148 protein-coding genes, 1 tRNA gene and 2 riboswitches are annotated in these 166,438 nt (G+C 33.0%); of the genes, 91 read left to right on the top strand and 58 right to left on the bottom strand.

The genetic code is table 11. The features are described 5' to 3' along the window. Positions 1-158: 158 nt before the first annotated feature. From ABD816_RS14985 to ABD816_RS14970, 4 genes are read right to left on the bottom strand one after another with little or no spacing between them, the layout of a single operon-like run. Complete coding sequence (locus ABD816_RS14985) at positions 159-599, bottom strand: hypothetical protein (protein ID WP_344928757.1); 441 nt, start codon at positions 597-599, stop codon at positions 159-161. Between the two features lie 48 nt (positions 600-647). Beyond that, complete coding sequence (locus ABD816_RS14980) at positions 648-1,412, bottom strand: TIGR03915 family putative DNA repair protein (RefSeq protein ID WP_344928755.1); 765 nt, start codon at positions 1,410-1,412, stop codon at positions 648-650. A gap of 4 nt (positions 1,413-1,416) precedes the next feature. Continuing rightward, positions 1,417-2,679, bottom strand: a complete 1,263-nt coding sequence (locus tag ABD816_RS14975; protein WP_344928753.1) for a putative DNA modification/repair radical SAM protein — start codon at positions 2,677-2,679, stop codon at positions 1,417-1,419. After that, positions 2,669-3,043 (bottom strand): endonuclease domain-containing protein, encoded by a 375-nt coding sequence (locus ABD816_RS14970; RefSeq protein WP_344928752.1) that lies wholly within the window; start codon positions 3,041-3,043, stop codon positions 2,669-2,671. The genes ABD816_RS14975 and ABD816_RS14970 overlap by 11 nt, the downstream gene beginning before the upstream one ends. A gap of 225 nt (positions 3,044-3,268) precedes the next feature. Here ABD816_RS14970 and ABD816_RS14965 point away from each other — a divergent pair, with 225 nt between their 5' ends. After that, the gene (locus ABD816_RS14965; RefSeq protein WP_344928750.1) at positions 3,269-4,039 is read left to right on the top strand and encodes an XRE family transcriptional regulator; all 771 of its coding nucleotides are present in this window, start codon (positions 3,269-3,271) and stop codon (positions 4,037-4,039) included. Here the strand turns inward: ABD816_RS14965 and ABD816_RS14960 are convergent. The 5 genes from ABD816_RS14960 to ABD816_RS14940 form a co-directional block, all read right to left on the bottom strand. Next, a complete protein-coding gene (locus ABD816_RS14960) occupies positions 4,032-5,027 on the bottom strand; it encodes an App1 family protein phosphatidate phosphatase (protein WP_344928748.1) in 996 nt (331 codons plus the stop codon). The genes ABD816_RS14965 and ABD816_RS14960 overlap by 8 nt on opposite strands. A 73-nt stretch (positions 5,028-5,100) precedes the next feature. Beyond that, positions 5,101-7,392, bottom strand: coding sequence for a sodium-translocating pyrophosphatase (locus ABD816_RS14955; protein ID WP_344928747.1), 2,292 nt, complete (start codon positions 7,390-7,392; stop codon positions 5,101-5,103). Between the two features lie 118 nt (positions 7,393-7,510). Continuing rightward, positions 7,511-8,041 carry an inorganic diphosphatase gene (locus tag ABD816_RS14950; RefSeq protein WP_344928746.1) on the bottom strand — a complete coding sequence of 177 codons (531 nt, stop codon included), beginning with the start codon at positions 8,039-8,041 and terminating at the stop codon, positions 7,511-7,513. A 384-nt stretch (positions 8,042-8,425) separates the two neighbouring features. Continuing rightward, positions 8,426-10,924, bottom strand: coding sequence for a DUF5686 and carboxypeptidase-like regulatory domain-containing protein (locus ABD816_RS14945; RefSeq protein ID WP_344928745.1), 2,499 nt, complete (start codon positions 10,922-10,924; stop codon positions 8,426-8,428). 125 nt (positions 10,925-11,049) lie between these two features. Next, a complete protein-coding gene (locus tag ABD816_RS14940; RefSeq protein ID WP_344928743.1) occupies positions 11,050-12,027 on the bottom strand; it encodes a pyruvate dehydrogenase complex E1 component subunit beta in 978 nt (325 codons plus the stop codon). A 163-nt stretch (positions 12,028-12,190) separates the two neighbouring features. Here ABD816_RS14940 and ABD816_RS14935 point away from each other — a divergent pair, with 163 nt between their 5' ends. From ABD816_RS14935 to ABD816_RS14895, 9 genes are all read left to right on the top strand, one after another. Further along, positions 12,191-12,937, top strand: coding sequence for an electron transfer flavoprotein subunit beta/FixA family protein (locus ABD816_RS14935; RefSeq protein ID WP_344928741.1), 747 nt, complete (start codon positions 12,191-12,193; stop codon positions 12,935-12,937). A 49-nt stretch (positions 12,938-12,986) separates the two neighbouring features. Next, the gene (locus ABD816_RS14930; protein ID WP_344928739.1) at positions 12,987-13,955 is read left to right on the top strand and encodes an electron transfer flavoprotein subunit alpha/FixB family protein; all 969 of its coding nucleotides are present in this window, start codon (positions 12,987-12,989) and stop codon (positions 13,953-13,955) included. Positions 13,956-14,045: 90 nt separating this feature from the next. Beyond that, positions 14,046-14,663, top strand: coding sequence for a bifunctional nuclease family protein (locus tag ABD816_RS14925; protein WP_344928737.1), 618 nt, complete (start codon positions 14,046-14,048; stop codon positions 14,661-14,663). A gap of 119 nt (positions 14,664-14,782) precedes the next feature. Beyond that, positions 14,783-16,483, top strand: coding sequence for a NupC/NupG family nucleoside CNT transporter (locus tag ABD816_RS14920; RefSeq protein ID WP_344928735.1), 1,701 nt, complete (start codon positions 14,783-14,785; stop codon positions 16,481-16,483). Positions 16,484-16,632: 149 nt separating this feature from the next. After that, positions 16,633-17,457, top strand: a complete 825-nt coding sequence (locus ABD816_RS14915) for a thymidylate synthase (RefSeq protein WP_344928733.1) — start codon at positions 16,633-16,635, stop codon at positions 17,455-17,457. A gap of 34 nt (positions 17,458-17,491) precedes the next feature. Continuing rightward, entirely contained in the window at positions 17,492-17,929 is a 438-nt protein-coding gene (locus tag ABD816_RS14910) for an energy transducer TonB (protein WP_344928730.1), read from the top strand. A gap of 99 nt (positions 17,930-18,028) precedes the next feature. After that, positions 18,029-19,195, top strand: coding sequence for an ergothioneine biosynthesis protein EgtB (egtB, locus tag ABD816_RS14905; RefSeq protein WP_344928728.1), 1,167 nt, complete (start codon positions 18,029-18,031; stop codon positions 19,193-19,195). A gap of 9 nt (positions 19,196-19,204) precedes the next feature. Beyond that, a complete protein-coding gene (egtD, locus tag ABD816_RS14900) occupies positions 19,205-20,176 on the top strand; it encodes an L-histidine N(alpha)-methyltransferase (RefSeq protein WP_344928727.1) in 972 nt (323 codons plus the stop codon). A 1-nt stretch (position 20,177) separates the two neighbouring features. Continuing rightward, positions 20,178-20,459 carry a DUF427 domain-containing protein gene (locus tag ABD816_RS14895; protein ID WP_344928724.1) on the top strand — a complete coding sequence of 94 codons (282 nt, stop codon included), beginning with the start codon at positions 20,178-20,180 and terminating at the stop codon, positions 20,457-20,459. Positions 20,460-20,482: 23 nt separating this feature from the next. On the opposite strand, the gene ABD816_RS14890 is transcribed toward ABD816_RS14895, so the two are convergent. Both ABD816_RS14890 and ABD816_RS14885 read right to left on the bottom strand, forming a co-directional pair. After that, positions 20,483-20,779, bottom strand: a complete 297-nt coding sequence (locus tag ABD816_RS14890; RefSeq protein ID WP_344928722.1) for an isoamylase early set domain-containing protein — start codon at positions 20,777-20,779, stop codon at positions 20,483-20,485. Positions 20,780-20,901: 122 nt separating this feature from the next. Next, a complete protein-coding gene (locus ABD816_RS14885; protein ID WP_344928720.1) occupies positions 20,902-21,984 on the bottom strand; it encodes an aminotransferase class V-fold PLP-dependent enzyme in 1,083 nt (360 codons plus the stop codon). A gap of 66 nt (positions 21,985-22,050) precedes the next feature. Between ABD816_RS14885 and ABD816_RS14880 the strand changes: the two genes are divergently transcribed. Next, positions 22,051-22,491, top strand: coding sequence for a 2TM domain-containing protein (locus tag ABD816_RS14880; RefSeq protein ID WP_344928718.1), 441 nt, complete (start codon positions 22,051-22,053; stop codon positions 22,489-22,491). A 14-nt stretch (positions 22,492-22,505) separates the two neighbouring features. Further along, positions 22,506-22,988: a dihydrofolate reductase gene (locus ABD816_RS14875; protein ID WP_344928716.1), complete on the top strand. Its 483-nt coding sequence runs from the start codon at positions 22,506-22,508 to the stop codon at positions 22,986-22,988. 73 nt (positions 22,989-23,061) lie between these two features. Here ABD816_RS14875 and ABD816_RS14870 read toward each other — a convergent pair whose 3' ends face one another. Further along, positions 23,062-24,156, bottom strand: a complete 1,095-nt coding sequence (locus tag ABD816_RS14870; protein WP_344928715.1) for a T9SS type A sorting domain-containing protein — start codon at positions 24,154-24,156, stop codon at positions 23,062-23,064. A gap of 268 nt (positions 24,157-24,424) precedes the next feature. Here ABD816_RS14870 and fabD point away from each other — a divergent pair, with 268 nt between their 5' ends. The 5 genes from fabD (at position 24,425) to ABD816_RS14845 (ending at position 33,680) form a co-directional block, all read left to right on the top strand. Next, positions 24,425-25,306, top strand: a complete 882-nt coding sequence (gene fabD, locus ABD816_RS14865) for an ACP S-malonyltransferase (protein WP_344928712.1) — start codon at positions 24,425-24,427, stop codon at positions 25,304-25,306. Between the two features lie 259 nt (positions 25,307-25,565). Next, positions 25,566-27,503, top strand: coding sequence for a NosD domain-containing protein (locus ABD816_RS14860; RefSeq protein WP_344928711.1), 1,938 nt, complete (start codon positions 25,566-25,568; stop codon positions 27,501-27,503). Positions 27,504-27,529: 26 nt separating this feature from the next. Then, a complete protein-coding gene (locus ABD816_RS14855; protein WP_344928709.1) occupies positions 27,530-29,509 on the top strand; it encodes a right-handed parallel beta-helix repeat-containing protein in 1,980 nt (659 codons plus the stop codon). Positions 29,510-29,551: 42 nt separating this feature from the next. Further along, on the top strand, positions 29,552-31,498 hold the full coding sequence (locus ABD816_RS14850) for a NosD domain-containing protein (protein ID WP_344928707.1): 1,947 nt from the start codon (positions 29,552-29,554) through the stop codon (positions 31,496-31,498). A 25-nt stretch (positions 31,499-31,523) separates the two neighbouring features. Next, on the top strand, positions 31,524-33,680 hold the full coding sequence (locus ABD816_RS14845) for a NosD domain-containing protein (protein WP_344928705.1): 2,157 nt from the start codon (positions 31,524-31,526) through the stop codon (positions 33,678-33,680). A 224-nt stretch (positions 33,681-33,904) separates the two neighbouring features. Here the strand turns inward: ABD816_RS14845 and ABD816_RS14840 are convergent, their stop codons facing one another. The 15 genes from ABD816_RS14840 to ABD816_RS14770 form a co-directional block, all read right to left on the bottom strand. Further along, on the bottom strand, positions 33,905-35,104 hold the full coding sequence (locus ABD816_RS14840) for a hypothetical protein (RefSeq protein ID WP_344928703.1): 1,200 nt from the start codon (positions 35,102-35,104) through the stop codon (positions 33,905-33,907). Beyond that, positions 35,105-35,713 carry a hypothetical protein gene (locus ABD816_RS14835; RefSeq protein WP_344928701.1) on the bottom strand — a complete coding sequence of 203 codons (609 nt, stop codon included), beginning with the start codon at positions 35,711-35,713 and terminating at the stop codon, positions 35,105-35,107. A gap of 69 nt (positions 35,714-35,782) precedes the next feature. Beyond that, entirely contained in the window at positions 35,783-36,706 is a 924-nt protein-coding gene (locus tag ABD816_RS14830; protein WP_344928699.1) for an AraC family transcriptional regulator, read from the bottom strand. 21 nt (positions 36,707-36,727) lie between these two features. Further along, a complete protein-coding gene (locus ABD816_RS14825; RefSeq protein ID WP_344928698.1) occupies positions 36,728-38,017 on the bottom strand; it encodes a metal-dependent hydrolase family protein in 1,290 nt (429 codons plus the stop codon). A 249-nt stretch (positions 38,018-38,266) separates the two neighbouring features. Next, a complete protein-coding gene (locus tag ABD816_RS14820; protein ID WP_344928696.1) occupies positions 38,267-39,910 on the bottom strand; it encodes a DEAD/DEAH box helicase in 1,644 nt (547 codons plus the stop codon). 71 nt (positions 39,911-39,981) lie between these two features. Then, the gene (locus tag ABD816_RS14815) at positions 39,982-41,166 is read right to left on the bottom strand and encodes a hypothetical protein (protein WP_344928694.1); all 1,185 of its coding nucleotides are present in this window, start codon (positions 41,164-41,166) and stop codon (positions 39,982-39,984) included. 63 nt (positions 41,167-41,229) lie between these two features. Then, positions 41,230-42,399, bottom strand: a complete 1,170-nt coding sequence (locus tag ABD816_RS14810) for a DegT/DnrJ/EryC1/StrS family aminotransferase (RefSeq protein WP_344928692.1) — start codon at positions 42,397-42,399, stop codon at positions 41,230-41,232. 154 nt (positions 42,400-42,553) lie between these two features. After that, a complete protein-coding gene (locus tag ABD816_RS14805) occupies positions 42,554-44,362 on the bottom strand; it encodes a T9SS type A sorting domain-containing protein (protein WP_344928690.1) in 1,809 nt (602 codons plus the stop codon). 257 nt (positions 44,363-44,619) lie between these two features. Then, positions 44,620-45,459, bottom strand: coding sequence for a class D beta-lactamase (blaOXA, locus tag ABD816_RS14800; protein WP_344928689.1), 840 nt, complete (start codon positions 45,457-45,459; stop codon positions 44,620-44,622). A gap of 72 nt (positions 45,460-45,531) precedes the next feature. Continuing rightward, on the bottom strand, positions 45,532-45,885 hold the full coding sequence (locus ABD816_RS14795) for a DUF1801 domain-containing protein (RefSeq protein ID WP_344928686.1): 354 nt from the start codon (positions 45,883-45,885) through the stop codon (positions 45,532-45,534). Then, positions 45,886-46,344, bottom strand: coding sequence for a GyrI-like domain-containing protein (locus ABD816_RS14790; protein WP_344928684.1), 459 nt, complete (start codon positions 46,342-46,344; stop codon positions 45,886-45,888). It abuts the gene before it with no gap. Between the two features lie 46 nt (positions 46,345-46,390). Beyond that, the gene (locus tag ABD816_RS14785) at positions 46,391-47,119 is read right to left on the bottom strand and encodes a helix-turn-helix transcriptional regulator (RefSeq protein WP_344928683.1); all 729 of its coding nucleotides are present in this window, start codon (positions 47,117-47,119) and stop codon (positions 46,391-46,393) included. 51 nt (positions 47,120-47,170) lie between these two features. Beyond that, positions 47,171-47,713: an HD domain-containing protein gene (locus ABD816_RS14780; protein ID WP_344928681.1), complete on the bottom strand. Its 543-nt coding sequence runs from the start codon at positions 47,711-47,713 to the stop codon at positions 47,171-47,173. A gap of 157 nt (positions 47,714-47,870) precedes the next feature. Continuing rightward, positions 47,871-48,344 carry a hypothetical protein gene (locus ABD816_RS14775; protein ID WP_344928679.1) on the bottom strand — a complete coding sequence of 158 codons (474 nt, stop codon included), beginning with the start codon at positions 48,342-48,344 and terminating at the stop codon, positions 47,871-47,873. Between the two features lie 106 nt (positions 48,345-48,450). Next, positions 48,451-48,597 carry a class IIb bacteriocin, lactobin A/cerein 7B family gene (locus tag ABD816_RS14770; protein ID WP_344928678.1) on the bottom strand — a complete coding sequence of 49 codons (147 nt, stop codon included), beginning with the start codon at positions 48,595-48,597 and terminating at the stop codon, positions 48,451-48,453. A gap of 288 nt (positions 48,598-48,885) precedes the next feature. Between ABD816_RS14770 and ABD816_RS14765 the strand changes: the two genes are divergently transcribed. Beyond that, entirely contained in the window at positions 48,886-50,139 is a 1,254-nt protein-coding gene (locus tag ABD816_RS14765; RefSeq protein ID WP_344928676.1) for a 3-deoxy-D-manno-octulosonic acid transferase, read from the top strand. A gap of 111 nt (positions 50,140-50,250) precedes the next feature. On the opposite strand, the gene ABD816_RS14760 is transcribed toward ABD816_RS14765, so the two are convergent. Together ABD816_RS14760 and ABD816_RS14755 are read right to left on the bottom strand one after the other, a co-directional pair. Further along, positions 50,251-51,702 (bottom strand): right-handed parallel beta-helix repeat-containing protein, encoded by a 1,452-nt coding sequence (locus ABD816_RS14760; protein WP_344928674.1) that lies wholly within the window; start codon positions 51,700-51,702, stop codon positions 50,251-50,253. A gap of 24 nt (positions 51,703-51,726) precedes the next feature. Beyond that, positions 51,727-52,383, bottom strand: coding sequence for a DUF2461 domain-containing protein (locus ABD816_RS14755; protein WP_344928673.1), 657 nt, complete (start codon positions 52,381-52,383; stop codon positions 51,727-51,729). A 108-nt stretch (positions 52,384-52,491) separates the two neighbouring features. Here ABD816_RS14755 and ABD816_RS14750 point away from each other — a divergent pair, with 108 nt between their 5' ends. Then, a complete protein-coding gene (locus tag ABD816_RS14750; protein WP_344928672.1) occupies positions 52,492-52,785 on the top strand; it encodes a hypothetical protein in 294 nt (97 codons plus the stop codon). 90 nt (positions 52,786-52,875) lie between these two features. Here ABD816_RS14750 and ABD816_RS14745 read toward each other — a convergent pair whose 3' ends face one another. The 8 genes from ABD816_RS14745 to metK all read right to left on the bottom strand — a co-directional run bounded on the left by ABD816_RS14745 (position 52,876) and on the right by metK (position 61,401). After that, positions 52,876-53,490: a deoxynucleoside kinase gene (locus ABD816_RS14745; protein ID WP_344928670.1), complete on the bottom strand. Its 615-nt coding sequence runs from the start codon at positions 53,488-53,490 to the stop codon at positions 52,876-52,878. Between the two features lie 8 nt (positions 53,491-53,498). After that, on the bottom strand, positions 53,499-54,284 hold the full coding sequence (locus ABD816_RS14740; protein ID WP_344928668.1) for a hypothetical protein: 786 nt from the start codon (positions 54,282-54,284) through the stop codon (positions 53,499-53,501). 108 nt (positions 54,285-54,392) lie between these two features. Next, positions 54,393-57,281, bottom strand: coding sequence for a patatin-like phospholipase family protein (locus tag ABD816_RS14735; protein ID WP_344928666.1), 2,889 nt, complete (start codon positions 57,279-57,281; stop codon positions 54,393-54,395). 58 nt (positions 57,282-57,339) lie between these two features. Then, the gene (locus tag ABD816_RS14730; RefSeq protein ID WP_344928663.1) at positions 57,340-58,365 is read right to left on the bottom strand and encodes a hypothetical protein; all 1,026 of its coding nucleotides are present in this window, start codon (positions 58,363-58,365) and stop codon (positions 57,340-57,342) included. Next, positions 58,347-58,790, bottom strand: coding sequence for a hypothetical protein (locus ABD816_RS14725; protein ID WP_344928661.1), 444 nt, complete (start codon positions 58,788-58,790; stop codon positions 58,347-58,349). The genes ABD816_RS14730 and ABD816_RS14725 overlap by 19 nt, the downstream gene beginning before the upstream one ends. A 136-nt stretch (positions 58,791-58,926) precedes the next feature. Beyond that, a complete protein-coding gene (locus ABD816_RS14720; protein WP_344928660.1) occupies positions 58,927-59,238 on the bottom strand; it encodes a hypothetical protein in 312 nt (103 codons plus the stop codon). A gap of 370 nt (positions 59,239-59,608) precedes the next feature. Further along, positions 59,609-59,977, bottom strand: a complete 369-nt coding sequence (locus tag ABD816_RS14715; protein WP_344928657.1) for a hypothetical protein — start codon at positions 59,975-59,977, stop codon at positions 59,609-59,611. Positions 59,978-60,144: 167 nt separating this feature from the next. Continuing rightward, positions 60,145-61,401 (bottom strand): methionine adenosyltransferase, encoded by a 1,257-nt coding sequence (gene metK, locus ABD816_RS14710; protein ID WP_344928655.1) that lies wholly within the window; start codon positions 61,399-61,401, stop codon positions 60,145-60,147. A gap of 478 nt (positions 61,402-61,879) precedes the next feature. Between metK and ABD816_RS14705 the strand changes: the two genes are divergently transcribed. The 7 genes from ABD816_RS14705 to ABD816_RS14675 all read left to right on the top strand — a co-directional run bounded on the left by ABD816_RS14705 (position 61,880) and on the right by ABD816_RS14675 (position 72,744). After that, positions 61,880-63,763: a hypothetical protein gene (locus ABD816_RS14705; protein ID WP_344928653.1), complete on the top strand. Its 1,884-nt coding sequence runs from the start codon at positions 61,880-61,882 to the stop codon at positions 63,761-63,763. A 100-nt stretch (positions 63,764-63,863) separates the two neighbouring features. Then, positions 63,864-65,765, top strand: coding sequence for a DUF6242 domain-containing protein (locus tag ABD816_RS14700; protein ID WP_344928651.1), 1,902 nt, complete (start codon positions 63,864-63,866; stop codon positions 65,763-65,765). Positions 65,766-65,899: 134 nt separating this feature from the next. Beyond that, positions 65,900-66,027: riboswitch (SAM riboswitch) on the top strand. 128 nt (positions 66,028-66,155) lie between these two features. Next, positions 66,156-67,433: an O-acetylhomoserine aminocarboxypropyltransferase/cysteine synthase family protein gene (locus tag ABD816_RS14695; protein WP_344928649.1), complete on the top strand. Its 1,278-nt coding sequence runs from the start codon at positions 66,156-66,158 to the stop codon at positions 67,431-67,433. Between the two features lie 52 nt (positions 67,434-67,485). Next, positions 67,486-68,448, top strand: a complete 963-nt coding sequence (locus ABD816_RS14690; protein ID WP_344928647.1) for an alpha/beta fold hydrolase — start codon at positions 67,486-67,488, stop codon at positions 68,446-68,448. Between the two features lie 120 nt (positions 68,449-68,568). After that, the gene (gene thrA / locus ABD816_RS14685) at positions 68,569-70,983 is read left to right on the top strand and encodes a bifunctional aspartate kinase/homoserine dehydrogenase I (RefSeq protein WP_344928645.1); all 2,415 of its coding nucleotides are present in this window, start codon (positions 68,569-68,571) and stop codon (positions 70,981-70,983) included. A 160-nt stretch (positions 70,984-71,143) separates the two neighbouring features. Next, positions 71,144-71,569 carry an OsmC family protein gene (locus ABD816_RS14680; protein ID WP_344928643.1) on the top strand — a complete coding sequence of 142 codons (426 nt, stop codon included), beginning with the start codon at positions 71,144-71,146 and terminating at the stop codon, positions 71,567-71,569. 2 nt (positions 71,570-71,571) lie between these two features. Continuing rightward, entirely contained in the window at positions 71,572-72,744 is a 1,173-nt protein-coding gene (locus tag ABD816_RS14675) for a trans-sulfuration enzyme family protein (protein WP_344928641.1), read from the top strand. 55 nt (positions 72,745-72,799) lie between these two features. On the opposite strand, the gene ABD816_RS14670 is transcribed toward ABD816_RS14675, so the two are convergent. After that, complete coding sequence (locus ABD816_RS14670; RefSeq protein WP_344928639.1) at positions 72,800-73,330, bottom strand: hypothetical protein; 531 nt, start codon at positions 73,328-73,330, stop codon at positions 72,800-72,802. A gap of 307 nt (positions 73,331-73,637) precedes the next feature. On the opposite strand from ABD816_RS14670, the gene ABD816_RS14665 reads away from it, so the two are divergent. The 9 genes from ABD816_RS14665 (at position 73,638) to ABD816_RS14625 (ending at position 82,205) form a co-directional block, all read left to right on the top strand. Then, on the top strand, positions 73,638-73,904 hold the full coding sequence (locus tag ABD816_RS14665; protein ID WP_344928637.1) for a DUF2061 domain-containing protein: 267 nt from the start codon (positions 73,638-73,640) through the stop codon (positions 73,902-73,904). An 84-nt stretch (positions 73,905-73,988) separates the two neighbouring features. Continuing rightward, entirely contained in the window at positions 73,989-74,615 is a 627-nt protein-coding gene (locus tag ABD816_RS14660) for a phosphoadenosine phosphosulfate reductase domain-containing protein (RefSeq protein WP_344928634.1), read from the top strand. Between the two features lie 74 nt (positions 74,616-74,689). Next, a complete protein-coding gene (gene cysD, locus ABD816_RS14655) occupies positions 74,690-75,628 on the top strand; it encodes a sulfate adenylyltransferase subunit CysD (protein WP_344928633.1) in 939 nt (312 codons plus the stop codon). A 163-nt stretch (positions 75,629-75,791) separates the two neighbouring features. Further along, entirely contained in the window at positions 75,792-77,039 is a 1,248-nt protein-coding gene (locus tag ABD816_RS14650) for a sulfate adenylyltransferase subunit 1 (RefSeq protein ID WP_344928631.1), read from the top strand. Positions 77,040-77,190: 151 nt separating this feature from the next. Continuing rightward, positions 77,191-79,281 (top strand): HEPN domain-containing protein, encoded by a 2,091-nt coding sequence (locus ABD816_RS14645; protein WP_344928629.1) that lies wholly within the window; start codon positions 77,191-77,193, stop codon positions 79,279-79,281. 82 nt (positions 79,282-79,363) lie between these two features. Then, positions 79,364-80,131: a uroporphyrinogen-III C-methyltransferase gene (cobA, locus tag ABD816_RS14640; RefSeq protein WP_344928627.1), complete on the top strand. Its 768-nt coding sequence runs from the start codon at positions 79,364-79,366 to the stop codon at positions 80,129-80,131. A gap of 24 nt (positions 80,132-80,155) precedes the next feature. After that, on the top strand, positions 80,156-80,758 hold the full coding sequence (locus ABD816_RS14635) for a precorrin-2 dehydrogenase/sirohydrochlorin ferrochelatase family protein (RefSeq protein WP_344928626.1): 603 nt from the start codon (positions 80,156-80,158) through the stop codon (positions 80,756-80,758). Beyond that, positions 80,745-81,800 (top strand): NAD(P)/FAD-dependent oxidoreductase, encoded by a 1,056-nt coding sequence (locus ABD816_RS14630; RefSeq protein ID WP_344928625.1) that lies wholly within the window; start codon positions 80,745-80,747, stop codon positions 81,798-81,800. The genes ABD816_RS14635 and ABD816_RS14630 overlap by 14 nt, the downstream gene beginning before the upstream one ends. An 84-nt stretch (positions 81,801-81,884) precedes the next feature. Beyond that, entirely contained in the window at positions 81,885-82,205 is a 321-nt protein-coding gene (locus ABD816_RS14625; protein WP_344928624.1) for a 2Fe-2S iron-sulfur cluster-binding protein, read from the top strand. Between the two features lie 57 nt (positions 82,206-82,262). On the opposite strand, the gene ABD816_RS14620 is transcribed toward ABD816_RS14625, so the two are convergent. Beyond that, on the bottom strand, positions 82,263-83,132 hold the full coding sequence (locus tag ABD816_RS14620; protein WP_344928622.1) for a M57 family metalloprotease: 870 nt from the start codon (positions 83,130-83,132) through the stop codon (positions 82,263-82,265). Between the two features lie 302 nt (positions 83,133-83,434). Further along, entirely contained in the window at positions 83,435-83,860 is a 426-nt protein-coding gene (locus ABD816_RS14615) for a cytochrome c oxidase assembly factor Coa1 family protein (RefSeq protein ID WP_344928620.1), read from the bottom strand. A 266-nt stretch (positions 83,861-84,126) separates the two neighbouring features. Between ABD816_RS14615 and ABD816_RS14610 the strand changes: the two genes are divergently transcribed. The 11 genes from ABD816_RS14610 to ABD816_RS14560 all read left to right on the top strand — a co-directional run bounded on the left by ABD816_RS14610 (position 84,127) and on the right by ABD816_RS14560 (position 98,015). Beyond that, a complete protein-coding gene (locus tag ABD816_RS14610) occupies positions 84,127-84,708 on the top strand; it encodes a MiaE family protein (protein ID WP_344928619.1) in 582 nt (193 codons plus the stop codon). Positions 84,709-84,976: 268 nt separating this feature from the next. Further along, positions 84,977-85,108: riboswitch (SAM riboswitch) on the top strand. 133 nt (positions 85,109-85,241) lie between these two features. Further along, positions 85,242-86,246: a homocysteine S-methyltransferase family protein gene (locus ABD816_RS14605; RefSeq protein ID WP_344928617.1), complete on the top strand. Its 1,005-nt coding sequence runs from the start codon at positions 85,242-85,244 to the stop codon at positions 86,244-86,246. Between the two features lie 3 nt (positions 86,247-86,249). Continuing rightward, positions 86,250-86,603 (top strand): four helix bundle protein, encoded by a 354-nt coding sequence (locus ABD816_RS14600; RefSeq protein ID WP_344928616.1) that lies wholly within the window; start codon positions 86,250-86,252, stop codon positions 86,601-86,603. A 3-nt stretch (positions 86,604-86,606) separates the two neighbouring features. After that, entirely contained in the window at positions 86,607-89,342 is a 2,736-nt protein-coding gene (gene metH, locus ABD816_RS14595) for a methionine synthase (protein WP_344928614.1), read from the top strand. Between the two features lie 195 nt (positions 89,343-89,537). Then, positions 89,538-90,011 carry a DinB family protein gene (locus ABD816_RS14590; protein ID WP_344928612.1) on the top strand — a complete coding sequence of 158 codons (474 nt, stop codon included), beginning with the start codon at positions 89,538-89,540 and terminating at the stop codon, positions 90,009-90,011. Between the two features lie 108 nt (positions 90,012-90,119). Then, positions 90,120-91,073 (top strand): methylenetetrahydrofolate reductase [NAD(P)H], encoded by a 954-nt coding sequence (metF, locus tag ABD816_RS14585; RefSeq protein WP_344928610.1) that lies wholly within the window; start codon positions 90,120-90,122, stop codon positions 91,071-91,073. Positions 91,074-91,322: 249 nt separating this feature from the next. After that, positions 91,323-92,417 (top strand): acyloxyacyl hydrolase, encoded by a 1,095-nt coding sequence (locus ABD816_RS14580; RefSeq protein ID WP_344928608.1) that lies wholly within the window; start codon positions 91,323-91,325, stop codon positions 92,415-92,417. Beyond that, the gene (locus ABD816_RS14575; protein ID WP_344928606.1) at positions 92,414-93,163 is read left to right on the top strand and encodes a head GIN domain-containing protein; all 750 of its coding nucleotides are present in this window, start codon (positions 92,414-92,416) and stop codon (positions 93,161-93,163) included. The genes ABD816_RS14580 and ABD816_RS14575 overlap by 4 nt, the downstream gene beginning before the upstream one ends. A gap of 446 nt (positions 93,164-93,609) precedes the next feature. Next, positions 93,610-97,131, top strand: a complete 3,522-nt coding sequence (locus tag ABD816_RS14570; protein ID WP_344928604.1) for a PAS domain-containing protein — start codon at positions 93,610-93,612, stop codon at positions 97,129-97,131. After that, positions 97,118-97,522 (top strand): response regulator, encoded by a 405-nt coding sequence (locus ABD816_RS14565; protein WP_344928602.1) that lies wholly within the window; start codon positions 97,118-97,120, stop codon positions 97,520-97,522. Before ABD816_RS14570 ends, ABD816_RS14565 begins: the two co-directional genes overlap by 14 nt. An 88-nt stretch (positions 97,523-97,610) precedes the next feature. Next, complete coding sequence (locus tag ABD816_RS14560) at positions 97,611-98,015, top strand: response regulator (protein ID WP_344928601.1); 405 nt, start codon at positions 97,611-97,613, stop codon at positions 98,013-98,015. Here the strand turns inward: ABD816_RS14560 and gldA are convergent. Then, positions 98,008-98,925 (bottom strand): gliding motility-associated ABC transporter ATP-binding subunit GldA, encoded by a 918-nt coding sequence (gene gldA, locus ABD816_RS14555; protein WP_344928599.1) that lies wholly within the window; start codon positions 98,923-98,925, stop codon positions 98,008-98,010. The two genes, ABD816_RS14560 and gldA, sit on opposite strands and share 8 nt — an antisense overlap. 263 nt (positions 98,926-99,188) lie before the next feature. Between gldA and ABD816_RS14550 the strand changes: the two genes are divergently transcribed. Together ABD816_RS14550 and ABD816_RS14545 are read left to right on the top strand one after the other, a co-directional pair. Beyond that, positions 99,189-99,917, top strand: coding sequence for a carboxypeptidase-like regulatory domain-containing protein (locus ABD816_RS14550; RefSeq protein WP_344928597.1), 729 nt, complete (start codon positions 99,189-99,191; stop codon positions 99,915-99,917). Beyond that, positions 99,914-100,939 (top strand): transglutaminase domain-containing protein, encoded by a 1,026-nt coding sequence (locus ABD816_RS14545; protein WP_344928595.1) that lies wholly within the window; start codon positions 99,914-99,916, stop codon positions 100,937-100,939. The genes ABD816_RS14550 and ABD816_RS14545 overlap by 4 nt, the downstream gene beginning before the upstream one ends. 4 nt (positions 100,940-100,943) lie before the next feature. Here ABD816_RS14545 and ABD816_RS14540 read toward each other — a convergent pair whose 3' ends face one another. Both ABD816_RS14540 and ABD816_RS14535 read right to left on the bottom strand, forming a co-directional pair. After that, positions 100,944-101,480 (bottom strand): NADPH-dependent FMN reductase, encoded by a 537-nt coding sequence (locus ABD816_RS14540; RefSeq protein ID WP_344928593.1) that lies wholly within the window; start codon positions 101,478-101,480, stop codon positions 100,944-100,946. A gap of 22 nt (positions 101,481-101,502) precedes the next feature. Then, on the bottom strand, positions 101,503-101,964 hold the full coding sequence (locus tag ABD816_RS14535; protein ID WP_344928591.1) for an Lrp/AsnC family transcriptional regulator: 462 nt from the start codon (positions 101,962-101,964) through the stop codon (positions 101,503-101,505). Between the two features lie 185 nt (positions 101,965-102,149). Between ABD816_RS14535 and ABD816_RS14530 the strand changes: the two genes are divergently transcribed. The 20 genes from ABD816_RS14530 to ABD816_RS14435 all read left to right on the top strand — a co-directional run bounded on the left by ABD816_RS14530 (position 102,150) and on the right by ABD816_RS14435 (position 124,119). After that, positions 102,150-103,136, top strand: coding sequence for an NAD-dependent epimerase/dehydratase family protein (locus ABD816_RS14530; protein WP_344928589.1), 987 nt, complete (start codon positions 102,150-102,152; stop codon positions 103,134-103,136). Between the two features lie 51 nt (positions 103,137-103,187). Then, complete coding sequence (gene kbl / locus ABD816_RS14525; RefSeq protein ID WP_344928588.1) at positions 103,188-104,375, top strand: glycine C-acetyltransferase; 1,188 nt, start codon at positions 103,188-103,190, stop codon at positions 104,373-104,375. 404 nt (positions 104,376-104,779) lie between these two features. Continuing rightward, positions 104,780-105,670, top strand: coding sequence for a prephenate dehydratase (locus ABD816_RS14520; RefSeq protein ID WP_344928587.1), 891 nt, complete (start codon positions 104,780-104,782; stop codon positions 105,668-105,670). Continuing rightward, on the top strand, positions 105,667-106,860 hold the full coding sequence (locus ABD816_RS14515; RefSeq protein ID WP_344928585.1) for a pyridoxal phosphate-dependent aminotransferase: 1,194 nt from the start codon (positions 105,667-105,669) through the stop codon (positions 106,858-106,860). The genes ABD816_RS14520 and ABD816_RS14515 overlap by 4 nt, the downstream gene beginning before the upstream one ends. Positions 106,861-106,872: 12 nt before the next feature. Then, positions 106,873-107,721 carry a prephenate dehydrogenase gene (locus tag ABD816_RS14510; RefSeq protein ID WP_344928583.1) on the top strand — a complete coding sequence of 283 codons (849 nt, stop codon included), beginning with the start codon at positions 106,873-106,875 and terminating at the stop codon, positions 107,719-107,721. Positions 107,722-107,879: 158 nt separating this feature from the next. Further along, positions 107,880-108,962, top strand: coding sequence for a chorismate mutase (locus ABD816_RS14505; RefSeq protein WP_344928581.1), 1,083 nt, complete (start codon positions 107,880-107,882; stop codon positions 108,960-108,962). A 201-nt stretch (positions 108,963-109,163) separates the two neighbouring features. After that, positions 109,164-110,117 (top strand): ribosome small subunit-dependent GTPase A, encoded by a 954-nt coding sequence (gene rsgA / locus ABD816_RS14500; protein WP_344928580.1) that lies wholly within the window; start codon positions 109,164-109,166, stop codon positions 110,115-110,117. A gap of 253 nt (positions 110,118-110,370) precedes the next feature. Then, entirely contained in the window at positions 110,371-110,823 is a 453-nt protein-coding gene (gene dtd, locus ABD816_RS14495) for a D-aminoacyl-tRNA deacylase (RefSeq protein WP_344928577.1), read from the top strand. 44 nt (positions 110,824-110,867) lie between these two features. Beyond that, positions 110,868-112,784, top strand: a complete 1,917-nt coding sequence (locus tag ABD816_RS14490) for a DUF3857 domain-containing protein (protein ID WP_344928575.1) — start codon at positions 110,868-110,870, stop codon at positions 112,782-112,784. 11 nt (positions 112,785-112,795) lie between these two features. Continuing rightward, positions 112,796-114,817 (top strand): transglutaminase, encoded by a 2,022-nt coding sequence (locus tag ABD816_RS14485; protein ID WP_344928574.1) that lies wholly within the window; start codon positions 112,796-112,798, stop codon positions 114,815-114,817. 3 nt (positions 114,818-114,820) lie between these two features. Next, positions 114,821-115,147, top strand: coding sequence for a nucleotide pyrophosphohydrolase (locus ABD816_RS14480; protein WP_344928572.1), 327 nt, complete (start codon positions 114,821-114,823; stop codon positions 115,145-115,147). After that, positions 115,147-115,401 (top strand): hypothetical protein, encoded by a 255-nt coding sequence (locus tag ABD816_RS14475; protein ID WP_344928570.1) that lies wholly within the window; start codon positions 115,147-115,149, stop codon positions 115,399-115,401. The genes ABD816_RS14480 and ABD816_RS14475 overlap by 1 nt, the downstream gene beginning before the upstream one ends. Position 115,402: 1 nt before the next feature. Further along, positions 115,403-116,629 carry a 3-phosphoshikimate 1-carboxyvinyltransferase gene (locus tag ABD816_RS14470; protein ID WP_344928568.1) on the top strand — a complete coding sequence of 409 codons (1,227 nt, stop codon included), beginning with the start codon at positions 115,403-115,405 and terminating at the stop codon, positions 116,627-116,629. A 76-nt stretch (positions 116,630-116,705) separates the two neighbouring features. After that, positions 116,706-117,755, top strand: coding sequence for a tRNA preQ1(34) S-adenosylmethionine ribosyltransferase-isomerase QueA (queA, locus tag ABD816_RS14465; RefSeq protein ID WP_344928566.1), 1,050 nt, complete (start codon positions 116,706-116,708; stop codon positions 117,753-117,755). Between the two features lie 282 nt (positions 117,756-118,037). Beyond that, entirely contained in the window at positions 118,038-119,000 is a 963-nt protein-coding gene (locus ABD816_RS14460; protein WP_344928564.1) for a chalcone isomerase family protein, read from the top strand. Between the two features lie 154 nt (positions 119,001-119,154). Next, positions 119,155-120,195 (top strand): dual-specificity RNA methyltransferase RlmN, encoded by a 1,041-nt coding sequence (gene rlmN, locus ABD816_RS14455; protein ID WP_344928562.1) that lies wholly within the window; start codon positions 119,155-119,157, stop codon positions 120,193-120,195. A 111-nt stretch (positions 120,196-120,306) separates the two neighbouring features. Next, positions 120,307-121,284 (top strand): polyprenyl synthetase family protein, encoded by a 978-nt coding sequence (locus ABD816_RS14450; protein WP_344928759.1) that lies wholly within the window; start codon positions 120,307-120,309, stop codon positions 121,282-121,284. A gap of 317 nt (positions 121,285-121,601) precedes the next feature. Then, the gene (locus ABD816_RS14445; RefSeq protein WP_344928561.1) at positions 121,602-122,171 is read left to right on the top strand and encodes an RNA polymerase sigma factor; all 570 of its coding nucleotides are present in this window, start codon (positions 121,602-121,604) and stop codon (positions 122,169-122,171) included. Further along, positions 122,152-122,982, top strand: a complete 831-nt coding sequence (locus ABD816_RS14440) for a hypothetical protein (RefSeq protein WP_344928560.1) — start codon at positions 122,152-122,154, stop codon at positions 122,980-122,982. The genes ABD816_RS14445 and ABD816_RS14440 overlap by 20 nt, the downstream gene beginning before the upstream one ends. Before the next feature lie 69 nt (positions 122,983-123,051). Beyond that, a complete protein-coding gene (locus ABD816_RS14435) occupies positions 123,052-124,119 on the top strand; it encodes a hypothetical protein (protein WP_344928559.1) in 1,068 nt (355 codons plus the stop codon). Between the two features lie 135 nt (positions 124,120-124,254). On the opposite strand, the gene ABD816_RS14430 is transcribed toward ABD816_RS14435, so the two are convergent. After that, positions 124,255-126,591, bottom strand: coding sequence for a malectin domain-containing carbohydrate-binding protein (locus tag ABD816_RS14430; protein WP_344928558.1), 2,337 nt, complete (start codon positions 126,589-126,591; stop codon positions 124,255-124,257). A gap of 449 nt (positions 126,592-127,040) precedes the next feature. Between ABD816_RS14430 and ABD816_RS14425 the strand changes: the two genes are divergently transcribed. The 3 genes from ABD816_RS14425 (at position 127,041) to dnaG (ending at position 130,322) form a co-directional block, all read left to right on the top strand. Further along, complete coding sequence (locus ABD816_RS14425) at positions 127,041-127,169, top strand: hypothetical protein (RefSeq protein ID WP_344928557.1); 129 nt, start codon at positions 127,041-127,043, stop codon at positions 127,167-127,169. Between the two features lie 113 nt (positions 127,170-127,282). After that, the gene (locus ABD816_RS14420) at positions 127,283-127,681 is read left to right on the top strand and encodes an ACT domain-containing protein (protein WP_344928555.1); all 399 of its coding nucleotides are present in this window, start codon (positions 127,283-127,285) and stop codon (positions 127,679-127,681) included. A gap of 661 nt (positions 127,682-128,342) precedes the next feature. Further along, on the top strand, positions 128,343-130,322 hold the full coding sequence (gene dnaG / locus ABD816_RS14415) for a DNA primase (protein ID WP_344928554.1): 1,980 nt from the start codon (positions 128,343-128,345) through the stop codon (positions 130,320-130,322). On the opposite strand, the gene ABD816_RS14410 is transcribed toward dnaG, so the two are convergent. Both ABD816_RS14410 and nadE read right to left on the bottom strand, forming a co-directional pair. Further along, complete coding sequence (locus tag ABD816_RS14410) at positions 130,319-130,951, bottom strand: response regulator (RefSeq protein WP_344928553.1); 633 nt, start codon at positions 130,949-130,951, stop codon at positions 130,319-130,321. The genes dnaG and ABD816_RS14410 overlap by 4 nt on opposite strands. Before the next feature lie 133 nt (positions 130,952-131,084). Further along, positions 131,085-131,873 carry an NAD(+) synthase gene (gene nadE / locus ABD816_RS14405; RefSeq protein WP_344928551.1) on the bottom strand — a complete coding sequence of 263 codons (789 nt, stop codon included), beginning with the start codon at positions 131,871-131,873 and terminating at the stop codon, positions 131,085-131,087. Between the two features lie 157 nt (positions 131,874-132,030). Between nadE and gldB the strand changes: the two genes are divergently transcribed. Together gldB and gldC are read left to right on the top strand one after the other, a co-directional pair. Then, positions 132,031-132,999, top strand: a complete 969-nt coding sequence (gldB, locus tag ABD816_RS14400; protein WP_344928549.1) for a gliding motility lipoprotein GldB — start codon at positions 132,031-132,033, stop codon at positions 132,997-132,999. Continuing rightward, the gene (gene gldC, locus ABD816_RS14395) at positions 132,999-133,337 is read left to right on the top strand and encodes a gliding motility protein GldC (protein ID WP_344928547.1); all 339 of its coding nucleotides are present in this window, start codon (positions 132,999-133,001) and stop codon (positions 133,335-133,337) included. Before gldB ends, gldC begins: the two co-directional genes overlap by 1 nt. A 159-nt stretch (positions 133,338-133,496) precedes the next feature. Here gldC and ABD816_RS14390 read toward each other — a convergent pair whose 3' ends face one another. The 3 genes from ABD816_RS14390 to ABD816_RS14380 form a co-directional block, all read right to left on the bottom strand. Continuing rightward, positions 133,497-133,946 carry a hypothetical protein gene (locus ABD816_RS14390; RefSeq protein ID WP_344928546.1) on the bottom strand — a complete coding sequence of 150 codons (450 nt, stop codon included), beginning with the start codon at positions 133,944-133,946 and terminating at the stop codon, positions 133,497-133,499. 185 nt (positions 133,947-134,131) lie between these two features. Beyond that, positions 134,132-134,740 carry a ribosome biogenesis GTP-binding protein YihA/YsxC gene (gene yihA / locus ABD816_RS14385; protein ID WP_344928542.1) on the bottom strand — a complete coding sequence of 203 codons (609 nt, stop codon included), beginning with the start codon at positions 134,738-134,740 and terminating at the stop codon, positions 134,132-134,134. Between the two features lie 13 nt (positions 134,741-134,753). Beyond that, the gene (locus tag ABD816_RS14380) at positions 134,754-135,518 is read right to left on the bottom strand and encodes an alpha/beta fold hydrolase (RefSeq protein ID WP_344928540.1); all 765 of its coding nucleotides are present in this window, start codon (positions 135,516-135,518) and stop codon (positions 134,754-134,756) included. Between the two features lie 309 nt (positions 135,519-135,827). Between ABD816_RS14380 and mraZ the strand changes: the two genes are divergently transcribed. The 15 genes from mraZ (at position 135,828) to ABD816_RS14305 (ending at position 152,634) form a co-directional block, all read left to right on the top strand. Next, positions 135,828-136,295: a division/cell wall cluster transcriptional repressor MraZ gene (mraZ, locus tag ABD816_RS14375; RefSeq protein ID WP_344928537.1), complete on the top strand. Its 468-nt coding sequence runs from the start codon at positions 135,828-135,830 to the stop codon at positions 136,293-136,295. 61 nt (positions 136,296-136,356) lie between these two features. Then, positions 136,357-137,253, top strand: a complete 897-nt coding sequence (rsmH, locus tag ABD816_RS14370; RefSeq protein WP_344928535.1) for a 16S rRNA (cytosine(1402)-N(4))-methyltransferase RsmH — start codon at positions 136,357-136,359, stop codon at positions 137,251-137,253. Between the two features lie 74 nt (positions 137,254-137,327). Beyond that, positions 137,328-137,639, top strand: coding sequence for an FtsL-like putative cell division protein (locus ABD816_RS14365; protein WP_344928533.1), 312 nt, complete (start codon positions 137,328-137,330; stop codon positions 137,637-137,639). A 6-nt stretch (positions 137,640-137,645) separates the two neighbouring features. After that, positions 137,646-139,640: a penicillin-binding protein gene (locus tag ABD816_RS14360; RefSeq protein WP_344928532.1), complete on the top strand. Its 1,995-nt coding sequence runs from the start codon at positions 137,646-137,648 to the stop codon at positions 139,638-139,640. Then, a complete protein-coding gene (locus ABD816_RS14355) occupies positions 139,637-141,100 on the top strand; it encodes a UDP-N-acetylmuramoyl-L-alanyl-D-glutamate--2,6-diaminopimelate ligase (protein WP_344928530.1) in 1,464 nt (487 codons plus the stop codon). The genes ABD816_RS14360 and ABD816_RS14355 overlap by 4 nt, the downstream gene beginning before the upstream one ends. A 50-nt stretch (positions 141,101-141,150) precedes the next feature. After that, the gene (gene mraY, locus ABD816_RS14350; protein WP_344928528.1) at positions 141,151-142,380 is read left to right on the top strand and encodes a phospho-N-acetylmuramoyl-pentapeptide-transferase; all 1,230 of its coding nucleotides are present in this window, start codon (positions 141,151-141,153) and stop codon (positions 142,378-142,380) included. A 1-nt stretch (position 142,381) separates the two neighbouring features. After that, complete coding sequence (gene murD, locus ABD816_RS14345) at positions 142,382-143,716, top strand: UDP-N-acetylmuramoyl-L-alanine--D-glutamate ligase (protein ID WP_344928526.1); 1,335 nt, start codon at positions 142,382-142,384, stop codon at positions 143,714-143,716. Positions 143,717-143,888: 172 nt separating this feature from the next. Beyond that, entirely contained in the window at positions 143,889-145,148 is a 1,260-nt protein-coding gene (locus ABD816_RS14340; RefSeq protein WP_425549120.1) for an FtsW/RodA/SpoVE family cell cycle protein, read from the top strand. Continuing rightward, positions 145,145-146,254, top strand: coding sequence for an undecaprenyldiphospho-muramoylpentapeptide beta-N-acetylglucosaminyltransferase (gene murG, locus ABD816_RS14335; protein ID WP_344928524.1), 1,110 nt, complete (start codon positions 145,145-145,147; stop codon positions 146,252-146,254). The genes ABD816_RS14340 and murG overlap by 4 nt, the downstream gene beginning before the upstream one ends. Positions 146,255-146,258: 4 nt before the next feature. After that, positions 146,259-147,608: a UDP-N-acetylmuramate--L-alanine ligase gene (murC, locus tag ABD816_RS14330; protein ID WP_344928522.1), complete on the top strand. Its 1,350-nt coding sequence runs from the start codon at positions 146,259-146,261 to the stop codon at positions 147,606-147,608. After that, positions 147,605-148,321 carry a cell division protein FtsQ/DivIB gene (locus tag ABD816_RS14325; RefSeq protein WP_344928520.1) on the top strand — a complete coding sequence of 239 codons (717 nt, stop codon included), beginning with the start codon at positions 147,605-147,607 and terminating at the stop codon, positions 148,319-148,321. The genes murC and ABD816_RS14325 overlap by 4 nt, the downstream gene beginning before the upstream one ends. Before the next feature lie 7 nt (positions 148,322-148,328). Continuing rightward, on the top strand, positions 148,329-149,690 hold the full coding sequence (gene ftsA / locus ABD816_RS14320; protein ID WP_344928518.1) for a cell division protein FtsA: 1,362 nt from the start codon (positions 148,329-148,331) through the stop codon (positions 149,688-149,690). Between the two features lie 150 nt (positions 149,691-149,840). After that, positions 149,841-151,856 (top strand): cell division protein FtsZ, encoded by a 2,016-nt coding sequence (gene ftsZ / locus ABD816_RS14315; RefSeq protein WP_344928516.1) that lies wholly within the window; start codon positions 149,841-149,843, stop codon positions 151,854-151,856. 201 nt (positions 151,857-152,057) lie between these two features. Beyond that, entirely contained in the window at positions 152,058-152,507 is a 450-nt protein-coding gene (locus ABD816_RS14310; protein WP_344928514.1) for a GatB/YqeY domain-containing protein, read from the top strand. A 53-nt stretch (positions 152,508-152,560) separates the two neighbouring features. After that, positions 152,561-152,634: transfer RNA gene (locus ABD816_RS14305), tRNA-Arg, on the top strand. Positions 152,635-152,776: 142 nt separating this feature from the next. On the opposite strand, the gene ABD816_RS14300 is transcribed toward ABD816_RS14305, so the two are convergent. From ABD816_RS14300 to ABD816_RS14280, 5 genes are all read right to left on the bottom strand, one after another. Further along, complete coding sequence (locus ABD816_RS14300; protein WP_344928513.1) at positions 152,777-154,180, bottom strand: recombinase family protein; 1,404 nt, start codon at positions 154,178-154,180, stop codon at positions 152,777-152,779. Continuing rightward, a complete protein-coding gene (locus ABD816_RS14295) occupies positions 154,173-154,337 on the bottom strand; it encodes a hypothetical protein (protein WP_344928512.1) in 165 nt (54 codons plus the stop codon). Before ABD816_RS14295 ends, ABD816_RS14300 begins: the two co-directional genes overlap by 8 nt. Positions 154,338-154,419: 82 nt before the next feature. Then, a complete protein-coding gene (locus ABD816_RS14290) occupies positions 154,420-154,974 on the bottom strand; it encodes a hypothetical protein (protein WP_344928510.1) in 555 nt (184 codons plus the stop codon). Between the two features lie 107 nt (positions 154,975-155,081). Further along, positions 155,082-155,471: a hypothetical protein gene (locus ABD816_RS14285; protein ID WP_344928509.1), complete on the bottom strand. Its 390-nt coding sequence runs from the start codon at positions 155,469-155,471 to the stop codon at positions 155,082-155,084. Positions 155,472-155,508: 37 nt separating this feature from the next. Continuing rightward, entirely contained in the window at positions 155,509-155,892 is a 384-nt protein-coding gene (locus tag ABD816_RS14280) for a hypothetical protein (RefSeq protein WP_344928507.1), read from the bottom strand. 1,507 nt (positions 155,893-157,399) lie between these two features. Here ABD816_RS14280 and ABD816_RS14275 point away from each other — a divergent pair. From ABD816_RS14275 to ABD816_RS14265, 3 genes are all read left to right on the top strand, one after another. Further along, entirely contained in the window at positions 157,400-158,020 is a 621-nt protein-coding gene (locus ABD816_RS14275) for a JAB domain-containing protein (protein ID WP_344928505.1), read from the top strand. Positions 158,021-158,726: 706 nt separating this feature from the next. After that, entirely contained in the window at positions 158,727-160,082 is a 1,356-nt protein-coding gene (locus tag ABD816_RS14270; RefSeq protein ID WP_344928504.1) for a serine hydrolase domain-containing protein, read from the top strand. A 676-nt stretch (positions 160,083-160,758) separates the two neighbouring features. Continuing rightward, positions 160,759-161,502: a 4'-phosphopantetheinyl transferase family protein gene (locus tag ABD816_RS14265; RefSeq protein WP_344928502.1), complete on the top strand. Its 744-nt coding sequence runs from the start codon at positions 160,759-160,761 to the stop codon at positions 161,500-161,502. A gap of 80 nt (positions 161,503-161,582) precedes the next feature. Here the strand turns inward: ABD816_RS14265 and ABD816_RS14260 are convergent, their stop codons facing one another. The 4 genes from ABD816_RS14260 to ABD816_RS14245 form a co-directional block, all read right to left on the bottom strand. Continuing rightward, positions 161,583-163,178 (bottom strand): MBL fold metallo-hydrolase, encoded by a 1,596-nt coding sequence (locus ABD816_RS14260; RefSeq protein WP_344928500.1) that lies wholly within the window; start codon positions 163,176-163,178, stop codon positions 161,583-161,585. Between the two features lie 29 nt (positions 163,179-163,207). Further along, positions 163,208-163,975, bottom strand: coding sequence for a thioesterase II family protein (locus tag ABD816_RS14255; RefSeq protein WP_344928498.1), 768 nt, complete (start codon positions 163,973-163,975; stop codon positions 163,208-163,210). A 32-nt stretch (positions 163,976-164,007) separates the two neighbouring features. Next, a complete protein-coding gene (locus ABD816_RS14250; protein WP_344928496.1) occupies positions 164,008-165,276 on the bottom strand; it encodes an MFS transporter in 1,269 nt (422 codons plus the stop codon). A 35-nt stretch (positions 165,277-165,311) separates the two neighbouring features. Then, positions 165,312-166,438: thioesterase domain-containing protein (locus ABD816_RS14245; RefSeq protein WP_344928493.1), on the bottom strand; the 1,127-nt coding region annotated here is incomplete at its 5' end.

The raw sequence follows: 166,438 nt of genomic DNA, 5'->3' as shown, positions 1-166,438 counted from the left end.
TATAAAAGCTAACTTGCTTTTATAAAATCCCATAAATCTTCGCTAAAATTTACAATCAACAATTAAAATCTGAAAATATACAAAATAAAAAGACTGCCTAAATTACTTTTTAGACAGCCTCTTTTTTCTAATAAATATTTAATATTTTACGCTAAAATCTAGTTAGTAAATAACTTAGAAAGTTCTTGCATTTCCTGAGACTTAGCTGTCATATATTCAGTTAATTTCTGAGCACTTTCTGGAGTAAGTTTTCCAGAAATTTCTTGTGCTTTAGTTCCAAGTTCTGAACCTTTTGTGCTAAGAGCTGCAAAAGCAGTCATGTCTTTGCTTTCAGCTGCTTTTTTGTATTCTGCAAAATACGCTTCGTAAGAATCTACATAAGCTTGTACCGCAGGATCTTCAAAAGTAGGTGCGCTAGTTACAGCGTCTGTTGCTTCTTCTGCAACTTCTTCCATTTTTTCTGCTACAGCTTCTGATGCTTCTTCAGCTGATTCTACAGCATCCGTTGCAGCATTTTCTGCATCTTTTGCAGTTTCTTTACAAGAATAAACTGATACTGCTAACGTTAGAGCAAGAGCTCCTAAAAATAATTTTTTCATAATTGATATAGTTATATGGGTTATTAACGCCAAATTTAGCATTTTATTTTAGATATCAATTTTTTCTGTCAAATATTTCCAATACCGCTTTGGTAGATGTTGTAGGTGCAGCTTGGTGTTTTTTCTGGATTCTATATTCACATGTTGGTAATATACATTCCATAGTTTTTGAAAATCAATTTCCTTTTCATTGTAGTGATCTGCATCTATCGTAGTAAAAGAATCAAAAGTAATAATTTCTACTATTCGTAGATTGTAATAAATTCCATAGTTTCTTTTTGTGTCAAAAATTAACCATTTTTGATCCGCATAACGATCCTTAAAATGTGACGTAATTAAGGGGAGGACATTAAAGTCAGGAGATACAGTAGCAACATAGATATTATCCTTTGTCAATTGAAATCTTACAAAAGCTTCCATTCTATGTTTTTCTCTTCCAACCATTTTAGCAACTTGATTAATTGTAAGAATATCTTTGTTACTATAATTAATGGCAGTAGTTTTGTGCTGTTGAAAAATATATTGAATGTATTTTAAAAGGGTATTTTCTACTCCTTTAATTTCACTAAGAAATGCTTTAAAAAGGTTAGTATGTTGTCGCTTCGAAATTTTAGTTTTAAAACTTTTCCATACTCTTTGTGCTTTTAAGTGTTCGGTAACAATGATTTCTGTAGTAGTGAATAATTCCTGATCAATTTCACTTTCTTTTCTAATAATTGGATGTAATAATTTTTGTTCAAAAACAGCAAATACACAGCATAAAAATCCATCAAAACTTCCGTCATATTTTAATATTGTGTGTTGTTGATTCATACTGTTAAGAAAAAAGGCTTAATTGATTGTTGAAAAGAGCCCTATGTTTACTCTTTGATGATTTCAAAATTTTTTGTTTTAGCATTGTTGGGGTAAGATCCTTACTGTAGAATTCTCTAGAATTACAAATAATAAAGTAAGAGGCGCGGTTCATGGCGATACCTATTGCTTTAAGGTGTGTCCAGTCTAGTTTTCTGAATTTTCTTGCTTGTATGATTTTTGAAACGGATTGCATACCGATACCTGGTATACGAGCAAGCATTTTTTTATCTGCATTATTGATATCAACAGGAAAAAAATGAAGATTACGTAGTGCCCAGCTTAATTTTGGATCAATTTCTAAGTCAAGATTCTGGTATGTTTCATTTAGTAGCTCAGCCACAGAGAAGCCATAAAATCTCAGGAGCCAGTCTGTTTGATACAATCTGTTTTCTCTGAGAATAGGGACCTGAGTTTCAGGACCAGGAAGTCGACTATCTTCTGTGATTGGGATATAACCAGAATAATAAACTCTTCGCATATTGTACTCTTTATAATAATGTGTTGCAGAATACATAATATCTCGGTCACTCTCTCCGGTAGCTCCTATAATCATCTGAGTACTCTGCCCGGAAGGAGCATAGGTAGGTGTACTTTTTAAAATTTTACGTTCAGCCTTGTATTTAATGATTTCATTTTTTACTTTTTTCATCGGTTTTAAGAAATCTTCATGCTTTTTATCCGGAGCCAATAATTTTAGACCCGAAATAGTTGGAATTTCTATATTAACGCTTAGTCTATCAGCATATAGTCCAGCCTCATACATAAGTTCATCACTGGCACCAGGAATGGATTTGAGATGAATATAACCATTAAAATTTTCTTCTTGACGTAGTTTTTTTGCTACAGAAACTAAACGTTCCATAGTGTAATCAGGACTTTTAAAAATACCTGAACTTAGAAATAGACCTTCTATATAATTTCTACGATAAAAATGAATAGTCAAATCTACAACTTCCTGAATCTTAAAAGCTGCTCTTTTAATATCATTACTTTTTCTGGTTATGCAATATGCACAGTCAAAAATGCAGTGGTTAGTCAAAAGAATTTTAAGTAAAGAAACACAACGACCGTCCTCTGTATAGCTGTGGCAAATTCCACTTTGCGTAGTATTTCCCAGCCCCTTTCTATCATTTGCTCTTTTGCTACCGCTGCTGGAGCAGGAAACATCGTACTTGGCAGCATCTGCCAGAATTGATAATTTCTCTTTTATTCTATCAAACGACATACGCGTTTCTTGATAAAAGTTGTACCTGAAATTTTAATGCTCTTATAATTTCTTCTATATCAACTAGAATTTGATAATCTGTAAACCTTAATACTATTATAGCCAAAGAATGGATGTGTAGTTTTTTTGGAGCATCCTGATTATGGATATCCGAATATTCGTGAGCATATCCATCGATTTCTAAAGCAATTTTTAATTCTGGACAATAAAAATCAAAGGAATAATTATCTATTTTATAATTTCTTAAGAAAGAAAAACCTTTTTTAATCAATTCTTTATGTAATTTTTCTGTAGATGACAGAGAATTATTTAATGAATGTTTTATAATAGTTTCCGTTTCTGGTTGATGAAGATTAATATTCATTATCATGAAAGTTTAGTTGACTAGTAATTTTTCCAAATCTATGGAATAATTCCAATATAATAATAATTTAATTGTGTTAAAATTGGAATTATTCCAAAATAAAGTATATTTGTATGGAAGATCATAATGAACTCAACTTGATTATGAATTGAATTTTATATTCTAAACAGACTCATGAGTTGATTACCGTTTATTAATAAACACCAGTAAATAAATTTGAGTTGTATGGATGAATCAACTAACCAAACCATTCATCGCTTTAAACAAATCCGTGAAGAAAATCATTTTACGCAATCTGATTTTGCAAAGGTTTTGGGAATTAAAAGTTCCACGGCGGATATTGAAAGAGGCAAAACCAAAATATCTGGAAAAGTTGTTGCTAAGCTTTTAGAAGAGTTTGGGATCAATCCGCTTTGGTTGTTTGGAGATAGTACACAAAAAAGAATACAGATGCATACGGGAGATGTGGCACCAAAAGTGGTCACTGTCAATGTCGATAATAATGAAAATATTGTATTGGTAAATGTAAAAGCTGCTGCAGGATATCCTAATAATGTTCAGGATGTGGATTGGTATCAGCAATTACCAGCATTTGATATTCCGTTGCCAGAATTCAGAAATGCTACATATCGTGGATTTCAGGTAGAAGGTGATAGTATGCTTCCGATATTAGAACCCAAAGAATGGGTGATAGGAAAAGCTATAAATAATCTGTCAGAACTAAGAAGTAATGCAATTTATGTGATTGTATTAGAAGATAGTGTTGTAGTAAAAAAGGTGCGTAAAAATATGGAAGATGCTACACTTACTTTAGTTTCTATAAATGTTGAATACCTGCCCTATACCATACAAAGTCATCAGATTAAAGAACTCTGGGAAGTGAATAGTAAATTAAGTTTTAATATAGATGCAAATGATACTACAGGCAGTATTAAACAATTACAAGATGCTATGCAATTATTGACTTCAGAAGTAAGAAATTTAAAATCTAATTGATTAAATCACATTTTCTAGCATGTTCTTCTGCTTCTTTAGAAGTTTTGAATAGAAGAATCGGAGTTGTTTTAAAATAATTAATTATTTTAAAAATGCGTTTTTCTTTTCGTTTATGTATGTTTCTGAGATAAATTGCGAGTATTCTATCAGGATATTCCAGAGCTATTTTAGTATAGATATCGGCATCTTTTTCACCACTATCTCCTATTAGAACAAATCGTAGATGAGGATAAAGATTCAGAAGGTTTAAAATTTCTGTTTGTTTATGCTGCTTTTTTGGTTTAGGAATTTTATCAAAGGGTCTTCTAAAATCCCTTAATAGAACCGGGCCTTTTGGAAAATTATTCTTTTTAAGAAATGCGGATAAATAGTCATATAGATTCCAAGGGCTATTACTGACATAAAAAATAGGGTTAATAGCTAATGAGTTTTTGCCGGATTGTAGCTTTTTATAAAAGTTCACAGTGCCTTCTAAGGGAAGCCGTTTATCAAAATTTTTAAAAAAAGTATTAGTAATTACACGCCATTTAAATAGTGAAGCTACTCCTGTGTGTAATATGGTGTCATCAATATCACTAATAATACCGTATTCGGCATCTTTTGAAGGAATCAACATTTCACCCTTAAAAACATTATCATTTATAATTTCTTTTTTTTGTTTTCCATGATATGAAACTGTATAAGAAATCCAATTAGAAGGGCTTGTTTCAATTGTATCTTTGGTAAACTCTTTATCAAAATAATAATATCCCTGACTGTTCGTAGAAGTCATGGTGTTATTTCCGTTAGAAAGATGAAGTTCTATCCCCGCATGGGTAACCTTATCACTTTCGAATTGTTTAAAAATGTTCCATAATGTTCTAAATATGGAAGTGTTTCCGTTGAAATCAATATTTTCTACCTCTAACGCCCGACCCATGGCACGAAGTCTTTTATGGGTTCCATAGCCCAGATAGGTATTGATTCTAATTGGTTTTTTTCTAAACATATGTAATTATGATGTCTGGCAAAGATAAAAAACCCCGCATATTAGCGAGGTTTTTTATCAGTTTTTGTAGTTTTTACTTATTTTTAAGAATGACAACCGGTTCTTTTTGTGAAGTTTGTTTCTCCAATGAATATTTCGTTGATAATGTGTTATGTTCAATGATTTCCGTAGCGCCACTACGTTGAGCAGTCACTTCATTTTTAGCTTCATGATTACCAAGAATTGGAGCAATAACCAGACCTATCAGGCAAGTTAATTTAATTAGAATATTCATTGATGGACCCGATGTATCCTTAAAAGGATCTCCAACAGTATCACCAGTAACAGCAGCTTTATGAGCGTCAGAACCTTTATATGTCATAACACCATCGATTTCTACACCAGCTTCAAATGATTTCTTAGCGTTATCCCAGGCACCACCAGCATTGTTCTGAAAAATAGCCCACATCACACCAGAAACACATACACCAGCCATATAACCTCCTAAAGGTTCTGCACCAAATAATAAGCCAACAATGATCGGAGTGATTATTGTGATGAGTCCGGGTAGTATCATTTCTTTTAAAGCTGCTTTTGTCGAGATATCAACACATTTAGCATATTCTGGTGTTCCTGTACCTTCCATAATACCGGGGATCTCTTTGAATTGTCTGCGTACTTCATGTACCATTTCCATTGCTGCCTTTCCAACCGATTGCATAGCTAATGCAGAAAATATAACAGGAATCATTCCACCCACAAATAACATAGCTAATACGTCTGCTTTAAAAATATTAATCCCGTCAATTCCAGTAAAAGTTACATAGGCAGCAAATAATGCTAAAGCAGTTAAAGCAGCAGAAGCAATAGCAAAGCCTTTACCTACAGCGGCGGTCGTATTACCTACAGAATCCAATATATCTGTTCGTTCACGGACATGATCTTCAAGTTCACTCATCTCTGCAACACCTCCTGCATTATCTGCTATAGGTCCAAAAGCATCTACTGCTAATTGCATAGCAGTAGTAGCCATCATTGCGGATGCTGCTAATGCTACACCATAGAATCCAGCTAATTCATAGGAGCCATAGATGGCTGCTGCAAATAATATAACAGATAAAAATGTAGATTTCATCCCAACAGCTAGTCCGGCAATAATATTAGTAGCTGCACCGGTAGCACTGTTTTTAACAATATCCATAACAGGCTTTTTTCCTAAACTTGTATAATAAGCCGTCACAACAGAGATTAATGCACCTACAGCAAGGCCTATAAGAGCTGCATAAAAGACATTCATAGATGATATGATTCTTGCATTTTCTTCTCCAAAGAAATTCATCTGCATAGTCTCTGGAAGCATAAGATCAATTAAAAAGTAGCTGGCGATTACAGTTAAAATAATAGACCCCCAGTTTCCTATATCCAATGCTTTTTGTACCTGTGCTTCCTTTGCCTCATTATTTTTAATACTTACTAAAAATGTACCTATAATTGAAGCTAGAATTCCAACACCTGCAATAACAATCGGTAATAAGATTGGTCCCATATTTCCAAAATTATCAGTAAAAGGAGTGTTTGTTTCTATAGAAATATCTCGTATTAGATAATTTCCTAATACCATAGCTGCTAATACGGTTGCAACGTAAGAGCCAAATAAATCAGCGCCCATACCCGCGACATCACCTACATTATCTCCAACATTGTCGGCAATTGTGGCAGGGTTACGAGGGTCGTCTTCTGGGATACCAGCTTCTACTTTACCCACAAGATCAGCTCCTACATCTGCAGCTTTGGTATAAATACCTCCTCCTACACGTGCAAATAATGCAATGGATTCTGCACCAAGCGAAAAACCAGCTAGCGCTTCCAGAACAATAGTCATATCGGTATAAAAAGTACTTGGGTTCCCCATAAATTGAGTGGTGAAAAACATAAATAGTAAACTGAGTCCTAAAACAGCCAGTCCTGCCACGCCAAGTCCCATCACCGTGCCACCACCAAAAGAAACTTTTAGGGCTTGCGGAAGACTTGTTTTTGCAGCTTCTGCTGTCCTGGCATTAGCTTCTGTAGCAATCCGCATACCAATATTTCCGGCTAATGCTGAAAAAATGGCACCGATAATAAATGCTGGGATAATCATCCAACTTGTAGTATCTACCAGCATAGAGATTACATATAATGCAATAGAGGCAATTACTACAAAGATCAACAATAACCTATATTCTGCAGCTAGGAATGCTAAAGCACCTTCTTTAATACTCTTAGAAATTTGTTGCATCTTTTCATTACCAGGAGCTTGCTTCTTAACCCAGATCATTTTTAGAAACATAAAAAGTAAGCCCAACATTGCCAAAACTATCGGCAAAAAAATCATATTTGATTGCATAAAAGTGTTTTTAATTAGTTGTATGTGTGAAAGTCTAAATGTAATAAAATCATATAAATATAAAAAGCGCAATATTTAAGGATAAATATTGCGCTTTTTATATTTTTTAAGTCTTTATTTAGTAAATGCTAAATAATCCTTCAGGTTTATCAGGTATATCTTCAAAACGTTGAATACTTGTTTTGATAATTTCTTTAGCTTCTGCTAGATCTCCCCAACCGCCTACATCTACTTTTTTCTTCTCCAAATCTTTGTATACTCTAAAAAAGTGCTCTATTTCTTTTATTAGGTGTGGATTTAATTCTTTAAGATCTTCAATCTGACTTGCTACAGGGTCTGAAACAGGAACACATATAATTTTTTCATCAGGTCCTTTCTCATCGGTCATGTGAAAAACGCCAATAGGTTTTACTTCCATCACACAACCAGGAAATGTAGGTTCTGTTACTAAAACCAATACATCTAGCGGATCTCCATCTAAAGCTAAAGTTTCTGGCATAAATCCATAATCTGCCGGATACATCATAGATGAAAAAATCATACGATCGTATCGGATTTTTTTTATTTCAAAATCATATTCGTATTTATTCCTACTTCCTTTAGGAATTTCTATTAATACATCAAAAGTTTCTCGAGTTGTGGTGCTCATAGGTATGCTCATTTTTATAGTCGCCAAATATAGGGATAACACAGGTCGGTTAAAATTTATAATTAAGAATAATTGTTTTTTTTAGCAAAATTTTAAGGTTATGAAAGACCAGAACGTTTTTCTATGGGCTGTTTTAGTAATTTCGCAATATGAAAAGGAAAACTAAAAAGCAATGTTTTTATAAATTTGATAAGAAAATGAGAATATTGTTTACCTAATGGTTTTCTTATTTAACATAATGAAAAATGTTTTATTGATTAGTTTAAAAAAGACTGCAAATGATACAGACAATTTTTTAATTGCCTACAATAATTAATAGGAGTTGTTTAGTATGTTAGTATGAAATAAGGCAACACAAAACCAGAAGTTAAATAGTTATAAAAACTAAAAATAAAAGCCAAAAGATCCGGTAATACCAAAGTTTCTGGCATCTGGATTATCGAAATAGTTTCCTCTAAAATGAAAATCTATTCTGAATATTTTGAAAATATTTCCTACACCAGCACTATATTCCCAATAAGCTTCGTTATTAGGAGCTCCTACTGTTTGTAAAAATCCAGAGGCATCCAGTGCAATATTTTCATCAGAGAGTTCACCCCACACGCCTCTTACACCAACCAATTCTCTCAAATTCAGTTCTCTAAGAAGTGGAATTCTTGAGAATATCCTACCTCCAAAATTATGTTCTAAATGTAAAGATGCATAGGTGTCTGTAACAAATTCGTAAAAGTTGAGTAGCGGAAAAGTGTTTTGAATAGATAAATAAGTTTGATTTCCTGGGACTACGCTGAGTAATCCTAGCGGAACTTCTCCAAATGTTTTTCCTAATTCTAATGAACTCGTTAATCTGCCAAAACCACCAATATTCCATGGTTGTTGATATAGAAATTGTATTTTTTGATATTCAAAATCACTTTCCAGGATTCCTTTTATTCCAGTGCTATAGTTTAAAAAGAGTTGTGCATAGTCACCATCATTAATAATGATTCTATCTACACCATAGCCGGTAGTTTTTCTACCTGGAGAATAAGTGAGGTTTGTGGCAATTTCCGTTTGTTTAATTTTTGTGCGAAGTTCATTAGTTTCAGGATCTAAGAAGTCTAGGCTAAATAAAGAGCGATCTGCAGGTTCTAATGTTCTAAAAGATCCTGAAACACCTACTGTAAAATTTTTCCTGGGTTCAATTTGTAAAGAAAATGCAGAAAGATTAATAGCCGTAAGTCTGCTATTATCACCTGTTGCTACGATAGAAGAGGAAGCAAGGCTTCTCCCTTCTACATCGTTAGTATTGGTGAGACTAGCACCCAGTTGTTCGACATCATTTCGATTTCCGGCAGAAACAATCAGTCTCGATTTTCTATCCACCAGATATTTTCCTGAAATACCATATTTGAATTTCTGATCTTTAAATCCATACGCTCCATAACCTTCTATACGCCATCGATCATTTGCTGTGAAATAGGTTCTCCCGCCTAATCTAACTCTAAATCCTTCTATGGTATTATATCCGATAGTATTAAACAAAGGGCCAAAATCAAAACCATTAAAGTCAACATAACCCGAGGCTAATATGGTTCCCACATTATAAAGGCGTTTAAAAGCTTTTACTGTTTTTAGTGTGTCAAGTAATTCATATACTTTTTGCTCGTCTTTATTAAGAGATTCCATTCTGGCATTTTGCCAGAAAGTATCTTCCCGATTATAAATGTCTTTATCATAAGGATCTACTTGGCTTTGATAGAATTTTTTATCTTTTTTCTGATCAAATTTATAATTATCATATAATGTAGTTCGCTTACCATAAACACCTCTGGATTTTTCTTTTTTACTAAATGCAAAGTCAGATTGAAAATAATCTTTGGTAATTAAAAATATAGAATCATTCAAAACATCAAATTCTTGCTCAATGTATAAATCTTTAACCCAATTAATATTGGCACTTTTAGTAACCTCCAGATTGATTTCCTTAATTGCCCAAGTACTATCATTTACCCAAAAGTCTCCCTTAAAGGTTAACTCGTTTTCCCTTCTGGGGTAATAAATAATATTATAACACCATTTATTGTCAATATAAGCGCTATCAGATAACACATAATTATACACACTAATCCCAGTTTTTGATAAAGGACTAGTAAAACTTTTATCAAAGAATTTTAGATAATTTTCGTAAATATCATAATCAGAATAAAGATCTTTTACAAAGGCAATAAGTGTTTGATTGTCACTGAAACCTGCATTTTTATTCCCTGTCAGAACTTCTTTAAATTCATTAAGTTCATTGTCACCATAAGCTTTTGATAATGCTTCATTTAGAAAGATAGGCAAATATGTCTTTCCGGATATTCGCGAAGTATCGATATCTTCAAAAATAAACTCCATACCATTAAATACTCTGCTATTTATCAAAGCACTATCTATAGTATTAAGATCAAATTCTAATTTTTCGTATTTGTCGTAGGCGTATTGCTTGAATTTTTTTACTCCATTTTCCCTTCGATTCTCCCATATTTTACGAAGGATATCAAGAGCAGGGTTGTTTTTTTTGGATGTTTTTCCCTTATAAATAACTACTGCATCCAGCGCTGCTGCTTCTTCTTCTAATGTGATCTCCATCTCATACGTAGTACGCTTAGTAAGTTCTATTATTTTGGTTTCAAAACCAATAAAAGAAACTTTGAGGCTACTGTGATTTTGGTCTGATTCCATGTAGAATTTCCCATTTTCATCAGTAATTGTACCAATGGTAGAGTTTACAAAAACGATATTGGCAAACGGGACAGATTGTTTATTACTATCATAGACATATCCGCTCACTTTTGTTTGTGCAGATAAAAAAGAAATGCCTATTACAAAAAATAAAACCCCTAAAACCCAATATCTCATCTACTAAATTTAAACGTATATATGTAACGATGTAAAAAGCTAATTTTGACGTCGCAATTATCAAGCCGTTTTTTTTAATTTAACAACTTTATAAAATTACAGAACGCAAAGAAAGGGGGTTCATTTTATTTATACATTACTTTTTTGACAGCTTTAACAACATCTTCACTATTAGGAATCCACTGTTCTAATAAAACAGGAGAATAAGGAGTTGGTGTATCAGCCGTATTTATTTTTAAGATAGGTGCATCTAGATAGTCAAATATATTGGATTGAACCTGATATGTAATTTCTGAAGCGATGTTGGCAAGTGGCCAGGCTTCTTCAAGAATTACGAGTCTGTTTGTTTTCTTTACTGATGTAAAAATTGCATCTAGATCAAGAGGGCGAACTGTTCTAAGATCTATCACTTCACAAGAAATATTTTCTTTTGCTAATTTATCAGCAGCTGTATATGCTTCTTTAATAATTTTTCCAAAAGAAACAATCGTTACATCCGTACCTTCTCTTTTAGTTTCTGCAACCCCAATTGGGATTGTATATTCTCCTTCAGGTACCTCTCCTTTGTCACCATACATCTGCTCACTCTCCATAAAAATGACAGGATCATTATCACGAATGGCAGATTTTAGTAATCCTTTGGCATCTTTTGGATTAGAAGGAATAACAACTTTAAGCCCCGGGGTGTTAGCAAACCAGTTTTCAAAAGCTTGCGAGTGTGTTGCGCCTAGCTGTCCTGCAGAAGCTGTGGGGCCTCTAAACACAATAGGAATGTTAAATTGACCACCGCTCATCTGACGCATTTTTGCTGCATTATTGATGATCTGATCAATACCGACCAAAGCAAAATTAAACGTCATATATTCTACAATTGGACGATTACCTAGCATAGCGCTTCCAATAGCAATTCCAGAAAACCCTAGTTCAGAAATAGGAGTATCAATTACCCTTTCTTCACCAAATTCATCAAGCATTCCTTTACTAGCTTTATAAGCTCCATTATATTCTGCAACTTCTTCTCCCATTAAATAAATGGAATCATCTTTACGCATTTCTTCGCTCATTGCTTCGCAAATTGCCTCTCTGAATTGTATTGTCTTCATTTATAAATAATTATTTTTGTGCTATACGAAAGGCAAAAATAGGAATTAAAATGCTGTACTAATCATGTAATAAAGAAAAATTTACTATGCATGCATAGTAAATTCGACATTTTATTTGTACCTTCGCTTTTATTATTAAATTCTCAAAAAACACCTATATAAAATGAAGATATTAGTTTGTATTAGTCATGTGCCAGACACAACTTCTAAAATTAATTTTACAGACGGAGATACTAAGTTTGATACTAATGGAGTACAGTTTGTAATAAATCCTAATGATGAGTTCGGATTAACCAGGGCAATGTGGTTTAAAGAAAAACAAGGTGCATCTGTTGATGTTGTTAATGTCGGAGGTCCAGAAACAGAGCCAACATTGCGTAAAGCGCTTGCTATAGGGGCGGATAGTGCGATTAGAATAAATACAGAGGCTACAGATGGTTTTTATGTAGCAAAACAATTAGCTAAAGTAGTTCAGGACGGAGGATACGATCTTATAATAGCAGGTCGTGAATCCATTGATTATAATGGAGGAATGGTACCAGGTATGATTGCAGGTCTTATCAATGCTAATTTTGTGAATACTTGTATTGGTTTAGAAATAGAAGGAGATACGGCTACAGCAATTCGTGAGATTGATGGAGGTAAAGAAACTTCAACTGCTTCATTACCTCTGGTGATTGGTGGTCAAAAAGGATTGGTGGAAGAAAGTGATCTTCGAATTCCTAATATGAGGGGTATAATGATGGCTCGTAAAAAACCATTGACTGTCTTAGAACCTGTTGAATCAGGTAAAGAAACAACAACGGTAAAATTTGAAAAACCGCTACCAAAAGGAGAAGTTACTCTGGTATCTGCTGATGAGGTAGGTAAATTGGTAGAATTGTTGCATAATGAGGCAAAAGCGATATAATAGAATAAAATAATACCTTAATTGTAGGTTCAACATAAAAAAATAATATATGTCAGTTTTAGTATATACAGAAAGTGAAGGTGGTGCATTTAAAAAGTCAGCTTTTGAGGTTGCTTCTTATGCTAAAGGAGTTGCCACGATGCTGGGGACTAGTGTTACTGCTGTAAGTTTTAATGCAGATAATAGTGGTGATTTAGGAAACTATGGAGTGGATAAAGTTTTGGAGATCAAAAACGATAAACTATCAACTTTTAATGCCAAAGCATATACTGATGCTTTAAAACAAGCAGCAGAAAAAGAAGAAGCAAAAGTTGTAGTTGTTAGTTCTAGTGCTGATAGTAAGTTTTTGGCATCCCTATTGGCAATACATTTAAATGCAGGATATGCATCTAATGTGGTTGCTTTGCCTGAGAGTACTTCTCCATTTACCGTAAAGCGCACGGCTTTTACTAATAAAGCATTTAGCATTACAGAAATGACTACGGATGCAAAGATTATAGGGTTGTCTAATAATGCTTTTGGTTTAAAAGAAATTTCCGGAGCAGCAACAGCAGAGGCTTTTGAACCATCATTGTCTGATCAGGATTTTGCTGTAAATGTAGTTTCTGTCGATAAGGCTACAGATAAAGTGTCTATAGCTGATGCAGAGATTGTGGTTTCAGCTGGGCGAGGATTGAAAGGGCCTGAGAATTGGGGAATGATTGAAGAATTGGCTGATGTATTAGGTGCTGCTACAGCTTGCTCTAAGCCAGTAAGTGACCTGGGATGGAGACCTCACGGAGAACACGTGGGTCAAACTGGTAAGCCGGTAGCTTCTAATTTATATATTGCTATTGGAATTTCTGGTGCTATCCAGCATCTTGCGGGAATTAACTCCAGTAAAGTAAAAGTAGTCATTAATAATGATCCTGAAGCTCCTTTCTTTAAGGCAGCAGATTACGGTATAGTAGGAGATGCCTTTGAGGTGGTACCTACTCTTATTGAAAAATTAAAAGAATTTAAGGAAAATAACGCATAATTTTTTTTAAATTGCGACCAGTAAAGGGCTGTTTGAACTCAGGTATATGTCCGTTTTGTTCAAACAGCTTTTTTTATTGATTTTTACACTATGAGTTTAGTTCGTCTGAACATTAAAGGGATATCTTACAGCCAAACCCAAAATGGGGCATATGCGCTGATTTTAAGTGAAATAGATGGAGAGCGAAAGTTGCCAATAGTTATTGGAGCTTTTGAAGCACAGTCTATTGCTATTGCGTTAGAAAAAGAAATTAAGCCTCCCAGACCTTTAACCCACGATCTTTTTAAGAATTTTGCAGATAGGTTTGATATTGTTGTCAAACAAGTGATTATTCATAAATTAGTAGATGGTGTTTTTTATTCCAGTATTATTTGTGAACGTGATAAGATAGAAGAAATTATTGATGCCAGGACCAGCGATGCTATTGCATTAGCTTTACGCTTCCAGGCTCCTATATTTACTTATAAAAATATACTTGATCAAGCTGGGATTTATCTAAAAGTGAATCCTAAGAACGAAGATGATACTAATCCTGAAAATCTATTAATGGACGAGTTAATTTCAGATGATGTAGAGATGGTAGGTAAAGAAACAAATTATAAGGAATTGTCGTTAGAGGAGTTGCATAAAATGTTAGAGCAAGCGGTTGGTGATGAAGATTATGAATTGGCAGCCAGAGTCAGAGACGAGATTTCTAAAAGAGGGTAACCTTATTTTTTAGTATTGAATAAAATCAATGCATTAAATTTATATCATAACGAAAAGGTTATTTCTATCATAAATAGTTTTGCTTATTTCGTTTGTAATCAAATTAATTTATCAATTAAATGAAAAAAGTACTATTTTTTCTATTACTCTCCTTATGTACTTTTACTACAATTTTTGCCCAATCCATTGAGAAAACATGGATGTTGCAAAGTGTTGAGGGAAGTACCGATACAATTTTTGATACAGGAAAAAAAGATTATTTAGAATTAGGTAATGGACAATTCTCATATTCCTTTTATGACGGTTTAGAAGTTTTTACTGGTGATTATGTGTTTCAAAACAATGTTTTATTATTATTTCCAGAGACAGCGAATGACTCAATTATCAAATATAGAATTGATAAAGTTACCGATTCTACTTTAGTATTGCTCAAAAGAAATGTATTGTATTCATTGGCTACTGAAAAAGAAGTTGCAGAGGTAGCTACAGTTATCGCAGAAAATGAACTAATACCTAGTAAAGGTTTTTCTTTTACAAGCTTATGGAGAGGTGTTCTGGGGATGGTAGTGTTATTACTTATTGCATTTTTATTTAGTAGTAATCGAAAAGCAATTAATTGGAAAACGGTTTGTGTTGGATTAGCAGGGCAATTAGTATTAGCGTTTGGCGTACTTAAAGTTCCTTTTATACAATCTGTTTTTAATTTTATAGGTAAGATTTTTAATGAAATACTGTTGTATACTCAGGCAGGTAGTGAGTTTCTTTTAGGAGGAATGATGGATGTAGAGAGTTATGGATTTATATTTCTCTTTCAGGTATTGCCTACAATCATATTTTTTTCTGCGTTGACTTCTATTTTATTTTATTTTGGAATTATACAAGTTGTGGTAAAAGGTATGGCTTGGATTCTTACAAAGCTGATGGGAATATCCGGAGCTGAAAGTTTGAGTGTAGCAGGGAATATATTTTTAGGACAAACGGAAGCACCGTTAATGATTAAGGCGTATTTAGAGCAGATGACACGCTCTGAGATTCTTTTGGTAATGGTAGGAGGGATGGCTACTGTTGCAGGAGGCGTGTTAGCAGCTTATATAGGCTTTCTTGGAGGTAATGACGAACAATTAAGATTGGAGTTTGCACGGCACCTTTTAGCGGCGTCAGTTATGGCAGCTCCAGGAGCTATTGTAATTTCGAAAATATTATTTCCTCAAACTGAAAAAATTGATCGTACTATTGAGGTTACGCAAGATAAGATTGGCTCTAATGTCTTAGATGCGATTTCAAACGGAACTACAGAAGGCTTAAAATTAGCAGCAAATGTTGGTGCAATGCTTTTAGTATTTGTAGCTTTAATAGCTATGTTAAACGGTATGTTAGGATGGTTTGGTGAAGTAACGACTTTTAATACTTTTATTTCAGAACATACACCTTATAAAAGTTTTTCGCTGGAATCTATTTTGGGAACAGTGTTCGCTCCTTTAATGTGGTTAATAGGAGTTGCTAAAGAGGATATGATGTTAATGGGGCAATTATTGGGTATTAAATTAGCAGCGAGTGAGTTTGTAGGCTATATCCAATTAGCTGATCTTAAAAACCCCAGTAGCTCATTACACCTTACTTATAGTAAATCTGTTATTATGGCTACCTATATGCTTTGCGGATTTGCTAATTTTGCATCGATTGGGATTCAGATTGGAGGAATTGGTTCATTAGTACCAGGCCAAAGAAAGACACTTTCTGAATTTGGAATGAAAGCTCTCATCGGTGGAACTATCGCTTCTTTACTTTCTGCAACGATTGCAGGAATGATTATTGGGTAAATAATGGTTAATTTTTTGTTAATGAAATAATTTTCAGATTGTTTTTATAACTATTTCATAATCTATATATTAAACGATATTTCAAGATCTATTTTTTGTATATTTGACTCGATTTATCAAATTTAGAGGGAAATAAGTTGTAAGGAATTATGAAACAATATATTGATTTAGTACGTCACGTCCTTGCTAATGGGAATGAGAAAGGAGATCGTACAGGAACCGGAACTAAAAGTGTTTTTGGATATCAAATGAGGTTTGATCTCAGTGAAGGCTTTCCGATGGTTACTACTAAAAAATTACATCTCAAATCCATTGTTCATGAATTACTATGGTTTTTAAAAGGAGATACAAATGTGAAATATCTTCAGGAAAATGGGGTTCGAATATGGAATGAATGGGCAGATGATCACGGTGATCTTGGACCCGTATATGGATATCAATGGCGTAATTGGAATGGTGACGAAATTGATCAGATTAAAGAAGTTGTAGAAAGTCTAAAAAAAAATCCAAATAGTAGACGTATGTTAGTGTCTGCCTGGAACCCTAGCGTACTTCCAGATACTTCAAAATCGTTTTCAGAAAATGTAAGCAATGGTAAAGCTGCATTGCCGCCTTGTCATGCATTTTTTCAATTTTATGTAGCAGACGGTAAACTTTCTTGTCAATTGTATCAACGGAGTGCAGATATATTCCTAGGAGTTCCTTTTAACATAGCTTCTTATGCGCTTTTTACTATGATGATGGCTCAGGTATGCGGCTATGAACCGGGTGAATTTATCCATACATTTGGAGATGCTCATATTTATAATAACCACATTGAACAACTAGAGCTACAATTGTCAAGAACACCTAAAGTATTGCCTACTATAACATTAAATCCAGAAGTAAAAGATATCTTTGGCTTTGTTTTTGATGACTTTATATTGAATGACTATAACCCGCACCCTCATATTAAAGGTGCAGTAGCTATTTAACCTATACTTTTATTAACCCCAAATCACCAATTGTATGAATAAACTATTACTAGTTTTATTAATTTTAAGCATTAACTTTTCTTTTGCTCAAGAAGAAGATGGTGGGATACTACTATCCAGTGAGAGCGCGAATGGAAAAGGGATTACACCACTTTGGCCAAAATGTGAAGATTCGAGACAAACTCCTATTAACTGTTTTAATAATAATTTAAGGAATCATATAATTAAAATTTTTAGATACCCTGAAGCCGCTCGAGAAGAGGGTTTAGAAGGAACTATAACCGTAGAATTTATTATTAATAAAAAAGGAAAAGTGGAAGTAATAGATGTCAAAGACGGACATAGATATCTCCAGAGAGAAGCGGTGAGAATTATCAAAACAATTCCTAAAATGGATGAACCTGCAAAATGGGGTAATAAACCTATATCAGTTGCATATACAGTTCCTATTACCTTCATTAAACCAAAATAAAAATTGATTTTTTAACATTGGATTAACTTAGTTAAAAAGTTTTTCAATAGAAAAATTATTAAATTGTAAGTGCATATGTAAATCATATGCACTTTTTTTATGAAAATTATTGATAATTTACTTTCTACCTTTTTACAAACCCGATCCCATTCTGAAGAAATCTGTGCACCTTTGCAAATTGAGGACTATGTGGTACAACCTATAGAGGATGTCTCTCCACCAAAATGGCACTTAGGGCATACCACCTGGTTTTTTGAAGAATTTATTTTAGCTCCTTATGCAAAAGGATATATTCGTTTTCATCCAGATTTTGCTTTTGTTTTTAATAGTTACTATGAAAGTATCGGTAAAAGAGTAGTGAGAACCAATAGAGGAAATCTTTCAAGACCTACTGTAAGTGAAGTATATGAGTATAGAGATTATGTTACCTCTCATATTCAGTCTTTTTTTGAAGAGCATAATAGCGAGAAGATCGAGAAACTTTTAGAAATAGGTATTCATCATGAAAAACAACATCAGGAACTATTACTTACTGATATAAAGTTTATTTTAGGAAACAATCCATTATTACCTAAATATAGTGATACGTTTACAGAAAATGAAGATGTAGATGAAACCGGAGAATATGTTGTTATGGAGGAAGGTTTGTATTCTATTGGATTTCGGGATAATGATTTTTGCTATGATAATGAATTAGGTGCTCATAAAGTGTTTCTGCAGACCTATGCAATTTCCAATAAGTTAGTAACTAACAGAGAATATCTCGATTTCATAAATAATAAAGGATATGAAAATAATTTATTGTGGCATGCCGAAGGTTGGGATTGGGTGCTGTCTAATACTATAAGTGCTCCGCAGTATTGGCATAAAATTGATGATATGTATTATCAATATACACTAGGAGGATTACAGCCATTACAATTGAGTGCTCCTGTAACTCATATTTCATATTATGAGGCATTTGCTTTTGCACAATGGCGAGGTGAACGTTTACCTACTGAGTTTGAATGGGAAGCTGCACAATCATTTTTTACGTGGGGTAAACGATGGGAGTGGACAGAAAGTGCCTATTTACCATATCCCGATTATGCTAAGGCTCCAGGAGCACTTGGTGAATATAACGGTAAATTTATGGTCAATCAAAAAGTACTCAGAGGCGGGTCAATAGCAACGCCTAACAAGCATACCAGACCTACCTATCGTAATTTTTTTCACCCACAACTCAGATGGCAATTCAATGGATTGCGATTAGTAAAAAAAGCATAATTTTTATACATGAATTCTAAAGATCAAAAGGTAGTAGTTGACACTTTTAGTAAGGAAGTTAATGAAGGGCTAACTGCGTTTCCAAAATATCTATCATCAAAATTCTTCTATGATAAAATAGGGGATAAACTGTTTCAAAAGATTATGGCACTCCCGGAGTACTATCTTACCACAACAGAATTTGATATTTTTAAGTCACAAAAAACTCAGATAACAGAAAGTTTTGACAATATAAAAGAAGGTTTTGACCTTGTAGAATTGGGTGCAGGCGATGGAAAAAAGACGAAGATTCTTTTGCAAGAATTATTAGAAAAGAGTTTTTCTTTTACGTATCATCCAATTGATATTAGCAGAAATGCAATAGATGGACTGGTTCAAAATTTGGATGCTGAATTTCCTGACCTTCTGGTAAAAGGGTTGGTAGGCGAATATTTTGAGGTCCTGGATCGATTACAACATCTTAGTAGCCGTAAAAAGGTGATTATGGTATTAGGTTCTAATATTGGTAATTTATTGCATCCCAGAGCCATTCAGTTTCTAAAAAACCTTCGTGCCGTTATGCATACGGATGATTTAATTTTTATGGGATTTGATCAGAAAAAACATCCTCAAAAAATATTAGATGCCTATAATGATCCAACCGGAGTAACCGCAGCGTTTAATAAAAATGTGTTAGCTCGTATTAATAAGGAACTTGGAGGTGATTTTGATCTTGATTCGTTTATACATTGGGAAGTATATGACCCTGAAAGCGGTACCGCTAAAAGTTATTTAGTGAGTACAAAAAAACAGACAGTGACCATTGATAGTTTATCATTAGAGGTTTGTTTTGAGGCATGGGAAAGTATTCATACCGAGATTTCGCAAAAATATGATGATGATACGGTAAAATGGCTGGCAACATCATCTGGATTAAAGGTAGAGGGTTCTTTTACTGATAAAAAAGAGTATTACAAAAATTATATATTTAAAATAAAATAAGATGAAAGCAATTTGGAATGGTCAAATACTGGCAGAAAGTAATGATACAAAAATCATAGAAAATAACCACTATTTCCCTCCGGAGTCTATTCATAAAGAATTTTTTGACTCAAGTGATACCCATACCAATTGTCCTTGGAAAGGTATAGCCTCCTACTACACAATAAAAGTAGCAGGCAAAGAAAATAAAGATGCTGCTTGGTTCTATCCTGAAACTAAAGATTTAGCAAAGCAGATTAGAGGTCATGTTGCTTTTTGGAAAGGTGTTGAGGTTGTGGAATAAACATCCTCAACACCGTTTGGTTTTTATAGTACCAAAACACTATTTTCTGTAGAAGCAAACTCGCTCCACTGATATCCATCAGCGTCTGATTCGTTAGTCCATTGACCGTCTACTACATATTTAAATTCGAATTTATTATCCTTAGGAAGGTTTAAAGTACCTTTGAAAGTGCCGTTCTTTAATTTTTTAAGTACCGTAGCTTCTGTGTTCCATTCATTAAATTCTCCAGCAACGCTTACAGTATTAGCTTCTTTTGCAGGAACACTAAATGTTACTTTACACACAGGTTTTGATTTTAGGTATTGCTTGGTTATCGCCATGATATTGGTTTAAAATTAATAATATGTTAAAAAAATAGAATTAAATTTAATACAAAAAATGAAACTAAAAAATGCAAACTATCAGATTTTCAATATTTTAATAAATATTAACTAATTAGATATTAACGATAACGATGTAGTGCGTCCAGTAAGATATCAATTTCTTCTTTTGTATTATAAAAATGTAGACTAATTCGTATGCCATTACCTCGCATTGAAGTAATAATATCCTTTTCTCTTAAATAATTAAACAACTTTTGATCCCCTTTGATATTAAAAATTGAACTATGTTTTTTTCGTTTCAGAACAGATGCTTCTAAAAGATGTAATTTTGTTAATTTTGAATGGGTATACTCTGCTAATTCCCGGATGTTTTGTTGAATGATATCTTGCCCTGTTTTTGATAAAAATTGTAAAGAGTACTGAAGACTACCAAAGCTAAAAGTATCTAAATGACCACACTCAAATCTCGCTTTTAGATTAGTATAAGAAGGATCATAATCAGTTTCTTTAGCGTTTTGAATGTAAGAATCAGGTGTAGTATCTTCTAATATGTTATCATTAAACAATATAAAACCGTTACCATAGCCTCCTAATAACCATTTATATCCGCTACATCCTAATATATCAATACCAGAAGATTTAAAATCAAAAATCTGAGTGCCACAGAATTGTGTGCCATCCGCTATTATTAAAAGATTGGGGTATTCTGATTTTAGTTGTTTTATAAAGTTAAGGTCTATGAGAATACCATTCGTAAATTGAACCACGCTAAATACAAAAATATCTGGCCTATTTTTTTGAATAGCAGCTTTTATATTTTCTTCTAATTTAGCATCTATTTTTGCGCAGCAAACATCAAATCCTTTATTAGTTACTGCAAAATTTACAGAAGGGTAATCCTCATCAAGAATCAATACCTTTTTGGTGTTATCTAATCCTTGTAAAACTGTATTTAAACCCAAAGAGAAGTTTTGGGTGAGTACTATATTTTTTGCATCACAGGTAAAGAAGTCCCCAATGGATTGTCTTACAGAGTTTAAAAAGTTACTGCTTGATTCTCTAAACATACTTCCGCCGATAAGAAAATCGAAATCATGTTCTTGTCTGTAATCCATTAAGGAATCGTATAACAATCCTGAAGAAGCAGTGTTTAAATAGGTGTTTTGAGCAAGTACAGGGAATTCTTTTCGTATTTTTTTCATAGGATACATTTAGCTTTATAGCAAAATCTTTATCTTTACTTTTAGGACAACTAAGGTACTGCTAAAATGTTTTCAAAAAAGAAAGAAACTTCAGAAATAGATGCACATCAAAGAGAATTGTTTGAGCACGCACGTAGGCGGGTGATTCAGAAAAAAAGACTGTTTCAGCATTTTGTGGTATATATTGTCGGATCAATTTTTATGATTGTTCTCAACTTAGTTTTAGGATTAGGAAAAGGAGTTACCTTCCTGGGATTAGATTGGTTTGTAGTAGGGATTTTTATCTGGACATTTTTATTTATTATGCATTTTTGTAATGTATGGTTGTTTAGTAAATTTATGGGACGTGATTGGACGGATCGACAAATGGAACGACTAATAGCGAAGCAAAAATTAGAAATAGCTAAACTCGAAAAGGAAGTTGAATTAATACACCCAAAAGAAGAGCTAATAAAAAAAAAGGACGAGTTGATCCCGTCAAAAAACCAGAATTCAGAACAACTATAAAAGAATTTCCTCGTATGATTACTATGATTGCTGCAGCGGCAGAAAATAATGCTTTAGGAAAGGATAATGATTTAGTTTGGCATTTGCCAGATGATTTTAAGCGATTTAAGCAACTTACGACCGGGCATCATATCATTATGGGGCGCAAAACGTTTGAGTCTTTTCCTAAATTGCTACCTAATAGAGTGCATGTGGTAATTACCAGAAATAAAACGTATCAACCAGAAGGAGTTGTAGTAGTTCATACAATGGAGGATGCACTGGCAATTACAAAAGATGATCCACAACCATTTATTATTGGTGGTGGCGAAATTTATACTATAGGGATGCAATATGCTGATTGTATTGAATTAACCCGAGTACATGGAAAATTCGATGCAGATACATTTTTTCCTGAGATAGATTTGGCTCATTGGGAAATTGAAAACAAAGAAATGCACGGCGCTGATGAACGACATGAGTACGGATTTACTTATTTGACTTATAAGAAGAAGTAACTCTGTTTTTCTGTATTAGAATGATTTATATGCTGTTTTAAAAGTTTGGAAAAAATCAAACCTTTTATTAGCGCTAATCTTTGATAAAAGGATAACTAGTATTCCCAATAGATAAAAAATACGAACCTTTATTTAGAAAGTCAACAATGAGATGATCCTCCAGTGGGCTCAACGAAGATTCTAACATACTAATACCAAGTGCAGAGTATATTGCTATTTTTTCATGCTTTTGTAGTCCTTTTACATATAATATATCTGATGCAGGGTTAGGGTATACTACAACTTTACTCTGATCTGGGTTGATATCTTCGAGACTTAAAATTTTACTATCAACTACTTCAACAATAACAGAATCTGTGTTGTAAATAATACGAAATTCTTTATCAGTACCTAGATCAGGAAAATCAACTGTATCGAAAGTGTTTTGTATAGTGTTAGCGTTTAAAATTGTATAATTAGTCCCTATTTCAGGATCGTAATCATTTAGTAAGATGATGCTTAATGATCCTGATAACGTGGCTACTCCATTAACTTGTATCAGATCAGTGTCAGAAATACTACCTATATGTGAACTTATAAATGCTGGTCTACTAATGGTGAGATCATCCCCAAAAGTGTAGGTGCCTATGGCTGGAGAGCTACTATCGCCCGGGCTAAAAATCTGAGATAGTTCAAAATCATTAGTATGCGCAGTATTGACTCCATTGATAATGGCATTATTAACGAAGATATCATTATTAAATAAATCGGAGTTATTTACAAAAAATGAGTTGTTATTCAATTGTCCATTATTTGTTATGCTGCCTTCATTAATTAAAAATGAATTATTGTTAAAAGTATTTTCGTTAAAAATAGTACCATTATTATTTAAAAATGACTTACTAGTATATCTGTTTTGATTAATTAAAGTACCATTATTAGTTATAGTAGAATTATTTTCTAAAATACCTCTATTAATAAGTGTACCATTAATAATAACAGAAGAAATAAGTACTTCTGATCCTTCGGATATAATTGCTTCGTCTTCAAATTCAATAGTAGTTCCTGGGTAGTTTGGACTCCAGTTCTCTTCAGTATTCCAGTCGCCAACTCCTGTATAAGTATATGTCGTTTGCGAATATTGATAAAAAGAGATGAATGCGAAAAATAGAAAAGTAATTGTCTTCATAATTTAATTTTAAAATACGAAATTAAAAATTATAGTGAAGATGTCTACCCTTGTTTTCAGTGGTTTTATATCCCTGTTTACAGCGGAAATTATTAAGTGTAAGTGGATTTTTGGTGATTCTTGCTTCATAAAACCTGTTCTTTTTTAATATGACCCTATATTTTTTCCTTATTAAATACCAGTTGGTTGAATTAAAATCTAACTAGTATCATTACTCACTTTTAACTTTATGCTTACTTTTGTATATAAATTAAACAACCATAGAATAATGAATGCATATATATTCCCAGGTCAGGGAGCTCAATTTTCAGGAATGGGCTTAGATTTATACGAAAACTCTGCTATTGCAAAAGAACTTTTTCATAAAGCCAATGATATTTTAGGGTTTGAAATTACCAAAATTATGTTTGAAGGTACTGCTGATGAATTAAAGCAGACTAAAGTAACACAACCTGCTATTTTTTTACATTCAGTAATTCTTAGTAAAGCAATGGGAGATCAATTCGCGCCAGATATGGTAGCAGGTCATTCATTAGGAGAATTATCAGCATTAGTCGCTAATGGAGTTTTAAATTTTGAAGATGGATTGCGATTGGTTGCTAAACGTGCTATAGCTATGCAAAAGGCATGTGAGTTACAACCGTCTACAATGGCAGCAGTGCTAGGTCTAGAAGATGAGGTAGTAGAAAAAGCTTGTGAAGAAATTGAAGGTATTGTGGTGGCAGCCAATTATAATTGCCCTGGGCAATTAGTGATCTCAGGAGGAGTAGAAGCAATTGAGAAAGCGTGCGAATTAATGAAGGAAAAAGGTGCTCGTAGAGCGCTGGTATTACCTGTAGGAGGGGCATTTCATTCTCCCTTAATGGAGCCTGCGAGAGAAGAATTAGCTGCAGCTATAAAAGCTACTAAATTTAATACACCAAGCTGTCCGATTTATCAGAATGTTTCGACGACAGCGGTTACTGATCCGGAAGAGATTAAAAAGAATCTGATTTTACAACTTACCGCTCCCGTAAAATGGACACAGAGTGTAAAAAATATGATTGCCGATGGGGCCACTTCATTTACAGAAGTAGGACCAGGGAAAGTGCTATCCGGATTGGTTAAAAAAGTGGATCGATCCGCAGAGACTGTTTTGGCTTCAATATAGAAAAGAAATAAACCTAATAGTTAAAACCTTAAAAGCAAGTTGCTTTTAAGGCTTTTTTATTTACACGTTTTATTTTCTTGTTTTGATACCATGATAAAACGGTATATGAAATATAATTAAAGAGAGAAAGCTAGTATTAAAATGGTCACAAAACGTAACATTTTTTCATTTTATGACATAAATAAATATGTTTCACCATTTGTACTTAAAAATGACACGTATAATTTGTTTCTCTTTAAGTTCCTGAATATACTTTAAAATGAAAAAAAGAACTTGTCAATTACTAATTTTTACATTGCTTTTTATTTCTTGTAGTAATGATGAAAATGTAGATCAAGAGCCAGAAGTGTTAGAAAGTCCGAATCCGGTGACAGCGACAACTGCATGTTTGTATGAAGATTTAAATATAGAAGCGAACAGTACCATCATACTAAATTGTTTATTAGATTTAAAAGGAAAAACTATAGAAGTACCAGCAGGTGTAACCTTTACTTTTGACGGAGGAGATATTTTTAATGGAACACTGAATTTTTCTGGAGGAGGAAAAATTGATGATTATTTACTGAATTCTGAATTAACTGTAATAGGTAATATCACACTAACTAGTGATACATTTAGTTTTTATTCCAGTCGATGGAAGAATATTGTGGAAGGAGAAATAACTTCAGAGATTGCCCTAACAAACAACCATAATTTAGAAGCTTTATTTGAATTTACAAAAAGCCTTGGCGCATCCACTTTTAAAATAGATAGATTTGATGCCTATTTTCATTCTTACCACGATTCTAACCCTGCGACAACAGTTGTATATAGTTCGTTAGAAGCTATTAATGTACCTTCTAATTTTAATTTGGTAATGACAGATAATACACATTTACGTGTGTTTCCTGGTCTAAAAAATGAGTCTGGTGGTAATTTAATGGCATTACGCGATGTAGAAAATGTTACGATTACCGGCGGTACACTGCATGGTGATAGGGATAGTAGGGAATATCCGGATGTAGATGCAGATCAAGCCGGATCACATTTATTAAAGTTGAATTCTGCTCGAAATGTGGTGTTAGATGGTATGACATTTTTAGATGCCTCAACAGGCTCTTTGAATATTTTTTCAATAGGATTTAGGTTTAACCCGGATACTTATATTCCTTCAACAAACATTATTGTTAAAAATAATACCTTCAAAAATAGTAGAAGAATGAGTTTAGCACTAACAGATGGTGATAATATTCAAATTTTAAATAATAGTTTTATAGATAACGATCAAGATTCTACAAATTCGCAGAGTGGTGAAGTCGGATATGCAATTAATATAGAGCCTACAAGAACACGAGATGATTTAGGTAATTTGGTGGAATATGAAAGAGTGTATAATGTGCTTATTAAGGGAAATACAGAGACCAATAGCAGAAATGGTTTTTTGTCTTTATACGCGGGTCAAGATATTACAGTTGATGATAATACCATTGATACCAGAATGTCATGGAATTTTGCTAATGGAGCACGATATATAAATAATACATTTAATGCTTCAGGAAGTTGGGCTTCAGGAAGTTGGGCTTTCTTTGCTACAGGAACAGGAGAAACTGTGTTTGATAATGAATTTAGTGGTAATAAAATTTCAGGCTATTCATTAGGTATTGTGGTTGGTTCAGTAGACGCTGATATCTATGAAAATATAATAACTAATGTAACAGGAGGTATTCAAATATCTAGTGCTATTGATGCTACAATTTATGATAACATCATTGAATCTTCAGGTGACGGGTTACGGTTTGCAAATACAACCGCGGAGAATGTAAAAGTAACTGGGAATACCTTTACTTCATCTGGTTTTATGGCAAGAATAACAAATTCTAATAATACAGAAGATGAAGAGGATTTTTCTATTTTAATAGATAATAATGATTTCTTAGGCTACGGAGCCGTAAGTTTGTATTTAACAAAGGGGGTAACATTTTCTAATAACATAGTTCAAGGTGGATTACAAATAAGTGATACTTTTAATTCTATTATTGATGAAAATACTATAACCCCTAATGAAGGTCATGGTATAAGACTATTTAACGAACACGAAAATATTACTATTTCAAATAATAATATTCAGGAACCTACAGGAGCCGATAGGTATGTTTGTATTAAAAATGAATCCACTACACCTACAGAAATAGAATTAGTTAATAACACGTGTAATTAAAATTTGTCAAATCTAATTTTTTAAAAATGAAAAAATTAATCTTCTCATTTCTATTTTGTAGCCTGTTCTTTGTTTCCTGCAGTACTGATGACGGTGGTGATAACGATCAAAATCCAGAGTCAGAACCAGAACCTATCATAATCACAGCAACAGAACCCTGTGTAATTTCTGATTTAGATATAAATGCAAATGCGACAATCACTATAGATTGTTTATTAGACTTGGAAGGGCAAACGATAGAAGTCCCTGAAGGTGTAACTTTTACTTTTGATGGAGGTGATATTTTTAATGGAACTTTAGACTTCTCCTCTGCGGGAGAAATAGCAGGAGAATTATTAAATTCTAAACTAACAATAACAGGAGATGTAAGTTTACTAAGTGAAGAATTTGAGTTTGTGCCGTCGAGATGGGAGATAATTGAAGGTGATGTTATTATAGAAACAGCTAAAAAGAATAGTAAAACAATTCAGAATTTAGTAACTCAAATTGCCTCTATAGGAGGCAGTGTATTTAAGATAGATAGATTAGATGCTTTTTTTCATGGAGATGGGCCATTTAAGTATAATATTATCATGCCTTCTGATTTTCATCTTAAAATGAGTGACCAAACGCATCTAAGAACTTTTCCAGCTACAGTTACAGAAGACTATTCTACATTTTTGATCATTATACAAAATGCTGAAAATGTAACGATTTCTGGAGGGAATCTTCATGGAGATCGTGATTTATATGATCAGAAGGATAATTTGCCTCTTAGTCATACTATGAAAATAAAGACAGGAAATAATATTTTAATTGATGGCGTATATATGAGCAATGCTACACAAGATGGTTTAGCTATTGAAAGTGATAAATTTACTTTTCATCCTGATTATCTTGGCAGTAAAAATATAACGATTAATAACTGTGTTTTTGAAGCTAATCGCCGAATTAATTTTACGATCACAGATGGTCAGTATGTAACTGTTCAGAACTGTACCTTTATAGATGGAGGAATAGATACAGAGAAATCAGATAGTCGTGCACCGTCTTGTAATATAAATATTGAACCGCATCGTGAAAGAGAAGATGATGGGACACTTAAAGAGTACCAGAGAGTGAGTGATGTTACCATTAAAAATAGTAAACAGTATGTTAATGATTATGAGGTAAACACAAAAGCTGGAGGTTTTTTAATTTCCCATGGCAATGGGCCTATTATTGTTGAAGATAATGAAATGATTGGTTGTGGAGTTTCATTCCACACCGTGGATGGTGTAATTATTAGAAATAATACAATTACAGATGCAGGAATTGGTGCTGGTAGTGCAGAAAGTTTTGGGCGTACTGATTTTGTGTTTGATAATGAAGTGTATGAAAACCATGTTACAACTACAGCGACAGCATTAAATGTTAGTGGTAATGGTGTAGTAGTAAATAATAATATCTTTGAAGGAGTTGTTGGGATCTCTCTTGGTGCCGGTTCTACTGATGTAAGTAAAGGAGCTTCAAATATCATAATAAGTAATAATACGATAAAAGCGAGTAGTAGAGGAATTCGTTCTCTAAATACTATTGAAAATGTGATTATTGAAGGCAATATGTTAGAAATGTTAGAAGGTGCTGTTTGGTCATTTGCTTTATCAAATGAATGGTCAGATGAGTCTACAGAGGCTAATTTTATAGTCAAAAACAATACTGTCACTGGTATGAAAAGTGAATCTACTTCGGGAGCTCCTCCGGGTTTATTTGGAGCAAATTCTATTACTGTTAGTAATAATAAACTGGGGGATATCCAGATTAATGGAGGAAGAAATATTAATGTATATGATAATGAAATTGATACAAATATAGGCGAACATGGGATCTTATTTTATGCAGATGCTACTAGTAGTAATTTTAAAGATAATACTATAACAATCTACCCTTCAAAAACACCTTTGCAAGTAAATTGTATAAAAGTAGATGATGATATAACATTATCAGATTCAGTTATTATTGAAAATAATACGTGTATAGAACTGTAATTAATTAGCAGTAAAGTAATACGTCTTTTAAATTATAATTAAATGAAAAAATTAATCTACTCATTTCTATTTTGTAGCCTATTCTTTGTTTCTTGTAGTACTGATGAAGGTGTGGTTAATGAACAAAATCCAGAGTCAGAACCAGAACCTATCATAATCACAGCAACGGAGCCGTGTTTTATTTCTGATTTAGATATAGAAACAAATTCAACTATTACTATAGATTGTTTATTAAACCTGGAAGGGCAAACGATAGAAATCCCTGAAGGTGTAACTTTTGCTTTTGATGGAGGTGATATTTTTAATGGAACTTTAAACTTCTCCTCTGCGGGAAAAATAGCAGGAGAATTATTAAACTCTAATGTAGAAGTTATGGGAGATGTACAATTAACCAGTACTGTTTTTCAATTTGTACCTTCTCGCTGGAAAGAAGATATTGTTGAAGGAGAAACAAGCACAGATATTGCTTTAAAAAACAATACTGAATTAGAAAACTTATTCTTTTGGATTAAAGAATTAAGAGGGACAACATTTAAGATAGACGCTTTTGATGCGTATTTCGAAGTTACCAAAGTAACGAGTACAACTACAAATACGAACTGGTATCCTAGTGTAGAAGCAATTAATTTACCATCAGATTTTAATTTGGTAATGACAGATAATACTCACTTAAGAATATTTCCCGGAGGTAATTATAATCTCGAAGGCGGTGCGATCTTAGCAATAAGAGAAGCTTCTAATGTTAGCATTACTGGAGGGAATTTACACGGAGATAGAGATACTCGGTTTTATTCTTCAGATGATGTAGGTTTAGAAGGGAGTCATTTGGTGGTTATAAACTCGGGAAAAAATGTAACTATTGATGGTGTTTATTTTGAAAATGGATCTAAAGGCGTTTTTGCAATACAGTCTATTGGCTTTTCATTTAGTGATCATTATAATCCAACAGAAAGTGTAATCATTAAGAATTGTACATTTAAAGATGCTAGAAGAATGTCTATTGCTTTAACTGATGGACGAGATATATTTATTGATGGAAATACATTTATTGATAATGGATTAGAATCGACTAATTCTGATGGCGGTGAGGTTGGCTACGCAATTAATATTGAACCCGCAAGAACCAGAGATGAAAGTGGGGACTTAAAAGAGTATCAAAAAGTTTTTGATGTTACCATAAGTAATAATAAAGAATCAGGTAGCCGTGGAGGGTTTTTAACAGCAACGATTGGTCAAGATATCAGAGTTTTTGATAATAACATAGGTACTAGAGTTGTATATTCTTTAGTTTCTAATACTAAAATTTATAATAATACTTTTGAAGCAAAAGATTGGGCAGTAGATTCCTGGGCTATATTTTGCGCAGGATCAGGAGAGACTGTTTTTGAAAATGAAGTATACGATAATTCAATTAATGGATATAGTGCTGGAATAATCGTAGGGTCTGTAGGGGCATCTGTATATAATAATGTTATTGATTGTGGATTAGGGATTCAGTTAAGTAACCCTACGGATGCTAAAGTTTATAATAATAGCATAACGGCATCCGGACACCCAATAGCAGCTACAAATACAACTATAAATAATGCCAGGATTTACGAAAATACATTAAAGGCTAATGGTAGTTTTAATATGTATTTTGTGAATGTTAATAAAGGTGATGAAGAAAAGGACTATATTTTTGAAGTGGAAAATAATATTTTTGAAAGTATAAAACCAGTTACAATTTCTAATACTACGGGTTTAGCTTTTTCTGATAATACAGTAAATGGCTCCGTGCAAGTTACGAATGCAACAAATGTTACGGTATCTGGAAACACAATAAAACCAAATGAAAGTCACGGAATTACATTAACAAATGCACACATAAATGTTAGTATTTTAAATAATATGATTTATGAACCTACTGGAGCAGATAGATTTGTTTGTCTAAACAATGAATCTACTACACCTATAGAGGTTGAGCTAGTAAATAATACATGTAATTAAAATTTATCAAATCTATTTTTGAATAATGAAAAAATTAATCTACCCATTTCTATTTTGTAGCCTATTCTTTGTTTCTTGTAGTACTGATGAAGGTATTGATAATGAACAAAATCCAGAGTCAGAACCAGAACCTATCATAATCACAGCAACGGAGCCGTGTGTTATTTCTGATTTAGATATAGGGACAAATGCGACAATTACTATAGATTGTTTATTAGATCTGGAAGGAAACACTATAGAAGTCCCATCGGATGTAACTTTTGCTTTTGATGGAGGTGATATTTTTAATGGAACTTTAAACTTCTCCTCTGCGGGAAAAATAGCAGGAGAATTATTAAACTCTAAACTAACAATAACTGGAGATGTAAGTTTACTAAGTGAAGAGTTTGAGTTTGTGCCTTCAAGATGGGATATTGTACAAACTAATTCGGCGGATCCAGCCCCTCCTTTACAAACGGAAGCGTATTCAAATCACGTAGTTTTTCAAGAGACCATAAATTTTATAAAGAAATTAGGCGCTAAAAATTTTATAATAGGAAAAATGGATGCTTATTTTGATTCTGATAGTAATTCAGTTCCAGTAGCTTATTTGCCATCAAATATGAACCTTACTATGGCAGATAATACAACATTACGAGTTTTTCCTGTAGATAAAGATTATACCTCTATGATGTTTCGTGTTTATGATTCAGAAAATATAATTGTTTCAGGAGGTAATCTTATTGGAGATCGTTTAGAACACGGTCCTACAGAAGGTAGTAAATCTCTTTTTTGGATTACTGCTAGTCGTAATATAATTGTAGAAAACATGCATCTTAGCTTAGCTTCTGCGGGAATTAGTGTTAATAGTAGCTCTTGGTATGATTATCCAGATCAAATAGCAAGACCATATATTCCTAGTGAAGATATTATCATTAGAAATTGCACTCTTGATTCTAATCAATACAACAACTTATCTGTAACAGATGGTTATAGAGTTCTCATTGAAGGAAATACATTATACCGAGCAGGAAATGATGTGGAAAACAAATATTACACCTCTTATGGACAAGCACCTCGCATAGGAATTGTAATAGAACCTGCAAGTAACGGACCAGGTTATACACAGCGTATAGAAGATGTAACTATTAAAAGCAATATTGTTGAAGAAACACGAACCAATTCTATCTTAGCAGTGGGAGCTTTTCGAACTATTATAGATGGCAACACTGTAGATGGTGGTATCGGTTGGACTACTGCTGCTGGCGTTAAAGTAACGAATAATACAGTATTAGGTGGTGGTATTGTTGGTGGAGTTTACTTTGAATCTTATGGGATTGAAAAAAGTACAGATAATATTATAGCTAACAATATAATAAAAAATGGTGCTACAGGAATTTTTTTAACAAATGACGAAACAGAAGTTTATGATAATGAAATCATAGATTGTACTGTAGGTATAATGATGAATAAATTAGTAGAAGCTAAAATCCATAATAACATTATTACCAATACAACTTCAGAAAAGTCCTGGGGTATTAATAGTCAATTTTATGTAAATGATGTTGAGGTTTATGATAATAAAATTACAGTAAATAATGGCTTACCTATGTATTTTATAAGTATTAATAATGAAGTAGAGGAGGAAGATTATCATGTTAATGTTTATAATAATTATTTTAATGGAAGCTCAAATATATCTGTAACAAACAGCAATAATATAGATTTTAGTGGTAACGATTTTGTAAATACAGGAATAGGTTTTGGAGGAGCTTCTAATATTGTATTTGAGTCTAATACCATAGATTGTAAAACAGCTATTGCAGTTGGTATAAATAGAGCAGCAACAAGTTCACAAAATATTAAAATATTAAACAATACAATTGCTAATACTAGTGGTAATAGGTTAGAAGGGTATGGAGTCAGAATAAATACTGTTGGTACTGATTATTTAACAGAAGATAGTAATATAGAAATCTCAGGAAATTCCATTGTAACATTAGGACAAAATTACTGTTTTCATTCAACAAATTTTGACAACCTTACCATAAGTAACAATACACTGACAAGTGATGAAGACTATGATTATATTTCATTATATTTTCGTGGAAACAATTCAAGTATATCTGATAATGATATCATTGCAGGTGGTGTACGTGTGGATATTGACGGTGATAATAATACGGTTATAAATAATGAATAATTTCTTGTGGCAAGATTAAATGTGTTAAAAATGTTGACTCTCCAGAACCTTTTATGGTTAAAGCTATAGGAAGCTGTTTGTTAACAGATTTTAAAATACAAACAGATCCGATAATCACTATAGACCGTTTTTTAGATCTAAAAGATGTGTTACAGAAGTAATAGAAGGAGAAACTTTTACCGTTGATTAATTGATGTAGCATATTGTAACTTAATTAATAACCGTTACTCTACGTCCTCAATGATCCAATGAAACTGATTTTTGAGTAAAGGCAAGGTTTTCCAATTCAGTTGTTTGGTGGTGAGTTGATATTGATGCCCCTGTTCATTATATCGCAGAACTAAAATGCTATCTTTTTTTATATAATGATAAGAGATGACCATTTGCGTAAGATCATAATCAGTCAGTTTAATTTGACTTTTGGATGGATTGATTTGTAGTTTAAAATCTGTCATTTGATCTTTTTCATCTTGAAAAATTATATAATTTTCACGGTGCATAAAAATGCGTTTCCAAGGATTGTATGGCGCATGTATTCCATTATCTGTAGTATTTATAACCTCATAAGCTCCGTGCAGGAATGGACGGTCAATTTTATCATCGTGAAATGTGTTAGTCATAATATTAGGATACAAAACCTCATACACCATACACAATATGATAAAGGATTTCATAAAAGGATATATGAATGTTTTTTTAGTGTACCAGGGTGTATACTGATTTTTCAGGCTTTGAATTAATTTTTTAATTATCCCTAAAAAATAGCGACTGCAGCCAAATAGGGAAAGAAAAAGTAAAAAAGTGACAAACAATTTTACTGAAATATCAAAACTGATATTGATGGCTAGAATATTTGCAAAGATCGTTATAGAAAGTACACATCCAATCATTCTTGTCTTGCGAAATAATAAAAGTAATCCTGCAAAAACTTCAATACCTCCTAGAAATAAATTATAAGAATATGATGATCCCATGGTGGTCCAAAATAGGATGTCTTTATCTAGATATCCTACAGGTGTATAAAGTGTGTTGGGCTCCGGTAGATAGAATTGACTTTTGAAAATTTTATTAAACCCATAATTTAAAAGTTGAAAACTGAGGTAATAACTGAGTATTATAGTAGAAAATTCATAGAGAATGTCCTGAATTTCTTTTCTCTTTTTATAAGCAAGAATGGCCATCGTTATAAGTACCGTGGTAGTAAGTAGAATGCATATTAGAATATATAGATTGACAGAATCCGATGATATCTCTTGATCTACTTTGAGATCCTGTAAGACATGAGTTCTTATCGATATAATTAGGTTTCCAAATAATAATTTAATGACTTTCTCATGAAAAGGAAATAAGTGCAGTGGGAATGGGATACATACAATTCCTAAAATAGCAAATACAGAGGCAGCTATTTTTGTAAAAGACTTCATTTAAGCTTTTTTAGTGTGTACCTCTTTGTTTTGATTTTTACTATACGTTATATACCCAATTATTAATGAAATACATCCAATACATAGTACGCCAATCCATTTAAAATCAAACGGTGGAGTACTATCGTTGTCCACAATAACGGGAAATGTTGAATTTTTCTTTTTTTCTTTTTCTATTGGAACCTTCTTTAGGTTTTCTTGACCGATAAATACGACACTATCCATATCATTGTTAAATTGGAAGGATTTTTTTAAGTTAGACTTAAAACTGTCTAGGGATTTAGAGTTTCTGAAATATGGAAAATTATATATGGTGTCTCTTTTGTGTTTGACGAAGGCGGGTTGTGCATCATTCAATTTGTATGAGTTATAATAGCTTTTGGAGAGGACTGAAAAGCTATCTGAAATATGTTCTACAGTATCTAATCTCTTAATAGTATAATCTACACGCCCAAAACTTGATCGATTGACACTAACCATATGATTCATTCGCTTCTTAAACGTACTATTATTACCACTATGACTTTTATGAGCGATAAGTTTTGTCTGACCATATGTTAGTGTACAGCTTACACCAATAACAAGAAATATGAGTAGGTTAATTTTCATCTTATTTATAATATGTCTTCAAAATACAAATTTAATTCCATTTGTTTGTTTTGATGGCATACATTAATACTATTCTACTGGAATATACATGTCTACAATGCAGATGTTTTCTGGATGTTCATTGAAATTATTAAGGTATATTTCAAATGGATTGCTTTCGGCTTTTTTAAATCCATTTTCGTTCATCCAAACAAAAAAGCTACTCCATGATTTTTCAAATTCTTCAGGTTTAATTTTAAAACGAGCGATCAGACATTTAGTTTTTTCTATAACCGAATTACTAATTTCTCCTTGCGTTTCAAAAGGTATACTGATAAACGTGCAAATACTCATTCTAACCTTATTTTGATCTGTAATTTTAAAACTATCATGAAAAATTCGACCTATTTTTGTATTGGGGTCATTAAAGAAGCCTTTTGAATTTGCCCATTTATAAAGTTTTTCAAAAGAACTTTCAATATTGTTGATTCCGATATGGTTGATGTAGGCATATTTTAATTCTAAGATCTCTTTAACTTCAATTGTTGCATTCATCTTAATCCAGTTTTTATGATTATTGATGTTGCAAATATATTTTTCAAAAACTTCTTTTTCTTGCCCATTCTTGCGATTCTTTTGACGAATCTTGCTATATCTACTGGGACTTATTTTTCTAAATTGCGTAGGGCTAATACCATATGTTTTTTTAAAAGTTCTGGTGAAAGAAGAATTACTTTTAAAACCATATTGAAATGATAATTCTGAAATACTTACTTCTTTTCTTCTAAACAATATAGAAGCAGCTTTTTCAATCCTTTTACGGGTGATGTAGGTGTGGAGCGTTTCATTAACTACTGCTTTAAAAACTCTATGAAAATGATAAGGAGAATAATGTGCAACCTCTGCAACGATTGCTAAAGATAGTTCTGAGTCCAGATGCGTATCAATAAAATATAATGCTTTATTAATTCTGTGTATATAATCCGTTGTTATTTGATCTCCTGAAAATCCCATAGTATATTGCTATAGTTGATATCACATTGTTGAAATCTGTTTTTTATAGACTTTTCCGTTTTTCATTACAAAAAAGACATGTTCCATGGTGTTAATTTGTTTAGTCGGGTCATCTTGAACAGCAATGATATCTGCTAGAAATCCAACAGCAATTTGTCCTAATTGATCCTCCATGTTCAAGATCTTAGCGTTGGTAATAGTAGCACTTTGTATAGTTGCTATTGCAGGCATTCCTGCTTCTACCATATATCCAAATTCTTTACCATTTTCTCCATGTTTAAAAACACCTGCGTCTGTGCCAAAAGCAATACCAACACCTCTTTTGTAAGCTTTGCCAAAGGTGCTTTGGATTTTTGGACCAATATCTAATGCTTTGGGTACAATGATTTCCGGGTAGTACCCTTGTATTTTTGCCTTATCTGTAACTTCTTTTCCAGCGGTAATTGTAGGTACAAGATAAGCATCGTATTGTTTCATCAGATCCATTGTTTGTTCACTCATGAGTGTTCCATGTTCAATGGTTTTGACACCACCTAAAACGGCACGTTGCATTCCTTCGTCTCCATGAGCGTGCGCAGCAACATGAAACCCATAGTCTTTAGCAGTCTCACAAATTGCTTTGATTTCTGCTACTGAAAACTGAGGATTAGAACTACTCTTGGCAACACTTAATACTCCACCAGTAGCAGTAATTTTAATCAAATCTGCACCGTTTTTATAGCGTTGGCGAACTGCTTTTTTTGCATCTTCAATACTGTTGACCACTCCCTCTTTGGGTCCGGGGTTGCCAATCAATTTTCTACTACTACCATTCGTAGGATCTGCATGACCACCAGTAGTAGCCAGAGATTTGCCTGCAGTAAATATTCTTGGTCCATCGATTCGACCTTTATTAATTGCTTTCTTTAACGATATATTGACTCCTGTGCCACCAAGATCTCTTACCGTGGTGAATCCTGCTGATAAGGTAGCTTCCGCAAAAGCTACCGAATTAAAAGCAACGTCTGCTTCATCATTAGTATATTTTTCTAAATAAGCATTTGGATTCGTCTCATGTTCCATATGTACATGAAGATCAATAAGTCCGGGCATTACCGTTTTATCTTTTAAATCAATATATGTGTCTTCTTTTTTACCAGTAGTGTATCCGTTTTCTATTTTGATGATCTTGTTGCCAGAAACGATAATAGTTTTGTCTGTAAGAATTTTACCAGCTTTTGTATCAATTAAACGACCACAATGAAGATAAGTATCCTGAGCAGTGGCTGTGATAGTAATCAAAAGAAAAAATGCAGTAAATAAGTGTTTCATTAGAGAGTTTGTGTGAAAATATGAATGCAATTAATTGTTTAAAATACTAATCAACAATGTATGATAAATTGTTGTGATGACGAATGAGATTGTGATTTCTTTTAGAAATAGCTCTAAACGCTTTTTTGGATAAGAACTGAAAAAGATACATTATTTCTTCATTCTGATTGATGACAATAAAGTTGATGGACTAAAACGTCTGTAAGAGATGTTTTTTGTAAAGAATGTGCCTAAGAAAGGTGATCTTTTTTAGTTTAATAATTCTTCCAGACTATTTTCGATATAATCAGGAATTGCATCAATAGCTATAATTTCATCAGATAGATGTTGTTTTTGTTCTTGTAGTTGTAGAATTTTTTCTTCGATAGTGTTTTTTGTAATGAAACGAGTTACCATTACATTATTTGTCTGACCAATTCTATGGGATCGTGCGATGGCTTGTTTTTCTATAAATGGATTCCACCAAGGGTCTAATAAGACTACATAGGATGCTTTTGTTAGATTAAGACCAACACCTCCAGCTTTTAGGGATATGAAGAATAAAGGGATTTTTTGGTTATTCTGAAACTGATTTACAATTCCTTCTCTATCTACATTTTTGGTTTGCCCGGTAAGTGTTAAGAATGGAATGTTATGAGTAGTACACCATCCCTGATAAAGTGCAAGATGCGATGTGAAAGAGCTGAAAATCAAAACTTTTTTATTTGATTTAACTAGTGTTTCCAGATAGTTAGTAACGTCTTGGAATTTACCAGAAGGATGATCGGTGTCTGCTGTTACTAATTTAGGATGATTCGCCAATTGCCGCAACCTAGTTAACGTGTTTACAATATGAATTTTATTTGCTGCTACCGGATCAATACCAAGAAGTAGATTCCTGGCAGCTGATTTTTGGGATTCATATTCTTTTTGCTGATCAGATAACATTTCTGTATATATAATTTGCTCTGATAATTCTGGCAAATCTTTAGCTACTTGTTCCTTTGTTCTTCGAAGAATAAAAGGTTCTATTAGTGTTTTTAATTCAGCAATACGTTCTGTGTTCTGGTATTTTTCGATTGGTATTTTAAAGTGATCTTTAAAAAATGGATAGCTACCTAGTATACCGGGGTTGATAAATTCCATCTGTGACCATAAGTCTGTTAATGAGTTTTCTATTGGTGTTCCACTTAGCGAGATTTTATGATGTGCAGGAATACTTTTTATAGCTTTGAATATTTTAGAATTTACGTTTTTAATTTGCTGGCTTTCATCAATCACTAAATAGGTGAAATCTGTTTTTTTTAATATAGTACTATCTCTTGTTAGGGTTGCATAGGTAGTTAGAACAACATCATAGGTTTCTAGATAAGGCATTATCTTTTTTCGATCTGGTCCTATGTATTTTACAATATTGAAATGTGGTGCAAATTTTAGAATCTCCTGGCTCCAGTTAAAGACTAGTGATGACGGTAACACAATTAATGCCTTTAGATATGTTTTTATCTCTAAAGGATCACTGAATAAGTCAAGTCGAACAGTTTGAGCGGTATCTTCATCAGGAACTAATTGTTCTTTGGCAAAAACTAATGCGGCGATAGTTTGTAATGTTTTACCCAGTCCCATATCATCAGCCAAACAGGCACCTAGCTGATTTTGATAGTGTTTAACCAGCCATTTTACTCCCTCTTCCTGATAAGGGCGAAGTATAGCTTTTAATTGGGTTGTCTGTTGATAATGAATGTCAGTAATGTTAGTGATATCAAGTTCTTCTGGAGGAATAAGGTCTTTTAATAAAGTGTAATTACTTTTGTTAACTTTAATCCCGTCCTCATCAACTTTGCCAAAATCCGCTAGCTTTTTATACCGAGTCATCCATTCTAATGGGATGATAAATGTTGTGCCATCATCCATTAAGAAAAAACGATTGTTTTTTTTAATATCTTTTACAAAGCGAGAAAAGGGGATTTCCTGAGCGCCAATGGTTACGATTCCCCTGATATCGAACCAGTCATTTTTTTTTTATTTTGAAGTTCGATTTGATGCTTTTCCATGTTCACAGCTCTGTCTTCAATAGAAGGTAAAACGATTGTGAACCCTTCTTTTTCTAACTGTACATGATTTTGCTGAACCCAATTAAAAATAGCTAAAGGATCCTCAGCAGATTCCATTTCTAATAATAAATTATTATTTAGCACAAGCCCTTTGGATTCTAAAAGTGCTATGATTTCTTTTTCTTTTTTTAGATCTCTTTGGGTTTGGGTAATTTTAATATCATCAAAGTTCGCAAAAAGCACATCGGATGCAGTCTTTTTTGTACTATTAAAATCAAAGGAAGCTTCCTCATAATTAAACACCACTTTAGCGACAAAATCTTCCTTTATAAAATCCTGAATAATTTCTATCTTATAGGATGCAATATGTTGATTTATAATAATATCAAACCCATTAGCAACAACGTCAACATCTTTGATCACTGGAATGATTACTTTGTCTAAGTAGGTCTTTATAAACTTTTTAGCAATCGTAATTTTCTCTTTATCAAAAAACGGTTTTAATTTATTGGCATTGAGATTTTTAATATGATAAATTTTCTTGTCAACGGCAACCCAGGAAGGTTCGTTTAACAAAATCTGAATTTCGTGATTTTGTGGGATTAAGATCGTATCTTCTTCTTCAAGAGAAAATGAATAATCGAAGCCTTCATCAGTTTTAGTGAACTCTAGTATAGGATTCAGTATCGTATTACTGATAGAGAGTCTATGCACTTCAAAAGGGTCTTTTCTCTGCGCATTATGCGTGATTGCATATTGGTTTTTTATAACTAACGAATAAAAGGTAGCTAACTTTTTATTTACATACTCTAATACTACAAGTTTAATTTTTGGATCCTTTAGAATATCAGTAAGACCATAATTCTTTCTTTTTTTAGCAGGCTTAAACTGATTTTCTAAAATAATTGGTTTTAGCTCAGCGCATATTTTTAATAATTGCTCGTGATCTGTTTCTAAATATGGTATATCAAAACTTTTTAATGTTGCAGGAGTAGCTTGTTTTTCTACATAGCCTAAGCTTTCGTTTGTTACAGGTACTATATAAACCTCTGGTAGAGGAGGCATTCCTGGTAGTTTATTATCGGTAATGTTATAACAGATACTAAGTGAATCCATTGTAAGAGTATTGGTTTTATGTATTTGATTAAAAAAGCAAGAATTTAAGCTCTATTAACCTTATTATTTAGTGATAAAATTAATAATTGTATTGGTAATAAAATCTATTTGATCATCATCTAATTCAGTATGCATTGGTAAAGAAATAACTTCCTTAATTAATTGATTTGTCACCATAAAATCTTCTTCATCATAGCGATCATCTCTATAAGCTTTCTGACTATGCAATGGAATTGGATAATAGACTCCACAAGGAATTCCTTTTTCATTAAGGTGTGCTGCAAGTTGATCCCTGTCTGTATTAATTACTCTAAGGGTATATTGATGAAATACATGGCAATTACATGTGTCGCATATCGTATCTTCTGTGGTTCCGCAATTATTTCCTTTAACTTTTGGGGTTATAATATTAGTGATGCTTTCTAATGCTTTATTATATTTTCTGGCAGCTTCTCGTCTTGCATTATTATAGATGTCAAGATTAGGTAACTTAGCTCTTAATATAGTAGCTTGTATAGAATCTAATCTAGAATTAACACCAACTACATCGTGATGATATCGCTTATACATCCCATGATTTACAATACCACGAATCGTATGCGCTAATTCATCATCGTTAGTAAAAATAGCACCACCATCTCCGTAGCAACCCAAATTCTTGGATGGAAAAAATGAGGTAGAAGATACATGACCAATTGTTCCCGTTTTTGCAGTTTTTCCATCTGCAAATTTATAACTGGAACCGATCCCTTGCGCATTGTCTTCTATTACATATAAATCGTGCTCTTCAGCAATTGCCATAATGGCGTCCATATTGGCCGCTTGTCCAAATAAATGTACCGGAACAATTGCTTTAGTATTTGGTGTTATTGCTTTTCGAATGGCATCTGGGTCAATATTAAAAGAATCTTGTTCTACATCTACTAATACAGGAGTTAATTGCAGCAAAGCTATCACCTCTACAGTTGCTGCAAAAGTAAAGTCTGCAGTAATTACTTCATCCCCAGGTTTTAATCCCAGGCCCATCATAGCAATTTGTAAAGCATCAGTACCATTAGCACAAGGTATTACATGTTTAATATCAAGATACGCTTCTAATTCTTTTTGAAAATTATGTACTTCTGGTCCATTAATAAAAGCAGTTGAATCAATTACGTCAAGGACAGATGCATCGATACGATCTTTTATCCTCTCGTATTGCCCCTTTAGATCAACCATTTGTATCTTTTTCATAAGATGTTTTTAGTGAACGCACGAAAGTACAAAATATTGATACGATTGCCAATTTGATAAGGACTTTTGATGTTTTTTTATTATTCTAAAAAAGAATTAATGCTGATTCATGATATATTCAATTTTCGATCAGTATGATAGAGAGAAAGCAAGTTTATTCTTTTATGAATTTAATTGTTTTCAAATCATTAATGCGAAGTAAGTATATGCCTTTTGATAACGATCGTAGCGGGGTTGAGATATCAAATTCTGTATTTTGATTTCCCTCGATGCTAAAATTCGTAATCTTTTTTCCTGTAATATCATATACCGTGGCGGTAAACTGGTCATACTCTCCATAACCACTCATTAATAATGTAGCATACTCCTTAACAGAATTAGGGGTAATATACATGGATTTTTGAGTTAAAACAGAAGGTTTATTGTGATATATTGATGCTAAGCCTGATACGATGTCTCCTACCACAAACCCTGAAATGATATTTCTTTTAAAATCTCCATTCTTTTCTGAACTAAGAAAAAGACTATAAATACCTTCATCAAGTATGGAGGTGTCAAACAAGAAATCATCATCTTTTTTTTCGAATGCTATAATCTCCGGATCATTTAATTCTTTGTTCCCTTGAATAGATGCAGTTTTGATAATAACACCACGTACTTCTGTATCAAGACTTGATTCGGTTATTTTTTTATCTCTGATTATTTTAACTTTTAATATGGGGTGCTTATTTTGTTGAATTTGTTCTAAAGACATTTTGATCCCATTATCTTGTTTTATGAAAGCGGCAAATCGTGAATCACTTTTAAGAGTCAAGTTACTTTCAGAAAAAGAGATGGTAGTTTGGTTTTTTTGATGGTAAGCAACTTTAGGAATGCTCATTTTTTTAGTATCTGAATGTATAATTTGAAAATCTGCTGTGGGATTTTCATGTATAATGCTTGCAATGGCAAAGCTGGAGCCTTCGTCTAATAGAATTTGATCATATTCATTTTCAGAATATACTATGTAATAATCACTTTCAATCGTTGTGTTTTTTTGAGGATGAATGTTAGTACTTTTATTATATTGAAGAGTAGGATTTTCTATATGAGACTTTATGTAAGGCCAGCTGAATTGTCCTAAACTTATATCAAGATGGTCGAAGATTGCTCTGGAATCATTTTTATCAAAAACATTTGTTGCATCAGGTCTTAGAGTACTGTAATATGCAGCAACACCGTCATTAACTCCCTGAACCGGAAAAAGGATACCTCCTGTAACAGTAAATGCTGCTTTTGCCAAAGCATTAGAACCATTATAATAACCAGAAGCTCCTAATATAACAAATTTTTCAGGTTCATTATCCGGATGATTATCAAAGTATGGTCTGATAACATGTCTGGAATAATATGTAGTTGAGGTTAACGCTCCATCGTTCAATCCTGTTAATCGCCATGCCCAATTAAGCCAGGGCATTTGAGAAATATCTGCCAGATAGGTTCCCCAAAAAGGAGTTCCTAATGCAAAAACTTGTTTCACTTTATCTTTTTTACCATAATGAATCATAGCAGATTCAGCAGTTTTTCCACCATTGCTATGTCCTACAAGATATACATCAGGAACATTGAAGGTATCTGTAGCTATATCAATCGCTTCTGCTAATAATTTTCCATTTACCCAGATTCCCTGACCTCTTGTAGTTGCTACAAATACAGCTTGATACCCTTCATCATATGTTTTCTGATAGAAGGAATTGTCAAATAAAAATTGTGTCTGATTAAGATCTATGTATCCGTGATTAAAAAGTATTACTTTACCGTTATAATTAGGAGGTGTTGCACCATAGTGAATGGTAGAGGTAAATAGAGGACCTATAAAGAAAGGGCTTAATTTGTCTGGAGTGGGAAGTTGTACTTCTAAAAAATTCTGAGCATAGGGTAAGACGAAACAGCATAACGCTATAAGAGTACATTTTAATTTCATAAGAACGAGTTTGTGTGATAAAAATGTTAATTTATTAATTTTTTATCATTAAAATTGCGTTTTTTATACAAAATTTAATTTAAAATAGAGAATTGTGCAATTTTGAAGGAGTCTGCGGCACTTTTTATCAATACTTATATTGTATGTACTATTAAAATTGAATCAGGATTCAATTTTTATGCAAATTAGATACTATCGAAAATCAATAATATCTGTTGAGCTATATTTTATAAAAGTAATGTTGCGGTTATGGTTTATTAGAGTATCTGCATTTGTTTTAATGCTTTTATAGTAATGTCCTTACGTATGGATGGGAACTTATCCATATTAAATTGCCTGGTAGGTTCTATATTTGTAGCAAATAAATAAGTTTGACTTCCTTTCTCTACATACCCTACAAACCAGCCGTTATGGCCATTACTAACTGACCAGCCCGTTTTACCACTCAATGAATATTGTGGAGTATGCTCAATAACCATTATATTCTTTATTATTTTTGTAGTTCGATCGGTTATAGGTAATTGAGATAGGTAAAAACGTTTTAAAAAATCAATTTGTTGGAACTGATTGATTTTAGACTCACCAACTAACCAGAAGTTATCAATTGTTGTAGAGTCAACTTTTATTTCCCCGTAATTAAAGCGGGTTATGTGCTCTTTCATCCTCTGTAAGCCTATGTTTCTAGCTACTTCTTGATAACACGGTACGCACGAATATTGAAAAGCATCTTTAAATAATAAATCTTGTTCCCATATTTTGAATGCTCTTTTTTGTCCATCCCATTTAAAGAGTGTACTGTCATTTTTCACCACACCTGTTTCTAAAGCAATAATTGAATTAGGTATTTTATAGGTAGAGGCTGGTAATTTTCCTTTGTTAGCCCAAGTGAAATCATTGGCGTAATAGAAGTCTGTCTGTAGGTTATAAATTAAAATAGCACCTGTAACATCAGCAGAGTCAATAATTGCTTGAAATGCTGGAACGTTTATTTGATTTTTGACCGTTTCTTCTGTCTTACTTTCTGTCGAAGTATTCTTGTTTTTTTGGGTACAAGAAAGCAAAAGAAATGTAACAATAAACAAATGCACGTTTTTCATGGAATTTTATATTGATCTATAAGAAATTAATAAATTATATGTAAATGTAATCAAAGGGAATTAAATATGGTTTCAAGGATTTTCTTTGTATAATTTCATCGCCATATCAAAGATGAGATGAATTTTGATTATCGGAATATTCTTTTCTGGATCTATCATAAGTAATTTAGTAAAAGTTCTATTTCCCTGAATTAAATCAGGGTGTTCAATATTCACTCCTTTTCCTATAGCTATATAAGGGAATTGTATTTTTTTATCAATCCATAAATAACAAAAAATCTGATTTTGGTACATGAAACAAGGGAGCCGATAATACCAGCGAGGCTCTAATGCCGGATTGTACTCTAATATAATTGTTTTCAAAGCGAGTAAACATCCTTTGATTGGTTCTTTTTTATCAAAATAAAAATTATCTATTGCTTTCATTTAAATAATACCTACAAATATTTCAACTACTGCGTCAGATCGATCCTGTGCTTTTTCTCCATAAACTTCAAAATCTGCAGTAAAAGTTCGGTTGATATCCGCGTTCCAGATTTCTACCCAGGTGTTATAAACTACTCCTGTAAGTAAATCACCTTGCGCAAGATATTTAGTGTAATTTCCACTCTCAAACTTTTGCCCAATCATTCCTGTGGGAATTTTATCTAATGTACTTACTTTACATCCCAATATGGTGTCATAGGGTTGCGTATGATCACCTTCATAATTAGTGTAAATGGATAAAATATCGGAGTTTATTTTATTAGGAATTGCTTCTAAAATATTTTCAGTCATAAATTTTTCCCATAGTTGACCTATATCAATAGCAGATTGACCATTATTATTGGTGGTTCTTACTTTGATTCCGATGACTTTAAATGCTTCTTTTTTTTGTGTTTCCATAAGTATTGTTGCTTTTATCAATTGTTTATTGCAAAAATAACAGAGGTTATGACAAGGGTGTGTCAGGGGTATGAGTGTATTTTTTTTGACATTCTTTAAAAAATTGCTCTAAAGTCATTTTGTGAGGTTCAAAGGTTACTGTTTGAATCCTTAATTTCTCAATTAAATCGATTCTAAATATCCGGTATTCAGTGCGTAATTTGCAAAAGGCAATTAATAACCAATTACCCTGGGTACTATAAATAGCAAAGGGTTCAATAAAACGTTTGGTAAAATTGTTGTCCAAAGAATGGTATTCAATTTCTACAAGCTGAAAATTTGTAATTGCAGACTGAATACTCATTAAATAATCGCTGGTTTTTAATTCTTCAACGTTCTCTCTATAATGTATTCTTTTTGATAATAAATTTGCCTTTTCCTTTTGTGAGAATCGCAGTACTGATTTTATTTTGGAAATTGCATTACTATAATGCTCAATGAGGGAGTTGTCTTTGTTTTTTAAAATTATTTGTTCTGCGGTAATTAATGCATTAGCTTCATTTTCTGTAAACATGACGGGAGGAATATGATATCCTTGCATCAATGAATACCCTCTGCCTTCTTCTGTTATAATTGGAATACCAGAATTTTCTAATGTTCGAATATCACGATAAATGGTTCTAACGCTAACCTGAAACTTTTCTGCGAGATAGGTGGTGGTAATGATTTTGTTAGACTGTAGAAGTGTTATGATGGAGGTAAGTCTGGATAGTCTTGGTTTTTCTATTGCTTCCATATTGGTCTTGTGTCTATTGGGGTTCGATAGTATAGAAAGTTCGGTAAGTTACTATTGATTTTTTAAGTTTTTTTGATACGCTTCAACTTTTTGATATAATCGCGTATGCAAGTATTCGTTTTTGTTTTTTATTGATTTGGCAATTAATTTTGCTTCCTCTATATAATTAGATATCTTCTCGATCGTCCAATGTGGGGGAGGGGTTTGTAAATTAGTAATTCTATCCGCAATTTTGACTAATCCTACTTCTTTTTGTAATTGGTTGATGCGATGAAGACTGTCTGTCATTCGTTCTTCTTTAGAAGATAAATTTTCATCTTTTGTCAATGCTTGTAAAGCTTTAGCAATAGGTTCTCCAAACTCATTTTTTAGCTCTTCATAATTAGCTGTTGTATCTTCAAGGGTATCATGTAATATAGCGGTTTGTATGGCAAAGTCTATGTCAAAACTATGGTCAAAATTATAAGCCATTAATACTTCCATAGATACATTTGCTATATGGAGTAGATAGTTTGCAGTTGTACCAGGGACTTGTTGATCGCTATGCTTTTCTCCTGCAAATTTCATCGCTTTTTGATATAGTTCTTGTGTCATTGTATATTTAAATTAATATAGACTTGATGGGTGTAAGTGCATTTACAGTAATGATTTTGGGATGTAACTCTTCGGTTATCTTATATAATAATGTATTAAAAAGTTAAAAATAAAGATCATTAGTTTACAAGAAGACAATGAAATTTATGAATTAAACTTATGATATTTTTATATAAATTTCTTTTAATTTTTTGGAGGCTATAATTTCTTCTTCATTAGTTGTTTCTCTTAATTCACTTTTTGCAGTTTTAGGCCAAATATGAAAGCCGCCTTTGATTTTGTCAGCAAAAGCCTGCATAATTCTTTGAATTGTCTCTGGGTTAAAATTTTTATTTAGGTCGGCTAAACTATCCCATATACCCCAAATTCCATTTTCATCAATGTCTCCTTTATAGAAAATAGTATGTGTAGGGTAAGTTTTGGTCATTCGGATTTTTAATGTTTCCAGATTGTAATCTCCTTTCCATTTAAAAGGTGCAATATCATCAATCCCAGAGCCCGAAACTATACCATCTATAAAACTAAGTTCAATATCCATTTTATGTTGTGCCGGGGAATTATTGTAACAATAAAAACCTTCCCATTCACCACTAGGTAAAAAAGCATGAGTTTCATAATCTTTTTGGTTCATTATTTAACAAGAATTTTAAGGCTGAGTTTTTTTTATTTACTACAATAAAGATATAAAAAAAGGTGCTTATAAGGCACCTCTGAATTATTAACTTAAAATGTATTCTTTAGCAACAAGACCAATTACCAGTTTCTGGATTGTACATAGCTTCAGTTGGGTACGGGCAAAGTGGTGCTTTCCCTCCTTCAATATGTTTTAACTCTTCATTACTTAATTCTTTAACGTTTTTTGATGTTGAAATGGTTTTCTTCATAATAAATAAATTAAAAGTGAATTTTATATAAGATACTATATCTTATGTTTTTATGAATTCTAAAATAGGGAATTTTTAACTAAAATAATGAGAGTAAAAGTTAAATAAAACAAAAAGGAGAATTCAACACTCCTTTGATATGCGTAGCTATTACCTTCTTTGTTTTGACATTGTTTGAATTATAAATTTAAAGCATGTTACGTATACTTTATAATTTGTCCTTGTGTTAAAAAGAGGTTGATTTTGTAATAAAGAGCCGTATTTTAGCAATTCATAAAATTAATGTCTTTGGGTCTGTTATATTCTTTTTTTATTACTCTCTTTGATTGGCTACTTCCTGTAATTGGGTTGTTAAGTCCGAAGTTGAAATTGTTTGCAACAGGTAGAGCTGATGTTTTTAAACAATTAGAAAAGATTTTTCCTGTTAGAAAACCAGTATTATGGCTTCATTGCGCCTCACTGGGAGAATATGAACAAGGAGTTCCTGTTATGGAAGCTCTTAAAAAACAATACCCTGATTATCTATTACTAGTTACTTTTTTTTCACCATCAGGCTATGAAGTAAAAAAGAAAAATTCTCTAGCTGATGTGACTGTGTATCTGCCTGTGGATACTAAGACCAATGCAAAAAAGTTTGTGCAATTGATAAATCCTACAATTGCAGTGTTTGTAAAATATGATTTCTGGCCTAATTATTTTGCTGTGTTGCATAAGAATGCCGTTCCGATCGTTATGGTATCTGCCGCCTTTAGAGAAGATCAAGTCTTTTTTAAATGGTATGGTGGGTTTCTTAGAAATTCCTTGAAAAATGTTAAACATTTTTTTGTTCAGGATGTTAGTTCACAGAAGTTATTAGAGAATATTGGTTTTAGTAATGTTACGATTAGTGGTGATACGCGTTTTGACCGAGTGTCTCATCAGATCGAAATGGATAATCGTATTGACTTCATTTCAGAGTTTATTGGAGAACGACTTTGTATTGTAATTGGGAGTTCCTGGCCAGAGGATGAGGATGTATTTATAGATTTTGTAAATGATTATTCTGATCAAATATGTTTTATTATTGCACCACATGAAATCAAAGATGCCAATATACGGTCACTACAGAATAAACTGACCACTACATCAGTTCTTTTTTCGGAAATGGGAAATAAAAACTTACAAGAATATCAAGTTTTTATTATGAATACAATCGGATATCTGTCCAGAGTATATAGCTATGCAAACATTGCTTATGTAGGTGGTGCTATGGGTACTTCTGGGTTGCATAACATTCTGGAACCGGCAACTTTTGGGATACCTATTATTATTGGTAAGAATTTTGATGATTTTAGGGAGGCTAAGCAATTACAAAAGCTTGCAGGCTTATTTTCTATTCATACCGCTCTGGAGTTTTCTGATGTAGTGCATAAACTGGTAGTTAATAAAAAATTTAGAGAACAGACAGGTATGATTTCCGGACATTTTATTAATAGCAATACTGGTGCTACAGATATGATCGCTGTATATTTGATTGATCAACTTAACCAAATAAAAGAATAAACCATAAATTTAGAAATAAAGAGTATTAATAATATAAAATGGCATCTAACTCGTGGGTTTTTTTGTTCTATACAACGTCAATTTTTTTATATGCTTTTATTTTCAATGTTCTTATTGAATAGAATCCAGCGTTGCTTCTGCTATATTAGTATACATTACTCCATTGATACTAGTGTTTTTTAATCTTACCTTAGAGGTATCTACCTGAAATGCATTTGCGTTTTGATTGTTCTGGATAATAGAGTTATCAAAAGTGATGGTATCTGTACTGCCTTGTTTGTAGATAAAATTGAAATCTTCATCCGCACTTTCATTATGTGTAATCTCACAACCAATAAATAGAATAGTATGATAGCTTTTTGGTTTCTGGAAATTAATAAAAGATTCCAGCGTATTATTTCTAAACATACAATCAGAAAAGCTAATTTTAGAAGGTAGATCTGCTAGATATTGTGTGTCTAATCGTAACATCGTGGATGTATTATTTTTAATAAACATAGTATTGGATAATTGTACTGACTTTATAGGAGTTTTATCTGCTTGTTTTGCAGCAGATTCCTGATTGATATCTATTAAAATATAGGAATCATTGTCATAAATTATACTGTTTTTTACTGAAACATCACTTGAATTGTCTATGGTAATTGCACTTCTGGAGTTATTGTAAAACTTACTTTTATTAAAACTTATATTACTAGAATTATCAATATAAGCTCCAATTGCACCTGATCCATTAAACTCAGAGTTTATAAATAAGCCATTAGTACTTTTGTTGATCACGCATACTTTTCCTTCGCAGTTACCTGATTTTATTTTATGATAAAAATTGAAACCATCAATAATAAAGTTACTACAATCGGTAAAAGTCAATACATCATTTAATTTGTTTTCTATAATAAACTGAATGGGCTTACCAATACTTTGTAAGGTGATATTTTTATATCCTATTAGCTCCAGGTTGCCATCACCAGTAAATTGATAACGCTGTTCTTCTGTTTCCTCATCCATAGCATCTTCAGCAATCAATTGATCATAATAACGTTCTAAATTAAGAGTGTCAGTGTCGATCAGAAGAATTTTGTTTGACCCCAAAGCTTCAAGAAATTCTACTTCATTTTTTACCAGAACGGTATCCTGCGGTACGACTATTTTTTTCTGGTGATTATAATTGATTTTAGTATCAAGTATATATCCCGAAACAGTGTTTTGGGTTCCGGGTGAGCGATACACTATTTTTAACCATCTATCATAAGTATTTTGATTGTTTTCAATATTGCTTACGAATTTTTTGCTATGTTCGATAATATCTACATTGCTTTGATACGGAATAATTCCGGTTTCTTTTCCTCCTTTATTGGGTTGGTCATATACTATAGTTCCTTGTTCGGCATATATAGTTGCTGTAGGGTATAGTGAATCTGTGATCGTATTACTATCATTTAGTAAAGCATCAGCTTTTTCTTCTTGAGTAACAATTGTATCCTGTTCTTCTTTGGTTTCATTTTTTAAACAGGAAATAAGACAGGATGTTATGATAATAAATAAAAAGATGTTTTTTTTCATAAAAGTATAATTGTATTAATGAGGCTATACGGTTACTGCTTTATTAAGATATCTTCTGAAAGGAAGCATTTCTTTATATACCCGAATTATTTTCTCAGTAAAATTATCGTGTAAGATTTCTGTGTTAGTTAAAGGGTGGATAACTGCAAATGTTCTATGGCGAAGAAGATCAATGTATTGATGATCCATAGTATATCCTTTAGGAGCTTTCTTAAGCATTTCTTTATCAGGAATTAATCCGCCAAATGTTTTCTGAAAACTGGGTTTGTTTATAATATTGATTAATTCTTCTCCATTATAATCGATTGCCTCTCTGATACTCATTAAAACGTTACGATCTGGTTTCCAATACCCACCAGCTAATATACTTTCATGAATTCCAATCTGAATATAAAAATCACCTTGTTTCGTTTTTTGATCCAATCCTGCGGCAAAATGATCCTTATATACTGGTTTATTAGGGTGGAAAAGTAAATTGTTATTAATTCGATTTATTCCTTTTCTACCTGATGTAGGATGATAATCCGGGTCTATAGCTATTAGTTGTTGTTCTAAATCATCTAACCATTGTATAAAAGAAGTACGTAATAGTTGATAACGTTTCCGATGGGTATCCATCCATTCCTTACTGTTATTTTCTTGTAGTTCTGAAAGGAACTCAAATAGATGACTGAAATTCATGGTGTTAAAAAAATTAAGAATTTTTGTGAAAATATTACCAAGATAATAGAAATAGTGAGATTAGATGATCGTTATAGCAATATAATAACAAACTAAAAGATTAAGATCATGAAAAAAGTAATTTTAGCATTCGTAGTTTTACTAGCCGTAAATGTAACGTTTATTTCTTGTAGAGAAACAAAATCGGAAACGACAACGACAGAAGAAACCAGTGAATTGGAAACAGAAGTAGATAAAGCGGCTGATAAGGCAGCACTGCAAGTAGAAAAAGCAGAAGAAAAACTTGAAGAAGTTGGAGAAGATATCGAAAATGCAACAGAAGAAGCAGTAGAAGAGACTAAAGAACTTGGTCAGGAAATTGAAAACGCTGCAGAGAATACGGTTGAAGAAATTGAAGAGTAGATAAAAGCTCAAGATGAACAAATGTCTTTATGACAAATTATCTTATAAAGATAAAAAGGTCTTTTCCAACTTGGAAAAGACCTTTTTTATTTAAAATAGTCCGTTTAATTCTGCATCAATGCGGTTGATAATTTCACCGAGATCTTCAGGATTGTCGACAAAGTTAAGATGATCCACATCTATAATTAGTAAATTTCCTTTATCATAACTATGTGCCCAGGCTTCATATCTTTCGTTTAATCTGCTTAGATAGTCAATACTGATAGTATTTTCATACTCACGACCTCGTTTATGAATTTGTCCTACGAGATTAGGAATACTACTTCGAAGGTAAATTAATAATTCAGGTCCTTCTACAACACTTTCCATAAGATCAAATAATGACTTATAATTTTCAAAGTCACGGTTGGTCATTAATCCCATTGCATGCAGATTGGGAGCAAAAATATAAGCATCTTCATAAATTGTTCTATCCTGAATAATGTCTTTTCCGCGCTCCCTGATCTCAAGAATTTGTCTAAAACGGCTATTCAAGAAATAGATTTGTAGATTAAAAGACCATCGTTCCATTTTATTATAAAAATCCTCCAAATACGGGTTTTCTAAAACATCTTCAAACTGAGGTTCCCATTTATAATGTTTAGCTAGTAATTTAGTTAATGTTGTTTTTCCAGCACCAATATTTCCTGCAATGGCTACGTGCATAATTGAGTTTAATTTTTTTGGGGTGTTAATGCAAAACTATATATCTTCCTTTGATCGTAAATATAAAGGATTTCGTTAGTAACATAAAACTGTTTGATAGGAATTTCAGGAAGATTTATTTTTTCTTTTTTTTGAGCTTTATTTGATAAAAAATACAATCCATCTTCTTTCTGTAAAATCAGATCATTATTAATAATTTTAAGATTTAAAAAATTTTCATTTTCAATTTGAGTAAGCAGGCTTCCGTAAATATTAAATAACAACAGCTTGTCTGATGTTAATAACCAACAATAGTTAAAATTACTATGTTGTGAATGTGGAAGTGTACTAATAGGTTGAGTTTTTACAATTGTTTTTTCAGAGGTGGTGTCAAAAATCTCTAATTGTTGCGTGTTACTATCAAAAACCCAGATTCGATTCTCGTTTGCTGGAGAAACCTGAGTAACATTTTTGAATTCTGTGATTGTATTGAAATTAATTCTGTCAATTTCATTTAAATATTTATCCACTAATACTACAGTATTAGAAGGTTGATAGAACAAAACAATTTTTAGAGGATTTAAAACATAAACATCTGTAAGCTCACCTAAAATAAAGTCTCCAAACTGCCATTGTTGTTGATTCCATTTTTTGTAAAAAATGTTTCCTTCTGTAAAATAAATAGCCCCAAAAGAATCTACACCAATAAAACGATCAGCTTTTAATGCAATCGAATCTAGTTGTTTAGGATTCACCTGAGCCGATAACTTATAAAATAAGCTGATTACAGCTAAAAACAATATTATTTTTTTCATTAAAGCCAAAATACAAAAATAATTATCAAAGGTTATATTTTTTGAGGATATGATATAAGTAAAGTAAAATGACTTTAGTTCTTTTATGTATAGTAGTGGTAGGGTTTGCTACCGCATTAATTTTTTATCCAATGATTCTGTTTCCTCTTTAAAATACCAACCTTGATCTAGCTTCTGTACGTCTATTTCTAACAATGGATTGACATGATAATTTAAGTTTTTTAAAGAATAGTGTAATGCCGTATTGGTGTTATTGATGGATGAGTTTATTAGAGGTAGGTTGTATCGGTCAATTCGTATTTCTTCAATAATATCTGTATAGTTGTTTTCTAAGGCAATACGTTTGCGTTCTGGTTCCAGATTTCCATCTATGCTATCAGGAATTCTTACTTTATTTGATAATGATAGCCCCAGTCGTTCTATCAATTGTGAATCAATTTTTATAGTTGTAACGTTTTGAGATATAGTGTCTGTCGGAATAGGATTATGTTGTTTAATATATTCTAATAATGAAACCTGATAATAGTATTGATATCTGATAATACCTTTATTAATTGTTTTTGTGCAGGCTATTGCTTTTTCTTTTTTAATGATATTACCGGTACATTTGATTAATAATTTTTTGTTTAGTGGAGCATCGCTAAGTATAGATATAGTTACTGGTTCCAGTGCCAAGTAGTTGATTTGATTTACACTACTGCGGATAATTTTTTTAAGGATATTGGAGCCTCTCCAAGGAGATTTTTTAAATATAGAAGAAACAAAAAGACTAACAGATACTACTGGTAGTAACGCAGTGCTTATTAATGAGGTGGCTACAAAAGGCACTTTTAATAGTATGAATTTTAAGTATTTGTTGCTTAATAGAATGTTTTTTATCCGAATTACAGAAGGATTAAAAAGGTTGTTTTCTAAAGAGCTTGTATATTCATCTTTATCATTATAGAAATCAATACCCTTGATTCTTTCAGTTATTTGTTCTTCTAATTTCTTAAAGCCTTTGTTAGCAATAAAAGGACGCTCAGGTCGAAAACCTCCTATGTTTTCTTTTAGAGATAACAAAGCACTTAATCGAGCAAATTCAAAAGCATATTGTCTTGCTTTTAGAGAAGAAAAACCTCCAAATGCTTGTATTTCACTTCCTGGTAGCTCTACAGTATCTAATCTTTTATTAATAGGTAATATTGCTGCGCGATAGGCATTTTCATTTTTGCCATCTGTATTCAGAGCAAAATCAGCAATCACTTTAAATACGGTTTGTGCAAACCCATTACGATCGGATTTAGTAGTAAGATTAAGTAGGTCGTATACTTGTTCAATATTTACAATACTATTGCTATTGATTTGCTGTTCTAATTGTTGTAACATGTTCTCGCTAATAGTAAGACAGGCGGTTTGATCTTCTCCTTGTTTAAGACAGCTTTTGTGAATTTCGGCTAGAAAATACTCCATGGGATCTCTTGTTCCCAAAGAGATGATGCCGTTTTTTAGATTCTTGTTAATCTTGTTAAAAGCTGTAGCTATAATTTTGATATTGAGATTACTACTCATATCAGTATTAGCATCCAGATAGTCAAAAATCGTAGTTCTGAGCTCAAAGTTTTCTTTTATATCAATTATTTTGTGCTCTTCTTTAATACTACCTTGATTGGTTAATACATTGATGATACTAGAGGTATTTCCTAAAAGTTTACTGATCTCTTTTTTGAATACGACTCCATTATCTGATTTTTTAATTGGAGAATAGGCTGAGACTCTGAAAGAATGATATTGTTCCTTTCTAACAATAGGATCTACAAAAAGTATCAAACGTTCTTCTTGTATTGTTTCTCGACCAAAATCCTGAAAATTACCTATCTTAAAAGCTTCTCTAATAGGTTCGTTATTAAAAGTGCCTCCATCTATATATGGAAAGTTAAAGCTTTGATAATCTATTTGATTATCCACTTCTTCAGCAAAATAGCTATTGTCAATAAACTGTTTTGGATTTTGGATTTTTTGATTATTAATTTCATTTTGAATTTTTATGAAAGATGAAGGCCAATCGGTATATTCATTATCATTACCAAATTCCTGTTGAAATCTTCTAAGCATTACAGGCTCAAAAGCGATAGGAAAAGCACCACATCCTATTGCAGAAGCAGAAATAGTTGCCCATGCTTTTTTATCAGTAATGTCAAAATGAGTAGGGTTTTTAATATCAGGGTTTTGACAGAATTTTAACCATCGTGTATCGGTTTCTTTCTTTTGTTGGAGTACGGCTTTTTCATCAAAAATGAAATCAATTACTCTTAACTCAGAGTGATTGTCTGACCCAATTGACTTTAATACATTTTCCTCTAGTTTGTTCTTACCTTCAGGCTGATTTTTATTCTCTTTGGAAATGGTTAATTCAATGGGTAATAAATTGGTAAGAGAGCAAGCAAAAATCACACGTTTAGGGTCTAAAAGAGTACGCCTTGATATATCAAATCCATCAGAAGTCATTAGATATTTTTTTGTGAGATCTTCTAATAACTTCCTATCCAGTAATGAGAATGATTCATTAGGCTCGACAACATGTGTTTCTTTAATTTTCTTACCATACAACTTGTTAGAATCTACTTCATTTACCCATATTTTATATTGAATTTTTTGAGCAAGTTGCAATGCTTTTAAGGCCTCAAATTTTTTTTCGTATTTTTTTGCCTTTTCTTTATTTCCTTCAAAATAATCTTTTATAATTTCATCCAGTAAGTGTCCCTCCGTAAGTGTGTCACTATAAAGAGGTATCATAGAACGGTAGTCGATTAGACACTTAAGCATAATGGTAAGTGCAATAGCACCAGCACTAGCGCCACTCATTCCGTCTACAATAACTTTATCATATGCTTTTTTATTACCATCTTTCCCATAAATGATTAATAATTTTAGTGCTTCTGTGAGTGCAGATCCAGAAAAAGATCCCAGCGATACTCCTCCGCCCATTGCCAGGCAGACCCGTAATGTTTTTCCCATGATTTTTTATATTAATAGTATTGTAAAAATTTTATAAAGGGGAAATGTAAAAGCAGTGTTATTTTTTTGATTGACTAAAATTCCATTTAATGCCGGGTTTCAATATAACATCCTCCTCATTGGTTATGCTATTTGTTTCTTTTTTTAATGAAACAAATAATGTAATGTTAGGAATGAGGTATGCCTCAGCATATCCACCAAAATCTATGCTTTCTTTCATGCTATCGTGATAAATTTCTGCGGATACAATTAATTTTTTACCATATTTTCTTAATGCAATTCCGCTTATAACACCGTCTACATCATCAGCTTGTATTGTCTGATCGTATCTAAACATTACCATAGCATTAATACTCATGTTGCTTTTGCCTAAATCATATTGCCCAGCTAACCAGGCTTGATGTCTATACGTAACAATACTATCAGTTTTAAAAGAGTTGTCCTTTGCACGTCCTGCGATTGCATATCCTATAGCAATAGACCCTCCTTTAGTATTTTGATAACGACGTTTTGCCTTCTCATAGGCATCTGCTAATTTTTTATTATTAACTACAGCACCTTGATCATTATCTTCAAATGGACCGGGTTCTACAGAATCATCAGGAAGCAACGCTTTATCAATATCATCACCCAGACTTTTATCAAATAAGATATCTTTGCTGTCAAATAATGTTGCCCTAATACCACCAGAAAATAACATATCCTCGGGATAATCAATAGAGTTAATTGTGGCAAAAGATACTTGTGTATTGGCTAATAATCGTTTCCAATAGTTGTTTCTGTATACATCAATGCTTCGTACTCTTCCACCAAAAGTAAAGTAGGGATTAAAATCCAGAGCAATACCTGGACTAACTTCATTTCCACTTAAAAAATTACTAGCTAAATGGGAGATAATCTCTTGAGGTGCACTAGCTCTTAATACGGTAGTTGGGTTGGCATCTAAAACAGAAAAAGCTGGACTCTCCGGAACATTATAATCCAATTTATAATGAAATGCGCTATCAGTGTTGGTGCTCTGTGCAATGCAGCTTATAGAAAACCAGTAAGCAATAATACTTATTATTATTCTGTGTCTTTCCATAAATCTGATGTTGAAATATTTTCTGAAATCATATGTTTAAAAATGACATGGCTTCCAAATTGAAGCTGTTTAGCGTCGTTACATTTAGGAATCAGTCTGGAAGATGATTTTTTAAAACGATTTACATTGTCTTGCGTTATATTTATAGTGATTTCTCCACGATCAATAGCATGAATGGAGGAACAAGCATTCATAAACCAAGCCAGGGAATTATTTTCAATATCAGTAGGTCTTACGTTTATAACAAATTCATCAACTCCCTTATCACCCGTCGAAACCTGAAACTTTTCTTTTTTCCCCCACTGACCTTGTTGTATTTCCCAGAGTACAAAAACAGCGCCTGTTCTTATACCGTTATTAGCAGTTACCGTTACCTTTAAGAAACCTCCATCGGGATCAATTAAACAATAATTTGATTTTGCCATGGTACGTATTAGTTTAAAATGATTTGATGTTGTTAAATTACTTTTTCTTTCACTTATATTGATGAGGAAATGATAAAATTTCTTTTTTAATATTTATACTAAGAGTAAACCATTATAAGTTTTCGGTTTTATAGTATTAATTCGTTTGAGAAAAAGATGCTAATACAGGGATTTCTAGATAGATTGTGTCTAAAATTTTATGAAAATGAATTTTTTCCTTGCCAAGTATGATATTGCTTTTAGTTACTTCTATCTGTTTTTTTATGAGTCTCCATTCTTCTGCATTATAATGCTTAGTGGTATTTTGATTTGTGTCTGATTGATTAAGTCCTGACCTTATTTGAGAAATTTTTTGTTGTAGTACGTCTTGGCTTTCTTCTTCTTGAGTTTGGCCTAGTGCAACTTGATAGCTACATACTAAAGTGATTATAGTGATTAAGAATTTCATTTTTTTATCTTTTAAGTAACTCGTAATGTTAAAATAGAAGCTAAACAATATAGCTTTTGATTCATTTTTAATGTTTCAGAAGAGATACTTAGAAAACCATTACTTCAATTTTACGTGTAAGGTAAATTCAAAAAAAATAGTCGACAGAAACCTGCTAATGAATAACTAATTTAATAAATATTACAGGTACTTAAAAGAGGGAAAACACCCCTTTTTGAATGGTGATTACCCCTTTAAATTTAAAAAAAGAGATTTTTTTGTTTTAAGAGATTGTGTATAGAGGTAGTTTATAACAAAAAAGACTACTAATATATAGTAGCCTTTTTAAATATATATGTTCTTCCCCCACAGTAGAACATATTAATTGAATTTAGTTGTTACACGATAATTTTGTTTTAGTATCTGTGTCTGAAATATAAAGAAATATAGTATCTAGTGTTTTTGAACTATACATATTATTTCCTAAATTAGTTATCTTATCTTTATTCTTCTTTATTTGATTCTTAATTTTTCTCCATTCATCTTCACTAAAAAAATCTTCATTTTCTTCGGCTATATTTTGTTCTGGAGTTTCGATAATCAGTTTGTCAGCAGAAATAGATGTGTCTGCACTATATGATCCTTGATCTATTTTAGTGTCTATATTTTTCACTACTTCTGTATAGCTTTTATAATCTTGGCCATACGACAAGGTAGAAACACAACATATAAAAAAGGCTATCATTATCTTTAATTTCATTTCTATAGATTTAAAATACTATCAATAGTTATTCGAAGGTACTCGATATTAATACTATTAATTTTACTTTTTTAGTATTCGTAGGTTCCTAAATAGTATCCGGTCGATCACTATACAAGTATAATATGAACCAAACTCTTCTAAATGTACGCTAACTTATTGAAATTCTAAATGTTAAATGTGTTTTTAACTTTTTCTATATAATCTAGTTTCTCCCAGGTAAAAAGTTCAACCTCTTTTTCAACTTTTCCAGAATAAGGACTTTCAAAGGTTTTGGTTACCAATTTTGGTTCTTTGCCCATATGTCCATATGCAGCAGTTTCCTGATAAATAGGATTACGCAATTTGAGTCGTTCTTCAATAGCTGCAGGTCTCATATCAAAAATTTCTGCAACTTTTTTTGCTATTTCACCATCGGTTAATCCTAGGGTACTAGATCCGTAGGTGTCTACAAAAATTGAAGTAGGTTCTACAACACCAATCGCATAAGAAACTTGTACCAATACTTCATTACAAACCCCAGCAGCTACCAGGTTTTTAGCAATATGTCTTGCTGCGTATGCAGCAGAGCGATCCACCTTACTTGGATCTTTACCAGAAAATGCTCCACCACCGTGAGCACCTTTTCCGCCATATGTGTCTACAATAATTTTACGACCTGTTAAACCAGTATCGCCATGAGGACCACCTATAACAAATTTGCCAGTGGGATTGATATGATATGTAATTTGATCATTAAATAATTCCTGAATATATTGAGGTAATTGTGATATTACTCTCGGGATTAGAATAGAAATAATATCATTTTTTATTTTAGCAAGCATTACCTCATCATCAGTATCAAAATCATCATGCTGAGTTGAAACCACAATCGCGACAATACGTTGTGGAATATTTTCATCACTATATTCTATAGTAACCTGACTTTTAGAATCAGGACGTAAATATGGAATTTCTTTTCCTTCTTTTCTTAGCTCAGCTAATTCTATTAATATTTTGTGTGAGATATCTAATGCCAAAGGCATATAGTTTTCTGTCTCTTTGGTTGCATATCCAAACATCATCCCTTGATCCCCAGCACCTTGTTCTTCTTTGGTATCCCGATCCACTCCCTGATTGATATCTTGTGATTGCTCATGGATAAGAGAAATTACACCACAAGAATCACCACTAAACTGATACGCTCCTTTAGTGTAGCCTATCCCATTAATTACCTCTCTTGCAATATGTTGTACATCAAGATAGGTGGTGGATTTTACCTCACCTGCAAGCACTACCTGTCCAGTTGTCACCAGAGTTTCACAAGCTACCTTCGAATCTTTATCAAAAGCTAAAAAATTATCTAATAAAGCATCACTTATCTGATCTGCTACTTTATCCGGATGTCCCTCAGATACACTCTCTGAAGTAAATAAATATGCCATTTTTTTATTTTTTATTGATCAAAACGACTGGATTGCGATGCGAAGCTTTCGATAAGGATGTAATGGTATCGAACTGCTTTAGCATTTTTTTTATCAACACTGGAAAATTGATGAGTGTTTTTTAGGGTTGCAATCAGTCAAATTTATCCCTTATATTATTTTCGGCAAAGGTAAAAAAATTGATAAGATTCAAAAGTATTTAACGTATCATTAATTTTAAGAAAATAGCAAAAGATAGTTTCTTAAATAAACTAAAGGGATATAAAGGTTTTGTGAATTTATAAACTATAAAATTTAGGTTTTATATCTGGAGATTTTACATACGTTTTAAAATAAGTAAATACGTAACATTTTTCTTTGTTAAGACACTTATTAATAGAATTTACATTTTATAAATACTGAAAACAGCATCTTGAACATATTTATTGCAAATTAATTATGTTTCCATATGTTGATTTTTACATAAAATTTTTCACAAATGACCCAGATAAAATTGATTAAATATTCGTTCTGTACTTTGGCAGCAATACTGTTATTAGTATGTTGTAGTAAGAAGGTAGATGATGATTTGATAAATAAGAAACCAACGAATTTTTCTTTAGTAGAAGTACCTCATAAGTCGACAAATGTCAATGTGATGCCCAAACTACAATGGAATAGCTCTATCGATCCCAATGATGATGAGGTTACCTACACTATTTTACTGGATACGAATGAAAACCCAATAAAAGAGATTGAAGTTGGTTTAGAAGAAAATAGATTTGTAATGACAGACCCATTAGCCTATGAAACTAACTATTATTGGAAAGTAGTAGCAACAGATGATACTGGGTTGTCAACAGAAAGCAACGAAATATTTAGCTTTACTACACAAAAGAAAAGTTCATCTCCGGGTGTTTTTAATCTTATATCTGTAGCAAATGAGGCTGTAGATGTAACACTTTTGCCAACTTTTGAGTGGGAACCATTAGTAGATCCTGATGGAGATGCTATTCGATATGAATTATTAATAGATACTAAGGAAGATCCAGTAACGAGTGTAGCAGAAAGTCTGGAGGGAACTAATTATGTAGTCAAAGCTCCTTTAGATGAGGGTGTCACATATTATTGGAAGGTGATTGCGACAGCTGCTAATGGATCAATTACTCAGAGTGATGAAGTTTTTAGTTTCACCACTTTAAAAGATAATAATCAGCCTAAACCATTCACGTTGATAGGGGTTACTGATACAGCTATAGGGGTTGATTTGTTTCCTGAGTTTTCTTGGAATGCGTCACAGGATGAAGATGGGGATGCATTGACTTATACACTGTATTTAGATCAAAATGAAGATCCTCAAGCTATTTTTGCAGAGGAAATCGAGAATGAATCATATAAAGTGATTGATGATCAACGCCTAGAGTTATTGAATACCTATTTCTGGAAAGTTAAAGTTACTGATGGTAATGGAGGAGAGGCTCTAAGCGATACATATAGTTTTACAACCCGTGGTATGAAAAAAGCAGTTTTAGTTACGGGTAATACTGTTTTTGACAAACGAATTAGATATACCCTTACCGAGTTTAATGATAAACTATGGATGATAGGAGGTGTAGACCTTGTAACAGGACCTCTATCCGATATTTGGTCTAGTGATGACGGAGAAAATTGGAATCAGGTGGTTAGTAATGCTCCTTTTGGAAACAGATACGACCATGCTACGATTGTGCATAATAACAAATTATGGGTTATAGGAGGAGGTAATGAGGTGTGGTCTAGTAGTGATGGACTTACATGGACAGAACTTACTACTAATTTACCATTTGCAGTGAATTCAGATCATAAAGTAATAGCTTATAAAAACAAAATTTTTATTTATCGAATTTTGGATAATGATGGATTTTATTTTGATGCCTGGAGTTCTGAGAATGGAACAGATTGGGTTCAAATAAATACCGATATTTCTGTTCCGGCAAGAACTGAATTTGAATTTATTGAGTTTAATGATAGTTTATGGATTATTGGTGGAAAAAATAGTTCAGCCATAGGGTCTTTTAATGATGTATGGAAAAGCGCTGATGGAGCTTCCTGGTCAATAGTTAATAATCAAGCAGATTTTTCATCACGACATGGTCATATCACATTTTCATTGGATAATAGAATGTGGGTATTAGGAGGTGGAGGTTTTGCTAGTGGGTATTATGACCTTTGGTTTTCATATGATGGTATAGATTGGATGAATGATGAATATGATTATGATAATGGTTTTTATGTGAATGCTAGTAATTACAATACAGTCGTTTTTAAAAATAAATTATGGTTAATACGCAATGCTACTTCTAGTGACAGTTCCTCTGCGAGTGAAATTTATTTTAGAGAGTAAGTGTTTTAAAGAAAAAAACCTATATTACAATACTTAAAATCAAAGAATTACTAAGGTTGATGTGAATATTTAATTTTAGTAAAATATAAAAGTTATCTGTATGAAGTTGATTAGTGCTTTTTCTTATGTTATCGCAGCAATATTATTATTAGTATCTTGTAGTAAGAAAGTAGATGACGAGCTAATCAATAAGAAGCCATCAAGTTTTTCCTTAGTAGAAGTGCTTAATCAGGCTACAGATGTGAATTTACTGCCTAGATTACAGTGGAATAGTTCTACTGATCTTAATGGTGATGATATTACTTACACTATTTTACTGGATGTTAATGAAGATCCAGTTAAAGAAATTGCTGTTGGACTAGAAGAGAATAGTTATATACTATCAGATCCTTTACTATATGAAACTACCTATTATTGGAAAGTTTTAGCAATAGATGATACAGGCTTATCGACCACAAGTAATGAAGTTTTTAGTTTTACAACAAAAAAGGAAAATTCTATTGGTTCTTTTAACCTTATATCAGTAGCTAATGAAGCAATTGATATTACCCTTTTACCAACATTTGTTTGGGAAGAACTAGTAACTTCTGATGGAGGTACTGTTCAATATGAGTTATTAATGGATACTAATGAAACTCCAGTAACTAGTATTGCAGAAAACATAGAAGAAACTAATTATATCATAGAAACTCCATTAGCAGAAGATACTACTTATTACTGGAAGGTAATTGCTAAAGACTCTAGTGGGCTAATTATAGAAAGTGATGAAGTTTTTAGTTTTACCACCTTAAAAGATAATAATCAGCCTAAACCATTTACATTAATCGGAGTCACTAATACTGCTGAAGGAGTCGATCTAAACCCTCAATTCTCTTGGAATGCATCACAAGATGACGATGGTGATGAATTAATTTATACACTATACTTAGATCAGAATGAAGATCCACAAACTATTTTTGCAGATGGAATTACAGAATTGTCTTACAATGTAGAGGATGATAAAAGATTGGGGCTTTTAAACACCTATTTCTGGAAAGTTGAAGTTAAGGATGGTAAAGGAGGAGTAGCTGTTAGCAGTACCTATAGTTTTACTACTAGAGGGTTTAGAAATCCTATTAAAGTTACAGATAATGCACCTTTTGGCGAAAGGTATGCACATACTTTAACGGTGTTTAAAGATCAACTTTGGCTTATCGGAGGATATAAGGATGGTTTAGGTACTGGTTGTTATGATATATGGACAAGTAATGATGGAGAAAATTGGAACTTAAAAGAAGCAAACGCTCCTTTTGGTGCTCGGGGATATCATATTACACTTGTTTTTGATAATAAATTATGGGTGATAGGAGGGGCAGATGACGGTTATAACTCATTTTACAATGATGTCTGGTTTACTAGTGATGGAGAAAATTGGGCAAATTATGATAGTGTGTTACCTTTTGACGTCAAAAGCTTATCTTCTAGAGGAGTTGTATATAATAATTCAATATGGATTTGTGATTTTGAGGATACGGGAGCAAGACGTATAGCAACATCGACCGATGGAGCAACTTGGGCAACCGATGTAATTACTGATGTGCCAAATGAATTTCCAGAAGCAAGATTTGGTATTACTGAGTTTAATAATGCTTTGTGGATAAGCGGAGGTTCGGCGCTTAATTCATCAATTACAAAATCTAATAATATATATACTAGTATTGACGGTAAATCTTGGTCTTTAGTTACAGCAAATGCTAGTTTTCCAGAAAGGACTTATCAAATAATGTTTACATTAGATAATAAAATGTGGCTTATTGGGGGAAGTAATGGATCCACTATCGGTAACGTCTATAATGATATTTGGTATACTGAGGATGGTGAAAATTGGATTGAATATGAAGAGTATGATATGAATATGTTTTATGGTGGGATATCACATGCAACAATAGTTTTTAAAGATAAAATCTGGATTACCGGTGGTTATGATGGTGGTGCATTAAGTGAAATCTGGTATATAGAATAAATACCTTTAGAATTCTGTGTTGAGGTCCTAGAGTATACCTTATAAATCAAAAAATATTTTTTAAACTGTAAACAATGCTTTCTAGTTTAAAAATAATTATTAGCTTTGCGCTTAAGTTTCTTATACATATTAGCAAGTTATTAAGAAAGGTGGAGGGATTAGACCCGATGAAACCTTAGCAACCCTTTATATTTCCTGAATACTATCAGGATTTTAAAGAAGGTGCTACATTCTATCCCGATAATTTGGGAGAAGATAACTCGATACAATTACAAAAGTGTAATTGTCGTTTCCTTTCTTTTTAATTTTCTATATTCATACACAATAATAAGGTGTGAAGCGTATTTGAATTTTATTTTAATAAGTTAGAATTTCGAAAAAGAGAAAATTATGAGTACCCAAAAATTTGCAACAGAAGCTTTACATGCAGGACACGATGTAACAACAAATGGAGGAACCAGAGCTGTACCGATCTATCAAACTACCTCGTACGTTTTTGAAGATTCTGATCATGCAGCTAATTTATTCAACTTATCGCAACCGGGTTATATCTACACACGACTTAATAATCCAACTAATGATATTTTAGAACAACGCCTTGCTAAATTAGAGGGCGGAATTGCGGCTGTAGTATCTGCCTCAGGAACAGCTGCTATTAATACTACATTATTGACACTTCTTAAAGCAGGAGATCATATCGTAGCCTCTAGTAGTTTGTATGGAGGCACATACAATCTCTTAAGTGTAACCTTACCAAGGTTCGGGATTACCACTACGTTTGTAGATCCCTCAGATGCCAAAAATTTTAAGGATGCAGTGCAAGATAATACACGTGCATTTTTTGTAGAATCATTAGGAAATCCAAAACTGGATGTACTGGATCTAAAATCAATTTCGGCAGAGGCTAAAGCAGTTAAAGTTCCTTTTATCGTGGACAATACGGTAGCAACACCAGCATTATTAAACCCAATTGCTTACGGAGCGAATATCGTGATTCATTCGTTGACAAAATATATTAGTGGTAATGGAACTTCTCTAGGGGGTGCTATTATTGATGCAGGTACGTTTGATTGGTCTAGTGGTAAGTTTCCGGAGTTTACAGAACCTTCTGCAGGATACCACGGGTTAGTATATCACGATGTATTAGGCCCCGCAGCTTTTATCGCTAAAGCCAGAATAGAAGGATTGCGTGATCACGGAGCAGCATTAAGTCCGTTTAACGCTTTTCAGATTATTCAGGGACTAGAAACGCTAGAAATTAGAATTAAAAAACATAGTGAAAATGCATTGGCATTAGCTACCTGGTTAGAGAGCCAGGAAGAGGTAACCTGGATAAAGTATCCTGGATTAAAAAATGATCCATATCATGACTTAGCAAAAGAATACTTGCCAAAAGGACAAAGTGGTATTATTACTTTTGGCGTAAAAGGAGGTTTTGAAGCTGCTAAAACAATAGCAAATGAGACTAAGATTTTTTCATTACTCGCTAATATTGGAGATTCTAAATCACTGATTATTCATCCTGCAAGTACTACTCATCAGCAATTAAACCCGGAGCAACAAGAATCCACGGGTGTTACTCAGGATTTGATACGACTTTCTGTGGGATTAGAAGCTGTAGAAGACTTACAAGCCGACTTAAAAGAAGCTTTTGCTGGTATAAAATAATAGGGTTGTGATCATTAAAACAGGAACAAAACGTTATTGATTAGTAGAGAATATGCTCCAAAAAGTTCAAATATTAAATATTACAACAACGGGTGGTCATCATTTTGATTCGATAGATCTCAGTTATGAGGTGTTTGGTCAACCCCTTGGTGATGCTCCTATTGTTTTAGTCAATCATGCACTTACAGGTAATTCTACTGTTTGTGGAGAAGGTGGCTGGTGGAACGGTCTTATTGGTACCGGTAAATGTATAGATACCAATATATATACCGTCCTGTCCTTTAATATTCCTGGAAATGGATATGATGGGGCTACAGTAAACTTGATTTCAGATTATAAAATATTCAATGCGAGAGATATTGCTGCTATTTTTGCTAGAGGATTGGATCAACTACGCATAGGTACCTTGTATGCTGTTATTGGTGGATCGGTAGGAGGAGGTATTGCATGGGAGCTAGCAGCATTAGCTCCTGATTTAATAGAACATCTAATACCTGTGGCAACCGATTGGAAATCTACTGATTGGCTGAAGGCGAATTGTTTGGTGCAAGAGCAAATTTTACTAAATTCGAGCAATCCTGTTCACGATGCGAGATTACACGCTATGTTGATTTATAGGTCGCCAGCATCTTTTAAGCAAAAGTTTGATAGGAGTTATAATACAGAAAAAGAGATGTATAATATCGAAAGTTGGTTGCTTCATCACGGGAAGAAATTACAGGAGAGATATACGCTGTTTGCTTATAAAGAATTGAACCATATATTGGCTACTATTGATATAACCGCAGGAAGAGATAGCTTTAAAGAAGTAACAAGTAAAATTACTTCAGATATTCATATAATTAGTGTGAATTCTGACGGTTTTTTTACAGCTGCAGAAGATGCAATTACATTTAGTGAGTTAAAAGAAGTAAAGCAAAATGTAACACATGGTATTATAGACTCAATTCATGGACACGATGCCTTTTTAATCGAGTTCGAGCAATTAAGAGAATTGTTAAAAGATGTGTTCTAGAAAGGTTTTGATCTGTAAAGAGTATTCCTGATTCTATAAAAGAAGTTTCAGGAAATCACTTACAATATTAAATAATAAATAACATAGATACTCTATGAGAATAGAGCGACAACAGATAATATGAAGATTTTAAAATTTGGTGGGAAATCGTTGGCTAACGGAAAAGGGATTCAATCCGTTATTGATATTATTGAAGATAAGGTCAAAAGTGGCGAAAGAATTACGGTTGTAATTTCGGCTAGAGGAAAGTCTACCGATGAATTGGAGCAAATTTTGGAGGTTGCCGTTAAGAACAAGGATTATAAGGAACAATTAGCAGCATTCAAAAAATATCAGATTTCGGATTTTAAAGCCATGGATCTCACAGAGGAGTTTGAAACACTGGATAAACTTTTTGCAGGTGTTTCTTTAATAGGAGATTATAGTAAGCGAATAAAAGATCAGGTATTATCACAGGGAGAAGTGATTGCGGCAAAGTTAGTGACGCAGATTCTTAAGGAAAAAGGAATTGATGCTAATTTTACAGATACCAGAGAATTGATTGTTACGGATGCTCAGTTTGGAGATGCACAACCCTTAGATAAACTTTCTAAAGAGAATGTTGTCAGTCATTTCAATAAATATAATGGAGCTACTGTCAATATAGTAACAGGATTTATAGCATCTAATACTAAAAATGAAACAACCACATTAGGTAGAAATGGGAGTAATTACACAGCTTCTTTATTAGCAAATTACTTAGATGCTGATGAATTGCAGAGTTTTACTCACGTTAACGGAATTTATACCGCGGATCCAGAGTTAGTCACAGATGCCAGGAAAATTGAAAGATTATCTTTTGTTGAGGCAAATGAATTAGCGTATTTTGGAACGAATGTGCTGCACGCCAAAACAATTATCCCTTTAATTGAAAAGAATATTCCTTTGCGGATATTAAATACATTTGATCACAAAAGCGAAGGCACTTTGATCACTTCAGAAGCAAGTGAGAAGGGGATTAAGTCACTTTCCGTATTAGAAAACGTAGCGCTGATTAATTTAGAAGGTAGAGGATTGCTAGGACAAGTAGGAGTAGATGCCAGGATTTTTAAAGCGCTTGCTTTCAGGGGTATAAGTGTCAGTATTATTTCTCAGGGATCTTCTGAACGAGGGATTGGTTTTGTTGTTGGAGCGGATAGTGCAAAAGAGGCAAAAAAAGCACTAGAGGAAGAATTTGAAGCTGATTTTTATAAACGTGATGTGAGTGCTATTACAATTGAAGGTAATGTATCAGTCATTTCAATTATTGGGCAGGATTTAAGTACGTTTCATAAGCCGTACAATGCATTGATTAAAAACCAAGTAATACCATTGTTGTTTAATAATACAATCACGGGTAAAAATGTAAGTTTAGTAGTGCGTAAAAACCAATTGCATAAAGCGCTCAATGTGATTCATGGAGAAGTTTTTGGTATTGCAAAGAAAATAAACTTAGCAATTTTTGGACATGGATTAGTTGGTGGTACATTGATCGATCAAATTTTAAAATCGGCTAAAGATATACAGAAGAGAAAAAAAGTAGATTTAAATATTTTTGCTGTAGGAAACTCAAGAAAGGTTTTACTGGAGAAAAAAGGTGTAGATCAGCATTGGAAAACAGCTATAGAAAAACAAGGAAATTCTTATACAATTAAAGATGTTATTCAATTTGCAAATGAGAATCATTTAGAAAATTTGATAGCTATTGATAATACAGCTAGTGAAGCTTTTACAAAAAACTACATCACTTTAGCAAAAAATGGATTTGATCTGGTATCCTCTAATAAAGTAGCAAATACATTAAGTTTTGGTTTTTATAAAGAATTAAGAAACATACTGGAAGAGAATCAAAAACAATATTTATATGAGACTAATGTGGGAGCAGGACTTCCGTTAATTGATACCATAAAACTATTGCATTTATCAGGAGAGAATATCACTAGAATAAAAGGAGTATTTTCTGGATCATTAAGTTATTTGTTTAATAATTTCTCAGCACAAGAAAGGTTATTTAGCGAAGTGTTGCGGGAGGCTATTGATCTCGGATTTACAGAACCTGATCCTCGAGAGGATTTATGTGGGAATGATGTAGGTAGAAAGTTATTGATTTTAGCGAGAGAATTAGATTTAAATAATGAATTTATTGATGTGAATATTGATAATTTGATTCCGGAAAACCTTAGAGCAGGAGATGCTCAACAATTCTTAGTAAGATTAAAGGAATTAGATATTGTGTATGAAAAAATTAAAAAAGACCAGAAAAAAGGACATGTATTGCGATATATTGGAGATCTTCACGGAGACTTATCGAAGGAAAAAGGAATTCTTGACGTGAAACTGGTATCTGTTCCGCAAGAAAGTGCATTAGGGCAAGTGAAAGGTTCAGACTCCATTTTTGAGATTTATACAGAATCGTATGGTGATCAACCGATCGTAATACAAGGAGCAGGTGCTGGTGCTGCCGTTACAGCAAGAGGAGTTTTTGGAGATGTTCTAAGGTTGACAGAAAAAGGATAAACTAACCTTTTTTTAATTTTTAATAACAACCGGATTGTTATACGTATTGTGGTTGCTAATAAAAATAGTTCGTTTAAAAATGAATAAATACTAAGTTGATAAATAAAGTTTAATTAAAATTCCCAAGAATACTATCTCTGTAGTAGAAAGGGAGAAGATTATGAAAATAAATTTAAAAAGAATAGATGAAGACTATCATTTCGAACTTAAGAACGAAAGAGGTCACGTAACGTATATAGATAGTAAAGCCGCAGTTGGTGGTCATGATTTAGCGCCAAGCCCTATGGAATATGTATTGATGGGAGTAGCTGGATGTAGTTCTATAGACATTATTTCGATATTAAAGAAGCAAAGACAAGAGATTACTTCATATAATGTAGAAGTAATTGGTCATAGAGAAAAAGTAGGGGATGCCACTCCTTTTCAACTCATCGAAGTGATTGTGTATTTAGAAGGGACCATAGCTCCGGCAAAAGCAAAGAAAGCGGCACAATTATCTTTTGAGAAATATTGTTCAGTGTCTAAAACTTTAGAACCAACGGCTACGATAGCATTTAAAGTAGTGGTTAATAAAGAAGAAGTATGAGTATGGATAGTCAAAAGTTTGAAACGCAAGCTGTACGAGCACAAACAGGTAAAACTCAGTTCCGGGAGCATTCTACTCCATTATATTTGACTTCGGGATTTGTTTTTGACGATTCAGAAGAAATGAGAGCTGCCTTTGCAGAAGAAAAACAAAGAGATTTATATAGTCGATATAGTAATCCTAATACCAGTGAGTTTGTTGATAAGATTTGCAAGTTAGAGGGAGCTGAGGATGGATTTGCTTTTGCTACAGGTATGGCAGCAGTATACGCTACTTTTGCTGCATTATTAAATGCCGGAGACCATATGATTTCGTGCCGTTCTGTTTTTGGAGCGACTCATGCTTTGTTTACAAAGTACTTTCCAAAATGGGATATAGAAACTAGTTATTTTCCAGTTAACCAGATTGATATTATAGAAAGTTTGATTCAGCCTAATACTAAAATTATTTATGCAGAATCACCGACTAACCCAGGTGTAGATGTATTAGATTTGGAATTATTGGGTAAAATAGCAAAAAAACATAAGTTACTTTTAATTATTGATAATTGTTTTGCAACGCCTTATTTACAAAACCCTATAAAGTTTGGAGCAGATTTAGTTATTCATTCTGCTACCAAATTAATTGATGGACAAGGTAGGGTGCTTGGAGGGGTTACTGTGGGTTCCAGAGAATTAATCAGAGAAATCTATTTATTTTCTCGTGTGACAGGACCGGCAATGTCTCCATTTAATGCCTGGGTGTTATCAAAAAGTTTAGAAACATTAGCGGTGAGAACTGATCGTCACTGTGAAAATGCATTGAAATTAGCTGAGTTTTTAGAGTCTCATCCTAAAATTAATTGGGTAAAATATCCATTTTTGAAATCCCATCCGCAATACGAGGTAGCAAAAAAACAAATGAAACTCGGTGGTAATATTGTGGCGTTTGAGGTTAATGGCGGTGTACAGGGCGGGAAAATGTTTTTTGATAGTATCAAGATGTGCTCGCTTTCTGCTAATCTGGGAGATTCCAGAACGATTGTTACACATCCCGCATCAACGACTCATGCTAAGTTAGCAGTTGAGGATAAGCAAGCTGTTGGTATTACAGATGGTATGGTACGATGCTCTGTAGGATTGGAGCATGTGGATGATATTATTAAAGATATTGAGCAGGCGTTAGAAAGAGTTTAAAAAATGGATGTCTACAAGTAGGCACCCATTTAGGGTAGAGTATATTTTGTAATACCTATCGCTCTAAAGTATATGTTAATGTTCCAGTAACCGTTGTGTTAAGTCCAAAATCAGGATCAACAATTACTTGATTTATAATAGACTCTACGGTCATTGTGTTTTCGGTTAATTCTTTGATAGTAGATGGAGACTCAACTTCTTCTGTCGTGGTATAAAGTATATTGCCTTCTTTTCTCCAAGCACCAGAGTTCATAAAGTCAGAGATAGTCTCCTCTTGTGTTTCTGTTTGTCCGGCATATGTAGTTGAAACTACGGCCGTATATCCTCCTTCTCCTGTCAATACATTAGGGTTTTCGGAAAAGGTGACCGTATAATCGATATCTTTTCCTACAGTTGTGTAATCAAGAGTGATAGCTTCTCCAAAAAATTCGGTAGTACTTGTGCCATCTGTAATTTCTATTGAAGTCATTTCCCAGTTTCCTATGATCGACACATTTTCTTGGAGGATGTCTTCAGTGTCCTCATTATCACAAGAGATGAATACAGCTGTTATAATTACTACTAAAAGCAGGTAAAGATTTTTCATTGATTTAGTTTTTAAATTAAAGTGCAAATATATAACTATTATTCATTAACCGGTTTAAAAGCATTTTATGACGATTAAAAGCATTATTATATGATTTTTTTGAATTATTTGAATTGAAGTTTTATCGTGTCATAGTCGTTTATTTTTATTAATCTACTAACTTACTAGGCTTTTTCATGATAATATCATAATTCTCATTGGTTTAGTAAGATTTCTTTACTTTCTGAGACTAAGAAGCAAATATTTATCTATACATTTGCTATTAATCTACTAATCCTATAGGGTAATAGATTTTAAAATAAGATAAATGATTGTAGATCAGATGATATTAGATAAAGTAGCTACAAAGAAAACAACGTATGAGGATGATAAAACGTCTGAGAAACCGTTACGGAGTATAGCAAAAGCCGTAAGTTGGAGAGTAGTTGGTACATTGGATACATTAATAGTGTCTTATTTGCTCACAGGAGAAATAGCATTAGCAACATCGATTGCTTCTATCGATTTTGTGACTAAAATGATTTTATATTTCTTTCATGAAAGGATTTGGAATCGTATTAAATGGGGTAAATAACTTTATATGAACCTTATTAGAATAAGAGAGCTGATCAAAATTTTAAAAGGAAATAGGTGTTTTACCTAAAATTTAGTTTAGATAATGAGTTGGACAGAAAAAGAAATAGAAAATTTAAATATATCCTTAAAAGATAAAACGCCTTTAGAGATTGCGCAATGGGCAGTGTCAAACGCTAAAAAACCTGTAGTGACTACGAATTTTAGACCGTATGAAGCTGCAATTCTAAGTGTATGTGCTAAGGCTTTACAAGATATTCCAGTCATTTGGTGTGATTCTGGTTATAACACACCCAATACATACAAGCATGCAGAAGCTGTGATTGATGATTTAGCGTTGAATATTAAATTATATGTTCCTAAACAAACTTCTTCACATCGTGATGTGGTTATGGGAATTCCTGATATTGAAGATCCAAAACATAAAGAATTTACAGAACAAGTGAAATTAGAACCTTTTAGAAGAGCAATGGCAGATTTCACACCAGATGTTTGGTTCACTAATCTTAGACAGGGACAAACTGAACTAAGAAATTCATTGGATATTCTTAGTATGGGTAAAGATGGAGTGTTAAAAGTAAGTCCTTTTTATTATTACACTGATGCAGAACTGGATATATATATGAATGAACACAATTTGTTAAACGAGTTTAAGTACTTTGATCCAACAAAAGTTTTAGGAAATAGAGAATGCGGACTGCATACAAATTAATTTAATTTGTTGTTTTCTGGTTGGCCGGAAAATAAAATGACTTTTATAAAGTCAAAAAAGAAAAGAAATTAAATATGGAAGTGATTGAAAATATAAAAGAACAAATTGTGGATATAAACAAACTAACTGTAAATCCTTTAGAAAGCGAAGCGATTTATATTTTTCGGGAAGTTGTTGCTCAGTTTGAAAAGCCAGTATTACTTTTTTCTGGAGGTAAAGATTCTATTACGCTGGTAAGATTAGCACAAAAAGCGTTTTATCCAGGTAAAATTCCTTTCCCACTCATGCACATTGATACAGGTCATAACTTTCCTGAGACGATAGAGTTTAGAGATCGATTGGCAAAAGAACTTGGGGTAGAGTTGATAGTGCGTAACGTACAGGACTCTATTGATCAAGGTAAAGTGGTTGAAGAAAAAGGGAGATATGCAAGTCGTAATAGTCTTCAGACAACTACTTTATTAGATGCTTTGGAAGAATTTAAATTTGATGCAGCTATTGGTGGTGCTCGTAGAGATGAAGAAAAGGCAAGAGCAAAAGAGCGTATTTTTTCGGTAAGAGATGATTTTGGACAATGGGATGAGAAAAATCAACGTCCTGAATTATTTGATCATCTTAATGGTAAAATTGATTTAGGTCAGAATGTTCGGGTATTTCCAATTAGTAACTGGACAGAATTAGATGTTTGGAGTTATATAGAAAAAGAAAAAATAGAAATCCCTTCTATCTATTTTGCACATAAGCGTAAAATATTTGTGAGGGATGGGATGATCTGGTCTGCAGAAGATGATGTTGTATATAGAGACGAGAATGAGATTGTTGAAGAAAAAATGGTTCGTTTTCGTACCGTAGGAGATATGTCGTGTACAGCAGCAGTTCTTTCTGATGCAATTACGATTGATAAAGTAGTAGAAGAAATTAGAGACTCTACCATTTCAGAAAGAGGTGCGCGTATTGATGATAAAAGATCTGAAGCCGCCATGGAAAAAAGAAAACAACAAGGGTATTTCTAAGATTAGTTGATCGTTGTTTGTTTACAGTTAAGAGTCTCTTTCGTGTGACGTTAACTATAGAAATTTAAGAATTAAATAAAATAAATGGGGATAGGTTTACGATTGATTTGGAAGTATATTAATTTCCATCAGCAAAAAACCATTAACCATCAACCAATATAAGATGGAAGTATTAAAAATAGCAACAGCAGGAAGTGTAGATGATGGTAAGAGTACCTTAATAGGACGAATCCTATACGATACTAAATCATTAACGACGGATAAATTAGAGGCTATTGAGACAAGAAGTAAAGCTAATGGTTTTGACTATCTTGATTTTTCACTGGCAACTGATGGATTAGTTGCAGAGCGCGAGCAAGGTATTACTATTGATGTGGCACATATTTATTTTTCTACAAAAAAGAAAAGTTACATTATTGCAGATACCCCAGGTCATATCGAGTACACGAGAAATATGGTTACCGGAGCATCCACCTCTCAGGCTTCTATCATTTTAGTAGATGCTCGTAAAGGAGTAATAGAACAAACGTATCGTCATTTTTTTATAAATAATTTATTAAGAGTAAAGGATGTAATCGTCGCTATTAATAAAATGGATTTGGTTGATTTTTCTCAAGAGAAATATGATGCGATCAAAGCAGATTTTCAAAAGCTTGTAGATAAAAGTGATTATAAAGATCAGCATATAACCTTTATTCCTGTAAGTGCTTTACAGGGTGATAATGTGGTAGATAAGTCAACAAATACTCCTTGGTATACTGGTCAGACATTATTAGAACATCTGGAAGAATTAGATGCTCAGGATTTATATGAAAAATCAGAAGTGCGATTCCCTGTACAGACAGTAATCCGACCTAAGCAAGCAGAATTTCACGATTTTAGAGGATATGCCGGCAAACTGTATGGTGGTGATCTTTCTGTAGGCGATGAGGTGACAGTGATACCATCATTAACAAGTTCCAAAATCAAAGAAATTTATTTCTTTGATCAGACATTTGAAACGGCAGGAAGAGGAAGTTCTTGTACCATAACCTTAGAAGATGATGTCAATGTGAGTCGTGGAGATATGATTGTTAAGTCTTCAGAAAAACCACAAATAGAGAAACAATTAATAGCCACTGTATGCTGGATGGATAATAAAGATCTTGTTGTAGGAGCAAATTACTTTGTGCAAAGCGGAAGTAATAGAGTCCTTGCCAAAGTAAAAAATATCAGTGGTACTATTGCTACCGATTTTTCTGGAGAGGATACTTTAAAAAACTCATTAAGTTTAAATGAAATAGGAAAAGTTCAGATTCAATTAAGTAAGCCTTTGGCTATTGATTCGTATAGTAAAAATAAAGCTTCTGGGTCATTTATCTTAATAGATGCACAAACCAACAATACAGCAGGAGCAGGATTTATAGAATAGAAATATAGCTATTAGTAAGAATACTAAGTAAATAAGAACTCTTACTAATTTTAATTTCTAATAATTCAGTGTTCATTATATAAATAATATAGAGGAAAGTATACCACGAGAAATCTCAATACTAACTACTCTGTACTCAATACCAGTTAACATGCAAAGTTTTAGAACCGAAATAGAAAACCCAATTGTTCAGAAGGACATTATAGAATTAGCTAATAAAATTGAGCAGTTCCATAAAGGAAAGATCGATGAAGAGAAATTTCGTAGTCTTCGTTTAGCCCGCGGTGTATATGGACAACGTCAGGAAGGCGTACAGATGATCCGTATCAAATTACCGTATGGTAAAGTGTTGAGTAATCAATTAAGGCGTATATGTAGTGTCTCTGATGAATACTCCAGAGGAAGACTACATATTACCACACGTCAGGACATTCAGATTCACTATGTAGATCTAAATAGAACACCGGAGTTGTGGGCAGAACTGGAGAAAGATGATGTAACACTTAGAGAGGCTTGTGGTAATACCGTTAGAAATGTAACGGCTTCAGAAACTGCCGGTATTGATGTCAATGAGCCATTTGACGTATCACCGTATGCGGATGCGTTATTTCGTTTCTTTTTGAGAAACCCCATCTCTCAGGAGATGGGACGTAAGTTCAAAGTATCGTTTTCAGGAACTGATGAGGATACAGGATTATCTTATATGCATGATTTAGGTTTTATTGCCAAAATAGAAAATGGAGTACGAGGATTTAAAGTAATGCTTGCCGGAGGGTTAGGTTCTCAGCCCAGACATGCAGACGAATTATACAGTTTTTTAACCACTGATAAAATTATTCCTTTAATGGAAGGTGTGTTACGAATATTTGATCGTCACGGAGAAAGAAAAAGCAGAGCGAAGGCTAGAATGAAATTCTTAGTCAAAGATATTGGATTAGAGGCTTTTAAAGAATTAGTAGAAGCAGAACAAAAAGCAATTAAAGAAAAAACTGTTGTAATAGATGCAGATGCATATAAACAATCAGTTCCTGTGTCAGTTGAAGTGCCAGAGATTGTAATCGAGGATAAAACTGCATATGATTTATGGAAATCAACCAATGTAATTGCTCAAAAACAATCGGGTTATGCTGCTATTGGAATTAAAGTGCTGTTAGGAGATTTTTATACGGATAAAGCAAGATTATTAGCCGATTTGGTAGATAACTATGCAGCGGGAGAAATCAGATTGTCATTACGTCAAAACATTTTAATCCCTTTTGTGAAAGAAGAGTTATTGCCGTTTTTCTATCTGGAATTAGCGAAGCTTGGGTTTGTAGAAGCTGGATATAACAAAGCGATAGATATTACTGCCTGCCCGGGTACAGATACGTGTAACTTAGGTATTGCCAGTAGTACAGGTATTGCAGAAGAATTAGAGAGAGTCATTAAATCAGAATATCCTCAATATTTGGAGAAAGAAGATTTAGTGATTAAAATAAGTGGATGTATGAATGCGTGCGGACAACACAATATGGCAAATATTGGTTTCCAGGGAATGTCAGTACGTACTAAGGATAAATTAATAGCACCCGCATTACAGGTGTTATTAGGTGGAGGAAATCTGGGTGATGGAAAGGGATATTTTGCTGATAAAGTGGTAAAAATACCAAGTAGAAGAGGACCAGAAGCATTACGCAGAATTCTTGATGATTTTGAAGCAAATGCAAATGGTAAATCATTCCTAGCATATTACAAAGAAAAAGGAGAAAAGTACTTCTACGACTTTTTAACAGATTTGTCTAATGTAGATAATCTTACTCAAGAAGATTTTATTGATTGGGGAACAGAGGAAGAATATATAAAGGCAATAGGAGTTGGAGAGTGTGCAGGTGTTGTTATTGATTTAATCGCTACCTTGTTTCTGGAAAGTGAAGAAAAAATTATTAATGCAAAGATTTCTTTTGAGAACGGAGTGTATTCTGATGCTATATATCATGCATATAGTTCTTTAGTGAATTCGGCAAAGGCTTTGTTATTAGCAGAAAATAAAAAGACAAATACACATGCAGGGATCATACATCAGTTTGATGAAGAATTTATAGTAACTGGAAAAATAAAATTAGATGGTACCTTTGCAGCACTAATCTATCAATTACAAAAGAATGCACCTAGTCAGGATTTTGCAGTAGATTATATTAAAAGTGCTAATGAATTTTTACAAAAGGTAAAGGATTTTAGAGCATTGGAAGTAGAAAACGTTTAATTAGGTTAAACGCAGATACCACCAGGTACTTTAATTATACTGAAGACTCTTGTAGTTGAGAGGTGATAAATAATAAAAAAAGATGAGTAGTAAAACCCCAAAATTAACAGTAGTAGGAGCAGGACCAGGAGATCCTGACTTGATCACTATTAAAGCCATCAAAGTATTGGAGTCGGCTGATGTAGTGTTGTATGATGCACTCATCAATGAAGATTTGTTAGTTTATGCACCCAATGCTGAAAAAATTTTTGTAGGAAAAAGAAAAGGATGTTACAAGTACCAGCAAGAGCAGATCAATGAATTGATTGTTAGCAGAGCAAAAAGTCATGGACATGTGGTACGATTAAAGGGTGGAGATCCATTTATTTTTGGTCGTGGTGCAGAAGAAATTGATTATGCACGGCAATTTGAAGTAGAGACGGCTATGGTGCCCGGTATATCATCATCGTATGCAGTTCCTGCATACCAGGGAATCCCTTTGACTAAGCGAGGGTTTTCAGAAAGTTTTTGGGTAATTACTGGAACTACGAAAGCGCACCAGCTTTCAAAAGATGTTCATGCAGCTTCAAAATCTAATGCTACTGTAGTTATTTTGATGGGAATGAGTAAGTTGTCAGAGATAGTTGCTATTTTTACTGCAGAAGGTAAACAAGATATTCCAGTTGCTGTTATCCAGAATGGAACTAAAGAAAATGAACAATTTGGAGTAGGTACCATAGAAAATATTGAAGAAGTGGTTGCGGATAAAAAGCTTTCATCTCCTGCAATTATAGTCATTGGAGAGGTAGTAAATCAACGCACAAAACTAGAATCGATTTGCAGCAATGTGAAACAGGAAACTCTTTTGTAATAGTTTCTGGTAGGACTAAAGAAAATGAAAGAAAGAAATAATTTATATCCAATTTTTCTAAAAGCAAAGAACCTGAATGTACTGATCGTAGGAGGAGGTAACGTAGCAGAAGAAAAATTACATTTCTTAACAAAATCAAGTCCTGATGCAAAAGTTACGATGGTGTCACCTATGTTTAGACAAGGCACAATAGAGTTAGCTAGCAAGCATTGTGTAACCATAGTAGAAGATGTATATCAGGAAAAGTATTTACAAGGAAGACATATGGTCGTTGCTACCACTGATATTCCCGAAGTAAACGTACGGGTTTGGAAAGATTGTAGAGCGCAGGCAAAATTAGTGAATGTAGCAGATAATCCACCCTACTGCGATTTTTATATGGGAGGAATAGTGACTAAAGGAAATGTAAAAGTAGCAATCTCGACAAATGGGCAGTCGCCTACTACAGCCAAGAGATTACGACAGTTTTTTGAAGAGGTAATCCCTGAGAATGTAGATGATTTAGTCAAGAATTTAAATGAATATAGAAAAACAATAAAAGGTGATTTTGAAGAGAAAGTTGAAATTCTCAATGAATTTACTAAAGGATTAATAGGAAAAAAAGAAGTTGAAAATGATCAAGACTGATATTTTAATAATTGGAGCTGGACCCACAGGTTTATTTACAGTATTTGAAGCTGGACTGCTAAAGTTAAAAACGCATTTAATTGATGCTTTGCCACAACCTGGTGGACAGTGCTCAGAGATTTATCCAAAAAAGCCAATTTATGACATTCCGGGTTTTCCGGAAATCCTGGCAGGAGACCTGGTAAATAATTTAATGGAGCAGATTAAACCTTTCGAGCCTGGTTTTACCTTAGGAGAAAGAGCAGAAACAATCGAGCGTCTGGAAGATGATACTTTTGTAGTAACAACTAATCGCGGAACCAAGCATAATGCACCAGTTGTTGCTATTGCAGGAGGATTGGGTTCTTTTGAGCCCCGTAAGCCACCTATTCCTAATATTGTAGATTTTGAAGATAAGGGAGTTGCTTATATCATCCGAGATCCGGAAGTATATAGAGATAAACGAGTAGTAATCTCAGGAGGAGGAGATTCTGCCTTGGATTGGTCTATCTTTTTAGCAGATATAGCTAGTGAAGTTACACTGGTACACCGTCGTAAAGAATTTCGCGGTGCATTGGATTCTGTAGAAAAAGTAGAAGAACTATCTAAAATCGGTAAAATCAATTTAATTACCGATGCAGAAGTAAAAGAACTTAAGGGAGATGATCACGTTACTGGTGTTGGGATCAAACATAAAACAGAGGGAGACATTCATTTAGATACAGACTACTTTATTCCTTTATTTGGATTATCGCCAAAATTAGGACCTATAGGAGACTGGGGATTAGAGATTGAGAAAAATGCGATTAAAGTTAATAATTCGTATGATTATCAAACTAATATTCCTGGAATTTATGCGATAGGTGATGTGAATACATACAAAGGGAAATTAAAATTAATTCTTTCTGGATTTCACGAAGCTGCTATTATGTGTCAAAGCGCATATCAACGAATTTTTCCAGATAAGAAATACGTAATGAAATACACTACGGTAGGTGGAGTTACCGGATTTGATGGAACAAAAAAAGAAGCTAAAAAAGAAGTAGTAAAAGCTATAGGATAAAAAAATAGAATTTTACTTTATAGACCTCACAAGTTTTTAAATTTGTGAGGTCTATACTTATATTTGCAGCTATAAATTATAAATATGTCAGACATTACCATAAAAATTAAGGATAGAGAAGGTAAAGTACACGAGGTACAGGCACCAACAGATATGGCGATGAACCTTATGGAGGTTTGTAAAGCCTATGAATTACCAGTAGAAGGAACCTGTGGTGGTATGGCTATGTGTGCATCTTGTCAATGTTATGTGTTATCAGATCACGAATTGCCAGAAATGGGACAAGATGAAGATCTGATGCTGGCAGAAGCATTTTATGTAGAAGATAATAGTCGTTTAGGCTGTCAGATTCGAATTACGCCGGAGTTGGATGGGCTGGAGGTAGAATTAGCTCCGGAGTCTTAATTTACCAAGTATAAAAGAGAAGCTGAGCACTAAATTATGCTCAGCTTTTTTAATAAACTAGTATACTTCTCTAAAGGCATTTACATCATTCTCATTAAATATATTTCCAGTAGTATTTCCACCAGCACATGCTTGCATTAATGAAGTGATATCAGACCCTGTTGGTGAACCGTCAATATAAATAGCTCCAACAAAGGCACTACCTTCATTTCCTTGGCTAGAAGGTGGACAACTCTCTCTGGTAGCAAAATCAGTATGTCTAAATCCTATAGCATGCCCTATTTCATGAGCCATAGTATTTGATAATTCTGTAGTTGTAGTGTTCAAAAGCTCTATAGCAACACTATTAATGCCGAAAGAGGAAGCTGGATTACCATTTGAGGGGAATCCTGCTGATCTTCCAAGAACAATAGTTCCATCAGATGGTTGCTCAGCAAAAACGGTTACTGCGATATCTATATTAGCGCTTGATTCTCCAGTGTTGAGTCTGCGAAGTCGTATCTCAGCATTTAAATCATTGTATGCATCCACAACATTATCAAGAGCGGTATCACCTAATGTTCCTAATCCATCTCCAACAGTTTCTACAACAAGAGTTCTTGTGTCTTCAGGAATTTCTACAAGATTAATGGTTCTGTAATGCTTTTCTAGACTTTCAGGATTACTGTATTCCTTGGCTAATTCATCAATTTGTGTTAAAGTTAGGAACATATCTTCAACAGCAACAACCGAGCTGCCCTGATAAGTGGTCAAAAAAGCGTTTGAAGTGCTGAAATGAGCGGTTTCTAATTTTGCGAGTACATCTTTAGGTACTTCATCTTTAACAAGAGTTTCACTATCTGTTTGGTCAATTTCTTCTGATTTGCTACAAGATGAAAAGAATAACATAGTAAAAACGGGAAAAATAAAAAAACTGAAATTTTTCATGGGTTTGTGTTTTAAGTTATTCTTATAATACTCTGATTTTGATGTTTTATTATGCTGTTTAAGAATGAATTAAGGGGATTTAGTAATAGTTTAACCTTAGGGGAATTTTTTGCCTAATAATCAGCTTTTTCGATAATTTCATGTTAAAATGATTATTGTTAAAGGTATCTTTCTGAGGTTAGTACGCTTTTTTTATTGAGGTATTTTTTTATGGTTTATGAAGGCTAAATCAATTTGACTGGATAAAGCTTAAAATTTTGTTACAAGCATAAGTGTTGTATTCGTGTCCATGAGATTTTCTATTATGGTAAAATTTTAATTAGTTCTTTTTCAGGTTTTTTAATCCTCACATTAATGACATCATACTCCCATTGTTGGTTGTTTTTATGAGCAACAATATCCATTTTCCCTCTTCCTTTAGTGCCCTTTATGCCAACAGTAACTTCAATCGAAGTATTGTTATTAGAATATTGCACTTCACCTTCTAGAAGTTGAAAAAAATCCACAGGTGATAATTCACCCAATTTTTGGGTAACAGTTTTATGTTCCTTTGCTTTTATAAAAGCATTAGTAACAAGAGTTTGATCCAGATATACAGATCCATATCTAAAAGCAGCATTTCCAGTTAAGCTAAAAAACAACAATAAACAAGTGAAGATCAGTGTAATCGGAAGCAACCATAACCAGTTTCGGTATAACCAGTTTTTCTTAATAATAGGTTTATTCATAATTTTAATATTGAACAGGTACTATTATGGACTTATGTTTGCGCAAAGATGTGACAAAAGTTGAATGAGCTAAGGATCTAAAACTATATTGATTGACATTCAAGATGTGGTCTTTATAAAACTTAGAATCAACATGATAAAAACAGATTTATTTCTTGATTTTTGTAGCATTAGCGATCTTGAGTTTTAACCATATACTCATAAGGTCACTTATTTCATTAATACAAGAATGCCTACCTTTGGTCTATTCATTTAAAACAATAAAAATGCTTGGTTTAAAATTGGCAACAGATCCCCGATGGGCTAAATTAGTGGAAGCTAATATCGAAGAAATTTTAACGGATCACGCCTGGTGCGAGCAGAAAGCGGCAACCAATGCGATTACTATAGTTACTCAAAATCCGGAGTTAGTAGATTTAGTGACAGATTTAATTACATTGGCGCAGGAAGAACTACAGCATTTTGAAATGGTTCATGAGATTATCAAAAAACGTGGATATACATTGGGTCCTGAACGTAAAGACCATTATGTAAATCAATTATTTAAGTTTAAAATCAAAGGTGGAAGCAGACAACAGAGTCTGGTAGATCGTTTGTTATTTTCTGCAATGATAGAAGCCAGAAGTTGTGAACGTTTTAAACTATTGTCAGAAAAAATAGAAGACCAGGAACTTTCAAAGTTCTACCATGAGTTAATGATTAGTGAAGCAGGACATTATACCACGTTTATTGGTTTTGCTCGTAAGTATGGAAAAGATATTGATGTAGATAAACGATGGGAAGATTTGTTAAAATTTGAAGGAGAGCTTATCCAGAATTATGGTAAGAAAGAAAGTATACACGGATAGTTAATCAATAGAATTTCTCAAGGTTCTACTTTGAGCGTAGCACATAAAATCAGGATAATGGAGTCTTGTCTTCTGATTCTTGTGGTAAAGCGGTCTTGTTTTTAATCAATGCATTGGTTAAGTCTGTATTTTTCTTAGTAAGGTTGGCATTTTATTACATTTTCTTTAGCAATAAAATTAGTAAATAAACTTGCAAAACAAGGGGCTATGTCTTTTCTTTGCATCGTATTTTGTGTAGCGTTGCTACAACAGTTCATAAACATACTACCAGTTATCAAGAAAGGCGGAGGGAATAGACCCAATGAAGCCTTAGCAACCCTTTTTAGTGAGATCTTTTCCTTAAAAGACACATAAAAAGAAGGTGCTACGTTCTATCTGCTTTTTGCAGACTAGATAACGAAGATTCATAGCTCAGCTATATTTTTCTACTTACTTTCTTGATATAACTTGTCATTCCAGTTTATTCTGAGATGCAACAGTATTATGTTTTTTATAAAATAATTAACGACGTCAAGTTAGGATTGACAATATAGATGAAAGATATACGAAAAATATTAGAAGAAAGAATTCTTGTGCTTGATGGAGCTATGGGAACTATGATTCAACGTCACAAGTTTACAGAGGAAGATTACCGAGGAGACCGATTTAAAGATTGGGATCAGCCTTTACAAGGGAATAATGACTTATTAAGCATTACACAACCCAAAGCGATTAAAGAAATCCATAGTCTTTATTTTGAAGCAGGAGCAGATATTGCAGAGACCAATACGTTTTCAGGAACGACTATCGCCATGGAAGATTATGGAATGCAGGATTTAGTATACGAACTTAATTATGAGTCTGCTAAAATTGCTAAAGAAGTGGCAGATGCATTTACGAAAGCTAATCCCGATAAACCGCGTTTTGTAGCTGGATCTATAGGTCCGACTAATAGAACTGCAAGTATGTCTCCGGATGTAAATGATCCTGGATATAGAGCCGTTACTTTTGATGATTTGCGTATAGCATACAAGCAACAAGTAGAAGCTTTACTGGATGGAGGTGCAGATATCTTACTGGTAGAGACTGTTTTTGATACACTAAATGCAAAAGCAGCACTTTTTGCAATAGAAGAAGTAAAAGATGAACGAGGAATAGAAGTTCCTATTATGGTAAGTGGAACTATTACAGATGCTAGTGGAAGAACATTATCTGGACAGACTGCGGAAGCTTTTTTAATCTCAATTACACATATCCCGATGATTTCAGTTGGTTTTAATTGTGCTTTAGGTGCCAGCCAATTAACGCCACATCTAGAAGTTTTAGCAAAAAAAGCACCTTTTGGAGTATCGGCACACCCTAATGCAGGACTACCTAATGCTTTTGGAGAATATGATGAAACTCCAGAGCAAATGGCAGCTCAGATCAAAGAGTTTTTAGAAAAAGACCTAATTAATATTATAGGGGGGTGCTGTGGAACAACTCCAGAGCATATAAAAGCTATCGCAGACTTAGCGAAGGATTATAAACCGAGGAAGTTAACTGTTGATAGTTTTTAGTTGATGAAGTATACTGAGTTAGAGGTTTGGAAAGCATTAAGAGTGCTGGTGAATACCCTTTATGGAATGACAAAAGAGTTTCCTAAAGATGAATTATATGGATTTACAAATCAAATGAGGAGAAGTGCGGTTTCAATACCATCAAATATTGTAGAAGGGTGCGGAAGAAGAACCTCAGTAGATACTATTCAGTTTTTACAGGTGTCAAAAGGTTCATTATATGAATCGGAAACACAATCATATTTAGCGTTAGATCAAAACCATTTTCAAATTAAAGAATATCAGACGTTGTTAGAGCAGATTTTAAAATGTAAAAAGTTATTAGATGGGTTTATTAATTATTATAAAAATTTGTAGATCATGACAGAAAATAAATCAGAAGATCTGTCAACAGACAACAAGCAACAATCAACTAGAAAATACCTAAAACTTTCTGGATTGGAACCAATGATTGTTTCTGCTGAAACAAATTTTATTAACGTTGGTGAACGGACTAATGTAGCGGGATCACGTAAGTTTTTACGTTTGGTTAAGGAAGAAAAATTTGATGAAGCACTTGATATAGCAAGACATCAGGTAGATGGAGGTGCACAAGTGATTGATATCAATATGGATGATGGTCTGATTGATGGTAAAGAAGCTATGGTACGATTTCTAAATCTTATTATGGCAGAACCTGATATTGCGAGAGTGCCAATTATGATTGATAGCTCTAAATGGGATATCATAGAAGCAGGTTTACAAGTTGTGCAGGGGAAATGCGTTGTGAATTCTATTTCTCTAAAAGAAGGTGAGGATGCATTTATAGCACAAGCTAAAAAGATAAAGAGATATGGAGCAGCTGTAATTGTCATGGCATTTGATGAGGTAGGGCAAGCAGATAATTTTGATCGAAGAATAGAGATCTCAAAAAGGTCGTATGATGTATTAGTTAATACTGTTAATTTTCCTCCGGAAGATATCATATTTGATTTAAATATTTTTCCTGTAGCAACAGGAATGGATGAACATCGCAAAAATGCTATTGATTTTATTGAAGCCACAAAATGGGTTCGGGAAAATCTTCCGCATTGTAGTGTGAGCGGCGGTGTAAGTAATGTTTCTTTTTCATTTAGGGGAAATGATCGTGTAAGAGAAGCTATGCACTCTGTATTTTTATACCATGCGATCAAGGCAGGTATGAATATGGGGATTGTGAATCCTGCCATGTTAGAGATCTATGATGATATCCCAAAGGAATTATTAGACCATGTAGAGGACGTAATCTTAGATAGAAGAGAAGATGCTACAGAACGATTGTTAGATCTGGCAGAATCAGTAAAGGGAACAAGTAAAGAACGAGTAGTTGACCTTTCCTGGAGAGAGGAACCCTTACAAAATAGAATCACCAGAGCATTAGTAAAAGGGCTAGATCAATATATTGTAGAAGATGTAGAAGAAGCGAGAATGGCTGCCGATAAACCGATTGAGGTTATTGAAGGAAACTTGATGGCAGGAATGAATGTGGTAGGTGATTTATTTGGTTCAGGTAAAATGTTTTTACCTCAGGTTGTAAAATCAGCCAGAGTCATGAAGAAAGCTGTAGCATACTTACTTCCTTATATTGAAGAAGAAAAAAAGAAAAACCCTAAAGCATCTAATGGGAAAGATAATGCTGGTAAAGTATTAATGGCTACTGTAAAAGGGGATGTCCATGATATAGGTAAAAATATTGTGTCTGTAGTATTGGGATGTAATAATTATGAAATTGTGGATCTGGGAGTAATGGTTCCTCCAGAAAAAATTATTCAGACAGCGATAGACGAGCAGGTAGATATTATAGGATTAAGTGGCCTGATTACACCTTCATTGGATGAAATGGTGCATCTGGCAAAAGAAATGGAGCGTAAGAATTTTAGTGTTCCTTTATTGATTGGTGGAGCAACTACATCAAAAGCACATACTGCTGTAAAAATAGATCCTCAATACAAAAACGCAGTGGTTCATGTGAATGATGCGTCCCGGGCAGTTACCGTGGTAGGAGATTTATTGAATAAAAGAATTAATCAGAAATATATAGGAGATCTTAAAGAGGATTATGAAAAGTTCCGTGTGGGATTTTCTAAGCGAACAAAACAAAAAGATTTTTTAAGTATTGAAGAGGCTCGTAAAAATAAGTATTCGATTGATTGGCAGGCTTCCCAGATTATTCGACCCCATCAACTAGGAATTCAGGTTATAGAAGAATTTGATCTACGTAAATTAGAACCCTATATTGATTGGACTCCCTTCTTTAGATCCTGGGAATTACACGGTAAATACCCTGCTATCCTTACAGATGAGGTTGTGGGTAAAGAAGCCACAGAATTATTTAAAGATGCGCAAGAATTATTACAGAAAATATTTGATGATTCATTATTGGGAGCTAAGGCAGTGTATGGCCTATTCGAAGCCAATGTTATTAATCACGATGATATTGAGTTATCTTTAGAAGGTGAGTCAATTCAGACTTTTAGAACATTACGTCAACAATTAAAAAAACATGCAGGAAAACCCAATTTTGCATTAGCAGATTTTATAGCGCCAAAAGATATCGGAATTCAGGATTATATAGGGTGTTTTTGTGTAACAACTGGATTTGGTACCAAAGAATTAGCAGAAGCGTATGAAAAGGAACTGGATGATTATAATGCTATTATGATTAAAGCACTGGCGGATCGTTTAGCAGAGGCATTTGCAGAATTTTTACATAAAAAAGTACGTATAGAAGATTGGGGATATGCTAATGAAGAAAACTTAACGAATCAAGAGTTGATTAAAGAAGAATATAAAGGGATACGACCGGCACCCGGGTATCCTGCTTGCCCTGATCATTTAGAGAAAATTACTATTTGGGAACTACTACAGGTAAAAGAGCGAATAGGAGTTGAATTAACAGAAAGCATGGCGATGTGGCCAGCAGCTTCTGTATCCGGGTATTATTTTGCAAATCCCGAGGCTCGATATTTTGGATTAGGAAAGATAAAAGAAGATCAGGTAAAAGATTTTGCAGAACGAAAAAACATTGATTTTGAATATGCGAAAAGATGGTTGACACCCAATTTAGCGGATAATTAATTTTATTAGTATTCAATAGAGAGTATAAAGTATTCATTTAATCATAAAATTGAACATCTGGCTTCGAATTTAGAATCTAACAAAAAAATCAAACCGCTTTTCTTCTGGAAGAGACATCCAAAAGAGAAGGGCAGAAAGGGTTGATTATGCTAGTGCATTACGTGATTAAAAAACTAGAAGTATGAATCAGAAGCAATGGACATAGAAGATAGTATACAACAGTTAGAAATGGTTTTTGAAGGGGATCCTTGGCTTGGTACTTCTGTGCTAAAACCGTTGAAGAAAATTCCATATGAATGCTGGAATGAGAAACCAGAAAACGTAGCACATTCTATTGCAGAATTGGTATTACATATGATCGATTGGAGAATTTTTGTCATAGAAAAACTAAAAGACAACCAATCCTATAGTATAGTGATGAATTCTGAAATGGATTGGAGAAAAAACGTGTCAATTGCCACCGAAACAGAGAAAAAAGAATGTTTAACAGAACTTATAAATACTCAAGAGATGCTCATAACAAGGTTGGTTGAAAAACCTGATTCCTGGTTGAATGAGTTTGTATTAGGTAAAGATTATACTAATGAATATATGATAATGGGTGTTATACAACATGATATATATCACCTTGGACAGATCAATTTAATATATAGTCAATTAAATAAATAATTAGGTTAAACTATTCAGAATATAGGAGTTTCAACCTGTTATTGATGGTTGTCAGGAGTAGACAACTCGCAGAAAAATAAATGACCAACAAAGAACAATACATAAAAGATGAAGGTTACAGATCACATAAAGAATGCAAAAGGGAAGACATTATTCTCTTTTGAGTTAATACCGCCACAAAAAGGAAGAAGTATACAAGAGTTGTATAATAATATTGATCCCTTAATGGAATTTATACCACCTTTTATAGATGTCACAACATCCAGAGAAGAGTTTATTTATATAGATCGCGATGGCTTACTGGATAAGAAATTAACTCGTATGCGTCCCGGTACAGTAGGTATATGTGCATCAATAAAGCATAAGTATAATGTAGATACTATTCCGCATGTACTTTGTGGTGGATTTACAAAAGAAGAAACAGAATATTTATTGGTTGATTGTCATTATTTAGGAATTGATAATGTGATGGCGTTACGAGGAGATGCTATGAAAGAAGAAAAGTATTTTGTGCCCTCAAAAGGTGGGCATAGTTATGCAAATGAACTGGTCAAGCAAATTGCCAATATGAATAAGGGCCAGTTTCTTCATGAGGTTATAGAATCGGATAATAAATCTGATTTCTGTATTGGAGTAGCGGCCTATCCAGAAAAACATCTGGAAGCGCCTTCCATGGACGCTGATATAAGAAGGCTGAAAGATAAGGTAGCTGCAGGTGCTGATTACGTAGTTACACAAATGTTTTTTGATAATAAAAAATATTTTGCATTTGTAGAGAATGCTAGAGCTGCAGGCATTGATATTCCTATTATTCCAGGAATTAAACCAGTAGCAGTAAAACGTCATTTGCAATTGTTACCGCAAGTTTTTAGATTAGATATGCCTGATGAATTAGTAAAAGCGGTAGAATCTTGTAAAAATAATGCAGCCGTTCGTGAGGTGGGGATTGAGTTTGCTATCCAGCAATCAAAGGAATTGATGGAGTATGGAGTACCGGTTTTACATTATTATTCTATGGGTAAATCTGATAATATTCATAAGATTGCTTCTCAGGTTTTTTAATCAATAGAATTGCCTCCGATGCCTTCCTTAGGTGATAGCACTCAGATAATCGAAGCTAAAAAGAATCAACAATCAGGAATCACGACAAAAAATCCTGTTTCCTGATTATTATAGCGCAGCGGTATTTTTTCCTTTAACTCGTGTCCTTCAGGTTAGAAAGTTCATTATCTGAAAGTTTTTTTTTGAAATTTATACTGGATACATTGAGAATGTATTGTTACTATCTCTTTAATTATTACTTTTGCGCCGATGATAAAACGGTTGTATATAGCGTTGATTCTCTTCTGTGCTACTTTATATTCGCAGGGAGATAAAAAGTACTTTAGTTTAGATGTAGATAATATATACGGTACTATTATAAACCATAATCCAGATATCTCTCATTTGATTACGGGACATCCTTCTGGTGTTATGTTATCATTCAATCAGAAAACTTTTGGAGAAAAAGAATGGCAACGACTCTATAACGATCCGGATTATGGGGTTACATTTATCTATCAACATATGGATGATGAGTTTCTGGGAGATAACTACGGACTCTACGCACACTATAAATTTTATTTCTTTAAACGTTATTTGACTTTAACCTTGGGTCAGGGGATAGCATATAATACAACTCCCTATGATCAGGATGATAATTATAGAAATGTTGCCTATGGTTCTCATATTCTAAGCTCTACTGTTGCAAGCCTTAATTTTAGAAAAGAAAATTTAATTGGAGGATTAGGGGTTCATACAGGATTAGGAATTATTCATTATTCAAATGCTAATTTTAAAGCTCCTAACAAGAGTACAAATACTTTTCTTTTTAATATAGGAATTAATTATTTAGTAGAAGAACAGCTTTCTGAGCACTCTAAGAAAGAAAAGGGTTTGGTTAAAGGCTCAGAGCCTGTTAGCTATGGATTTATTGTAAGAGGTGGAATTAATGAAAGTGATTTAGTAGGATCAGGACAATATCCTTTTTTTACACTAGCTGCTTTTGCAGATAAACGATTAAATAAGAAAAGTGCAATTCAGTTAGGAGCAGAGTTGTTTTTTTCTGAAGCATTAGCGAAATATATAGATTTTAGGTCTACCGGAGGTTTTAATGATGGAACTTCTGGTGATGAAGATGCTAAAAGAGCAGGAATATTTGTAGGACATGAATTGAGGATTCAAGCTTTCTCTATTCTTACACAACTGGGATATTATGTGTATTATCCTTATGATTTTGAAGGAAAGATTTACAATCGAGTAGGGCTTCAATATTATTTTGGTAAAAACATATTTAGTTCATTAACTGTGAGGTCACATGCTGCAAAGGCAGAAGCAGTTGAACTTTCAATCGGATATAGGCTATGAGAAATGTTCTATGTATATGGGTGTTGTTAATTTTTATTACTAGTTGCAACACAGAGAATGCTCCAGATTGTTTTCAAACAACAGGTAATATTATCGTTTCCTATGTTGAAGTCCCTGAATTCACAAGAATTTTGGTGAATCCAAACGTAGAATTGATTTTAGAAGAAGGGAATGAGACTGTAGTAAGGATAGAAACCGGTGATAACTTATTAGAAGAGGTCAATGCAATTGTTAATGGAGACCAATTAATAATAAGTAATACGAATGATTGTAATTTTGTAAGAGATTTTAATCAAACCAAGGTCTATGTAACAGCTCCGGATATTAGAGAGATACGAAGTGCAACACAATTTGATATTTCCTCTGATGGTGTATTGGGATACTCTTCATTAAGTTTATTGTCAGAAGATTTTAATGAAGAGTCAGGAAATACGAACGGTACATTTCATCTTGAAGTAGCTTCAGAAAATATAACAATTATAGGAAATAATATCGCTTCATTTTTCATATCTGGAGAAGTAGAAAACCTTGACGTTCAGTTTTTTTCTGGAACAGGAAGGTTTGAAGGAGCAGGTTTAACTACGCAACACGTGAAAATTTTTCATCGTGGAGCGAATAAAATGATTGTCAATCCGCAAAAGTCTATTGAAGGAGAGATAAGGAGTACCGGAGATGTAATAGCCATAAATATTCCTGAGATTATTGAAGTACAAGAATTCTTTACTGGAGAATTAATTTTTAATTAATAGAATTCCTCCTGGTCTCTGCTTTGGCTGTTCTCTTAAAATCAGTGTAGGCTTTAAAAATTAGATAAACAGCTCTGTATGCTGATTCTTGTAACGAAGCAATCTTATTTTTGATATCTCACACCTTAAAGTAGATACAATTTATTAACAGTTTATTCACAAATCATATTAAATTAATCTTAAAAAAGATGTTTTTTCCCATCTTTAAGAATTTTAAAAAGTGTTTTTTTTGTTTAAAATATAGTACACGATATTTTTTTTGCAAAGTGTTAGTGGTTTAATAATTTGATTTTCAGTTTTTTAAGTTTATTTTTTAGATATACCTAAAGTAATTTTTTTTTACGGTTTATGCGTAGGTTTCAAGGTGGTTTATAATAATTAATTCATAAGAATTTTCTTTAGTTTTAATAAAATTATTCCAAAACACGGAACTTTAATCGCGAAAAATGATATTTAGTCGACAAAAATCTACTTTTAAAAATAATTATAGTTTAGATAATTATCTAAAAACAGAACTTTATGAGCTCATTCAAAATGATGCAAAAGTTTTTGAATTTATTCAGGATTCTGTATTAGACGGAATCTGGTTTTGGGATTTGGATCATCCTGAAAATGAATGGATGAGCCCTAAATTTTGGACAACACTTGGTTACGATCCTAATAAAATGCCACACCGATCTTCTGCGTGGCAAGAGATTATTAATCAGAACGATTTAAAGGAGGCAATGGTTAACTTCACTAAACATTGTCGTGATTCCACGTTTGAATATGATCAAATAGTAAGATATACTCATAAGTTAGGGCATACAGTCTGGATTCAATGCCGGGGTTTAGCAATCAGGGATGATTTTGGTAAACCTTTACGAATGCTTGGAGCTCATTCTGATATTACTAAGTTAAAAAAAGCAGAAGAAAACCTGAAAAAACAATTAGATCGATATCAACATATTATTGATGGTGCGAATTTAGGTACCTGGGAGTGGAATGTTAGGACAGGTGAGACTATTTTTAATGAAAGATGGGCAAATATTATTGGATATTCTTTATTAGAATTAAACCCTGTATCTTTTGAAACTTGGGTTAATAGCGCACATCCATTAGATCTGGTAAAATCAAATAAATTATTAGAAGATCATTTTAAGGGTGTTACAGACTATTATGAATGTGAATCCAGAATGAGACATAAAAATGGTGAGTGGATATGGGTATTGAATAAAGGAAAAGTAGTAAGCTGGGATGCTGATGGTACTCCAGAATGGGTTATAGGATCACACCAGGAAATAACAAAAAGCAAGAAAGCATTAGAGAAAAATCGCTTATTTGTTGCTCAGGCCCCTAGTGCTATTGCGATGTTTGATACGCAAATGAGATATCTTGCAGCTTCACAACGCTGGCTAGATGATTATAAAATTAATGATCAAAATATAATTGGAAAATCGCATTATGAAGTGTTTCCTGAGATTGGTGATAATTGGAAAAGAGATCATCAAGAGTGTTTACAAGGCAAAATTTTAAAAAAAGATGAAGATTCTTTTGAAAGAGAGGATGGGAGTATTCAATGGATTTCTTGGGAGTTACGACCTTGGTATACCAGTGAGAATATAATAGGAGGAATATTAATGCATACTGCAGATATTTCTAAAATAAAAGAAGTAGAAGCTATCAATCAGGAACGTAAAACTTTTCTGGAAGCTATTTTGGATAGTATTGACGTTGGGATTGTATCCTGTGATAAGAATGGCAAACTCTTACTATTTAACAAAGCTACAAAAGAATGGCACGGGTTACCTCCAGGTCCTGTACCTCCAGAAGAATTGTCTAAATATTATGGATTATACCGCACTGATGGAATTACACCACTATCTGCAGATGAAATTCCGTTGTTAAGAGCACTTAAGGGTGAGATAATAGAAAATGAAGAACTAACGATTGTTACAGCATCTGGAGTAAAAAGAAAAATAACTACAAATGGTTCTCAGCTTAAAGGAGCAAACGGAGAAGTTTTTGGAGCTGTCGTTGCAATGCACGATATCACCAGAGTAAAAGAGGCGGAAGCATTGAACCAAGAACGCCAAACATTTCTGGAAGCTATTTTAGATAATATTAATGTGGGAATAGGGTCTTGTGATAAAGACGGTAATATTACATTATTTAATAGTACTACAAAAAAATGGTTTGGATTACCTGATGACTCTGTACCTACATCAGAATGGTCTGATTATTTTGGTTTATATAAGGAAGATGCGATTACTCCCTTGGAAAATAATGAGATACCATTATTAAAGTCTTTAAATGGAGAAGAAGTTAACGAATATGAAATTGTTATTACGACAAAGAACAAAGAGAAAAGGCATATTGTAACTAATGCAAGTCAGTTAATAGGAGCACAAGGAGATATTACTGGAGCTGTCGTTGCAATGCATGATATTACAGACAGAAAAAATGCAGAAGAGCAATTAAGACAAAGTGAACAAGCTTTCAGAGGAAATTTTGAAAATGCAGCGATAGGGATGGCTATTATAAATCTGGAAGGACAATGGGTTGAGGTAAATAATTCTCTGTGTAATATTATAGGATATACTATGGAAGAGTTAAAAGAGTCTTCCTTCCAGGATATAACACATGCAGAGGATTTAGATAAGGATTTAGAATTTTTAAATGAATTAGTAGAAGGTAAACGATCTTTCTATCATTTAGAGAAAAGGTATATTCACAAGAATGGGTATAATGTTCATGTGATTTTATCAGTATCTACAGTAAGAGATAAGGATGATAACCCACTTTATTTTGTCTCACAGATTACTGATATCAGTCCTAGAATCAAAGCAAGAAAAAGATTACAACAGACTCTGGCAAAGTTAGAAGGAATACTAGAGGCGAGTAGTCAAGTGGCTGTCATAGGTACTGATACCACAGGATTGATTACTAACTTTAATACAGGTGCAGAAAACTTATTAGGTTATAAAAGAGAGGAGCTTATTTTTAAGGAAAATCTTCAGATTATGCACGTGCCTGAAGAAATTCGGGTTGTTGAAGATGAGTTGTCTAATATTTTACAAGAAAAAGTTAAAGATTTTACCGTGTTTACAGCACTGGCAGATCGTGAAAAGCATTTTACAAGAGAGTGGTCATATGTAAGAAAAGATGGTACTCAATTTCCTGTGCAACTTACTATAACGGCGATTAAAGAAAATGATAGTATTATAGGATACCTTGGGGTTGCTGCAAATATTAGTGAAATTAAAAATGTAGAAAGAGAATTGAAATCCTTACTTGATGTTTCTAAAGATCAAAACAAACGACTTCGTAATTTTGCTCATATTGTATCACATAATCTAAAATCCCATTCGGGAAATTTTGAAATGTTATTGGATCTTTACATTCAGGAAAATCCAGAAGCCATTAATTCAGAAATTATTCAATTATTTCAGACTGCATCCGTGAACCTTTCTGAAACTATCAAGCATCTTAATCAGGTGGTACTCATTAATAATTCTATCAATGATAATCTGGTTCCCATTAATGTGAGAGAGGCTATAAATAATATAGCCAAGACAGTAGGAGGTATTGCGCTGGAGGCAGAAGTGTCAATTATCAACAACGCTTCTGCCGATGTTAATGTGATGGCAATACCCGCTTATCTGGATAGTATTCTGCTTAATTTTATGACTAATGGTATAAAATATCGCTCTGAAGATAGAAATAGTTTTGTTAGTTTCGAAATTAAGCAGGAAGATGAATTCTCTGTCATTAGTATTAAAGACAATGGTATAGGGATTGACTTAAAACGTCATAGAGAAAAGCTGTTTGGAATGTATAAAACGTTTCATAATAATGCTGAAGCTAGAGGTATTGGTTTGTTTATAACTAAAAATCAAATTGAAGCATTAGGAGGCAAAGTAGATGTCTTCAGTGAAGTAAATAAAGGAACTAATTTTAAAATATATTTAAAAAATGAAGAAGTTTAATATCGCATGCGTGATAGATGATGATCCGATCTTCGTCTTTGGAGTAAAAAAAGTGATGCAAGTCATTGATTTTTGTAATAGTATTTTAGTTTTTCGAAATGGTCAGGAGGCTTTAGATAATCTTACTGCTATCATATCCAGTAATGATAGTATACCAGAAGTTATTATATTAGATCTTAACATGCCGATTCTGGATGGATGGCAATTTCTAGATGAGTTTGTTAAAATTCCGTGCGAAAAAAAAATCACTATTTATATAGCCTCCTCCTCAGTTGACCCTAAAGATACGTTAAGAGCAAAATCGTATGAAATTGTTAGTAATTATATCGTAAAACCAATTTCAATCGATGTGCTGAAAGATATCTTACATGATGTGAAGAAGGCGGGATAATTTACGGCGAATAAGTTAAGATTATAAAGTAGTTTTGAATATCATTTCTAGTAATAATTATGATAAAAAAGTAAAAGATGTCTTGTAGATGAGAAGAATTGACATAGCCTGTATTATAGATGATGATCCTATCTATGTGTTTGGAGTTAAAAAAGTAATGAATGTTATTGATTTTAGCAATAGTGTGATGGTTTTTAGAGATGGGCAAGAAGCACTTAACAACCTAAAAGCAATCATAACAGCTAATGAGAAATTACCTGATATTATTTTATTAGACATCAATATGCCAATTCTAGATGGTTGGCAATTTCTAGACGAATTCGTAAAAATTCCGTGTAAAAAAAAGATCACTATTTATATAGCCTCCTCATCAGTGGATCCTCAGGATATGCTCAGAGCTAAGAAATATAGTGTGGTAAAAAACTATGTTGTAAAACCTATTTCGATTGATAAATTAAGAAAAGTATTGGTTGATTTTAATAAAGCTATTTAGTGTTACTATCTTTTTTTGGCTGAGTTAATTCAATAAAAAGACTTTCTAAGTCTTTATTTTTTCTGGAAAGCTGAAGAATTTTTAATTCGTTATCATGAGCAAAATCAAAAACGGCAGGTCTCATATCTTTTTTAGTATCAAAGATAATTTGATAACAAAAGCCAGAAACATTTTTAACACTCGTAACATTAGGTAGTTTTAATAAAAAAGCCTCTTCTAATCTATAATCAAATTCAACTTCTACCATCTGATCGGTTTGGTCAATCATTTCATTAAGATTCTTATCAGCAACGATCTCTCCTTTATTAATGATAATAACACGGTCACACATTGCTTCTACTTCTTGCATAATATGCGTAGAGAGAAATACTGTTTTTTCTTTACCAACAGATTTTATCAATTCTCTGATCTCTACCAATTGGTTAGGATCTAATCCGGTAGTAGGTTCATCAAGAATCAGAACTTTTGGGTCGTGTAGTAATGCACAAGCTAGTCCTACACGTTGCCGGTACCCTTTAGATAATTGATTGATTTTTTTATTAGCCTCAGGAGTTAGTCCGGTTAGTTTTATGATTTCTTCTATACGAGATTTTTTTATTTTATAAACCTTAGCGTTAAAGAGAAGATATTCTCTGACATACATGTCCAGATATAATGGATTATGCTCTGGAAGATATCCTACGCTTTTTTGTACTTGAGTAGGATCAGATTGAATATCAAAATCATTTACAGATGCTTTTCCTTCAGAAGGAGGTAAGTAGGTCGTTAATATTTTCATCATCGTAGACTTGCCTGCACCATTAGGACCTAAAAAGCCAACAATTTCTCCTTCTTTTATATCAAAACTCACATTGTTTAGTGCTTTTTGATGATCATAAAGCATAGAGATATTAGATACTGAAATTGACATATATTGTTTGATTTTGATATAATCAAAAGTACATAATTCAATATTTATTGTGCAATGTATAAGAAAAATAAACCATTAGTTTTTAACTGTGGTACAAATTAGAACTTGTTGACATCCTAGATACTTCGATTTTGAGTACGCTTTACTCATTAAAAAGATTATTTTGCTCGTTAGGGGTTTTATAAAATGACTTTTTTGAAGAGATTTGAAGTAATAAATATCAAAAAAGAGAATTTATATTGATAACTTAAAAACGAATACTGATGAATGAAAAATTTGTACTCTCTATAGGTAAACCATGTTCTGAAAAGTTTGGCAATTTTAAACAAACAGATACTGGTGGTTTTTGTAATTCATGTCAAAAGACGGTGGTCGATTTTTCAACATTGAGCGACCGCCAAATTTCAGCGTATTTTGAGAAAAATCAAAAAAATATCTGTGGTAATTTTAATAAGTCACAGTTAAAAACATACTCCAGTAATATTGTATCGGTTAAAAAAAAGTCAAGAATAAGTGCATTAGGAGCAGGATTAATGAGTTTTTCTTTGATTTCATTAGGATCGGTTCATCATAGTTGGGGGCAACATACGGATCAGGTAATCGTAATGCCTGTGTCTCAAAAAGAAAATTTAAGCGAAGAAAGTAAAGACTCAGAACTTACACAAGGAGAATATGCAATCGAAGGGACTATCGTGGATAAAGAAAATGGTGATCCTTTGCCAGGGGTAAATGTAATGTTAAAAGGTTCTAATATAGGGTGTGCTTCGGATTTTGATGGAAAGTTTGCATTTCCCAAATTATTGAAAACTGGAGATACATTGATAATAAATTACATGGGTTTTGAGACACAAAAAATTGTGGTGTCTGATAATCAAAAACTTACCATCGTTATGGAAGAATCTCATGAGTTATTGATGGGAGAAGTAGCAGTACACGAAGTATACGCTTCAAAACGAACATTTTGGAAGAAAATAAAATGCATATTTAGATGATCAAAGATTTATCAACGATATTATTAATGTGCGGAGTGATGTACGGGCAGCAGGCTGATTTTGCTAAAATGGATTTTCATCGTGCTGATAGTATTGCAGCGGTATATAAAGAAGAGAGCCTGAGAAATTTGCCATTGTTAGCATATCAATTGACTAGTTCTCTGCCCACCAAAATAGAAAAGTTTAGAGCAATCTATACTTGGGTAAGCACTAATATTGATAATGACTATACATATTATTTAAGAAATAAAAGAAAAAGAGAAAAGTTCGCTAATGATAGTTTGGCTCTTATTACTTGGAATAATTCTTTTCAGTCAAAGGTGTTCGAAAAATTATTGAAAGAACAAAAAACAATCTGTACAGGTTATGCATATATTTTAAGAGAGTTAGCCTCTATGGTAGATATAAATTGTAAGATCATTGATGGATATGCTCGTACAACTACTGCTAATATAAGTGAACCTGGCACCCCTAATCATTCCTGGAATGCTGTAGAGATTGATCACACTTGGTATTTGTGTGATGCTACATGGTCTAGTGGAAGTTTTGAACAGAGTGCGCATTCATTTAAGTTTATACGTAATTATAATGATAGTTATTTTTTGACAGATCCAGCATTATTTAGCAAAGATCATTATCCATTAGATACAGCTTGGTTATTAATGGATAGTAAACCTGAATTATCTCAATTTTTAAATGCTCCTTTAATTTATAAAAATGCATATGATCATCAGGTAATACCTTTAGAACCAAAAGAGATGAACTTTCAGGTAGCAAAAAATGATTTGATAACTTTTTTGTGTAAAGCATCAGAAGATGTAGGTCTAGAAGATGTAACCGTTGAAATTGTTTCCGGGATAAAAAATCTCACAAAAAAACCTATGGTTTTTCGTAATAATGACAGAACTTTAAGTATAACTCATAAGTTTGAGATACTGGGGTATTATGATGTTCATATTAAGATCAAAGATGATTATGTAGCTAGTTATACGGTAAGAGTTAAGAAAAAGAATCGTTCCTAAATACTCAGTCTTTTAGTAGATGGTGAAACGATTTGATGAATTTAGTTAAATCATATTCTGTTTTTTTATCTGTAATATGACCGTTTTTGTTTATTTTACCCTTACTACCTTGAATTAATAAGGTTGTTTCATTTGTGAAATTAGTTTCCAGTGTTTTCATAATTAGTATAAGCTCTTCATGTCCTTTTTCACCATTGGCAGAAGCAGTAATCAATCCAATAGGCTTTGTAGAGAAAACTGTAGTTGATACGCACCATTCGATAGCATTTTTTAATCCACTAGGAATACTGAATATGTATTCTGGTGTGCTTATTAAAATTGCATCAGCATTGGATATTTCATTTCTAAATGCCGTTATTTGTTTGGGAGTATCAGTATCTGTAAGTGCTGGGTTAAAATGGGGTAATTCTGACAAGTTTTCAAAAACAATAAATTGATAGGTGTTTCCCATTGTTTTAGCGACCCATGTGATAAGTTTTAAATTAGATGAATTTTTACTGGCACTACCATTTATAGCTACAATTGTCTTCTTTTTAGTCATTAGATTGATTGAATACGGTTTTTTAAATATAAAACTCAGAAGAATGTTTGATTTCTTTTAGTACAAAAGTACTATTCAAAATGCCAATATTTTCAATTTTAGAAAGTTTGGATTTTATAAAGTCATGATATTCTTCCAGGCTTTTGGTGTGTATTTTTAAAATAAAATCAACTTGCCCAGCCATATGGTAACATTCCTGTACTTCTGCTAACTCCTGAATTTGTTTCTCGAATTTCTCTATAAAAGCCTCATTGTGGTACCGCATGGAAACCTGACAAATGGTAGTAATCGATCTGTCTATTAATTTTTTGTCTAGAATAGCAACATACTTCTTTATAAAACCTTGCTTCTCTAATCTACGTACTCTTTCGTATACAGGAGATGATGTGAGATTCAGTATTCCAGCAATTTCTTTTGCTGTTTTTTTAGAATCACTTTGTAAGATTCTTAGAATTGTAATATCTGTAGGGTCCAATTGTTCCATTATAATACCAATAAAATTTACTTTAAAAATTAATTTCAAGATAAAGATAAAGTAAATATAGCTTTAATTATAGGTTAATAAAGGTATTATTACTTAGTTTTTGTTTAAAGGCGATTATAAAATTTGCTATTTGTAAATTAGTAAGTGAATAATGCTTTAACTGTGTTAATTTTTTACTAAAAAATATGGAAACAAAAATTTTAATAATTGGAGCTAACGGGCAATTAGGTCTGGTACTTACTAAAGCACTACAGTGTAAATTTGGATTAGAACGTGTAGTAGCTTCAGATCTGGAGAAAAGAGAGCAGTATCAGGGAAAATTTGAAGTAATTGATGCTACGGATATCAATAGAATTCAGGAAGTTGTTATCAATCATAAAATTACGCAGATATATCACTTAGCTGCAATTTTATCAGCAAAAGGAGAAGAGAATCCATTGGGCACGTGGGATATTAATATGAAAACATTATTCAATGTACTCGAAGTGTCTAGAATGCATAAATTAGATAAAGTATTCTTTCCTAGTTCGATTGCGGTTTTTGGTGAAGGCGCGCCTTTGGATCATACACCAAATGATGCATATTTAAATCCGGCTACCGTATATGGTATGAGTAAGGCATCAGGAGAAAACTGGGCAAATTATTATTATTTGAAATATGGGTTAGATGTTAGATCCATACGATATCCAGGCGTTATAGGATATCAATCCCAACCCAATGGAGGAACTACAGATTATGCTGTGGATATATACCATAAAGCTATTTTAGAAGAGGAGTTTATTTGTTTTTTAGAAGAAAACACTACGCTTCCCATGATTTTTATGGATGATGTGGTGCGAGCTACCATAGAGCTTATGGAAGCGCCAAAAGAAGTTATTACGATGAGAACTTCTTATAATATCGCCGGAATTAGTTTTTCTCCAAATCAAATTGCACAAGAAATCCGTAAAATTTACCCTAACTTTAGAATTGTATATAAACCTGATTTTAGGCAAGAAATTGCATCAAAATGGCCACGATCTATTGATGATACAGTTGCAAAAAACGATTGGGGTTGGGAACCAAAATTTGACCTAAAAGATATAACGGCAATTATGGTTCAGGAATTGAAGAAAAAATATAAAAGGGATTCAGAAAATAAAACGATTCGTACGGTATATACCGAGGTCTAAAAATACGTATCTCATTAAAAGAATATTAATTATTATAAAGTATAACTAATAATGTTTAGAACAGTAAAAAAAGATATACAGAAGGAATTAGACGAAATAAGATCAGAAGGACTTTATAAATCTGAAAGAATAATAACAACACCTCAAGGAGTAGAAATAGATACTACAGACACAACAGAAGTACTTAATTTTTGTGCAAATAATTATCTAGGACTCTCTGCTCATCCCGAAATTATTGAAGCAGGTAAAAAAGCAATTGATTCTCATGGATATGGATTATCATCGGTACGTTTTATTTGCGGGACACAAGATATTCATAAAGAATTAGAACGTAAAACGGCTGCATTTTTGGGTATGGAAGATTGTATTTTATATGCAGCAGCATTTGATGCTAATGGAGGGCTTTTTGAACCCATTCTTACAGCAGAAGATGCCATTATCTCAGATGCATTGAATCACGCATCTATCATAGATGGAATTCGATTATGTAAGGCAAAACGATTGAGGTATGAGCATAATAATATGGTAGACTTAGAAAAACAGCTTAAATCTGCAGAGGGATCAAGAAGAATATTAATTGTAACTGATGGTTCCTTTTCTATGGATGGAACGATTGCTCAATTAGATAAAATTTGTGATCTGGCCGATGCTTATCAAGCCATGGTGATGATTGATGAATGCCATTCTACAGGTTTTTTGGGTAAAACAGGCCGTGGTGCTCATGAGTATCGTGATGTAATGGGTAGAGTTGATATTATTACAGGTACTTATGGTAAGGCGCTGGGTGGTGCCTCAGGAGGATTTACAGCGGCAAGAAAAGAAATTGTAGAAATGCTTAGACAACGCTCCAGACCTTATTTGTTTTCTAATACAGTAGCACCTTCTATTGTAGGAGCGTCGATTAAAGTACTGGACATATTAAGTTCTTCCACAAAGTTACGTGACAGACTAGAAGAAAATACAGCCTATTTTAGATCTGAAATGAAAACAGCAGGATTTGATATTATTCCTGGTGATCATCCTATAGTTCCCATTATGTTGTATGAGGCAAAATTAGCACAACAATTTGCAGCTAAGTTGCTAGAGGAGGGGATTTATGTAATAGGATTTTTCTATCCGGTCGTTCCTAAAGGAAAAGCCAGAATACGAGTACAACTATCAGCAGCACATGATCGTAGCCATCTCGTGAAGGCGGTAGAGGCTTTTACTAAAATAGGTAAGGAGCTGAATGTGATTTAAATACGAACGTTTGTTAGTGTTTTCAATTTTAGAAGATTAATAGTAATTGTTAGTTTTTATTTAAAATATGATATAGATATGGCTTCTAATTTTAGAATATCATGATAATGGAGGTTATATGATGAAAAAAACAAAAAAAAACTTTGAATAGAAATACTTTTAGCTAATTTAGCAACCGACAAAAAACAGAAATGAATAATTTATTTACTTGGAATCGATTTTACTTTTTCTTCTTTTATTTTAAAAGTTGAAAAGGGATTGTTATGTAGATAAATAAAAATTTATAAAACTAAAATCCCGATGAAAATCGGGATTTTTTTTTAGTAATAAGTGAATGAGTACGTTGGCAACAATCAAGATAATTATGATTTTTGATCTTCGTTAAGTTAGTTTGATAATAGAGAATGAAAAAAATCGATCAACAAATAACATCTGGTAAAGAAAATACTTCTGTACATGATTTTGAAGTTCAGAAAGTGGCAATTCAAGGCGTAAAAGGATCCTATCACCATGGTGTGGCACACGCTTATTTTGGCTCAGATGTAAATGTGTTAGAATGCATGTCTTTTCAGGATGTGGTAAATAGTCTGGAAAATGGAACGAGCACTGATGCTGTGATGGCAATTGAAAATTCTATTGCAGGATCAATAATACCCAATTATGCTTATATAGACGAACACCAACTTACAATTAGCGGAGAGTATTTTTTGCCAATACACCATTGTTTAATGGCATTAGAGAATCAAGAGATTAGTGATATTAAAGAAGTCTACTCTCACCCTATGGCATTACTTCAATGCAAAGAATTTTTTAGAGGATTACCGCATATTAAGTTAGTGGAAGATGCGGATACTGCTGATGTAGCAAAAAGAATCCGGGAGCAAGGACTGAAAGGAGTCGCTGCTGTCGCAGGAGAAACCGCTGCCAATATTTATCAATTGAATATTTTAGCACGAGAAATCCAGACTATCAAGTCTAATAGTACCCGATTTTTTATTCTGAATACCAGAGAAGATTCTGGTGTAGATAAAAAAGATATTAATAAAGCTTCACTAAAGTTTTTGACAGATCATAAAAGAGGAAGCTTAGCTACCGTACTAAATGTAATGAGTGATTGTCGATTAAATCTTACTAAGATTCAATCATTACCAGTTATCGAGAAACCGTGGGTGTATTCTTTCTTTGTAGATGTTACTTTTAATCAATATGAAGATTATAAAAAAGCACTTTCTATATTAAAAATAATAGCACTGGAATTAAAAGTTCTGGGTGAATATAAAAATCAAAAAGGATGAATATCCAAACTGCAAATAGATTAGAAACTGTAGAAGAGTACTATTTCTCCACAAAATTGAGAGAAGTACGTGCACTTGCACTTGCTGGTAACCCCATTATTAATATGGCTATTGGTAGCCCGGATTTAGATCCGCCAAAAGAAGTAGTGCAAGCGATTCAGGATGCTGTCCTTGTTGATGGAGCTCATAAGTATCAAAGCTATCAGGGGCTGCCAGAGCTGAGAAAGGCAATTGCAGATTTTTATAGTGCTAAATATCAAGTTATACTAAATCCTGAAAATGAAATTTTACCCCTTATGGGTTCTAAAGAAGGGATTATGCATATTTCTTTAGCTTATCTAAATGAAGGCGATCAGGTATTAATTCCTAACCCGGGATATCCTACATATACATCAGTGACTAAATTAGTGGGAGCAGAGCCGGTATACTATGACCTCACGTTAGAAAATAATTGGGAACCTGATTTTAAAAAATTATCGGAGCAAGATATAAGTAAGGTTAAAATAATGTGGGTTAATTATCCACATATGCCTACAGGAGCTGCGGCTAACTTGAATTTGTTTAAAAAGCTGATTGCTTTTGCAAAAGAACATAATATCCTGCTAATTAATGATAACCCTTATAGTTTTGTGCTAAATGATAGACCTGTCAGTTTGTTATCGCTGGAAGGTGCAAAAGACGTAGCACTCGAATTAAATTCGTTAAGTAAAACATTTAATATGGCTGGGTGGCGAGTAGGTATGGTCAGTGGAGGTCAGGATAAGATTAATGCTATCCTTAAGGTAAAAAGTAATATGGATAGCGGGATGTTTCAGGGAATTCAGAAAGGAGCAATTGCTGCTTTACAGATTTCTGATCACTGGTATACAAAAATGAATACTATCTATAAGGAAAGAAGAGAATGGATATGGTCATTAGCCGAGGTTCTTAACTGTACTTATGATAAAACTGCAGCAGGAATGTTTGTGTGGGCTAAATTACCAGCTGGAACCGATAGTATAGAATTTATAGATACTATCTTGCACAAATATAGCGTCTTTATAACACCAGGTGCTATCTTTGGAAGCAATGGTGAAGGATACATCCGTTTTTCACTATGCGTAACCAAAGAAAATATTGAGAAAGCCTTAAGTAGATTAAAGAACCATGAAATGGGAGCTCATGATACAGTCGTAAATCAAAAAGTGTAAGTCATACTAAAAATGAAGGTATTTATAATTGGAGTTGGATTAATAGGAGGGTCATTTGCGATTGACATCAAAGCTGCTTTTAATGAAGCAGAAATATATGGTGTTGATATAAGTGCACAGTATCTGGATAAAGCAATGTCATTAGGTTTTATTGATAAGAAATCATCTCTCGACGATATATACAAAGCAGACGTAGTCATCGTTGCAATACCTGTAGATGCAACAGTAAAAATTTTAGCTGAGATTCTGAACCAGGTAACTGATGAATGTTTGGTATTTGATGTAGGATCTACTAAAGAAAAATTATGTAGTTCAATTAGGAATCACCCTAAAAGAAGGAATTATTTAGCAGCGCATCCTATTGCGGGGACAGAATATTCTGGACCTCAGGCTGCCATTGCGAATTTGTATAGAGGAAAAACAAATATCATTTGCGAAGTAGAGAAAACCGCTTTTAAATTACAAGAACGTGGCATGGAGATTTTTACGAGACTGGGTATGCGAATTCGATATATGGATCCAGCTTCTCACGATAAACATATTGCTTATGTATCTCATTTATCTCACATAAGTTCTTTTATGTTAGGTAAAACAGTCATTGAAAAAGAAAAAAATGAACGGGATATTTTTGATATGGCTGGTAGTGGATTTGCATCTACTGTTCGATTAGCTAAGAGTTCACCAGCTATGTGGACACCTATTTTTAAAGATAATAAGAAGAATGTGATAGAAACGCTGGAAGAATATATCGCAAATCTTACCCAGTTTAAAGAATTGATGAAAAATGATAATTTTGAAAAGATTCATAAAGAAATGGAAGATACTAATCACATCAAAACTATCTTGAAAGGGATTGTTTGAAAGAAAAAAATAAGTATATCTGGTCATAAAGAGAAAAATAAACACATCCTTATATGACTTTCAGGAAGAGAGATTCGTAGCCTTTAAATAGAGCTTAAAACAGATAAATAAATAATTGAAATAAAAATTTAACCAAGAACTAGAAACTCATACATACTATGGAAAATAAAAAAGAACTTAGAAACTGGCTGGATGAATACAATCTGGACCATCCTTTGGTTATTGGAGGTCCTTGTAGTGCAGAGACAGAAGATCAGGTGGTAAAAATAGCACACCAACTTAAAGATTCTGATGCTACAGTATTGCGTGCAGGAATTTGGAAACCAAGAACAAGACCTGGCAATTTTGAAGGAGTTGGAGCTCTTGGATTGAAATGGTTACAACGGGCTAAAGAAGAAACCGGCATGAAAATAGCAACAGAAGTTGCCAATCCTCATCACGTAGAGTTAGCATTAGAACATGGTGTAGATATCCTGTGGATAGGAGCAAGAAGTACAGTTTCACCTTTTATTGTTCAGGATATTGCAGAAGCGTGTAGAGGGATTGATAACCCCGTATTAGTTAAAAATCCTATCAACCCTGATTTGTCCTTATGGTTAGGAGCTGTAGAGCGTTTTTATACATGTGATGTTAAAAATCTAGGGGTTATCCATAGAGGATTTTCTACATATGAAAAAACAAAATACCGTAATATACCAGAATGGCAAATCCCTATTGATTTACAAAACCGTTTCCCGGATTTACCATTGATTCTGGATCCTTCTCATATTGCAGGAAGAAGAGATTTGATTTTTGATCTTTCGCAGACAGCTCTGGATCTAAATTTTGACGGACTTATTGTGGAGTCGCATTATGATCCTGACAATGCTTGGAGTGATGCAGCTCAGCAGGTAACTCCAGATACCCTGATCCAGATTATGAAAGATCTTAAAATTCGTAAAGAAGTTGGAGTTGATGAGGCTTACCAACGAACATTAAGTGAGTTGCGCGCTAAGATTGATATTGCCGATAATCAATTATTAGATGTATTAGCCAAAAGAATGAAAATTTCTGATAGTATCGGAAAGGCAAAAGCAAAGCAAAATGTTGCAATTCTTCAATCAAAAAGATGGAATGAAATTTTAGGAAGAATGATTTTGGAAGGTGAAGCTAATGGGTTGAGTGAAGAATTTATCTTAAGAATTTATAAGGCGATTCATCAAGAGTCTATTAATCATCAGGAGAGTATCGCAAAGTCTTAGTAAGAGAATTTGTTGTTATTATAAAGATTATATTTTTATAGAAAAAATCTGGCATTTATTGTCAGATTTTTTTTGTAGAAACTTGTTTAGTCCTGAAATAACGCTATAGTCAAAAAAAATAATGTAATAAGCATATGAAAGCACTTAAATTTGCATCTTTGTACATATGAAATTTGACCTTCAAAAATATATATATAACTAATGATTGGTACTGTTTATAAATCTACCGGAAGCTGGTACACCGTTAAAACTGATAACGGGAAAGCATATGAATGTCGTATCAAAGGTAAATTTAGACTTCAAGATATTAAAAGTACCAATCCGGTCTCTGTAGGAGATGTGGTGGATTTTACATTAGAATCTAAAAATGATCAGGAAACAGGTGTAATTGAAAATATACACGAGCGCCATAATTATATCGTTCGTAAGTCTGTAAACTTATCAAAACAAACACATATTATTGCGGCAAATATCGATATAGGTTTTTTATTGGTTACCCTTAATAATCCACCTACTTTTACCTCATTTATTGATCGTTTCTTAGTCACAGCAGAAGCTTATGATATAAAAGCAGTATTACTTTTTAATAAAATCGATACTTATACAGAAGAAGAAACGCTGGAGATTAAATATTTAGCAGCATTATATCGTAAAATAGGATACGATTGTATAGGTATTTCAGCAAAAACAGGTAAAAATATTGATAAGGTACAGGCAATGATGGAAGGTAAAGTCAGTATGTTTTCAGGGCATAGTGGCGTAGGTAAATCTACACTGGTTAATGCCATAGAACCCGGATTATCGTTGAGGACAGCAGAGATTAGTGAGCAACACCAACAAGGACAGCATACAACTACATTTGCAGAGATGTTTGATCTTAGTTTTAATGCTAAAATCATTGATACTCCTGGGATTAAAGGTTTCGGTATCGTTGATATGGATAAAGAAGAATTAGGTGGATATTTTCCTGAGTTTTTTGAGCTTAAATCAGATTGTAAGTTTAATAACTGTATGCACGTCAACGAACCTAAATGTGCTGTGAAAATAGCATTGGATAATGAAGAAATTGCCTGGTCCAGATATAAAAGTTATTTGCAAATCCTAGAAGGGGAAGAAGAACATTACAGAAAAAATAACTACGATACTGAAGATTAAGTTCGAATAACTCTCTCAGAACCTATTCTACATGATTTTTTGTAAGAAATATACTTCTAATAGTATCATAAATCTTACTAATTTTTACCTAAATTTGCCCCGATTTTAGAGCCCAATCCCGGTGTCTGTCATGTAAAGTTAACTCATATGAATATTTTAAAAATTCAAGCTTTTTATAGATTTTGTTATTTTTTTTGAGATTAGAGGGTAACAAAAACGAGATTACAGACACTATTAAGTATAGCGTTAACTTATGAGAGTAGTTATTCAAAGAGTTTCTGAGGCTTCAGTTACAGTAGACGGAAAAAAAATTTCAGAGATAAATTTGGGATTACTGATCCTTGTGGGGATTGAAGAACAAGATGGTGATGATGATATCCAATGGTTATCCGGTAAGATAAGCCGTCTTAGAGTTTTTAATGATAATGAAAATGTAATGAATAAAAGTCTTATTGAAGTAAATGGCGAGGTAATTGTTGTGAGTCAATTTACTTTACAGGCAAGTACAAAAAAAGGTAATAGGCCCAGTTACATTAAAGCAGCAAAACCTGCGATAGCAATTCCTTTGTATGAGAAATTTGTAAAGCAATTAGAAATTGATTTAGGTAAAAAAGTAGGGACGGGAATGTTTGGAGCAGATATGAAAGTATCATTGCTTAATGATGGACCTGTGACCATACTAATTGATACAAAAAATAAAGAGTAAAGAGTAAATATAATTAATAACCTACCCCAAAATAAATTAGATACATGCAAAAAAATACACAACTAATTCTAGTTGCAGTTTTTCTATGTGCTTACATGAAAATTTCTGCACAAGACAATTTTAACTTCCAAGCTATTCTTTTAGATTCGGTACTCACTAAAAATGCTGATGCTATTGTGCGATCAGAGGCTGTTGAGATTGTAATTAATTCAATGAGTTCAGTTTCCGTTAGAACTAGAAGAGCTGTTACCGTTCTTAATAAGTCTGGAGAGCAATACGCTGATAAACTAGAGAGATATGATCCTTTGATAAAAATTAACAAGCTGCAAGTCACCATATACGATGCAGTAGGTAAAGAGATAAAAAAATACAAAAAGAAGGATTTTGAAGATAGAAGCGTATATGATGGTTCTTCTTTAGCTGGAGATGATAGATATAAGTATATAGAGTATATTCCTACTAAATATCCATATACTTTGGTTTTTGAAAGTGAGGTAGATAGATCCTCTACGGCATTTATTCAATCCTGGATGCCTATTATAGGGTCTGGACATAGTGTTCAAAAATCAACGTATAAGATTATTAACAGTTCGGGGGTTCCGCTAAGGTCTAAAGAAATTAATTTTAAGAATTTCTCAATTGAGAAATATACAACCGATCAGGAAATATCATACACTATGTCTAATGTACCTGTAATATCCTATGAAGTATATAGTCCATCATATTTAAATACAGCTCCAATAGCTATGGTAGCATTAAGCGAGTTTTCATTACAAGGCGTTGATGGTATAGGGGAAGATTGGAAAACTTTTGGGAAATGGCAATATGATTATCTAGTTGCTGGTCGTGATCAGTTATCTGAGAAAACCATCAAGAAAGTCACTCAATTAGTTGCAGATGCCAATTCTGATAAGGAGAAGGCTAAACGCATCTATAAATATGTGCAGGATAAAACCAGATATATTAGCATCCAGTTGGGAATTGGTGGCTGGATGCCAATGATGGCAGCCGATGTAGATCGTCTGGGATATGGAGATTGTAAGGCATTAACTAACTATACAAAAGCATTATTAGATTCTCAGGATATAACATCTTATTATACGGTGGTATACGCAGGAGAGAGAAAACGAAACATTCAAAAAGAATTTGCATCCATGCAAGGGAATCATGTGATTCTTAATATTCCAGATGAAGAAGAAGATATTTGGTTAGAATGTACAAGTCAAACAACACCTTTTAATTTTATTGGAGATTTTACTGATGATAGAGATGTCCTAGTCATAAAACCAGAAGGAGGAGAGATTAAGCATACCAAAAAATACGAACCAGAAGAGAGTACGCTAGATACAAAAGCAACTGTCATATTATCAGAGGATAGATCTATAAGTGCTGTTGTTGAAATGCAATCCAAAGGGATTCAATATAGTCATAGGTATCACGAGGAATTAAAACCGTTAAAGGACCAGAAACAACACTATAAAAAGTACTGGAGCTATATTAATGATATGAACATTGATTCTATAGAACTTAGTAATGATAGAGAAGATATTTTATTTCGTGAAAAGCTAAAGATAAATGCTACAAACTATATTACTAAAGCAGGAAACAGATTGTTACTAATCCCTAATATGTTTAACCGAGAAGATACTAATCTGCCTAAATATGCAGATAGAAAAAGACCTTTAGTGATATCCAGAGGGTTTGTTGATACTGATGAATATTTGATTACAATTCCAGAAGGCTATGATGTTTCATTGCCAGAGAAGAAAACTATAGAAACCGATTTTGGAAGTTTTTCAAGCCAATTAGAAAAAGTAAACGATACTCAGCTACAATTTAAGAGGGTTTTGAAAATAAATGATGGAGTATATGCTAAAGAAGAATACGAAACATATAGAACCTTTAGACAACAAATTAAGAAAATTGATAAATCTAAAATAGTACTAAAACAACTACAATAATCAACTAAATAATGGGAAATTTAAATCAGATAATCATTGGAGTGATTCTTGTTGTATCAACAGGGATATATGGACAAAATTATAAATTCGGTAAAGTTTCAAAAGAAGAATTATTAGAAACCGCTTATTCTTTGGATAGTTCAGCGAGCGCTGCTGTGTTGTACGAAGATAGAAAAGTAGAATTTGTTTTTAATCAAACAGAAAACTCCTTTGACTTAGTAACAGAAGTTTTCAAGCGCGTAAAATTTTATAAAAAAGAAGGTTTTAAGCATGCGACAAATCGTATTTCTTTATATAAAAAGAAAAGTAAAGAAGAAGAATTCAAAGGATTAAAAGGAGTTACATATACATTGGTAAATGGTAATGTAATAGAGACAAAATTAAAAAAAGAAGGGATATTTAAGAATGAAATACATGAAAATCGTGATGAGGTTAGATTTACAATGCCATCACTTAAGGAAGGGTGTGTTGTAGAATATAAATATAAAATTATTTCTCCTTATGTATTTAATATAGATAGATTATACCTTCAATATGAAATTCCGATAAAAAAACTAGAAGTTAGTTTTGAAAGCCCTGAATATTTTAATTTCAAGAAGTTTACTACAGGATATTTACCTATAAGTTTAAAAGAATCTAGTAAAAATGGTAAAATTACCTTTGTTTCAAAATCTAGAACAACAAATAATAATGTTTCTCAAACTAATTATAATAGTAATGATTTAGATTACAAAATTAATACATATTCAATTTCTTCTTCGGATGTCCCTGCATTTAAGGAAGAGCCTTTTTCTGGTAATCCCAGTAATTACTTATCTTCTATAGTTTTTGAGTTGTCATATACTGCGTACCCTAATAGTCCTGTAAAGAGTTATGCTACAACTTGGGAAAATGTTGCCAAAACTATCTATGAGCGATCAAGTTTTGGTAAAGAATTAAAGAAAATTACGTACTACAAAGAGGATATTGATCAATTGTTAGCTGGAATAAGTAACGAGTTTGTGAAAACTCAAAAGGTTTTTGAGTTTGTAAAGAAAAAAATGACTTGGAATAAGAGAAATTCTGTGTATACTAGAGATGGGGTAAAAAAGGCATATCAAAATGGAACAGGAAATGCGGCTGAGATAAATTTAATGCTTACTTCTATGTTGTCTTATGCAAGAGTAGATGCTAATCCGGTTTTAGTAAATACTGCAGATCGTTTATTTCATTTGTTTCCAACTTTAGATGGATTTAATTACGTGATCGCAAGAGTGAAACTTCCAGATGGTAGTATTCAATATCTGGATGCTACAGATAAGTACGGAGAACCTAATGTCTTACCAGATAGAGTAATTAGAGGAACGGCTAGAGTAATAGCTAAAAATGGGACTTCGCAAGATATTCAGTTAAGACCTCAAAAGCCTTCTGTTAATAATTATAGAATACTCTGTGAGATTGATGAACAGGGATTTGTAAAAGGAAAGTTTAATGTGATACATTTGGATTATCTTGCGCATGATTTTAGAGTAGCTTATGGAAATAAGAAAGATGTTGATAATGCGAGTCGTATTCAAAAAGAATATGAAATCAATGAATTAGAAACATATACTATTAAGGGTATGCAGGAGTATGGTAAAGGCGTTAGTGAACGATTTGATTTTGTTACAGAAGATCAGGTAGAGCTAATAGAAGATGAGATGTTTTTCTCTCCTTTATTATTTCTAAAGGATAAAGAAAATGTGTTTAAGTCAGATGAGCGAAAATATCCTGTGGACTTTGGTTATGGTTTTTCTAATAAATATATGATAAATATAAAAATTCCAGAAGGATATGAAGTTGTAGAATCTCCCGTAGCAGGAGTTTTCAAATTGCCTGATAATATGGGTGCTTTTACATATCAATCTAATTATGTTAACGGAATGATTCAATTAGTAGTAGATGAAACTATAAATGCATCTTTAATTCCTGCAGAACAATATCCTGTAATTAAAGAGTTTTATAATATGTTGATAGAAAAGGAAGGAGAGCAAGTAGTGTTAAAAAAAATATAGGTTATGGATATTCAGAATTTGCAAAAGACTGTTGATGAGTGGATTAAAACACATGGAGTGCGTTATTTTAATGAATTGACAAATATGGCACAACTTACAGAAGAAGTAGGGGAAGTAGCTAGAATTATTGCACGACGTTATGGAGAGCAAAGCGAAAAAGAAAGTGACAAGAATAAAGATCTGGGAGAAGAGCTGGCGGATGTGTTATTTGTAGTTTTGTGTTTAGCAAATCAAACGGGTGTAAACCTGCAAGATGCTTTTGACAAAAAAATGGATATAAAGACGAAAAGAGATCACGATCGTCATCATGCTAATGAGAAATTAAAATAATGTTTACTTCAATCATTACATCAAAAACATATTGGAAATCGGTATTTCTGATTGCTGTTGGTTTTATTATAATTTTTAGTATTGTAGAGCACTTTTTGCAATATAGAGGTTTAGAATTTGATACATTTGTAGCCGAGAAGATTGATAATGGACGTTGGATCAGATATGCAATCTCCAGAATAGTTGGTGGTTTTTTATACGGAACTATAATGGCATATTATTTTGAATTAAGAAAACGTAAAGCGAAACAGTAACATGAATTTGAAATTAGACCAGATTTCCAATATAAGGAATACTGAAATACAGATTACAGGATCTAAAAGTGAAACAAACAGATTACTTATATTACAATCGTTGTATCCTGAAATAGAAATTGAGAATATATCCAATAGCGATGATTCTCAATTAATGAAAAAAGCATTAGCAAGCGAAATTGAATTAATCGATATTCATCACGCAGGAACTGCTATGCGTTTTCTTACTGCTTATTTTGCGGTAAATAATGGTAGAAGTACTGTATTGACTGGCAGTAAAAGAATGCAGGAACGACCTGTTAAGATACTGGTAGAAGCATTAGAACAATTAGGATGTGAAATTACATACGAAAAAGATAAAGGATATCCTCCTATTAAAATTATAGGAAAGCATCCTAAAACAAATAGTGTCTCTTTAGCAGCAAATGTAAGTAGTCAATATATTTCTGCTTTAATGTTAATTGCTTCTTCGTTGCCTGAGGGGTTAGAAATTAACTTAAAAGGAAAAATAACTTCTGTTCCTTACATTAAAATGACTCTAAATTTATTAAATGATGTAGGAATAGAAGGCACTTTTGTAGATAATACTATTAGAATTCCACATGTTAAAGTAGTATCCCCAAAATTGATGGTGGTAGAGTCAGATTGGAGTTCGGCATCTTATTTTTATAGTATTGTAGCTTTGTCAGAAGCAGCAATGGTCACGATCGGTAGTTATAAAAAAGAGAGCTATCAGGGTGATGCGGCACTAGCTGATTTTTATCAAAACTTAGGTGTACAGACAACGTTTGATAACCATAAAATTACATTAACTAAAATACCACTTCCTAAAGTTACTAAGGTCATTGAGTTGGATTTATCAAACTCTCCTGATATTGCACAAACTATTGCAGTTACTTGTTTTGGTTTGGGAATCGCCTGTTATCTAACAGGTTTGCATACGCTCAAAATAAAAGAGACTGATAGATTAGTCGCTTTAAAAGTAGAGATAGAAAAATTAGGAGGGCAAGTTACTATCACAGAGGATTCATTAAGACTGGCAACACGCGTATCAATAACCCCGGATGTTTCTATTGAAACCTATAATGATCATCGAATGGCGATGGCATTTGCTCCATTAGCCTTGAGAACTTCATTAAGAATAGAAAATGCGAATGTTGTATCAAAATCATATCCCGATTTTTGGACAGATTTAAAAAAGTTAGGATTCAAATCAAATGAATTCTAAAAAGATATATGAGTATTTACTTGACAACCCATAGTGTGAGATTGTATATTTGTATCTTCTAAAAATATAAACACCCATGAAGTTATCACATTTTAGTTTTGAACTACCTGATGAATTATTAGCAGAGTATCCTTCAGAAAATAGAGATGAAGCACGATTAATGGTTCTTAATCGAAAAGAACAAACAATAGAACATAAATATTTTAAGGATCTTATCGATTATTTTGAGCCTAATGATGTTATGGTTCTTAATAACACAAAAGTTTTTCCTGCCAGATTATATGGTAATAAAGAAAAGACGGGAGCTAGAATTGAAGTGTTTTTATTAAGAGAATTAAATCCAGAGACAAGACTTTGGGATGTATTGGTTGATCCGGCACGTAAAATACGTATTGGTAATAAATTATATTTTGGAGATGACGAGAGTTTAGTAGCAGAGGTAATCGATAATACTACTTCCAGAGGGCGTACATTACGTTTTTTATATGATGGTTCATATGATGAATTTAGACAAAAGCTTACAGATCTGGGAGAAACACCTTTACCTAAATATATAAAACGAGAAGCAGAACCAGAAGATGAAGAACGATATCAAACCATTTATGCTAAAAATGAAGGAGCGGTAGCTGCACCTACAGCTGGATTACATTTTTCTAAACATTTAATGAAGCGTTTGGAGATAAAAGGAGTAGAGTTTGCAGAAGTAACACTACATGTAGGATTAGGTACATTTAATCCTGTAGAAGTTGAGGATTTATCTAAACATAAGATGGATAGTGAAGAAGCATACGTAACACCTGGCGCTGTAGATACTATAAATAGAGGTATACAACGAAAGCAGAGGGTGTGTGCAGTAGGAACAACTGTAATGAGAGCATTAGAAAGTTCTGTCTCCTCAGATAATACGCTAAATGAATTTGGAGGATGGACTAATAAATTTATTTTCCCTCCGTATGATTTTAGTATTGCCAATAGTATGATTACTAATTTTCATACACCAAAATCAACATTATTAATGATGGTTTCTGCATTTGCAGGTCATGATTTTCTTTTCAAGGCTTATGAAGAAGCAGTAAAAGAAAAATATAAGTTCTATTCTTATGGCGATGCTATGTTAATTATATAATTATTAGCGATTTAAGATGTAAAAAATAAAGGTGATAATTTCATATTATCACCTTTTTTAATATTATGCTATGATCTTTATTGTATTAAGATGATAGTTTTGCGAAATATCTAAAAATTATGAAATTTAACATGTTTTAGGGTAAAATAAGTTGATTAACGACTATTTTTGCGCTTTAACGAAATTTGATTGGTACGATTCTTGCTCTAGAATCGTTGTTATAATTTAAGATTTAAATTTGCTAACAATTTCGAATAAAGAATTTAATTTAATTTTTACAATATGAAAACAAAATTATTTTTAGTACTACTTTTTATTAACACAGTTTGTTTTAGTCAGACTAAAGTAGAAGGGGGTATTCAATTTAATGATATTGATACTTTTGAAGGAAATGAACTAATGCTCAATGGTGCGGGAAATCGTGATAAGTATTACGCGATAGGTTTATATCTGGATTTTGAAGTAGATGGAGCACAAGATGGAATTATGGTAGCAGAAAAAGACGCTACTATGGCACTAACAGTAAAGATTACATCAGGATCTCTTTCTACAGAAGATTTAAAAGAATTATTTAGAAATGGTTTAGAACGAGCAACAGATGGTAATAGTTATCTCTTTGAGGATCAAATAAGAGATTTTTTGAATCTTATTCCTAAAGAAATTAATAGATATGATATATTTAGAATTGTATATCTAAAAGGCAAAGGTCTCGCAATTACTAAAAATAAGAAATCACTTGGATCTGTTGGAGATTTAGAATTTAAGAAAGCATTTTTCAAAATTTGGCTAGGGAGTAACCCTATCAATGCAGAGCTAAAAGAAGATTTATTAGCTGCCATGCCGGTTAATCCTGTTTTAGGAAAATGGAAGGCTGTAGATAAAGAAACTGGAGTTGCTACTAGTACAGTGCAACTGTATATGATAAAGAAAAAAGTTTTTGGAGCAATTGAAGAGATGTTACGTCAATCAGAAAAGGATAATATTTGTTATGATTGTACAGGTGATGATAAAAATCAGAAAGTAGAAGGTTTAGTAATTCTTAAAAATCTACAAGCTAAGGGAGATGGTAAATTCGTAGATGGTAAATACACCAATATAAAAGACGGTTCTGTCTCTGATTGCCAGATATGGATTGAAGAAGATAACCCTAATATTCTTAATGTAAAGTATAAAGGTAGTGGAGGTACACACCAGTGGTTAAGAATAAAAGAAGAAAAAACAGATTATAAGACTGTTAAATTCTAAGAAATCAGAATAAGTTTGTTTGACAAACGATTTGGTATAGTATAAAAATGTCTCAGCACGTATCTTACTGAGGCATTTTTTGTATGTCAAATCATCATAAGTTTACCAAGGAAGCTAGTTAATTAACGGTAATCTTTCCTATTTTTGTAGAGCAATGAAGTCAAAAAAGAAGGACATTAGAGCCTTAACAAAAGAACAATTACGTACATTTTTTGAGGCCAATGGAGATAAGGCTTTCAGAGGTAATCAGGTCTATGAATGGCTTTGGAGTAAGGGTGCTCATAGTTTTGAAGCTATGACCAATATTTCTAAAGCAACACGAGAAATGCTTCAGGAAAACTTTGTGATTAACCATATTCAGGTAGATCAAATGCAACGTAGTAGTGATGGTACCATTAAAAATGCGGTTCGACTTCATGATGATTTGGTTGTAGAATCTGTTTTGATTCCTACACCTACAAGAACTACTGCCTGTGTGTCTTCTCAGGTAGGGTGCAGTCTGGATTGTAGATTTTGTGCTACTTCCAGATTAAAAAGAATGAGAAATCTAAACCCTGATGAAATCTATGATCAGGTAATTGCTATCGATAATGAGAGTAGATTATATCATAACCGTCCTCTGTCCAACATTGTTTTTATGGGAATGGGAGAACCTCTTATGAACTATAACAATGTGCTAAAAGCTATTGATAAGATTACTTCTTCAGAAGGGTTAGGGATGTCTCCAAAAAGAATTACCGTTTCTACCTCAGGAGTGCCCAAAATGATTAAGAAAATGGCGGATGACCAGGTGAGATTCAAGCTAGCCGTTTCATTACATTCTGCAATTGACGAAGTAAGGACTAATATCATGCCATTTAATAAGAATTTCCCATTATCAGACCTTAAAGAATCTTTACAATACTGGTATCAGAAGACTAAAAGTCGAATCACTTATGAATACGTAGTCTGGGAAGGGATCAATGACAGACAGGAAGATATCGATGCATTAATTCAATTTTGTTCTTATGTCCCTTGTAAAGTGAATTTGATTGAATACAATCCCATCGATGATGGAGAATTTCAGCAAGCTTCTACTAATGCTATTCAATCATACATAAATGGGTTAGAATCCAGAGGTTTTGTGGTCAATGTTAGAAGAAGTAGAGGAAAAGATATTGACGCTGCTTGTGGGCAATTGGCAAATAAATCATAAATAATTCTAATATAATGGATCATAGTTTCTAATCTAAATTATTTAGATAGCGATTTGATGCTCATAGGAGATTGTGGTATCTTAGCATTCTTAAAAATCAAATATTCTGGATTGAAAGTCGTAGAGCAAATAAAACTGCCAATTATTGATGAGATGGAACTTTTTGAACAAAAGTTTTCGCAATCCATGATTTCTAAAGTAGCTTTGCTTAATAGAATTACGCATTACATCGTCAATAGAAAAGGAAAACAAATGCGCCCTATGTTTGTGTTTTTGGTTTCTAAAATGGTGTCGGGTGGAGAAATTAATGAACGAACATACCGGGGGGCATCTGTCATAGAATTAATACATACAGCAACGCTAGTACATGATGATGTAGTAGATGATTCTAACCGTCGTAGAGGTTTTTTCTCTGTCAATGCGTTATGGAAAAATAAAATAGCCGTATTGGTAGGGGACTATTTATTGTCAAAAGGTTTACTTCTTTCTATTGACAATGGGGATTTTGATTTACTGAAAATTATATCTATTGCTGTTCGTGAGATGAGCGAAGGAGAGCTTTTGCAGATAGAAAAAGCAAGAAACCTAGATATTACAGAAGAGATTTATTATGAGATTATCAGACAAAAGACAGCTACATTAATCGCTGCGTGTTGTAGTCTAGGAGCTTGCTCTGTAGAACCAGATTCTGAAGACGTAGAAAGAATGCGTAAATTTGGTGAGCTTATCGGAATGGCATTTCAGATTAAAGATGACTTATTTGATTATGGAGATGAAGCTATCGGAAAGCCCACCGGAATAGATATTAAAGAGCAAAAAATGACTTTACCGTTAATTTATACGTTAAATAGTTGCTCGAAAGAAAAAAAGCGATGGCTTATAAATTCTGTAAAAAACCATAATAAAAACAAGAAGCGGGTCAAAGAAGTTATTGATTTTGTGAAATTGAGTGGTGGACTGGAGTACGCTATAAAAGTAATGCATCAGTTTAAAGAAGAAGCTCTCGTATTACTATCAGAATACCCTGAATCTGAATATAGATCATCGCTAGAACTTATGGTCACATACGTTATCGATCGTAAAAAGTAAATATAGCCCTTGTAAACTTCGATATTTTTTTCAGTACAAACTGAGAGCTATTATTGTAATTTAGTTAGTTTGTGGATCTCAATTCTTATTAAAAAGAAATTATATCCAGAATAATCTTTAAGGAGTATTAAATAAAAATGATGATCAATAAGATTTTTTTAACCATATCCATATTTTATCTTTTATTTTTTTTAGTATAAATTACTTGTAAACAGGCGTTAAGGTTTTTTTTTATTTTTTTTCACCTGCCCCAGGCAACTTTTTTTGTATTTGTATCGTCTATGTAAATAGGAAGTCTAACGAATTGATTTTTAATTTTGAAAATAATACAATTTTACAAAAATGAAACTCAGCTGATAAAAAAAGCAGCAAAGCAACATAGGGATGCTCAGCAACATTTATTTGATACCCACGCGCCTAAAATGTTAAGTGTTTGCAGACAGTACATTCGTGATGTTCATTTTGCAGAAGAGGTAATGCTTAGTGGATTTTTAAAGGTATTTATAAACTTGCATACTTTTAAGTTTGAAGGGAGTTTTGAGGGCTGGATAAGAAGAATTATGATACGAGAGGCAATTTCTTTTCTGCGTAAAGAAAAAAAGGTGTTTTTTACAGAAGATATACAGACATATAAAGAAGCATCCTGGGATCATATCAATACAGAATTAGAGGTGGAGCAAATTCAAGAATTGATAGACGAATTATCAGATGGATATAGAATGGTGTTTGTGTTATATGCTATAGAAGGATATAAGCATCAAGAGATAGCAAGTATGTTAGGGATCACTGAAAGTACTTCTAAAACTCAGCTTTTTAAAGCAAGAAAAGCGTTACAACATAAGGTAAATCAACAAAATAATATTAGCAATGGCACCATTAAAATTTGAAGATAGTATAAAAGAAAAGTTGGAGCAACGCGCTATAAAACCCTCAAAGGGTTCTTGGGAAAAGCTTTCCAATCAAATGGATATGCTAGAAAGGAAAAAAAGGAACTCCGGTACACATTGGTATGTAATTGCTGCAAGTATAGTAGGTGTATTAATTTTAACTTCTGTGTTCTTTAATAATAAGAATACCTCTGATTCTAAATATCCTCAATTGGTGGATACTTCTAATAAAGAATTAGAAAAAATAAAAAATGAGGAATTGTTAGAAAATAAGAATAGCAAGAAAATAGTAAGTTCTGAAAAAACTGAAGGTTTGGAGAATAAAAAGAAGAAATTGTATCATCAGCCAGAAGTATCTGGAGTGAATCACGTTGTATCTTCAAAGAAACATATTTTGTTTAATAAGCATACTAATCACGAGTTGATGGTTGATAAACTGGCAGTAATAGAGAAAAAAAATAGTGTATTTGCAGAAGTAGCTGATAGTCTTAATCCGGCGCAGGAAAATCATGAAACACGAATTAAAGGAACCTTAATTTCTGATAAAAATATAGCTAATGTAGTTTCACAGATAAAAGAACTTCAAAAAAATGATAGTACTATAACTACAAATGAAATTGATCAATTACTATTAAAAGCGCAACGACAAATTACCGCACGACATACGGTGAAATCAAATACAATAAGTGCTTCTGCTTTGTTATTAGACGTAGAAACAGAGTTAGACGAAACCTTTAAGAATCGAGTTTTTGAAGCGCTCAAATCAGGATTCCAAAAGGTGAAAACTGCGGTAGCAGAACGAGAAAATTAAACATTCATCAATCAAATCTGTAATTCCCCCTCTCTATAAGAGAGGGGATACAGAAAAAATCAAACCCTTATGAAAACAGTTGTTATGTATACCACGTTAGTGGTGATGTATTTATGTGCTCAAATTTTAAGTGCGCAAGAAGTTTCTAATAGCAGTATAGCGCAGTTAGAAGAACAAAAAGAAGAAATTATTTTATCTGAAAAAGAAGGCTTAAAGAAAGAGGTAGAAGCCATAAATGAACGACTGGCGAATGACGAGATTACGGCTGTAGATGCTAAGCAGTTGAAAGAAAAAGTAGCTGAAAAATATGCATTAAATATTGAGAACCGATTAGCAATCGTAGATAATCAAATTGCCTTACTACAACGTAATGATATTGAGTATGTCAATCTTAATCAAGGAAAAATATCAATAGGTATAGGTTCATTGGATGAGGATAATGGAGATATTATCGTTGGGATGAAGCTAAACACCGGTAAAGATAAAAAAATAGTGTATGATCAAAGAACTACTTCTCATCTTACATTAGCGTTTGGACTTAACAATACAATAGGTGATGATCGATCTCTTGATAACTCTGACTATAAAATTGCTGGAAGTCGTTTTTTTGAAATTGGTTGGACATGGCAAACCAGAGTTTTCAAAAACTCAAATTTTATGCGAATGAAGTATGGTATTTCGTATCAATCTAATGGATTAAAGCCAACGGATAATAGATTTTTTGTACAGAGCGGAGATCAGACAGAATTAGAAGAGTTTGCTATCGATCTGGATAAATCAAAATTCAGAATGGATAATCTGGTAATTCCTGTGCATTTTGAATTTGGTCCTTCAAAAGTAGAGGAGACAGATAAAAAGATACGATATAGAACTACAGGTAAATTTAAAATCGGCCTTGGAGGTTATGCAGGCTTAAATATTAATACAGTACAGAAGTTAAAATATAAAGAGGAAGGTAGTCGAGTTAAAGATAAGATTAAGAGCGATTATAATACTAGTGATTTAGTATATGGGTTAAGCGGCTATCTAGGTTTTGGAGATGCTTCCTTGTACATTAAGTACGATCTGTCTCCTGTTTTTCAAAATGCACCCATAGATCAGAATAATATTTCATTAGGTGTCCGTTTTGATCTTTGATTGTACTATGGGATTAACTTTTGTGTGTTACATTATAAGAAGATAAAACTGGTAACAAGTCTTTAGTAGTAATAATGAACCACTATAGAATTTAATCCATAGTGGTTTATTTTCATATGTTAGTCGAGCGAAAAACTATTCTTTTATTATCGTTTGAGTCTCTCCATTTGCTGAAATAATATACATCCCACTATCTAAAGTATTCAAGTTTAATAGTCTTGTTGTGCCATTAGTGGATTCTGATATCTTTATTATTTTACCTGATATATCTGATAATGTTATGATTGCTTTTTCGGGTAGATTTTCGATAGTTAATAATCCATTAGATGGGTTAGGATATGCTAGCATAGGAGCAATATCCGTCTTTGCCATGTTTTTTGCGCTTTTTGTCGGTATCGCTGTAGAAAATTCGAACCAGTCTATATTAAATAACCAACTATTACCTCCTGTGAAAACAAAATAAATATCATTTACGCCAGTTACACTATCTAAGTCACCACTTACCGTTTCATATACAAGGTTTCCTCCTGTATTTTCTACAAATGCTTCACCTATCAATGTTCCTGTGGTACTTCCTAAACGAACTTCTATTGTACCACCAATAAGTTTACAAGAAACTCTGGCATTAAAGCTGCTTATTCCAGTAAGGTCTACATCATTAAAGCTCAAGTAATCATTATTAGTAATAAAGCCTACGTTCGTTATTTCTGCGGTACTTACTTCTACGCGAGGACTTGATGATTTATTATCATAATCTTCTGCTTCAAATCTAGTAAGTGGTACTACAGTTGAAGCTTCTATAGGAATCCATCTTGTTTTCTTTGTGGGCGACCAATTAGTAAGACCTCCACAGGTAACAATTAATTTATCTTCATATACAAACACGGTAGGTGTTAATGCTGTATCTTCTGGAAGAACACAAACCTCAGACCACTCATCAAGAGCTGGATCGTATTCCATGATTTCTCTGCGCTGATTGATGCCACCTGCGACGATAATTTTTCCATTATGAGAGATAGTTCCCATCTCAAAATGAGAAGCCCCACCTTCATCTACAGCTGTATAAGTTCCGGTTGTTGTATCAGGTAAATCTGCTTTTTGAATCCAGGTATCGGTTTGTGGGTCATAGGCATGTACCAAATTGGTTAAGATACGTCCTCCATCATGTCCGAATTGACCACCTACTGCGTATATAATACCATCAACACTAGTGCCTCCTAGATGACATCTCGGGTTTGGCATATCTGCAAGTCGAATCCAACCAGCAGCTTCGTTAGTTGTGTCCAGATAATAGTGAAATTCAGAGCCTGTATCTCTATCATTAGTTTTTAACCCTCCATAATAATGAAGGTTATCCCCTACTAAAGTGGCAGCTCCTGCTGCTGCTAAGAATGGCAAAATTGGACCTTCACGATAGGTATCGGTTTTTGTGTTATAAATCTGGACTTTGCTTGAAGGGCTTGGTTTTATTTTAGGGGTAACGGTATTGTCTTGAGGTCCAATAAATCCACCTATCATCCATATCTCGTCGCCAATGGCCTGCATGGCTGCATGTGTTGTAGTCCCAGTGCCGTTTGGGTTATCAGGATCACCGGGCATAGGTGTAATATCAGACCATGTATTCGTACTTGGATCAAAAACTTCTGAGTCATCAGCTACGGTTATATATTGTGCTCCTTGGGTTGCACCATTCGTAGTTACGGCAGCAAACATATATAATTTATTGTCCACAACCGCGCTCTGTCCTTCAATATGCTCATATTGAGCATCAGCAAATTCTCCCTCTCTCCATTCACAATCGTTGATAACAACTTCTCCCTCAGAACTTAAGATTTCAATACCTGATATCTTAGGGTTATTTATAGTTGAGGAGAAATCAATATTAATGGTTTCATCAGAAATAAGTATGTCTTCAAAGATCTTAACAACTGCAGTCATAGAGCCAACATCATCATTAATATCATATTCATCAAGTATAGTATCACCTTCTAAAATAACATCAAAGATGCGTTTGCCAGGACCATCTGCACCTTTACCCTGCTGACCGGTAAAGTATATTTCAGCAAAATGTAGCTTTATCGTATAACTACCATTAGTTACGGGTATTTCGTAAGCGAAAGCATTGTTAGCGCCGTTTAAAGAAGAACGCTCTGTAGTGTAAATATCTATATCAGCATCAGATATTGTTTCTCCTATTTCATTGCTGACCTCTCTCCCTCCAATAAAATACTGATCACTCACATACGTTATCCCGCTTTCGGTTACATTATTTCCTCCACAATTGATTCGAAATATAACGTTATCAACATCATTCTGGATAGGAGTATTTCGAATATTACATAAAATAGAAATACTAGATTCATTCTCTGTATTTGTTGTTGTAAAAGTATGCATTGCACTTACAACTGCCATAGAGCTTAAGAAAACCCATATAAATGTTGCTGAAATAAGTTTAGAAGTTTGAAATTTCATAAAGATTTGTGTTTTTAATTATACACCTTATATAGATATATACAGAACGTACAAGTTTGTTTTATTAAAGTTAAAGTATTCCTTTGATGTAGCTTAAATTAATAGGTTAGCAAAAGGTGTACATTCACTGATTTTAGGTTGTCATTAGGTTGATTTATGTTTTTTTTTGTTAAAATCCCTCTTATTATTCCTCTCAATCTTGATATGTTTACTCAATACACTTAAAAAAATCAGTAATCAAAACTATATGTATATTACTAAAAAGTAGAATCCAACAGAGGTATTGTTTTTAATAGGAAGTACGATGTAATAGTTATCCAACAGAATGCTGTTATGTATAATGAGAATATTTTTTATTAAAACTGAAAGTGTTTGGGGTTCTCGTTTTGAAGTATACAATTCTCAGAGAAAATATCACAAGTATTAAAACTAGCATTCAACGGTAAAAAATGGAATACAATCATGATATAAAAGTCGTAAAAGAAAATGTAGGTAGAAATAATATTTTAGAATTAATCTTATATTCAAGTTTTGATGCAGACTTATTTAAGACGAACCAAGATACTATAGAAATCTAATTAGAGATAAATGGAAATCAAAAAAAATCACAAACTAAACTTTAACACAGAAAAAAGTATGACGATTACTTTTTTTATTGTGATAAAGGGTTTATAAAGTAAAAACAATAAAAATGGCTGGTGAGAAAGAAATAGCTGAATTAATTAAGAACATGAGCCCTACACTTAATGAGGGAGAGTATGTGTTTTCATCAATAAAAGATCTTAGTAAAATTGATCGTAATGATACTATTTGCGAATTTAAAGAAAATGAAGGTGTAACAGTTGTTATAGAGAGAAAAAAGGCGGATGAATTGAATCTTACCTATCAATATATTGCTTCCTGGATTACATTAATGATTCATTCATCCCTGGAAGCAGTGGGTTTGACCGCACTATTTTCTGCAGAACTAGCCCGCAATGAAATAAGTTGTAATGTAATTGCTGGATATTATCATGACCATATTTTTGTGGATATAAAAGATTCAGAAAAGGCAATTCGGGTTTTAGAAGGTTTGTCTGAAAATTATTAAAACCAACATAAAGAATGGTATTTGCAAATACTAATAATAGGATATTGCTGTAAAGACCTAAGTGTCTAATTTTAAATAAGAAAAAACCTTAGAGTTTATAGTGAGTAATAATTTTTAAAAGACTTTATAAATGTATGCTATACAATTACTTCCTTTAACAGTTATGTAATGTATAATATAAAAAACGGTATTCTGTCAAACTGGTCCGGGAGGTGTTGGAACAAATAAATATACTTCTCCTTTTGAAAATGGTATAATACTTCAAATGGTCTTTTTGTAACAAATATTCTTATTGATGGCGTAGTTAATTCTGCTGGAATAAGGGATCTGGATTTAAGTGAATCAGGTGGAGTCGATATGAGGTGTAATCTGACAGGATTGGGAGCGATTTCATTAGGTCTTCTAAAACTGTTAGCCGATACAATTAACGAAGGTTTGTTTAATAATGAAACCCTAATTGCTGGGCCTTTTCTTTGGGTAATAATATCTATGAATTTACGAATATTACCGCCGTAGAAGACAATGTGAGATTTACCATCTTAAAAACTAGTCATCCTGTAATTTCGAATACAAATAAAACCTATAAAGTTAATTCGAATTAAATGTAAAATCAATTAGATTTGTATCCTAGAAATGCTCATAAAACTCTAATAAAAGAATAATGATTCATAAGGCTACCATAGATGCAGTGTTTGAAGCAATACGCTTAGAAGAGGTGATCGGTGATTTTGTACAGCTTAAAAAAGCTGGAAGTAATTTTAAAGGCTTGAGCCCATTTAGTGATGAAAAATCTCCATCGTTTATGGTGTCTCCCGTAAAACAGATCTGGAAAGATTTCTCTAGTGGTAAGGGTGGCAATGCTATTGCGTTTTTGATGGAACACGAGCATTTTACCTATCCAGAAGCAATTAAATATCTGGCGAAAAAATATAATATAGAAGTAGAGGAAACAGAACAAACCGATGAGCAAAAAGAGCAAGCTGATGACAGAGAAAGCATGTATCTGGTCAATGAGTTTGCTAATACTTTTTTTCAGAATACCCTACATAAAACAGAAAAAGGTAAAGCAATCGGGTTAACTTATTTTAAAGAGCGCGGTTTTACAACAGAGACCATGCAAAAATTTGGATTAGGATACTCTCCGGATACTTGGGATGCATTTACTTCAGAAGCACTTAGAAAAGCTTATAAATTAGAATTTTTAGAAAAAACCGGACTTACCATTGTAAAAGAAGAAAAACAGTTTGATAGATTCAAAGGGCGTGTTATGTTTCCTATTCAATCAATGTCTGGTCGTATATTGGGTTTTGGAGGAAGAATTCTTACAAATGAAAAAAAGGCAGCTAAGTATCTGAACTCTCCTGAAAGTGATGTTTACCATAAAAGTAAAGTGTTGTATGGTATTTATCAAGCAAAACAAGCCATAGCAAAAGAAGACAATTGTTTTCTTGTAGAAGGGTATACGGATGTAATTCAATTTCATCAAACTGGAGTAGTCAATGTAGTTTCTTCATCAGGAACGGCATTGACCAGTGATCAGATTCGTTTGATAAGTAGGTTGACTAAAAATATAACGGTATTATTTGATGGAGATGCAGCAGGACTTAGGGCTTCTGTAAGAGGAATAGATCTTATTCTAGAGCAGGGAATGAATGTGAGAGTCTGTAGTTTTCCTGAAGGAGAGGATCCTGATAGTTTTGCAAAGCAAAATACGTTAGAAGAACTTACTACATATTTAGAAGAAAATGCTCAGGATTTTATTAGATTTAAGGCCTCCTTATTGCAAAAAGAGTCTGAGAATGATCCGATTAAAAAAGCAGAATTAGTAAGGGATATGGTCACTAGTATTGCTAAAATCCCTGATGTGATAAAGCGAGAAATCTATGTGCAGGAATGTTCCAGGATTATGGATATTTCTGAGGATGTATTATTTGATACACTGGCGCAGATTCGTAATGTGGAGATTAAGGATCAGAGAAAAGAAATAAGGAAAGATAGAAAATCTCTGGAGGTAGTCAAAAAAGAAAGTCCAAAGCTTCCTAAAATTAATGAGCAAAATGGATTTGAAAAAAAAATTATAGAAATCCTTTTATTGTATGGTAATCAAGAAGAGGAGTTTGAAGATTTAATTATGAAGGAAAATGAGGATGGTGATCTTTATTTAGAACCAGAATTATTTACAACGAAGGTTTTTGAAAAAGTATATCTGGACTTACAGGAAGATGAGATTGAATTTGCACATGCTACTTTTAAGAGCATTTATTCCGTTCTAATAGATCAGTTACACCAACAAGAAGATTTTAAAATAGAAAACTTTATCAATCAGATTCCTCCAGAGATTGCATACGAGATTACTGAGATTATGATGGATGAAGAGCGACATGCATTACATAGATGGGTAGACATGGAGATTCATGTAAAAAAGAAAGATCAAAGTATCTCTCAGTATGTCTCTGATACTATTCTTAATCTTAGGAGATTTTTGATTGTTAAAAAAATAGAAGAGCTTTCACAAGAAGTAAAAGCTCAGAGTGCTAATCAAGATAATGAGAATCCAAATAACACAGAAACTATTCAGGATATTATGGATTATATTTCATTAAAAAAATTACTTTCAGAAAAATTAAATCGTGTAATTTAATTAATATGGAGTAATCTGGATTGATGTATAAGGTCTGCGAGATTATCTACTTTAAGTTTTTTTAATAATCTTGTTTTATAAGTGCTTACCGTCTTTTCATTAATAGACAAGGTACTGGCAATATCTTTATTTCGTTTACCAGAGGATAAAAGATTTAAGACTTCTATTTCTCGAGAAGAGAGTTTCTTATATTTTACGACCATATTATTCTCACTAGTATTACCATTTGCCAGTTGTTGAGTTAGATTATCATTTAGATATATTCCACCTCTTGCAACACGCTCTATAGCTTTTTTAAGTGTTTTAGTAGGTACTGTTTTTGATAAATAAGCAGAAGCTCCAGCTTTAATTGCACTCAGTGCATACATTTCTTCAGGATGTGAGCTGAAAATAATTACTTTAATACCTGAAAATTCTTTTTTAATGGTACGCAATGCCATTATACCATTAATCTGAGGTAAGTCTAACTCCATAATGAGTACATCTGGAGTGTTCATTTTCAGGATATCATACATCTCGTTTCCATTACTGACCTTTCCGATGATTTCAAAATCTTCAGAATTTCTAAGCAAAGAAACGATCCCTTTTCTTGTAATGGGATGATGATCTGCGATTAAAATGTTTGTCATTCTTTTTTCGATTGATAATGTTAATTTATTAATTGATTGTGTTAACATCTTATCGGGGTATGCTTTCTTTACAAAATTACTAAGAACTGCTATTCTTACACTTTTTTTTATACGATTATCGTTAAAAAGAGCATTATAGCAGGTCAAAAGGTATGTTACAGACCGGAATCGGTATCATTTTATGTTGGTTTACCGTATTTAGGCGAGTATAAATTTTAAACACCTCTTGCTCTCTACCTGTAAAATCCGTATCCTTTTTACCTTCTTCGCTCATTTTCATAGCCCATTCCAGTTCATCATAACTTGCTCCTAGTTGATCTTCATCACTTCTGCTATCTCCAAATAGACCATCTGTAGGAGCTGCAACTTGTATAGAATGAGGAACTTCTAAATAGCTGGCTAAGGCATACACCTCACTTTTTAATAAATCAGCTATTGGACTTATATCAACGCCACCATCACCATATTTAGTATAAAAACCTACGCCAAAATCTTCAACTTTATTTCCTGTTCCAGCAACTAAGTATCCATGCAGTCCTGCTAAATAATATAAAGAGGTCATTCTTAAACGTGCACGAGTATTGGCAAGTGTAAGATGGAGTTTTGCTTCAGAATCACTTGTAGGAACAGAAGATTTAAAGGTTTCGAATACTGGTGTTAAGTCTACACGCGTGTCTGTTACATTATTAAATTTTTCTTTTAATTGAGTAATATGTTCCTGAGCTCTGGTTACATGACTAGGTGCTTGATGAATAGGCATTTCGACACATAAAGTTTCTAGTCCCGTCTTCGCACATAAGGTAGAAGTGACTGCGCTATCGATTCCTCCACTTATCCCTATAACAAATCCTTTTATGTTTGCTTGTGATGCATATTCTTTTAACCAGTTTACAATATGATTAGCTACTTTTTCTGTTTGCATATTTTTTATTTTTTGTGCGTACTATTTTTATTTAAAAAAAGTTTCTTAAAATAAGAAGTGTATAAGTTCTGCAGTAACTTTGCAATCATAAAATTAATAAAAAAAGACGTCGTTATAGAATAAGTGAAAGTAATTGTATATAAATTATGATATTGGGATGAAGAGTATAAAGTTTTTTAAAATAGGGATCATTTTTTGCATATTATGGTCTTGTAAAGAGGAAAACAAGGTAGAAATTGAATCAGCGAAGATACCTGTAGAGGTAACTATTGAACGTTTTGATCGGATTTTTGCAGATGTAACTCCAGAAAATATAGAAAGTGTAAAGGAAGAATATCCCTTTTTTTTTCCAAAAAAGTTTGATGATAGTATTTGGCTTACAAAAGTTAAGGATACGATACAATTGGAAATTAATGAAGAGGTAGAAAAAAAATATAATGACTTTTCTGAAGAGAAGGTACAAATACGCTCACTTTTGCAACATATAAAGTATTATTTCCCTGAAGTTACAGTACCCAGAGTCATTACAATAACATCTGATGTAGACTATCAGCGAAAAGTAATTTTGGCAGATAACTTATTAATAATATCACTAGATACATATCTGGGTGCAGAACATCATTTTTATGACGGAATTCAGGCATATTTAAAACGTAATTTTAAAAGAGATCAAATCATTCCTGATATTGCTGAGATGTATGCAAAGCAATTAGTAGAATTACCAAGAAACAGGACATTTCTGGCTAACTTAATTTACTATGGTAAAGAATTATATCTAAAAAACCTTTTTCTTCCTGATTTTTCTGAAGCTCATAAAATAGGATATACAGAAGAGCAGTATGCATGGGCAGAAGCGAATGAAGAGGAAGTGTGGAGGTATTTTATAGAAAAACAACTATTATTTAGTACTGAAGCAGAATTATCACCTAGATTTATTTATCCTGGTCCCTTTTCAAAGTTTTATTTAGAGCAAATTGATCAGGAGGCGCCTGATAGGATAGGTCAATATATTGGATGGAAAATTGTTTCTTCTTATATGGAAAATAACAATGTATCTTTGCGTCAATTATTAGTGGCAGATGCCGAAACGATTTTTAATACCTCAAAATATAAACCAGCACGATAATGTCAGATACACATACTTCAGAAATAAAAATAGAAATAGAATTAGATGTAAACCGAGTTCCAGAACGGTTACAATGGACCGCAAAAGATGGAGGGGTAGAGAATGAAGAGACCAAGGCGATGCTTTTATCTGTGTGGGATAGTAAAAATAAAGAGGGATTAAGTATCGATTTGTGGACTAAAGATATGCCAGTAGATGAGATGAAGATGTTCTTTCATCAGACTCTGGTAGGAATGAGCGAAACATTTTTACGGGCTACTCAGGATGAAAAAATGACGGCAACAATGAAGGATTTTTGTGATTATTTTGCTGAAAAACTTGAGTTGAAAAAGAAATAATTGATTAATGATATTCTAATTTTTAATTAAAGAGTTACTAATCTATGTTTTTATAATACACGATATGATTGGAAAACACACAAATTAGTTTATAAACATCACGAATTCTTTTTCTATTACTAAAGAATTCGTGATGTTTATAATTTTAGTTAAAACTATCTAAAAAAAGCAATCAGGGTCTGCTGCTGCTAGAGGTTCTTGACCTCTACCCCATTGGTATCCAGCTGCTTTTCCTTTTAAGTAATCCGTAGAAAGATCATCAAATAAATCATCATAATATGCTTGATTATTATTTTGAGTTAATCCAATTATGGCATGAGAAGCGTCAGTTTGACCTGCATACAGAGTAAATATGCCACCATCAGTTCCTACAATTCTTATTTCTTCACATGGGTCATAATTATATTGAGCTACAGTAATATTATAATGATATACCCAATCTCCATACCCCCTTTTCCATCCGCAATCATAATCAACGTTGTCAAAAACCCCGTATCCATCACAGGTGGAGAAACTTAAATTTGATGTTTCTAATACTTGTTCGTTAGTTTCATCGCCAGAACAAGAGACTAATAATAAAATAGTCGCAAATAAAAATAGATTTTTCATAATGTGAATTTAAGATTAAGTGTTTATTCCCTGAAATTAATGATTATTATTCCCCGAAATATTAATTAATAGTTAATTAACTTAAAGTTATATTTCATTATTTAGTACACATTATTATCTATACTTATCTTATAGATTTATCTGTTGATAGTAGATGTTAAAAAATGAAGCTAATTGATTGTTAGTTATTTACGATCTTTCAATTGCTCATTCACCTCTGCTATATAAGTAAGAAGTTCTTCTTTTCCTAATGACGAGGAGGACGATGTTAGAAAATAATTAGGCATTTCTTCCCAGTATTTTAGCATTTCTTTGGTATATAGCTCTATTTGAACAGGTAACTTATTTTTAGAAAGTTTATCGCATTTTGTAAAAATAATAGAAAAAGGAACTTGATGCTCTCCCAGCCATTGCATAAACTCTAAGTCTATTTTCTGGGGTTCGTGACGGCAATCTACTAGAACAAACGCACTAACCAGTTGAGTTCGTTTTGCAAAATATGCGGTTATAAATTTTTGGAATACTTTTTTTGTAGATTTAGATACTCTGGCATAGCCATACCCCGGTAAATCGACTAAAAACCAATTTTTATTAATCAAAAAATGATTAATTAATTGAGTTTTTCCTGGTCTTCCTGATGTTTTTGCTAAACTCTTACGGTCAGTAAGCATATTTATCAAAGAAGATTTTCCGACATTAGATCTTCCTATAAAAGCATATTCTGGTAAGACATCTTTAGGACACTTGCTGACATCACTATTACTAATGATAAATTCAGCGCTACTAATTTTCATATTGCTCTATGAATTAGAAATTACGTTTTTGCAGCCACGCATGAAAAATGGTATTAAACTCATCAGGATGTTCCATCATAGCGGCATGACCACATTTTTCTATCCAGTATAAATCAGAATCAGGTAACAATCTATTAAAATCATCTGCTACCTCTGGTGGAGTAACATTGTCATCTTTCCCCCAGATAATACATGTAGGTGTGTTCATATTAGGAAGATCATTAGCCATATTATGTCTGATTGCACTTTTTGCAATAGCTAATGTTCTAATGAGCTTATTACGATCATTCACCGTAGCGTATACTTCGTCGACAATCTCTTTTGTTGCGATTGCTGGATCGTAGAAAACATTTTCTGCTTTAGCTTTTATGTATTCGTAATCGCCACGCTTGGGGTAACTTTCGCCCATAGCACTTTCGTAAAGACCAGAACTTCCGGTAATCACTAATGCTTTTACCTTTTCTGGATATAACTTAGTACATAATAAAGCAATATGTCCACCTAAAGAATTACCCAAAAGGATTACTTCTTCAAGACCTAGCTTGTCAATAAAGTCTTTAGTAAATTTAGCGTAAGTGCTAACTTTTGTTTTTAGTAAAGGTAGGTTGTATATAGGTAATTCAGGGATCAAAACTTTGTACCCATGGGCTGGAAAATAAGAGCTAACTCCATTAAAGTTACTTAATGCCCCCATCAATCCGTGCAGTATAACAATTGGAGTGCCTTCACCTATTTCTAGGTAGCTGAACTTTCCAGTTTTTTTCAATTCGTGCTTCATTAATAACTTCTTTCTTACAAGAATTAAAAGCAAATATAACATTTTCATTATTAGTTTGAAGATTTTTTATCAATAGTGCAAAATGATTTTCCAGGATTTTTTTTTTAAGTGAATCAATCCACGCCTGAATAGGTCAATACCAATATTTTATCAATTCACTGTGATCGTAGATGTAGGTGAAATATTAATCTTTAGGAAGATACTTTTTCCTCATTTTGCCATACAACTTATTAACAATGTGGTAGATTGTGGTAAAAAGTGGTATATTTTTCAATATATTTGAATAATTTAATATGTAGGAAGGTAAAAGTGATAAATCTCATCGGTACATACGAGTGTAAGGCAGATGCTAAAGGGCGTTTGATGATGCCTGCTGCTTTTAAAAAGCAGCTTTCGCCCGTGTTACAAGATGGTTTTGTAGTGAAAAGAGCTGTTTTTCAGTCTTGTTTAGAGTTGTACCCGATGCAAGAATGGAATCTTTTGATGAAAAAAATGAATGGACTGAATCGGTTTAAAAAGAAAAATAATGACTTTATAAGACGATTTACCGCAGGAGTAAAAATTGTAGAGATTGATGCTACTGGTCGTCTTTTGATTCCTAAAGATCTTGTGAGTTTTGCTGGGATAAAGAAAGAATTGGTGTTGTCTTCTGCTGTTAATATTATCGAGATATGGGATAAGGATCAATATGAAAAAGCAATTGATGATGCAGCAGTTGATTTTGCGGAGTTGGCTGAAGAAGTGATGGATTTTGATGAGGAAGCAGATCAGGATTAATTGTGTTTGGAAAATGCATTCATAATAAATTTTTATGATCTAATAGATATAAATAAAATACATGGAATATCATAATCCGGTACTACTTAGAGAAACAGTAAATGGGCTTGCGATTAAGTCTGATGGAGTCTACGTAGATGTGACATTTGGTGGTGGTGGGCACTCTAGAGAAATATTGGAGCGATTAGGTGCTGACGGAAAATTATTTGCTTTTGACCAGGATGCTGATGCTTTAATAAATACGATACAGGATGAACGATTTACGTTGATTCATGAGAATTTTCGATTTATCAAACGATTTCTTCGATTTCATGGAATTAAGAAAGTAGATGGTATTCTTGGAGATTTTGGAGTTTCATCACATCAGTTCGATGTCGCAGAAAGAGGGTTTTCTACTCGATTCGAAGCGGATCTGGATATGAGAATGAATCAACATGGTGAGCTGTCTGCTTATCACGTGATTAATGATTATGATGAATCAGATTTAAGAAAGGTTCTTTTGGTATATGGTGAATTACGAAATGCACCTAAACTGGCGAGAGCAATAGTTGAGGGAAGAGAAGAAGCTCCTATAAAAACAAGTGTTCGTTTAAAGGAGCTATTGCAATCTTTTTTGCCACGGCATAAAGAGCATAAAATATTGGCTCAGATTTATCAAGCCATTCGGATTGAAGTGAATCAGGAAATAGAAGTTCTTAAAGAATTTTTGTTGCAAACACAAGATCTGTTGACTGAAGGAGGACGAATAAGTCTTATATCCTATCACTCATTAGAGGATCGATTAGTAAAAAGATTTATAAGAGGGGGTATGTTTGAAGGGGAGCCAGAAAAAGATGTATATGGAAATGTATCTGTCCCTTTTAAGAAGGTAGGTGGATTGATAGTGCCATCAGCTGAAGAGGTTAAAATGAATAATAGGGCTCGAAGTGCCAAATTAAGAATAGCAGAGAGAATCTAAGAAGATGTAAAGTATTGAATTAACGAATAAAGAACGGTACGATCACATACATAAGAATATTGTAGTAGTTAAAAATGAAACAAAAAATATATGACATATTAAAAGGTAAGTTTCTGATTGCGGATGATGCAATGAAAAACTGGAGGATGTTACTTTTTCTTTCCTTTTTAGCAATTATTATGATTGCAAGCTCTCATAATGCAGAAAGTAAAGTGCATGAGATAGCAAAATTAAGTAATGAGGTTAGAGAATTAAGGACTCAATTTGTGGATGGTAGAACAGAATTAATGCAGTTGAAAATGGAGTCATCAGTGATGGAGAAGATGATTAAAAAAGGAATTAAAAGGCCTACTCAGCCTCCCCAAAAAATAATTGTAAAAAACTAATATAGTTTGGCTATAAAGGATAAAAATATATTGAATCGATTATATCTCGTAGCAGGTTGTATGTCTGTTTTTGCCATTCTGGTTTTGGTAAAATTAGTGAATACGCAGTTTGTAGAAGGAGATATGTATCGTGCTAAAGGAGAAGAAAGAGTTTTTAAGACTTTTGATATTCCTGCCAACCGAGGGAATTTGTATGATAGTAAGGGGAATTTGTTGGCTACTTCTGTTCCTAAGTATGATATTCGATTTGATGCAGTAACTGTTAATGACAAAGATTTTAGGGATCATATCAAAGGATTATGTGAATCTCTTTCTAAGGAGTTTGGTAAACCTGCATCACATTATAATAAAGTATTAAGAGCAGCCAAAGCAAATAAAAACAGATACTTTTTAATTAGAAGAAATATGGGATACTCTCAATATATGAGAGTTAAAAATTTCCCCTTGTTTTCTTTTGGAGCAAACAGAGGTGGATTGATAGTAGAACAGCGTACTGTCAGAGAACATCCTATAGGTAAAATAGCAGAACGTACTGTTGGGTATGAGCGTCAGGATGATCAGGGTTATTATACCAGAGTGGGATTAGAGGGAGCTTATGGTCCATTTTTAAGAGGAAAAGAAGGAAAAAGAAAGAAACAAAAGATTGCAAAAAATCAGTGGAAACCAATTGGAGATGTTAATGAAGTAGAGCCTCAGGATGGATACGATGTCATTTCTACGATTGATGTTAATGTACAGGATATTACACATCACGCACTATTGGCGCAATTAGAAGAATTTGATGCAGAACACGGTACCGTCGTCGTTATGGAGACAAAAACAGGAGAAATAAAGGCAATCTCTAATCTGGGGCGTACTAAATCTGGCAAATATTATGAAAAGCTGAATTATGCAGTGGGAGAATCGCATGAACCTGGATCAACATTTAAACTAATGGCGATGGTGGCGGCACTAGAAGATAATGTGATTGATTCCAGCTATGTAGTAGATACAGAAAACGGAAGGGTAAAATTTTATGATAGGGTCGTAAAAGATTCAAAATGGGGAGGGTATGGTGAGATATCTGCTGCTAAGGCTTTTGAACTATCTTCAAATACTGCCTTTGCTAAAATAATTGATGAAAATTATAAAGAAGATCCTAAGAAATTTGTGAATAGATTAATGAATATGGGGCTGCATAAGACATTAGGTCTATCGATAAAAGGAGAAGGTAAACCAAAAATCCCTTATCCGGGAGATAAAGATTGGTATGGCACAACTTTACCATGGATGGCACATGGGTATGGCGTGGCTCTTACACCACTACAAACATTGTCTTTTTATAATGCAATTGCTAATGATGGCGAAATGGTAAAGCCTAGATTTATTAAGGAGGTGAAAGCTTGGGATCGAACTAAAGAAAAATTTGATAAAGAAGTAATAAACTCGGCGGTTTGTTCTAAAGAAACAGCGAAGATTGCTCAGGAGATGATGAAGAATGTAGTTGTTAGAGGAACAGCAACTAATCTTCAGACAGATAATTTTCAGATTGCAGGTAAAACAGGAACGTGTTGGGGTAATTATGGAAAGGATCGAGAACGAGAGTATATCTCTTCTTTTGCCGGTTATTTTCCTGCAGAGGATCCCAGATATTCTTGTATTGTCGTAATTCATAAACCAGATAAGAAGAAAGGGTATTATGGAAATATCGTAGCTGCTCCTGTTTTTAAAGAAATTGCATTAAAAGTATATAATGATATTCCTGTAGTTGATGAGGTTACTTCAATAATTACAACCAGTAAACTTGTTAGCCAAAGTTATGAAGCATATTATAAGAAATCACGTAAATATAAAACGATTATGCCTGATGTGGTAGGAATGCCTGTAATGGATGTGATTTCTTTATTAGAAAATATGGGATTAAAAGTAGATGTGAGAGGTTCTGGGAATGTAAAAACACAATCTATAGAACCAGGAGTTAAAGTAAAGGCTAATCAAACAATAAGGTTAGAATTATCGTGAAAGAATTAAAAGACATATTATATAAGGTAGCAATTAATGCGGTGGTGGGTAATACTACGACTCATATTAATAAAATCGAATTTGATTCCCGGAAAATTACTCAGGATGATATGTTTGTAGCAATTAGAGGAACTGTTGTTGATGGACATGAATATATAGAAAAATCAATTAATCTAGGTGCAACTGCTATTATCTGTGAGAAGATGCCAGAAGTATTGGTAGAAGGAGTGACTTATGTGCAAGTAGCCGATGCGCAACAGGCTTTGGCTATAGCGGCTTCTAATTATTATGGCTCACCCTCAGAAAACCTTCGGTTGATTGGAATAACGGGTACCAACGGAAAAACTACTATCGCATCTTTATTATATCAGCTATTTAAAAAAGCAGGTTTTAAAGTAGGGTTGTTGTCTACAGTGAAAATTATGGTCGATACTAAAGAGCATAAAGCAACACATACTACACCAGATTCTTTAACAATTAATTACTATCTCAAAGAAATGAATGCAGAGGGAATTGAGTATTGCTTTATGGAGGTGAGTTCTCATGGGATTGATCAAAAACGAACAGAAGGATTAATGTTTGAGGGAGGAGTGTTTACTAATCTTTCTCATGATCATTTAGATTATCATAATACATTTAAAGAGTATCGAGATGTAAAAAAAATATTCTTTGATGGCTTAAGCAATAAAGCATTTGCTTTAGTGAATAAAGATGATAAAAACGGAGGCTTTATGCTTCAGAATACCAAGGCAAGACAATATAGTTATGCCTTAAAGTCATACGCAGATTACAGAGGGCAGATTTTGGAAAATGGTTTAGGTGGATTATTGTTGAAATTTAATGATCACGAAGTTTGGACAAAATTGATAGGAAGTTTTAATGCATATAATCTTTTGGCAATTTTTGGAACCGCAGAGTTACTAGGCTTAGAGACCTTAGAGACTTTAAGGTTGTTAAGTGATTTAGAAAGTGTTAGTGGGAGGTTTCAATACTTAATTTCTGATACTAAGATTACTGCAATTGTGGATTACGCGCATACGCCGGATGCTTTAAAAAATGTATTGGAAACAATTGGAGATATCAGAACCAATAATGAAACGCTAATTACAGTGGTAGGCTGTGGAGGAGATAGAGATAAAATGAAGCGCCCGGTGATGGGTAATATTGCTGCAAAATTGAGTAATAAGGTGATTTTTACGAGTGATAACCCAAGAACAGAAGATCCTCATCAGATCATTGAAGCGATGGAAAAAGGTGTAGAACCACAGGATTATAAGAAAATAACGTCGATTACAGATAGAAAACAAGCTATACGTACAGCCTGTCAGTTTGCAGAAGAGAATGATATTATTCTGATTGCAGGAAAAGGTCACGAAACTTATCAGGAAACTGATGGAGTCCGGGTTGATTTTAATGATTTTGAAATCATTAAAGAAGAATTAAAAAAATTAGGTAAGTAAAAAATATTTAGATCCAACCAGTAATGGTAAGGGAAAGATAAAGATAAATTATGTTATACTATTTGTTTCAATATCTGGAAAATGAATATCAAGTGCCTGGCGCTTCGTTATTTCAGTTTATCACGTTTAGAGCAGCACTTGCAATCATAAGTTCTCTTTTGATTTCTACCATCTATGGTAAGCGAATCATCGGTTTTCTGGCAAAAAAACAAATGGGTGAGAGTATTAGGGAGTTAGGTCTAGAAGGACAATCTGAGAAAGCGGGTACGCCAACCATGGGAGGGATCATTATAATTTTGGCTACACTTGTTCCAGCATTACTATTTGCTAAACTGGATAATATATATGTGATTCTTTTGATCATCACTACTTTATGGATGGGAGTTATTGGTTTTACTGATGATTATTTAAAAATAAAGAAAAAGGATAAAGAAGGCTTAGCAGGAAAGTTTAAGGTTATTGGTCAGGTTGGATTAGGGCTTATCGTAGGATGTACTATGTATTTTCATAAAGATATAACTGTAAAACAAGAAAAAGTTATAGCAGGTGTAGAAGAAGTAATTGCTGTAGGTGATCAGTCAGAATTTAATCCAGCAATCAAATCCACAAAAACAACTTTGCCACTTATCAAAAATAATGAATTTGATTATGCAAGTTTAATTACGTGGATCAACCCTGATTTTGCAAAATATGCGTGGGTAATATTTATACCTATTGTTATTTTTATAGTAACTGCCGTGTCTAATGGAGCTAATCTGACCGATGGAATTGATGGGCTCGCCGCAGGATCCTCGGCTATTATTGTATTGACACTGGCACTATTTGCATGGGTGTCTGGTAATATCGTTTTTTCAGATTATCTCAATGTGATGTATATACCTAATTCTGGAGAAATCACGATTTATGTTGCTGGATTTGCAGGTGCATTAGTTGGGTTTTTATGGTATAATACCTATCCGGCTCAGGTGTTTATGGGGGATACAGGAAGTTTGACCATAGGTGGAATTATAGCGGTAATAGCAATTGCAATACGGAAGGAATTTTTGATTCCTATTATATGTGGAATATTTTTTATTGAGGTTGTATCCGTGATGATGCAAGTTACCTGGTTTAAATATACCAGAAAGAAATATGGAGAAGGAAAAAGAATTTTTCTTATGTCGCCGTTACATCATCATTATCAAAAAAAAGGAATTCATGAAAGTAAAATTGTAGCAAGATTTTGGATCATAGGAATTTTTCTGGCAATTATCGCAGTAATTACTTTAAAAGTAAGATAGTGTGAAGAAGTTAGTCATTTTAGGAGGAGGAGAGAGTGGTATAGGTACCGCTGTTTTAGGCAAAAAAAAAGGGTATGAAGTATTTGTCTCGGATAAAGGAGTTATAAAAGATATCTATAGAAAAGTTCTTCTGGATTTTGATATTAAATGGGAAGATCAACAACATACTGAAGCGATAATTTTAACAGCCGATATGGTAATGAAAAGTCCTGGAATTCCTGATGAGGTGCCGATAGTTAAAAAGCTTAGGGAAAAAGGAATTCCTGTAGTATCAGAGATTGAGTTTGCTGCCGGATATACAGAGTCTACTATTGTAGGAATTACAGGGAGTAATGGTAAAACTACTACAACGATGCTGACATATGATATTCTGAAGCGAGGAGGATTAGATGTAAGTATGGCTGGTAACATAGGAGATAGTTTTGCAATGCAAGTGGCAGAAAATGATACGCTGTATCACGTTTTGGAGTTAAGTAGTTTTCAACTCGATGGTATTAAGGAGTTCGCACCGCATATTGCAGTATTAACAAATATTACACCTGATCATTTGGATCGATATGAGTATAAATTTGAAAATTATATCGCTTCAAAGTTTAGGATTATAATGAATCAAACAGCGCATGATTATTTCATTTATGATGGAGATGATGAGGTAATCAATGCATATTTAGAAACACATCCTGTACGTTCCATCTTATTACCTTTTTCATTAAAGCGAAAGGTAGAGAAGGGAGCATATCTGGAAGGGGAACATATTAAAATAATAATAGATAATAACGAATTTACCATGCCAACAGACAACTTAGCACTAAAAGGAAATCACAATGTGAAGAATGCAATGGCTGCATCTACAGTATCACAACTATTAAAAATTAGAAAGACAACAATAAGAGAGTGTCTTGAGAATTTTCATGGTGTGGAACATAGATTAGAACATGTGCTAAAAATTAATAATGTACAATACATTAATGACTCTAAAGCAACCAATGTAAACGCTACTTTCTATGCATTAGATGCAATGAAATCTTCTACTGTTTGGATAGTTGGAGGGGTTGATAAAGGAAATGATTATTCGGATTTATATCCTTTAGTAAATGAAAAAGTAAAAGCAATCATCTGTCTTGGAGTGGATAATTCTAAAATAATAAATGCGTTTGGTAATTGTGTTGATAATATCACAGAAACCCAATCCATGAAGGAAGCTGTGAATATGGCGTATAAAATTGCTGAGCGTAATGAAAATGTATTATTGTCACCTGCTTGTGCAAGTTTTGACTTGTTTAAAAATTATGAACAGAGAGGAAGAGAATTTAAAGAAGCCGTGCGGGAGTTATAGAAAAGAAATTAAAGTATAAAGTTTACTAATAATATAAGTAGCTTGGAGTAAGTAGTAGTGTTCCGGAAGAAAGAAGGAAACGAAGAAAAATTTAAAAATTAATCATAAATAGAATTAGTATAGATAGAGTGTGAGTACAGAAGTAGATGAAATAGAAGTTAAAGGTCCTGATGTGACGACTGAGAATAGGCTTACAAAGCATACATTTTCCTTTTTATTAAGTAAGATCAAGGGTGATCGTGTAATATGGGCGATTGTTGCCCTATTGGCATTGTTTTCTTTTCTTCCTGTATACAGCGCTAGTAGTAATTTAGCGTATTTGTATGGGGATGGAAACACTTTTTCATTTTTAATAAAACATTTTGCACACTTAGGGCTTGGTTTTGGTATTATGTATTGGATTCATAAAATACCGTATCATTATTTTAAGGGGCTTTCTATTATAATGTTGCCTGTTATTGTTGTGTTATTGTTATTTACCATGGCTCAGAATACAACGATTGGTGGGGCAAATGCCAGTCGATGGATACGTTTGCCTTTTGTAGGAGTTACATTTCAAACCTCTACTTTAGCTGCACTTGTATTAATGACCTATGTTGCCAGGTATCTGTCTAAAATAAAGAATAAAGAAATTTCGTTTAAAGAAACATTATTGCCACTTTGGTTGCCTGTGTTTTTGATATTAATATTGATATTACCCGCTAATTTTTCTACAACAGCAATTATTTTTTCTATGGTTATGATGCTGGTATTTTTAGGAGGATATCCATTAAAATATATCATGATTATTTTGAGTACAGGAGTATTAGCATTAACATTTTTTGTGTTGGTAGCTAAAGCATTTCCAGATTCATTTTCTAATAGAGTAGATACATGGGTAAATAGAGTGGAAAATTTTGTTGATAATAAAGATACTCAGGAAGACTATCAAATAGAAAGAGCTAAAATAGCTATCGCAAGAGGTGGAATCATAGGTACAGGTCCTGGTAAAAGTGTACAGCGTAATTTTTTACCGCAATCATCCTCGGATTTTATATATGCAATTATCATTGAAGAATGGGGGTTGATAGGAGGTGTTTTTTTGATGCTTTTATACTTGTTACTTCTTTTTAGATTGGTGATTGCAGCACATAAATGTTCAGATGTTTTTGGTAAATTATTAGTAGTTGGTGTTGGGTTACCTATTGTTTTTCAGGCATTAATTAATATGGCAGTAGCAGTAGAGTTATTTCCTGTTACGGGACAAACATTGCCGTTAGTTAGTAGTGGAGGTACCTCTATCTGGATGACTTGTATGGCAATAGGAATGGTGCTAAGTGTGAGTAAAGAGAGAGAGTTGATGAAGAAAGAAGAACAATCTCTGGGAGGAAATATAAAGAAAAAACGAGTAGAAGAAGAGAATCCATTAGAGATTTTGAGTGAAGCCTTATGAAGCAAGAACCACGAATTATAGTATCAGGAGGAGGAACCGGAGGACATATTTATCCGGCAATTGCTATTGCCAATGAATTAAAGAGAAGATATCCAGAGGCTGCTATACTTTTTGTAGGGGCAAAGGATCGTATGGAAATGGAAAAAGTACCACAGGCGGGTTATGAAATTAAAGGTTTGTGGATTAGTGGTATTCAGCGTAAGTTAAGTGTAAGCAATCTTTTGTTTCCATTTAAGTTACTAAGTAGTCTTTGGAAATCCAGGAAAATAATAAAACAATTTAATCCTGATGTAGTAATAGGTACAGGTGGATTTGCCAGCGGTCCTTTATTAAAGATGGCGGCTATTGCTAAGGTTCCAACGGTGATTCAGGAACAGAATTCGTATCCTGGTATTACTAATAAGTGGTTGGCCAAAGGTGCGGATAAAATATGTGTGGCTTATGATGGAATGGAACGTTTTTTTCCAAAAGATAAGATCATAAAAACTGGAAACCCGGTTCGCAGTGATTTATTAGAAATTGGTAGTAAACAAGAAGAAGCAATTGCGAAATATCGATTAGATGCCGAAAAGAAAACTGTTCTTATAATCGGGGGGAGTCTGGGAGCGAGAAGAATTAATCAATTGATAGAGAACGAATTGGATTTTTTTGCATCAAAAGAAGTTCAGTTAATCTGGCAATGTGGAAAATTATATTATAAAGAATATCAGAAATATAATGAACGAGCTGATATTCAGGTTCATGAGTTTTTAGACACAATGGATTTAGCGTATGCTGCATCAGATGCAATTGTATCCAGAGCGGGCGCAAGTTCTGTGTCAGAATTATGTATTGTAGCAAAACCCACTCTTTTTATTCCATCTCCTAATGTGGCAGAGGATCATCAAACTAAAAATGCAGATGCCATTGTGAAACAGAGTGGTGCAAGAATGTTAAAGGAGAGTGAATTAGAGGAGTGGTTTCAGAAAACGATTACACAGTTACTAGAATTGGAAGCTATGAAAATTAAGATGACACATGCAATAAAGAAATTAGCACTACCTAATGCGACGAATGAGATCGCGGATGAAATAGAAAAACTAATACAAAAAGAAAAGATAGTGTAGGTTCATGAGTAATGATTTAAAAAACATACAAAATATTTATTTTATCGGTATCGGTGGCATCGGTATGAGTGCACTGGCAAGATACTTTAAGTTTTTGGGCAAAAATGTAGCAGGATATGATAAGACTCCTTCGCAAATTACCAATGATTTATCTGTTTTGGGTATTGATATACATTTTGAAGATAAAAGAAATGCGATTCCACAAGGGTTTCTAAATATTAAGGAAACGCTCATTATATATACTCCGGCAATTCCTGCTACACATCAAGAGTTCAATTATTTTAGAGATCAGGGATTTTTGATAAAAAAAAGAGCAGAAGTGTTGGGGATTATAACTAAAGAAACTTACACCTTGGCCGTTGCCGGAACTCATGGTAAAACGACCACTACGGCTATCCTTGCTCATTTATTAAAGGAAAGTGGAGCAAAAGTAACAGCATTTTTAGGTGGGATTAGTGAGAATTACAATTCTAATTTGGTGCTTGAGGGTAATGAGGTGGTAGTCGTAGAAGCAGATGAGTTCGATAGATCGTTTTTATGTTTGTATCCGGATATTGCTGCGGTTACTTCTATGGATGCCGATCATCTGGATATCTATAAAGAAGCAAATGCATTAGAAACCTCGTTCATAGAATTTTCGGATAAAGCAAAAGATCATTTACTAGTTCGTAATGGGTTACCTCTTTCCGGGATAACTTTTGGAATAGAAGATGATTCTGATTATTGTGCACAGCAAATTAAAATAGAAAATGGAACCTATGTTTTTGATTTAAAGACACCATCTCAACATATTAAGGATTTGCGTTTAAGCCTACCGGGTCAACACAACTTGTTAAATGCAATTACAGCTTTTGCTATGGCAATTATTTATGGCTCCCCAACCGATGCCATAGCAAAAGCTTTATTTACTTTTAAAGGTGTACAGCGACGTTTTAGTTATCAAATTAAAACAGATGCATTAGTATATGTAGATGATTACGCACATCATCCTACAGAAATCGATGCGTTACATCAGGCTATAAGAGAAATGCATCCTCATAAAAAAATATTAGCGATTTTTCAACCTCATTTGTACAGTAGAACCAGAGATTTTGCAGCCGATTTTGCAAAAAGCCTTAGTCAATTTGATGAGTTATTGTTATTGGATATATATCCAGCAAGAGAATTACCGATAGAAGGAGTTACTTCTTTATGGTTATTAGAAATGATTAATCTAAATGCAAAAAAAATAGTTACTAAAAATACTTTAATAGAAGAAATTCTTAAAAGTGATGCACAAGTTATAACAACTATAGGTGCAGGGGATATAGGAGAGGAAGTTACAAGTATAAAAGAAGCGTTGATAGTGGTATGAAAAAGATACTGAAATATACAAAATTTATAGGGCTCATAGTTTTGGTGATCTTTCTTTTTGCATTTGCAGGCAATAGAAACAGGAACCGAAAAGTGGAAGAAGTAGCCTTTGAATTTGTCGAAGAACAGAATCCATATGTAAATGAATTGGCGGTTAATAAATTGTTAATACAAAATCAGGTTGGGGTGACGAACGTAGGCAAAGAAATTTTAGTTTTGAATACAATAGAATCTGCATTAGATACACATAAGATGATTGAGGACTCTGATGTGTATATTACTGTATATGGGGGGCTTAAAGCTAGGATTAAACAGCGAACACCAATTGCAAGAGTGAACGCCGTTGTTCCTTTTTATATCGATACTATGGGTGAGACCATGCCGTTATCAGATAACTATTCGGCACATGTACCGATGGTAAGTAATGTTTCGGAACGAGAAGTTAAGGAAATTTTCCCCCTGTTGAAAAAGATGAATGAAGATGCATTTTTAAAAAAGCATTTAGTAAGTATATATAGAAATTCTGGTGGAGAGTACATACTGGGATTAAGAGTATATGCTTTTGATGTGAATTTTGGGAAAATAGAACTTTTAGATACTAAAATAAGAAATTTTAAAGCTTTTTATCAGAAAGCATTAAAAGATAAAAGCCTGGATCGATATAAAAAAGTTAGTTTACAGTTTAGTAATCAAGTGGTGTGTACACTAAAATAGTACCAATATGGGACGAGAAGAAAATGAAATAGCGGTTGGATTAGATATAGGAACAACAAAGATTGTTGCTATGGTAGGAAGATATAATGAGTATGGAAAAATGGAAGTTATGGGTGTGGGTAAGTCCAAGAGCCTTGGCGTACATCGTGGTGTGGTTAATAATATAACTCAGACTATACAATCCATACAACAAGCAGTTCAGGAAGCAGAAAGTGTTTCGGGGATAAAAATAGATAAGGTAACAGTTGGGATTGCCGGTCAGCATATACGAAGTTTACAGCATAGTGATTATATCACCAGAACGAATGCAGATGCAGTGATTAATGAGGAAGATATTGATATGCTTTGTAATCAGGTACATAAATTAGTTATGTTACCGGGAGAAGAAATATTACACGTATTGCCACAAGAATACAAAGTAGACGGTCAGGCCGAAATTAAGGAACCTGTGGGAATGTATGGAGGCAGACTGGAAGCCAATTTTCATGTAGTAGTAGGGCAGGTGACCTCTATTCGTAATATAGGACGATGTGTCAAGAGTTCAGGGTTAGAGTTGTCCGATGTAACATTAGAACCTCTGGCATCTGCAAATGCAGTATTAAGTCAGGAAGAAAAAGAAGCCGGAGTAGCATTGATTGATATTGGTGGAGGTACTACAGATTTAGCCATTTTTAAAGATGGGATTATTCGTCATACGGCTGTGATACCTTTTGGAGGAAATGTGATTACTGAGGATATTAAAGAAGGATGTTCTATCATCGAAAAGCAAGCAGAATTACTTAAAATCAAATTTGGATCTGCCTGGCCCGGAGAGAATAAGGATAATGAGATTGTTTCTATTCCAGGATTGAGAGGAAGAGAACCAAAGGAGATCACCTTAAAAAACCTATCCAAAATTATTCATGCACGTGTAGTAGAAATTATAGAACAAGTCTTTTTAGAGATCAAAAATTACGGTCATGAGTCTCCTAAGAAAAAACTAATCGCAGGTATTGTACTTACAGGAGGAGGGTCACAGTTAAACCACTTGAAACAATTAGTAGAATATATTACAGGTATGGATACCAGAATAGGATATCCCAATGAACATTTAGCTGGTAATAGCGATCCGGAAACCACAAGCCCTATGTATGCTACAGCGGTAGGATTAGTGATGGATAGCCTTGTACATAATCAAAAACAGAAGAAACAGGAGATGAATGAGGCCGTTGTAGAAAAGGAAGTGACACAAGAGGTTGGATCAACTGACTCAGGAGAAAATATCCATGATGATAAAGAAGAGCCACCTGTTATGAACGCAAAACCCAGAAGGAATATCTTGGAAAAATGGACAGAAAAATTTAAAGAGTTTCTTGATAATGCAGAATAGCGTATTCTATCCTATAATAGGAATTGAGAAATTATTAAAGCACAAATATTAAATATATATCATATAAAATAAGGATTGTAAACGTCCTTAATTATATGAAGAATAAAATATAAAAACATAAAAAGTAAGAGAACCAGAAAATTAGCAATTATGAGTAATAATGAAGAGTTCGAAAATATTTCGTTTGATTTGCCCAAAAATCAATCAAATACAATTAAAGTAATTGGCGTCGGAGGCGGCGGTAGCAATGCGATCAACCACATGTTTCAACAAGGAATAAAAGGGGTTGATTTTGTAATCTGTAATACAGATTCACAGGCGTTAGATAACAGTTCTATACCTAATAAGATACAGTTGGGAGTGTCTCTTACAGAAGGATTAGGAGCTGGAGCCAACCCAGAGGTTGGAGAACAATCCGCAGTAGAAAGCTATGAGGAAATCAAGAGAATGCTGGATACAAATACCAAGATGATATTTATTACGGCTGGTATGGGTGGAGGTACTGGTACCGGAGCAGCACCTATTATAGCCAAGATGGCAAGAGAATTAGACATTCTTACGGTAGGTATCGTTACTATTCCCTTTCAGTTTGAAGGAAAAATGCGTAATGAACAAGCACAATTAGGAGTCGAGAAGTTACGTGCACACGTAGATTCTTTGGTGGTCATCAATAATAATAAATTAAGAGAGGTATATGGTAATTTAGGATTTAAAGCTGGTTTTTCTAAGGCAGATGAAGTCCTTGCTACTGCATCCCGAGGTATTGCAGAAGTAATTACACACCACTATACACAAAATATAGATTTACGAGATGCAAAAACGGTACTGAGCAATAGTGGTACAGCAATTATGGGGTCTGCTAATGCCTCTGGTGCTAAACGTGCCCATGATGCTATTGAAAAAGCATTGGACTCTCCATTACTCAATGATAATAAAATTACAGGTGCTAAGAATGTACTATTATTAATTGTATCTGGTAAAGAAGAGATTACTATTGATGAAATAGGCGAAATCAATGATCATATTCAACAAGAAGCGGGTCATGGAGCTAATATAATTATGGGAGTTGGAGAAGATGAATCTTTAGATGATTCTATTTCTGTAACTGTGATAGCTACAGGTTTTGATGTAGAACAACAGGATGAGATTGTAAATACAGAAACGAAAAGAATTATACATACCTTAGAAGAGGAGCAAAGAGCCACGATCCAGAATCTAACTCCAAAATCGACGGCTAAGACGATTGCATCATTATCTCCTTCTAAACCTCAGGAGACTACTCCTCCAAAAGAGGAAGTAAAACCCGAACCTGTTATTATCAAACACGAATTGATAGAAGAGGAAGAAAAAGATATTAGAGAAACTTTATTATTGCCAACTACAGAGTTTTTGAAGAATTTAGAGGTTGTTGATCATGAAGAGGTGAACCCTTTTTCTGTGGAGAATGATTTTGTAATCATTAATACACAAGATATTATTAACCAGATAGAGGTTAATGATGCTAAAGAGGTGGAGGCAGAAGATATAGCTAATAAGGAAGAAGAAGATCAATTTACATTATCATTCGATATGCCGGTAAATGATCAGAAGGAAGATGCTAAAGAGTCTGTTATAGAACATACTCCTGCAATTGAAGAAGAAGAGAAATCAATTGTTTTTGATCTTACTGAAGATGTTCTGGAGGTAGAGGTTAATGAACCTATAGAAGTGGTTCCGGTAAGTGAAAACGTACCCGGAGGAGTTCGTAAGTATAGTCTTGAGGAGTATATGGAAGAAGAAAACAGGTTAACAAATGCAAAACCAAAACCAGAAGTAGTGGAGGAGGATCAGGAAGTTGTTTTTGAAAAGAAAACAATAGCTCCAACTCCAACAGAAAGGATAGAAGAATCTGAGGATGTAGATCCAATGGATCAGCCTATTTCTGAAACTTTAAAAGCACGTGCCGCAGAACGTCGTGCTAAGATGAAGGAATTTAATTATAAGTTTAGAAATAATGCGTCTAATATTGATGATATCGAAAAAGAACCGGCATATAAACGTGCGGGGATTGATGTAGATGCAAGACCAGGCTCTTCTGAGCTTTCCAGAACCTCTTTAGGAACGGATAGTAATGATGAGATACAATTACGTAAAAATAATTCTTTTCTTCATGATAATGTAGATTAAAGAAATTGAAAGGTAATAAATACCTGCTCTATATTGGTGTTTTCTAAATTAAACCTAGCCGCTATGAATAGCCTGATTTTTTTAGAGTTGGATTTACAGAAAAACATTTGAGTAAAAGTTATATATAACCGATAATCTAAACCTAGATTATCGGTTTATTTTTTATCTTCGCAATCCGAAAAGATTAATGTATCAACTATTATGAGTTTACAGCAAAAAGTAATGACTGCCCTTAAAGAAGCGATGAAAGCTAAAGATGCGAATGCAATGACTTCATTGCGAGCAATTAAATCTTCTATATTATTGGCACAGACAGAGAGTGGAGCAAAAGAGGAATTAACAGAAGATCAGGAATTAAAATTATTACAGAAGTTAGTAAAGCAACGAAAAGATAGTGCAGCAATTTTTTCAGAGCAAAAGAGAGAAGATTTAGCTCAGCCAGAACTAGATCAGGCAAAAGTAATTGAACAATTTTTACCAGCTCAATTAGACGAAACTGAGATTGAAAAAATAGTAGTAGATATTATAGCTAAAACCGGAGCATCAGGAATGAAGGATATGGGAAAAGTAATGGGAATGGCTTCAGGTCAATTAGCTGGAAAAGCAGATGGAAAAACAATTTCAAATATTGTGAAAAGTAAATTATCATAATTTTTCAGAGCGTATAGATTTTAGAAATTTATAAGTTCTGCATATTATAATTAGGCCGCGTGGCGCAACTGAATAGCGCATCAGATTTCGGCTCTGAGGGTTGGGGGTTTGAATCCCTTCGCGGTCACGCAAGCGGACAAACGTTCAAAATTTGAACTTTGTCCGCTTTTATTTTTACTAATACTATCTGACAAACAACTAATTAGCTCCATAATTGGATTCACACTTAGAGTTTGAACCTTATCTTTTTTCGGTCATACCTAATTCCATTAGGGAATAGTATTTTTTTGGAGTTTTTGCTTTCCTGTATAATCACTTAACTCCCACATTTTATGAAGATTAGAAAATAATTTTAGCGCGTTTTCAATATAACTATCTAGGCTTGAACTCATAGAACCACTATTTTTGATTTCTTGCTGAATTGCCTCTTTTTCGGTAGTGAATTTTTCTTTAAATTTTCGATATAACTCTACTTCTATCTCACCTATTACAAAACGCTCTTGCATCTTTTCAATTTTCTCTTCTAGAGCTTTTAAATTCTTTTTCAGAACTGGGATATTATCTTTATCTGTTTTATTAAAATATTCAAAAGTATAAGTAAGTTGCTTTTTTAAAGGAGCCACAAACTTATGATCAATTTGATATTTAGATAAGATATCTTTAAAATATTGATGTAAAACCTTTGTATTGCGATTACAAGAACAACCATTTGTTTTACACTTATAATAATAGATTCCTTTAGCCTTTACTAAGAAACCAGTCAAAGGACTACCACAAGAATTACAACTTGCAAACCCTTTAAGAGGTAAATTATCATTCTTTACATTATGTTTACTCTTATATTTATTGACTCCATTAACTTTGAGAAATATAGCTTTAGAAATGATAGGTTGGTGGATTCCTTTTACCACCTCCCCTTCTATTAAACTAGAAGAAAGTAATCCACAATAGACAGGATTTCTGAACATATCGGAGAGTCGCTGTTTATAGATTTTTAGCCCAAGCTTTTTTAAACGCTCTATAATTTCTACGTTGGTTAAGTTTTCATTAGCTTTCCATAAGAACGCTTTTTTGATGAGAGGTGCCTTATCACTATGCACTATAATAGGTTTGTTTTTTTCGTCTCTAGTATTTTTATAACCTAGAGGTGCAACCCCCATAAAATAGCCATTGAGCAACCTATGTCGCATTCCTCTAATAGTATTAGTGCTTTTAACATCATTATCATACCTACTATACAGCAAGTGGAAACCTTGCATAAAAGTACCAGTGGGCGTATCACTATCTACATTTTGAGCAATAGACAACACCTTAATTCCCTTTTTCTTTAACTCTTCCACTGTTGCAATTGCCAACCCACCTGTTCTGGAATAGCGATCTAAACTATACACAATGATATTGGTGATTTTCTTCCGCTTCACAAAAGATAACATTTCTTTGTATGCTTTTCTTTCATCCGTTTTAGCACTTTCATAAATCCCTCCGAAATATGCATACACTTCATAACCATTTTGATTAGCAAATTCTTCACATAGCTGTTTTTGGCTTTCTAAACTGGTAATCTCCTTTTGTTTAATATCAGAAACACGCGTATAGATTACTGCCTTATTATTTCGTGCGATTTTCTTTGCATTTTTCTTGGCAAAACTTTGAAATTGATCCAGATTACTCATGTTTACTTATAATTTGATGTGTTGCTACTGCTAATTGCTTTAACGTTTCTATTATTTTCAGGGATTCACTATCTGACAATTCAGCTAACCCTTCAAACTCTTTTAATTCTTCTATACTTATGACCCTTAACTCATTGTTTTCTTCTTTATTGGACATTTTGTTTACCATAGCCTTAATCCGATTGTATCGTCGGTCATAAGGTGGATTTGTACTCTTTCGGCTTGTAGCGGCCGCTTTGCTAACTACTCTGTATTCGTGTTTTATAGTGTTGAATGATTGATTTAATATCAGGATTAAAATCAAGTATGGATAGTACTTCCCAGATTAATATATTCAGTCGTAAACTAATATGATGATCTATAGTATCTTCATTAATACTCTGATTATATACTTCTTTATCCAGGATTTTAACTGAACCATCTCTTACTATTATAATAAAATAAGTTGTAGGATCTATGATTGTTTTCAGTATCACCTTGTGAAACACTAATATTTCCTGATTAACCTTTGTTTCTGAGGTGTCAAACAAATACTTTTTCACTTCTCTAATACTGATATTACTAATCCGAAAAGATCTCATTTCTGTAACGATTTTGATCCAAACCACTTCAAAAAAACTATAGCTGCTTTTCATTCCACTAGCTGCATATTTGCGATGATCATCTAATACTTCAATCTCCTTCCAGTGATGAATTTGTCTAATACTTACAAAAGGGAGATGTTCTGTCCTAAAAGACTTTTTAGATAATACTTCATTTAGTTCTATAAAATCTTTAGGAGAATGATTGTTCATTACTAATTTTTTAAATGTTTCAACAATACTACAACACGAATATAATAAAATGTTAAATTACTATATAGTAATTTAACATTTTAAAAGATTATCATCCTTATCTCCTTTTACTCGTGGTACTTAACATTAGATGCTTTAAAAAAGTATTTTAAAGGAATTACAACTCTGTATTTGGATTCTCCGTATACTTTTTCCACTTCGAGAAACCCGTAAAACCTTAAATCCCTTAGGTGCGATTGTACAGATCTGGGATGATATCCTGATACTCTGGCAATCTCTCTGGTACTTGTGTACAAGCTGGGCATAGCACCTTTTTTTACTGGTGATATATAATGGTTCCTATTATTTAAAAGCTTTTGATATAATTGACATATTGTATGCACGGTCTGAGTGGTTCCTCCTCGGATTGAACGTGTGTGACATTCCATAAAGTAATTCTCTTTTTGTATTTCTTTCCATAACTTTCTGTAATTGATAAAATATTTCCCTTGTTCCATTGCTATTATTTTATATGATTATCTTGATTAATTAGTATTAAAAATAGGTCACCTCAGAGGAAGTGAAAAAATATTTGAGTGGGATTTTAAAAGTGTAATGATTTTCATAATATTGATTGTTGATAAGAATGATATTTAGTCTTTTAATTTTAGTAATATGATCCTTAATCGTTTTACCTTCATAGCCTGTTAATTTTCCAATTTTGGATGCTACTAATTTTAGCACTGGAATTTCTGCCTCGTCAAATGACATATATCTGGATTTTCCGTTTAACATCTTTTCATACATTTTAAAAATAAGGTGCACTGTATCCATTGTACTTCCTTTAACTTCATTGGATCTAAAAGTGGTTCGATCATTAAACTCTTTGGTGATTTTCCATAATTTTTCATAGTGAATAAAATAGGTTTGTTCTTTCATTATTTTTTAATTTAAGTTCGACAATATCATTTGCATATGCTAAATCCTGCCTAATGATTTACCATAGATTGCAGCTTCATTTTTATGCTTTAATTTGGTAAATCTAAAGAAGGATATTCATAAATCCGCGTACCACTTTTGTACCCCGTGACGTAAAAAAAGTGAGTAGACCTATTTTACTGAGATGAGAGCGATCCAGGTGGTACGTAATTTTATTTAACCTAGGTTGAGAGTTCCAATATATTGCCATATAGATATCGCTATACAGGAACCTTACTGGATCAAAGTTTCTACCCTTTCATCATTTTTTCATCTTTCTTGTCAAGTTATTAAATACTTTTAATAGCTATTTAGAACCTTAAAACTATAACAGCCTATAAAGAAAACCTCACACTAATTTTACTACGGGGTTTCATAAAAACAAAGATGTCACTGATAATAATGCACTGAATAGATATAGCCGTAGTAAAAAAAACCAGGAAGTTTACTGTATCATCTTTTCTAGTACCTAGAAATTTTGTTACTAATAAAGCCCTACTTGCGGATGGCTTGTGTGGTGTATTATATGTAAGGAAATTATAACAGGTATAGTATCCACTTCTAAGAAGTCATAGACCTCAAAACTTCAATCCGAATAATTATTTCCTAACTAAATGGTAATAATAATTTCATTCTTTTGGAAGTTATTGTAATTAAGTACACTCATATAAGTATGTTATATATCCGCCTTATTTAAGAGTGAAGTCGAGATAGTTAACATCTTTTCACTACTGTGGAAGTTTTGGGATATACAAAGTTCTTGAACAGATATTTTGAAAGAAACAGTTATAAACAAAACTTCATCCTTTCGGTAGGGATGTCAGTTAAGTATTCCGAAATATAGAATATTTTATGATGATCAATTTTAAGTTTATGAAGATATCAATGTCATCCTGTCTCTGTTATTGGTTGTTTTATAAAGAGAAAGTTTATAGGTAGCAAAATATCGATGAAATTTTGAACGTCATAACTTCCATATACCAGAAGAGATGAACTCCACGTATTCCGGAATCTGGAAAAGTTCTGAAGTATCTTTTAGCATATATTAAACATATAACGATGAAAATTTCCAAGCTTTGGAAACTTTGGTAAAGAATTTTTCCAAATACTAGAAGTTTCATTAGCAGATTCAATAGGAGATAATTCTATATTTAGAAATTTTTAACACCTAGTATCCTAATTATTTGAAAAGATAATACAGCTTTAGATTGAGTTCTGGAATTTTAAGAGTATAAAAAATCATTGATGCAGAAATTTTTATATCCTCTTTTTAGGATATAGAAAAAATGAAACACCCCCCTTATTTGGCATTCTAATACTGATGAAGCTATCAGCGTTTTAGTAAATGTATAAAGCCTTTTTTTAATTTATTTATTCGATTACAGTCATTTGTAGTCATTTAAAATTGATTATTATTAAATACGTCCATTAGTAAAAATCAACAATTCATAATTTGTATATTTGAGTTATGAATGTACGACTTACGGAAGCTCAAAAAATCAAAATCTTAAATGCAGAAGATGTATTTAAGATTACACAGCAAATACTTCTTAGGCAACATAAAATCCGAAGAAATCAGGAATACTTCTGGGTGGTAGGTCTAAGTAATGACAATACTGTTCTTTTTATAGAATTAATTAGTATTGGTGCTGCAAATCGGGTACACGTTTCTCCTCCTGATGTTTTCAGGATGAGTATTTATAAGTTGGCAGTCAAAATGATATTGGTACATAATCATCCTAGTGGTAATCTTAACATATCTAAACAAGATGAAGACTTTACGGATAAGTTACTGAAAGTGGGTAAGATGATTGAAATTGACATTATTGATCATCTAATCATTTCTGAAGATAATTATGTGAGTTTTGAAGAAAAAGGATTAATTAAAAAACTTACGGAAAGTGGTTTATACGAGCTAGTTCAGAAAGAAGGTGAAATTGTTAAAGCTTTTAAATTAGAGGTTGAGCGCAAGAACGCAAAAAAAGAAGAATTACTTGAGGTTGCTAAGCGCCTTAAATCTCTGGGGTCTGATATTGATTTTATCAAAAAAGTAACTGGACTTACTAAACGAGAAATTGATAAGATTTGAATATTATGTTTTGGATTGATCTACCTTAAACATAAAACTAAAAAAAACGTTTCAAAATTTACTAGGTAGTTCAATGCAGTTGATCTATCTCATCAATGTACTTATTATCCCTTACGCCGAGATGCCCTTTTTCTCTTTAGAAGACTTGAACCGAGAGATAAAATGCTTATTAGAATATTTAATAATCTAATATAAACGAAAAGAAGCTAGTTGCCGGGAATTCTTCCAATCCGTAAAACGGGAATATCTAAAACCCTTGCCCATTACACTCTAAGAGTTTAAAAAGTATCGAAGGGCTAAAGTACAGAAAATAGGATTTGTTTATTTTTACCCAAACAAAACTAATTACAAATATATAGTAAAGAGAATCAGCTAAGAGGTACTTGCTGTTTTACTAATAATCGTTAGTAAATTGACACATTCACTGTTAGAATAGTTAACCGTTAAAGCATATATCACTATGGATATTAGTTTAAAAATCACCAATAAAAGCCCACTAAAAGACCTAGCTGTGTGGTATGAGAGATTGTCGTTTCTTCAAATATACCCTTAGTTTTCCAGATATTTCCAGCTTTAACATTGGTTAACTTTCTTTATGATCTATGTATCTAACCTGCCAATTTGTTTTTGCAAAAAAAATACTAATTATGTTATACCTGTTTTCTAATCTGGATTGTTTATTTTTAAAAATATTTAACTATTTTTCATGAAACTATTTAAAAAGATTATTGGTGTTACCATTATTATATTGATTTTATTAGTGAGCTATTTGATTTTTTTTAATTATCCGAAGCTCGATATTCTCTCGGGATATTCTGCGAAGAATATGTGTTCTTCGGTTTTTATTGGAGAAAGGAGTGTTGACTATACAGACTTAAATGACAACAATTTTTTTCCAGTGGATTTGGCAAATGATGAGGTATTTATTCAAGAAAAATATAGCGAGGCTTCTGTTTATGGATTTAAAGAAAGAAAAGCTATTTACAGAAAGGGGTTGGGAAGCACTTTAATCAATGATAATTTCGATTTAAATGCAACATACTTAACGCCGAACCGAAGTAGAATTAAAACAAATTTATCATACCCGTATGGGGATCAAGCTCAAAAGGACACAGTTTTTGAAGGAATCGATTATGATAAAATACGAGAAGCGGTTGCCAGTGTTTTTGATAAAGAAGCAGAACTGGTAAAAAAAACTAGAGCTGTAATGGTACTGCATAAAGATCAAATTATTTCAGAAAAATATGTTGATGGCTTTAGTCAAAATTCTATGGTATCAGGCTGGTCAATGGCTAAAAGTATTTTAGCAACAGTTTACGGTGTACTGGAAAAGCAAGGAGAGGTCAATATTAATAATAATGCTCCTATTGAGACCTGGAAGAATGATGAAAGAAAGGAGATTACTATTAACAATTTACTTCAAATGAATAGTGGTTTGGAGTGGGAGGAAGACTATGAATCTATTTCTGATGTTACGAAAATGTTATACATAGCATCAGATATGACAAAATCTCAAATGGATAAAAAAGCAATTCATAAACCCGGTGAGCATTGGTATTATTCGTCTGGCATTACTAATTTATTATCTGGAATTTTAAGAAATCAGTTTGATACTTATCAAGAATATCTGGATTATCCATATCGTGAATTTATTGATAAAATCGGGATGCATTCCATGGTTATAGAAACAGACATGGCTGGTAATTTTGTAGGCTCATCCTACGCTTGGGCTACCGTAAAAGATTGGGCTAAATTTGGATTACTATATCTTCATCGTGGAAATTGGAATGGACAGCAGGTTTTTGATTCTGAGTGGTTTGATTATGTCACAACACCTAGTCCTACATCAAATGGAGAGTATGGCGCACATTTTTGGCTAAATACAGCAGGAATTTCTTATCCTGATGCCCCAAGCGATATGTTTTTTGCAAGTGGCTATCAAGGACAACGGATTTTTATTATTCCTTCCAAAGATTTGGTAATTGTTCGTTTTGGACTATCAGAAGATGAAGGTGTGGACTTGAATAAGTTTATCAAGGAGATTGTTAGTGCAATAGAATAGGATTGTTAAATTCCAAAGTTTTTAAGCTTAATAAGTTTGTAACTCGATTTTAATAGAGTTTTACTTTTTTGTGTATATAAACTAATACTGATTCATTTGATTTTTTTAGAAAAAAGAATGTGTTATCAATAATTGTATTGCGAAACATAAAAGCAACCTTCATTCATTTAGGTGATATTGAAAAAGATAAAAATAGAAGTGAAAACTTCATGCCAAAACAGAAGCGATATTTTTTCCTATGGCTACTATAGTAGAGATTATAAATTATATTCTTCAAAAAGTTAAAACCAGAGGTTTGATTGTAATATTGATCCTCATAATATATTTGAAATCACAGCAAGTAGTTGGAGGGGATCAAATACTTAAGTTTTATCGTTATCTATTTTAGATAATATAATGATAATGTTCAAATGACTTCATTAAACAGGGGCTCATACTTAATCAACTAATTCTTGATGAGTAATAAAATATTGAAAACAAAAACATTACTTAAATCGATTGTGACTTCAGAATTTAAAAGTTTTAATAAAATGTTTATCGTATTGAAAATGAGTTAAGAAAATATATTGGTTGTTTAAAACCTTTAATATAATATTGCAGATTCTATCTTATGGTATTAACATAAATAAAATATAACGAAATTATTTCTGTTTAAAACAAAAAAGACTTGTAAATAATGGATAACAAGGGACATATATTACTAAAAAGAAGCTTGAATAACTTTAAAGCTGGTTTTTGTATATTAAATGCAAAGTTTATAGACCCCAACAAAGAAAATCTTATTTTTCATAGAGAAGAAAAAATGTTTTATCAAAATTTAAAATTTGATAAGAGAAAAGAAAGTTACTTAATTGGAAGAATAGCAGCCAAAAAGGCTGTATTAGAAATTCTTTTAACTGATGAATGTATTAAATCATTTTCAGTAGAATTTGGAATTTTTAAATTTCCAGTGGTAAAATATTTGAGAAATCAAAATATACAGGTTAGTATAAGTCATCGTAATAATTTCGGTATAGCTCTAGCATTTCCAGAGGAGCACCCCATGGGCTTAGATATTGAAAAAATTGATGAAAATAGAATTAATTCTATAGAAAATATGATGCGAAATAAAGAGTTTAGCTTAATTAACTCTTGTTCACTAAGTAAAAAAGTTGGAGTTACCATACTCTGGACTTTGAAAGAAAGCCTTTCAAAATTACTTAAGACAGGGCTAATGTTAGATTTTAAAATTCTTGAAATAGAATCTATCTGTAATGCAGGGGATATGTATTTGAGCACTTTTCGGTATTTCTACCAATACAAAGCTTATTCAAAAAAAATAGATGATTACATTATTTCGATCGTATTGCCAAAAAATACCCACTGTGATTTAAGTGATTTTTGGAATGTTGTTGAATATTCAATACTTAATGATTGTTAAAATCATGTTTTATACGGATTGACAAAACTTTAAAAATGAATTACTGTTTGATAAATCTTGTAAGGTTTAGAATTAGAATATTATTTTTTATACAGAATCTCTTTCTCACCAAATAATCTCTCTGAGGTTATGTTTTTATATCTACAATACTCGATTAGTTTATTAGATTGAATAATTGGGTTGGATTCATCGGTATATTTTATACTACTAATAAATTCTAGCCAAGGTTCTTGTCCCATTGCATAAATATATACCTCCTTAGGATTAAAAGTTTCAACCAACCCTTTTCCTCTTTCAAAATTAGAGCCAGCCAACCTACGTGATAAGTCCATATCTCTTTCTAGGTTTTCAGAAAGTAAAGGACCATATAGCCAAGAAAGTGGAGCTCCATCACATTCCATTCCTAAAAACAGAACATCCACATCACCTAATTCTTTTTGCACTAATTTATAAAGTTTAGATTCCAAATTACAAGAATCGGCTACAAATAGCATTTTAAAGTTTTTAAAACTAACATTGTAACATATCTTGGAGTGTATGTTTAAATCCGAATGTTCTCCAATAAAAGGAACTCCCGTTATTTTACAATCAAAAAAGTCAATCGTTTCCATTTCATCGATCTCAATGATATTATTAAACCCAATACTATTAAACATTAGTTTAAGGCTAGGGTCTTGTAAAGACTTATTTGATCTGGGTACTATTATATTTTTTATTTTATGTCTTAAAGGGATTAATGTTTCTAAAAGAACATGATCCTGATGGTTATGAGTGATTAAAACATAATCGATTGTTTCTGGTAAATCCATGTCAGAAAAGCGCTCAACTTCATGCGGATAACCATAATAACTAATTACGGGGTCCAACATTATATTGATGTTTTTAGATTCTATTAAAATACTGGCATGTCCAAAATACCTCATTCTTATGTCTTTACCTTCATACTTAATATATTTCTTCGGTTTTTGGTTTGTGAAAAAAGAATTAAAAACTTTTTCTTGTTCTTTTGAGATATTTAATTTATTTTTTATTTCTAATAAAGAATTTGGAATTCTTTTCATTTTGCTTAGATAATCAAGATTTTCGTCATTGAAACTAACATTTAAATGTAGTTTATCATTCTCTTCTATACGAGGTGTGCTCAAAACAAAGGGTCTCTCATCATTTTTTGTAAGCCAAAGCAAAATAGTTTGTGAACTTGGATTATAAAATTCACTTTTATATAAAAGAGGTTCAAAAAACCTATAGGAAGGTTGACAATTCAAATCATAATGTAATTCTACGTAACCTTTTAATATTTCTGGAATTTCAGAATACAAAGGTTCTAATGAATATCCATTTGCCTTACTCTTTAAAAGTAAATCTAGTTCTTTAATAGCACCACTAAATGCAATTAAATTCTTTTGTTTAATTAAAGTTTCATTTTTTAAATTCTCGATATCTTCAACTCTTTTTCCCTTATAATCAATAAATGGTCCTCCTAGCATTTTCGGACTTTTTACCGCTGCAGCATGGGTAGATGGAGCTTGAATATAAGAACTCATTATTTTCAGATGTCTTCCAGAAATATTCATGGCGCTTGTTGCAGGAGAAATTAAGTGACTCCAAGCATACCAATTGTCAAATAGTGGTTCTATAACAACATTAGGTTTTAAGTATAAATTATCATTATCCATCTTTTGTAGCTTAAAAATTATTTTAGTAACTATATCTTGATTTTTTTAGATCTTAGATTTAAATTTTTTGAACTCTCATGAGCTTTACAAAGTTTTTGCATAATCAATTGAGGGTGTTTGAAGATGAAAAAATGGTCTCCATTTAAAAATTCAGGCTCCACAGGAAACACAGTTTCTTTACCCCAATTTTCTACTTCGGATATAGAAGTTTTTTTATTTCCTGTTCCAACTTCATCCTTTCCAAGGCATACGTGAATAGGAATAGGAAATTGAAAGTTCATTTTTTTATATTTATAATTTTCAATCGCTTTAAAGTCGTTTTTTAATATGGGGTAATATAAGTCCAAAAGTTCTTGACACTCTAAAATTTCATCAGTAAGACCTCCTATTTCACGGATTTTTTTCCAAAACAAAGGATTTGGAAGCGTTGACGTTTTTTCTGATGAATTCGTTTCCGGAGAACCTCGTCCGGTAAAAAACAGACAATTAGGCAAAGGTAGATTGTTTATTATCAATTTCTTAACTAGTTCATAGCCTAAAAGAGTTCCCATGCTGTGTCCATATATAATGTAGTCTCCTTTTGGTATATGCATTATTATTTGTGAGAAGAGATCGTTAACCATTAGAATTAAATCGTCAAGAAGCTTTTCTTTAAATCTAGCACCTCTCCCAGGAAGCTCCAAAGTGATCCACTCCAGATTTCTAGGCTTCAGTTTTTCGATATCTCGATAACTCTGCTTATTACCTCCAGCGAATGGTAATGCTATTATTTTTATTTTGTATAATTTATTATCCATTAAATTTTTAAAACAACTGTTTACTTTCTGCCTTAATTAGTATCTAAATTGATTTTATATAGTTTATCCAATTTCTGCACTGCGGTACTTCGTCTAAAAATTAGTGCTATTGAAGCAAGAAATATTCCCGAAAATAGAAAAATAACTAGTATAGATATTGTTGTGTTTGTTCCAGGTAAGTTACTTTTAAATGTCATAGAACTATTAAAAAAAGTACTCAACGAATCTACCATTATTCCTGATAATAAGAATGACATTGGACCCGCAATTCCAATAAGTAATCCCATAATCCCATAAATTCTGCCAAGCATATCTTCTGGAATTATTGTTTGATAAAACGCAGAGTTTGAAATTCCCTCAATAGTAAAACATAGTACTACTACAAATCCTCCAATTGCAAGAATATATAAATTAAATTTAAACATTAAAATAATAAGAATGAGTCCTATTATAATATTTAATGACACTATCGATTTGATAGGCTTTTTAAATCCTTTACTATTACTCATAATTATGCTACCAATAAAAGAACCAAGACCAATAAATGATAAAATAAGACCTAAAATATATTCATCCGAAAAATCTAAGATTAATGGTGTAAATAAAATTTCAACAAGGCCTAAAGCAAAACTACCTAAGAATGAAAATATAATCAAAGAAATGAGTCCTTTTTTTTCGCGAATAAAAGCTATTGTAAGTTTTAAATCTTTAACTATACTAAATTTATCATTGGATTTAATATGCACGGTGAAATTCAAAAAAGAAAAGAAAATAATAGATACAATAAAAGTAATAATGTCAAAAAACAGTATTGAATGGATACCAATTGCTTTATAAAAAACTGGTGCAGCAACAGGAACTCCAATTTCAACAATAGAATACATTAAAGTTGACAACCCCATTGCTTTCATTAAGTTATCTTTAGAAACCAATGCTCTTGTGGACACAAAAAACGCACTATATACAAACATATTTGCCACGGAACCAATACCTGCTACTGCCATGATATGCCACGGGAGTAGTATATCTTGTAGTTTTAAAACCATCAAGATTATACTTCCTATACCAGCCAATAATTGTCCATATATAATCATTTTCTTTTTGTTCCACCGATCTACTAAACTACCAATAACGAGAGCTAAAATAACTTTGGGAATTGCTTCAAAAAACCAAATAAGAGAATATGATGAAATATTTGAGTTTGGTTGGTCTAAAACCCATATTGCTAATGAAAAATCAGTAAGATCTGTTCCTAGCATAGAAAATGTTAGTAATAATAAATATATAAAGTACTTTTTCATTGTTATCTAAGCTATTATTAGTTGATTAGAATTTTCTATTTTGAATATTTATTTCGGCCATTTAAATACCGAGCTATTTCGCTTACGTGTGGTTCATTCAAAAGAGTTCCGTGATTTCCAGAAACCTTACATGTATTTACTTTACTATTTGTATATTCCTGCCACCCATTATCATTCATTTCAAATAATTTTATAATTTCATTTCGCTTCTTTTTAGCTATTGATAAGTTAGATGGTAAAATTTGAGCCTTAAATAAAGTAATTTTTGTATCTATTTTTTCTTTTGGATTTGGGCAATATTTTAAAGTAGCATTATTCATAAACACTTTTATTTGTCCTTCTATTTGTTCTTTTGTTGCTTCTACATTTGCTTGACTTACTAGATAACATAAAAAACTAAGTTTTTCTTTTTTAGATTTGTTTTTTAGTTCTTTACTATCAAGAATAATTGAAGTTTCAAGTTCTTGGTTAATCATCTCTACTAAAGAAAGAAGCTCTTTTTCATAGCTTACATTTTGTAGAGAAGAGATTCTATTTTTTATCGCTGGAGCTAAGGAATCAAATATAAATAATTCGATGACTTCAAAACCTTTTCTTTTTAATTGTAGAGCCATTTCAAAAGCTACTTCTCCTCCAAATGAATGACCACCTAGAGAATATGGTCCAAGAGAATCAATTTTTTGCATTTCTTTTATATAAAGGGTTGCCATCTCTTCAACTGTTTTTAAAATTTTAGATTTTCCATCTAATCCAGGACATTGAAAAGCGTAGAATGGTTGTTCCTCTCCTAACAATTTTGCTAAATCATAATATATTAAAGAAGTACCCGCTCCAGTTGGAGGACAGAATATAGGACTTTTATTACCTTTGCTATTATATGTTAAAAGTATTTCATTTTCATTTTCATTTTTTGAATAAAAGTTCTCATATATTGTAAAAATATTATGATATTGAAATAATTTGGATATACTAAACTTTTTCTTATTAAATAGTTTATTCATCCGGCTAGTTAATTTTATAGCCAATATAGAATGTCCTCCAAGTTCAAAGAAATTATCGTGTATTCCAACCTTTTCTACTCCCAGTAATTCTTGCCAGATCTCAGCCAGTTGTTTTTCAATGTCATTTCGTGGGGCTACATAAGATGCGGTAGCTGCCTCTG

It is taken from the genome of Aquimarina addita, from assembly GCF_039539305.1.
Taxonomy (GTDB): Bacteria; Bacteroidota; Bacteroidia; order Flavobacteriales; family Flavobacteriaceae; genus Aquimarina; species Aquimarina addita.
This window is presented reverse-complemented; position numbering and strand designations above follow the sequence as displayed.

What these genes read in the sequence shown, in the direction of transcription:
- ABD816_RS14985 (WP_344928757.1), bottom strand. Translation starts at nt 599, where the DNA reads ATGAAAAAATTATTTTTAGGAGCTCTTGCTCTAACGTTAGCAGTATCA.
- ABD816_RS14980 (WP_344928755.1), bottom strand. Translation starts at nt 1,412, where the DNA reads ATGAATCAACAACACACAATATTAAAATATGACGGAAGTTTTGATGGA.
- ABD816_RS14975 (WP_344928753.1), bottom strand. Translation starts at nt 2,679, where the DNA reads ATGTCGTTTGATAGAATAAAAGAGAAATTATCAATTCTGGCAGATGCT.
- ABD816_RS14970 (WP_344928752.1), bottom strand. Translation starts at nt 3,043, where the DNA reads ATGAATATTAATCTTCATCAACCAGAAACGGAAACTATTATAAAACAT.
- ABD816_RS14965 (WP_344928750.1), top strand. Translation starts at nt 3,269, where the DNA reads ATGGATGAATCAACTAACCAAACCATTCATCGCTTTAAACAAATCCGT.
- ABD816_RS14960 (WP_344928748.1), bottom strand. Translation starts at nt 5,027, where the DNA reads ATGTTTAGAAAAAAACCAATTAGAATCAATACCTATCTGGGCTATGGA.
- ABD816_RS14955 (WP_344928747.1), bottom strand. Translation starts at nt 7,392, where the DNA reads ATGCAATCAAATATGATTTTTTTGCCGATAGTTTTGGCAATGTTGGGC.
- ABD816_RS14950 (WP_344928746.1), bottom strand. Translation starts at nt 8,041, where the DNA reads ATGAGCACCACAACTCGAGAAACTTTTGATGTATTAATAGAAATTCCT.
- ABD816_RS14945 (WP_344928745.1), bottom strand. Translation starts at nt 10,924, where the DNA reads ATGAGATATTGGGTTTTAGGGGTTTTATTTTTTGTAATAGGCATTTCT.
- ABD816_RS14940 (WP_344928743.1), bottom strand. Translation starts at nt 12,027, where the DNA reads ATGAAGACAATACAATTCAGAGAGGCAATTTGCGAAGCAATGAGCGAA.
- ABD816_RS14935 (WP_344928741.1), top strand. Translation starts at nt 12,191, where the DNA reads ATGAAGATATTAGTTTGTATTAGTCATGTGCCAGACACAACTTCTAAA.
- ABD816_RS14930 (WP_344928739.1), top strand. Translation starts at nt 12,987, where the DNA reads ATGTCAGTTTTAGTATATACAGAAAGTGAAGGTGGTGCATTTAAAAAG.
- ABD816_RS14925 (WP_344928737.1), top strand. Translation starts at nt 14,046, where the DNA reads ATGAGTTTAGTTCGTCTGAACATTAAAGGGATATCTTACAGCCAAACC.
- ABD816_RS14920 (WP_344928735.1), top strand. Translation starts at nt 14,783, where the DNA reads ATGAAAAAAGTACTATTTTTTCTATTACTCTCCTTATGTACTTTTACT.
- ABD816_RS14915 (WP_344928733.1), top strand. Translation starts at nt 16,633, where the DNA reads ATGAAACAATATATTGATTTAGTACGTCACGTCCTTGCTAATGGGAAT.
- ABD816_RS14910 (WP_344928730.1), top strand. Translation starts at nt 17,492, where the DNA reads ATGAATAAACTATTACTAGTTTTATTAATTTTAAGCATTAACTTTTCT.
- egtB (WP_344928728.1), top strand. Translation starts at nt 18,029, where the DNA reads ATGAAAATTATTGATAATTTACTTTCTACCTTTTTACAAACCCGATCC.
- egtD (WP_344928727.1), top strand. Translation starts at nt 19,205, where the DNA reads ATGAATTCTAAAGATCAAAAGGTAGTAGTTGACACTTTTAGTAAGGAA.
- ABD816_RS14895 (WP_344928724.1), top strand. Translation starts at nt 20,178, where the DNA reads ATGAAAGCAATTTGGAATGGTCAAATACTGGCAGAAAGTAATGATACA.
- ABD816_RS14890 (WP_344928722.1), bottom strand. Translation starts at nt 20,779, where the DNA reads ATGGCGATAACCAAGCAATACCTAAAATCAAAACCTGTGTGTAAAGTA.
- ABD816_RS14885 (WP_344928720.1), bottom strand. Translation starts at nt 21,984, where the DNA reads ATGAAAAAAATACGAAAAGAATTCCCTGTACTTGCTCAAAACACCTAT.
- ABD816_RS14880 (WP_344928718.1), top strand. Translation starts at nt 22,051, where the DNA reads ATGTTTTCAAAAAAGAAAGAAACTTCAGAAATAGATGCACATCAAAGA.
- ABD816_RS14875 (WP_344928716.1), top strand. Translation starts at nt 22,506, where the DNA reads ATGATTACTATGATTGCTGCAGCGGCAGAAAATAATGCTTTAGGAAAG.
- ABD816_RS14870 (WP_344928715.1), bottom strand. Translation starts at nt 24,156, where the DNA reads ATGAAGACAATTACTTTTCTATTTTTCGCATTCATCTCTTTTTATCAA.
- fabD (WP_344928712.1), top strand. Translation starts at nt 24,425, where the DNA reads ATGAATGCATATATATTCCCAGGTCAGGGAGCTCAATTTTCAGGAATG.
- ABD816_RS14860 (WP_344928711.1), top strand. Translation starts at nt 25,566, where the DNA reads ATGAAAAAAAGAACTTGTCAATTACTAATTTTTACATTGCTTTTTATT.
- ABD816_RS14855 (WP_344928709.1), top strand. Translation starts at nt 27,530, where the DNA reads ATGAAAAAATTAATCTTCTCATTTCTATTTTGTAGCCTGTTCTTTGTT.
- ABD816_RS14850 (WP_344928707.1), top strand. Translation starts at nt 29,552, where the DNA reads ATGAAAAAATTAATCTACTCATTTCTATTTTGTAGCCTATTCTTTGTT.
- ABD816_RS14845 (WP_344928705.1), top strand. Translation starts at nt 31,524, where the DNA reads ATGAAAAAATTAATCTACCCATTTCTATTTTGTAGCCTATTCTTTGTT.
- ABD816_RS14840 (WP_344928703.1), bottom strand. Translation starts at nt 35,104, where the DNA reads ATGAAGTCTTTTACAAAAATAGCTGCCTCTGTATTTGCTATTTTAGGA.
- ABD816_RS14835 (WP_344928701.1), bottom strand. Translation starts at nt 35,713, where the DNA reads ATGAAAATTAACCTACTCATATTTCTTGTTATTGGTGTAAGCTGTACA.
- ABD816_RS14830 (WP_344928699.1), bottom strand. Translation starts at nt 36,706, where the DNA reads ATGGGATTTTCAGGAGATCAAATAACAACGGATTATATACACAGAATT.
- ABD816_RS14825 (WP_344928698.1), bottom strand. Translation starts at nt 38,017, where the DNA reads ATGAAACACTTATTTACTGCATTTTTTCTTTTGATTACTATCACAGCC.
- ABD816_RS14820 (WP_344928696.1), bottom strand. Translation starts at nt 39,910, where the DNA reads ATGGATGATGGCACAACATTTATCATCCCATTAGAATGGATGACTCGG.
- ABD816_RS14815 (WP_344928694.1), bottom strand. Translation starts at nt 41,166, where the DNA reads ATGGATTCACTTAGTATCTGTTATAACATTACCGATAATAAACTACCA.
- ABD816_RS14810 (WP_344928692.1), bottom strand. Translation starts at nt 42,399, where the DNA reads ATGAAAAAGATACAAATGGTTGATCTAAAGGGGCAATACGAGAGGATA.
- ABD816_RS14805 (WP_344928690.1), bottom strand. Translation starts at nt 44,362, where the DNA reads ATGAAATTAAAATGTACTCTTATAGCGTTATGCTGTTTCGTCTTACCC.
- blaOXA (WP_344928689.1), bottom strand. Translation starts at nt 45,459, where the DNA reads ATGAAAAACGTGCATTTGTTTATTGTTACATTTCTTTTGCTTTCTTGT.
- ABD816_RS14795 (WP_344928686.1), bottom strand. Translation starts at nt 45,885, where the DNA reads ATGAAAGCAATAGATAATTTTTATTTTGATAAAAAAGAACCAATCAAA.
- ABD816_RS14790 (WP_344928684.1), bottom strand. Translation starts at nt 46,344, where the DNA reads ATGGAAACACAAAAAAAAGAAGCATTTAAAGTCATCGGAATCAAAGTA.
- ABD816_RS14785 (WP_344928683.1), bottom strand. Translation starts at nt 47,119, where the DNA reads ATGGAAGCAATAGAAAAACCAAGACTATCCAGACTTACCTCCATCATA.
- ABD816_RS14780 (WP_344928681.1), bottom strand. Translation starts at nt 47,713, where the DNA reads ATGACACAAGAACTATATCAAAAAGCGATGAAATTTGCAGGAGAAAAG.
- ABD816_RS14775 (WP_344928679.1), bottom strand. Translation starts at nt 48,344, where the DNA reads ATGAACCAAAAAGATTATGAAACTCATGCTTTTTTACCTAGTGGTGAA.
- ABD816_RS14770 (WP_344928678.1), bottom strand. Translation starts at nt 48,597, where the DNA reads ATGAAGAAAACCATTTCAACATCAAAAAACGTTAAAGAATTAAGTAAT.
- ABD816_RS14760 (WP_344928674.1), bottom strand. Translation starts at nt 51,702, where the DNA reads ATGAAAAAAAACATCTTTTTATTTATTATCATAACATCCTGTCTTATT.
- ABD816_RS14755 (WP_344928673.1), bottom strand. Translation starts at nt 52,383, where the DNA reads ATGAATTTCAGTCATCTATTTGAGTTCCTTTCAGAACTACAAGAAAAT.
- ABD816_RS14750 (WP_344928672.1), top strand. Translation starts at nt 52,492, where the DNA reads ATGAAAAAAGTAATTTTAGCATTCGTAGTTTTACTAGCCGTAAATGTA.
- ABD816_RS14745 (WP_344928670.1), bottom strand. Translation starts at nt 53,490, where the DNA reads ATGCACGTAGCCATTGCAGGAAATATTGGTGCTGGAAAAACAACATTA.
- ABD816_RS14740 (WP_344928668.1), bottom strand. Translation starts at nt 54,284, where the DNA reads ATGAAAAAAATAATATTGTTTTTAGCTGTAATCAGCTTATTTTATAAG.
- ABD816_RS14735 (WP_344928666.1), bottom strand. Translation starts at nt 57,281, where the DNA reads ATGGGAAAAACATTACGGGTCTGCCTGGCAATGGGCGGAGGAGTATCG.
- ABD816_RS14730 (WP_344928663.1), bottom strand. Translation starts at nt 58,365, where the DNA reads ATGGAAAGACACAGAATAATAATAAGTATTATTGCTTACTGGTTTTCT.
- ABD816_RS14725 (WP_344928661.1), bottom strand. Translation starts at nt 58,790, where the DNA reads ATGGCAAAATCAAATTATTGTTTAATTGATCCCGATGGAGGTTTCTTA.
- ABD816_RS14720 (WP_344928660.1), bottom strand. Translation starts at nt 59,238, where the DNA reads ATGAAATTCTTAATCACTATAATCACTTTAGTATGTAGCTATCAAGTT.
- ABD816_RS14715 (WP_344928657.1), bottom strand. Translation starts at nt 59,977, where the DNA reads ATGAAATTAAAGATAATGATAGCCTTTTTTATATGTTGTGTTTCTACC.
- metK (WP_344928655.1), bottom strand. Translation starts at nt 61,401, where the DNA reads ATGGCATATTTATTTACTTCAGAGAGTGTATCTGAGGGACATCCGGAT.
- ABD816_RS14705 (WP_344928653.1), top strand. Translation starts at nt 61,880, where the DNA reads ATGACCCAGATAAAATTGATTAAATATTCGTTCTGTACTTTGGCAGCA.
- ABD816_RS14700 (WP_344928651.1), top strand. Translation starts at nt 63,864, where the DNA reads ATGAAGTTGATTAGTGCTTTTTCTTATGTTATCGCAGCAATATTATTA.
- ABD816_RS14695 (WP_344928649.1), top strand. Translation starts at nt 66,156, where the DNA reads ATGAGTACCCAAAAATTTGCAACAGAAGCTTTACATGCAGGACACGAT.
- ABD816_RS14690 (WP_344928647.1), top strand. Translation starts at nt 67,486, where the DNA reads ATGCTCCAAAAAGTTCAAATATTAAATATTACAACAACGGGTGGTCAT.
- thrA (WP_344928645.1), top strand. Translation starts at nt 68,569, where the DNA reads ATGAAGATTTTAAAATTTGGTGGGAAATCGTTGGCTAACGGAAAAGGG.
- ABD816_RS14680 (WP_344928643.1), top strand. Translation starts at nt 71,144, where the DNA reads ATGAAAATAAATTTAAAAAGAATAGATGAAGACTATCATTTCGAACTT.
- ABD816_RS14675 (WP_344928641.1), top strand. Translation starts at nt 71,572, where the DNA reads ATGGATAGTCAAAAGTTTGAAACGCAAGCTGTACGAGCACAAACAGGT.
- ABD816_RS14670 (WP_344928639.1), bottom strand. Translation starts at nt 73,330, where the DNA reads ATGAAAAATCTTTACCTGCTTTTAGTAGTAATTATAACAGCTGTATTC.
- ABD816_RS14665 (WP_344928637.1), top strand. Translation starts at nt 73,638, where the DNA reads ATGATTGTAGATCAGATGATATTAGATAAAGTAGCTACAAAGAAAACA.
- ABD816_RS14660 (WP_344928634.1), top strand. Translation starts at nt 73,989, where the DNA reads ATGAGTTGGACAGAAAAAGAAATAGAAAATTTAAATATATCCTTAAAA.
- cysD (WP_344928633.1), top strand. Translation starts at nt 74,690, where the DNA reads ATGGAAGTGATTGAAAATATAAAAGAACAAATTGTGGATATAAACAAA.
- ABD816_RS14650 (WP_344928631.1), top strand. Translation starts at nt 75,792, where the DNA reads ATGGAAGTATTAAAAATAGCAACAGCAGGAAGTGTAGATGATGGTAAG.
- ABD816_RS14645 (WP_344928629.1), top strand. Translation starts at nt 77,191, where the DNA reads ATGCAAAGTTTTAGAACCGAAATAGAAAACCCAATTGTTCAGAAGGAC.
- cobA (WP_344928627.1), top strand. Translation starts at nt 79,364, where the DNA reads ATGAGTAGTAAAACCCCAAAATTAACAGTAGTAGGAGCAGGACCAGGA.
- ABD816_RS14635 (WP_344928626.1), top strand. Translation starts at nt 80,156, where the DNA reads ATGAAAGAAAGAAATAATTTATATCCAATTTTTCTAAAAGCAAAGAAC.
- ABD816_RS14630 (WP_344928625.1), top strand. Translation starts at nt 80,745, where the DNA reads ATGATCAAGACTGATATTTTAATAATTGGAGCTGGACCCACAGGTTTA.
- ABD816_RS14625 (WP_344928624.1), top strand. Translation starts at nt 81,885, where the DNA reads ATGTCAGACATTACCATAAAAATTAAGGATAGAGAAGGTAAAGTACAC.
- ABD816_RS14620 (WP_344928622.1), bottom strand. Translation starts at nt 83,132, where the DNA reads ATGAAAAATTTCAGTTTTTTTATTTTTCCCGTTTTTACTATGTTATTC.
- ABD816_RS14615 (WP_344928620.1), bottom strand. Translation starts at nt 83,860, where the DNA reads ATGAATAAACCTATTATTAAGAAAAACTGGTTATACCGAAACTGGTTA.
- ABD816_RS14610 (WP_344928619.1), top strand. Translation starts at nt 84,127, where the DNA reads ATGCTTGGTTTAAAATTGGCAACAGATCCCCGATGGGCTAAATTAGTG.
- ABD816_RS14605 (WP_344928617.1), top strand. Translation starts at nt 85,242, where the DNA reads ATGAAAGATATACGAAAAATATTAGAAGAAAGAATTCTTGTGCTTGAT.
- ABD816_RS14600 (WP_344928616.1), top strand. Translation starts at nt 86,250, where the DNA reads ATGAAGTATACTGAGTTAGAGGTTTGGAAAGCATTAAGAGTGCTGGTG.
- metH (WP_344928614.1), top strand. Translation starts at nt 86,607, where the DNA reads ATGACAGAAAATAAATCAGAAGATCTGTCAACAGACAACAAGCAACAA.
- ABD816_RS14590 (WP_344928612.1), top strand. Translation starts at nt 89,538, where the DNA reads ATGGACATAGAAGATAGTATACAACAGTTAGAAATGGTTTTTGAAGGG.
- metF (WP_344928610.1), top strand. Translation starts at nt 90,120, where the DNA reads ATGAAGGTTACAGATCACATAAAGAATGCAAAAGGGAAGACATTATTC.
- ABD816_RS14580 (WP_344928608.1), top strand. Translation starts at nt 91,323, where the DNA reads ATGATAAAACGGTTGTATATAGCGTTGATTCTCTTCTGTGCTACTTTA.
- ABD816_RS14575 (WP_344928606.1), top strand. Translation starts at nt 92,414, where the DNA reads ATGAGAAATGTTCTATGTATATGGGTGTTGTTAATTTTTATTACTAGT.
- ABD816_RS14570 (WP_344928604.1), top strand. Translation starts at nt 93,610, where the DNA reads ATGATATTTAGTCGACAAAAATCTACTTTTAAAAATAATTATAGTTTA.
- ABD816_RS14565 (WP_344928602.1), top strand. Translation starts at nt 97,118, where the DNA reads ATGAAGAAGTTTAATATCGCATGCGTGATAGATGATGATCCGATCTTC.
- ABD816_RS14560 (WP_344928601.1), top strand. Translation starts at nt 97,611, where the DNA reads ATGAGAAGAATTGACATAGCCTGTATTATAGATGATGATCCTATCTAT.
- gldA (WP_344928599.1), bottom strand. Translation starts at nt 98,925, where the DNA reads ATGTCAATTTCAGTATCTAATATCTCTATGCTTTATGATCATCAAAAA.
- ABD816_RS14550 (WP_344928597.1), top strand. Translation starts at nt 99,189, where the DNA reads ATGAATGAAAAATTTGTACTCTCTATAGGTAAACCATGTTCTGAAAAG.
- ABD816_RS14545 (WP_344928595.1), top strand. Translation starts at nt 99,914, where the DNA reads ATGATCAAAGATTTATCAACGATATTATTAATGTGCGGAGTGATGTAC.
- ABD816_RS14540 (WP_344928593.1), bottom strand. Translation starts at nt 101,480, where the DNA reads ATGACTAAAAAGAAGACAATTGTAGCTATAAATGGTAGTGCCAGTAAA.
- ABD816_RS14535 (WP_344928591.1), bottom strand. Translation starts at nt 101,964, where the DNA reads ATGGAACAATTGGACCCTACAGATATTACAATTCTAAGAATCTTACAA.
- ABD816_RS14530 (WP_344928589.1), top strand. Translation starts at nt 102,150, where the DNA reads ATGGAAACAAAAATTTTAATAATTGGAGCTAACGGGCAATTAGGTCTG.
- kbl (WP_344928588.1), top strand. Translation starts at nt 103,188, where the DNA reads ATGTTTAGAACAGTAAAAAAAGATATACAGAAGGAATTAGACGAAATA.
- ABD816_RS14520 (WP_344928587.1), top strand. Translation starts at nt 104,780, where the DNA reads ATGAAAAAAATCGATCAACAAATAACATCTGGTAAAGAAAATACTTCT.
- ABD816_RS14515 (WP_344928585.1), top strand. Translation starts at nt 105,667, where the DNA reads ATGAATATCCAAACTGCAAATAGATTAGAAACTGTAGAAGAGTACTAT.
- ABD816_RS14510 (WP_344928583.1), top strand. Translation starts at nt 106,873, where the DNA reads ATGAAGGTATTTATAATTGGAGTTGGATTAATAGGAGGGTCATTTGCG.
- ABD816_RS14505 (WP_344928581.1), top strand. Translation starts at nt 107,880, where the DNA reads ATGGAAAATAAAAAAGAACTTAGAAACTGGCTGGATGAATACAATCTG.
- rsgA (WP_344928580.1), top strand. Translation starts at nt 109,164, where the DNA reads ATGATTGGTACTGTTTATAAATCTACCGGAAGCTGGTACACCGTTAAA.
- dtd (WP_344928577.1), top strand. Translation starts at nt 110,371, where the DNA reads ATGAGAGTAGTTATTCAAAGAGTTTCTGAGGCTTCAGTTACAGTAGAC.
- ABD816_RS14490 (WP_344928575.1), top strand. Translation starts at nt 110,868, where the DNA reads ATGCAAAAAAATACACAACTAATTCTAGTTGCAGTTTTTCTATGTGCT.
- ABD816_RS14485 (WP_344928574.1), top strand. Translation starts at nt 112,796, where the DNA reads ATGGGAAATTTAAATCAGATAATCATTGGAGTGATTCTTGTTGTATCA.
- ABD816_RS14480 (WP_344928572.1), top strand. Translation starts at nt 114,821, where the DNA reads ATGGATATTCAGAATTTGCAAAAGACTGTTGATGAGTGGATTAAAACA.
- ABD816_RS14475 (WP_344928570.1), top strand. Translation starts at nt 115,147, where the DNA reads ATGTTTACTTCAATCATTACATCAAAAACATATTGGAAATCGGTATTT.
- ABD816_RS14470 (WP_344928568.1), top strand. Translation starts at nt 115,403, where the DNA reads ATGAATTTGAAATTAGACCAGATTTCCAATATAAGGAATACTGAAATA.
- queA (WP_344928566.1), top strand. Translation starts at nt 116,706, where the DNA reads ATGAAGTTATCACATTTTAGTTTTGAACTACCTGATGAATTATTAGCA.
- ABD816_RS14460 (WP_344928564.1), top strand. Translation starts at nt 118,038, where the DNA reads ATGAAAACAAAATTATTTTTAGTACTACTTTTTATTAACACAGTTTGT.
- rlmN (WP_344928562.1), top strand. Translation starts at nt 119,155, where the DNA reads ATGAAGTCAAAAAAGAAGGACATTAGAGCCTTAACAAAAGAACAATTA.
- ABD816_RS14440 (WP_344928560.1), top strand. Translation starts at nt 122,152, where the DNA reads ATGGCACCATTAAAATTTGAAGATAGTATAAAAGAAAAGTTGGAGCAA.
- ABD816_RS14435 (WP_344928559.1), top strand. Translation starts at nt 123,052, where the DNA reads ATGAAAACAGTTGTTATGTATACCACGTTAGTGGTGATGTATTTATGT.
- ABD816_RS14430 (WP_344928558.1), bottom strand. Translation starts at nt 126,591, where the DNA reads ATGAAATTTCAAACTTCTAAACTTATTTCAGCAACATTTATATGGGTT.
- ABD816_RS14425 (WP_344928557.1), top strand. Translation starts at nt 127,041, where the DNA reads ATGGAATACAATCATGATATAAAAGTCGTAAAAGAAAATGTAGGTAGA.
- ABD816_RS14420 (WP_344928555.1), top strand. Translation starts at nt 127,283, where the DNA reads ATGGCTGGTGAGAAAGAAATAGCTGAATTAATTAAGAACATGAGCCCT.
- dnaG (WP_344928554.1), top strand. Translation starts at nt 128,343, where the DNA reads ATGATTCATAAGGCTACCATAGATGCAGTGTTTGAAGCAATACGCTTA.
- ABD816_RS14410 (WP_344928553.1), bottom strand. Translation starts at nt 130,951, where the DNA reads ATGACAAACATTTTAATCGCAGATCATCATCCCATTACAAGAAAAGGG.
- nadE (WP_344928551.1), bottom strand. Translation starts at nt 131,873, where the DNA reads ATGCAAACAGAAAAAGTAGCTAATCATATTGTAAACTGGTTAAAAGAA.
- gldB (WP_344928549.1), top strand. Translation starts at nt 132,031, where the DNA reads ATGAAGAGTATAAAGTTTTTTAAAATAGGGATCATTTTTTGCATATTA.
- gldC (WP_344928547.1), top strand. Translation starts at nt 132,999, where the DNA reads ATGTCAGATACACATACTTCAGAAATAAAAATAGAAATAGAATTAGAT.
- ABD816_RS14390 (WP_344928546.1), bottom strand. Translation starts at nt 133,946, where the DNA reads ATGAAAAATCTATTTTTATTTGCGACTATTTTATTATTAGTCTCTTGT.
- yihA (WP_344928542.1), bottom strand. Translation starts at nt 134,740, where the DNA reads ATGAAAATTAGTAGCGCTGAATTTATCATTAGTAATAGTGATGTCAGC.
- ABD816_RS14380 (WP_344928540.1), bottom strand. Translation starts at nt 135,518, where the DNA reads ATGAAGCACGAATTGAAAAAAACTGGAAAGTTCAGCTACCTAGAAATA.
- rsmH (WP_344928535.1), top strand. Translation starts at nt 136,357, where the DNA reads ATGGAATATCATAATCCGGTACTACTTAGAGAAACAGTAAATGGGCTT.
- ABD816_RS14365 (WP_344928533.1), top strand. Translation starts at nt 137,328, where the DNA reads ATGAAACAAAAAATATATGACATATTAAAAGGTAAGTTTCTGATTGCG.
- mraY (WP_344928528.1), top strand. Translation starts at nt 141,151, where the DNA reads ATGTTATACTATTTGTTTCAATATCTGGAAAATGAATATCAAGTGCCT.
- murG (WP_344928524.1), top strand. Translation starts at nt 145,145, where the DNA reads ATGAAGCAAGAACCACGAATTATAGTATCAGGAGGAGGAACCGGAGGA.
- murC (WP_344928522.1), top strand. Translation starts at nt 146,259, where the DNA reads ATGAGTAATGATTTAAAAAACATACAAAATATTTATTTTATCGGTATC.
- ABD816_RS14325 (WP_344928520.1), top strand. Translation starts at nt 147,605, where the DNA reads ATGAAAAAGATACTGAAATATACAAAATTTATAGGGCTCATAGTTTTG.
- ftsA (WP_344928518.1), top strand. Translation starts at nt 148,329, where the DNA reads ATGGGACGAGAAGAAAATGAAATAGCGGTTGGATTAGATATAGGAACA.
- ftsZ (WP_344928516.1), top strand. Translation starts at nt 149,841, where the DNA reads ATGAGTAATAATGAAGAGTTCGAAAATATTTCGTTTGATTTGCCCAAA.
- ABD816_RS14310 (WP_344928514.1), top strand. Translation starts at nt 152,058, where the DNA reads ATGAGTTTACAGCAAAAAGTAATGACTGCCCTTAAAGAAGCGATGAAA.
- ABD816_RS14300 (WP_344928513.1), bottom strand. Translation starts at nt 154,180, where the DNA reads ATGAGTAATCTGGATCAATTTCAAAGTTTTGCCAAGAAAAATGCAAAG.
- ABD816_RS14295 (WP_344928512.1), bottom strand. Translation starts at nt 154,337, where the DNA reads ATGTCCAATAAAGAAGAAAACAATGAGTTAAGGGTCATAAGTATAGAA.
- ABD816_RS14290 (WP_344928510.1), bottom strand. Translation starts at nt 154,974, where the DNA reads ATGAACAATCATTCTCCTAAAGATTTTATAGAACTAAATGAAGTATTA.
- ABD816_RS14285 (WP_344928509.1), bottom strand. Translation starts at nt 155,471, where the DNA reads ATGGAACAAGGGAAATATTTTATCAATTACAGAAAGTTATGGAAAGAA.
- ABD816_RS14280 (WP_344928507.1), bottom strand. Translation starts at nt 155,892, where the DNA reads ATGAAAGAACAAACCTATTTTATTCACTATGAAAAATTATGGAAAATC.
- ABD816_RS14275 (WP_344928505.1), top strand. Translation starts at nt 157,400, where the DNA reads ATGAATGTACGACTTACGGAAGCTCAAAAAATCAAAATCTTAAATGCA.
- ABD816_RS14270 (WP_344928504.1), top strand. Translation starts at nt 158,727, where the DNA reads ATGAAACTATTTAAAAAGATTATTGGTGTTACCATTATTATATTGATT.
- ABD816_RS14265 (WP_344928502.1), top strand. Translation starts at nt 160,759, where the DNA reads ATGGATAACAAGGGACATATATTACTAAAAAGAAGCTTGAATAACTTT.
- ABD816_RS14260 (WP_344928500.1), bottom strand. Translation starts at nt 163,178, where the DNA reads ATGGATAATGATAATTTATACTTAAAACCTAATGTTGTTATAGAACCA.
- ABD816_RS14255 (WP_344928498.1), bottom strand. Translation starts at nt 163,975, where the DNA reads ATGGATAATAAATTATACAAAATAAAAATAATAGCATTACCATTCGCT.
- ABD816_RS14250 (WP_344928496.1), bottom strand. Translation starts at nt 165,276, where the DNA reads ATGAAAAAGTACTTTATATATTTATTATTACTAACATTTTCTATGCTA.